Origin of the sequence: Calothrix sp. NIES-2098, from assembly GCF_963875125.1 — a bacterium.
Classification (GTDB): domain Bacteria; phylum Cyanobacteriota; class Cyanobacteriia; order Cyanobacteriales; family Nostocaceae; genus Aulosira.
The window spans coordinates 7057887-7288572 of sequence record NZ_CAWNKJ010000001.1 but is presented as its reverse complement, the minus strand read 5'-3'; the positions used below and the strand labels follow the sequence as shown (position 1 = coordinate 7288572).

Annotated in this window: 208 protein-coding genes, 2 tRNA genes and 7 pseudogenes (1 of these 217 running past the window's edge); 108 read left to right on the top strand and 109 right to left on the bottom strand. The window is 40.7% G+C overall.

The features are described from left to right. Nucleotides 1-58: 58 nt before the first annotated feature. Nucleotides 59-571 (bottom strand): inorganic diphosphatase, encoded by a 513-nt coding sequence (locus AACU33_RS30660; RefSeq protein WP_096594070.1) that lies wholly within the window; start codon nucleotides 569-571, stop codon nucleotides 59-61. Nucleotides 572-845: 274 nt separating this feature from the next. On the opposite strand from AACU33_RS30660, the gene AACU33_RS30655 reads away from it, so the two are divergent. Beyond that, the gene (locus AACU33_RS30655; protein ID WP_339376383.1) at nucleotides 846-1007 is read left to right on the top strand and encodes a hypothetical protein; all 162 of its coding nucleotides are present in this window, start codon (nucleotides 846-848) and stop codon (nucleotides 1005-1007) included. Nucleotides 1008-1016: 9 nt separating this feature from the next. On the opposite strand, the gene AACU33_RS30650 is transcribed toward AACU33_RS30655, so the two are convergent. The 3 genes from AACU33_RS30650 to AACU33_RS30640 all read right to left on the bottom strand — a co-directional run bounded on the left by AACU33_RS30650 (nucleotide 1017) and on the right by AACU33_RS30640 (nucleotide 4558). Continuing rightward, on the bottom strand, nucleotides 1017-1202 hold the full coding sequence (locus tag AACU33_RS30650) for a hypothetical protein (RefSeq protein ID WP_096594069.1): 186 nt from the start codon (nucleotides 1200-1202) through the stop codon (nucleotides 1017-1019). Between the two features lie 875 nt (nucleotides 1203-2077). Next, complete coding sequence (locus AACU33_RS30645) at nucleotides 2078-3049, bottom strand: DUF362 domain-containing protein (protein WP_096594068.1); 972 nt, start codon at nucleotides 3047-3049, stop codon at nucleotides 2078-2080. Nucleotides 3050-3121: 72 nt separating this feature from the next. Then, complete coding sequence (locus AACU33_RS30640) at nucleotides 3122-4558, bottom strand: aspartate ammonia-lyase (protein ID WP_096594067.1); 1437 nt, start codon at nucleotides 4556-4558, stop codon at nucleotides 3122-3124. A gap of 205 nt (nucleotides 4559-4763) precedes the next feature. On the opposite strand from AACU33_RS30640, the gene AACU33_RS30635 reads away from it, so the two are divergent. The 3 genes from AACU33_RS30635 to pgsA all read left to right on the top strand — a co-directional run bounded on the left by AACU33_RS30635 (nucleotide 4764) and on the right by pgsA (nucleotide 7025). Continuing rightward, nucleotides 4764-5519 (top strand): ATP-grasp domain-containing protein, encoded by a 756-nt coding sequence (locus AACU33_RS30635; protein WP_096594066.1) that lies wholly within the window; start codon nucleotides 4764-4766, stop codon nucleotides 5517-5519. 157 nt (nucleotides 5520-5676) lie between these two features. Then, a complete protein-coding gene (locus AACU33_RS30630) occupies nucleotides 5677-6390 on the top strand; it encodes a Uma2 family endonuclease (protein ID WP_096594065.1) in 714 nt (237 codons plus the stop codon). 128 nt (nucleotides 6391-6518) lie between these two features. Then, nucleotides 6519-7025, top strand: coding sequence for a CDP-diacylglycerol--glycerol-3-phosphate 3-phosphatidyltransferase (pgsA, locus tag AACU33_RS30625; RefSeq protein ID WP_096594064.1), 507 nt, complete (start codon nucleotides 6519-6521; stop codon nucleotides 7023-7025). Nucleotides 7026-7152: 127 nt separating this feature from the next. Here pgsA and galE read toward each other — a convergent pair whose 3' ends face one another. Next, nucleotides 7153-8253: a UDP-glucose 4-epimerase GalE gene (galE, locus tag AACU33_RS30620; RefSeq protein WP_096594063.1), complete on the bottom strand. Its 1101-nt coding sequence runs from the start codon at nucleotides 8251-8253 to the stop codon at nucleotides 7153-7155. Beyond that, entirely contained in the window at nucleotides 8250-9665 is a 1416-nt protein-coding gene (locus AACU33_RS30615; RefSeq protein ID WP_096594062.1) for a sugar transferase, read from the bottom strand. Before AACU33_RS30615 ends, galE begins: the two co-directional genes overlap by 4 nt. A 715-nt stretch (nucleotides 9666-10380) precedes the next feature. On the opposite strand from AACU33_RS30615, the gene AACU33_RS30610 reads away from it, so the two are divergent. The 9 genes from AACU33_RS30610 (at nucleotide 10381) to AACU33_RS30570 (ending at nucleotide 22654) form a co-directional block, all read left to right on the top strand. Beyond that, complete coding sequence (locus AACU33_RS30610; RefSeq protein WP_096594061.1) at nucleotides 10381-12573, top strand: GumC family protein; 2193 nt, start codon at nucleotides 10381-10383, stop codon at nucleotides 12571-12573. A gap of 118 nt (nucleotides 12574-12691) precedes the next feature. Beyond that, nucleotides 12692-14005, top strand: a complete 1314-nt coding sequence (locus tag AACU33_RS30605; RefSeq protein ID WP_096594059.1) for an oligosaccharide flippase family protein — start codon at nucleotides 12692-12694, stop codon at nucleotides 14003-14005. Next, nucleotides 13989-14735, top strand: a complete 747-nt coding sequence (locus tag AACU33_RS30600; RefSeq protein ID WP_096594057.1) for an FkbM family methyltransferase — start codon at nucleotides 13989-13991, stop codon at nucleotides 14733-14735. The genes AACU33_RS30605 and AACU33_RS30600 overlap by 17 nt, the downstream gene beginning before the upstream one ends. Nucleotides 14736-14769: 34 nt before the next feature. Then, nucleotides 14770-16140, top strand: coding sequence for a glycosyltransferase family 2 protein (locus AACU33_RS30595; protein WP_339376382.1), 1371 nt, complete (start codon nucleotides 14770-14772; stop codon nucleotides 16138-16140). Between the two features lie 61 nt (nucleotides 16141-16201). Continuing rightward, complete coding sequence (locus AACU33_RS30590; protein ID WP_096594055.1) at nucleotides 16202-17338, top strand: O-antigen polymerase; 1137 nt, start codon at nucleotides 16202-16204, stop codon at nucleotides 17336-17338. Nucleotides 17339-17343: 5 nt separating this feature from the next. Beyond that, complete coding sequence (locus AACU33_RS30585) at nucleotides 17344-18093, top strand: glycosyltransferase family 2 protein (protein ID WP_096594053.1); 750 nt, start codon at nucleotides 17344-17346, stop codon at nucleotides 18091-18093. Between the two features lie 30 nt (nucleotides 18094-18123). Beyond that, nucleotides 18124-19182, top strand: coding sequence for an NAD-dependent epimerase/dehydratase family protein (locus AACU33_RS30580; RefSeq protein ID WP_096594051.1), 1059 nt, complete (start codon nucleotides 18124-18126; stop codon nucleotides 19180-19182). Nucleotides 19183-19194: 12 nt separating this feature from the next. Further along, entirely contained in the window at nucleotides 19195-20430 is a 1236-nt protein-coding gene (locus AACU33_RS30575; RefSeq protein WP_096594049.1) for a glycosyltransferase family 4 protein, read from the top strand. Between the two features lie 115 nt (nucleotides 20431-20545). Beyond that, the gene (locus AACU33_RS30570; protein ID WP_096594047.1) at nucleotides 20546-22654 is read left to right on the top strand and encodes a right-handed parallel beta-helix repeat-containing protein; all 2109 of its coding nucleotides are present in this window, start codon (nucleotides 20546-20548) and stop codon (nucleotides 22652-22654) included. 20 nt (nucleotides 22655-22674) lie between these two features. Here AACU33_RS30570 and AACU33_RS30565 read toward each other — a convergent pair whose 3' ends face one another. The 6 genes from AACU33_RS30565 to AACU33_RS30540 form a co-directional block, all read right to left on the bottom strand. Further along, nucleotides 22675-23241 carry a YdcF family protein gene (locus tag AACU33_RS30565; RefSeq protein ID WP_096594045.1) on the bottom strand — a complete coding sequence of 189 codons (567 nt, stop codon included), beginning with the start codon at nucleotides 23239-23241 and terminating at the stop codon, nucleotides 22675-22677. Between the two features lie 24 nt (nucleotides 23242-23265). Beyond that, nucleotides 23266-24162, bottom strand: coding sequence for a dTDP-4-dehydrorhamnose reductase (rfbD, locus tag AACU33_RS30560; protein ID WP_096594043.1), 897 nt, complete (start codon nucleotides 24160-24162; stop codon nucleotides 23266-23268). Further along, on the bottom strand, nucleotides 24159-24704 hold the full coding sequence (gene rfbC / locus AACU33_RS30555; protein ID WP_096594041.1) for a dTDP-4-dehydrorhamnose 3,5-epimerase: 546 nt from the start codon (nucleotides 24702-24704) through the stop codon (nucleotides 24159-24161). Before rfbC ends, rfbD begins: the two co-directional genes overlap by 4 nt. Before the next feature lie 78 nt (nucleotides 24705-24782). Continuing rightward, nucleotides 24783-25772, bottom strand: a complete 990-nt coding sequence (gene rfbA / locus AACU33_RS30550) for a glucose-1-phosphate thymidylyltransferase RfbA (RefSeq protein WP_096594039.1) — start codon at nucleotides 25770-25772, stop codon at nucleotides 24783-24785. Nucleotides 25773-25826: 54 nt separating this feature from the next. After that, nucleotides 25827-26897 carry a dTDP-glucose 4,6-dehydratase gene (rfbB, locus tag AACU33_RS30545; protein WP_096594037.1) on the bottom strand — a complete coding sequence of 357 codons (1071 nt, stop codon included), beginning with the start codon at nucleotides 26895-26897 and terminating at the stop codon, nucleotides 25827-25829. A gap of 151 nt (nucleotides 26898-27048) precedes the next feature. Further along, entirely contained in the window at nucleotides 27049-27987 is a 939-nt protein-coding gene (locus tag AACU33_RS30540) for an NAD-dependent epimerase/dehydratase family protein (protein WP_096594035.1), read from the bottom strand. Between the two features lie 265 nt (nucleotides 27988-28252). Between AACU33_RS30540 and AACU33_RS30535 the strand changes: the two genes are divergently transcribed. The 4 genes from AACU33_RS30535 to AACU33_RS30520 all read left to right on the top strand — a co-directional run bounded on the left by AACU33_RS30535 (nucleotide 28253) and on the right by AACU33_RS30520 (nucleotide 32923). Next, nucleotides 28253-29395: a glycosyltransferase gene (locus AACU33_RS30535; RefSeq protein ID WP_096594033.1), complete on the top strand. Its 1143-nt coding sequence runs from the start codon at nucleotides 28253-28255 to the stop codon at nucleotides 29393-29395. A gap of 111 nt (nucleotides 29396-29506) precedes the next feature. Further along, a complete protein-coding gene (locus AACU33_RS30530; RefSeq protein ID WP_096594031.1) occupies nucleotides 29507-30265 on the top strand; it encodes a sugar transferase in 759 nt (252 codons plus the stop codon). Nucleotides 30266-30871: 606 nt separating this feature from the next. Further along, the gene (gmd, locus tag AACU33_RS30525) at nucleotides 30872-31951 is read left to right on the top strand and encodes a GDP-mannose 4,6-dehydratase (protein ID WP_096594029.1); all 1080 of its coding nucleotides are present in this window, start codon (nucleotides 30872-30874) and stop codon (nucleotides 31949-31951) included. A gap of 27 nt (nucleotides 31952-31978) precedes the next feature. Further along, nucleotides 31979-32923, top strand: coding sequence for a GDP-L-fucose synthase family protein (locus tag AACU33_RS30520; RefSeq protein WP_096594027.1), 945 nt, complete (start codon nucleotides 31979-31981; stop codon nucleotides 32921-32923). A 114-nt stretch (nucleotides 32924-33037) separates the two neighbouring features. On the opposite strand, the gene bioU is transcribed toward AACU33_RS30520, so the two are convergent. After that, on the bottom strand, nucleotides 33038-34060 hold the full coding sequence (bioU, locus tag AACU33_RS30515; RefSeq protein ID WP_096594025.1) for a (S)-8-amino-7-oxononanoate synthase BioU: 1023 nt from the start codon (nucleotides 34058-34060) through the stop codon (nucleotides 33038-33040). A 281-nt stretch (nucleotides 34061-34341) separates the two neighbouring features. Between bioU and AACU33_RS30510 the strand changes: the two genes are divergently transcribed. After that, a complete protein-coding gene (locus AACU33_RS30510; RefSeq protein WP_096594023.1) occupies nucleotides 34342-34602 on the top strand; it encodes an AbrB/MazE/SpoVT family DNA-binding domain-containing protein in 261 nt (86 codons plus the stop codon). Beyond that, a complete protein-coding gene (locus AACU33_RS30505) occupies nucleotides 34590-34919 on the top strand; it encodes a type II toxin-antitoxin system PemK/MazF family toxin (protein ID WP_096594021.1) in 330 nt (109 codons plus the stop codon). The genes AACU33_RS30510 and AACU33_RS30505 overlap by 13 nt, the downstream gene beginning before the upstream one ends. Nucleotides 34920-35090: 171 nt before the next feature. Here AACU33_RS30505 and AACU33_RS30500 read toward each other — a convergent pair whose 3' ends face one another. Next, nucleotides 35091-35519 (bottom strand): type II toxin-antitoxin system VapC family toxin, encoded by a 429-nt coding sequence (locus tag AACU33_RS30500; protein ID WP_096594019.1) that lies wholly within the window; start codon nucleotides 35517-35519, stop codon nucleotides 35091-35093. Nucleotides 35520-35521: 2 nt separating this feature from the next. Then, complete coding sequence (locus AACU33_RS30495; RefSeq protein ID WP_339376381.1) at nucleotides 35522-35764, bottom strand: transferase hexapeptide repeat containing protein; 243 nt, start codon at nucleotides 35762-35764, stop codon at nucleotides 35522-35524. Nucleotides 35765-35841: 77 nt separating this feature from the next. Here AACU33_RS30495 and AACU33_RS30490 point away from each other — a divergent pair, with 77 nt between their 5' ends. After that, nucleotides 35842-36021 (top strand): hypothetical protein, encoded by a 180-nt coding sequence (locus AACU33_RS30490; RefSeq protein ID WP_339376380.1) that lies wholly within the window; start codon nucleotides 35842-35844, stop codon nucleotides 36019-36021. 252 nt (nucleotides 36022-36273) lie between these two features. After that, nucleotides 36274-38556 carry an FUSC family protein gene (locus AACU33_RS30485; protein ID WP_096594017.1) on the top strand — a complete coding sequence of 761 codons (2283 nt, stop codon included), beginning with the start codon at nucleotides 36274-36276 and terminating at the stop codon, nucleotides 38554-38556. Nucleotides 38557-38579: 23 nt separating this feature from the next. On the opposite strand, the gene AACU33_RS30480 is transcribed toward AACU33_RS30485, so the two are convergent. The 3 genes from AACU33_RS30480 to yidD form a co-directional block, all read right to left on the bottom strand. Further along, nucleotides 38580-39026: a DUF2127 domain-containing protein gene (locus tag AACU33_RS30480; protein ID WP_096594015.1), complete on the bottom strand. Its 447-nt coding sequence runs from the start codon at nucleotides 39024-39026 to the stop codon at nucleotides 38580-38582. A gap of 69 nt (nucleotides 39027-39095) precedes the next feature. Continuing rightward, complete coding sequence (locus AACU33_RS30475; RefSeq protein ID WP_096594013.1) at nucleotides 39096-39812, bottom strand: M15 family metallopeptidase; 717 nt, start codon at nucleotides 39810-39812, stop codon at nucleotides 39096-39098. A 244-nt stretch (nucleotides 39813-40056) separates the two neighbouring features. Then, complete coding sequence (gene yidD / locus AACU33_RS30470) at nucleotides 40057-40296, bottom strand: membrane protein insertion efficiency factor YidD (protein ID WP_096594011.1); 240 nt, start codon at nucleotides 40294-40296, stop codon at nucleotides 40057-40059. Nucleotides 40297-40357: 61 nt separating this feature from the next. Between yidD and AACU33_RS30465 the strand changes: the two genes are divergently transcribed. Both AACU33_RS30465 and AACU33_RS30460 read left to right on the top strand, forming a co-directional pair. Then, nucleotides 40358-41065: a diacylglycerol/polyprenol kinase family protein gene (locus tag AACU33_RS30465; RefSeq protein ID WP_096594009.1), complete on the top strand. Its 708-nt coding sequence runs from the start codon at nucleotides 40358-40360 to the stop codon at nucleotides 41063-41065. Between the two features lie 324 nt (nucleotides 41066-41389). After that, complete coding sequence (locus AACU33_RS30460) at nucleotides 41390-42001, top strand: hypothetical protein (protein ID WP_096594007.1); 612 nt, start codon at nucleotides 41390-41392, stop codon at nucleotides 41999-42001. Between the two features lie 233 nt (nucleotides 42002-42234). On the opposite strand, the gene AACU33_RS30455 is transcribed toward AACU33_RS30460, so the two are convergent. Then, a complete protein-coding gene (locus tag AACU33_RS30455) occupies nucleotides 42235-42804 on the bottom strand; it encodes a Rieske 2Fe-2S domain-containing protein (protein WP_096594005.1) in 570 nt (189 codons plus the stop codon). A gap of 269 nt (nucleotides 42805-43073) precedes the next feature. Between AACU33_RS30455 and AACU33_RS30450 the strand changes: the two genes are divergently transcribed. Continuing rightward, a complete protein-coding gene (locus AACU33_RS30450) occupies nucleotides 43074-43958 on the top strand; it encodes an N-acetylmuramoyl-L-alanine amidase (protein WP_096594002.1) in 885 nt (294 codons plus the stop codon). A gap of 70 nt (nucleotides 43959-44028) precedes the next feature. Here the strand turns inward: AACU33_RS30450 and ribBA are convergent, their stop codons facing one another. Further along, nucleotides 44029-45741 (bottom strand): bifunctional 3,4-dihydroxy-2-butanone-4-phosphate synthase/GTP cyclohydrolase II, encoded by a 1713-nt coding sequence (gene ribBA / locus AACU33_RS30445; protein WP_445291801.1) that lies wholly within the window; start codon nucleotides 45739-45741, stop codon nucleotides 44029-44031. A 560-nt stretch (nucleotides 45742-46301) separates the two neighbouring features. Between ribBA and argC the strand changes: the two genes are divergently transcribed. Continuing rightward, nucleotides 46302-47360: an N-acetyl-gamma-glutamyl-phosphate reductase gene (argC, locus tag AACU33_RS30440; RefSeq protein ID WP_096593998.1), complete on the top strand. Its 1059-nt coding sequence runs from the start codon at nucleotides 46302-46304 to the stop codon at nucleotides 47358-47360. A gap of 109 nt (nucleotides 47361-47469) precedes the next feature. Here argC and eno read toward each other — a convergent pair whose 3' ends face one another. Continuing rightward, nucleotides 47470-48759 (bottom strand): phosphopyruvate hydratase, encoded by a 1290-nt coding sequence (gene eno / locus AACU33_RS30435; RefSeq protein WP_096593996.1) that lies wholly within the window; start codon nucleotides 48757-48759, stop codon nucleotides 47470-47472. Nucleotides 48760-49087: 328 nt separating this feature from the next. Between eno and gloA the strand changes: the two genes are divergently transcribed. The 3 genes from gloA (at nucleotide 49088) to AACU33_RS30420 (ending at nucleotide 54285) form a co-directional block, all read left to right on the top strand. Further along, a complete protein-coding gene (gene gloA, locus AACU33_RS30430) occupies nucleotides 49088-49519 on the top strand; it encodes a lactoylglutathione lyase (RefSeq protein WP_096595439.1) in 432 nt (143 codons plus the stop codon). A gap of 667 nt (nucleotides 49520-50186) precedes the next feature. After that, nucleotides 50187-52856 (top strand): ATP-dependent chaperone ClpB, encoded by a 2670-nt coding sequence (clpB, locus tag AACU33_RS30425; RefSeq protein WP_096593994.1) that lies wholly within the window; start codon nucleotides 50187-50189, stop codon nucleotides 52854-52856. 487 nt (nucleotides 52857-53343) lie between these two features. Then, nucleotides 53344-54285 carry a glycosyltransferase gene (locus tag AACU33_RS30420; RefSeq protein ID WP_096593992.1) on the top strand — a complete coding sequence of 314 codons (942 nt, stop codon included), beginning with the start codon at nucleotides 53344-53346 and terminating at the stop codon, nucleotides 54283-54285. Here AACU33_RS30420 and AACU33_RS30415 read toward each other — a convergent pair. Continuing rightward, entirely contained in the window at nucleotides 54274-55083 is an 810-nt protein-coding gene (locus tag AACU33_RS30415) for an HAD family hydrolase (RefSeq protein ID WP_096593990.1), read from the bottom strand. The two genes, AACU33_RS30420 and AACU33_RS30415, sit on opposite strands and share 12 nt — an antisense overlap. A gap of 105 nt (nucleotides 55084-55188) precedes the next feature. Between AACU33_RS30415 and AACU33_RS30410 the strand changes: the two genes are divergently transcribed. Then, entirely contained in the window at nucleotides 55189-55986 is a 798-nt protein-coding gene (locus AACU33_RS30410) for a hypothetical protein (RefSeq protein WP_096593988.1), read from the top strand. A 47-nt stretch (nucleotides 55987-56033) separates the two neighbouring features. On the opposite strand, the gene AACU33_RS30405 is transcribed toward AACU33_RS30410, so the two are convergent. From AACU33_RS30405 to AACU33_RS30390, 4 genes are all read right to left on the bottom strand, one after another. Continuing rightward, nucleotides 56034-56747, bottom strand: a complete 714-nt coding sequence (locus AACU33_RS30405; RefSeq protein WP_096593986.1) for an ATP-binding cassette domain-containing protein — start codon at nucleotides 56745-56747, stop codon at nucleotides 56034-56036. A gap of 167 nt (nucleotides 56748-56914) precedes the next feature. Next, nucleotides 56915-58111 (bottom strand): ABC transporter permease DevC, encoded by a 1197-nt coding sequence (gene devC, locus AACU33_RS30400; RefSeq protein ID WP_096593984.1) that lies wholly within the window; start codon nucleotides 58109-58111, stop codon nucleotides 56915-56917. A gap of 263 nt (nucleotides 58112-58374) precedes the next feature. Beyond that, nucleotides 58375-59793, bottom strand: coding sequence for an HlyD family efflux transporter periplasmic adaptor subunit (locus AACU33_RS30395; RefSeq protein WP_096593982.1), 1419 nt, complete (start codon nucleotides 59791-59793; stop codon nucleotides 58375-58377). 1149 nt (nucleotides 59794-60942) lie between these two features. Next, nucleotides 60943-61518, bottom strand: coding sequence for a YIP1 family protein (locus AACU33_RS30390; RefSeq protein ID WP_096593980.1), 576 nt, complete (start codon nucleotides 61516-61518; stop codon nucleotides 60943-60945). Between the two features lie 125 nt (nucleotides 61519-61643). Here AACU33_RS30390 and AACU33_RS30385 point away from each other — a divergent pair, with 125 nt between their 5' ends. Together AACU33_RS30385 and AACU33_RS30380 are read left to right on the top strand one after the other, a co-directional pair. Further along, entirely contained in the window at nucleotides 61644-62663 is a 1020-nt protein-coding gene (locus AACU33_RS30385; protein ID WP_096593978.1) for a hypothetical protein, read from the top strand. A 209-nt stretch (nucleotides 62664-62872) separates the two neighbouring features. Then, nucleotides 62873-63127 carry a hypothetical protein gene (locus tag AACU33_RS30380; RefSeq protein WP_096593976.1) on the top strand — a complete coding sequence of 85 codons (255 nt, stop codon included), beginning with the start codon at nucleotides 62873-62875 and terminating at the stop codon, nucleotides 63125-63127. A 21-nt stretch (nucleotides 63128-63148) separates the two neighbouring features. Here AACU33_RS30380 and AACU33_RS30375 read toward each other — a convergent pair whose 3' ends face one another. Both AACU33_RS30375 and psbP read right to left on the bottom strand, forming a co-directional pair. Then, nucleotides 63149-63742 carry a Maf family protein gene (locus AACU33_RS30375; RefSeq protein WP_096593974.1) on the bottom strand — a complete coding sequence of 198 codons (594 nt, stop codon included), beginning with the start codon at nucleotides 63740-63742 and terminating at the stop codon, nucleotides 63149-63151. 73 nt (nucleotides 63743-63815) lie between these two features. Continuing rightward, a complete protein-coding gene (psbP, locus tag AACU33_RS30370; protein ID WP_096593972.1) occupies nucleotides 63816-64361 on the bottom strand; it encodes a photosystem II reaction center PsbP in 546 nt (181 codons plus the stop codon). 104 nt (nucleotides 64362-64465) lie between these two features. On the opposite strand from psbP, the gene AACU33_RS30365 reads away from it, so the two are divergent. Both AACU33_RS30365 and AACU33_RS30360 read left to right on the top strand, forming a co-directional pair. Further along, nucleotides 64466-65089 (top strand): hypothetical protein, encoded by a 624-nt coding sequence (locus AACU33_RS30365; RefSeq protein WP_096593970.1) that lies wholly within the window; start codon nucleotides 64466-64468, stop codon nucleotides 65087-65089. 172 nt (nucleotides 65090-65261) lie between these two features. After that, the gene (locus AACU33_RS30360; protein WP_096593968.1) at nucleotides 65262-66260 is read left to right on the top strand and encodes a DUF2278 family protein; all 999 of its coding nucleotides are present in this window, start codon (nucleotides 65262-65264) and stop codon (nucleotides 66258-66260) included. Between the two features lie 159 nt (nucleotides 66261-66419). Here the strand turns inward: AACU33_RS30360 and AACU33_RS30355 are convergent, their stop codons facing one another. From AACU33_RS30355 to AACU33_RS30255, 21 genes and pseudogenes are all read right to left on the bottom strand, one after another. Continuing rightward, nucleotides 66420-67805, bottom strand: coding sequence for a PP2C family protein-serine/threonine phosphatase (locus AACU33_RS30355; RefSeq protein ID WP_339376379.1), 1386 nt, complete (start codon nucleotides 67803-67805; stop codon nucleotides 66420-66422). A 1058-nt stretch (nucleotides 67806-68863) separates the two neighbouring features. Then, a complete protein-coding gene (ftsY, locus tag AACU33_RS30350) occupies nucleotides 68864-70540 on the bottom strand; it encodes a signal recognition particle-docking protein FtsY (RefSeq protein ID WP_096593964.1) in 1677 nt (558 codons plus the stop codon). A gap of 170 nt (nucleotides 70541-70710) precedes the next feature. Next, on the bottom strand, nucleotides 70711-71343 hold the full coding sequence (gene nusB / locus AACU33_RS30345) for a transcription antitermination factor NusB (protein WP_096593962.1): 633 nt from the start codon (nucleotides 71341-71343) through the stop codon (nucleotides 70711-70713). Nucleotides 71344-71439: 96 nt separating this feature from the next. Then, entirely contained in the window at nucleotides 71440-72204 is a 765-nt protein-coding gene (locus AACU33_RS30340; RefSeq protein WP_096593960.1) for a DUF502 domain-containing protein, read from the bottom strand. A gap of 583 nt (nucleotides 72205-72787) precedes the next feature. Then, nucleotides 72788-73663 (bottom strand): glycosyltransferase family 2 protein, encoded by an 876-nt coding sequence (locus tag AACU33_RS30335; protein WP_096593958.1) that lies wholly within the window; start codon nucleotides 73661-73663, stop codon nucleotides 72788-72790. Between the two features lie 241 nt (nucleotides 73664-73904). Further along, a complete protein-coding gene (hpsJ-B, locus tag AACU33_RS30330) occupies nucleotides 73905-74750 on the bottom strand; it encodes a hormogonium polysaccharide biosynthesis protein HpsJ (RefSeq protein WP_096593956.1) in 846 nt (281 codons plus the stop codon). A gap of 329 nt (nucleotides 74751-75079) precedes the next feature. Beyond that, nucleotides 75080-75739 carry a TIGR04282 family arsenosugar biosynthesis glycosyltransferase gene (locus tag AACU33_RS30325; protein ID WP_096593954.1) on the bottom strand — a complete coding sequence of 220 codons (660 nt, stop codon included), beginning with the start codon at nucleotides 75737-75739 and terminating at the stop codon, nucleotides 75080-75082. Between the two features lie 31 nt (nucleotides 75740-75770). Beyond that, entirely contained in the window at nucleotides 75771-76289 is a 519-nt protein-coding gene (locus tag AACU33_RS30320) for a pilus assembly FimT family protein (protein ID WP_339376529.1), read from the bottom strand. An 87-nt stretch (nucleotides 76290-76376) separates the two neighbouring features. Next, nucleotides 76377-77249 (bottom strand): annotated as a pseudogene (locus tag AACU33_RS30315) (glycosyltransferase); the annotation flags it as partial. Between the two features lie 131 nt (nucleotides 77250-77380). Continuing rightward, complete coding sequence (locus tag AACU33_RS30310) at nucleotides 77381-78367, bottom strand: glycosyltransferase (RefSeq protein ID WP_096593952.1); 987 nt, start codon at nucleotides 78365-78367, stop codon at nucleotides 77381-77383. Between the two features lie 59 nt (nucleotides 78368-78426). Beyond that, nucleotides 78427-79344: a hormogonium polysaccharide biosynthesis glycosyltransferase HpsE gene (gene hpsE / locus AACU33_RS30305; RefSeq protein ID WP_096593950.1), complete on the bottom strand. Its 918-nt coding sequence runs from the start codon at nucleotides 79342-79344 to the stop codon at nucleotides 78427-78429. A gap of 187 nt (nucleotides 79345-79531) precedes the next feature. Continuing rightward, nucleotides 79532-80503 carry a hormogonium polysaccharide biosynthesis glycosyltransferase HpsE gene (gene hpsE, locus AACU33_RS30300; protein WP_096593948.1) on the bottom strand — a complete coding sequence of 324 codons (972 nt, stop codon included), beginning with the start codon at nucleotides 80501-80503 and terminating at the stop codon, nucleotides 79532-79534. Between the two features lie 208 nt (nucleotides 80504-80711). After that, the gene (locus AACU33_RS30295; protein WP_096593946.1) at nucleotides 80712-81341 is read right to left on the bottom strand and encodes a prepilin-type N-terminal cleavage/methylation domain-containing protein; all 630 of its coding nucleotides are present in this window, start codon (nucleotides 81339-81341) and stop codon (nucleotides 80712-80714) included. A gap of 41 nt (nucleotides 81342-81382) precedes the next feature. After that, on the bottom strand, nucleotides 81383-82381 hold the full coding sequence (gene hpsC, locus AACU33_RS30290; RefSeq protein WP_096593944.1) for a hormogonium polysaccharide secretion pseudopilin HpsC: 999 nt from the start codon (nucleotides 82379-82381) through the stop codon (nucleotides 81383-81385). Nucleotides 82382-82412: 31 nt separating this feature from the next. Beyond that, nucleotides 82413-83087: a hormogonium polysaccharide secretion pseudopilin HpsB gene (hpsB, locus tag AACU33_RS30285; protein ID WP_096593942.1), complete on the bottom strand. Its 675-nt coding sequence runs from the start codon at nucleotides 83085-83087 to the stop codon at nucleotides 82413-82415. A gap of 97 nt (nucleotides 83088-83184) precedes the next feature. Further along, nucleotides 83185-87663 carry a hormogonium polysaccharide biosynthesis protein HpsA gene (gene hpsA, locus AACU33_RS30280; protein WP_096593940.1) on the bottom strand — a complete coding sequence of 1493 codons (4479 nt, stop codon included), beginning with the start codon at nucleotides 87661-87663 and terminating at the stop codon, nucleotides 83185-83187. Nucleotides 87664-88417: 754 nt separating this feature from the next. After that, on the bottom strand, nucleotides 88418-88654 hold the full coding sequence (rpmB, locus tag AACU33_RS30275) for a 50S ribosomal protein L28 (protein WP_096593938.1): 237 nt from the start codon (nucleotides 88652-88654) through the stop codon (nucleotides 88418-88420). Between the two features lie 104 nt (nucleotides 88655-88758). Beyond that, entirely contained in the window at nucleotides 88759-90750 is a 1992-nt protein-coding gene (gene htpG / locus AACU33_RS30270; RefSeq protein ID WP_096593936.1) for a molecular chaperone HtpG, read from the bottom strand. A gap of 324 nt (nucleotides 90751-91074) precedes the next feature. Next, nucleotides 91075-91695: a hypothetical protein gene (locus tag AACU33_RS30265; protein ID WP_096593934.1), complete on the bottom strand. Its 621-nt coding sequence runs from the start codon at nucleotides 91693-91695 to the stop codon at nucleotides 91075-91077. A 111-nt stretch (nucleotides 91696-91806) separates the two neighbouring features. Continuing rightward, complete coding sequence (locus tag AACU33_RS30260; protein ID WP_096593932.1) at nucleotides 91807-92679, bottom strand: CPBP family intramembrane glutamic endopeptidase; 873 nt, start codon at nucleotides 92677-92679, stop codon at nucleotides 91807-91809. Between the two features lie 169 nt (nucleotides 92680-92848). Beyond that, complete coding sequence (locus AACU33_RS30255; RefSeq protein ID WP_096593930.1) at nucleotides 92849-93289, bottom strand: AbrB family transcriptional regulator; 441 nt, start codon at nucleotides 93287-93289, stop codon at nucleotides 92849-92851. A 1578-nt stretch (nucleotides 93290-94867) separates the two neighbouring features. Between AACU33_RS30255 and AACU33_RS30250 the strand changes: the two genes are divergently transcribed. Continuing rightward, on the top strand, nucleotides 94868-95875 hold the full coding sequence (locus tag AACU33_RS30250) for a succinate dehydrogenase/fumarate reductase iron-sulfur subunit (RefSeq protein ID WP_096593928.1): 1008 nt from the start codon (nucleotides 94868-94870) through the stop codon (nucleotides 95873-95875). A 111-nt stretch (nucleotides 95876-95986) separates the two neighbouring features. Here AACU33_RS30250 and AACU33_RS30245 read toward each other — a convergent pair whose 3' ends face one another. The 4 genes from AACU33_RS30245 to psbX form a co-directional block, all read right to left on the bottom strand. Beyond that, on the bottom strand, nucleotides 95987-96511 hold the full coding sequence (locus tag AACU33_RS30245; RefSeq protein WP_096593926.1) for a TolB family protein: 525 nt from the start codon (nucleotides 96509-96511) through the stop codon (nucleotides 95987-95989). A gap of 80 nt (nucleotides 96512-96591) precedes the next feature. Beyond that, a complete protein-coding gene (locus tag AACU33_RS30240; protein ID WP_096593924.1) occupies nucleotides 96592-97161 on the bottom strand; it encodes a TolB family protein in 570 nt (189 codons plus the stop codon). Nucleotides 97162-97191: 30 nt separating this feature from the next. Continuing rightward, entirely contained in the window at nucleotides 97192-98097 is a 906-nt protein-coding gene (locus AACU33_RS30235; RefSeq protein WP_096593922.1) for a Ycf66 family protein, read from the bottom strand. Between the two features lie 247 nt (nucleotides 98098-98344). Continuing rightward, on the bottom strand, nucleotides 98345-98464 hold the full coding sequence (gene psbX, locus AACU33_RS30230; protein WP_086681980.1) for a photosystem II reaction center X protein: 120 nt from the start codon (nucleotides 98462-98464) through the stop codon (nucleotides 98345-98347). 257 nt (nucleotides 98465-98721) lie between these two features. Here psbX and AACU33_RS30225 point away from each other — a divergent pair, with 257 nt between their 5' ends. Next, on the top strand, nucleotides 98722-99015 hold the full coding sequence (locus AACU33_RS30225) for a YggT family protein (RefSeq protein WP_096593920.1): 294 nt from the start codon (nucleotides 98722-98724) through the stop codon (nucleotides 99013-99015). Nucleotides 99016-99112: 97 nt separating this feature from the next. Here AACU33_RS30225 and accC read toward each other — a convergent pair whose 3' ends face one another. Then, on the bottom strand, nucleotides 99113-100456 hold the full coding sequence (gene accC, locus AACU33_RS30220) for an acetyl-CoA carboxylase biotin carboxylase subunit (protein ID WP_096593918.1): 1344 nt from the start codon (nucleotides 100454-100456) through the stop codon (nucleotides 99113-99115). A 371-nt stretch (nucleotides 100457-100827) separates the two neighbouring features. On the opposite strand from accC, the gene AACU33_RS30215 reads away from it, so the two are divergent. From AACU33_RS30215 to AACU33_RS30190, 6 genes are all read left to right on the top strand, one after another. Continuing rightward, nucleotides 100828-100908: transfer RNA gene (locus AACU33_RS30215), tRNA-Leu, on the top strand. 138 nt (nucleotides 100909-101046) lie between these two features. After that, nucleotides 101047-101670: a chorismate lyase gene (locus AACU33_RS30210; RefSeq protein ID WP_096593916.1), complete on the top strand. Its 624-nt coding sequence runs from the start codon at nucleotides 101047-101049 to the stop codon at nucleotides 101668-101670. Between the two features lie 729 nt (nucleotides 101671-102399). Continuing rightward, a complete protein-coding gene (locus AACU33_RS30205; protein ID WP_096593915.1) occupies nucleotides 102400-104100 on the top strand; it encodes a DUF3352 domain-containing protein in 1701 nt (566 codons plus the stop codon). A gap of 176 nt (nucleotides 104101-104276) precedes the next feature. Then, on the top strand, nucleotides 104277-105332 hold the full coding sequence (gene ccsB / locus AACU33_RS30200; protein ID WP_096593913.1) for a c-type cytochrome biogenesis protein CcsB: 1056 nt from the start codon (nucleotides 104277-104279) through the stop codon (nucleotides 105330-105332). 129 nt (nucleotides 105333-105461) lie between these two features. Continuing rightward, on the top strand, nucleotides 105462-105743 hold the full coding sequence (locus AACU33_RS30195) for a Uma2 family endonuclease (RefSeq protein WP_339376378.1): 282 nt from the start codon (nucleotides 105462-105464) through the stop codon (nucleotides 105741-105743). Nucleotides 105744-105914: 171 nt separating this feature from the next. Further along, on the top strand, nucleotides 105915-106109 hold the full coding sequence (locus tag AACU33_RS30190) for a hypothetical protein (protein WP_339376377.1): 195 nt from the start codon (nucleotides 105915-105917) through the stop codon (nucleotides 106107-106109). A gap of 26 nt (nucleotides 106110-106135) precedes the next feature. Here the strand turns inward: AACU33_RS30190 and AACU33_RS30185 are convergent, their stop codons facing one another. Next, a complete protein-coding gene (locus tag AACU33_RS30185) occupies nucleotides 106136-106387 on the bottom strand; it encodes a hypothetical protein (RefSeq protein WP_096593911.1) in 252 nt (83 codons plus the stop codon). A 38-nt stretch (nucleotides 106388-106425) separates the two neighbouring features. Continuing rightward, the gene (sufR, locus tag AACU33_RS30180) at nucleotides 106426-107106 is read right to left on the bottom strand and encodes an iron-sulfur cluster biosynthesis transcriptional regulator SufR (RefSeq protein WP_096593909.1); all 681 of its coding nucleotides are present in this window, start codon (nucleotides 107104-107106) and stop codon (nucleotides 106426-106428) included. A gap of 243 nt (nucleotides 107107-107349) precedes the next feature. On the opposite strand from sufR, the gene sufB reads away from it, so the two are divergent. From sufB to AACU33_RS30160, 4 genes are all read left to right on the top strand, one after another. Continuing rightward, nucleotides 107350-108789 (top strand): Fe-S cluster assembly protein SufB, encoded by a 1440-nt coding sequence (sufB, locus tag AACU33_RS30175; protein ID WP_096593907.1) that lies wholly within the window; start codon nucleotides 107350-107352, stop codon nucleotides 108787-108789. Nucleotides 108790-108907: 118 nt separating this feature from the next. Further along, complete coding sequence (sufC, locus tag AACU33_RS30170; RefSeq protein ID WP_096593905.1) at nucleotides 108908-109696, top strand: Fe-S cluster assembly ATPase SufC; 789 nt, start codon at nucleotides 108908-108910, stop codon at nucleotides 109694-109696. Then, the gene (sufD, locus tag AACU33_RS30165; protein WP_096593902.1) at nucleotides 109696-111042 is read left to right on the top strand and encodes a Fe-S cluster assembly protein SufD; all 1347 of its coding nucleotides are present in this window, start codon (nucleotides 109696-109698) and stop codon (nucleotides 111040-111042) included. The genes sufC and sufD overlap by 1 nt, the downstream gene beginning before the upstream one ends. A 32-nt stretch (nucleotides 111043-111074) precedes the next feature. Further along, on the top strand, nucleotides 111075-112337 hold the full coding sequence (locus AACU33_RS30160) for a cysteine desulfurase (protein ID WP_096593900.1): 1263 nt from the start codon (nucleotides 111075-111077) through the stop codon (nucleotides 112335-112337). Between the two features lie 40 nt (nucleotides 112338-112377). On the opposite strand, the gene AACU33_RS30155 is transcribed toward AACU33_RS30160, so the two are convergent. The 7 genes from AACU33_RS30155 to AACU33_RS30125 form a co-directional block, all read right to left on the bottom strand. Then, entirely contained in the window at nucleotides 112378-112674 is a 297-nt protein-coding gene (locus AACU33_RS30155; protein ID WP_096593898.1) for a hypothetical protein, read from the bottom strand. Nucleotides 112675-112730: 56 nt separating this feature from the next. Next, nucleotides 112731-113054 carry a hypothetical protein gene (locus AACU33_RS30150; protein ID WP_096593896.1) on the bottom strand — a complete coding sequence of 108 codons (324 nt, stop codon included), beginning with the start codon at nucleotides 113052-113054 and terminating at the stop codon, nucleotides 112731-112733. A gap of 106 nt (nucleotides 113055-113160) precedes the next feature. After that, nucleotides 113161-113283 (bottom strand): hypothetical protein, encoded by a 123-nt coding sequence (locus AACU33_RS30145; RefSeq protein WP_339376376.1) that lies wholly within the window; start codon nucleotides 113281-113283, stop codon nucleotides 113161-113163. Then, the gene (locus AACU33_RS30140; RefSeq protein WP_339376375.1) at nucleotides 113261-113776 is read right to left on the bottom strand and encodes a hypothetical protein; all 516 of its coding nucleotides are present in this window, start codon (nucleotides 113774-113776) and stop codon (nucleotides 113261-113263) included. Before AACU33_RS30140 ends, AACU33_RS30145 begins: the two co-directional genes overlap by 23 nt. Nucleotides 113777-113834: 58 nt before the next feature. Further along, on the bottom strand, nucleotides 113835-114458 hold the full coding sequence (locus AACU33_RS30135) for a TenA family protein (protein WP_096595437.1): 624 nt from the start codon (nucleotides 114456-114458) through the stop codon (nucleotides 113835-113837). A 62-nt stretch (nucleotides 114459-114520) separates the two neighbouring features. Then, nucleotides 114521-115291, bottom strand: a complete 771-nt coding sequence (locus tag AACU33_RS30130) for a pentapeptide repeat-containing protein (protein ID WP_096593894.1) — start codon at nucleotides 115289-115291, stop codon at nucleotides 114521-114523. Between the two features lie 112 nt (nucleotides 115292-115403). Then, a complete protein-coding gene (locus AACU33_RS30125; protein ID WP_339376374.1) occupies nucleotides 115404-115550 on the bottom strand; it encodes a hypothetical protein in 147 nt (48 codons plus the stop codon). A gap of 102 nt (nucleotides 115551-115652) precedes the next feature. Here AACU33_RS30125 and AACU33_RS30120 point away from each other — a divergent pair, with 102 nt between their 5' ends. Then, a complete protein-coding gene (locus AACU33_RS30120) occupies nucleotides 115653-115781 on the top strand; it encodes a hypothetical protein (protein ID WP_339376373.1) in 129 nt (42 codons plus the stop codon). Nucleotides 115782-115826: 45 nt separating this feature from the next. On the opposite strand, the gene AACU33_RS30115 is transcribed toward AACU33_RS30120, so the two are convergent. The 4 genes from AACU33_RS30115 to AACU33_RS30100 form a co-directional block, all read right to left on the bottom strand. Next, nucleotides 115827-117608, bottom strand: a complete 1782-nt coding sequence (locus AACU33_RS30115) for a KAP family NTPase (protein WP_096593892.1) — start codon at nucleotides 117606-117608, stop codon at nucleotides 115827-115829. A 234-nt stretch (nucleotides 117609-117842) separates the two neighbouring features. Beyond that, nucleotides 117843-118085, bottom strand: coding sequence for a hypothetical protein (locus AACU33_RS30110; RefSeq protein WP_096593890.1), 243 nt, complete (start codon nucleotides 118083-118085; stop codon nucleotides 117843-117845). After that, the gene (locus AACU33_RS30105) at nucleotides 118075-118557 is read right to left on the bottom strand and encodes a polymorphic toxin-type HINT domain-containing protein (protein ID WP_096593888.1); all 483 of its coding nucleotides are present in this window, start codon (nucleotides 118555-118557) and stop codon (nucleotides 118075-118077) included. The genes AACU33_RS30110 and AACU33_RS30105 overlap by 11 nt, the downstream gene beginning before the upstream one ends. A 314-nt stretch (nucleotides 118558-118871) precedes the next feature. Beyond that, complete coding sequence (locus AACU33_RS30100; RefSeq protein WP_096593886.1) at nucleotides 118872-122024, bottom strand: hypothetical protein; 3153 nt, start codon at nucleotides 122022-122024, stop codon at nucleotides 118872-118874. Between the two features lie 553 nt (nucleotides 122025-122577). Between AACU33_RS30100 and AACU33_RS30095 the strand changes: the two genes are divergently transcribed. From AACU33_RS30095 to AACU33_RS37665, 6 genes and pseudogenes are all read left to right on the top strand, one after another. Continuing rightward, the gene (locus AACU33_RS30095; RefSeq protein ID WP_096593884.1) at nucleotides 122578-124512 is read left to right on the top strand and encodes a hypothetical protein; all 1935 of its coding nucleotides are present in this window, start codon (nucleotides 122578-122580) and stop codon (nucleotides 124510-124512) included. Nucleotides 124513-124620: 108 nt separating this feature from the next. Continuing rightward, nucleotides 124621-125091, top strand: coding sequence for a BON domain-containing protein (locus AACU33_RS30090; protein ID WP_096593882.1), 471 nt, complete (start codon nucleotides 124621-124623; stop codon nucleotides 125089-125091). A 198-nt stretch (nucleotides 125092-125289) separates the two neighbouring features. Beyond that, nucleotides 125290-125739 carry a CAAD domain-containing protein gene (locus tag AACU33_RS30085; protein ID WP_096593880.1) on the top strand — a complete coding sequence of 150 codons (450 nt, stop codon included), beginning with the start codon at nucleotides 125290-125292 and terminating at the stop codon, nucleotides 125737-125739. Nucleotides 125740-126095: 356 nt separating this feature from the next. Then, nucleotides 126096-126503: a hypothetical protein gene (locus AACU33_RS30080; RefSeq protein ID WP_096595436.1), complete on the top strand. Its 408-nt coding sequence runs from the start codon at nucleotides 126096-126098 to the stop codon at nucleotides 126501-126503. A gap of 203 nt (nucleotides 126504-126706) precedes the next feature. After that, a complete protein-coding gene (locus AACU33_RS30075) occupies nucleotides 126707-128953 on the top strand; it encodes a cation:proton antiporter domain-containing protein (protein ID WP_096593878.1) in 2247 nt (748 codons plus the stop codon). Nucleotides 128954-129182: 229 nt separating this feature from the next. Continuing rightward, nucleotides 129183-129266: pseudogene (locus tag AACU33_RS37665) on the top strand (hypothetical protein); the annotation flags it as partial. Nucleotides 129267-129396: 130 nt separating this feature from the next. On the opposite strand, the gene AACU33_RS30070 reads toward AACU33_RS37665, so the two are convergent. Next, nucleotides 129397-129621 (bottom strand): hypothetical protein, encoded by a 225-nt coding sequence (locus AACU33_RS30070; protein WP_096593876.1) that lies wholly within the window; start codon nucleotides 129619-129621, stop codon nucleotides 129397-129399. Nucleotides 129622-129966: 345 nt separating this feature from the next. On the opposite strand from AACU33_RS30070, the gene AACU33_RS30065 reads away from it, so the two are divergent. Next, a complete protein-coding gene (locus AACU33_RS30065) occupies nucleotides 129967-130776 on the top strand; it encodes a metallophosphoesterase family protein (protein WP_096593874.1) in 810 nt (269 codons plus the stop codon). A gap of 14 nt (nucleotides 130777-130790) precedes the next feature. Here the strand turns inward: AACU33_RS30065 and AACU33_RS30060 are convergent, their stop codons facing one another. From AACU33_RS30060 to AACU33_RS30050, 3 genes are all read right to left on the bottom strand, one after another. Beyond that, nucleotides 130791-132353 (bottom strand): metallophosphoesterase, encoded by a 1563-nt coding sequence (locus tag AACU33_RS30060; protein WP_096593872.1) that lies wholly within the window; start codon nucleotides 132351-132353, stop codon nucleotides 130791-130793. A 101-nt stretch (nucleotides 132354-132454) separates the two neighbouring features. Beyond that, entirely contained in the window at nucleotides 132455-133486 is a 1032-nt protein-coding gene (locus AACU33_RS30055; protein WP_096593870.1) for a YegS/Rv2252/BmrU family lipid kinase, read from the bottom strand. Nucleotides 133487-133602: 116 nt separating this feature from the next. After that, complete coding sequence (locus AACU33_RS30050; protein WP_339376372.1) at nucleotides 133603-133854, bottom strand: hypothetical protein; 252 nt, start codon at nucleotides 133852-133854, stop codon at nucleotides 133603-133605. Between the two features lie 194 nt (nucleotides 133855-134048). Between AACU33_RS30050 and AACU33_RS30045 the strand changes: the two genes are divergently transcribed. The 3 genes from AACU33_RS30045 to glgA all read left to right on the top strand — a co-directional run bounded on the left by AACU33_RS30045 (nucleotide 134049) and on the right by glgA (nucleotide 137229). Beyond that, on the top strand, nucleotides 134049-134477 hold the full coding sequence (locus AACU33_RS30045; protein ID WP_096593866.1) for a lysozyme inhibitor LprI family protein: 429 nt from the start codon (nucleotides 134049-134051) through the stop codon (nucleotides 134475-134477). 157 nt (nucleotides 134478-134634) lie between these two features. Continuing rightward, nucleotides 134635-135606 carry a hydroxymethylbilane synthase gene (gene hemC / locus AACU33_RS30040; RefSeq protein ID WP_096593864.1) on the top strand — a complete coding sequence of 324 codons (972 nt, stop codon included), beginning with the start codon at nucleotides 134635-134637 and terminating at the stop codon, nucleotides 135604-135606. Nucleotides 135607-135795: 189 nt separating this feature from the next. After that, nucleotides 135796-137229 (top strand): glycogen synthase GlgA, encoded by a 1434-nt coding sequence (gene glgA, locus AACU33_RS30035; RefSeq protein ID WP_096593862.1) that lies wholly within the window; start codon nucleotides 135796-135798, stop codon nucleotides 137227-137229. Nucleotides 137230-137288: 59 nt separating this feature from the next. Here glgA and lysS read toward each other — a convergent pair whose 3' ends face one another. Beyond that, nucleotides 137289-138815 (bottom strand): lysine--tRNA ligase, encoded by a 1527-nt coding sequence (gene lysS, locus AACU33_RS30030; protein ID WP_096593860.1) that lies wholly within the window; start codon nucleotides 138813-138815, stop codon nucleotides 137289-137291. A gap of 413 nt (nucleotides 138816-139228) precedes the next feature. Between lysS and AACU33_RS30025 the strand changes: the two genes are divergently transcribed. Then, nucleotides 139229-140860, top strand: a complete 1632-nt coding sequence (locus AACU33_RS30025) for a GUN4 domain-containing protein (RefSeq protein WP_096593858.1) — start codon at nucleotides 139229-139231, stop codon at nucleotides 140858-140860. Nucleotides 140861-140940: 80 nt separating this feature from the next. On the opposite strand, the gene AACU33_RS30020 is transcribed toward AACU33_RS30025, so the two are convergent. Both AACU33_RS30020 and AACU33_RS30015 read right to left on the bottom strand, forming a co-directional pair. Further along, complete coding sequence (locus AACU33_RS30020; RefSeq protein ID WP_096593856.1) at nucleotides 140941-141330, bottom strand: hypothetical protein; 390 nt, start codon at nucleotides 141328-141330, stop codon at nucleotides 140941-140943. A gap of 138 nt (nucleotides 141331-141468) precedes the next feature. Then, nucleotides 141469-142431 (bottom strand): M48 family metallopeptidase, encoded by a 963-nt coding sequence (locus AACU33_RS30015; protein WP_096593854.1) that lies wholly within the window; start codon nucleotides 142429-142431, stop codon nucleotides 141469-141471. Between the two features lie 132 nt (nucleotides 142432-142563). On the opposite strand from AACU33_RS30015, the gene AACU33_RS30010 reads away from it, so the two are divergent. The 3 genes from AACU33_RS30010 to AACU33_RS30000 all read left to right on the top strand — a co-directional run bounded on the left by AACU33_RS30010 (nucleotide 142564) and on the right by AACU33_RS30000 (nucleotide 145903). Further along, nucleotides 142564-144123 (top strand): helicase C-terminal domain-containing protein, encoded by a 1560-nt coding sequence (locus AACU33_RS30010; protein WP_096593852.1) that lies wholly within the window; start codon nucleotides 142564-142566, stop codon nucleotides 144121-144123. A gap of 193 nt (nucleotides 144124-144316) precedes the next feature. Next, nucleotides 144317-144532: a DUF2839 domain-containing protein gene (locus AACU33_RS30005; protein WP_096593850.1), complete on the top strand. Its 216-nt coding sequence runs from the start codon at nucleotides 144317-144319 to the stop codon at nucleotides 144530-144532. A gap of 1023 nt (nucleotides 144533-145555) precedes the next feature. Beyond that, nucleotides 145556-145903: a DUF1815 family protein gene (locus tag AACU33_RS30000; protein WP_096593848.1), complete on the top strand. Its 348-nt coding sequence runs from the start codon at nucleotides 145556-145558 to the stop codon at nucleotides 145901-145903. A 242-nt stretch (nucleotides 145904-146145) separates the two neighbouring features. On the opposite strand, the gene AACU33_RS29995 is transcribed toward AACU33_RS30000, so the two are convergent. Then, nucleotides 146146-148218 carry a CHAT domain-containing protein gene (locus tag AACU33_RS29995; RefSeq protein ID WP_096593846.1) on the bottom strand — a complete coding sequence of 691 codons (2073 nt, stop codon included), beginning with the start codon at nucleotides 148216-148218 and terminating at the stop codon, nucleotides 146146-146148. Nucleotides 148219-148419: 201 nt separating this feature from the next. Between AACU33_RS29995 and AACU33_RS29990 the strand changes: the two genes are divergently transcribed. Beyond that, nucleotides 148420-148920, top strand: a complete 501-nt coding sequence (locus AACU33_RS29990; protein ID WP_096593844.1) for an acyl-CoA thioesterase — start codon at nucleotides 148420-148422, stop codon at nucleotides 148918-148920. A 45-nt stretch (nucleotides 148921-148965) separates the two neighbouring features. On the opposite strand, the gene AACU33_RS29985 is transcribed toward AACU33_RS29990, so the two are convergent. Together AACU33_RS29985 and AACU33_RS29980 are read right to left on the bottom strand one after the other, a co-directional pair. Next, on the bottom strand, nucleotides 148966-149163 hold the full coding sequence (locus tag AACU33_RS29985) for a hypothetical protein (RefSeq protein ID WP_096593842.1): 198 nt from the start codon (nucleotides 149161-149163) through the stop codon (nucleotides 148966-148968). Between the two features lie 316 nt (nucleotides 149164-149479). Further along, nucleotides 149480-149884, bottom strand: coding sequence for a hypothetical protein (locus AACU33_RS29980; RefSeq protein ID WP_096593840.1), 405 nt, complete (start codon nucleotides 149882-149884; stop codon nucleotides 149480-149482). Nucleotides 149885-150587: 703 nt separating this feature from the next. Here AACU33_RS29980 and AACU33_RS29975 point away from each other — a divergent pair. Beyond that, nucleotides 150588-151016 carry a hypothetical protein gene (locus AACU33_RS29975; RefSeq protein WP_096593838.1) on the top strand — a complete coding sequence of 143 codons (429 nt, stop codon included), beginning with the start codon at nucleotides 150588-150590 and terminating at the stop codon, nucleotides 151014-151016. A 62-nt stretch (nucleotides 151017-151078) separates the two neighbouring features. Here AACU33_RS29975 and AACU33_RS29970 read toward each other — a convergent pair. Continuing rightward, a pseudogene (locus AACU33_RS29970) lies at nucleotides 151079-151345 on the bottom strand (CAP domain-containing protein); the annotation flags it as partial. 163 nt (nucleotides 151346-151508) lie between these two features. Between AACU33_RS29970 and AACU33_RS29965 the strand changes: the two are divergent. Further along, nucleotides 151509-152594: an IS4 family transposase gene (locus AACU33_RS29965; RefSeq protein ID WP_339376371.1), complete on the top strand. Its 1086-nt coding sequence runs from the start codon at nucleotides 151509-151511 to the stop codon at nucleotides 152592-152594. Nucleotides 152595-152614: 20 nt separating this feature from the next. Here AACU33_RS29965 and AACU33_RS29960 read toward each other — a convergent pair. The 3 genes and pseudogenes from AACU33_RS29960 to AACU33_RS29950 all read right to left on the bottom strand — a co-directional run. Beyond that, nucleotides 152615-152953, bottom strand: a pseudogene (locus AACU33_RS29960) (CAP domain-containing protein); the annotation flags it as partial. Nucleotides 152954-153205: 252 nt separating this feature from the next. Then, the gene (locus tag AACU33_RS29955; RefSeq protein ID WP_096593832.1) at nucleotides 153206-153835 is read right to left on the bottom strand and encodes a hypothetical protein; all 630 of its coding nucleotides are present in this window, start codon (nucleotides 153833-153835) and stop codon (nucleotides 153206-153208) included. A gap of 157 nt (nucleotides 153836-153992) precedes the next feature. After that, entirely contained in the window at nucleotides 153993-157016 is a 3024-nt protein-coding gene (locus AACU33_RS29950) for a UPF0182 family protein (RefSeq protein ID WP_096593830.1), read from the bottom strand. 223 nt (nucleotides 157017-157239) lie between these two features. On the opposite strand from AACU33_RS29950, the gene AACU33_RS29945 reads away from it, so the two are divergent. After that, the gene (locus AACU33_RS29945; protein WP_096593828.1) at nucleotides 157240-157683 is read left to right on the top strand and encodes a cyclic nucleotide-binding domain-containing protein; all 444 of its coding nucleotides are present in this window, start codon (nucleotides 157240-157242) and stop codon (nucleotides 157681-157683) included. 146 nt (nucleotides 157684-157829) lie between these two features. On the opposite strand, the gene AACU33_RS29940 is transcribed toward AACU33_RS29945, so the two are convergent. Beyond that, complete coding sequence (locus AACU33_RS29940) at nucleotides 157830-159266, bottom strand: cobyrinate a,c-diamide synthase (protein WP_096593826.1); 1437 nt, start codon at nucleotides 159264-159266, stop codon at nucleotides 157830-157832. A gap of 46 nt (nucleotides 159267-159312) precedes the next feature. Here AACU33_RS29940 and AACU33_RS29935 point away from each other — a divergent pair, with 46 nt between their 5' ends. Beyond that, complete coding sequence (locus AACU33_RS29935) at nucleotides 159313-160107, top strand: Rpn family recombination-promoting nuclease/putative transposase (protein WP_096593824.1); 795 nt, start codon at nucleotides 159313-159315, stop codon at nucleotides 160105-160107. Nucleotides 160108-160254: 147 nt separating this feature from the next. Here AACU33_RS29935 and opcA read toward each other — a convergent pair whose 3' ends face one another. The 5 genes from opcA to AACU33_RS29910 form a co-directional block, all read right to left on the bottom strand. Next, nucleotides 160255-161625 carry a glucose-6-phosphate dehydrogenase assembly protein OpcA gene (gene opcA, locus AACU33_RS29930; protein ID WP_096593822.1) on the bottom strand — a complete coding sequence of 457 codons (1371 nt, stop codon included), beginning with the start codon at nucleotides 161623-161625 and terminating at the stop codon, nucleotides 160255-160257. Between the two features lie 68 nt (nucleotides 161626-161693). Continuing rightward, on the bottom strand, nucleotides 161694-163223 hold the full coding sequence (gene zwf / locus AACU33_RS29925; RefSeq protein WP_096593820.1) for a glucose-6-phosphate dehydrogenase: 1530 nt from the start codon (nucleotides 163221-163223) through the stop codon (nucleotides 161694-161696). 141 nt (nucleotides 163224-163364) lie between these two features. Then, nucleotides 163365-164510, bottom strand: coding sequence for a transaldolase (gene tal, locus AACU33_RS29920; RefSeq protein ID WP_096593818.1), 1146 nt, complete (start codon nucleotides 164508-164510; stop codon nucleotides 163365-163367). Between the two features lie 334 nt (nucleotides 164511-164844). Further along, entirely contained in the window at nucleotides 164845-165894 is a 1050-nt protein-coding gene (fbp, locus tag AACU33_RS29915; protein WP_096593816.1) for a class 1 fructose-bisphosphatase, read from the bottom strand. A gap of 601 nt (nucleotides 165895-166495) precedes the next feature. Next, nucleotides 166496-166780, bottom strand: coding sequence for an RNA recognition motif domain-containing protein (locus tag AACU33_RS29910; protein ID WP_096593814.1), 285 nt, complete (start codon nucleotides 166778-166780; stop codon nucleotides 166496-166498). 618 nt (nucleotides 166781-167398) lie between these two features. On the opposite strand from AACU33_RS29910, the gene AACU33_RS29905 reads away from it, so the two are divergent. Next, the gene (locus tag AACU33_RS29905; protein ID WP_096593812.1) at nucleotides 167399-167890 is read left to right on the top strand and encodes a hypothetical protein; all 492 of its coding nucleotides are present in this window, start codon (nucleotides 167399-167401) and stop codon (nucleotides 167888-167890) included. Nucleotides 167891-168185: 295 nt separating this feature from the next. Next, on the top strand, nucleotides 168186-168950 hold the full coding sequence (gene cysE, locus AACU33_RS29900) for a serine O-acetyltransferase (protein WP_096593810.1): 765 nt from the start codon (nucleotides 168186-168188) through the stop codon (nucleotides 168948-168950). Between the two features lie 97 nt (nucleotides 168951-169047). On the opposite strand, the gene AACU33_RS29895 is transcribed toward cysE, so the two are convergent. After that, nucleotides 169048-169632, bottom strand: a complete 585-nt coding sequence (locus tag AACU33_RS29895) for an Npun_F5749 family FMN-dependent PPOX-type flavoprotein (RefSeq protein ID WP_096593808.1) — start codon at nucleotides 169630-169632, stop codon at nucleotides 169048-169050. Nucleotides 169633-169788: 156 nt separating this feature from the next. On the opposite strand from AACU33_RS29895, the gene AACU33_RS29890 reads away from it, so the two are divergent. From AACU33_RS29890 to AACU33_RS29875, 4 genes are all read left to right on the top strand, one after another. After that, complete coding sequence (locus tag AACU33_RS29890) at nucleotides 169789-170301, top strand: hypothetical protein (protein ID WP_096593806.1); 513 nt, start codon at nucleotides 169789-169791, stop codon at nucleotides 170299-170301. A 284-nt stretch (nucleotides 170302-170585) separates the two neighbouring features. Further along, the gene (nrdJ, locus tag AACU33_RS29885) at nucleotides 170586-173993 is read left to right on the top strand and encodes a ribonucleoside-triphosphate reductase, adenosylcobalamin-dependent (protein WP_096593804.1); all 3408 of its coding nucleotides are present in this window, start codon (nucleotides 170586-170588) and stop codon (nucleotides 173991-173993) included. 187 nt (nucleotides 173994-174180) lie between these two features. After that, the gene (locus AACU33_RS29880; RefSeq protein ID WP_096593802.1) at nucleotides 174181-174915 is read left to right on the top strand and encodes a glutathione S-transferase family protein; all 735 of its coding nucleotides are present in this window, start codon (nucleotides 174181-174183) and stop codon (nucleotides 174913-174915) included. 124 nt (nucleotides 174916-175039) lie between these two features. Beyond that, entirely contained in the window at nucleotides 175040-175258 is a 219-nt protein-coding gene (locus AACU33_RS29875; protein ID WP_096593800.1) for a hypothetical protein, read from the top strand. A 225-nt stretch (nucleotides 175259-175483) separates the two neighbouring features. On the opposite strand, the gene AACU33_RS29870 is transcribed toward AACU33_RS29875, so the two are convergent. Continuing rightward, complete coding sequence (locus tag AACU33_RS29870; protein ID WP_096593798.1) at nucleotides 175484-177148, bottom strand: DUF3352 domain-containing protein; 1665 nt, start codon at nucleotides 177146-177148, stop codon at nucleotides 175484-175486. Between the two features lie 185 nt (nucleotides 177149-177333). Between AACU33_RS29870 and AACU33_RS29865 the strand changes: the two genes are divergently transcribed. From AACU33_RS29865 to AACU33_RS29850, 4 genes are all read left to right on the top strand, one after another. Further along, the gene (locus AACU33_RS29865; RefSeq protein WP_096593796.1) at nucleotides 177334-177681 is read left to right on the top strand and encodes a rhodanese-like domain-containing protein; all 348 of its coding nucleotides are present in this window, start codon (nucleotides 177334-177336) and stop codon (nucleotides 177679-177681) included. Nucleotides 177682-178119: 438 nt separating this feature from the next. After that, entirely contained in the window at nucleotides 178120-179196 is a 1077-nt protein-coding gene (gene hrcA / locus AACU33_RS29860; RefSeq protein WP_096593792.1) for a heat-inducible transcriptional repressor HrcA, read from the top strand. A gap of 207 nt (nucleotides 179197-179403) precedes the next feature. Further along, nucleotides 179404-180132 carry a tetratricopeptide repeat protein gene (locus AACU33_RS29855; RefSeq protein WP_096593790.1) on the top strand — a complete coding sequence of 243 codons (729 nt, stop codon included), beginning with the start codon at nucleotides 179404-179406 and terminating at the stop codon, nucleotides 180130-180132. Between the two features lie 31 nt (nucleotides 180133-180163). Continuing rightward, on the top strand, nucleotides 180164-180847 hold the full coding sequence (locus tag AACU33_RS29850; RefSeq protein WP_096593788.1) for a DUF2834 domain-containing protein: 684 nt from the start codon (nucleotides 180164-180166) through the stop codon (nucleotides 180845-180847). Nucleotides 180848-180870: 23 nt separating this feature from the next. Here the strand turns inward: AACU33_RS29850 and crtW are convergent, their stop codons facing one another. From crtW to AACU33_RS29830, 3 genes and pseudogenes are all read right to left on the bottom strand, one after another. Then, complete coding sequence (gene crtW / locus AACU33_RS29845; RefSeq protein ID WP_096593786.1) at nucleotides 180871-181641, bottom strand: beta-carotene ketolase CrtW; 771 nt, start codon at nucleotides 181639-181641, stop codon at nucleotides 180871-180873. Nucleotides 181642-182217: 576 nt separating this feature from the next. After that, nucleotides 182218-182833, bottom strand: a pseudogene (locus tag AACU33_RS29835) (glycoside hydrolase family 24 protein); the annotation flags it as partial. Nucleotides 182834-183054: 221 nt separating this feature from the next. Beyond that, nucleotides 183055-183714: an SDR family oxidoreductase gene (locus AACU33_RS29830; RefSeq protein ID WP_096593782.1), complete on the bottom strand. Its 660-nt coding sequence runs from the start codon at nucleotides 183712-183714 to the stop codon at nucleotides 183055-183057. Between the two features lie 178 nt (nucleotides 183715-183892). Here AACU33_RS29830 and AACU33_RS29825 point away from each other — a divergent pair, with 178 nt between their 5' ends. Further along, the gene (locus AACU33_RS29825) at nucleotides 183893-184573 is read left to right on the top strand and encodes a DUF1997 domain-containing protein (RefSeq protein WP_096593780.1); all 681 of its coding nucleotides are present in this window, start codon (nucleotides 183893-183895) and stop codon (nucleotides 184571-184573) included. Nucleotides 184574-184654: 81 nt separating this feature from the next. Here the strand turns inward: AACU33_RS29825 and AACU33_RS29820 are convergent, their stop codons facing one another. Next, on the bottom strand, nucleotides 184655-185125 hold the full coding sequence (locus AACU33_RS29820) for a DUF4079 domain-containing protein (protein ID WP_096593778.1): 471 nt from the start codon (nucleotides 185123-185125) through the stop codon (nucleotides 184655-184657). Between the two features lie 201 nt (nucleotides 185126-185326). Between AACU33_RS29820 and AACU33_RS29815 the strand changes: the two genes are divergently transcribed. The 9 genes from AACU33_RS29815 to AACU33_RS29775 all read left to right on the top strand — a co-directional run bounded on the left by AACU33_RS29815 (nucleotide 185327) and on the right by AACU33_RS29775 (nucleotide 190899). Beyond that, nucleotides 185327-186610 (top strand): ankyrin repeat domain-containing protein, encoded by a 1284-nt coding sequence (locus tag AACU33_RS29815; RefSeq protein ID WP_096593776.1) that lies wholly within the window; start codon nucleotides 185327-185329, stop codon nucleotides 186608-186610. Between the two features lie 197 nt (nucleotides 186611-186807). Beyond that, nucleotides 186808-187281 (top strand): TspO/MBR family protein, encoded by a 474-nt coding sequence (locus AACU33_RS29810; protein ID WP_096595435.1) that lies wholly within the window; start codon nucleotides 186808-186810, stop codon nucleotides 187279-187281. Nucleotides 187282-187527: 246 nt separating this feature from the next. Next, nucleotides 187528-187806 carry a GIY-YIG nuclease family protein gene (locus tag AACU33_RS29805; protein WP_096593774.1) on the top strand — a complete coding sequence of 93 codons (279 nt, stop codon included), beginning with the start codon at nucleotides 187528-187530 and terminating at the stop codon, nucleotides 187804-187806. 69 nt (nucleotides 187807-187875) lie between these two features. Beyond that, the gene (locus AACU33_RS29800; protein ID WP_096593772.1) at nucleotides 187876-188343 is read left to right on the top strand and encodes a GNAT family N-acetyltransferase; all 468 of its coding nucleotides are present in this window, start codon (nucleotides 187876-187878) and stop codon (nucleotides 188341-188343) included. Between the two features lie 73 nt (nucleotides 188344-188416). Then, nucleotides 188417-188965: a GGDEF domain-containing protein gene (locus AACU33_RS29795; RefSeq protein WP_096593770.1), complete on the top strand. Its 549-nt coding sequence runs from the start codon at nucleotides 188417-188419 to the stop codon at nucleotides 188963-188965. Between the two features lie 268 nt (nucleotides 188966-189233). Next, a complete protein-coding gene (locus AACU33_RS29790) occupies nucleotides 189234-189419 on the top strand; it encodes a hypothetical protein (protein WP_096593768.1) in 186 nt (61 codons plus the stop codon). Nucleotides 189420-189802: 383 nt separating this feature from the next. Then, nucleotides 189803-190012, top strand: a complete 210-nt coding sequence (locus AACU33_RS29785; protein WP_096593766.1) for a DUF2997 domain-containing protein — start codon at nucleotides 189803-189805, stop codon at nucleotides 190010-190012. Nucleotides 190013-190051: 39 nt separating this feature from the next. Continuing rightward, on the top strand, nucleotides 190052-190438 hold the full coding sequence (locus AACU33_RS29780) for a DUF1257 domain-containing protein (protein ID WP_096593764.1): 387 nt from the start codon (nucleotides 190052-190054) through the stop codon (nucleotides 190436-190438). After that, nucleotides 190438-190899, top strand: a complete 462-nt coding sequence (locus AACU33_RS29775) for a ferredoxin (RefSeq protein ID WP_096593762.1) — start codon at nucleotides 190438-190440, stop codon at nucleotides 190897-190899. Before AACU33_RS29780 ends, AACU33_RS29775 begins: the two co-directional genes overlap by 1 nt. A 326-nt stretch (nucleotides 190900-191225) precedes the next feature. Here the strand turns inward: AACU33_RS29775 and AACU33_RS29770 are convergent, their stop codons facing one another. Continuing rightward, the gene (locus AACU33_RS29770) at nucleotides 191226-192860 is read right to left on the bottom strand and encodes a DUF4335 domain-containing protein (protein WP_096593760.1); all 1635 of its coding nucleotides are present in this window, start codon (nucleotides 192858-192860) and stop codon (nucleotides 191226-191228) included. A gap of 143 nt (nucleotides 192861-193003) precedes the next feature. Then, on the bottom strand, nucleotides 193004-193609 hold the full coding sequence (locus AACU33_RS29765; protein WP_096593758.1) for a DUF3038 domain-containing protein: 606 nt from the start codon (nucleotides 193607-193609) through the stop codon (nucleotides 193004-193006). A gap of 683 nt (nucleotides 193610-194292) precedes the next feature. Between AACU33_RS29765 and AACU33_RS29760 the strand changes: the two genes are divergently transcribed. Both AACU33_RS29760 and AACU33_RS29755 read left to right on the top strand, forming a co-directional pair. After that, nucleotides 194293-194898: a site-2 protease family protein gene (locus tag AACU33_RS29760; RefSeq protein ID WP_096593756.1), complete on the top strand. Its 606-nt coding sequence runs from the start codon at nucleotides 194293-194295 to the stop codon at nucleotides 194896-194898. 34 nt (nucleotides 194899-194932) lie between these two features. After that, nucleotides 194933-195463 (top strand): hypothetical protein, encoded by a 531-nt coding sequence (locus AACU33_RS29755; RefSeq protein ID WP_096593754.1) that lies wholly within the window; start codon nucleotides 194933-194935, stop codon nucleotides 195461-195463. 30 nt (nucleotides 195464-195493) lie between these two features. Here AACU33_RS29755 and AACU33_RS29750 read toward each other — a convergent pair whose 3' ends face one another. Further along, nucleotides 195494-197899: an endonuclease MutS2 gene (locus tag AACU33_RS29750; protein WP_096593752.1), complete on the bottom strand. Its 2406-nt coding sequence runs from the start codon at nucleotides 197897-197899 to the stop codon at nucleotides 195494-195496. A 302-nt stretch (nucleotides 197900-198201) separates the two neighbouring features. On the opposite strand from AACU33_RS29750, the gene AACU33_RS29745 reads away from it, so the two are divergent. The 6 genes and pseudogenes from AACU33_RS29745 to AACU33_RS29720 all read left to right on the top strand — a co-directional run bounded on the left by AACU33_RS29745 (nucleotide 198202) and on the right by AACU33_RS29720 (nucleotide 204351). Next, entirely contained in the window at nucleotides 198202-198333 is a 132-nt protein-coding gene (locus tag AACU33_RS29745) for a hypothetical protein (RefSeq protein ID WP_339376370.1), read from the top strand. Nucleotides 198334-198529: 196 nt separating this feature from the next. After that, the gene (locus tag AACU33_RS29740) at nucleotides 198530-199693 is read left to right on the top strand and encodes a GuaB3 family IMP dehydrogenase-related protein (protein WP_096593750.1); all 1164 of its coding nucleotides are present in this window, start codon (nucleotides 198530-198532) and stop codon (nucleotides 199691-199693) included. 362 nt (nucleotides 199694-200055) lie between these two features. After that, nucleotides 200056-200403 (top strand): annotated as a pseudogene (gene trxA, locus AACU33_RS29735) (thioredoxin); the annotation flags it as partial. Between the two features lie 453 nt (nucleotides 200404-200856). Next, nucleotides 200857-201927, top strand: coding sequence for an LOG family protein (locus tag AACU33_RS29730; protein WP_096593746.1), 1071 nt, complete (start codon nucleotides 200857-200859; stop codon nucleotides 201925-201927). Between the two features lie 636 nt (nucleotides 201928-202563). Next, nucleotides 202564-203535: pseudogene (locus tag AACU33_RS29725) on the top strand (hypothetical protein); the annotation flags it as partial. Between the two features lie 627 nt (nucleotides 203536-204162). Beyond that, nucleotides 204163-204351 carry a hypothetical protein gene (locus AACU33_RS29720; protein WP_096593744.1) on the top strand — a complete coding sequence of 63 codons (189 nt, stop codon included), beginning with the start codon at nucleotides 204163-204165 and terminating at the stop codon, nucleotides 204349-204351. Between the two features lie 72 nt (nucleotides 204352-204423). Here the strand turns inward: AACU33_RS29720 and AACU33_RS29715 are convergent, their stop codons facing one another. Together AACU33_RS29715 and nadA are read right to left on the bottom strand one after the other, a co-directional pair. Next, nucleotides 204424-205332 (bottom strand): GUN4 domain-containing protein, encoded by a 909-nt coding sequence (locus tag AACU33_RS29715; protein ID WP_096593741.1) that lies wholly within the window; start codon nucleotides 205330-205332, stop codon nucleotides 204424-204426. Between the two features lie 212 nt (nucleotides 205333-205544). Continuing rightward, nucleotides 205545-206519: a quinolinate synthase NadA gene (nadA, locus tag AACU33_RS29710; protein WP_096593738.1), complete on the bottom strand. Its 975-nt coding sequence runs from the start codon at nucleotides 206517-206519 to the stop codon at nucleotides 205545-205547. Between the two features lie 170 nt (nucleotides 206520-206689). On the opposite strand from nadA, the gene AACU33_RS29705 reads away from it, so the two are divergent. From AACU33_RS29705 to AACU33_RS29690, 4 genes are all read left to right on the top strand, one after another. Further along, nucleotides 206690-207619: a TIGR04168 family protein gene (locus AACU33_RS29705; RefSeq protein WP_096595434.1), complete on the top strand. Its 930-nt coding sequence runs from the start codon at nucleotides 206690-206692 to the stop codon at nucleotides 207617-207619. 89 nt (nucleotides 207620-207708) lie between these two features. Then, nucleotides 207709-207793, top strand: a tRNA-Ser gene (locus AACU33_RS29700). A 133-nt stretch (nucleotides 207794-207926) separates the two neighbouring features. After that, nucleotides 207927-208115 (top strand): hypothetical protein, encoded by a 189-nt coding sequence (locus tag AACU33_RS29695; RefSeq protein WP_096593735.1) that lies wholly within the window; start codon nucleotides 207927-207929, stop codon nucleotides 208113-208115. After that, nucleotides 208112-208408 carry a type II toxin-antitoxin system RelE/ParE family toxin gene (locus AACU33_RS29690; RefSeq protein WP_096593732.1) on the top strand — a complete coding sequence of 99 codons (297 nt, stop codon included), beginning with the start codon at nucleotides 208112-208114 and terminating at the stop codon, nucleotides 208406-208408. Before AACU33_RS29695 ends, AACU33_RS29690 begins: the two co-directional genes overlap by 4 nt. Nucleotides 208409-208467: 59 nt before the next feature. Here AACU33_RS29690 and AACU33_RS29685 read toward each other — a convergent pair whose 3' ends face one another. After that, nucleotides 208468-209193, bottom strand: a complete 726-nt coding sequence (locus tag AACU33_RS29685) for a flagellar motor protein (protein WP_096593730.1) — start codon at nucleotides 209191-209193, stop codon at nucleotides 208468-208470. A 21-nt stretch (nucleotides 209194-209214) separates the two neighbouring features. Continuing rightward, a complete protein-coding gene (locus tag AACU33_RS29680; RefSeq protein ID WP_096593727.1) occupies nucleotides 209215-210627 on the bottom strand; it encodes a methyl-accepting chemotaxis protein in 1413 nt (470 codons plus the stop codon). Between the two features lie 194 nt (nucleotides 210628-210821). Here AACU33_RS29680 and AACU33_RS29675 point away from each other — a divergent pair, with 194 nt between their 5' ends. The 3 genes from AACU33_RS29675 to AACU33_RS29665 all read left to right on the top strand — a co-directional run bounded on the left by AACU33_RS29675 (nucleotide 210822) and on the right by AACU33_RS29665 (nucleotide 212674). Continuing rightward, nucleotides 210822-211847 carry a serine/threonine-protein kinase gene (locus tag AACU33_RS29675; protein ID WP_096593725.1) on the top strand — a complete coding sequence of 342 codons (1026 nt, stop codon included), beginning with the start codon at nucleotides 210822-210824 and terminating at the stop codon, nucleotides 211845-211847. 114 nt (nucleotides 211848-211961) lie between these two features. Continuing rightward, nucleotides 211962-212228 (top strand): hypothetical protein, encoded by a 267-nt coding sequence (locus tag AACU33_RS29670; protein ID WP_096593723.1) that lies wholly within the window; start codon nucleotides 211962-211964, stop codon nucleotides 212226-212228. An 83-nt stretch (nucleotides 212229-212311) separates the two neighbouring features. After that, nucleotides 212312-212674, top strand: coding sequence for a type II toxin-antitoxin system VapC family toxin (locus tag AACU33_RS29665; protein WP_339376368.1), 363 nt, complete (start codon nucleotides 212312-212314; stop codon nucleotides 212672-212674). Nucleotides 212675-212750: 76 nt separating this feature from the next. On the opposite strand, the gene AACU33_RS29660 is transcribed toward AACU33_RS29665, so the two are convergent. Beyond that, a complete protein-coding gene (locus tag AACU33_RS29660) occupies nucleotides 212751-212963 on the bottom strand; it encodes a helix-turn-helix domain-containing protein (RefSeq protein WP_045872408.1) in 213 nt (70 codons plus the stop codon). A 201-nt stretch (nucleotides 212964-213164) separates the two neighbouring features. On the opposite strand from AACU33_RS29660, the gene AACU33_RS29655 reads away from it, so the two are divergent. The 3 genes from AACU33_RS29655 to AACU33_RS29645 all read left to right on the top strand — a co-directional run bounded on the left by AACU33_RS29655 (nucleotide 213165) and on the right by AACU33_RS29645 (nucleotide 214986). Then, complete coding sequence (locus tag AACU33_RS29655) at nucleotides 213165-213644, top strand: hypothetical protein (protein ID WP_096593719.1); 480 nt, start codon at nucleotides 213165-213167, stop codon at nucleotides 213642-213644. A 101-nt stretch (nucleotides 213645-213745) separates the two neighbouring features. Continuing rightward, nucleotides 213746-214327 (top strand): hypothetical protein, encoded by a 582-nt coding sequence (locus AACU33_RS29650; RefSeq protein ID WP_339376367.1) that lies wholly within the window; start codon nucleotides 213746-213748, stop codon nucleotides 214325-214327. A gap of 95 nt (nucleotides 214328-214422) precedes the next feature. Next, entirely contained in the window at nucleotides 214423-214986 is a 564-nt protein-coding gene (locus AACU33_RS29645) for a Uma2 family endonuclease (protein WP_096593717.1), read from the top strand. A gap of 125 nt (nucleotides 214987-215111) precedes the next feature. Here AACU33_RS29645 and AACU33_RS29640 read toward each other — a convergent pair whose 3' ends face one another. Further along, nucleotides 215112-216014: a S1 RNA-binding domain-containing protein gene (locus AACU33_RS29640; protein ID WP_096593714.1), complete on the bottom strand. Its 903-nt coding sequence runs from the start codon at nucleotides 216012-216014 to the stop codon at nucleotides 215112-215114. Nucleotides 216015-216090: 76 nt separating this feature from the next. Then, nucleotides 216091-216831: a dienelactone hydrolase family protein gene (locus AACU33_RS29635; protein ID WP_096593711.1), complete on the bottom strand. Its 741-nt coding sequence runs from the start codon at nucleotides 216829-216831 to the stop codon at nucleotides 216091-216093. Nucleotides 216832-217030: 199 nt separating this feature from the next. On the opposite strand from AACU33_RS29635, the gene AACU33_RS29630 reads away from it, so the two are divergent. Then, nucleotides 217031-218014 carry a GntR family transcriptional regulator gene (locus AACU33_RS29630; RefSeq protein ID WP_096593709.1) on the top strand — a complete coding sequence of 328 codons (984 nt, stop codon included), beginning with the start codon at nucleotides 217031-217033 and terminating at the stop codon, nucleotides 218012-218014. A 77-nt stretch (nucleotides 218015-218091) separates the two neighbouring features. On the opposite strand, the gene AACU33_RS29625 is transcribed toward AACU33_RS29630, so the two are convergent. The 4 genes from AACU33_RS29625 to tig all read right to left on the bottom strand — a co-directional run bounded on the left by AACU33_RS29625 (nucleotide 218092) and on the right by tig (nucleotide 223081). Continuing rightward, on the bottom strand, nucleotides 218092-219009 hold the full coding sequence (locus AACU33_RS29625) for an alpha/beta fold hydrolase (RefSeq protein WP_096593706.1): 918 nt from the start codon (nucleotides 219007-219009) through the stop codon (nucleotides 218092-218094). 139 nt (nucleotides 219010-219148) lie between these two features. After that, nucleotides 219149-220492, bottom strand: a complete 1344-nt coding sequence (clpX, locus tag AACU33_RS29620) for an ATP-dependent protease ATP-binding subunit ClpX (protein WP_096593704.1) — start codon at nucleotides 220490-220492, stop codon at nucleotides 219149-219151. Between the two features lie 9 nt (nucleotides 220493-220501). Further along, entirely contained in the window at nucleotides 220502-221200 is a 699-nt protein-coding gene (clpP, locus tag AACU33_RS29615) for an ATP-dependent Clp endopeptidase proteolytic subunit ClpP (RefSeq protein WP_096593701.1), read from the bottom strand. A 456-nt stretch (nucleotides 221201-221656) separates the two neighbouring features. Then, entirely contained in the window at nucleotides 221657-223081 is a 1425-nt protein-coding gene (gene tig / locus AACU33_RS29610) for a trigger factor (protein WP_096593698.1), read from the bottom strand. A gap of 827 nt (nucleotides 223082-223908) precedes the next feature. Between tig and AACU33_RS29605 the strand changes: the two genes are divergently transcribed. From AACU33_RS29605 to AACU33_RS29590, 4 genes are all read left to right on the top strand, one after another. Continuing rightward, entirely contained in the window at nucleotides 223909-224952 is a 1044-nt protein-coding gene (locus AACU33_RS29605) for an aspartate-semialdehyde dehydrogenase (RefSeq protein ID WP_096593696.1), read from the top strand. Nucleotides 224953-225125: 173 nt separating this feature from the next. Continuing rightward, nucleotides 225126-226010, top strand: coding sequence for a 4-hydroxy-tetrahydrodipicolinate synthase (gene dapA, locus AACU33_RS29600; protein ID WP_096593693.1), 885 nt, complete (start codon nucleotides 225126-225128; stop codon nucleotides 226008-226010). 286 nt (nucleotides 226011-226296) lie between these two features. Then, nucleotides 226297-228069, top strand: a complete 1773-nt coding sequence (locus tag AACU33_RS29595) for a ribonuclease J (RefSeq protein WP_096593690.1) — start codon at nucleotides 226297-226299, stop codon at nucleotides 228067-228069. A 130-nt stretch (nucleotides 228070-228199) separates the two neighbouring features. Then, the gene (locus AACU33_RS29590; protein WP_096593688.1) at nucleotides 228200-228814 is read left to right on the top strand and encodes a Uma2 family endonuclease; all 615 of its coding nucleotides are present in this window, start codon (nucleotides 228200-228202) and stop codon (nucleotides 228812-228814) included. A 203-nt stretch (nucleotides 228815-229017) separates the two neighbouring features. Here the strand turns inward: AACU33_RS29590 and AACU33_RS29585 are convergent, their stop codons facing one another. Continuing rightward, nucleotides 229018-229914 carry an AAA family ATPase gene (locus tag AACU33_RS29585; RefSeq protein WP_096593685.1) on the bottom strand — a complete coding sequence of 299 codons (897 nt, stop codon included), beginning with the start codon at nucleotides 229912-229914 and terminating at the stop codon, nucleotides 229018-229020. A gap of 281 nt (nucleotides 229915-230195) precedes the next feature. Continuing rightward, on the bottom strand, nucleotides 230196-230686 hold the 3' end of the coding sequence (locus AACU33_RS29580; protein WP_096593682.1) for an anion transporter. 706 nt of this gene lie beyond the right edge of the window; 491 of the gene's 1197 nt are visible here — the last part of the coding sequence; its start codon lies beyond the right edge, outside the window — the gene reads right to left on this strand; its stop codon occupies nucleotides 230196-230198.

Below are 230686 nucleotides of genomic sequence, written 5' to 3'. Positions count from 1 at the left end.
TACAAAAATAAATTTCTGCATTACTGACAACTGAGAGCTTACCCATTACCATCAGCGATTAGCCTTGAGCAGCTTTGATGGACTTTTCTACCAATGCTTTTACCCGATCGACATCTTGCCAACCGAGAATTTCAGTTACTTTTTTTTCCAGATTTTTATAAGTGCGGAAAAATTCAGCAATTTCATCCAAGCGGTGTGATGGTAAATCTTTTAAGGATTGTATTTGAGCATAACGCGGGTCTTTGTCAGGAACGCAAAGAATTTTTTCATCGCGATCGCCGCCATCAATCATCTCTAATAAGCCAATCGGTCTTGCTGCAATGATACAGCCAGGAAAGGTTGGTTCATCAACAATGACCATACCATCTAAAGGATCGCCATCATCAGCTAATGTATTGGGTACAAAGCCATAGTCATAAGGATATTGTACCGAAGAATACAGTACTCGATCTAGGGCAAAGGCCTGTAGATCTTTGTCAAATTCGTATTTATTTTTACTCCCGCCTGGAATTTCAATCAGAACGTTGATTAGACCCGGTTTTGGCTGGGGTGGTATACGGGATAAGTCCACAAAAAAGCTCCTCTATTAACACAGTAAATTTTGGGCGTCAGCAATATAGGCTCCCCGTGTAGAATTTTAGGGCCAAGATGGACTTCTTCCCAAGGTATTCTTTTAACTTACGGGAACAGCGAACAGAACTGCCTAATTTTTGTTTTGCATAAGTGAAAGCAACAATCTTCTATTCTGCGAAAAAAAGCGGCGATTACTTAGAGATCGCCGCGCTTGCTTTCAGTATTGACATTTCCCATTGCTAGCAGCATCTGGGATTGCTGGTTGAATTAGAGTGGAGTTCGATCGCCACGATGTAGATAACCTAACTCCTCAACAACCATCCAAGTTACGCCCTACCAGAGTTACAAGAGTTTTTATCCTCTTTGTTTTGCTGGATATTCGTGCTGGTTTAGAGTTTATTACTCATTGGATACTTACTTCTCAAGTTTTTTGATGAGACTGCCTAATCTGGACTTTTAGGCAAATTATAAGTTAGAGGTTGTTGGTTATGGGTAACATTCGCTGAAGAATAATGAGCAATGACAAATACAGGGAGTGTCAGAGTTAACAGAGCGATCGCAGTTCCCACAATGTCTGCCAACCTATGGGAATATGTATCGTTATTGGCAGACTGGCTATTTGAATTCATACAAAAAATTTGAACTTCACCAAATCACTTTGAGTTTTACTCTCTTCAAGAGAGCCTTGATGCTATTTTAACGATTTTTTAGCTGTAAAATCTGAATTGATACAGAATCTTAACCAGTTTCCTAACTGTCATAATATATATTTGCTACCTCAGAAAGTTGACATAAAGTTCATTACAAACATTTTTTGCTTTAACGTCGTGTTGGCTATTAAATATCACTATCTCTACAGTGTATTTGTTGGCATATTTATAGCTGGCATCTCAGCATTAGAAATCACATTTTGAATTATGAGATGAGATCGAATTTACTCAGGTATTTAGCATTTACTGCATTAGTATAACATCTTCAAATTCCTTGTCTAAGGTAGTTTTAGGGATAATTGCCTAATTTGTGCTACTTCAAATCAATACCGCAAAACCACCGATTATCTATCATATTACCTAACACATCAACAGTAGTTACACTTAAAAATTTGCAAGCGTTCTGGCTAACTATTAAGGTAGATTTTTTTAACCATAAATCTCTATCGGGAAAATCCAGATATCTATCTAGTTTGGTAGTATTAATTAATTTCCTACACTCAGAATCTGCCAGAATTTAAATTGCCAGATACTAGTAATATCTCCTATTGTGTCAATCTATATATAGGTAGATTTCTTAAACATTTAAGCTACTAGAACTCTAAATAAATTTACTAAATGTTGCAGAAATGATATTGATTAATAATGCAGAGTTTGATGAAAAATTTTATAACAAATTAATCTATGAGAAAACCGCCGCTAAACTAGGGCGGTCTGGTTAAGCAATCGGAGGGTAGTTATAGCTTACTCTGCGAAAAGTGGCAATTGTTGTAGCCAAGTTTGCACTTAATCAATTAACGTCTACCATAAGCAGTCATTGGTTCTTGAATAAACCGAATGTAAAGATGTTTAAACGTTGATTTAATCACGCGTGGCATTGCAAAATCGATGGGGATTAACTTGTCTGGTAATCGCCAATCTTCTAATTTTAGTAATTCAGGTTCTAAGTGAGGAAAATCAATATTAGCTAATTCTGGACACACTCCTAATCGTTGGGAAGCTGCGACGGTGGGTACTTGTTGGGGTGGGACGTTGAGAATTTCTACCATTGCCCGATCTAAGGCAAATACATTTGATGCTGCTGCTAAAATACCCAAGGCACGAGGTTCTCCATTACTAGGGCCATTGCCATCATGACCGATGATGCCATCTAAAATGGTTAAGTTGGGGTTAATAGCTTTGGCTGTTTCTACTAACATTTCCCCAAAGCGGTTGGCGTCTTTGCCAGCTTCCATGTGCCACCAAGCTTTCATCTTGCCTGGAACGCAACCAAAAAGATTTTTAACTCCTAGAGTTAATGTCAGTTGGGCGTGGGATTTGACCTTCGGTAGGTTAATCACGACATCCGCCGCCATTGCTTCTTTCGATAACAACAGGTGATTAAAATTCTCGCTGACTGTTTCGTAACGCTGACCGTGAAAATCTACAATGGGCAGCTTGAGTTCTTCTAAAATCGGTGCATAGCCATTGGCTACAGCTACACCCTTCGCACTGCCAAAAGCCGGACTATCGCCTAAAAAGGGTTTACCGCCAACTTCTATGACCATCTGGGCAACTGCGTAAACCAGTTCGGGGCGGGTAGTACACTCTTTACCAGGACGCGCCCCTGTGAGGAGATTAGGTTTGAGTAAAACGCGATCGCCACTTTTCACAAAAGCTGCCATTCCCCCAAAAGGTTCCAGCAGCGTCACTAAAGACTCTCGTAAAGTCTCGGTTTCGTAAGAAGTAGCACGGATTAAACTGACCGATGGTTTTTGGGTCTGCATGGATAATAAAGAAGATTAGTAAAGATAACAGAAAGAAGAAGTTCTTCTTTCTTATATCTTTCTATTATCTTTCTAATCTACTTTGCCTGATTCTGCGGTGAGGGGTAAGATACCACTCATTTGTTCGAGATTTAAGACTGTGGCTAATTCTGCCTCACTCATCAGTCCTTTTTCTAAGACAATCTGCCTCAAGGATTTGCCAGTTTCTAGGGATTCCTTAGCTACAGCCGCCGCATTCAGATAACCGATGTGAGGGTTGAGGGCGGTAACTAAAGCTAAACTACCTTCAGCATATGCCAAACACCGTTCTTCGTTAGCGGTAATGCCTTTGATGCAGCGTTCTGTGAGGGCGGCGATGGTATTTCCCAAAATTTCGATACTGTGAATCAAATCATAGGCAATTAGCGGCATCATCACATTTAATTCCAATTGTCCGGCTTGAGCTGCTAAGGCGATCGCATTATCGTAACCCATGACTTGAAAACATACCATTGATGTCATCTCTGCCATCACCGGATTATACTTACCTGGCATAATCGAAGAACCTGGTTGCACTGGCGGTAGTTGAATTTCCTTGAATCCAGTTTTTGGCCCGGAATCCATTAGCCGCAAGTCGTGGGAGATTTTCACTAAATCCTGGGCTAAATTACGCACAGCACCGGAAACATTTACAAATGGTGCCATACTCTGCATTGCAGCCATGAGGTGCGGTGCGGGTTGCAAAGGCAAATTTAGCAATTCGGCCAGCACTTCTACAACCCGCGCCCGATAAAGAGGATGAGTATTCATACCCGTACCAGCCGCACTACCTCCCAAACCCAACACCATCAAATCTCCAGAGGCGGTGTAAATGCGGTTTTGATGTTCTGCAAGGATGTATGCCCAAGCCCGGAAATTCTCACCCAAACGCACAGGTACAGCATCTTGCAAATGTGTTCTACCAGACTTGACGATATCTTGAAATTCTGTAGCTTTGGCTTCCAAGGTTGCGATCGCATTATCTAAGGCTGGGTGTAATGTATGCGCAAGTGCCAATAATCCACCAATGCGAATTGCTGTGGGAATTACATCATTGGTAGACTGTCCGTAATTCACATGGTCATTCGGACTCACGCGCTTATAGTTACCTTTTTCATCGCCCAGAATTTCTAAAGCGCGATTCGCCAAAACTTCGTTAACATTCATGTGGTGGGAAGTACCCGCACCAGCTTGATAAACATCGACAACAAATTGATCGCGCAACTTTCCTGCAAGTATTTCTTCCGATGCTTGCACAATTGCCTGACTAATGTTTTGGGGAATGCAACTCAGTTCGCCGTTGACAATTGCAGTAGCTTTTTTAATTAATAAACAAGCATCTACGTAAGTAGATAAGGGCTTTAGTCCACTGATAGGGAAGTTTTCGATTGCCCGCAGCGTTTGGATACCGTAATAAACATTACTAGCAATTTGGCGATCGCCCATCGAATCTCGTTCGATGCGAAATTCAGAATCTATTTGTTGAGTCATGGTTCGTATAATTTAGAGAATCTCAGAACACAGATCATCCCACGCCTAGGCAGAGATGTGGAGATCCAACATCTGTGATATAAATCATTTTTTAGGCAATAATTTTAAGTATTGACAGCAACTCTGCCTCTTGTATGATTTTGGTGGGGTGATAGTTTCAGGCTATCAAACTAAAGCAATTTATGATTGACTTTGTGAATTAGTATTGATTTCTCAAGCTTTTATTCAAGAACAAGGTAATGGCAAACTTCGACACGAGGAGCAACTTGTTACTGAAGAACTAAGAAAACGTGGCATTCCCATCACCTTTTATACCCAAAAGCGAATTCAGCGGCGACAACTTTCACTCAACGATTGTTCTTTAGTTGTGGGTGATATGCCTTGTGTTTTAGGTGCATTAAAACAGCTTGGTATCCCTGAACCTTTACCAAACGATTATCCCCCTTCTTTGAGCAACTTCATGCACCGTCGGATATGGACATCTACGCTTTTAGAGTTAGAACAAAAACTTCGCAACGCCAAATATTCTTCAATATTTGCTAAACCTGCTGTACGCCGCAAACGCTTTACAGGTTGTGTCTTTGAATCAGAATATGATTTATACCGAGTTTATGGAGTATCGCGTCAGGAAAAGTTGCTGTGTTCAGAAGTAGTGTCTTGGCTGAGTGAGTATCGCATCTATGTTGTTCGCTCAGAAATTAGAAGTATCGATTGTTATGATGGGAACGCCAATGCTGTACTAGATATTGATAAAGTCCATCGCGCTATCAAAACTCTGGATAATGCAGGAGAATCCTATGCAGGATATGCAATTGATTTTGGAGTTTTGGATTCTGGAGAAACTGCTCTAGTAGAGATGAACGATGGTTTCGCTATAGGAGCTTATAACATTAATTGCAAAGATTACACAGACATGATTTTAGCAAGATGGGAAGAGCTTTTATCTCACCTTGTAGCATAGCTTCCGCTACTTTACAGTCAGAGACAAACAAGATTTTGAGGATTTATTTCCCAGCATCAACACGCTCAAAGACATATCTACTAAGAAACCGCAGACTTTTTAACTACTGACGAGAGTTAAAATAAACCCATAAACTACTAATACTCTCACCAAAATTATGTCCCTAGCTCAAGAATTAGAGAATAATCAAGAGACTATCAAAGACATCACAGAAAATGTTATCTTGCCTCCAGGTGATTTATACTCTGATGAGCCTCCCTTGGAAACAGAACTACATTTAGAGCAAATCATGCTCTTACTCAAATGTTTAAAATGGTTGTGGCGAGATAGGAATGATTTTTACGCTGCCGGAAATCTCACAATTTACTATAGTCACAAGAAGCGCAAAGATGAACAATTCCGAGGCCCCGATTTTTTTGTTGTACTAGATACAGAACGCAAAACTCGTAAAAGTTGGGTGGTGTGGGAAGAAGATGGTAAATATCCCAATCTAATTTTAGAAATTCTTTCGGAATCAACAGTTAATACTGACAGAGGGTTGAAGAAAAATCTTTACCAAAATACTTTCCGTACTCCCGATTATTTTTGGTTCGATCCATACACCTTAGAATTCGCAGGGTTTCATTTAGTTGATGGTAAATATCAACCTCTAGAACCCAATAATCAAGGGCATTTGTGGAGTCAACAGTTAGAGTTGTATTTGGGAATTTATCAAGGGTTAGTAAGATTTTTTACGCCACAAGGTGAGTTAGTTCCTACACCTGAAGAAATCGCAGAGTCAGAACGTCAGCAAAAAGAAATTGCTCAACAAAAAGCAGAAAGATTAGCTGCTAAGTTGCGAGAGTTAAATATCGACCCAGATACAATTTAATATATTGCGTAATGCTCCCATCATTTCCCTGTCTTTAGGTACGAAAGTCGATGTGGTAATAACTAGGAAATTACAAGTATTTCAAGATTTAATTTACACTAAAGGTAATTTTGAATTTTGAATTGCTTATGACCATACCCAACTGGATTACGTTTTCGCGTTTATTAGGGATACCATTTCTGCTTTACGGCTTATACAACCCTACAAACCAAGCCAAGTGGATATGTCTGGCAATTTTTTTAGTCGCTGCATTAACTGATTGGTTAGATGGCTATTTAGCGCGAAAACTCAACCAAATTAGCGATTTAGGAAAGTTTCTCGATCCTTTAGTAGATAAATTTTTAGTACTTGCGCCGTTGATGGTGTTGATTGAATTAGGCAAAGTGCCTGCTTGGGGAGTGTTTCTTATCTTAGCGCGAGAACTAGCGATCGCTGGTTGGCGGGTAAATCAAACTCAAATCACTGGGGCGAATATTTGGGGTAAACTCAAAACCGTGAGTCAAATAATTGCGATCGCACTTTTAATTGCACCCCTCTCACCAGAGTGGCAAACCCCAGCCTTGATTGCTTTTTGGGTTTCTGTCATTCTGACATTAATCTCTGGGGGAATTTATCTTTTACCTGCATCTGAATGATGAAATTACCCCTTTCTCGCAATTCAAAATTAAGAAAGCCTGATGACCAAGAGTTTCTGAGTAATCAATTTTGAGAATTTGTATTACCTTATATAAGTAGTTTTTCTCAGTGTTTATTGGCGATAAATTATTCATTGTTGATTGCCAGAGGTTTATTTAGGTAACTTAAAGGCAATTTCAGCTTAGATCTGGCAATTCTTTCCTTACTGATGGACACAAGTTTTTGCCTCGCGCCTGTTGCTTGTTGAAGGCTTTCCTGATGCATTTCCCAAGCAAAGGTAGTGTACACGATCGCATCCAAATCGTTATATTTAGGTTCCCAGCCCAGTACCATCCGGATTTTATCTGCACAAGCTGTCACACAAGCGGGGTCTCCTGGGCGGCGGTCTGCTTCAATCACAGGGAAATCTACCCCAGAAATTGCCTTGACCCGTTCAATTACTTGTCGGACGCTATAACCTTGTCCATAACCACAATTGAGAGTTTGGCTTTCTCCACCTTGTTCTAGGTAGCGTAAAGCATCGACATGAGCAGCTGCTAAATCTTCAACATGAATATAGTCCCGAATTCCAGTACCATCTGGAGTAGGAAAATCTGTGCCAAAAATTCGCAATTCTGACTGGCGTTTGAGTGCAGCATTACAAGCCGCTGCAATTAAGTGTGTTACATTGCGCAAACTTTGCCCCAACCTTCCACAAGGGTCAGCACCGCCAACATTGAAGTAACGCAGAGTAACATACCTGAGACGAGACGCTAAACTGTAATCTTGAATTAGCCATTCGCTCATCAATTTTGAGCGTCCATAGGGATTAATCGGTAAAGTAGGGGTAGACTCTGTAACTGGATTTTCTTCAGGTTCGCCATACACTGCGGCAGTGCTGGAAAATATGAATTGGTTAACATCCAACACATTACAACAGCGAAGCAAATTCAGGGTATTGCGGGTGTTGTTAGCGTAGTAGTCAAGGGGATTGGCAACGGATTCTGGTACAACTAAACTAGCGGCAAAGTGCAGCACTGCACTAAATCGATGTTTGGCAAAGACTTGGTAAAGACGGTCTGTATCTGCTAAATCACCAATAATTAACTCACCATACAGTACAGCTTTCGGAGAACCTGTAGAGCAATTATCGTAAACCACCACGTCATAACCAGCTTCACCTAGTTGGCGCACCACATGGGAACCAATGTAACCCGCGCCGCCTGTTACCAATACTTTTGTTTTCATCTACCTTTTCCTAACAAAACAACCCTAACAGTTTTAAAGGCGATCGCTATATCCAACCATAAGGAATAATTTTTGATGTAGTAGAGGTCGTAAGCCAGCTTTTCATAAGCATCCTCAACTGAAGCACCATAGGGATAAAGCACCTGGGCCCAGCCTGTAATTCCCGGTTTTACTAAATAACGCAACTCGTAGTAAGGAATTGCTTCTTTGAGCTTGACATCAAACTCTGGTCTTTCTGGACGGGGGCCAATCAGACTCATATCTCCGCGTAGCACGTTAAAAATTTGTGGTAGTTCGTCAATTCGCAAAACTCGCAGCCAATACCCTACTCTCGTAATTCGCGGATCTCGTTGACTTGCCCATTGTGCCCCTCGTTTTTCAGCATCCTGATACATGGAGCGAAATTTGTAAACCCTAAATGGCTTACCGTACAATCCTGTACGGACTTGACTGTAAAACACTGAACCTGGACTGTCCAGCTTGATTGCCACTATTGCTAATAGCATCAATGGAAATAAAAAGATTAGTAACAAACCTGCCAGTATCAGGTCTACCAACCGCTTCACCTTCAAGCTAATACCACCAGGTACTAAGTTAAAACCAGCGCTAAAAGCTAACCAGCTATCCTCTAGTAGGGAAGATGGGAGTTTGTACCATAGGGTTTCGCAAATATCTGGTAGCCTGTAAGTTGGAATACCTTGCAGTCGTAGTTGCATTAACTGCTGCACCTGGGTATCCGAAAAATCCATTGGGCTGGCTACTACTACCCCTGACCAAGATTGCTGACTCCAAGCAGACAAGTCATTGAAAGCACCTCCGTAACTTAACTGAGATGAGCTTTTGGCTAATTCGCTCAGTTCTGGCTCTGGTTCTGCAAGCACTACCAATCGTCCCAATGGGTTGTGTTCGAGGAACAATTGGGCAAATTTTATACCGCTTTTGCCTGCACCTAGCATTAACCACAGACTTTGCTCGGCGTGCGATCGCAACCACTTAACTGCCCATAATCTGAAGATTACTGCCCAGATGGTAAATATTCCTAGGCTAACAAGTAAAATTCCTTGCTCTATCAGTGCGTGCTGACCCCAACCCAGTAGGTAAATTAAGGCATAAGCGATCGCACCAACGATCGCACTGCTAATCACAATCCGAGCCGGAGCACGCAAACCTGCTATCTGAGTATCTGGGTGATACGTATCTGCCAGATAAAGACCTGCCAGAACTAGCAGTATAAATACGCAAACAACCGGAGCAAAAGCCTCAAATATTTGACCTTGGCGTAACCAAAAGGCCACCCCCAAACAGACAAATAAGCTGAAAATATCTCCTACCAAAAGCAATACAGGCATGAAGCGTGGGATTTTGAGTAATTGAATGCTTCCCCTGTAACCGTGAAATGGTATATTGAACATAAGTATTTTATACTACTCTTAAAGTCTGAGATAAACGATCTATAGGTAGTAGAATTTTTGTGCTTTAAGATGCTTAACCCTAAAATTTCATTACCTTGAGTATGTATTTCCATTTGCCAATTTATGGCTGGATAATAAAGTAAATTTAAGTAAATTTGATTAGCTCAGTTTAGTTTAAGAGTATTTTAAGTGTTTCTGCGATAATAATTAGTCCCTTTTATCACAAAAAAAATTAACATAGCGACAGCTATTTTGGAAATAAGTACTTTACATGACTTGTTATTTCCCAAAAAATAATTCTTGGATATTGGAATCAAGCGTAAAATCTATACCCTAGGCAGGAATACACTGATTCACAGGTACTTTAGCACCTCAGTGGACTTTACAGAAATAAGAGAATTAAACAAATTACTTAGTATTAGTTTTCAATCAAACCTCAGAATCAAGCATAAAAAATATTTATGTCTGATTTTGAAATTAATAACTATAGTCTATATAGACCAATAACTTTATCAAAGGTAGTATTTTTGGTGAATTAAAGAACAAAAATTAGTATAAAATAGTCGGGACATTTTGGGAATCAGAACATTTTAAGGAAAATTTCTGATCAATTGCAGAACTAGCCATCCCCGGTTAATTTTGTTGGGGCGATAATTGTGTTTGCACCTAGAGCAGTGCCAGCCCAAATTATTTGTGGTTTTTCGGTACATTATTTATGCCTACTAAGCGAGACGACCGTGACCTGATTGATTTTCAAGAATACTGGCCGATACTCAAAAGGCGTTGGCCAGTGACAGCTGTTGTGATAGGCTCCGTGTTTGGTCTAACAGCATTAGTCACTTTTGTGCAAAAACCAGTGTACGAATCACAAGCCAAACTGTTGTTCAACAAACAAAGCGGAGTTTCATCTCTGACTGGTCTATCTTCACAAGTAGGAGAACTGAGTGGTTTGACTAACCTCAGCAACCCCGTGGATACAGAAGCTGAGGTGATTCGCTCAAACCCCATAGTCCAAAAAACCATTGCTAGCCTTAACCTGAAGGATAAATCGGGTAAACCACTCTCAATTGAAAAGTTTCTCAAAAAGCTGAAACTGAAGACGATTCGAGGAACAGATGTCATGCAGCTGTCCTACAACAGTACAAATCCCGAGGAAGCTGCAACGGTACTTAATTCCTTGATGAATTATTACTTAGAAAGCAATGTTCGCACCAATAGAGCTGAAGCTAGGTCTGCAAGGGAATTTTTGAATCGGCAATTACCTGAAGTAGAAAAAAGAGTTTTAAAGGCAGAAATGGCCTTGCGCCGATTTAAAGAACAAAACAAAGTAGTAGCTCTAGAAGTAGAAGCAAAAACTGGTGTTGAAGGTCTAAAGGATTTATTAGGCGAAATTACGAAAGCCCAAGCCGGATTAGCCGATGCTACAAGTCGCACCAAAGCCTTACAAAGTCAAATCGCATTAAATACACAACAGGCTGTGGAATTTAGTACTCTCAGCCAATCTCCAGGGATACAGCAGGTACTGACAGAATATCAAAAAGCAGAAGACGAGTTAGCAGTAGCGCGGACTCGTTTTAGTGAAGAACACCCCATCGTAATTAATCTGGCTCAAAAAGCAGCGGCTTTAAGAAGCCAATTAGAAGGGAGAGTTTCGCAAACCATAGGTAGTTCAGAATTTGTACCAGAGCAAAATTTGCAGATAGGCGTACTGAAGCAGAATTTGACTGAAGCATTAGTCAAATCAGAAGTAGATCGGTTGGCATTTACCAATCGAGTAGCTACATTGCGGCAAGTATACTTAACCAATCAAAGACGCTTGGATATTTTACCTCGGCTCGAACAGCAGCAGCTACAGCTACAGCGACAATTGCAAGTAGCGAAAATTACTTACGAACAGTTGATGAAGCAATTGCAGGAAGTTGAGGTAATAGAGAACCAAAACATTGGTAATTCGCGAGTAATTTCTGATGCTTTAGTTCCTGAAAAGCCAGTTTCTCCGATCGTTCCCTTAAACTTGGGGCTAGGTGGAGTTTTAGCAATTGCCCTAGGTGTAGGTGCAGCACTGATGCTAGAAGCTGCGGATAATTCTCTCAAGACTATTGAGGAAGTCAAACGCTTGTTAGACTATCCTTTATTGGGTACAATTCCGTTAGCTGAAAAACCTAAAGGTGTTGATGGTGAAGGAAGCGCAGAATTGCCTGTACTTCACAATCCTTATTCCCCTGAATCCGCAGCTTTTGAAATGCTACAAACTAACTTAGGTTTTAGCATTTCTGATAAAACGCTGAAAGTAATTGTCCTAAGTAGCTCGATTCCTGGTGAGGGTAAATCTTTTGTGGCCGCAAACTTGGCCGTAGCAGCAGCACAAACAGGACGTCGAGTACTTTTGGTTGATGCAGATATGCGTCGCCCTCGTCAGCATAAAGTTTGGGAACAATCAAATCTGATAGGGCTGAGTAATATTTTAGTTAATCAAGCTGAGTTAGCAACCACCACCAAAGAAGCGCTGATGACTTTAGACTTGGTGACTGCGGGGACAATTCCACCAAATGCAGCCGCACTCCTAGAGTCAAAACGCATGGTGAGTTTGATTCAAGAAGCTACCAGTAATTATGACTTTGTGATTATTGACGCTCCACCTTTAACAGCAGTTGCTGATGCTCAAATATTGGGCAAGTTAGTAGATGGAATTTTGCTAGTTGTGCGTCCTGGTGTGGTTGACTCTGCGGCTGCTAGTGCTACAAAAACTCTGCTAGTGCAGTCTGGACAACGGGTTTTGGGAATGGTTGTCAATGGTATTACTGCTGGTAGCAGCTATGGTGGCTACTATTCCAAGGGTTACTACCATCAAAATGGACACTCCAAGAATGGAAAGGTTGATGTTCAGACACTGAAAATTCGGACTTAGTAATAGCACGATGTTTATCGGGGTCTTCTACAAATTTCACCAATTTGCACAAGGAAGGAAATTTATCTATCAATGTGAGATAGAATGCAGCGATTAACTAGAAATCATCATTGTCTGAGTGAACGATAAATTATTAAAAAATGGGCTATATAATGCTGCGGCAGGAGCCATTAGGATTGGATTAGCTGTACTCACAATACCTGTATTAATTCGCTTGATTGGCGTTGAAGAGTATGGGCTATGGACACTAGCTTCTGCTGTGGTGACAATGGTTACTTTGGCTGAGGCTGGTCTTTCCACAACCACAACTGTATTTGTATCGCAAGATTTAAGCAGGGAAGATAGTGAAAGCCTATCGCAAACTTTAACAATAACTGTTGGAGCAATGCTGATATTGGCTACTCTAGCAGCGATCGCTCTTTGGTTGGGTGCAGAAAATCTTGTAAATTATTTTCCTAAGTTAGAAAATAGTCAGCGTTTGGCGGCTGTACAAGCACTGCAAATCGCGGGAATAGTAGTTTGGGCAAGATTGCTTCAGCAAGTCATCATCGGTGTAGAGCAAGCCTATCAGCAATATGCTGCTATGAACATTGTGATAACTATACAGTCAGTAGCCAGTAATGTGGGACTGTTAATTGTTGCTGGGTTAGGAGGAAAAACGCTTGCTTTAATGCAGTATCAAGCCATCATCAATCTGGGAATATTGATTGCTCATATCTGGTTAGGGTGGTTAATCCTGCGGCATCTTCAGCTGTATCCTGTATGGAACCGTAAAAAGATATTAGTTATTACTCGCTACAGTTTGATGACATGGCTTGCTTCTTTAGGAGGAGTTTTATTTACGCAGTGCGATCGCATAATTGTTGGCGGATTAATGGGTACAGAAATTCTGGGTGTTTATGCAGCTATCACAAATATTACTTCGCAAATCAATGTTTTGTCAGCATTAATTGTGCAACCACTGCTTCCTGCATTAAGTAATTTGATAGCCAATCCTCAAGAATATTTACTAATATTAAAATCTCAGATAAAACGAGCATTTCAAGTTAATATCTTGACTGCTTTAGGAATAGGTATTCTCTTATTTATCAGTGCATATCTGGTTATGTACTTAATCATGCCATCAAAAGTAACAGATGAAATTATATTAGCTTTTCGCATTGCTACTATCATCTATACTACTTATTCCATGAATGCAGTAGGATACTATATTCTGTTTGCAGTTGATGCTGTGCAAATAAATTTAGTTATTAATCTACTCAGTGGTATATTGTCTTTGAGCTTAATATATTTCCTCGGTTCCCGCTTAGGATTGACTGGTGCTATTTTAGGTAATGCTGGTTACTTATTAAGTCTATTATTTATTCCTTATGCTTTAAAACAAATACATTTATTAGAAATGAGAAATATAAAAAATGGCATTACTCACTGAATTTACTCGTCGCCTTAATTCAATAGCAGGCTATCTTGAAAATCCTCAACTCTTAATGCTTCGTTACCAAGGTGGTATTCCCAATACTTTTTTACTACTTAATCAACCTTGGTTCCACTCGCTCAATATCGAAACAATTCTAGACATCGGTGCCAATGTTGGCCAGTTTGCGCTCACTATCAATACATTGCTACCCAAAGCACGTATTTACTCATTTGAGCCACTGACTGACTGTTACGAAAAGCTTAAAGCTCGTATGGCAGACTGTAAGACATTTAGTGCATTTAATTTGGCTTTAGGAGATGAATCGGGGAGTTTGATATTTGAAAGAAACGCTTATTCACCATCTTCTTCTTTTTTAAAGATAGCAGATGTACACAAAAAAGCATTTCCTAAAACTCAAGCAACTGAAACTCTTGAAGTAAAGATAGACAGATTAGATAATATTGCACAACAACTGGCGATCGCTAATCCATATATGGTCAAAATAGATGTACAAGGTTATGAGTATCAAGTATTACGGGGTGGAGAGCAAACCATAAAAAATGCCAGGTTAGTAATTACAGAAACATCATTTGTCACACTCTATGACAACCAGCCCTTATTTAATGATGTCTATAATAATCTTATAAACTGGGGCTTTACATATGTGGGAGCGCTCGATCAACTTTACAACCCTCAAGACGGAAGAGTTCTACAAGCAGATAGCATTTTCATAAAATCAGAATAAATTTATTTTGCTCTCAAATTGTAGGGTAAACTTAATGCTTCATCAATTAGAAAATTTATTTACTAAACCTAAATCTAGGTTAACCGAACCATTACCTGAATTTAGTACTTATCTGTCTTTTCTTAATAGTTTAAAATTGTGCGTTTCCTTGGTTGCTGTAGTCAAAGTAATTTCGCATAAAAGCGAAAATATGGCTGGGTGGCAGGGTTTAGAATCATTAACTTGTCTAAGTGAAGATTCTCAAATTTATGAGATAGATGTCCGCTATGCTTGGGGTTCAGAAATTTTTAAGCAAAATCTTGTCGATCATGGTTGGAGTGAGTCACATCTTTTAGATAAACACCTTAAAAATGAACATCCTCGACACAAAGTAATTATCTATTTATGTAAAAGTTCAACTGGATTAGCACAAAATATATTTGCAGACCTGCCAAATAATTTTCTCATTGGTCAGTATTGGCAGAGTATTAAACATTGTTATTTACTTTTACCATTGAATCATCCTTTCACATTGCCTATCACTATAGAAACAGAAGTTTTACAAAGAAGCTATGCTACAACTTATTTCAATATCGAACCATCCTTAATTATCAATAGTTATAGCAAGAATATCAAGAGTAATTGGTTTATTCAACCTCACCCACAACGAAAAGGAGAAGGTGGTTTAAGAACTAAAGGTTTATTTAAAAAATCAACTAATAATAAACCTTTAATCTCTGTGATTACAGCAGTTTTTAATGGAGAAAAATACTTAGAACAAACCATTCAATCTGTAATTAATCAATCTTATGAAAACGTAGAATACATTATTATTGATGGAGGTTCTTCAGATAAAACGATAGAAATTATTAAACAATATGAAAATGAACTGGATTATTGGGTGAGCGAGCCAGATCTAGGGATAAGTGATGCTTTTAACAAAGGACTCAACTTGGCCAAAGGAGATTTTATTAATTTTATTAACTCAGACGATTTATTTTTTTCTGCGTTGTACTTTTCATGTTTGCACAAACTGAAATATCGAGACTTTTATTATTCAAAAATATTTTTTGATAAAGAAGGTTTAACTATTAGTAGAGCATTGCCAAAAAGCTTTCTTTTGAGATTTAAGTTCAATGTTGCTCATGAGACAGTTATATGCTCAAAAGAACTGCTAAAAAATAATCATTTTCCAAACTCACTTAAATATGCTATGGACTTTCCTGTTTTATATAAAGCTATTAAAAATTCTAAAAATATAGAATTTGTAAATATGGTATCTGTTTACATGAGAAGAACAGGCATCAGCGTGCAAAATAGTATGAATGCTCAGAACGAAGTAATTAATGTTTTGCGAGAAGAGAAAGACTATATTGCATATATATATCAAGTCATCAAAGCCATACTAGTAAAAGCTTTGAAATAGAAAATAATTTTAATTAATAAAAATAAATCGTCTTCCAAACATAAATACAAAACTATTTAAAATGTTAATCAATAATCCGTATTTTTTATATATTATATCTTTTGCAATTTCAATAACTATTTATTCATTTGGATGGTCTGAAATTTATCCACCCTTTTCATTAAGCTTATTAAGTTTCCTCGGATTGACTTTTGTTGTTTCATTTATATTAGGTTTTAGATTGTTGAAACATAAGGAAGAGAAATTAACTAATCTCCCTTATGATTATAAAATTTTATATATAATTGCATTAATTTATTTTTTGTCAGCTATCGAAGTAATATTGTACCCCGATATACCTATTTTACAGGTCTTCCAAGGTATAGAGGCAGGCAACAATGAATATGGAATTCCATTGTTGCACCCTTTGATAATGTCTTTAAGTACTTTTTATGCGATTTACGTATTTCATGTTTATTTATCACATAGAAAAAGAAAATTTTTATTATATCATTTAAGTCTTTATTTACCAATTTTTATTTTTTTTAGTAGAGGCACAATTGTAGTTATATTAATAGCCATTGCTTTTGTATTTCTTTTTACTAACACCCTAAAAATAAAAAATATTGTTTATATATTGATAGCTATTACTATATTACTCTACCTTTTCGGTTGGATGGGAAATATCAGAGTTCCTGGTAACGAAGAATTTATTTTAATATTCGGTGGGGCTAGCCAAAGTTTTAAAGAATCTTTAATTCCTAAAGAATATTTTTGGTCATATTTGTATATATCATCGCCCATAGCCAATCTCCAAAATAATATAGACGCTAACATTGATGGGCCTATCAATTATGAATATTTTTTATTTTTTGTGCGGGAAATTATGCCTCGGTTTCTATCTAAATATATAACTCAAGATTATGCAGATCAAGATCTAATTAATCCTGCTCTCACAACTGGGACAATGTATGCACAAGCTTATTCTTTTCTAGGTTGGGCTGGTATGATAATTATATATATATATATGATTTTTTTAATAAAAGTCACTTTGAATTTATTAAGACGAGTATCAGGAGTTTTTTATGTAACAGGTTTTTCTATACTAAATACTATGATTTTACTTAATGTTTTTGATAATATGCTTGTTTTTTCTGGAACTTTTTTACCATTATGTTACGTATTTATATTTGGCTATATTTATAAGTTAATTCAGTAAGTACTATGAAAATTACAGTATGTATGGCGGCTTATAATGGAGATAAATATATACAACTTCAAATTTTATCTATTTTAGAACAGTTAAGAGACGAAGACGAATTGATCGTGATTGATGATTGTTCTAGTGACAATACTACAAAAATAATTGAAAGTATTAAAGATTCCAGAGTAAAGTTAATCAAAAATGAAATAAATATAGGGGTGATTAAATCCTTTGAAAAAGCTCTTAACAATGTTACTGGAAATTTAGTGTTTTTAAGCGATCAAGATGATATCTGGCTTGCAGGTAAAGTACAAAACTTTTTAGAAGTATTTCAAACATACCCAGATATTACATTAGTACTGAGTGATGCACAAATTATTGATGATAACGGTCAGATAATAGGAGATTCTTACTTTCAACAAAGGGGAAAGTTTGTTGAAGACCCACTGTCAAATTTTATCAAAAGTAAACATCATGGTTGTACTTTAGCTTTTAGACAAGAAATGCTTAATTTTTTTCTCCCTTTTCCTACTGACATTCCAATGCATGATATATGGATTGGGATAGTTAATGGGATATATGGAAAGGCTTTTTACATAGATGAACCTCTGATACAGCATAGAAGGCATAGTAATAACACAGGTCGTGGAGCCTTTGCTCATGCAGGAATTTTACAAATGATAACATGGCGTTTTGCTCTAGCTAAAAACATTGTAAATTTGCTTTTAAAACAAAAAACAATCAAAAACTTAAATAAAGCACAAAAATAACATAAATTCTAGATAGATAAAAAATTAGTTATGGCAATAATGCTAGTCACTGGTTCTTCTGGCTTAATTGGTTCTGAAGTCGTTGCGTATTTTGCAGATATGGGATGGCAAGTACATGGTATCGATAATAATATGCGTGCTAATTTTTTTGGTCCTACAGGTGATACTCGTTGGAACCAAAAGCGACTACAAGAAAAATTTGTCAACTTTCAGCATCATGAATTAGACATTCGTAATAGACAGGGATGCCAAGAATTACTATCTATAATTCAGCCTGATGTATTAGTTCATACAGCAGCCCAACCTAGCCATGATTTAGCAGCTTCTCGTCCTTTTGATGATTTTGATGTTAATACTGTTGGGACAGTTAATTTGCTAGAAGCTTACTATCAAGTTCAGCGGGAAGCAGGCATATTTATACATATGAGTACTAATAAAGTATATGGCGATGCTCCCAATTACATTCCGCTTAAAGAACTAGATAGTCGTTGGGATTATGCAGATATAGCATATTTAAATGGTATTCCTGAAACATTTACAATCGATCAGAGCAAGCATTCATTATTTGGTGCTTCTAAAGTAGCAGCTGATATTTATGTGCAAGAGTACGGTAGATATTTTGGGATGAAGACAGCTTGCCTAAGAGGCGGATGTTTAACTGGACCAAATCATTCTGGTGTTGAGCTACATGGTTTCTTGAGTTACCTTGTAAAGTCCAATTTAGAAGGTAAAACATATAAAATTTTTGGTTACAAAGGTAAACAGGTACGCGATAATATTCATTCTTTAGATGTAGCTAGAGCGATTGATGCTTTCATTGAACAACCAATATCTGGAGCAGTTTATAATATAGGTGGAGGAAGGCAGAATAGTTGCTCTATTTTGGAAGCATTTTCTCTAGTTGAAGAGATTACAGGTAAACCCCAAATTTACGAGTACGTTGAGCAAAATCGGATTGGCGATCATATTTGTTATATTTCAGATCTTTCAAAAATGCGACAAGAATTGAAAGGCTGGGATATTTCTGTCAATCTAGATCGGATATTTATAGAAATTGTACAAAGCTGGAAAAAGCGTTTAGGAATTTAGGAGTATGCAATAGTGACCAAAATCTGGGTTTTGACGGAACTCTATTTTCCTGAGCAAACTTCTACAGGATATCTACTTACAAACACTGCTGAAGGGTTAGCTGAAGATTATGAGGTCAAAGTAATCACAGGCCCAGCAAGTAATTTTTTGCAATCTGTAGATTATCCTTGTCATGAATTTAGAAATAATGTTGAGTTGTTTAGATGTAGGGGGACTAACTTCGAGAAAGATTGGTTACTTGGAAGATTAATCAATATACTAACGCGCTCTCTAGCAATTTTCTGGAAAGCTCTAAGTCTATGTAAAGATGAAGATGTTATTTTAGTTGTTACTAATCCACCTTTATTACCTTTTATCGCGATATTTCTAAAATTATTAAAAGGCTCTCGTTGTGTCTTACTTGTTCATGATGTTTATCCTGAGGTTTTGAGTGCTACAGGCTTTGTATCTTCCTCATCATTGTTAGTGAAAATTGGTCAAGTTGCTAATTCTTTTCTTTATCGCCAGGCAGATCGAATTATTTCTCTCGGCAGAGATATGACAAAGCTAATTCATGCTAAGTTACCCGAGCAAGAGAAAGAAAAGGTCGTTTGTATCCCAAACTGGGCAGAAAACGAAATTATCTACCCTACTGTTAGAGACAAAAATAAACTAATTCAGGAATTAGGAGTTAAGGAGCGCTTTGTAATTCTGTATGCAGGTAACATGGGAAAAACTCATGGGATTGAGTATTTAGCTGAAGCAGCAAAAGAGCTAACAATAATTAGTAAAGATGTTTGCTGGATTTTTTTGGGTTTTGGCGCTAAGAAAGCTTGGTTAGAAGAATATACAAAGTCTCAAAAATTAGAAAATATTACTATTCTTTCTCCTCGACCGCGCAACGAGCAGGTAATATTTTTGAATGCCTGTGATTTGGCTGTAATTGCTTTTATGCCTGGGATGGCTGGAGTTTCGGTACCTAGCCGGATGTACAATCAAATGGCCGCTGGCAAACCTATCGTTGCTGTTGCAGATGATTGGTCGGAACTAGCTGAAGTTGTGCGAGAAGAAAATATCGGTTGGGTAATTAAACCAGGTGACATTGAAGAATTGGTTCGGACAATTCAATTTGCAGCAAATAATCGGGATTTATGTGCGGAAATGGGAATGAGAGCCGCAGAAGTAGCTAGAAATAAGTATAGTTTTGCTCAAACCAACCAGGCTTATAAAATCTTATTTAAAGAAGTATTGTCAGTATCCTCTTCTTAAATTGAAAAGATTTTTGCTTAATTTCCTAAGATATAATGACTTCAGGCGATCGCTAGAAATTTTTAACAATTACTACTAGGCTAATTCAAGCATTATTGTATCAAAGGAAACAAATATGGATCGCCGCTCTTTTCTTGGTTGGATGGGATTGGGCTGGTTAACCGCTTCTCCTTTATTTCTTAGCTCTATAATCGCTAAATTTCAGCAGCAACTAGCAGTATTGGCAAACAATGCTAATGGTATTAAATCTACTACCTTTTATGTTGCTCCTGATGGTAATGATGCTTGGACAGGCAAACAGGCAAATCGGAATAAAACTCAAACAGATGGGCCATTTGCAACTCTAGAAAGAGCGCGCAACGCTATTCGCGAACTCAAGCGTCAACAAGGAGGTATCTTAAAACAACCCGTTACCGTTTTCATTAGAGGTGGTACATACTTTTTAGCTCAACCATTGACATTTAACTCAGAAGATTCTGGTACACAAAAATGTCCCATTATTTACACAGCCTATCAAAATGAGAAACCGATAATTAGTGGCGGTCAGCGTATTTCGGGATGGCAAGCGGTAGTCATCAATGGTAATAGGTTATGGATGTTGGAAATTCCGCAAGTTCGTCAAGATAAATGGTTCTTTCGACAGCTTTGGGTAGGGAACCAACGGCGAACTCGTGCTCGTTACCCGAACAAGGGTTACTTACCCGTTGCAGAAGTACCAGACGCTACTCTTAACATTCCTTGGCATCAAGGACAATCACGATTTAGATATCGTCAAGGAGATCTAAAAAATTGGAGTACTATTACTAATGCTGAAATAGTCGTTATGTCCTTATGGGTTGAGTCCCGTTTAAATATTGTTGGCTTAGACGAAAAACAAAGACTCGTCTCTTTAGGTCTACCTAGCCTTCATCGTCTGGAACCTGGTAAATCCGAGTCTTCATCTGCTGCAATATATTATCTGGAAAACGCTCTGGAAGTTTTAGACAATCCTGGTGAATGGTATTTAGATAAAAACTCAGGCAAACTTTACTATATGCCTTTACCTAGTGAGAATATTAGCAGAATAGAGGCTATTGTTCCTCGTCTTTCTCGCTTGGTTGACCTCCAAGGTAGTCCGGAAAATAACAAATTTATAGAATATCTTTCATTTCAAAATCTGAAGTTTGCCCATTCAGAATGGTACTATGCCAGCAATTCTCCAATGGCTGGCTTTGGTCAAGCAGCAGAAGGCGTTCCTGGGGCAATTTATGCACAAGGAGTAAGATACTGTACTTGGCAAAACTGTCAGATTATGAATGTTAGTAATTACGGGATTGAGTTTGCTAATGGCTGTGCAAATAATTCAGTGATTAGTTGTCAAATTTCTGATTTAGGGGCTGGAGGAGTCAAAGTTACTCAGGGCGCGAGTAGCATTCAAGTTATTAACTCTCATATTCACAATGGAGGCACGATTTTCCATAGTGCTGTGGGAATTTTAGTGATGAATTCACCGAATAATTTAATTAGCCGTAATCATATTCATGATTTTTACTACACAGGAATTTCCGTTGGCTGGACTTGGGGTTATCAAGCTAGCCTGACTAAAAATAATATTATTGAATTTAACCATATTCATCATATCGGTCGATTATCGAATGGTGATGGACCCTTGTTAAATGATAAAGGTGGAATTTATACCTTAGGCGTGCAACCAGGAACAATAATTCGCGGCAATATTATTCATGATATTGATGCTTATAGTTATGGAGGTTGGGGTATTTATTTAGATGAGGGAAGTTCACAAATTGTAGTAAAAAATAACTTAATTTATCGTACTAGAGATGGAGGATTTCATCTACATTACGGTAAAGATAACTCGATCCGCAATAATATTTTCGCTTTTGGTCGGTTGGCACAAATTCGGATATCGAGAGCAGAATCTCATATCAGCTTTAGCTTTGAGCGCAATATTATTTACTGGAAACAGGGACAACTGCTCGATCGCGATGGGAAATGGGATGATTCTAAGTATTTATTAGATCGTAATCTTTATTGGTATGAAGGTAAGGGCAATTTTCGCTTTGGTAAGCTGTCATTGCAAGAATGGCAGCAAAAAGGTAGAGATAAAAATTCTTTGATTGCTAATCCACTATTTGTTGCTCCCGAACGCGATGATTTTCGCTTGCAGCCAAATTCCCCTGCTTTTAAATTAGGGTTTAAACAGATTGATTACCATCAGGATTGAGATATTATTCTTCGGCTATCTCAGCTGAGACGAGGGTTTAAACTCGCGCCACTTCGTCCACTTAAAACCCACAAAATCGATCGCCCAAAATCTCGTAACACTCTTAGCAAAGTTTCGGATTTAGCGCCTTTTGAAGGTACTGCAATAGGTGTAACTGTAATTCCTTGGCTACCCAAAACAATGGTTGCGATCGCTCTTGCTCTTCTCATGTGATAATCCGATGTAATCAGATAAATATGCTGTAACTTCCGATCGACAAAATCTGCTGCCATTGTCGTGAAATTAGTTACTGTATCTGTGGCGCGACCATCTAAGCGTAACCTTCGATCTACAACACCAAATTTGTGAAAAATTAAGCGAATAGATTCCAAATTTGAGGTGAGATCGGAAACCCAAATATCTAAATTACTGTGAGACTGGGCAAACTTGGCGGCGAACTCGATCCTGGCAAAATCACCTCCCAGAACGAAAATTGCCTGTGGTATGGGGGCTTGGTAAGAAGCGATCGCTATCTTAGCAGGTATGATAGTAATCCAGACCGCTAAAACTAGTCCTACTAATTTTAGAAGCTTGCGCCGAGAAACCATGAGTTTAAGATTCAACTAAATTAGTTATTTCTGCATCACTAACTCTAAACTTCTTTCCCAATCTGGTAAAAGCAATCCGAATGTATTAGATAATTTCTGACTGTCTAATAACGAATAAGCTGGTCTGCTGGCTGGTGTGGGATATTCCTGAGAAGTAATCGCAATCAATCTTTGCAACTTGCGATCGCTCTTTTTCTCATCAAGCTCAAAAATTGCTTTGGCAAATCCATACCAGCTAGTCTGTCCGCTAGCAGTTAAGTGATACAGTCCACCTCTACTTGCTAAAAAATCAGATATATTCTCTGGAGCCTGAGATAGAATTTGGGCTGTGGCTTCAGCGATTGTGCGACTCCAAGTAGGTGCGCCGATTTGGTCATCAACAACTCTGATTTCTTCGCGTTCCTGAGCCAGCCTTAACATTGTGAGTAAAAAATTCTTACTTCGCAAGCTATAAACCCAACTAGTACGTAAAATTAAATGCGGTACGCCAACAGATGCGATCGCCTGTTCTCCTGCGAGCTTTGTTTTACCGTAGATGTTTTGCGGATTGGTTTGGTCTTGCTCAGTATATGCAGTATTTTTTTTACCATCAAAGACATAATCTGTGGAATAGTGAATAACAGCTGCACCTAATTGCTTGGCTTCTTGGGCGATCGCGCCTGGCGCAATACCGTTAATCGCCATTGCTAATTCTGGTTCTGATTCTGCTTTATCTACTGCTGTATAAGCCGCCGGGTTGATAATTAAGTCTGGTTTGACTTCCCTAATAGTGCGGCGAATACTATCTAGTTGAGCTAGATCCATTTGCAAACTTGGGTCACTGACACTACGCCCCACAGGTATGACTTCACCTATAGTCAGCAGGGTGCGCTGCAATTCCCAACCTAGTTGTCCAGTTACACCTGTCAAGAGAATTTTCATGCATATACCTCTGCGTCTCGAAACAAAATTCCAGCTTTATCTTTAGCAGATAAGACTGGTTCTGTTTCAATTGGCCAGGCGATCGCTAAATCGGGGTCATTCCACATCAGCGTGCGTTCATATTGTGGTGCGTAGTAATTTGTAGTTTTATATAAGAATTCCGCATATTCAGAAAGCACCACAAAACCATGCGCAAAACCTGGTGGTATCCAAAGTTGCCGTTTATTTTCGGCTGTCAAGTCTATACCAACCCATTGACCAAAACTTTTAGAGCTTTTGCGTAAATCTACAGCTACATCAAAAACTGCTCCTACTACCACTCTTACAAGTTTTCCTTGAGGCTGCTGAATTTGATAGTGTAAACCACGCAAGATATTTTTGGCAGAACGAGAATGATTGTCTTGGACAAAATGTTCAGCAATTCCTGCCTTTTCTAACAAAGCTTTTTCGTTATAACTTTCATAAAAAAAACCGCGTTCATCTCCAAATATCTGCGGCTCGATCGCTATTACATCAGGAATTTCTGTCTGTTTTACTTGCATTCTTCTATCCTTTGTAATACTAAAATTTCTGCTTTATTACAGTAGACTACAAACTGTAAGGATATATTATGCAGAGATTTATTTATAATCTGGTTTTGTTATTTTTATTGTTTTTTCATTCAATATATTCCAGCCAGATGGCTGTATGTCTAGAGAAGATTTTACCATTCCGTTATTGTCTTCTATGGTTTGAGATATTCGATCGTTCTCTAAAATAGACATCAAATAACGACCATAACTACTCTTAGCCATAGATGCAGCTAAATGAAGGAGCTGGGTTGAGTCAATATAGCTTTGGGTGTAGGCAATTTCTTCAAGACAAGCTATTTTTAAACCTTGCCGTTCTTCTAGCGTTTGGATAAAGTTACCCGCCTGATGTAAGGATTCATGAGTACCAGTATCTAACCATGCATATCCACGACCCAAAATTTCTACTTGTAATTGACCTTTATTCAAGTAAGCTATATTTAAATCAGTAATTTCTAGTTCATTCCGAGCAGAAGGTTTAAGGCTAGCAGCGATTTCTGCTACTTGAGAATCATAGAAGTAGATACCAGGTACAGCATACTTAGATTTAGGCTTTAGAGGTTTTTCTTCAATACTAATAGCTCGTCCATTGCTATCAAATTCAATTACTCCATATTGGCTCGCATCTTTTACTTGATAGCCAAAAACTAATGCACCTTCTTGAAGACTTGCAGCCCTAGCTAATACTTCTGTTAAACCATGACCATAAAAAATGTTATCGCCTAAAATTAAACATACTGGCTCATTAGCAATAAAATCTTTGCCCAGAATAAAAGCTTGTGCTAATCCTTCTGGGTTTGGCTGCTCAATATAGCTAAATCGCAAACCCCACTGGCTACCATCTTTTAAAATTTTTTCAAATAAAGGTAAGTCCTTAGGAGTAGAAATAATTAAAATGTCCCGAATACCTGCCAGCATCAATATAGATAAGGGATAGTAAATCATGGGCTTATCATACACTGGCATTAGCTGTTTGCTAACAGCATAAGTTAGCGGATAAAGACGTGTACCAGAGCCACCAGCTAAAATAATACCTTTCATAATATTTGCCATTTGTCATTTATCATCGGTCATTTGTGTTCAACTACAAATGATTTAAAATTTCCGATTCTCATAGTTTTGTTTTAGCCAATTTTGGTAAGCACCTGAGCGCACTTGATTGATCCAATCAGAGTTATTAAGATACCATTGAACTGTTTTTAATAATCCACTGTCAAAATTTTCTTGAGGTTGCCAACCTAGAGCGCGGTTGATTTTAGTACAATCAATTGCATATCTTCTGTCGTGACCGGGACGGTCTTTCACAAAAGTAATTAAAGAAGAGTAATGAAAATCCGATTTGGGAGCTAAGTCATCTAAAATAGCACAAATTTTTTCCACAACTGTTAAATTAGCTTGTTCGTTCAGACCGCCAATATTATAGGTTTCACCAACTTTCCCCTGTTGCAAAACAAGATATATAGCCTCGCAGTGGTCGATAACATAAAGCCAATCGCGAATATTTTGACCATCCCCATATATGGGTAGTGGTTTACCATCTAGAGCATTGAGAATAGTCAAAGGAATTAGTTTTTCTGGAAACTGACGCGGCCCGTAGTTGTTTGAGCAATTGGTTGTTAAAGTAGGTAATCCGTAAGTGTGATAGTAAGCTCTGACAAAATGATCGGATGCTGCTTTCGACGCTGCGTAAGGACTATTGGGTGCGTAGGGCGTATCTTCGCGGAAGGCTGGGTCTTGTAGTTGGAGCGAGCCGTATACTTCATCTGTAGACACATGCAAAAAGCGAAATTTTTCTTGTCTTAGCGATGATAGTGTTTGCCAGTAGAGTCTACTTGCTTCTAGTAGTTGAAATGTTCCGACAACATTAGTTTGGATGAAGTCATGAGGACTCAGGATAGAACGGTCAACATGACTTTCCGCAGCGAAATTAATAATTGCATCTGGCTGATACTGTTCTAAGAGGTAGCTGACTAATTCTGCGTTGCCAATGTCACCTTGAATAAAACGATAGTTTGGGTCGTTTTGGAGTTCTGCTAAGGTTTGGAGGTTACTAGCATAAGTTAACTTATCTAAATTAACTATATTAGCCCATTGCGTCTTTCTCGCTTGGAGAATAAAATTCGCTCCAATAAATCCGGCTCCTCCAGTGACTAATAGTGTTTGCATATTTTCTCAAATTATTCGTCTTATACATCTTAGGTGAATTTTTACGCAAAGAGGTGCTAGTTTTAGCTTGCACCTTTACCTATTCAGTGCTGAGTAATGAGTGACATTCCCCCCTCAGCACTCTTCATCTGAGTTCAAATTTTTCTATCGCTCACAAAGCTTGTAGAATCTCTTCATCTACAGAAAAATCAATCTCAGCTTTGTTTCGCCCAGATGCTAGATAATCATTTTCAAAGGCATCAGTCAGCCCAGATATCAAATCATACTCAGGCTGCCAGCTTAATTCGGTTTGAGCCTTATTCACCGATGCAAAGAAATGCTGTCCCCGCATGGGAAAGGCTTTGCGTTTACCGAAATCAAATTTTTTCGGGTCATAATGAACAATTTTCACAGCTTCGGGTGATTTGCCAGTGGCTTTCGCACAAGCACGGGCTAAACCATCAAAAGTGACATAGCGATCGCCTGATACATTATAAATTTGCCCTATTGCTTGCTGATTCCCTAACACTTTAGTCATTGCTCTTGCCAAATCTTTTACATGACCAAGCTGCGTGATATATAAGCCGTTACCAGGGATGGGAATCGGGCGATCGCGGACAATTCTATCAAAAAACCAACTTTCTAAATCGTTATAATTACGCGGCCCATAAATATAGGTGGGACGAATCGAGGTAAAGGGTATGCCGATTTGAGCTAGATAGGCTTCTGTTTCATGCTTACCCCGATGACGGCTTTTAGGATCTACAGGATCGCCTTCTATATGTGGCATTTGGTCAGATTTAAGATACACACCAGCCGAACTCATGTATACAAAATGTTGTACGCGGTCTTGGAAAATTTCTGCCAGTGGTTGAGTATCAGTAAGTTCCCTCCCATTATTGTCAAAAATGGCATCAAAATTTTCTTGTGATAACTTTGTTTTTAACTGAGTAGGGTCAGTGCGATCGCCTATAATTTGTCCTACTCCCTGTAATGAAGGTGCAGGTCGATTACCACGATTAAACAGCACTACCTCATGTCCTTGTTCTACTAACAGTTGAGTTAAGTAAATACCGATGAACCGAGTGCCACCTATAACTAAAATTCTCATAAATTACTACTTCCTATGTCATTTTTTGTCAAGGGATTGCGAAGTAAGAACTAGAAAATATTTCTACTCCATACCGGATACTTAATACCCGGTATTTAATCCCATGTTTGAGGTTATCAGGTTGTAGTATCCCTCTGGAACCTGTTTTAAAAGAAATACGTCTTCGGTGAAATCTGGGTTGCTTTCCATTCCTCGATCGCAAAGGGAAACTTTTCAGTTAACCTGACAATTTGTTTGCTGTATTTTCCACTTATTTAAGTTAGCTGTGCCCTTAAAATATGCTTTGATTCATGAATGGCTGACACCTAAAGCCACTGGCGGTTCAGAACTAGTTGTGCAAGAGATTCTGAATCATATCAATGCGGATTTGTATGCCCTGATTGACTTTGAATCCAGCAATCCTAAAAGCTATTTATATCAGCGTCAGATTGGCACGACTTTCCTGCAAAACTTTCCCCATGCTCGCAATGGTATCCAAAAATACTTACCTTTTTTGCCATTAGCGATTGAACAATTGGATTTACGCCAATACGATGTAATTCTATCTTCTTCGCACGCGGTAGCAAAAGGAGTGATTACCACTCCCGAACAATTACATATTTGTTATTGTCACAGTCCCATGCGTTATGCTTGGGACTTGACTTTTGATTACCTGCAACAAAGCAGATTGGGAAAGGGTATAACTGGATGGATAACGCGATATTTATTGCATCGTTTACGTCAGTGGGATGTATTATCAGCAAATCGTGTTGATTATTTTATTGCCAATTCCAAGCATACAGCTCGTCGAATTTGGCGCTGCTATCGGCGAACAGCAGAAGTAATTTATCCGCCAGTTAATGTTGATGTCATGCCTTTTGTAGCTGAAAAAGAAGACTTTTATCTAATAGTTTCCCGGTTAGTAAGTTACAAGCAAGTATCTTTAATTGTCCGAGCTTTTAATCAACTGCAAAAACCATTGGTAATAATTGGTACAGGCCCACAGATGAAATATCTTCGCAAAATAGCAAATTTTAATATCCAAATACTGGGATGGCAACCTGATGATGTAGTGAAAAAATATATGGCTAGAGCAAAGGCGTTTGTGTACGCAGCTTGTGAAGATTTTGGTATTGCTTTAGTTGAGGCACAAGCTTGTGGTACACCTGTAATTGCCTATGGTGCAGGGGGCGCGTTAGAAACTGTACGAGATATTCGCTCTTGTGGCGATACAAGTACAGGTATTTTCTTTAACGTACAAACAGAAGCTGCTTTAGTAGAAGCAGTCGAAAAGTTTGAAATGTATCAAAACGCGTTTAATCCTGTATATTTGCGATCGCACGCTAGCCAGTTTTCCCGACAGGTTTTTGGCGATCGCTATCTCAATTTTGTAGAACGGTGCAGCAAAAAAACACCTTTTTTGGAGTAAGGGTGAAGATTTTTGTAATTGTTTTGTAGCTTTTGGAAATTTAGACCCAGAAGCACCTCGTTTTAGATTTAAGATTGGGACTATGTGTGGTGTGGATTGTTAAGGAGTATGATGACTGCCCAGAGCTCACTCCTCTCCGGCAAGCGAGGCCTACGGCAAGACGCTAGTACGTCTGCGCGTACTTTGTTAAAAAGGGGCCAACAAAAAAAGACTCCTAGGATAAAACCCAAAGGTTTGTCTTTTCAAGGTTTAAACGGAGAGTTTGCCAAGCGCCTGTTTGATATTGTGTTTTCTCTGTTTGTTTTGATCGTATTTTTCCCTGTGTACTTAATCCTGGCCTTACTGATTGCTTGCAGCTCAGAAGGTCCGATTTTTTATGTACAAGAAAGGGTAGGTAAAAACTACAAGCCCTTTAATTGTATTAAATTTCGCACAATGGTGAGCAATGCTGATGAAATTCTCGTACAAATGATGGAAACATCCCCGCAGATGCGGCAAGAATTTGAAAGCAGCTTTAAGCTTAAACATGACCCCAGAATTACTAAAATTGGGCGGTTTTTGCGAATTACTAGCTTAGATGAATTTCCCCAGTTCTGGAATGTTTTAAAAGGGGATATGAGTGTTGTTGGCCCGCGACCTTTAGTAGCTGAAGAACTTCCCAAATATGGCTACCACATCGATCGGATTTTAACGATCCGTCCGGGAATTACAGGATTGTGGCAAGTTTCTGGGCGCAATGACATTCCCTATCCTAGAAGAGTTCAAATAGACCTACATTATGTCAAATTTAGAACTTTTTGGCTCGATTTATGGATCATCTTGAAAACAATTGATGTAGTTATTATGCCTAAAAATAATGGAGCCTACTGAAAAAATACTTAAACAGTAGATTCTGTGGGGCAGTTAATGCCCCTAAATCAGAATTACTGAGCCACTTTCAATAATTAAAACAACTAAGCTTATGTGCGTCTAAATTTAATAATTTTGCTTTAGGGCTGTTCCAGTGGAGAACAGACAGAACCGTGGTATTAGCAGCATCGGCAGTTCAGCCTTGAGGATCTGCGGCGTTGTGTAGTTCCCCAACTTGAGAACATAGATCGCTATAAACGCTAGCTTCTCTTGAAAACTCAAGTGCTAAGTATAAAATTTAAACGCATAGTATCTTAACGCTGAATATTTTTATCTTAATAAAAAATAATCTTTCCGAAAAATTATTCAGGCTTAATAAAATACTGCTTAATATAAAGTTTTGGTAAAGATATATCAAAATTTTAGATAAAAATGCCAGAATTTTGCCCTTTATACAGCCAAAATGCTTATTAAATAAATTTATATAAGTATATTTATTTACTTTAAATTTACAGTGATGGGGAAGATTCGTAGGTTTCCCATTAGGCAATTTAGTGATTAACTGCTAGCTTGTATCAGTTAGGCTGTAACTTTTTTTTACTGAAGATAACAAAGGAATCCCTAGGCATGACGCAACAGAAACGAGCATTAATTACCGGTATTACTGGTCAAGATGGTTCATATCTGAGTGAGTTTTTGCTAGAGCAAGGTTACGAGGTTCATGGTATTATTCGCCGGACTTCTACCTTTAACACAGACCGCATCGATCATATGTATGAAGATCCTCACAAAGAGGGCGTGCGGTTATTTCTACACTATGGCGATTTGACAGATGGTACGACACTACGCCGGATTTTAGAAGAAGTACAGCCACAAGAAATCTACAATCTAGGTGCGCAATCCCATGTAAGAGTGAGCTTTGATTCACCAGAATATACAGTAGATGCTGTCGGGATGGGAACACTACGTTTGTTGGAAGCAATTCGGGATTACCAGCGGCGTACTGGAATTCAAGTGCGCTTTTATCAAGCTGGTTCTTCCGAAATGTATGGTTTAGTGCAAGCAGTGCCTCAAAGTGAAACCACGCCTTTCTATCCCCGTAGTCCTTATGCCTGTGCAAAAGTTTATGCTCATTGGCAGACGGTAAATTACCGTGAATCTTATTCGTTGTTTGCTTGTAATGGTATACTTTTTAATCACGAATCACCACGACGCGGTGAAACTTTTGTTACCCGTAAAATTACTAGGGCTGTGGCGCAAATTGTTGCTGGTAAACAGAAAAAGCTTTATATGGGCAATCTGGATGCCAAGCGAGATTGGGGCTATGCCAAGGATTACGTCAGAGCTATGTGGCTAATGTTGCAGCAAGAGCAACCAGATGATTACGTAATTGCGACTGGTGAAACCCATTCTGTACGGGAATTTTTGGAGTTAGCATTTAGTCATGTAAATCTCCGTTGGCAAGATTATGTAGAGTTTGATGAGCGCTATCTTCGCCCTGCTGAAGTAGAGTTATTAATTGGTGATGCTACTAAGGCACGCCAAAAGTTAGGTTGGACACCATCGGTAACTTTTGAAGGACTGGTAGCGCTGATGGTGGAAGCAGACCTACAGGCACTTGGCGTTACTGCGGCGAATGGAAGTGGTTCATCTGTATTAAATGATATTGCGACTGTTCGGCAACAACTGGGCGCTCTCCACTTTTGATTCACACACACTGCTGAGGATAAAAATATGACTGCCTTAGAACTAAAAAATAAACGGATTCTCGTTACTGGTGGATCGGGTTTCCTAGGTCGTCAAGTAATCGATCAGCTGTGTCAGGCAGGGGCTGATATCAATAAAATTACAGTACCGCGATCGCGTGAGTGCGATCTGCGTGTCTGGGAAAATAACCAACGTGTAGTTGACCAACAAGATATTGTCATTCATTTAGCAGCTCACGTTGGCGGTATCGGCCTCAACCGCGAAAAACCAGCAGAGTTATTCTACGACAACTTGATTATGGGGACTCAGCTAATTCATGCTGCCTATCAAGCTGGAGTAGAAAAATTCGTCTGTGTTGGCACTATCTGCGCTTATCCCAAATTTACCCCGGTGCCTTTCAAAGAAGATGACCTGTGGAATGGTTATCCAGAAGAAACCAATGCTCCCTACGGCGTTGCCAAAAAAGCACTGTTAGTCCAGCTGCAAGCTTATCGCCAGCAGTATAACTTTAACGGCATTTACCTTCTACCCGTGAATTTATACGGGCCGGAAGATAACTTTGACCCCAGAAGTTCCCATGTGATTCCGGCGTTAATTCGCAAAGTTCACGAAGCTCAAGTTAAAGGCGAAAAGCAACTTCCTGTTTGGGGTGATGGTAGTCCGACCCGTGAGTTCCTCTATTCTCAAGATGCGGCTAGAGGGATTGTTATGGGTACGCAATTCTATAACGATGCTGAACCAGTGAACCTAGGAACAGGGTATGAAATCTCTATTAAGGATTTAATTACTCTGATTTGCGAACTCATGGAGTTTGACGGGGAAATTGTTTGGGAAACAGATAAACCTAACGGTCAACCTCGCCGTTGTTTAGATACCGAAAGGGCAAAGCAAGCTTTTAATTTCACTGCCCAAGTCAGCTTCCGAGAGGGGCTAAAGAATACCATTGAGTGGTATCGGCAAAACGCTGCATAAAATACATAAATAGTTTAAGTAGGGCAAATGCCCTACTTAAAATTTCGCTAATGGTTCCACAGAATCGATTAGCCGCAATAATACGTAAGTTTTTGTATTTTTGCGGACAAGAAATTACTTCACAAATTGCGGCATAATTTCCGCAGCCGTAAAAATTCCATAGATGTTGCGTTGGTGCAATTGCTGACCAGCTTTGAGATAACCAAAAGCTGGGCCGCAGACATTGGCTGCCATACTGGTTTCATCGCCTAATGTAAAGGTATGGGTGGAAATTTTCCCTTCAAAAGTACGCCCTGTAACCTTAACGTTGGTACTGAGAGGCTTTTTAGGATTGCGCGTATCCACTACACCACCAACAGTAACGCGATCGCGATCGCATATTCCGGCAAATTCTAGCATCACATCATCGGCGTGTTCCATTTTCTCTAAAGTCAGCACACCGTTAGTCTTATCTAGTAGTGCTTCTACTTCCGCATCACTCATCGCCCTAGCAGCTTCCACTGAGTAACCAGGCATATGGCCGATGTCTTCGCGAACAGTGGCGCGGTAAGCTTCCCAGTTAGCAATTCCTACCCCAAAGGTAATTTCAACTTTGTGAATTTCGGCGTAGCTTTGGGCGGCTAAAGCGGCTGCGGCTGTTAATAATCCAGGTGTCGCGCCACATCCTGTCATGTAAGTGATACCGGCGGCTTGCAGTTCTTCTTTCATTGCTAGTAGTTGTTCTACAGCACTGGTGCGCTTAATTGCATCTACTAGCACCCCATGCCAACCTGCGGCGATAAACTGCTTGGCCACAAAAGGAATAAAGTCATTGGGTAAATTGGGTAAAGCCAGAAAATACCCATCCACAGGTTGTTGAGTATCGATTAAATCTTGAATGCTGTTATTTGTTAAAGTTCCAACTGGTTCTAAATAACCCACCGAACCTTGAGATTGGTAGGTTGCAATACATTCTTTAACATTTAAACCTTCAGCAGCATAAGCGAAGCCCTTTTGATCTGCCACTGCTACTAAAATCATTTCCCGTTTGCCAGCAAGTACCTTGGCGGCTGCTTGTCCGAGTCCGCCGAAACCCAGTACTCCTACTCGTATCGCTGGCGAAATATTGTGAGAACTTTTGACTGGTTCTGGATTCATAGTCAATTTGTGGAGTTGAATCGAAAGCTTTGATTAATCAGCATTTTAGCTGCTTGCTTGTGGCTGGTAATTCAAAGCTATAAATGTTAATTATGCTTCATTATCCTGGTTTCTTCTCCAAGGAGATCAGTTTTCTCAGCAGAAATTATTCCTGAGAGATTTGGGGTAAAGAATGTTAGAGAAAAAATTGATGCCGCGATCGCCTATTTGTTTGCTGCTCTTGAGAATTTATTCACTTGTGCCTACAATGTAATTACCATTATTTCCAAAGTGACCTCAACATGGGCGCAGCTATTAGAACCAGAATAGTGAAAATCGGTAATTCTCAAGGTATTCGTATTCCCAAACCTCTGTTAGAGCAAAGTGGTATTAGTACAGAGGTGGAAATTGAGGTGCATGGCGATCGCTTAATTCTTCGTCCAGCATCAAAATTACGGGTTGGGTGGGACGAAGCTTTTGCCACAATGGCAGAACGGCACGATGATGTTCTCTTAGATGACGTTAATACAACAGACTGGGATCGGGCTGAATGGCAATGGTAATCAAGCGTTTTGATGTGTTCCTTGTTAATCTCGATCCCACTATTGGCACTGAAATTAAAAAAACACGTCCCTGTGTAGTGATTTCACCAGACGAGATGAACCGTCATATTGCTACGGTCATTGTTGCACCTATGACTACAAAAGGTCAGCCATATCCCACAAGGGTAGCTTGTCGCTTTCAAGACAAAGATAGGCAGATTGTTCTAGATCAAATTCGCACAGTAGATAAAACTCGATTAATTAATCGTCTCGGTACGATTAGTTCTGATGAGCAAAGAGCAGTTATCGATATCTTAGCTGAGATGTTTGCCGATTGAAGAGGGTTAAAAGTCAAGCGATCGCGCTTTTTACTCGACAATTTGTGTTCAGAGGTCGAAGTATCGCCTTTTGAACTCGACAATTGGTGTTACAAGGTGCAAGTTTCGAGTTCAAAAGCTGAACAGTGAGGGTCAAGGGTATGTTTTTGACTGTTTAGTTCACTGTGGAGTTTACACTGTCCAATCCTGTGTTATCAAGTTTGGAACTTTGCTAAAGTCGCTAGTGTTGCGAGTCAATAATACTAAGCCCCGTGAAAGTGCGATCGCAGCTATTCTTAAATCCATCGTGGCGATGCGAACTCTTTGCGCTCTTAATCCTTCAAATATGGCGACTGCTCCAGCATCAAATGGTAAAATTGGTGCTGCGGAAAACCCCCAAATGATTTCCATTAGCAGAGTATATCCCCGAACTACATCACCTGGTGTTTGGGAACGAGTAATAAAGGTATGAGCGCCAATTACTTGCTCATGGAAACTAACGATAGAAAAAGCAAAATCTGTAGGTTGATACTGGGCAATACGAGCAGCTAATATTAAAAATTCCGATCCTGAACGTCGTTGAAGAAAACTGATATGGTCGGTGTCGAATAGATATCTCACAGTTACTCGCCAGCTTCATCAGTAAATATGTCAGCGTGGCGTAATGACCGACCATACTCTAAAGCTTCCAAAAATGCTGGTTCATCCGAGATTGAGCCAATAACTTTCTCCAGCCAATTACTAGAGGTAGGTGCATCTATAACTCGACGTTTGAGATCCGCGACTGTTTGTTCAAGAGTCGCTAAACGCTGTTCAAGATTCGTTTCATCTAACATAATTTTCTTAGAGACTTTAGTTTTAATCATAGTGTGTCTCAATGCTTGGGCAATTAGGAAAGCACGAAGAGAGATTTTTTTGTTGCTAAATTTCCTGTAAATATACAATGCAACGAGATTACCAGCGATCGCATCGTAAACAACAAGCGATCGCCCTTTTTGCTCGACAATTCCTGTTTCAAGTGAAAACGATCGCGCTTTTAACTCGACAATTTGTGTTCGGAAGCCGAACGATCGCCCTTTTTACTCGACAATTCGTGTTCGGAAGTCAAACTGTGAAGCTCTGAAGCCGAACGATCGCCTTTTTTGCTCGACAATTCGTGTTCCGAACTCGAATGATCGCCTTTTTTACTCGACAATTTGTGTTCTGAACTTCAACAATCGCCTTTTTGACTCGACAATTCGTGTTCGGAAGTCCAATGATGAAGCTTTGAAGTCGAGAGATTGACAATAACTATTCGCCGCACAGTCATATCTAGTTACAATTCTTGAAGAAGCGATCGCTCTCTAGTTTTTTTTAACAATCTCCAGCCTAAATAATGCCATCTACAGATCGAGGTTCTCTTAGTTGGCTGTTACAGCAGTTTCAACTCAAGCCAGGAAAGCCAGCATTTGCCTACGGATTGCGGACTCTGTTCGCGCTAGGTGTTCCGGTTGCAGTCGGAATTATAACAGGTCATGGTGCTGCAAGTGCGATCGCGGTTATGGCGGCGATGTTCGTGAGTATGGTGGATGTGGGCGGAGCTTATCGTCAGAAGGCCACTGCGATGGTAGCAGCAACTATCGGGGTAACTGTAGCGTTACTGTTAGCAAACTTAGTTAGCAGCACCTTTTGGTTAGCTCTTCCCACAACATTCATTGTCATATTTATCGCAGGTTTAGCAGGGCTTTTTGGAAGTTTAGCGGCTTCTGTCAGCTTGGTAATTTCGATTATGTTTGTTGTTGCGCTGGCTAGATTTGCTTCATTTCCCGATTTATCTACTGTACTGTTGCAATGCTTATTATGTCTGGCTGGTGGAATATGGGCAATGGTGCTGTCATTAGGGTTGTGGGTTATACGTCCTTACATACCCGTCATCCAAGCAGCTGCTAACTGTTATCTCTCATTGAGTAAATTTGCCGAATTAGCCAGCCAGAGGGTATTAAATCCGGAGGATCTTCAAGATTGGGCACAGCAATTTTTGCAAGCTCAGGATACTGTGACACAGGATTTAACTTCTGCCCGTAATACCTGGGCTGCTGTCTGGACTGGACAAAGAACGGTGAGTTTACGGGGAAATCAGTTACTAATTTTAATTGAAGATGCCAACCAAATAATTAATTCTATTGTGGCAGCAGTGGAACTGTTGGCGATCGCATCGCCACGCCCGTTATTTTCTGGTTTGCAGAGAGAAATTTCGCAAGTAATGGCAGAGTTGGCGATTGCACTGCAAACTTTATCAGAAGCGATCGCCAAAGGTAAAAGCTCAGTTCACCTGGGGGATTTGAATCGAACGATTGAAGCATTAGAACATCAATGGCAAATATTGCGTAGTCAAGTTGTCGATCGCACAAGCGATATTCAAACTGATGAATATTCTGATTTAGTTAACTTGCGGAAGATTGTCACCAGTCTGACAAAGCTGACACAACAAATTCATACCGATGCTGAAATTGTGTCAGATTTAAGTACGGGAAAACGGCGCAGTCATATTTGTCGAGAAATTTCTCCCCCAGCACAACCAGAACCTTTTTCCATCATCGACACGTTGCGGGATAACCTGACTTTTGATTCAGTTTTGTTTCGTCATGCGTTACGTTTAGCTTTAATTACAACCATTGCCGAACTAGTCGCCTCAGTATTGCAACTTCCCAGAGGCTATTGGGTAACGCTAACTGCTGTAGTTGCACTTAAGCCCAATTTTGGCGGAACATCGCAGACAACAGTGCAAAGAGTTCTCGGTACTTTCTTAGGTGGAATTATCGGTATTACGCTAGTCGTACTGATTAAAAATCCATTAGCGATCGCAGTTTGTATTTTGCTGTTGATGTTTACTGCGATGTCAGTGCGACCTTTAAGCTACAGCATATTTACCATTCTGCTGACTCCAGTCGTCATTCTGTTACTTAACGTTATTAGTACAGGTGGCTGGAAAATTGGAGTATTGCGGATTGTTGATAGCCTAGCTGGGGGATTGTTAGCATTACTGGGTAGTTATCTGCTTTTTCCTAGTTGGGAACGTCAGCAACTCCCCACACAACTAGAAAAAACAATGCGAGCAAATCTTGTCTACTTTCAACAAGTTATTGCTAATTATCTGAATTCCCAACAAAATACTGCTGATTCTATTAGCACGCTACGTCATCAAGCGGCACTAGAAAACGCCAACGCTGAGGCGGCTGCACAACGATTGTTTAGCGAACCCCGTCACGTTCAGGGCGAGGTCGAACCTGTCATGACGCTAACGATCTACATTCGCGCCTTTTTCAGTTCAGTAACAACTTTAGCCGAACATTTACGGGAATTTAGCGGCAATTATCAATTTAGTGAATTCAAGCAACTTGCTGATACCATTATCCAAGTTTTAGAAAATTTAGCTGATGCACTGCAACAGCAACAGTCACCGCAACCATTACCAGAACTAGATAGTTATGTTGAAGCAATTCACAATGAAATTGAACAGCTACATACAGCGCGAATATCAGAAATATCCACACATCCCAACACTGTCACTCCTACATTACAAGCTGTGCGCGAACAAACTACCCTTTCTACAGAATTAGAACGGATTGTGAATGAAGTTAAAATTATGCATTGTGCGATCGCGCTTTTACAAAAGTGAGAAAGGCAGAAGGTAAAAATTTACTAATGTTTATGCTTGGGGAAATTTCGCAATAAATACCAGAACACTGCGACATTAATCAGAAATACGATTAATTTTATCGGAGATATTCCTTTAATTAACTCATAAATTTCTGGAGGAATACTGATACCTACTAGTACTAATACTAAAATATGTGCCCAACGCTTTTCGTACCATAAACCAATCGCTTCAATGGCAGTTACAATAGAATAAAGTCCGGCACCAATTCCACTAAAGGCTAATGTTTTAGGATTAAAATTAAGTATTTTTTCGACAATCCAATCAATAATTCTGGCTTTACCTTCTAAAACATAATCATCTGAAAAATCTTCAAGATATTGATAATTTTTTAGTGCAAATAATAAAGCTATAGAAGTAACCATCAATAGTGCGGCAGTAAAAGCTTTATAAAAAACAATAGCTTTTAGTCCAAATGAACGCTTGGTCAAATAACCTCCTCAGTAATATCTCGAAATATTTTTCCACCTATACTTTATTTACCTGAAATCTGCTGTAAATCAGGTATCTATTTTAAAACGCCCATAGCGAGCTGTGAAAGAATTCTCCGGATTAGTTTGATTACTTACCCAAGCCCACATTTGATCGCCAAAAGAAAAATGCCACCATTCTCTAGGGTTCCGTTGAAATCCAGCTTTTAACATGACATCCCGCAATAACTGGCGGTGAGTATGATATTGTTGTGCTTCTGGATGTTCGCTATTGGCATAGTAATCGGGAAGCGATCGCTCTGACAATTCATCAATCGCTGAACCCATATCTAAAATTTGCCCGCGATCGTTTACTAGCGTCACATCTACCGCTGCACCTGTACTATGGGGTGGGGGCGTTTTTTCATCTAAGCTAGGTGCAGCCCAAATTTGATAAACCAATTCCCAAAGTTCCTGACGCTGGCTTGACGATAACTCCGCCTCAATCAGTCCTCTCTGATTTAGGGCTTGGGTAAAGCTGTAATCTACCATAAACTGCTGCACAGCTACAGGACGATAAGCATCAAAAATTTGGATGTACCAATTAGGATGCAGCAATTGCAAATAATTTTGAGCTTGAATTAAATTTTCAACTACAGTCTGCCGCAGATGATAAGGAGAGTGTATTCCGTAAGGTGCGCCCAATTTTTCATAAGGATGGGGAGATTCTACCGCAAATAGTTTTAAAGGAATCTCTACTAATGGTTCGCTACACTCGCAGATTGGGATCTGATGATAAGGTCTCATTCTTAACTAAGTAAGGGTCAAGGTTAATGGTCAAGAGTTCATTGTTTGAACTTTTGAACGCCAGTTGCTTTAAGTCGGCAGAGCCGACGCCACTTGCTACCCTGCGGGAACGCTTTCAGCGAACAAGCCGGGAGACCCGTCCAACGCAGTGGCTCCCCAACGCACTGGCTCCTCTGGACAACTTCTAAGAAAAAATACGATACGCGGCTTTAGCCTAAGATAATTGAATAGATAATGTCTAAAATCAGCAGCAATCTTTTGTTTTCTCAACCACCTCTGGTACGGGATCGTAACCACCTGGATGAAATGGATGACAGCGCAAGATGCGACGAATTCCTAGCCACGTACCGCGCCAAGCACCAAATCTCTCAATTGCTTGCATAGTATACATCGAGCAAGTCGGCTGAAAGCGGCAAGTTGGCGGAAATAGCGGCGAAATAAACATTCGGTAGCCCCGAATCAGCCAAATCAATAATAGTTTCATAGCGGCAACTAAATCTAATAAAGTGATAATAAAGGCCTAAATTTTCTTTCTAGTAGTATTTTTGGTGAGTACATTTCCTGATTTAGATTCCATTTCTCCTTTATGGCTACAAATTGCGATCGTTGCGGTTTGGGTGTTATTTATTTTAGCGATCGCCTGGGGAGTTAATCGCTTTGCCCATAAAGATCCAGAAATTGTCCGCAAGATAGTTCATATTGGTACTGGCAATGTGATTTTGTTAGCTTGGTGGTTAAATATTCCTGCAAGTATAGGCATTACAGCTTCAATTCTAGCTAGCGCTGTCACTTTGTTGTCTTACCGCTTTCCGATTCTCCCAGGTATTAATAGTGTTGGTCGTCAAAGTTTGGGGACATTTTTTTACTCTGTCAGTTTCGGTATTTTAGTTGGCTGCTTCTGGTACTTGCAACAACCGCAGTATGCAGCTTTAGGAATTTTGGTGATGACCTGGGGAGATGGACTAGCAGCGCTAATTGGTCAACGCTTTGGCAAACATAAGTATAAAGTGTTTGGCTTACAAAAAAGCTGGGAAGGTTCTTTGACGATGACCCTGGTTAGTTGGCTTGTGAGTAGTTTAGTTTTGCTCGGTGTTCAAGGCAATATTTGGCAAACTTGGGTAGTAGCTTTAATAGTGGCAGTTGTCGCTACTGGTTTAGAAGCATTTTCGTTTCTAGGTATTGATAATTTGACCGTTCCTCTAGGTAGTGCGGCTTTAGCATTTTTCTTAATTCAGCGACTTCCACTTCAGTAAAAGGAAATGAAGCATAACGCAGTTAATAATTATTAATAAATATGCAATAAAATTATGGATTTATTCGTTAAATTATCTCAATCTAGCCTGGTAATTTTGTAGAAATATTAAGTCAAATTTTTTATAAAAGTTTAACACTAAACCTTCTGAAGAAAACTTCTTCCAGAGGGTTTATTTGTTTTTGGCAATTTTCTGTAAAACAAATTACAGATTTGCAACCTGATAGAGAATATAACATAGCTAAATTTCTCACCCAAGAGAGATTAAGTGAGAAATTATTTTAGCTAGAAAAAATATAACTCTTTGCTATTAAAAAATTTTAAAATGTCATTTTTTAATTATTCACAACCACCTTTATGCCGCAAACAGCCAACTAGAGCAATTGACGAACTAGAAGGACTTTGGTATGTTAACTGGCAAATCGGTAAAATTCGGCTTTATTCTACTTTTTACACTCGTGTCGATCGAGCCTGCATTCTTTGGAGTTTGTTACTACTCCCAATATTTGTAACTGCCCAATTTCTTCCTATTAGTTGGAGTTTACAAGCTACTTTATGGTCAATCCTCAGTTTTATTGGCACTATCGCAATGGTAGCTTGGACTAGTTACTGGGTACAAGTCAGGCAAGTTAAATGGGTACTATTCTGCTGGGTAATCTTGATGTTATTGGGAGTGATATTAACGGATTTAAGTATTTATTTAGGGTGGGCTGATATCTTATTAAATCTTTGCCCCTTATGGTTAGGATTAAGCACGCTGGGATATATTTGCACTGGATTAGGGGTGCGATCGCGTGCCTTGATTTTTACAGGTATACTGCACTTATTATTAATTTTTATTTTGCCTTATATTGCGCCTTGGCAGTTTCTCAGTACGGGTGCTTTTATGGCTTTATGCTTGTTATTGTTAGCTGAATTTCAGTGGGATGGTTTATAGTTTTGACAACTACAAAACTGAAATATTGCGCATAAAAAATATCCGATCTATAGAAAAGTCGAGGGGAGCATCCCACTTTTTTAATCAATACTCTAGAAGGGTATTGCTAAACGGACAAAGCCTGCCTACGCAGGCTTTATATTTATAGCTCCAGGCTTATTGCCTGTGGGCGTCGATCGAAACTGAGATGCACCCAAAGTTAAAGAGCTAAATTCATCAATACTCTTAGCAAATTAACGAGGATCGATTGCAGGCTTAGTTCCAACCAGACGAACTTGATTTTGCTTGACTACTACTGTAATCAGTGGCAAAGAACGCCTAGCCGGGCCGTGAACAACTCGCCCTAAAGAATCATATTGAGATCCATGACAAGGGCAGATAAAGCGGTTTTTTTCAGTATTCCACTTAACTGTGCATCCTAAATGAGTGCAAATCGGACTGATAGCATACTCAGCAATTTGTGGCCCGTCTTTAATAATGAGATAATCGACGCTATCATTTGGCAATCCATGAACAGGAATGGGAATTCCGGGAGTTGCGGTGGCTAATAGTGCATCAACCTTAATCGCTTTACTATTAGTATCTTGCGCTTCAACGCCTGGAAGATAATTTTGACAACGCGAATTGTGCGGGTAAAACGAGCAAAGAGTTTCTAAATCTACCTCACGACTCTGGCTAGGTTTTGGAAAGATATATCCGATCGCGATCGAGGTGAGACTACTACCGACGAGGTAGACTAAGAAATTCCGTCGCGTTTTTTCCCTCACTGGAATTTTGCTATTACCAGAGAGAGATTCTTCCATAAGGAGAACAAATTACTTAAATAAGGTTAAATATATTGTGTGAAAAAGCAAATAGATAAAACTATTTTTTTAAATAAATTTACATAAATCTATTTTTTACCCGTCGATACTCACGTTAATTTATGTACCACACCAACATACCCATCACTCTAAAGATAGAGGAATGGTTTAACAAAATTACTGAAGTTTGACAAGTATACCAGTAGCCTATTTTTCAGTAATATCAAGATATTAAGATTACTATTAGCTGTTTTATTAAGTATAAAAAAATGAGATTTAGAGAATGGGCGACTAAAGTCATGCTGATTTTTCTATTGTTCGCCACTCTAATTTTGGCGTTGTTTGCCGGGAAAGTTACAAAACCACAGAACAATACAGCAACATCAATCCCAGAGGCTATAGCCTGGAGTGAGTATCCCAAGGCGCAATTACAATCTGCAAAAAACCCCAGTAGCGAATCTCAGAACGTGCTGAAATCGCGAGTCAAAAAGAGTCAGAGTCAGCCGAGTCGTTCTGTAGCAAGGTATAGCACTACTGAAGCTTTTGCCAGATACAAACCTCGATATGAAATAGCGCCTGTAGATCCAAGCAACTACGGCGATCGCTATGCTACAGATATTAATGGCGTACCTGTACGGAATCAACCGATAATAGTACTGCATGAAACTAGTAACTCTGCATCCAGCGCTATTAATTTTTTTCAAACGCCTCATGATAATGAAAATATCCAAGCTAGTTATCACACATTAATTAAGCGCGATGGGACGCTGGTTTATCTCATTCCCCCAGAAAAGCGCGCCTTTGGTGCAGGTAACTCAGTGTTTAACGGGCCTAATGGTGCTGAAACTGTCAAAACTAACCCTAATTTGCCATCATCGGTAAATAACTTTGCCTATCATGTTTCTTTAGAAACACCGCCAGAGGCTTGGGGAGATAACAAAATACAAACTCACAGCGGCTATACAGAGGCTCAATATCATTCTCTAGCTTGGTTAATCGCTCAAAGTCAAGTTCCAGAGGATCGCATTACTACTCATCGCGCTGTAGATAGATCGGGTCAAAGAGTTGACCCCATAAGTTTTGATTTTAACGAGTTCTTCAATTTACTTAATACCTATCGTCAGTTAAGACCAGTCAATAGGGTAAATAGATAAAAATCTCACATCAAGATGCCAATTTATGAGAAAACTTGAGCATCTTCATGTGAGATTTCAAAGGAAATTATTATTTGCTAAAACTATAGATTTGCTGAGTTTCTAGGCGATCGCAAATTGCAGAAGGTAGGGTATTAGTCTCAAAAGTCTGCCGATCGAGTTGGACTTGCAGATTGCTTAAGGGATCGCTACCAGCAGAAATTAGAAATTCTAGCTTTTGGATATAAGGTAAAGTTGCTAGTTGGTCAAGAATTTGACAGATTGCTTGCAGGTAAGGATGACCTTGCTGCCGATACCAATCACAATCAGCCACTTTCGGTTGATCGAAACCTAAGTGTACTGTTAAGGAAGGCTTGTCAAATAGAGCGATCGCTAATGGTCGTGCTTCTTCTTGCAGCAAAAGGTCATGAGTTTTCGCTAAATGCCGAATTTTTTCTAAGCGTTCATAGCGTTGCGTTACCGATTGGGGATCGTCCTGCCAATGAATTGCTACTGTTACCAAATAGGTTTGCAACAGCATATGACCCAGCTTTTTCGCCTTAGTCGCTAGGTAATAGGAATTGTAGTCATTAGCCTCAATCAATAAGGGCACGCGATCGACTACTTCCAAACTATAGCCCTTGACCCCAGCAATTTTGCGGGGATTATTGGTAATTAGGCGAATCTGTTTCACGCCCAAATCCATGAGCATTTGTGCGCCCATCCCGTAGTCTCGCAGATCGGCGGCGAATCCCAAACGCTCGTTCGCCTCCACTGTATCCAAACCCATATCTTGTAAGGAATAGGCTTTCAGCTTGTTAATCAAGCCAATTCCCCGTCCTTCTTGACGCAGGTAGACTACTACACCTTGACCCGCACTTTCAATCATTTTTAACGCTGCTTGCAACTGCATCCGACAATCGCAGCGCAAAGAACCCAAAGCATCGCCAGTTAAACATTCTGAATGCATCCGCACCATCACTGGCTCGTTTTTGAAGTTTTCGGGATCGCCTTTGACAATGGCAACGTGTTCAGAATTATCTAAGGTATGACGGTAAGCGTAGATTTTGAAGTGACCGAACTGGGTGGGTAAATCGGCAATGCTTTCGCGGGTAACTAGGCGATCGTGCTGGAGACGATAACTGATTAAATCAGCAATACTGATAATTTTGAGATTGTGACTTTGAGCATACTCGATTAGCTGCGGCAAGCGCGCCATCGAACCATCAGGGTTTTGAATTTCACAAATTACCCCAGCCGGATATAACCCTGCTAATCGAGATAAGTCTACCGCCGCTTCTGTATGTCCTGCGCGTTTGAGTACGCCTCCGGCTTTGGCACGAATTGGAAAAATATGACCGGGACGACGTAAATCTAAAGGTTTGGTTGCTGGGTTAAGAGTAACTTGAATAGTACGCGCGCGGTCTTCGGCTGAGATGCCGGTAGACACTCCCAAATGAGGGCCAGCGTCAATGCTGACAGTAAAAGCTGTTTGGTTAGTGTCTGTAATATTGCTCACCATTAATGGTAAGTCCAGTTCATCTAGGCGATCGCCTGTCATTGCCAGACAAATCAGCCCTCTTGCTTCCACCGCCATGAAATTGATCGTGTCGGGTGTGGCAAACTGGGCAGCACAAATCAAGTCGCCTTCGTTTTCGCGATTTTCGTCATCTACCACGACGATGACACGACCAGCTTTTAAATCTGCTAAAGCCGCGTCAATGGAATCAAACTTAAAAGATGAGCTAGCGCCGTTATGAGTTGACGCTGTAGCAAGAGTTTCCGACTCAGGCGATTGGTTCAAGGCTTTCTCTACTTGAGGAGCCACCCCAGCGCTCTGGTCGCTAGAGTTTAGGGGAGTGGCTTGCGACTGCCGTTTAGTCTTAGGCTTTGACACAGAGGATTTCCAGCTACCAAAAGTAAATTTTTTTAACAATTTCTTCTTTTAGATTGTAGCTCCTTTATTAGGCAGAGAAGCACACTAGCAATGATTTGATAACATGGCAAAAATTTCTGTCCTAAAATTGAGGTTTAATACTCAAGTGTGGCAGCAAAGTGCTGAAAGCGAGAGTAGACTTTTAAACTCATTCCTTCCCCTACAACGTGTAGGATTGCGTGAATATGATATTTTCACAATGTTTGATAACTATTTACCAAAGTCTGTGAGCAGATGCCACTCCCACTCTGGGGAAGAAAAAACTAAAAAACTGACTTTTGGTGAGAGCATAGAATCTCATCGCTATTAAGTGCGGAGCCACCAACACCTCGGCTCTAGTCCGTGGCTAATTGTGCGTTACGTATCTGGTCGCTGATATGTTGATAGCTAAGAACTAATTAAACAAAGCGGATAAGGATTTTATCATCATGGGCAAAAATGGACGCGTACCCGTTGGGATTGTTGGCGCGTCAGGCTATGGCGGAGTGCAGTTAGTACGACTACTGATGGATCATCCAGAAGTCGAACTAGTTTATCTAGGCGGTGAGAGCAGTGCAGGAAAACCCTTTGCGGATCTCTATCCCCATCTAGCTCATGCAGTTAGCCTGCCAATAGAGGCGGTCGATGCAGAAATCATCGCCCAGCGCTGTGAAGCAGTATTTCTGTCGCTACCAAATGGTCTGGCTTGCCAAATTACGCCAAAACTAATAGAAAAAGGCTGCAAAGTACTAGATCTGAGCGCTGATTATCGATTTACAGATTTGGCAACCTATACCACTTGGTATGGCAAAGACAGAAGCGATCAAACAACTGCGGCTACAGCAGTATACGGATTACCGGAACTTTACCGCGATCGCATTAGCGAAGCCCAGCTGGTCGGCTGTCCTGGTTGCTATCCTACAGCTAGTCTTCTAGCTCTTTCCCCACTTTTGAAACAGGGCTTAATTGTACCCGAAACCGCGATTATCGATGCGAAATCTGGTACCTCTGGCGGGGGACGGCAAGCCAAAATCAATATGCTTTTAGCTGAGGCTGACAACTCCCTTGCTGCATACGGAGTTGCGCGTCACCGTCACACTCCAGAAATTGAGCAGATTTGTAGCGATCTCGCAGGGCACGAAATCACAATTCAATTTACGCCCCATCTCATCCCAATGGTGCGGGGAATTTTGGCAACTGTATATGCTACATTGCGCGATCCCGGACTTGTTCGAGATGATATGGTGACAATTTATAATGCTTTTTACCGTAATTCACCTTGGGTAAAAGTCTGCGAAAGCGGCATTTATCCGCAAACAAAATGGGCTAGCGGCAGCAATCTTTGTTACATAGGTATAGAAGTTGACCCGCGCACCGGACGCGTGATTGTCATGTCAGCAATCGATAACCTAATTAAAGGGCAGGCGGGTCAAGCAATTCAGTGTTTAAATATCATGATGGGTTGGGATGAAACCTTAGGGTTGCCCAGATTGGGGTTTTATCCCTAGATGGGCATTGGGCATGGGGCATTGGGTAAAGAAGAGAATAGGGAATAGTTATTTCTTCCTCACCCTGCTTCCTGCCCTCTGCCTCCTGCCTCTTCCCTACCCCCAGCCTCTACTTCGGCCCTAAACCAACTGCGCCAGCATATAGGGCGCGATCGCCTAGTTCATGTTCAATGCGTAGCAAGCGATTGTATTTTGCCACCCGTTCGCTACGACATAAAGAACCAGTTTTGATTTGACCGGCACGGGTAGCTACAGCTAAATCCGCGATCGTTGTATCTTCCGTTTCACCAGAACGATGGCTAATGACCGATCGGAAACTGCTGCGAGTCGCTAAGTCAATTGTTTCCAAAGTTTCGGTCAAGGAACCAATTTGATTGAGTTTAATCAAAATGGCGTTGCCAGCTTTTTGCTCAATTCCCTTTTGCAAGCGGTTGGCGTTAGTGACAAACAAGTCATCGCCTACCAACTGCACTCGCGAACCAAGTTTCTGGGTGAGCAATTGCCAATTTTCCCAATCTTCCTCATGCAAGCCATCCTCAATCGAGACAATCGGGTATTGGTCAACTAACTTGGCTAAATAATCAATAAATTCTGTGGGTGCGTGGGGTTTACCATCGTAAACATACTGTCCATCCTTGTAAAACTCACTAGCGGCCACATCCAACGCTAAAGCTACTTGTTCCCCTGGCTGATAACCAGCTTTCTCAATGGCAGCAACGAGTAATTCTAAAGCTACCTGATTGGACTCTAAGTTAGGGGCAAAGCCGCCTTCATCGCCTACACCAGTCAACAAGCCTTTATCAGCCAGTACTTCGCTCAGGGTAGCAAACACCTCAGCACCCCAGCGCAATGCTTCCTGGAAGGAAGATGCCCCAACTGGGACAATCATAAACTCTTGAAAATCGACGTTGTTAGCAGCATGGGCACCACCGTTAATCACGTTCATCAAAGGCACTGGCAACAAATTTGCTAAAGGCCCGCCCAAATAGCGATATAAGGGCAGCCCCAGAGACTCAGCACCGGCTTTGGCTGCTGCTAAAGAAACCGCCAAAATTGCATTTGCACCCAAATGAGATTTGTTTGCCGAACCATCCAAGGCAATCATCGTGCGATCTAGCAATTCTTGGTTGAGAGCATCAAAGTTTAATAAATTGGGAGCGATGACCTCTTGGACGTTTTGTACTGCTTTAAGTACTCCCTTACCCCCGTAACGGCCTTTATCTTTATCTCGCAGTTCATGTGCTTCAAAAGTGCCGGTCGAAGCACCACTGGGAACCTGTGCCAGTCCTACAGCACCGTTGAGCAAATGTACTTCTGCTTCAACTGTAGGTCTACCCCGCGAGTCGAGAATTTCGCGAGCAACAATCGCCTCAATGGCAGAATCTAGAATTGTACTCATGTGTGGTCGATCCTTTGTTTCCTTGTGAGAATTGCGTTCTTAGAGCGATCGCATACAGTCAAGTCGCTTAACCCAATCGCTAGCATAGGCTTTTAAGGGACGCTGTAGGTTGAGATTAAAGAATATTTCCAGCGATTACGTCAACTGATTTACAATTGGGAATTTGTCAAGAGTCAATGGTTATTGGTTAATAGGCATTGGTTATTTCTCCCTTGTCTCCCTTGTCCCATTTCTCCCCCTGCTCCCTGCCTCTTTTCCTTTCCCAGTGGCCAGTCCTTATCACCACTCCCAATTTAAAATCGGTAAAGAAACTATCAGGAGTTAAATGATGCGCTTACTTCATACAATGCTACGGGTCGGCAATCTTGAAGAGTCCTTGAAATTCTACAGTGATGTCCTGGGAATGAAATTGCTGCGTCGAAAAGATTATCCAGATGGAAAATTTACTCTAGCTTTTGTTGGCTATGGTGACGAAAGCGACCATACAGTTCTAGAACTAACTTACAACTGGGGGGTAGAAAAGTACGAATTAGGTAATGCCTATGGTCATATTGCCATTGGTGTTGATGATATTTATGCCACCTGTGAAGCAATCAGAAATCGTGGCGGTAAGGTAGTGCGGGAACCAGGGCCAATGAAACACGGTACTACCGTAATTGCATTTGTGGAAGATCCGGACGGGTATAAAATTGAACTGATTCAATTGGGTACTCAAGGAATAGAGACAAAACAGGAATCACAACAACTGGTAACTCAGTAATCATCTAGAAAAAACAGGTACTACAGTTGAGCGTTAAGCAATGTCTGGGGCTAAAACTTAATTTTCCTCCTTCATCTGATTTTCAGTCAATAGACTATGTGACTCAGGCATTGCGATCGCTCACAATAATTGAGAAGTATTTGCTCTTACTTAGTCATCTCAAAAAAGCCAATTTACGGAGTAGCAATCAAATTCAACCATCAATACTTTTATGTAGAACTGAAAGATTTATCTATTAGCAAGTTCATTTAAAAATTGATTAGCTAATCTGCTTTTCATAGCTTCTTATAGCCATTTAAGGATTAAAAGCATGGTGAGTGGCCTACACAGTATGCGATAGCATGACTTGTAGAAGGATGTCACAAAATAGGTAATCCATTGGACTAAAATCAATTACCAAGTTTAAATTGCAACTTCAGATACACGCGAATATATGTCAATGATGTTTGGATGTTTAATTGGGGAGTGAAAGCTATTTATGAAGTATGGAGTAGCACAATTTTTCTTATAGGCTAGGGCAATAAGTACATCGCTATTGATATTGCACCTTTTATGTCTAAAATCCTCCCTAATGGCCGATTTATACACTAAAACACCCACTTGTTACAAGCTAGGAAACCCTTCCCGTCGCTCCTAAATCTGAAATACCAACTCGAAAATTCTAAATATGCAACCTACAGATCCCAATAAATTTACTGATAAAGCCTGGGAAGCGATTGTCAAATCTCAGGATATAGTTCGTGCTTATCAACAGCAGCAACTAGATGTTGAACATTTAATTATTGCTCTTTTAGAAGAACCTACTAGCCTAGCAATCCGTATTCTCGCTAGATCTGAGGTCGATCCACAACGCTTGCAACAGCAACTCGAAGCCTTTACCCAACGTCAGCCGAAAGTTGGGAAAAGCGATCAACTCTACTTAGGTCGCAGTTTGGACGTTCTACTCGATCGCGCCGAGGAAAATCGAGTGCGGATGAAAGATGCTTATATCTCTGTAGAACATATACTCCTCGCTTTTGCTGACGATGACCGCATCGGGCGGCGGCTGTTTAAAGGTTTGAATGTTGATAATAGTAAGCTAGAGGCTGCAACCAAAACTGTGCGCGGTAGCCAAAAAGTTACCGATCAAAATCCTGAGTCTCGCTATGAAGCTTTGCAGAAATTTGGCAGAGACTTGACAGAACAGGCTAAGGCTGGAAAACTCGATCCCGTAATTGGGCGAGATGACGAAATTCGTCGGGTAATCCAGGTATTATCTCGTCGTAGTAAAAATAACCCCGTATTGATTGGCGAGCCTGGGGTCGGTAAAACTGCGATCGCAGAAGCTTTGGCGCAACGTATGGTAAATGGTGATGTTCCCGAATCGCTGAAAAACCGTCAGCTAATCTCGTTAGATATTGGGAGTTTAATTGCTGGGGCTAAATACCGAGGTGAATTTGAAGACCGCTTAAAAGCTGTTCTCCGAGAAGTTACGGAATCAAACGGTCAAATAGTTTTATTTATTGACGAACTGCACACCGTTGTGGGTACAGGTTCCAATCAGCAAGGGGCAATGGATGCAGGGAATTTGCTCAAACCCATGTTGGCACGGGGTGAGTTGCGCTGCATTGGGGCGACTACCTTAGATGAGTTCCGCAAACACATTGAGAAAGACGCTGCTTTAGAACGGCGTTTTCAGCAAGTATTTGTCGATCAACCCACTGTAGAAAATACGATTTCGATTCTGCGGGGATTAAAAGAACGTTACGAGGTGCATCACAACGTCAAAATTTCTGATTCCGCATTAGTAGCCGCAGCAACACTATCAGCACGCTATATTTCTGACCGCTTTTTGCCAGATAAAGCGATTGACTTAGTAGATGAAGCCGCAGCCCAGCTGAAAATGGAGATTACCTCCAAACCTGCGGAACTCGAAACTATTGACCGCCGCCTGATGCAATTAGAAATGGAAAAGCTGTCATTGGCGGGAGAAGATAAAGGTACGCCCCAAACTAAGGAACGTTTGCAACGTATAGAGGAAGAAATTACCTCTTTGACAGCCAAACAACAAAAATTTAACGATCAATGGCAAGGTGAAAAGCAGCTATTAGAAGCTATCAGTGCCTTAAAGAAAGAAGAAGATGCTTTGAGAGTACAAATTGAGCAAGCAGAACGGGACTATGACCTCAACAAAGCTGCTCAATTGAAGTATGGCAAATTGGAGGGAGTTCAACGCGATCGCGAAGCCAAAGAAGCACAACTTTTAAAAATTCAAAGTACAGGTGCGACTCTGCTGAGAGAACAAGTCACAGAAGCCGATATCGCGGAAATTGTCGCCAAGTGGACAGGAATCCCTGTGAATCGCCTGATGGAATCGGAACGGCAAAAATTACTGCAACTAGAGCATCATTTGCATCAACGAGTCATCGGGCAACAAGAAGCGGTAACAGCAGTAGCAGCAGCAATTCGTCGTGCAAGGGCAGGGATGAAAGATCCTAACCGTCCTATCGGGTCATTTTTATTCATGGGGCCGACAGGCGTAGGTAAAACTGAACTCGCTCGTGCTTTAGCGCAGTTTCTCTTTGATTCTGACGATGCCTTGGTACGCTTGGATATGTCCGAGTATATGGAAAAACACTCGGTTTCCCGATTGGTAGGTGCGCCTCCAGGGTATATTGGCTATGAAGAAGGCGGTCAACTTTCCGAAGCAATTCGCCGTCATCCCTACTCTGTAGTGTTATTGGATGAAGTCGAAAAAGCTCACCCCGATGTCTTCAATATTTTACTGCAAGTATTAGATGATGGAAGAATTACTGATTCTCAAGGCAGAACAGTAGATTTTCGCAATACTGTGATTGTCATGACCAGCAATATCGGTAGCGAGCACATCCTTGATATATCTGGTGATGACTCCAAGTATGAAATGATGCAAAATCGGGTGACAGACGCCTTGCGATCGCATTTTCGCCCAGAATTCCTAAACCGCGTGGATGAAACTGTGATCTTCCATACCCTCAGTCGTTCGGAGATGCGTCATATTATCCGCATTCAACTCAAGCGTGTCGAAAATCTCCTCAAAGAACAAAAAATCTTCTTTGATATTTCCGCATCTGCTTGTGATTACCTAGTAGAAACAGGCTATGACCCAGTTTATGGCGCACGCCCCCTGAAACGAGCAATTCAGCGCGAAGTAGAAAACCCCATCGCCACTAAGTTACTAGAGAACACCTTTATTTCTGGAGACACAATTCTCATTGACAAAGGCGAAACTGGATTGACTTTTAGTAAAAAAGTAACCATGAAAGTATCAGCAGCACAGACTACCGTTCAGTTATTAGAGCCTTCACCCGATCTGTAATTGCAATTCCCAAAAATCCACATACAGATAGATTGTTCGTAAGGGTTTAGTCCTGCTAAACCCTTTTGAATAGCCGGGTTTTCTTTGTTATTTATTCTTTTTTATGAGAAAAATCTTATAAAGCAACAAGCTAAATTTATAAACTTTTATCTGAATATTCACTTAAGTATTATTGTCCAAGCCCTACAGTATTTTAGCGATCGCTAAGATTTCACCTAAATTGTAAGTGTGAAATGTAATATTTACATGAACCTCACTAAAATATCTAGTCACTACATTACTTTTCCAATAAAATGGAACATATTTAAGTGAGGTAAACACGGTTTGACGTACATTGTCACTAGCATATACTTCATTTATCTGAAAAATATGTTATTTGCGATCGCTGTAAAAAATTGAGACTAATTCTAATTTTTTAGAACACATTGATTTTCCAGAATTCAAGCACAATTTTATAAAAAAATAAACAATCTAAAGTCAAGATAATATGTCAATAGTATCTGTAATTATTCCTGTCTACAATGGTGAGAAAACCATCAAAAAGACTATTGAATCTGTTTTAAATCAAAGTCTTAGCGATTTAGAAATTATAGTAATTAATGATGGTTCAACAGATTCTACAGAAGAGATTGTTAAAAGTATTTCTGACTCTAGATTAAAAATATTTTCCTATCCAAACGCTGGTTTATCTGCTAGCCGTAATCGAGGTTTATCACTCGCAGCTTGTGATTTTGTCTCTTTTATTGATGCCGACGATCTTTGGACATCTGATAAATTAGAAAGCCAGATGCAGGCATTATTAGCTCATGAAAATGCTGCTTTAGCTTATAGTTGGACTGATTTTATTGATGCTGATGATAACTTTGTGAGAACTGGAGCGCGAGCTAAAGTCACAGGAGATGCTTACACTAAGCTGCTACTATCTAACTTTTTAGAAAATGGCTCTAATCCTTTGATTCGCAAAGAAGCTTTTACGAAAGTTGGGAATTTTGACGAGTCACTTAGAGCCGCAGAAGATTGGGATATGTGGTTACGCTTGGCAGACAGCTATGAGTTTGTAGTAGTTCCACAAGTACAAATACTATATCGAATATCTGCAAGCTCAATGTCTAGCAACTTTAAAAAACAAGAAGTTGAATCTTTAAAAGTAATTGAACGTGCGTTTGCTCATCCAAAAGCAGCCTCTTTACAGCACTGGAAAAAGTATACCCTAGCGCGATTCTATCAATACCTAACTTTTAAAGCTCTAGAAACACCCCCAGCTAAAAATAAAAGCTGGATTGCAGCGCAATTTTTCTGGAATTTTGTGAAATACGATCCATCTATTTTGCGGGAAAGACGGTTAATAATAGTAGCAGTTTTGAAAATAATTCTTACTGAATTGCACTATCAAGTTCGTAGTTTCAGCGATCTTCAATTAAGCAGGTAGAACAAGACAGTTTGATAACTCACAAAAACCCTCAGCTTCTCTAGCAGAAGTAACATAAGCTGGTTGATGCTGTAGCTGATTGGCATATTCCAAAACATTTGCTACACCTACAGATATGGGAAAATAACGGCGATTAAATAAACTTTCATCATTGGGGCTATCGCCTACTGTCACCACCTGTTCTAATGAGTATTGCGGCCAATATTGCTGCAATACCTGCAATAACCCAATAGCTTTATCTTGAGCTTGGGGTTTAATGTGGCATTGCACATTACTATAAGTAAATCCCCATCCCAGATCTTGACAGAGACGGCTGAGAGTTTGTAATTCAGTGGGAGTTAATGAAGCTACATCAAAAGTCCAGTCGGTAATCCGAAAATGATTATCAGCAGATTCCTGGATTTGCGGAAATTTACTTTGTAATTCTTTAAAAGTTGCGGCTAAATGTTGACGATGGTTAGCTAAGTTGGGAATGGGTGTTAAGGCTATTGGGCGATCGCTTCCAGCCATATAGAATAGACCTCCGTTTTCTGCCACAGCACCCGCTACAGGCATTAAACTATTTAATCCACTTACCCAGCCAGCAGAACGTCCTGTAACAATGATTACTTTAATTTCTGCTGCTGCTAAATTTTCTAAAGCTTGCAGCAATTTAGTTGTAAATTTTCCGTTTCTGGTTAAAGTGCCATCCATATCTGTAGCAACCAGTCGAATATTGTTCCAGCAATTTGAGTCGGCTTGAGATAGAGGTAGGAGGTTTGTAAATCCTTCACCCGAATGGCTAAGGTGTCTGTACATATACGATTTCGCGAAAGCTGTAAAAAACAGTAATAATACCGCAAAATAGCCAGCAAAATTTGGGCATCCTAAAAATCAGGAATGAAGTTATTCTGTTTGCCAAGTATGTCAAATTCGATATTTATTGCTGAATTGCCCAAGACTAAAAAGGCATCTCAAGAAGTACAAGCAAGTACACCAGAAACACCTCCTGTATTAGTTTTAGGGGCTGGAGGACTGGCTTTAGCGCTGATTGCTGTAATCGTTTATGGCAGGGTTTTGATGACTCAGCTGGAGAAAAAACTCAAGTTTGAACAATTCCGGGCGCGGGAACTAGAGAAAAAGTTTAAGTTAGCGCTGGAAACAATTCGCAAAATGGAAACCAATCCCGATTTGGTTAACTCACGGGACTTTAACTTGGATTATCTGCGGATGCGGATGTCAGAGGAAGTATTTCATTTTGCGATCGTTAACCAAATGAAAGTTAAGGTTAAAGACAAAATTTCTCAAGCTTTGCGTCCAAGTCAATCCCAACAGGGACAAGTAGGGATTGCTAGCAATACTGGACGGCAGGTGGATGAAATTTTTGATGTCGAGTATGAAACTGGTACTCCGCCAAACATTGCCAAGCGAGTACTATTTCGCATTCAAATTCGCTTGATGAAGTTACCTACACAAGCGACTTCTGCCACTATTAGCCAAATTATTGACTGTATCGAAACTTACCTAAGTCCCACAGAAGATGAAGATACTTGGCAACCAACAATTCAAGGGCGTGTGGCTCATATGCATTGGGATCAAAAAGCCAAGCCTACTCCGCTTTTGGTACTGGAACAATCAAATGAAGGTGTAAATGTGACATTCCGTACTAGTCGCCAACCTAATTCCCCAAAAAATTTACAGCAATCTTTATTTAAAAAATAAGGCTTTGCTAAATAATTATTAGGGTTTTAGGGTGCTTTCTATCATTTTTATAAGTTATGGTTTTTCACCATACCTTGGGAATCACGGGTCAAAAGACCATCTTCCATTTCTACAATGCGATCGGCTATATCTAAAATCCGGTTGTCATGAGTTACTAACAAGATAGAAGTTCCTTGCTCTTTGGCAAGAGTTTGCATTATTTCTACCACATCGCGTCCAGATTGTTTGTCTAAAGCTGCTGTAGGTTCATCTGCAAGTACTAGCGGGGGATGATTCACCAAAGCCCTCGCGATCGCAATTCTTTGTTTTTGTCCTCCAGAAAGATTGTCTGGATAGTAGTTAATTCTTTGTTCTAAGCCAACTGCTCCAAGCATGGCTTCTGATTTGGCGATCGCTTCACTTTGGGCAATCTCATCATTCAACTCTACCGCCATTTGCACATTTTGTCTGGCGGTTAAAAAACCTAACAAATTATGAGCTTGAAAAATATAGCCAATTTTACGCCGGACTTGCACTAATTGGTTTTGGCTAGCACCAAATAATTCTCTACCTAAAAATTTTAAACTACCTTCTTGTACAGAGCGTAAACCACCAATTAAGCTCAGTAATGTTGTTTTACCTGAACCCGATGGGCCAGTCATAATGACAATTTCACCGGGATAAATTTCTAGGTTAATGTCAAATAAAATCTGTCTTTTGAGTACGCCTCTGCCATAGTAGTGATTGAGATGTTTAATAGCAATTACAGGTTCTTGTCTCATCATAAAGTTAATAGCTAGAGGTTAACAGTTCTAAATTAGAACTGAAGTTAGCAACAATAAGTTATTAATTATTAATTATAGGTGGAAACTTTTCAGCAGTAATGAGCATTTATAATTATTTTATTATTAGTAGTTTTAAATAATTAAAATTTCATTACTTAATTCATCTAGAATATGTCTGCTGGGTCTGCCGAACGTAATTTTCGCACAGCAATTGTGCCCGAAACCATACACATTAATATAGTTAATAATAGCACTAATACTGCTCTTTCAAAGCTCATAAACACTGGTAGCAATGTTGCATCCCTAGCAGTTTTATACATAAATAATGCAAAGGTGAATCCAGGCAAATAGCCAATTAATGCTAATATTAAAGCTTCTTGGAGTATGACATTTAATAAATATTTTTGTGTATAACCGATTGCTTTTAAGGTTGCATATTCTGCCAAATGATCGGCAACTTCTGTATAAAGGATTTGATAAACAATTACGGTTCCTACAATAAACCCCATAATTGTCCCTAAAGTAAAAATAAATCCAATAGCAGTACTATTAGCCCAGTAATTGCGCTCAAAATCAATGAATTCCTGCTTAGTTAAAACATTAATATCGTTAGGTAGATAACTTCTTAAATCTTGGGTTACAGATGTAACATTTGCTCCTGGCTTTAATCTAATTACCCCAATATCAATTAAACCGCGTTGACGGTTGTTGAAGATACGCAAAAAGTTAAGATCGCTAGTAATGAGATTACCATCAGCCCCAAATGATGCACCTAAAGTAAATAACCCTCCTACTTTTATTCGCCGCCTGCGTACTTCTGCTGTTACAGTTTTACCCTGCTCAAAATTAGCAGCGATTGGCCCGTATTCTACCCTGGAAGAACGGTCATATAATACTACATCAGGTAGCTTTAATTGTGCTAAATTTTCCTGAACTCCAGGTAAGTTCAATAAGTTAACTTCAGGATTAAATCCAAATATTAGAATGCTGCGAGGGCGACCTGTTTCAGGATTTCTCCAGCTTGTATAGTCCAGGTATATACCATGTACCGATTGCACTGTTGGTAAATCCAATGCTTTATATAAACGCCGTTGAGAAAAACTTTTCATCGACAGAATAGCATTAGATTGACTATTGATTAAAATAATGTCACCCTGCAAACTATTATGGAAGCGAACGTTACTATAATACAAAGCATCTCGAAAACCTAATTGCATAAACATCAGAATATCGGCAAAGCCAATTCCTGCCAGAGCCACGGCTAAACGAGTTCTTTCTCTTGTGAGTTGTAGCCATGATAAGGGTATTTTTTTGTTGACTTTATGAATTTGAAAAATACTAGTAATTAGTTCGTTAAGCATTACCAATACCAATTTTAGCCTTGAGGTTTTGGATTATAGAGTACAAGTTTTTATCGCAAGAATATGCCAGCAATCTAAACCAAGACCACCACATTAAAATTAGTATTAAAACCCGATATTAAAAGCTGTTTAGCTAAGTTTGTGTATGCATAGTAAGTTATTACTTTACTTAAACAAAGCTAGTACATCACAGCGTACATAAACCACTGATTGAAAATATATATTCCTGGTGAAAAGGTAATTACGAATTATTGTTAGCGGTATTAATTATTAATTTCAACAATCACCTTTGCGTAAGTTAAACCAGCAACTTTGGCGCTATCTTCTGGAGTCAGGGCAATTTTCACTTGTACAACTCTGGCATCTACATCTGCAGCTGGATCTGTATTCAATACATCTTTTTTCCCAATTTTTCTGCCAATCTCTGTGACTGTTCCCCTTAATTCGCTCATAAAAGCTCCATTGTCACTAGTAACGGTAGCATTTTGACCGAGACGCACTCTACCAATACTGTCTTCAGCTACTTCAGCAATGACGATCATTTGATCGGTTTGCCCAATCTCCGCGATTCCCATTTGATTAATAGCTTCTCCCGACTTGGTGTGAATGGTTAAAATCTCGCCATTAATAGGTGCTTTAACATAGCTCAATTTGAGTTCTGCTTCTGCTTTTCTCACCATTGCGATCGCATTACTGACTTGCGCTTGTGCCATTTGCACATCAGTGGGGCGAACTTCCATCAGGCGGTTGAGTTTGGCTTTTTCTTCATCAATTTGTCTTTGCAAAGTTGCTACAGTTTTATCGCGGTTAACTTTGGCTTCAATTAGCTGCTGTTGTAATGTTGATAAAGTTTTGACTTGATTAGCTCTAGCTTCAGCAATTTGCTGTTTAATAGTTGCAATAGTCTGCTTGAGAGTAGCTTGGCTTTCCACAACCTGCTGATTGCTGGTGATTGCGCTTAAGCGTCTTCGATCTCGTTCTTGCTGAGAAATTGCACCTTCTTTATACAACATCTCATAACGTTGAGCATCAACTTGGGCATTCCGCTGTTCAGCTTGGATTCGTGTCAGCGTGGCTCTTAAAGTATCTTTTTGCCCGCCCAGTTCGGCTTCTAGGCGATTAACCATTGCTTGTTGGGCGATTTTTTCGCCACTTAACTGAGCTGCGATTCGAGCGATTGTTGCTTGCTGTGCGTCTTTTTCTCCGCGTAACTGTGCTTCTAAGCGAGCAATTACAGATGTTTGGGCTTGAATATCTCTTGGTGAGCCAGCTCTGACTTGTGCTAAATTGGCGCGAGATTCTTGCAATTTCGCTTTTGCTTCTTCCAGTGCGGCTACTTGGGTATCATGGTTATCCAAAATCGCCACTACTTGACCTTGCTTAATCTTATCACCCTCTTTAATTAACAGTTGTTGCACTCGCGACGCTGCTTGCATCCCCGCCATTGGTGCAGATAACTTAATTACTTCTCCGCGTGGTTCCAAATGCCCTACAGCAGTGATACTGTTGGTCATTGGCCTAATCGGTACAGACGAAGCTATTTTTTTCAACTGTTCGACTTTAGCTGTACCTAATACACCAGCAGCAATTACTATTGGTAGGGCTACAGCAATGCTCCACCAAACTTTAGGTTGCTCAAGTGTCTGCTCCCTTAACTGTGGCTTCTCAGTCACCCTTGACATGATATGTTGCCCGTTTATCTGAATTGTGCTAATTGACAGAAAAAAGCGACTTATACGCAGTTGAATTAGCGATCTATTTCATGAACTTTGATAGCTGTTAGATCTTCGACTGCTTCAAGAATTCAAGGATTCGATCGACCATAACCCTAATAACCAATGAAATAGATCAGTATGGCTATGCGGAATTCAAAATGATATAGGGTAAGCTTTTAATTGAATTTGATGGTAAGTTTATTTCCGCCTTACTGTACTAAGGTTTATCAGTTTAATTTTGATAGTTTTGTAGTAAGCACTTCAGCGCTTCAAAAATCATAATTAAAGTACCAACTACAGCGATCGCAAAATTGCATTATGCAATAATTTCTAGCTTTTGTAAGTGCTTACTAATGAGATAGATGCTGTGATTAATTGAAGTGATACTCTAAAGTTTAGCAAAAGCAAAATTCTCTGCTTCCATCAGATTGAAGCCAATTCTGCGAAATATTTAGAATTTGCTCTTGATAGTTTTTTGATAGTGATGATGTTGGTAACAGAACAAATTCTACAGCTTGATTGTCTGAGAATGTATTTAGTTAAAAAAGTAACTCTGAATATGAAAATCAGCTGTTTGGCTTGGTTAACTCAATTTAGTTACGCAAGCGAGTTTACCTTCAGTTAGCCATCAAGCCATTAAACAATATCTATCACATAGAGCATTCCTAACATCTCTTTTTCCTTAAGTTTATGGTTAACTCATAAGTAGAGTTTGTTGCTTCTAGGTACAAAGCATATCAGCAGTCTTTAGATATCTACTCTCAAGACTTAATTTCTCTGCTGCTTTGAAATCGCTCCATCAAACTTTGGTTAAATGAATTCTACATTTATCAGTTGCTGGAAAACGTAACAGAACCTACAGATGGATATATGAGAAGAAACAGAGACTTATGAAATGTTCAACAAACTGCGATCGCATAATTTTCATCTCTATCCAATAGGCAACGGTTTTTGTCGTTTTGCTGCTGTTGGGTACAATGGTTGCGTTGTCTAACTATAAGCAAAACTAGAGGCGATCGCTTGCTAACAATTAACTGTTAAAATGCTTCTAATCGCGCGATCAAAAGCTATAGTGTGATACTGAGTAATCCATACATCAATACATACTTACGCCTTTTAGCTTGTCCATCTGATTAATTGTTGCTGTAAAACTTGTACAAAACCGATCGCAATTTGAATTAAAGGCCAGCCTACTAAACAGATAAATGCTGCTCGTCGAGTCGTAATATCTAACCCTTGGCGCACTGCGACGATTACCGCCAATAAACTCCACACCGCCAAAATCAACTCAATTGGTCGTCCGAGTAAGGGAATAAGAGTTAAAAAATTCAATACTTGCGGTGCATAGGCGAAGCCTATAGGAATCAATAAGTCACCGTAAGTAGGATCGATGGGTTTGAGCCATTGCCCAATTTTCCAAATTGTGAATGTCCAAAAATAGTATCCTGCAATTACGGCGATCGCATCAATCACAAGACCAGCTAAAAATACAAAAACTGTAGCTCGATTGATGATTAAAATTACGCCGCTACCTATGGCATGAGAAACAGCAGCCAAAATTACAATACTTAGAGCTAACCTCCGGTTTCGCTGTGTATTACGAGCATTTTCATAGAAGTCGCCATTCAAAGCTAGAGCATACCGAAGTGTACTACACAAACCTGACCTTGATTTGTTATTATTACTGCTCATTTTTTCTAACTAATGAAGGATGACAAAGTACAAAAATCATAATTTTATAAAATTAAGCCAAAAAAAATTAAATTCTTAAGCTCAAAATTACCTTATTTGCTAACTATATAAAAAAATAATCTCAAATGCGTAAGATTGGCGAAAAAATACTGCTATCGTTGCAAAGTGGAACATTAAAACTGTTAGTTTTAGCAGGAATAATACTTCTTGTATGGGGAACTGTTGCTCCTGTTGGAACTTTGGTATGGTGGTTAAAACAAAGCGCTGAAAGCTTAGGGATTAAGAAAAATTCAACAAAAAACTTACCTGGAGATAACAGTTCGCTGAAAGTTGGCAAATCAGAAAATATCGATTGCTATATAGTCTTTTTACCAGGAGTAGGAGATTTTTCAGCAGATCAATTAACTCCTGGCGAACAATTTTTTCTTGATAAATTAGAGCAAATTCATCGTAATTGTGTCACAGTGCGGGATGTTTTTCCTTATTCCGCTGCTAACGAAAGTTTAGGAGGACAACGGTTATTAGCACCTCTTTGGAGTGCAGCCGAAAAAGCAGATGGTTGGCTCTCTAATACTGATGTTTTAATTAAAATACGTAATCTCTGGCGGTTTGCAATTTCTGCCGATGACCGTTATGGAGATATTTATAACTTGGGAATTGCAAATGCGATCGTTAATCGCATGAATGCGGTCTATCCTATCTCCAAAATCCCAAAACAAGACCTGAAACTGATTTTAGTTGGAACTAGTGGCGGAGTCCAAGTCTCTCTAGGTGCTGCTTCTTACCTCGATCGGTGGCTAAATGCTCAATTAATTGTGGTCTCCATCGGTGGTGATTTTGATGGCGAAGTAGGCTTTGATGCGGTCGATCGCGTGTACCAACTCGTAGGTCGCCGAGATTGGATTGAAGATATTAGCCAGATTGTATTTGCTTCACGCTGGCCAATTACAGTCGGTTCACCTTTCAATCAAGCTCGTCATCAGGGACGTTATACCGTTGTCCAGACAGGCCCTCATGCTCATAGCGGCTCTCAAGGCTATTTTGGGACAACAAAAATCGGACAAAGCCAAACAACTTATGTAGAATTAACACTTAAAAAAGTAAATCAACTGCCAATTTGGCAGGATCGAAATCAACAACAATAGCTTTGACGGTACAAGCAGATTCCTTAAACTACGAAAACCTAGGCATTATTGAAATCTAAGACTTTTTCTCCTCTGTGCGTTTCTACTCAACAGACACTTTCCGCCATTGGAGAAACTCCAACGTAAAGTTATAAAAAGGTTGCTTTTCAACAGTATTGTTTATTTTGTATCCTTAGTTACAGAAATAATTTGATATTAGCCCATTAGCTATGAAACTAGATTCTGAAAGACCAGATTTTGCAGTGCAATTCAGAAGACGGAAGCTAAATGTCACCAGCCAGTCTTACGCCCAAGAGTCACCACAGGAGTTTGCCACTGCAAGTTGGGTGAAGCTGTTGCAACTTCCCAATCCTTTTAGTTATGAGGAAGCACTGTTATTGTGTCAGGTTTCTCAAGACGAGTGGCTAGCCTGGATTCCCGATCATGGTGAGGCAATACTGCATACTAAGCAGTTTTGTTACTAGTTACTTTTGATTGACTTTTGGCTAAGACCAGAAATCAACAACGTTGTATCCAAGTTCTGCCAGCATATGGCGCAGCAAAGGTAAACTCAGACCGATAACGTTGCTGTGACAACCTGAAATTTTTTCTACGAATAAACTACCAAAACCTTCCAAGGCAAAAGCACCAGCACATTTGAGAGGTTCACCTGTAGCTACGTAAGCTTGAATGTCGCGATCGCTCATTTGGGCAAAGTAAACTCTAGTCACCTGACACTTGGTTACAGTGAGGTTTTGCGTCAGGTCAATCAAAGTATGACCAGTGTATAGGTCGCCAAAGTTACCTTGCATCACCTGCCAACGGGCGATCGCTTCGGTAGCATCAGCAGGTTTACCATGAATCTCACCATTAACAGCCAAAACCGAATCACAACCCATAATCAACGCTGATTCAAACTGCGAAACTACAGTTTCCGCCTTATGCAGCGATAGAGTTTGCACCAAGCGATCGGGATCGTTTAATTGGACTTGCGATTCGTCAAAATCGCTAGGGCAAACTATTGGTTCAATGCCAACACTTTGCAGCAAGCGGCGTCGCGCTGGTGAAGCAGAAGCAAGTACAAACTGTGGAATAAGCATATCAAAGTCAAAAAAGAGGGGGAAAGAGAAATGAAAAATTACCTCTTAATCTTCACCCATTCCCCACGATCAATTAATAAACTAAGAATGAACTGATAACCTCTTCCATCGCAGGTTTAACTTTCTGCCAACGTCTTTCTGGAATTGAGGCATTAAAAGTAAAAAGTTTGCCGCGGCTAACAGCAACGCTAGCAATATTATGCCGCTGTTGCTGATTGGGTAGTTTAACTGCATATTCTAAAATGTAGTATGTCTTACCATCAGATTCGCGTTCAAAAGCATTAACTAATTCAGCTGAACGACCAGAGTCTGGAGGAGCGAGAGCAGCCTTACCTAACTTATACCCTACTTCTGTCGGTGTCCCCAGTTGTGTCAAAGTTTTACCTTCTGGAACCGGACTAATTACTACTGAGACGTTTTCACTAATTTCGATCAGATCGTGAAACACTATATCAGGGCCGTTGGCAACTTTAACTTGCACCCAGCCGTTAGGATATGAGAACTCATAGCCATTAGAAGTGTTTACGTAGTTTTTGAGTCCAGCCGCCGCTGCGACATCGGGGTTACTTAGGCTAAAACTCAACACCAATAGCAACATGAATGCAATTCGTTTCCACATTTTGATAAATTCCTTTGGACTGGAAGCAAAATAAGGCAGGCACAATTTTTCATTGTCCCATCAACCGGGACGCTGTTAAATAACTAAAGGTAATCAACGAATTTATGTTGATCGGTAACGAATTGCGCTGGTTTTTTCCTGGCAAGCTCCCCGATAATATTCAAGTTTGGTTTCAGCAAAATTGTCTGATTGATCCGTTAAAATCACCAGAAGAAAGGGAAGATGTTTACCTCTACTCACCAGAATGCGATTATCTGGGAATCAAACTGCGACAGGCAAGGCTAGAAGTTAAATGGCGTCAAGCAGAACTTGGTGTCATGCATTTTGGGGAATTAATTACAGGTAAAGCAGAAAAATGGGGTAAATGGTTGTGTGAAGATTCCCAAGGCGAAAGTTTTCAGCCTGCAATGGTTTTAGACAATCCTTTGTGGGTAAGCGTACAGAAAGTTCGTTACTCGCAGCTTTTTCATGTCTTAGCTGATTTTTCAGTACAAGCCGTTACAACTAACGAACAGATCGATAACGGTTGTAGTGTAGAAATCACTAATTTGACAGTTCACGAAAATGCTTGGTGGAGTCTGGCTTTTGAAGCCTTTGGCGAAGATAGCCGTCGGTTGGAAAATTTGCAAGCTACAGCTAGCTGGGTATTCCATACTTACCAAAATTCCCAATTAGCGATCGCAGATTCTTACGCTTATCCCCATTGGCTAGGTCTGATTGATCGCTGATTGCTGAAATATAATTACCCATAAGGGTACTACTGTATCTCACTATACTCAGTCACAATTGAGCATGATGCCTGCTTAAACAATATAATTTAACTTTTACTTAAATTATCTCTAGACAAAGTAAGTAGAATATTAGACCAGCTTTGTCTCAACGAAATTTAGGAGAATACAGATGCCATTGAAAAATTACGGGGTTCTCAAATGCCAAGCTGTAGATCGCAAGTTGGGTGAAGGCCCGACTCCTCATTACCAAGTTCTGGTAACTGACGACAAAAAGAATAAGTATCGCATTGCCATCAATGTCAAATCACAAGAAAGTCCTTCAGAATTACTGTACTTGATTGACGAAAACTTCTCTCATCCCATTACTAAAGAACTGCAAGAATTAGATTTTGGCTTTAATGAATTGCCGAGTAAACCCGGAGGCGTGGCTTTAGACTACATTCGCGGGAATTTATTCGATCCAAAGCAGATGAAGCCATTGCCTTACAACGTTCCCGGCCCAGACAACGACCTCAACGAGTTGCTGGAATTATACATTGCACGGGCGATCGCTTCTCCCGAAGCAATACTCTACCCTTTTGGCGAAAGATGGGGCCCAGAATCAGATGTGAAGGACAAGTATTTTGGTTTTCTTCCTGGTAACGGTATTCATGACATCCACTTTAACCAGGGTAGTATCGGCCAATTTCAAAAAGATAATGGTGTTTGGCAAGATGGCGGACTGCTAATTCACTATCCGGCGCGAAATCAGTGGGTAGGTATCTTTTTAGCGTTCCAGTCCCAATCCTTCCATACGGATGACACTACTGGCAATAGAATAGATGAAATTCCACCAAGTGCAGCAACAGCAGCAGTCCGGATTATTGCGGCTTTGGTAAATCCCGCTGGCGACGATGTTGGTAAAGAAACGGTGACTTTAATCAATACCTCACCAGATAAAGTAGATTTAAGTGGTTGGGCACTTGCCGATCGCCTCAAGCGCAAACAGCGTCTTACTGGTACTATTAATCCAGGCGAATTTATCAAAGTACCTTTAGGTAAAGACGGCATTCAACTAGATAATAATGGCGGCATTATTACTCTACTCGATAACAAAGGAATCAAAGTTGATGGTGTTTCCTATACAAAGGAAGATTCCCGCAAGCAAGGTTGGACAATAGTATTTTGATATTTGTCATTTGTCCTTCGTTATTTGTAATTCGTAATTAGCTTTTCCTAGGGATTTCAGACATTTTAGATGAGTGGTTGATTTACAACTTTCTGCATTAGTGGTCTATGTCATAAGTTTTAGACCAATGACAAATGACCACTGACAAATGACAAATAACTATTCAATTTGTAAAACCACAAGTGTCATATCATCGGTGTTTTGTTTATCATCACCGATGAATTGCTGTACTTGGTCAAATAAGTAATCTACAATCTCTTCTGGCCCATCACAATATCTACAAGCAGCGCTGAAGCTAGCAACAAAGTTTTCTTCATCGAAGCGATCGCCTCCTGCTGCTGCGGCATCAGTTAAGCCATCTGTATAATAAATAACTGTATCCCCAGGTTCTAGTTGTGCCTGGGCATCTTCATATTGACTATTCGCATCTAAACCAATCAACATTCCCAGAGTATCTAACCGAGTTACAGTTTTTGTGGCTGCGTGCCACCACAAAGGTGGGTTATGGGCAGCATTGCTGTAAGATAAAATTCTGGTTTGGGGGTTATATTCTGAATAAAATAACGTCACAAAGCGGTGAGAATTTTCTAAATCCGCATACATGACTCGATTTAAGTTTTGCAGAATTTTTGACGGGGAATTACCATGCAATACTTCTCCTCGCAACATCCCCCGCATCATTGTCATAATCAACCCGGCGGGGACACCTTTACCCATGACATCCCCAATTACTAAACCCAAAGGCCCTGTTTCTAAACCAGTTTTGGGATTTAGCTGAATCTGATTTTGATTGGTGGGAATAAAGTCGTAGTAATCTCCACCGACACGATTAGCAGGTTTACAACGTGCAGCCAAGGCAGCACCCGGAATAATTGGGCATTGGCGTGGTAAGAGTCGGCGCTGAATTTCTGCACCAATTTCTAATTCTTGATCTAGACGTTCTTTTTTCTTAAGTTCTACTGCTAATTCATCGTTTTCAATCGCAACTGCGGTTTGATCTGCCACTAACCGGACTAACTTTTGTCGAGTTTCTGTCCAGCTATATTCTGGATCTCGACTTAAAACATATAGCCATCCCCGTTCTGTATGTTTTACCAAAATAGCCGTGCCAAAAATTTGCACATCTGGCCCCAAATAACGATGCATTTGATCGTCTAAAATTCCCGTGGCGGTTGCTAGCGGGGCAGTATTTGGTACAAGTGTGATTTGGCTAGTAGCAGTTTCTAGAGCTTTACGAATATTCCGACGCTGACCGCTATCTTGCCAGTGTAGTTGTTCTAATCTAACTTGACCGTTTGGTTTATAGAGAAATAGGGCGCTGCCGTCCCCATCTGTGACTCTAGTTGCCATCAGCGGAATCAGCTCCAAAAATTGATTCAAATTATTGAAACTTCTGAGGGCAAATCCTAAAGAACTTAACAAATCCTGAATTTTGTTTTGTTCCCGGTGCAGCCTTGACACGAGTTCTTTTAGCGCTACGACTGGAGTGACATCAGTTGCAGCACCATTATTACTGTCAGTGGGTTGAGAGGGCAGTTGAGACACAATCACAGATACTATTGCATTTTAAAAGAGGCAAACTTGAAATTACTGAATAAATCCTTTAGATTTGGCATTGCTAAACCATATTGGGACAAGATTTGTCATTTTAGCAAGAGTAGAAAGACGTAAGCTGTAAATTATATAAGTATTGCATTGGATTATGATATTTATTACTAAAGTTAGCAATTTTAAGTACTCTCTTCTTCCTTAGAAACTACTGGGTCGAAATCAGCCATTGCTTGCAGATACTAGCAAAATCGTGATTCTTTCATCACTTAATTACTTAGTTATATGTCTGACGACAGAAAAATGCTTTTAACGGAAAATAATATATTACGTTGCCAGGTTGATTATTGGGGGTGAGGGGTCAGAGCTACTAGGGGTTTGAGGGTCTACTGGCAGGTTAATAGTCAAGGAAATGCTATTCAGCCTTAAGGCTAGAAAAAATGTCAAGAAAAGACAGCAGATTTGACAAAAGAAACATTTATCCAAGAGCGATCGCACATCATAAGAGTAAACACCTACCTCAGATTTTGACACTCAGAGATCGTAGAGAATTTTGTAGTTTAATCAACATATTTTACACCTTTAAACTTTATGCAGAGAATATTCATGGATTTCATAAACAGTAGAGACCGATCGTACACTTAAGAGTTTCTACAGATGACTGGCTACTAATGCATACCGTTCCTGGAAGTTGCTTTGTCTGGAAGTCAGTCGCGCTTTAACTAACTAAGTAATAATTACTAACAAACCCTATAGGTAATCAGTTGCTTGGAACTACCTAACCCGAAAAACAACACCATAGCAGAGTCTACAGATTTTTCCGTGCCGCAAATATACTGTAATCCTGAATTTAGGAACTCCTGATTAGAGAGTCAAAATACAGGATTAGAGTAGAATTCTAGCAAAGGTAGTCCACATTTTATAAAAAACTAATGATTTGAGGACTTATGCTTTTTTCAGTACTGTATTAGTAGTGAATTTAAGTGATGACACTAAAGCAGCAAGTCCCCAATTTATTAGTTTCCAAAGAAAAATCTTAACTGCAAAATTTTAAATCAGCCACTCAAGAGAGCTTCGACAAATTCGTAACTAGAAAAGGGACGTAGATCCTCAATTCCTTCACCAGCACCGATAAAGCGAATTGGTAAACCAAGCTGTTGCACCACAGCCAGCGCTACACCTCCTTTAGCAGTACCATCCAGCTTAGTTAATACCACACCACTGAGTTGGGCAGCTTGGGAGAATACTTCAGCTTGGCGCAATCCATTTTGACCTAAAGTAGAGTCTAGAACCAAGAGAGATTCGATTTTGGCATTAGGCGCTTTCTTGTCAATAATCCGACGAATTTTCGTGAGTTCGTCCATTAAGTTTTTCTTGTTTTGCAGTCGTCCTGCGGTATCAACCAGAAGTAATTCCGTATATCTAGCTTGAGCAGCTGCGATCGCATCAAACACCACGGCGGCTGGATCTGTATTTTTACCAGGATTGGAAATGACTTCTACACCACTACGATTACCCCAAACCTTTACCTGTTCTACAGCGGCGGCACGGAAGGTATCTGCTGCACCAATCAAGCAGTTATAACCTGATTTTTGTGCGAGGTGAGCGATTTTACCAATCGTAGTAGTTTTACCTGCGCCATTAACACCAGTAATCAACCAAATATTTAGGGTGTCTTTCTCCGGAGCAAAACTCGGTTTGTAATTTTTTTGTACTGGACTATCCAGCATATCCCGCAGAATTTGTTTGAGGTAAGCGATCGCTTCTTCTGGAGGAGTAACTTCCTCTCGTAATTTTTTCTGTAGGGAACTGATAATTAAATCTGTAGCTTCCACACCCACATCGGCTTGCAGGAGCAAAGCTTCAATTTCCGCTACAGCAGCTTGGTTGAGTGGCCCCTGACCAACAATTGACTTGAGTTGGTTCAGTATACTCCGCCGAGTTTTATCTAACCCTTGGCGTAACTTTTTCAGCCAGGTAATTTCTTCAATAGAAATATCCTCTGCACGCCGACCTTGGGCTGCTAAGATTTCTGCTGACCAGACAAACCCTTCATCAAAAGCCAATCCAGTATTTTCTTCTGTTGTCTGGGGCGTGACAGTGGTTGAGGTAGTAGCCGCTGGCTGTACTATCTCAGGTTCTGGTACTTCAATGGCGCTAGCTATGAGTCTTTCCTGCTTTGCTTGTCGTTCCGCCGCCGCCCTTTCCAAGAACGATAAGTTTGCTGCTATTGTTGGCTGTTCTGCTTCTGGGATACTAACAGATTCGCTGGCTGCTGTTTCTATGACATTCTCTGGTGTTTCAGTAATATCGGAAGCAGAAGTAGCTGTACTTTCTTCTATCGCATGTACTTCCTCAGCCAATGTTTCGCCAACAGTTGCATCTACGTTTAAGCTTGGTGTAGTTTCTGCAACTTCAGCAGGTTCTTCTGTAATAGCTTCGCTAACAGATGCATCTAATTCTGGTGATGCTGCTGATGATGCAGTTTCAATTTCAACTTCTGCTGCTGGCTCTTGCTCAACTGCTTGAGATTGCTGTTTTTGCTGGATATTTTTATAAGCAGCTTTAGCAAAAGCTAACAAATCTGCCGTTGTCTCTGGTGTAGTTTCTGCTGTTGACGTTTCGGCTGTTTCTGGTTGGGGTTCTGGGGTAGGAGGAGTTTCTTCCTGCTGTTGTTGGGCAGGAATTTCAGAGGATTCGTTATGTTGACGGCGGAACCAATTAAAAACCATTGCAGCTAGTGATATTAGTTGTTACGTAAGTATGAGTTATAAGTTATGAGTTTAATTTAACTCCTGACTTGTTTTTGGTGTGAAAACCGCCAGGATGTCCTCACTTCTAATTTCTCATTCTTAACTCACAACTTAGCACTCATAGCAGTCGCTTTCGTTTCAAGAAAAGGCTATGCAGTAGTCTTTTTTCGTTCTGTGACTCGGCGCAGAACGCCATTAATAAAGCGATGACCTTCATCTCCACTGTAGCGTTTGGCTAGTTCTACAGCTTCGTTGATGGCTACACTATCAGGCAAGTCTAAAAACAACATTTCTGCCACAGCTATGCGGAGAATATCCCGATCTATTTGGGCAAGGCGTGCAACTTGCCAATCTACCAAGGCAGCAGTAATTTGTTCGTCGATCGCATTTCGTTCTTCGCTGACTGTCTTGACAATTTGAATCGCATATCTGCTGACTGTCTTGTCCTGATTTGCCAGTTGAATCAACTCCGGAAACTCTACTGCTGCACCGAGTTGATTGATAGCTGTTTGAGTAGCTGCGATCGCCTCTTGTAGCATGGTTCTAGCGGTATTCAGATCAGAAGCACGAGTTTGACTGCTTAAGATGCGATCGTGGCTGCGTTGCAGTTCGCCAGCAGCATTATCCAACGTATCTTGGACTTCGGATCTCAAGGTGCGTACTGCTGCTAGTACTAATTTGGGTAGATGTTCTTCTGTCAATTTCTTGGGGTTAACAGGCAACTGGCTGAGGCTTAACAGCGCTAGTTCGCGAGCAAGTTGCTGGGGTTTACGGTCTTGCATAAAAGTAAAGTAGGAATGAATTAAAGACTGAATAACAGTAGAAAGATATAGAGTTAGAAGTCAGTAGATTTTCGCACGGTCAGACAACCATATTATCTATTTGCTGGTAACTTTGTCTGAGAGATGAGAATTTTCTACTAAGGGAACGATCTCTGACTTTGTTTCAAGGGTTGATAGGGTTGTATTCGGGGCGACAATACCACCAGAGACTACTATTTTAAAAGCATCTTCTATGGACATTGACAGGTTCACCACCTCATCTTCAGGAACGATGGCATACCATCCGGTTGTGGGATTTGGCGTTGTGGGGATAAAAACGCTCAACATCGGACGAGACATTTGAGCTTGAATATCACTGCTGATGATGCCTGTGACAAAAGCGATCGCCCATACTCCTCGCCTGGGATACTCTAGCAAAATTACACGCCGAAATTTACCAGGAGAATCTTTGAGGAGTGTTTCTAAAAGCTGTTTCAGGGTTTTGTATACCTGCCCGGCTAAAGGAATTGCCTGTAATACCTGTTCGCCAAAATCTAATAACCACCGCCCTACAATATTTCTAGCCATCAACCCAATCAACAAAATACTTAGCAGTGGTACAGCTAATCCTACTGCTAAATTCAGTATATTTACTAGTATAGGATGCAGTCCCTCAAAGGGATTCAATTGTTTGGGAACTTGGGTAAGAAAATTGATTACCCAAATAGCAATGGTAATAGTTAGCCAGATCGTAGTTGCTAGTGGAATTATCACCAACAAGCCGGCAATCAGGTCATTTTTTAAGTCCTGTTTTAGTCGATTAATTACCAAGTCCCTATTCTCCTTGTTTAGGCTAGTGGAACTTTTGTTATCAGTATTCATACCAACATCTTCGTTAACCCAAAGAGACCCTACTTAAAGCGCAAGTTACCATCAGCGTCACTAGCAGTTTAACCACAGTTACGAAAATACCCATTCCTTGCCGAAAATACGGAGCTTTTCTGCATTACAGGTAATATCACTTGTTGATAAACTTGCGCTTAATTACCCTGATGACCTAAGCAACCTTGTAAAAAGCTGCTCCGTATCTAGGTTGTATATTGGAAGCTTGAGCCGCTGGATGAACAAAAGGCAAACTCAAATAGATTTGATCTAACCACTTGTGACAATCACGGCTGATTAGTCTCAGATGATGTTACTTTTGTTTATAAAAATTGTAAATAATTATTGCAAATCTCCTCTTTATACTAATTTTACTGCGTGTAATCAAAAGCGACTCATAGTTATGAAAGTACGAGCAGACTGTCTAAAGAGCCGTTTATCTTTTTAATATCTCTCAACCTAGGAAGAGAAATTTTGCTAATAAAATTATATAAAAATATTAATTTAACATAACTACGATGAACATCCTCAGCCATTTGGTTGAGCCAGCAAATATCAAGATCGCAATTATCTCAGGATGTACTCAGGCGACATCAGCCTTTGTATTTTGTTCTATAACAGATGTTTGTGTATCTAAGCTGGGTACGGGTGCGTGCTTCATTTCCCAAACTTTGAGCAAAATTAAATATTCATAGAGTGCCTGTAATGTACACCAAGCGATTCCAGCACGTCCATCTAAAAAGCCACCCAACAAAAAATACATATAAAAGAAGCGTATAATCGGTCTAGCAGGTAAACGCAAAGATAAGTCTTTCAAGGCGCGGCGTCTTTCCACTTCTGACTTACCAAAAAATAAATCTCGCCAGTTAACACTACCTTGTTCAATTTGATGTAATGTTTCTGCGGCTTCATCTGTAGAGTAGCGGTTGTGTTTATCAATCCAACGGCTCAAGCCCTTGCTACAAGTGTAATGGGGGTAGGTTTCTTTTAGAAAGCTAGTTGCACCATTACAAACCTCTCGCTCCGTATGACCATAATCTGTGAACCAAACTTTACCATGACGGAAAAGGCGCATCTGGTAACGTGGATATTGGGTACTATAGCGAATCCAACGATTCATAAACATCACACGTTCGGCAACATAGTAGCCAATGTAGTCTGGATGCTGAGTTGCTTGTTCGCATTCGGCAAACAGTTCTGGTGTCATGCGCTCATCGGCTTCTAGAATATAGACCCATTCGTGCTTTGGCAGAATAGACTCTAGCATCCAAGTACGTTGACGTCCGTGGCTTTCAAAAGGGTGTTGAACGATGCGGATAGGATAGCGATTGGCAATTTCTACAGTGCGATCGCTACTGCATGAATCGACAACAATAATGTCATCCGATAGCATTGCTGACTCTATGCAAGCGGCAATATCTAATTCTTCGTTATATGTCAGTATATAAATTGAGAACATTATAAAACTCTGAGTAAAAATATTTTAATTTTCTCAAGCTATAAATTGGCTAATTCCTAGTAGCTTGATTAATCAATCTCAAATTCAGAATTCTCAAATAGCGGTATTAACTTTAATTCCAGCCCCCATCTTGGTGGTTATTAGGATTATGGGGGCTGGCGTTCGCGCAGCGTATCCGTAGAATTCACACGGAGAGTCAACAATAAATATTTTATTTGTTTTACTGCTGTGAAAAAATTGTCTAGCGTGGAGCAGGGGTTTTGCGGCGTCCACCACCTTGTAAAGTACCCATACCTTTTAATCCTGTCCAACCGATAATTATGTAACCAATTGATAACAGCAAACTGCTAATACCAGTTCGCAGTCCAGATTTCCAAGCGTTGTCTTTGGCTTGTTTTTCAGCATCTTCCCTACGCTGGCGGACTTGGCTCAACTGTTGATTGCGTAGCGCCTGAATATCTGTTTGTTGTTCAATCGCTTTATCCAAAGCTTTAGGATCTGCTTTAGCTTTCTTGAGCACATCTTTTACCGCAGGAGGGATTTGCGGACTTTCAAGTGCTTGCTTATATTTCTGCTCGTCTTTGAGTATTTCTGTCAACTGAGCTTTGGTTTGGTTCCGTAGCTGATCTAATTGCGCTTTTCCTTGCTCAGTATTCAGTTGTGCTTGTAATTGGGAAAAGCGACTGTTTAGTTGATTTTCTGCCTGATCTGCTTCTTGAGTAATTTGATTCAGTGCTTGATTTTTAGCTTGATTCACATTATTGAGATGCAGGGGAAAAATTAGCAAGAATAACAACCCTAAGATACTTGATAATACCAGCACTGGAAATCTAACGTCTAGAGTAGGGGCGCGATCGCTATCACTAGCACTTTCAATTCCATAAGCTGCGAACAGCATCCCTATACCTACCAAAGGCACAATTCCCCGATCTACAAGACTTGTCGCCAGATTAATTTGCCATGCTCGATCGGTTGGTTGAAAGGGTAACAACAGCAGCAAAAAGTCTAGCAAAAAGGACAAAATTAAGATTATGCCCACTACCTTTAATGTCAGGGCAGCATTCGCAGAAGTAAAACGGTTCACCATAGTTGTTCGGATCTTGATAAGTCGGAGTGTTTGTCCTATATAAAGTTACTTGAATATTGTTCCCATAACCCTACTTGTTATATGGCAACAAAAGGCAGATGCAACAAAATTACAGAATAGCGGCGCTCAATTGCCTATTCCGTTTGGAGATGAAATCAAAACTGCTTACTGTTAAGAATTGCCAGCAGCCAGAAGTGTTCTGCCTTTTGGAATAAAACTACACCACGGTAGCATCTGTAATTCTCAGTGTCCTCAGAAGTTACTTAGTACTATAAAATACTAGTTATTCGAGGAAAGTTATCTGGAACCTCTCTAATCCAACCTTAGTATCACTGATTTCTCAACTTGCCAACTTTGCTTTTCACAGTTTGCTCCCAAATGTGCAAATCTTCAGGATAGTCAACATCACTCAAAAAAGGTAAATAAGTATGGGATAAATCAAGCTTTTGAGCGATGTCTACGGTTTGTTGCAATACTTGAGGAGTTCCCCAATCGATGTTAGCGAATAATTCTGGAATTAACTGACGCAAACCAATCAAGTAATAACCACCATCGACTGCTGGGCCTAAGACAAGATCGCACGTGTGTAGCTGCTCAAAAGCACTGCCTAAAAGCTGAGAATTGACTTCTGGACAATCTGTGCCAATTATTATTACTTGTTCCATACCAGATTGAAAGGCATCAAAAAGCGATCGCCTCATTCGTTCGCCTAAATCCCCTTCACCTTGGGAATTGTAAATCAAAGCCAACCCCAGCCAATTCTGCATTAGTTGTAAACTTCCGCCTGCAAACCGCACTTCACAAGATATGCCAGTTATGTTTTGCAATTCTTTAACCTGAAGTAATGTATGTTCGGTCATCTGCTTTTGAAGATTAGCAGCACCAAACTCACCTAAAGCTGGTATCAGTCGGGTTTTTGTCTTCCCAGGTTCTGGATAGCGAGTAAAAATAATGAGGTGCTGTTTAAAACTGTCTAGTGATTTCAGCACACAATACCTTGTTTAACGATCAAAAATAATTTTAATAGCAATACTTACCATCTTCGGCTGTCTTTTGCTCTTTACTAGTTCGTATTGCTCCTAAAATTGTCGAGACAACAACACAGCGTTTAGCTTTACCACCATGTTTACTAGACAAAGTAATCCTTCCTAATGGAGGTTTATCAACATTACCCATGTAATCAAATTGGATTCGCCTCACGCCATTTGATTGCTGTAAGGTTGATTCTTCATCTAAGCGAACGTTAGCATCTAAATTATTCCAGTTAGCATTGGCAGGATTAACACTTGCAGGGTGAATTGCCCATTGAACAATACCATTATTTTCTCTAAAACTGGTTTGCCAGGTCAATTTTTCTTTTTTGGCTTGGCTTTGGGCTTGACGCATAGCGCGGTAAACTTCGTCTTGAGCGATATTCAGACGGCGATTATTTACAAAAGTTAGCCAACTGGGTACTGCGATCGCACTTAATATTCCGATTAACAAAGTTACTAGCAATACTTCCAACAAGGTGAAGCCACTGTTAGAACTACTTTTAATTGAATTTTGTTTATTGGCTGTTTTTTTTCTTGTAATTAATAATAATTTTGCTAGATTCACAGGAAAAATAATAACTATAATTATTTTCAATAATATTGTTAATGTAAAGCGCATACTTTGTAAGCGATGTTTGTCATGTATAAAAAAAATCAATAAAAATTTAGCAGCTAGAAAACTTTTTTGCCGATTCAAAGGTTCTTGCAGAGATTTGCATGTTAAATATCTATAAAGATGAGTTATACTCTGTGACTTTAGCTTTTGAATAGACTCAGGAGCTTGAGAAAAAGCACGTTCCATCACTTGCAAGCAGGCATTCTCCATCCTTAAAAGATTAGTCGACATAGAAGTAGCAGAAACTCTATATAAAATTTGTGGAGATGAAACCCCTACAAAAAGATAACGGATTGCTAATCTCAGCCATAAATCCCAGTCCTCGGCAGATTTTAGCGACGTATCAAAACCACCAACTTCAATTAAAGCTTGTTTATTAATTAAAGGATTAGAACCATTTTCTAAAAAGTTGCCCATCAAAAGTTTTTCATAAACATTTCCATTAAATGTTAAGTGAGCACCTTGAGTTAGAAAGTTACCTTGCTCATCAATATAATTAGTCCAACTATAAGCAACATCTGCCGAAGGGTTATCTTGTAGTCTCTTTAATTGAGACTCTAACTTACTTTTAGTCCAGAGATCGTCAGCATCAATGAAAGAAATGTATTTACCTACTGCATGGGATAAGCCACGATTACGACTTACAGCTAAACCTGCATTTGCATAAGAAAATATCCGTATTCGATGGTCTGTAAAACTTTTAACAATTTCTAAAGTAGAATCTTCAGAGCCATCATTAATTACAATTATCTCAAAGTCTGAAAAAGTTTGATTTAAAACAGATTCTATAGTTTCTTGAATAGTTTTTTCCCCATTGTAAACAGGGATAATTACAGATATTGATACCATAATAATCAGGAATATATTATTTTTATATAAGACTGATGTTGAATTTAAAAAAATTACTCATCCTCTCTAAGCAGTTTTATTATTCTCTATTACACGGCTAGAGTACTAAGTTAATGAATTTAATAGGAGTACTAGATTTGCATATATCCTAAAAGAGTACTTATATTGAAGATTTTGGGAAACTTAACAAATAAATCTGTTGCTTGTTGAGAAGGCAGTATAAATGTTGCAATAAGATGACAAAAAATTTTAAAACATACAGGTGCTCTTAGTAGGCTAACATCACTTTTGATAGCCTTTGCAAAAAATTTAATTGCTAGAACGCCTCTATTCTTTTCTGGTATACCCTCCAAGGTCTTATATAATAAATACTTGTAAAGATTAGCTACAGCGTCTTTTTTTAAACATTGTTTAGATATAGGAGCCTGCTTAAAAGCTCTTTCAATTACTGCCGAGCAAGCTTCTTCCAACCTAATAACATTAGTAGACATTGAATTATTCGATACACGGTATAAAATTTGAGGAGATGGGACAGCTACAAAATCATACTGAGCAGCTAATCTCAAATAAATATCCCAGTCTTGAGCAGCTTTTAAATATTCATCAAAACCACCGACTATATCTATAGCTTCTCTCTTTATTAAAGGATTGGAACCATTCTCTAAAAAATTAATTACTAGTAGCTTGGCATAAACATTTCCTGTCTCTGTAATGTATGTACCTCTTCGTAAAAATTCGTTTTTTTCATCAATACAATTGGTCAAACTATAGGCAACAGCTGCTTGAGGATTAGCTTGCAGTGCTTTAAGTTGAGCATCTAATTTATCTGAAGTCCATAAATCATCAGCATCTAAGAAACTTACAAATTTTCCAACTGCATGTTCTAATCCACGATTGCGACTGATGGGTAAACCTGCATTTAGATATGAAAACACTTTTATGCGGGAGTCTTGAAACTGAGCAATAATATCTAATGTTGAATCTTGTGAACCATCATTGATGATAATTAATTCCCAATCAGCGAAAGTTTGATTTAAAACAGATTCAATTGTTTGTCCAATAGTTTTTTCGCTATTATACGCTGGTATGATTACACTAATTTGAGGTAAAACAGGCATATAAATAATTTAAATAATTAATAATATTCAGTTAATAATTCACTTCACAAGAGTAAAATCTAGCGTTTTAAATAGTAAAACGGGCTTATAATTTGACCTAAGTATAATGACATTTCACAAGCTATACCTAAATTACTATTAACTTTACTCCGATATTTAAGTAAATGAAAAATTATTCTTTTCAAAGCACCTAAGAAAATTTTGATCGTAAGAAAAGGTTTTTGCCAATCAGCTTTTACAGTCATTAAACGTAGTTGGTATGTAGACATACCATAAATCCTGGCAATATTAACTAAATAATTTTTTTGCATCCGCCAGGCTGGAATGAGATGCTGAATTTGCATAGCAGGGTTATACCAAATTTCCCAGTTATGATTGTGCATATATAGGGAGATTTCATAGTCTTCACATCCTCTTTGGGTTTGTGTAACTACACTGGGAACGCTTTGTAACCATGCTTTTTTACGAACAACCAACCCTGCACCAGGAGGCAATCTTAATTTATCTACTTCAAAAATTGTTGCTATGCTAGCGTATTTTCTAATAGCTAAAAACGTTTTAGCTCTGTCAAAATCTTCTGGAGGTTCTACTTCAAATTTCCCTACAATTTCTCCTCCATAAGCGCCTAGTTTGGGATTTTCTATACCAAATAAGTAAGACTGATAAACCCAGTCATGAGCAGCTAAGTTGTCATCATCTAAAAAACCAACAAATTTACCTTTTGCTTCTTTAATGGCCCGCCAGCGTGCATAAGCCATTCCTTGTGTTTGTTCAAAAAAATATTTCAATGGAATAGTAGTATTCCAATCAGCCATAAACTGTTCAATTACTTGAGAAGTATTGTCGTTACTATTATTGTCAATAACTATTACTTCCCAATTAATTTTTTCTGTATTAATTTGCCTCTGTAATCTCTCTAATACTAAAGGCAAAGTTGATGCACCATTATAAGTAGGTATGGCTACTGTGAAATCCATGAACACATTCCAGATTAGTTAATTTTTAATCAAAATTAATTTTGGTTCTTGCGTTACGTTTATGGTAGTGCATTAACATCTAAGGCTGATAGTAAATATCAAAATTATCAAATCCGTTATGATAGAGGTCTGAGGCTAGAAGGAACTTTTACTTATGATTCGATTCTCCAGAAGGAGCGATACACTCTTAGTTTTTAAATTTATGAGTTAAATATCCATTACTCCAAAGGTATAAAGGGCTAATAAAACTACTTAAAAAAAGTTGCATTTCACAAGATAAAACTAAACTATGTTTCACATATAGCCCATACCTCAGAAGATGAAAAGCTATTTTTCTGAGGTCATTTAGTGTGTAAGCAAATAAAGCTAACGGCCTAGACCAAGGTTTTATATTTATCATGCGTGTAACATAACGGCTAAGTCCAATACCGCGAAAAAATGGAATTAAATACTCTCTTTGTAAACGCCAGCTAGGAATTTTATGATAAATCTCCATTTCTGGGTTATACCAAATTTCCCAGCCAGCTTTTTGAATGTAAGACAACATTTCTAAGTCTTCACCTGTCAGCATATTGTGGGAAACTCTACCAGTTAAAATCATCTGATTTGGCATACAGTCTAACCAGGCTTGTCGGCGGATGACAAGTCCGGCAGATGGAGGTAGTAATTTTTTCTGAGGCTCATATATTAAAGGCAAATTTCCTCTTTCTGTGATTGCCAAAAATGGTGCAAGACGCTGAAAATTTTTTGGTGGTTCTACTTCCCATTCAGGATGAATCTGACTACCATAAGCTCCCGCTTTGGGGTGTGTTTGACCGAAATCATAAGCAGTAGCTACCCAGTTATATACTGGATAATTATCGTCATCAAGAAAACCAATCAACTTACCTCTCGCTTCTGCAACGGCACGTTTTCTAGCATAAGCCGCGCCCTGTTCCACTTCAAAGTAATATTTTAAAGGATAAGGGCAGTCCCAAGAAGCTTGATAGTTTTTAATAACATCTGCTGTATTATCTATACTATTATTATCTACAACGATAATTTCCCAAGAAAATGTGTCAGTGTAGAGTTGATTGCGTAGTCGTTCTAATAGTTCAGGCAAACGACTTGCACCATTATAAGTGGGTATAGCTACAGTAAAGTCAACATTATTACTCATCTGAAATTTACCGCTAACAATTTACAACGACTTATGCCTTTTCGGGCAAAATTTACATTTTAGCTAAAGCGATTAATCTATTTATGTTGACAACCATAATCTAAATAAAAAAATAGAAATAGTTTATCTATTTCTATTTTGCGATGAATATTCTATTGTTAGCTCAGTATTTATAACGTTTTTTGCAATCTCATTATTAAAGTTTGAGTTAATTACATTCCGTATCTTTAGCTGTTCGTACTCCTCCTATGAGAGTTTGCAAAACAACGCATCTCTTTACATTACTAGAGTTTGGTGATTTTACAACAACTTTTAAACCTATGTCTGATGTACTACCATCGGTTTTCGCGGCTAAAATACCCATGTAGTCAAAAGTAATACTTTTTGCGGTACTTAAATTATCAAAGGCGACAGTGTTAGGAGAAGATAGAGTATTGGTGGCACTAATATTAGTACCCAATATCAGTTGTCCTGCTTGGATTCCTACATCTGCTCCTAGTTTCTTCCAGATAGTTGGAGTAGTATCAGCACGATGAATAGAAAATTCTGGAAGATTATTGTTTTTAAAACTCACACTATAGTTACGTTTACTGATTTTCGCTTGTCTTTGAGCTTCCTGTAAGGCTGCTACAAGGTTATCACTAGCTTTACTTAATCGCTGTCGGTTAACAAAACCAAGCCAGCTAGGAGCAGCAATTGCAGTTAAAATCCCTACTATTAATACAACTACCAACATTTCCAGTAGCGTAAAACCACCATCTTGTTTTGTAGTCAATAAATCCTTAGAGGCTCGATCGCTCTTACTTCTGGACAATAATTGCCGACTGAAATTGTTCATATTAAACTGCCATGAATAATTAAGTCCTAGTATTTGCAGATTTACTTGGTGAACAAAAATCCGCGTCCTTGTACCCGTATGTTTGCAGCAGGGAAATAAGTTTTTTTACTATCTGCGTAACTTAGGTTTATACTTTGTAAGCGAGCAAGTGCATTGCCCCGTAAAAATACTTGTGCTGTTGTGTTCACTCTATCTACACAGGCATAAAAGCTTGTCATGTTACCTGTGTCTATGGTGTTAAAACTTGCTGGTGCTACTTTTGAACCAGAAGAACATGTTGCAGATGGCGCTCCAGTAATGGTTTGATCTATGTAATCTACTAGTACTATAGGAGAGCCTGGAGTTACAGTTGTAGTTTGTGTAGTTTTGGTGCCATCTGGATTTGTAGTAGTTGTTGTATAGGAGCCTAGTCTTGTCCAACTATTCATCTTTTGCTCTATGGTGCCAACACCTTCGAGGTTAAAAGGAGCAAAACCCGAACTAGGACAGTAAGTACTACTTATATACTTGGTATTAGTATATCCAGCACAATCGACACCACCACTGCTAGCTTTTACACCGTCCCTGATTTGCCATCTAGCAATACGAGCAGTATTAGTAGACCAAGTTGAATCTGTGTTTTTAATTAAGTAGTAGGCAACTAATGAGTAAACAAAAGTGTCATCTTTGTTACTATCAGCAGCTGTAAGAACCTGCCCAATAAACTCTCGCTTCCAAAAAACAAGTACTGGAACTCTATCTGTATCACTAGGTAACTGGTTTTTGATCGCATCAATGCCTGTAGCATCGTAGATATAAACTGCTTGTTGTAAATCACGAGAAATATAATCGAGTGCAGTCTGAATTTCTTGTTCGGAACTTGCCTTTGCTTGCTCTTGGCGATCTGTGTTCAAAATGTTAATCATAAATCCGAGCAAAGGTGTGATTACAAGCACAGCTATAATCATAGCTACTAGCAGCTCAATCAGGGTAAAACCACGCTCTTGAACTGACTTAGTTCGTTTAATTTGGATACCAAGCAGAAATTGAATTGGATTCATGCTGAATATTCTCTATTCCAAACGTTTATGCTTAGTTGCATGAAGTATTTGAACTTGTATTTCCCGTATCTTTGAGGCGGTTGCACAAATCATTAAATGAAGTTGACTGAGGCGCGATCGCAGTTGTCATTTCTACTAATGGCGCTTTGCGATCGCCTATTCCGCCGGTGAAAGTTGCTTGTTTGCTAGGTGCCTTTTTCAAGTTGCCATTTGAGTCAAATCCATCTGCTCTGTAAACTCGTACACCTAATTGGTAGCCAGCACTAGCACTAGTGGAAGCGGTGTTATAGCGAAATGCTTGAACTAGCAAGTCTTTATTACTGTTGAGGCTACATATACTATCGTTGTCACCGTCGATACAGTATAAATTGTTAGCAGGTGTGGCAGGCACAGTACAGTATGCATTAGCACTACAAGTTAAACTTCCTGCGGTGGGAGGATCGGATGCATTTAAAGTGACGCCTGTGCTAGTAGATGCTGGAGAAGCAATAGCTCCTGTTTTGACACCATCAATATATGTTCTTGCTGCTAGAGTTCCCAATTCTATCCGTCTTGCTTGTACGCGAGTTGCAGTTGCCAAAACAATAACAGGTGCTACTGCTGTTAGTAAAACAGCTACAACAAGCATCGCTATTAAGGATTCAATAATCGTAAAACCAGAGTCATTAGAGGAGGGGATTTTTGGCTGTTGTTTGTGCTTCATCATTCTTACTCCTGCCAGGAATTTTCACGGTTTGAGGCAGTTCGTAGTCAGCGCTACTATGTGTAGTGCTAACTACAAACTCCACAATTAGGCTGAATTACTAACTGCAACTAGGACGTTGATCGGTATTAATTGCAAAAGAACTGTCTGAGGCTTTCTTAGCACACAGCAAAGTCTTGACCCAAGTGTCATCTCGACCAACTTCCCGGAAGTATTCATCGGGTGAATCGTCTGGTATTCTTACCAATTTTTGGGCAAACAAGTCTGGTGATTGAGAAAGTAGTGCGACATCATAACCCCACTGGCGTGTCGGAGGCAGGTAGTAAGGTAGTTTGCCAGTACTATTTTCTATCGCATATTTATCGGATGAGCTTTCTAAAACTGCCCACCACGGTGCAGTAGCATAAGCGCTGCGCTTGATCTGGATGAAAGAACCACTAATCTTGGTTGCATAAGCATCCGCTTCTGTTCCTGTTGGGTTCCAGTTCTCCAAAAAGCGCGGGAAGTTATGTAAACCACCATTATCTTCTGTTGAACGAGCAGGGGTATCTCCTGCGGCAATGATTAAGTTAAAAGTGTTTGCCGTCGCTACTTGTAACCAGTTTTCGTGTTTATTGGTACCACTAACAATACCTACAGTATCTTGTTGAGTGCTGTCTGTATCTGTGTCGAAAGGTTTGTCTACTTGTAGAACTGGTTGATATGTACCGTCTGCTTGTGGGTTGAACCAGGGGATGATAACTTTATTGCCACTTGAATCTACGGCTAGGCGTGGTTTCTTGGTGCTCAAAGTTGAGACTGGAAATGTGTCTAGTTTGCCATCATCACCAATTCCATAGTAAATTGGCAAACCATCTTGTAACTTTAATGAACCGTCGGCATTTCGCTGAAAAGAAATTCTCCGAGGAAAACTTTCGTATGTACTAGTTGGATCTGCTCCCAGAGAACCTGTTTTTAATGAATTTATTGGTTGACCAATAATGCCATCAGAATTTCCAGTGTCCTTCCAATTATTATTTCCCGCCCCATTTAAGGAATTAGAAGTTGAAACTTTCCATTGTTTGGGGTCAGTAACACAGTCAGCAACATTCGCGGCAACGCAAGATTCCGTGACGTACTCCCCAACTTGTATGCGTCGTACAATGGGCGTTACAAAGTTAGTGACATAAGAACTACCCTGATACCCAGTTTTAGATGTATCAAAGTCTTTGGGGAAACCATTGGTAGAGTTATACCATTGGGCTTGAGGGACGTAAGCATTGATTCCCATCTTGCTAGCAGTTCGAGCAGCAGTGTACTGACTACCCCCCGAATTATCATTCAAGTCATAGTCTCCCTCATCGCGGAAGCCTTCTCTAAAGTTGCTGGAAAGTAGAGTTACCGCATCTGACAATACAGCGGCAGGCCGCCATTTGTCGCCTGTTGTACAGTTTGGCAGCCTAGGATCGCTTGGACGACAAGCAAAGTTAGGATTCAGGTTAGCTTTGGTACGAGTATAAAAGTTAGTCCAATCAGCTGCTAATGCTGTTGTAAATTCTTCTTGAGTGTGTAGGTTAAAGTCACCCTTCACATACACAGGCAAGTTTGAAGCTAAAATCAGCCCTTTCTCTGCATCTCGATAATTATTTTCACGTACTAGTTCGGAACCATTGACCAACATAATACCGTTCGGTCGGCGAGTCGGATCGAGCTTAAAGTCTACAGGTGAAATAAGTGATGAACTGTCACTACTATCTAGCAGCGCATCATCACGAGTGGCATAGATAATACCGCTATTAGGTAGTAAATACTCTTGTGATGTTCCTTGCCCTGTTGGCCCGACTGTTTTGCCCCGCAGTAAGTTAAGGTCTAAGACTGTGGCGCGAATTTCAAATGGTTGTCGATTCTTTTTAGCAAGGTCATAATTTTTACTTCCTGTAGTGGCGTCAATTGCCTTAACTTGCCTTCCATCTAAAAAGGTGATTTCTTTGATAGCACCGTGAGGAATCTTAGGTGTTGCTTGAACTGAAAGTGTGCCGTCTAAAATTTGCAGAGCGCAAATTGCCGCATGAATGGCAGACTTGTCTGAAAGAGTACGATTTGCAGCTGTTTTTGCTAAAGCATTTTTGAGTGGCTCGTTCACCCAACGTCCATTGGGATATTTTAATAAGGCTTGGTAGTTTAGTGCGGATTGATAAGTAGTGAGAGACGTATCGAAGTTGCTGGGGACATCGTAAACTACGCCGTTGTTAGATAAACCGCTAGCATTCGTGGGCGTAGGTAATGTCTTACTTGCGAACGTGGTGATATTTTGAGCTGTAGTGCTGTTAGTAGGATCGTAATAGCTACTAACACAAGCGATCGGTTTGGGATTTGTGGCGCTATAGTTTGTCGGATCGTCTTTGTAGTGATAAACTGCTGTTGCCCGCATCTTCAAGTATGGTTGATACTCAGTAGGCTTGGGTAATGTATATGTCAGCAGTGGATCGTAGAAGGGATAGGGCGTAAACGTTGTCGTTGCTGCCATATATGCTGCCGAAGGCACTGGCATCATATCAGACCAAGTGTTTGTTATTTCAGTGCTGGCACTAGCGGTAGCAAAGTTAGTGTCACCAGTTTTGCCTGCGGATGTGTAATCTTTGGGTAAGTAAATTCCTGCACCAGTAACAACCCGCAAACCACCAACAGCTTCTTGTGGCGCTGGAACTTTTGCTGCTGCGAGTTCCCATTCTCCATCTCGTTCTATGGAACCTAAATCAGCCAGTTGCTGAATCTGACTGTGGCGAGTACGAATGTTATTGGCGTCAGTGTCAGTAGGGTCATCCCAGTAAGTACTACTGAGATTCTGGGTGTCTTCCTTGTTTGGGCCAACAAACTTGGTTCCATTCCACCACAATTCAGGGAGATTATTACCAACTGAAATGCGATCGCCTAATTTCTGTTCATTACCTTGCAGCTCTTTTTCCAGCTTTGTTGGTTTGGTTGCACTAGGTAGCAGTTTACTACTGCTAATATTGAGTGTTAAATTTGAATAAGTGATACCACTAGCACTCTTACTTGTATTATCACTGGCTGCAAAGGGGTAAATCCAAGGATCGTCTGGACGTAATGTATCGTTGCTTCCTTTCACCACATCGCTAGCTTTACTACCCCCAACTTTGTAATCTCCTAAAGCATCTCCTCCCAAAGCAACTTCTGCATAAGATACCCGACGGGTGCGCCGTTTAAAGTAAATTTCTAAATATTGACGACGTATGGAATCGGACTGAGTATAACTTGTTGCTAAACCAAGAGCTGTTTTCTTTTTGGTAATGCTGTCTACAACTTCTTGCGGATCGGTAGATATTGCATTACCCATTTGAACATCAACTAAGCGATTGATACGCTCTGCATAAGCCAAGCTGTTGTATGCGATATTGTTCGGCGCTTCAGTGACAGATTTTTGACTTTTGGTATTATTGTTGTTGTCTATAACCGGATTGGTTCCTTTGCCGTTAAATAGGTGTGCTACTGTGCCTTGTTCGCGATCGCTGCTACTGTTAAAAGCACCTGCACCTAAATTCCCACCAATAATAATTTTGGCATTGTCGGCTTCATAGAAACAGGAATCTTTACTGCTAATTTGATAGAGTGTAACAGCCTTATCTGTCAGATTTTTGGCACCAGTGAGGAAGTTGCTGTTAGTAATAATTCGTCCATTCAGTTTAAAGTTACCACCAGGCGTAAGTTCTAGATCGTCCTCATAAACAACAGCATTATTAACCAGAGGAAGTTGCACGCGCTCCTGTTGGTATTCTATTGCCGAGAAGCCTTTATTACCTTTGTAACGCTCATATCCTGTAGGGAGAGTACCGCTGTCAGTAATTGGAACATTGGCTGTGTAAACAAAAAAAGCTTTCTTTAACTTACTGCCAATCTTAAACCAGCCAGAGCTACCAACTAAAGTCGCACTAGTGCCATTAGTATCTTTACAAGCATCACCTGCTCCACCACCAGTCATAGGTGGAGTTCTGGCTTCTAGAGAATTTCTAGCGCGAGTATATGCGCCATTACTGACAGGAGGATTTTTGAAGTAAATTCCATACAGGGTGTAGCTATCAAATAGACCGTTATTATCGGTATCTACAGGGTATCTCCATGCTGAGAAGAGATTGTCAGTGCCACTAATTAATTTAAGTTGTGTTTCATCTCCCAATGTATATTCATTGATGTAGGAATTGAAAGCACTTTCTAAGGCTGTATCTGTAGGTGTTGCTCGTGGTAATCGACTGTCGGTTAATAGTTTATTTAATTTCGATTTAGCCCGATCGATAGCTGGAGCTGTGGCATTAAGAACAGCCTCATTTACTCTAACGTTGCTGGCATTTTTGGAGCGTTCAAAAGACCTAAATAAAATCGCAGTAGTTAGCAGCACGACTACCAGTGCTACCATTGCCACTGTTGGCAAGACAAAACCAGCATTTACAGAGTTGCGTCTTTTCCTTGTTTGAAAAAGAGTCCTGAGTAGCCAAATTATTTGCTTTTTAATTGCAGAAATAGACTGCTTGCAAATTTGTTGAACAAATTTTTGAGCCTTGACTAGATGGCGTTTTTTAATCATTTTTTGCTTTCCTGTCAAGTATTTTGTTACTTTGATGAAAATTGATTTCCTATGGGCAAGGCAGCTTTTAAGTATACCCAGAGAGAAGCCGTGACTTTCTTATTTAGCTAGATGGAAAGATTTTGAGTCCTCTAAAGCACACAAAAACAATATGCATTTAATTTGCATATTTATGGCTAACAAAATGCTCAAAATATAAAGAATTTAGGTTTTAGAGAATGTAGATTTGAAGTCTTTCTCGTTAACAATAAAAGAGTATGATTTGTCCGATTTATATCATGGGTCAGCTTTCCGTTTTTATCAGGAAAATACTGAACTTTGCAAAATTATTTAATTCATAGCTGGTTAGGAAAATCCCTTTTTATCTTTACATTAACTTTGTAGAAACTTACCGCATCTGAAGGTAACTTTATGAAGTTGTTACCAGCAGAGTAAGCTTATATTACCCACTTGTTAAAGAAAACATATCAGTAATTTATAAAATAATGTTAAGTAAAGTAAAACCTCCCCATTTTGGAGAGGTTGCAAAGTAAGTATTTTCAAGCTCCGAACAAACCTAATAATTTAGGTTGGGAGTTAATGCCTTGTTTGAGAAGGTTTTAGCATTTGATCTGCGGAGACGGATTTTGTTCCTATAGCCCCAGGCTTCTAGCCTTGAGAGCGATAGGACTTGTGTGTACACAGTAGCTCTGTTGTAGGGAGAGGGGTTTCGTTCAATAGATCGAACTCAAGTTAATACGATATACACATCAGTCTAGTAATGATTTAGGTTAATTCCCGCTTCTTTGGCCATTGCTTCTATACCTTTGGTTTCTAAGGTTTTGATTGCTTTGGTAGATAGCTTGAGTTTCACCCAGCGATTTCCACCAGCCCACCAAACACGTTTAGTTTGCAAATTGGCTTGCTGAAGGCGTTTGGTACGGCGATGAGAGTGGGAAATTGCGAAAGCATTATTTGCCTTCTTGCCAGTTAATTCACAGCGACGAGACATAGCAAGTATCTCCAGAGTACTATTTCAATACAACCTTTCTATTGTAAGAGCTTTGGCGTGAAGATTTAGATCGGCAGGTTTGAGGTGTTCTCCATCCTGATGATTTAGCTAACTTTTTCGGTGAGCTTGGTTAAAACTTCATTGGAGCGTTCAACAAAGGATTTCATTCCTTCACCATCAAAGCCTTTTTGGGACATGAGCGCTAAATCGTAGACGTGTTGGCAAATCATGTTTACCAGTTGCGCTGAAGGAGAGACACCATCACCTTGGATAATACTACCTTGGCTGAGATTTGCGAGATTTTGAATTAGAGGGTGAGCAGTATTTACCAGCAAAATATGATCTTCAGGAAACTCTGTGGTTTGCTGTTGCATCATGGCGTTCATTTCCCGCAGGCGACGCAGTATTTCTGGTAGTAATACCATTGCTGGTGGTGTCCCGTGGGGATTATCCGATTTCAAAGCTTCAGTACGGATATTAACTTTGGGTTTGTTAAGGGCTTTCTCAAATAGTTCTTTGATTACCTCACTCTTAGTTTTGTTGGTTGTTGGGTCTACAATTTCCCCAGCTTTATCTTTATCCAACAGGGTATTATCCAAATCGGAGTCTACCCGTGTAAATTTAACATCCTTATATTCCCGTTCGAGGAAGTTGATGAAGTGGGTATCGATAAAGGAGTCCATAAATAGGACTTCCAAGCCTTGATTTTTATGTAACTCTACATATGTAGCTTGTGATGTTTCATCTGTACAGTAGAAAACCTTGTTTTCGTGACGTTCTTTGTTGCGTTCTAAGTATTCTTTCAAGGTAGTGTAAGGAATACTGGTTGCTGAATTTTCTACACTGGGTGAAGTTGGAGTGACATCTTGCCAAACATCTCCTTCTGAAGACTGTACTTCAACAGCTGGAGTTGCAGCAGCTTTTTCGGCAACTTTAGCGGTAGCGGTAGTGCGGAAAACGATGATATCTTCGACTTGTTTTTTAAATTTCTCATCATTGAGAACACCAAATTTCACAAAAGTGCCGAGGTCTTTCCAAGCACTAATGTATTGTTCGCGGTTGTCACGGTAAAGTTCTTTGAGGCGATCGCCCACCTTCTTAGCAATATAATCGCCAATTTTGCGGACAGTGCGATCGCCTTGCAATGCACTCCGCGAAACGTTCAACGGAATATCGGTGCTATCAATCACACCCCGCATTGGCATGAGAAATTGTGGGATAATTTCTTCGCAGTTATCGCTAACAAAAACTTGGTTGCAAAATAGCTTAATCTGCCCCTTAGTCACATCAACATCGGGTCTCATTTTGGGAAAATATAAAATCCCATTAATAATGAAGGGATAGTCTGTATTTAAATGTACCCAAAGTAGAGGCTCTTCCTGAAACGGATAGAGATAGCGATAGAACTCTAAATAATCTTCTTTGCTGAGATTACTAGGAGATTCTCGCCAAGGTGCTTTTTGCTTGTTTAAGACTTCACCTTCCAGCTTGATGGGTACTGGCATGAAGTCGCAATATGTCTTAACAAGAGACTTAATCCGTGCTGATTCTAAATATTCTTCTTCTTCAGGTTGCAGAGTCAGGGTAATTGTAGTACCGCGAGTTGTACGAGATGATTCATCTAAGGTAAATTCTGGAGAACCATCGCAACTCCAGTGAACTGCTTGCGCACCTTCTTGGTAGGAGAGAGTATCAATTTCGACTTTTTGCGCCACCATGAAGGAGGAATAGAAACCAAGACCGAAGTGACCAATAATGGGTTGATCTGATTTCCCTTGATATTTGTGAATAAATTCTTCGGCGCTAGAAAAAGCAACTTGATTAATGTATTTTTTCACTTCTTCTGCGGTCATCCCGATACCATTATCAGAGATGGAGAGGGTTTTGTTGTTTTTATCTATGACAATTTCAATTTCTGGTTCGCCAATATCGCCAGCATAATCCCCAGCCCTAGATACCATTTTTAGCTTTTGAATGGCGTCTACAGCGTTGGATACCAATTCCCGCAAAAAGATTTGGTGGTCGGAGTAGAGAGACTTCTTGATTATGGGGAAAATATTCTCAGTATGAATACTGATAGTGCCTTGTTCTAGCATAATGGGTAATTTTCAATGCAATTAACAGAACGATCCCTGTGGTTATTACACCTTAGCCTCCTGTCTTGCAGAAAAAACTCAAAGACAGTAGGAGGGTATAATACCATTTAGGATTTTAAAGGCATTCTTGAGGCGATCGCTTGCACTGTAAAGGATTGTTTGCCGCCTAACCCTGATTCGGATTTCCCTACTCTATCAAAACAAATTGTTTTGAGCTTTGGATTCTTGACCTTGGACAATCCTAAAGTAGTAATATTTGACCTAAGCACACATCAACTTAAAAGCAAAGGCTCGTAAGTTACATAGTGTGTAGCTCTATTGACATTATGCCTGAAGCTGTTCCTGGAGCTTAATGTACAATGCATCCACAGTCATATCCCGATCCACATGGATGTATTTGATTGGTAGTGTAGGCAAAAGCATGACTAACAATTGGTCGTTTACACACATAGCTTGTTCCCACCGTCGATGATACTCTTCAGATTCGCTGGATCGGGAAACAAAGCCACGATTTTTCAGTCTCATCTTTCGCTCATCTTCAGGCAAAGTGAACCTGAGTAAAACATCGGGCAATTCAAAACAGTCTATTTCCTTAAGAAGGATTTCTTTAGATAGGGGCTTTTCAAAGGCTGAAAGAATGTTCCCTAGATGACCCTCATCGACAATTGCGATCGGATATGTTCTAGCTTTTTCAACTACAGCATTGCGATAAAGAAATATTTTAATGAATTTATAGTATAAGAGTTCTTTGCTTCCACCTTCATAGAATGCACGTACTGTCCGCTTAAGAAACTTTAGTGGATGTCTTAGAAACGAAAGTATGTTAAACCAGATAAAATCTCTACGTCTCTCAATACGTATAATTCTTCCTTTAAGGAGGGATGCTAGTTTAGCTGCATTAGTCGATTTCCCAGTTCCAGGTAATCCGTATAACTCAATAATCATCGTTTTCGTTTAGGAAACACATCCGCATCAGACCAAACTTGCGGTTTCTATGAAATTAGTGTTCCCTGAAAATGAGTTTGAACTACTGCTTTCGCTCCAATGTATTATCTATTACTTAGGAATTTGAGGAAATAACCAGAGAATTGCCCCAGCTAGAAGGACACACATAATTCCAGCTAAACCAGCTAGGGGTTTTTTGTTTTTGCCCGTAAACCACTCAGATACTTTACCGGGATAAGTAATTAGTTGTGCTGTATCTAAAGTGGCGATCGCCCATACCCAACCAGCGTGTAATCCCCAAGCTAGACCCAAATTACCGCGATCGGCAAACCTCGCCAACACGAGTACCATTCCCATCAGCCAAAGTCCAGGGAGTTGAGGTATGGTTTCTCGTTGTTCCCAAACTAAGTGTAGAAGGGCAAAAATTAAGCTAGAAATTACCGCAGCTAACCAAACTGGATATTCGCGATTTAATTCAGTAAATAAAAAACCTCGAAAAATTAGTTCTTCTATGGCACCGACTAATAAAGCTATTAATGGAATTGGTAGTAAGTTAGATAGTACTAGCTTGTTGTTCGACTCTTGCCATTTGCACCAACCCAACCAGAATTGACAGGCAAACACTATAGCCAAGCTAATTACTCCTAAGCCAAAACCTAAGAGCAAAGAACTAAAAATTGAAAGATTACCAACTAAGCCGTAATCAGAGAAAGATCTTAGCCCTAGTGAACTAATTCCCCATAAAATCAATGGGGCTAATAGATAAAGAGGTATTAATAAAGGTAACTTTTGCTCTGGTGGCAAACTTTTACCTGGTTTCCATTTGAGTGCGATCGCAATGACTGCTGCTAATGGCAACCAGCATAATACCCAGGCAATAAAAAAAGCCATCACAACAATTAATACTGGTGCATTTTTGAGAAATCCCAGTAATGTGTTCGCTGATGGCTCCAAGAACGTGATTAAAATAGGTACAAAAAACACGATTAACTTCTCGCAACAATATATTTCTTGATTCTTAGTCAAGACTCTACTAAAAGTAGTGACTTATGCAAGAGGTCTCATCGTATTTTTCGGATATCACAGTTTGTTTTATTGATAGAGATAAGTTATCAAGTATCAGCTTTTAACCTATCCCTATCATTAAAACAACTTACTCTTCGTCTTCTAAATCTTCGTCGTCCACTTCGTCAGCATCCAAATCTGACGCAGTTAATTTTTTGTCGCTTTCACCAAGTTGAATCAAGTGAATATGCTTGTATCCCAGCCTAATTTCAAATTCATCACCTGGCTTTAAGCCCATTGCTTTGGTGTATGTAGCACCAATCACAATTTGACCATTTTGATGGACGCTAACTCGATATGTCGGTTCGCGACCCCGACCATCTTTGGGTGCTTCTGGGCTGAGAGGAATTCCTCTAGCCGATAGCAAAGCGTCATAAAAATCAGTGAGATTAACACGAACTTGATTATTCTTAGTGACCGTGTAATAGCCGCACTGCTTTGCTCGTTCTCGACGTGGTAAATTGGAAAGCTCTTTTACTTTAGCAAGCAATGCTTTTCCGGTTAATGGTGCGGTTGCAGTTTCAGTCATTATGCTCAAAATTTCCTTACTTTCTCCGAACTAATAAACGATATCGTCTTGTGCCAGCATTTAGCTTTTTAGCATCTGCACATAGCTACTCTGGTCACTAAGCTTTGGGTAAATTCCTGCTGCTATGGGTAAACCCCAGCGCCTCTATTATGGTTGCCCACAAAAAACTAGAGGTCATGGTTATCACAGGTATTAAATTGGGTGATTTTGCGTCACTTTTAACCATGATTCGCCAACGGAAATAAAATGAATTTTTCTTTTGGCGCTACTGTAGCGGTGTAACTTTAAGCCACCTTTACAAATTATGTGGGTTCTACTGCAAATAAGTCCTAGACCAAAAAATTGCAGGTTTTCCACTTTCAGTGCTTGTCTTTGTTGCTGTCGAGTTATAGGGTTTATCCTACTATTACTCTTCAGCTGAAGACAGCATGAGATTTGAAAATGGACATACAGGCATACACCCTTTTGCCTTACTAGTAGAGACGTGAATTTTCGTGTCTCTACATTACGAAATAAACAAAGCAGTAGTAGCCGAGCTTGTACGGCTATGGATACTGGTTTTGTTACTTCGTAATTTTATATTAAATACTAGCATGGACTAATAATAGCAAAATAGTTGTTTTATTTAGAATTAAATTTGCTGGTAAATTTTTATTTAAATTTTCTAGCTCTGGCAAGTAAAAAGCATTAAGGATTTTTCTTGGGCTTGATTACGGTAACGAGTATTCTAGCAGTACTTTTCTAAAAATTACTCTAATTTAGACCGCCAGTTTTGACAAGAGAGTTCAATCGAAGATTAGCCTGATTCAGAGAAGACAAAAGTCATGGAAATTTAGCTCCCTCTTGATAGCCAACAGATAAACACCAGACAGACTATTCTTTACGTCTGTCTTTGGGAAGAATTAGTTTTTCTACATCTGTCTATTGCATTATTGCCAGTACAAGATGTTAACTATCGGGTTAACACTTCTATATAAACAAAAATTTCCCAATGTATAACCGTTTGCGGTATCTTCCAGGCAGGTCTTGACTGTTGTTGAGAGCAATATGTACTGCTATCCTAGGGTGGATTTAATAGGTTGATTATGGTTATGGAGGTAATTTTAACCAATCCATCTCTGGCTATCTATTTCTCACATATGCTGCCAAACAGGTCAATTAAATGTAAAGCAGCAATAATTTTTTTTGACGAGCGCTCAACAGAATCAGACTAATATTGCCTGTATTATCCCTAAAACTAAAATTTTAATGGTTATGCTGAAACTAGTACCGCTGTGCGGAAGTCAAAATATTCTCAGGGAAGCCACCGGAAGGGTGTCTACAAAATTTAAAATACTTTGAGAGAAGCCAGCTTTCGAGCAACTACAAAAATCTTATATTTTAGGATTTTGAGGTGTTTTTGGGTAGTACTCTAGTTCTGCGACACTGTACTAGAATCTGTAGGTCTTTAATCATCAGCCTATTAACAGCTAGCTGGAATAAAGGGCAACAAGAGTATAGCTCATTTTTCGGAGTAGCCTGTCTGTAGTTCATATTGTTCAGGCAGGTAGAAAAATTTCAAAATTTTGGTTAGTGATTATGGAAATTATTTTTAAGGTCATTCGACAGCAACAAAATTCCTCTCCGGTTTTGCAAACTTACCTTTTAGAGGTAGAACCTGGCAACACAATCTTAGATTGTCTCAATCGCATTAAATGGGAGCAAGATGGAACTTTAGCCTATCGTAAAAATTGTCGCAATACAATTTGTGGCAGCTGCGCTATGCGAATTAATGGACGATCGGCTTTAGCTTGTAAAGAAAATGTAGGCAGTGAAATTGCCAGATTACAAAAGACACTAACGCCAGGCCTTGAGGTAAATGCTATTCCAGAAATCACGATCGCACCTCTGGGTAATATGCCCGTAATTAAGGATTTGGTCGTGGATATGAGCAGTTTCTGGAATAATTTAGAAGCGGTAACTCCCTATGTGAGTACAGCAGCACGAAAAGTTCCAGAAAGAGAGTTTTTGCAAACACCACAAGAGCGATCGCGTCTCGATCAAACTGGTAATTGTATTATGTGTGGAGCTTGCTACTCTGAGTGCAATGCTCGTGAAGTAAATGCTGATTTTGTTGGGCCTCATGCCCTGGCTAAAGCCTATAGGATGGTAGCAGATTCCCGCGACCAGGAAACTGAAAACCGCTTAGAAAATTACAACGAAGGTACTAAAGGTGTTTGGGGTTGTACCCGTTGTTTGTACTGTGATTCAGTTTGCCCGATGGAAGTAGCACCCCTAGAGCAAATTACCAAAATTAAACAGGAAATTCTCTCACGCAAACAAGCCAGCGATGGTCGCTCAATTCGTCACCGTAAAGCATTGGTCGAGTTGGTGAAAGAAGGAGGCTGGATTGATGAACGTAAATTTGGTTTACACGTCGTCGGTAATTATTTTCGAGATCTTCGAGGATTGCTCAGTTTAGCACCCCTCGGTTTGCGGATGATAGCCAAAGGTAAATTCCCACTTTCCTTTGAATCTTCTGAAGGTACTCAACAAGTGCGATCGCTTATTGAAGCTGTGCAGGAAGTTGTAGAGGCTAGGGACTGAGAAGATGAGAGAGTGTGGGGAGTGTGGGGAGTGTGGGGAGAAAGAATAAATAATAACTATTGCCTATTGCCCAATGCCCTTCACTCCTCATACCTCATGCCCTTGACTTCCTCACCGTGGATCTTGAGGTATATTTAACGGTCGTCCAAAACGGTCATATACCAAGATATCCCACTGCCCATTATTAGTAGATTCAAAAGCAATTCTAGTACCATCAGCGCTAATCGTGGGATTGCGGACTTCTGCTTGCAGATTAGCTGTTAAATTCCGCGATTGGCGTGTTTCTCTGTCGTAGAGGAATATCGCCGATCGCCCTTGACGACTGGCGGCAAAAACGACATAACGGCCATCCTCAGAAATACTAGGATGAGAAGCGATCGTATCTAAGGAATTTAAACCTGGCAAATCAACCAAATTGCCAGTTAGGCGATCGAACAAGTAAACATCTTGGCTACCCCGTCTGTCAGTAGTAAAAATAATATATCTGCCAGCAATTTGGGGATTCGATTCTGAAGCTAAACTGTTAAGGCTGCGACCTCCCGGATCGAAAGGATAACTTACAAGGCGAGGATAGCCAAAACAGCCACTCAACAAAGTTGAGCAGGCAAAAATAGATATAACTATAGAGCGTTTCATAATATTTAGGAGTTAGTTATTAGCCATTAGTTAATCGTAAATAGTCTAGTAACTAATAACTCAAATTTTTCTATTTTTACTTATGGTGCTGTGGGTGGTGGAGCGACGGTTGCACCATTAGGAATATCTAACTCAATATTTGGCCCCCGGTCTAGGACTTCAATGTCCCACTGACCGCGGCTGGCGGTTTCAAATACAACATAACGTCCGTCTGGACTGATACCTGGTTTTCTCACCCAGCCACGATAAATTGGGGTAAGAATTTGTGATTGTTGGATAGCGCGATCGTAAAGTGCTACCACTGGTCTACCTTGGTCGCTAGTCAAATAAGCAATATAACGTCCTGTGTAGCTCAGACTAGGACTTTCAGCAATTGTTTCCGGTCGGTTTAAGCCAGGCGTGCGAGTAAAACTTTGCTCCTGTAAGTCGTATACCAAAATTTGGTGACTACCATTACGATTAGAGACAAACGCTAAAAAGCGCCCATTTCCACTCAAAGTCGGTTGCTCTTCTGTGTAACGACTGTTGAGAGATGTAGGCCCAATAGGAATATCATTAGAGCTACAAGATACAAGCACACTTGCCAAGCTAAAAACTAGGCTCCAATAAATCGGTCTTTGGAGCCAAAATGCGGGTGTAAATTTTTTCACCTCAAATATTTTCCATCGCCCCTGACTGTTTTAAATATCATCAAAATTGGTTGAAGTATCAGAATTTTCATCTGGTCGTTCAATCGGTTTGTACTCTACGTAATCAGTTGGTATTGCCTCATCATCCTCACGCTCTCTGCGAGGAACTGAGTCGCTCGGTGGACGACGCCTTCTGGGTCTAGGGGTGACATCCTCATCACGAGTTTCTGAACGCTGCGATCCGTTATTACCACGACGAGAAGATTTTCTGACTTCACCGCTGGAACTGTCCCAATCATCAACCTCTCTAGAAGCGGAACCCCAATCCTCTTGTTCCAATCTATCTGAGGGACGGCTCGCAGAACGCCCAGAACTACGGCGACGGCTTTTTTCCCCTGATTCTTGCCTATCGTTACTAGTACGACGTTCAGAACGCCGGGGTGATTGATCCTCATAGTAATCATCACGAGAGGAGCGATCGTCCCTGCTAGCGCGAATTCGAGGACGCACAGGGCGTTCCTCTTCTTCATAAGGCAGAGGATCGTAATCGTCATCTACCTCGGCCTCATATTTGCGCCGCTTATTATAAGAATATTTGTTGCTCACCTCGCGCTCTTCATCCACAATTGGAGTGTTGCGCTTGGCTTGCTGGGTAGCGATACTACGCAAGCGAATACTTTCAACGGCAAAAAACACAGTTGTGCCGACTAAAAGCAGCTGACCAAATTGCAAAATTGGGTCTAATCGCCAACCTTGGAAGATCAAAATGAAGCCACAAAGTAAGCCTACTGCTGCAAAAAATATATCTTGATCTCGTGACAGTTCTGGACGCACAGTCCGCAAAAAATACAGTGCTGCCCCAGCCACAGCCAGGAAAATTCCTAGAATACTGGCTGAGTTCGTTCCAAAATTTACCTGAGCCAGAATACTGGCTGAGTTCAGCCCAAAATTTATCATTGCTGTTTTCCCAATATCAAATCTATGTTAGCGAGTCACAATTAAAATCACTACTCTAAATAGGCACAATATAATTGAAGCTTCAAAGCAACTGGTTAAGAAGCTTTGAAGCTATCCACCGAAAGCTAAAAATTTTTTGTCTGTCAGCTAAGTATACCTTGTCCTCTGTAAGAGTAATTGCTGCTATTGATGCAATAGATAGCTGACAGACAATCGTTTATGAGAGTCAAACTGACTCCCGCAAGTATTATGAACGCTGGATTTTATCTTTTTGGCTAATGAAAATCAACCCAACTGTCGCTGGGATAACGACAATCACAGCACCCCAAAACAGACTCCAAAGAAAATTTGCTAAAGCAGGTGTCATAGTTCTCAACCATTTTTTACACACTTCATCATAATTCTAATGGTGTATCACTTCCTTGAGAAGCCTCTAATTATGAAGGACAAAATGACCTCTGGCTTCCCAAATGATGAAGTTAACGGCTTTAGCAGATTTGCTTTTCCATGCTTCAGAGGAAGTGACAGCATTTGGTTAAAATTATAGAGAGTGCTTTACAAAGCTTAAAATCTTTTGAGCGCCATCTAGATTTTTTCTGTGTTCACAGACATTACTTCAAGCCAATGAATGGTGTTAACCTGAGTACTTGGATTCTCAATCCTATGTTGGGATTGATGATATTTTTATTTATTTTTCGCATCATTCTCACTTGGTATCCGCAAGTGGATCTGAATCGCTTTCCCATTAATCTGATAGCTTGGCCCACCGAACCTTTTCTCGTATTGTTGCGAAAGCTAGTACCACCCATAGGTGGAGTAGATATTACTCCAATTATTTGGGTTGGGATTTTTAGTTTGCTAAGAGAAATACTGCTGGGTCAGCAAGGATTATTGACTATGTTGTCTCGGGTAAGTTAGGGAATGGGGAATTGGGAATAGGGCATTGGGCATTGGTAATTTCCCCCTGTCCTCCCTGTCTCCCATGTTTTCCTTGTCCCTAACTACTAACCTACCCTTAGCCGTTCAACTCTTGGACAAAATTAGTGTAGACATTACCTTGTAAAAACTGCGGCGTTTCCATAATTCTTTGGTGAAACCCAATAGTTGTAGGTAGTCCGGTAATGGCACATTCCCGTAAAGCGCGTTTCATCCGGTTAATAGCAGTAGGACGATCTGCTCCCCAAACAATTAACTTACCAATTAGTGAGTCGTAGTAGGGAGGAATTTGATAATCGGTGTAGACGTGGGAATCAATACGGACACCAGGGCCACCAGGGGGGAGATAACCACTGATTCGTCCAGGAGAAGGGCGAAAATCATGATCGGGGTCTTCGGCATTAATCCGGCATTCAATGGCATGGCCCTGTAAAACTACTTGTTCTTGAGTCAACGTGAGTCTTTCTCCTTGGGCAACCCGAATCTGTTCGGCAACCAAGTCTACTCCAGTAATCATCTCTGTCACTGGATGCTCAACTTGAATCCGAGTATTCATTTCCATAAAGTAAAATTTACCGGATCTATCCAAAAGAAATTCGATAGTGCCTGCCCCACTGTAATTAATAAACTGGGCAGCTTTCACCGCAGCCTGCCCCATTTTATCGCGCAGGTCTGAGTCAAGGGCTGGGCTAGGAGCTTCTTCTAAAAGCTTTTGATTGCGTCGCTGAATCGAGCAATCACGTTCGCCTAAATGGATGACGTTACCGTAATTATCCGCCAAAATTTGAAATTCAATATGGCGTGGACGCTCAATAAATTTTTCTATATAAACGCCAGAATTACCAAAGGCAGCACCTGCTTCTCCTTGAGCCGCTAGGAAGAGTTTGACGAATTCGCTTTCAGAAGATACAAGACGCATACCCCGGCCACCGCCACCAGCTGTGGCTTTAATCATTACTGGATAGCCAATATCTTTGGCAAGCGCTAATCCTTCTTGCTCAGATTCTACTAAACCATCACTACCTGGTACTGTAGGTACACCAGCTTTTTGCATGGTTTCTTTGGCAGTCGATTTATCTCCCATCAAGCGTATAGCTTCGGGAGTTGGGCCAATAAAAGCAATATGATGGTCGGCACAAATTTCTGCAAACCGGGCATTTTCTGCCAAAAAACCATATCCAGGATGAATAGCGCTGGCATTACGTGTCAAGGCGGCAGCAATAATATTGGGAATATTCAAATAACTTTTACTGCTGGCAGGTTCGCCAATGCAAACCGCTTCATCAGCAAGTTGCACGTGTAGAGCATTACGGTCAACAGTAGAGTGAACCGCAACTGTGGCAATTCCCATTTCTTCACAGGCGCGGAGGATACGAAGGGCGATTTCTCCCCGATTAGCAATTAATATTTTGTCAAACTTCATTTTTTAGCTTCGATATCTGTACCAGTAGATTGACATTCTCTCCCATTCAACTTGCAACAATGCTTTCCGCCTTATTTCAAATTATGACAGGAGATTCCCCAACCTCTTCCCAAGAAGGGTATATGAACCCTCAGGGCAGCTTCCCAAAGGGTAGGATTTGGCTGAGAGTGCCTACGGGGTTTAACTAGATTAACAATATTGCTACTGTTAGTCTGCTGCATTTAACCGAACTAGGTTTTGCAAGCGTGCCGTACATCCCACGTTGGCTATACCCCTTTTAATATCACTTGTGAAGTGACTATATTTCTGTCCGTCTGATATCCACTGGGAGAAAATTTATGCTATATTCTAAATTCAGTGAGAAAACCCGTGCGGATGTGGCGGAATTGGTATACGCGCACGCTTGAGGTGCGTGTGGCTTTGCCTTGCGAGTTCGAGTCTCGCCATCCGCATTTTTTAGTGAATAGTCACTTAAAAGCCAATGGTTAATGGTTGCACAACCTGGAATCATTGGCTTTTGAGTTAGGAATCTAGAGTTAATACCAGTTTTTTATGCTTTTATAGAAATAGGTGAACTTTTGTAAAGAACATTGACTGCAATTTTTAGGCCGACAAACAACTTAACATTGCCAGCAGCATGGCATCGTCTGACTCCGATTTGGCAAGGTGGGGAGGACGTAATTAAGCAAAGTTTGCCCCACTCTCAGCTGGCACCTACTTGGCAAATGCTACTTTTGGGCGATGGCTCACCAACGCGTCATCTAGAATTGCTGACAGGCGAGCCAACGGAAGTGGACGTAATTGATATGTCATTAATTGGCATGGACTCAGATGCTGCTCCCGATTTAATTCAAGCTGTCCCAGGCCCGCGGCTGCGGCGACAGGTTTGGCTGCGTACTGCTTCCGGTCAGCGCTTGGCTTATGCTACTTCTTGGTGGGAAGCAAGCCATGTAGATGAGTATTTACAAAACCGTTCATTACCGATTTGGGCTAGTTTAGCGCGTTTGCGTACTGAGTTGTATCGGGACGTCCAAGGGATTTACTATGGCTGCTCGCCTGCTTTAGAGTCTGGTTTTGGGGTAAGCGGGCCTTTTTGGGGTCGCCATTATTTGTTTTGGCATCACGGACAGCCGTTGACATTAATATATGAAGTTTTCTCACCTTATTTAACTAAATATTTGGGCCCAATGCAGCTATCTTCTAGCAATCCCTAAACAGCTAAAACTCAAGTTTTTTTTCTGAGCTTTTGGCTGAAAGGCAGAAAGTAACGTAAGAACGTAAACTTTTATGTAATTGATAACTGCATAAGTATTTTTATTAATGTTTAATAATAACAAAAATTAACAATAACTCTACAGAGGGTGAGTGCATCTCTACCTTAGATAACTACAGAATCTGTAAAATTAAGATTATTACGCATAAAAATTGTGAATGATAACGATAATATTAATATTTTTGCTTTATTGAAAATAAATTAACCATTTATCATCGAGAATGGCAAATAATGTTTGAAAATTAGTTCATTTAATATGAGTAACTGTGTGCGTAGCTAGTATCTAATTTTTCAGATTTTTACTTCAGATCGCAGTAGCGATCGCGTTATGACACAGTAAATGCAACATATTGCTTAGGTAAAATAATATAGCTGTACTGATGACTTGCAGCTTTGGCAAGTTAGTTATATTCTCAGATAGCTTGGGATAACAGATTGATGGTGGAAAAATTTCCACCTTGTCCAGCAGAATCAACTAAAGTGTGTTAACAAAGGTGATTAACCACAAAAACAAAGCTTTTGAAATGGTTGGGAAAGTTGATAACTAAAGGGCATCTAACGATCTAAGCTAGATAAATTTAATGTAATTTGCTGCCCTAGATCGTGGGAACCTTTTTAGTTTACTTGACCAATTAAGTAGTGAGTTCGTAAGTATGAGGTGTAGGTTTCGATGACGCTGCCTATTGTGTCTGTTCCAATGAAGAAAACTAAGAAACCATCTCTGGTGCTGACACTATCTGCTGCTGGATTATTGATAGGTCTGGGAAGCGCAGCATACTGGTTATTAACTCAAGGGCAACCATTTTCTAGAGATTTGCCAGTAGGTGCAAATATTATTCCTCAAGATGCCCTGTTTGCGATTTCTCTAACCACAGACCCTAAACAATGGCAGCAATTGCGGCAGTACGGGACAAAAGAAAGCCAAGCAGAACTAGATAAAAATTTAGTAAAATTACGCGATCGCTTTCTAACTAGTAATGGTTATGACTTTCAAAAAGATATTCAACCTTGGGTAGGTAATGAAGTAACGCTGGCTGTTCTCGCACCCCAAGCTAGTCAACCAGCACCCAAACCAGTTTCTACTAATGCAGATGCTGCTAGCAGCCAGCAATCGATGGTAATGGTTCTGCCAGTCAAAAACCCAGAACAAGCCAAAAACCTTTTAGCTCAACCCAAAACTTTCAAACAAAGTAAATGGATTGACCGCACATATCAAGGTTTTGCTATCAAACAAACCGATGGCCAAGCAGGAGAAAACATCTCAGCAACATTATTAGATGGGCAGTTTTTAGTAATTAGCGATAATCCCAAAGCTACAGAACGAGCAATAGACGCCTACAAAAATAAAACTTCCCTCGCAACGACAGGAGGTTTTGCCGAAAATTTTCCTAAAATCGCCAATTTCCAACCTTTTGCTCAGTTTTATGTGAATGTGCCCATAGCTGCTAGGATAGCTGCGGCTGCGCCCAATCGCCAATTACCAGCCCAAGTTTTGGCTCAACTTCAGAATAACCAAGGCTTGGCGGGGACAATTAATTTAGAGCCAGAAGGAATACGTTTTAAAGGTGTTTCCTGGCTTAACCCGAATAGTCAGCGGGTGCTGGCGGTGGAAAATCAAGCTGGGAGAATGCAAAGCCTAGTGCCAGCAGAAACCTTAATGATGCTTTCTGGTGGGAATTTACAGCGCTTGTGGGGAGACTATGTTTTAACATCACAAGGAAACCCCCTGTCACCAATCACTCCAGAACAAATGCGGGCTGGTGTGAAATCTTTGACAAATTTGGACTTAGAACGGGATTTCCTGCGGTGGATGAAAGGTGAGTTTTCATTATCAGTAATTCCTAATACGCCAAAAGATGCTTCAACAGCAGATTTTCGGGCTGGGTTGCTGTTTATGGTACAGGCAAGCGATCGCACTTTGGCTGAAGCATCCTTAAAACAGCTCGATGAAGCAATGAAAACTCAATACCAGTTCCAAATTCAACCTGGAACGGTAGCTGGTAAACCTGTTATCAACTGGGTTGCGCCTTTTGGCACCTTAACCGCTACCCACGGCTGGTTAGATGGAGATGTTGCTTTCTTAGTAGTGGGTGCGCCAATCGTCGATAAAATTGTTCCGAAACCCAGTAATACCCTAGCCAGCACTATTCCTTTTCAAACAACAGTACCCTCAGAACCCAATCCCACAAATGGTCAATTTTTCTTGGATGTGGAACAGACAGCGAAAAATTTTCCACTACCGACTTTATTTCCCAATCAACAAACTTGGTTAGCAGCAACCCGTTCGATTGGCGTGACAACTGCTGTGAGCGATAGTCGCAGTACCCGCTATGATATTTTTTTCGCGCTGAAGAAAAGCGATCGTTCTTAGGAAAGGGACAAGGAGGGCAAGGGAGACAAGGAGGATAAAAAGAGTTATTAACTATACTCAATGCCCAATGCCCAATGCCCACTTTCAAAAAACCTATGACCCAATAACCTCTAAGCAGATAGGATCAGAACAGTCAGCATCAAAATTTTTAAAGAATCCACTGGGGAGAACACTTTATGAATCTGGTTGTACTCCAGAACTGGCTGGACAATGCTTCCTTTGCCGTCTTATTCCTCACCATGCTGGTGTATTGGGTAGGGGCAGCTTTTCCGAATCTGCCAGCCATTGCAGCTTTGGGGACAGCTGGAATGGCGATCGCAAATTTGTGCATAGCTACTTTATTAGGGGCACGATGGATAGAGGCTGGTTATTTTCCACTGAGCAATTTATACGAATCGCTGTTTTTCTTGACTTGGGGAATTACCACTATTCATCTGATTGCCGAAAATTCTAGCCGCAGCCGCTTAGTGGGAGTGGTGACTGCGCCTGTGGCGATGGGGATTACAGCTTTTGCTACATTGACGCTGCCATCGCAAATGCAAACGGCAGAACCTTTAGTACCAGCACTCAAGTCAAATTGGCTAATGATGCACGTTAGCGTGATGATGTTAAGTTATGCTGCTTTGATGGTGGGTTCTTTGTTAGCGATCGCATTTTTGATTGTCACTCGCGGTCAAAATATCCAACTCCAAGGCAGTTCTGTTGGTACTGGTGGCTATCGCAGCAATGGCTATAAGTTACACAAAGCAGGTGAATTAGTTACTGAACCGCAAGTACCTGCGGCTGACAATAATGGTTTTGTTCGCTACGAAAGCAATAGCAATGGTAACGGTAAAACCGCAGTTTTAGATTTAGTAACTGCGCCGCAGTCGGAAACCGTCACAGATGCTGAATCCCTTTCACCCCAACGGCTGAGTTTAGCTGAAACTCTAGATAACATTAGCTATCGCATTATTGGTTTGGGATTTCCTTTATTAACAATTGGAATTATTGCCGGTGCGGTTTGGGCTAATGAAGCATGGGGTTCTTATTGGAGTTGGGACCCTAAAGAAACTTGGGCATTAATCACTTGGTTAGTTTTCGCCGCCTACCTCCACGCCAGAATTACTCGCGGTTGGCAAGGGCGTCGTCCGGCAATTTTAGCTGCTAGTGGTTTGATTGTTGTTTGGGTTTGCTATTTGGGTGTGAATCTTTTAGGTAAAGGTTTGCATTCTTACGGTTGGTTTTTATAAGGAATTTATCCCTTTCTCTGTTAGTAGAGAGAGGGATAATTAAGTTTTAAACGCAGAGTCACCCGGAGTCAGCGCCAAGGTACGCAGAGTTTTGATGAGATTAAATTCTGTATTTAGTTATTAATCAATATGGTTCAGATTCCAGTTCAGAAATTAACTTTTGCGGATTTTTTAGAACTGTATCCTGATGGTTCTGGTATTTATGAATTGGTAAATGGAGAGATTATCAAAGTCGAACCTACTAGGGCGCATAAGAATGTAGCCAGATTTCTGATGTTGGGCTTCAATGATGAAATTAGGCGGTTAGAACTTGACTATATTGCGGATAAAGATGTTGTAGTTAGGACATTTTCTATTACGGGAGAAGAACAAGGTAGAAATCCTGATGTAGGTGTAGTTAAAGCATCATAATGGAATAGTAATGTACTAACTTATGGGGCGTTAATTGAGCCGATTCAACTGGCTGTAGAAGTGACTTCAACTAATTGGGATGATGATTATATTGATAAACTATATTAGTATCAACGCTTGGGTATTATTTAATATTGGATTGTGGATTATTTAGCGTAGACGCGAAGCGGCTTGTCGATAGACATCGCTTCTCGTGCTTATCTCGGTAATCCCAAACTTCCCACAGTGTTTGTTTATCAATTAATTGATGGACAATATCAAGTGCAAAAGTTTACAGGTAATGACCGCATTATCCCTGTCACTTTCCCAGAATTACAAATTACTGTTAAACAAATTGTCGCTGCAAGTCAGATCCAAAAACTTTAATTATTTTTGTGTATAAAAAGACAGCTTTACCACTTCAAAAATGAAGCTTCAATTCCTTGTTCGCGCTTAATTTTGCTATCTTTTTCAAACCAAGCAATTAGTTGTGGTGTGGTCAAATCTTCGATAGCAACACCATATTCTTGAGCAATATGCTTTAAAAGCTTCAGGGATGAAATTGTCAATCTTGTTAAAAATTTTTCCGAGGAAGATAACAAAGCCCCGTCTACTTTTGCTGACTCTTCCAAACTTAAAAACTGTTCTGATGGTGAATTAGTCATTTGTCATTTGTCATTTGTCATTTGTCTTCCTTGTCCCCCTATTCCCTAGCTTGGACTAAATACCCACAACGATGCTCGCCATTGATAATCCAGTGGGTGCGCTCGACTGTACAATCGGGGAGGACTGCGGCGAACATTTCTAGTTCATGGCCGCAAACGCTGGGGAAGGATTCGGCAACATTAGAAATAGCACATTTATGCTCGATGAAGAGAAAGCGATCGCTCTTTGTGGAATCATCAGGCTCTACAGCATGATACTCTGCCATGAAGCCTTCTGCTTTTCTAAATTCTACTAAGTTGGCGACTCGTTCTTTGAGGGAACCGTTACCAAGGCGATCGCGGTATTCTTGGGCTTTGCGTTCCCATTGTTTTTGTAAAATGGTTTTAACTTGGTCTTTACCTACCGTTTCTGCTAAAGTATCCAGCAGGGAAACAGCAAAATTTCCGTAACTATCACCCAAGCGATCGCTATCTTGACGATACAGGCGATCGCGTCCTCTAGAACTCAGTTGATATACATGCTGCGGTCTCCCCATCCCCGCTTGTACCATTGTTGAATTTAAAATTAACTCTTCCGCCTCCAAATCCTTGAGATGGCGGCGAATCGCTTGCGGACTAATATCCAACTCTTCGGCTAGCTCAAAAGCGGTGGCTTGTGAGTGTTTCAGGAGATACTCTAGAATATCTTGCTTCGTTGAGGACTGGTGGGTAGTCGTCATCTTCTCTGCTAGACGCTGCGCGAACGTCCCAAAAAATTTATTTGAAAATTTGACTTTAACAACATTGTTGTTGTTAATCTAGCGTAAAATGAAGATAAGTTAAACAACATTGTTGTTGTTTTAGTATCTATCCCTATTTTAACAGCCGTGTAACCACTCTGTAACCCCAGATGGGAATCGGCTCAAACACAGTCCGTCTCCCATCCTTAAAGAGATTTTCACGAACACGAGAGATTACTACCGATGAGCGCCACTGTCAAAACCTTAGTCAACCAACCTTACAAGTACGGCTTTGTCACTGATATTGAAGCCGACACTATTCCGCGTGGACTAAACGAGGACATTATCCGCTTGATCTCCGCCAAGAAGAACGAGCCGGAATTCATGCTGGAGTTTCGCCTCAGAGCGTATCGCCAGTGGCTGAAAATGACAGAACCAACTTGGCCTAATGTCAAGTATCCCCCCATAGATTATCAGGATATCATCTACTATTCCGCGCCGAAACAGAAAAAACAAAAGCTGGAAAGTTTGGATGAGGTAGATCCGACTCTACTAGAAACCTTTGAGAAGCTAGGTATTCCCCTATCTGAACAAAAGCGTCTAGCAAACGTTGCTGTTGATGCAATTTTTGATAGCGTTTCTGTCGCTACGACATTTAAAGAAAAGCTAGCTAAAGATGGCGTGATTTTCTGTTCCATTTCTGAAGCACTGCGGGAACATCCAGAACTGATAAAAAAATATCTGGGTAGCGTGGTTCCGGTAGCTGATAATTATTTTGCGGCTTTGAATGCTGCTGTGTTTAGCGATGGTTCTTTTGTCTATATTCCTAAAGGCGTAAAATGCCCAATGGAACTGTCTACCTACTTCCGCATCAACTCTGGCGATACGGGACAATTTGAGCGCACGTTGATTGTGGCTGAAGAAGGTAGCTATGTTTCCTACCTGGAAGGTTGTACCGCGCCAATGTATGACAGCAACCAACTCCATGCGGCGGTTGTGGAATTGGTGGCTTTAGATAACGCGGAAATTAAATATTCCACAGTGCAAAACTGGTACGCTGGTGATGCTAACGGCAAAGGTGGAATTTATAACTTTGTTACCAAGCGCGGTTTGTGTCAAGGTGTGAATTCTAAGATTTCCTGGACGCAAGTAGAAACAGGTTCAGCAATTACTTGGAAGTATCCCAGCTGCGTGTTGGTGGGTGATAATTCTGTGGGTGAATTTTACTCGGTGGCGCTGACAAATAATATGCAGCAAGCTGACACCGGGACTAAGATGATTCATGTTGGTAAAAATACTCGCAGTACAATTATTTCTAAGGGTATCTCTGCTGGTAATTCTAGTAACAGCTATCGCGGTTTGGTAAAAGTTAATCCGAAAGCTGAAGGCGCGAGAAACTATTCCCAGTGTGACTCGATGCTAATTGGCGATAATGCCCATGCCAATACTTTCCCTTATATTCAGGTACAAAATAATACGGCGAAGGTAGAGCATGAGGCTTCGACTTCTAAGATTGGCGAAGATCAGTTATTCTACTTTGCGCAACGAGGTATTTCTGCGGAAGATGCTGTTTCAATGATGATTAGCGGCTTCTGTAAGGATGTGTTTAATCAGTTACCGATGGAATTTGCAGTAGAAGCTGATAAGTTATTGAGCCTGAAGTTAGAAGGTTCTGTTGGGTAAGATTTAAATCGCAGATTCACACTGATAAATTTGTGTTTGTGTGGGGTTGAATTAACGAACCGCGAAGACACGAAGAACGCGAAGAGAAGAGAGAGAAGAGAGAGAAGAGAGAGAGAACATGATTATTGAAAATAGTGAAGTTGTGCTGTCAGTTAAGGATCTGACAGCAACGGTTGATGGAACGCCGATTCTTAAGGGTGTGAATCTGGAAGTTCGGGCGGGCGAAATTCATGCGATTATGGGGCCGAATGGTTCTGGTAAAAGTACTTTTTCTAAGGTATTGGCGGGACATCCAGCATATCAGGTGACTGGTGGTGAGGTAATTTTTCAAGGACAAAATCTGCTGGAATTGGAACCGGAGGAACGCGCGAGAACGGGTGTGTTTTTGGCGTTTCAATATCCTTTAGAAATTCCTGGCGTTAGCAATTTAGATTTCTTGCGGGTGGCTTATAATTCTCGCCGCAAAGCACAGGGTTTGGAAGAACTGGATGCTTTTGATTTTGATGATTTGGTAGAGGAAAAGTTGGAAGTGGTGAAGATGAATCCCGCTTTCCTCAACCGCAGTGTGAATGAAGGTTTTTCTGGTGGTGAGAAGAAGCGCAATGAAATTTTGCAAATGGCGCTGTTGGAACCAAAGTTAGCAATTTTGGATGAAACTGATTCTGGTTTGGATATTGATGCGCTGAAAATTGTGGCGAATGGGGTGAATCAATTAGCCAGTCCGGAAAATGCGACGATTATGATTACCCATTATCAGCGTTTGCTTGACTATATTGTGCCTGACTTTGTGCATGTAATGGCGCACGGAAGAATTCTTACTAGTGGTGGTAAGGAGTTGGCGCTAGAGTTAGAGTCTCGCGGTTATGACTGGATTTTGGAAGAAGCTGCGGTTGAGGTGGGTGTGTAATGACTATTCAAGTTTCTCCCAGTTCGATTGCTAATTTGTTGGATAAGGATGATTATCTGACTGGGTTATTAAGTCGGGTAAGTCAACAAACAGCAGCAGGTTGGTTAGAAGGTTTACGTCAAGGTGCTGCTAATTGGGTAAGTCACTCGCATATCCCTACAACCCGTGAGGAAGAATGGCGCTTTACTGATTTGTCAGGTTTGCGCAAGGTGGAATTTCAGTTAGGGAAGCAAGTTCCTACTGATATTTCGGCGTTGGCTTTACCGGAAGCGGCGAATAGTCGTTTGGTGTTTGTTAATGGTGTATATGCGCCAGAGTTGTCGGCTATCGATTTACCTCAGGGTGTAGTTGTCGGAAATTTGACAGCTTTAGCGGATGATGTACAGGCAGGTATTAGCAAGTATTTGGCTAAAACTGAGGGTACGCAAGAGGTTCTCACGGCGCTGAATACTGCTGGCTTGGCTGATGTGGCAGTGGTATTGGTGAGAAAGAATGTAGTAGTTGACACGCCAATTCATTTATTGTTTGTTTCTGTTGCTGGAGAAGAAGCGACGATTTCTCAGCCGCGTTGTTTGGTGGTAGCGGAAAGTAATTCGCAGGTGACTTTGGTGGAGGAATATAGGAACCACAGAGACGCAGAGAACACAGAGGGGGGAGTTTATTTTACGAATGCGGTGACGGAGATTTGGGTGGCGGAGAATGCCCAGGTAAGTCACACTAGGGTTGAGCGAGAAGGTGGAGAGGCGTTTCATGTTGGGAAGACGGCGATCGCTCAGGCGCGTGATAGTCGTTATACTTGTAACGCGATTAGTTTTGGTGGGAAGCTGTCACGCCATAATTTAGAGGTTTTGCAAACTGGCGAGCAAACGGAAACCACTCTCAACGGGTTGACGATGATTTTTGGGAATCAGTTAGCGGATACTCACAGTGCGATCGCGCTGAATCATCCCTATGGTAAAAGTGAACAATTGCATAAGTGTATTGTAGGCGATCGCGCTCATGCAGTATTTAACGGTAAGGTTTTTGTGCCTAAGCCAGCACAGCTAACAAACGCAGCCCAATTAAACCGGAATTTGCTACTATCATCGAAAGCGAGAGTTGATACCAAACCTCAACTGGAAATTACCGCAGATAATGTGAAGTGCGCTCATGGTGCTACTGTTAGCCAGTTAGAGGATGATGAAATATTCTATCTGCAAAGCCGGGGAATTGACCAAAATGCCGCCCGGAACTTATTAATTAACGCTTTTGCTGCCGAAATCATCAATAAAATCCCCGTTGCTTCCCTGCGACAAAGCCTATTAACCACAGTCAATAATCTCAAGTCAATTTCTCTTGACTCTTGACTATTGACTCTTGACTATTGACTAAATCACCAATGACATTTACTTCTACCAAAACCCTAGCCGATTTAGTTCGTGCTGACTTCCCGATTTTGCATCAGGAAGTCAACGGTAAACCCCTCGTTTACTTGGATAATGCTGCTACTTCTCAAAAGCCTCTCTCGGTGCTAAATACCCTGCGAGATTATTATCAGCAGTATAATGCCAACGTGCATCGAGGCGCGCATATTCTCAGCGCTCAAGCTACTGATGCTTATGAAGGTGCTAGAGATAAAGTTGCCAAATTCATCAATGCTGCATCACGCCAAGAAATTGTTTACACCCGCAACGCAAGTGAAGCAATTAATTTGGTAGCTTACAGCTGGGGAATGAATAATTTACAGCCGGGAGATGAGATTATTCTGTCGGTGATGGAACACCACAGTAATATAGTTCCTTGGCAATTTGTAGCGCAAAAAACGGGTGCGGTACTCAAATTTGTCGAACTCACTCCCGAACAAACTTTTGATTTTGAGCAGTTCAAAACACTAATTTCTGCTAAAACTAAATTAGTGTCAGTCGTTCATGTTTCTAACACCTTGGGTTGCATCAATCCAGTGAAAGAAATAGCTGCGATCGCTCACAGATACGGTGCGAAATTCTTAATGGATGCTTGCCAAAGTGTCCCTCATATGCCTATAAACGTGCAAGATATTGACTGTGATTGGTTAGTGGCCTCCGGTCATAAAATGTGCGCCCCAACTGGGATAGGCTTTTTGTATGGCAAATTAGAACTATTAGAATCTATGCCACCATTTTTTGGTGGTGGTGAGATGATTGCTGAAGTATATTTAGATCATTCCACCTATGCGGAATTACCCCATAAATTTGAAGCGGGTACACCTGCAATTGGGGAAGCGATCGCTCTTGGTGCAGCAGTCGATTATCTTACTAATATAGGTATGGATAAAATCCATGCTTATGAAGCGGAATTAACAGCTTATTTGTTTCAACAATTAGCGCAATTTCCCCAAATTCAAATTTACGGGCCGAAACCAGATGCTAAAGGTGAAGGTAGAGCCGCTTTAGCCTCGTTTACTGTAACAGATATTCATGCCAATGACCTATCTACATTATTAGATCAAGAAGGCGTTGCCATCCGTTCTGGACATCACTGCACTCAACCATTACACCGTTACTTAAATGTGGCGGGAACCGCACGGGCAAGTTTATATTTCTACAATACCCGTGAGGAAATTGATATTTTTATCAAGGCTTTGAAGGAGACTATTGACTTTTTTGCGGGAATATTTGCTTAATTTTAGCTGGGCAATGCCCAGCTTTTTTAATCTGTAAATATTAAACTTTTTCTAATTGTTCAGTCTCTGCACTAGCAATTAAATTCTTGAGATAGTCGCGGGTTTCTGAGAAAGTTAAATACAAAAAATTGTTGTGTTGAATCAGTATTTCGTATTGATCGAGAATAACTTGATGAGCATCTTCACACCAACTCAAACCATCAATTAGCCCTAAATTACAAGCCTTGCTTCCCAACTCACCGATTTCTAAGAGTATCTCTTTATATTCCGGCTTTAGTTTCCCTGTCCTAATCATATCATCAAGTAGGGCTTGATATTCAGTATTGGCTTCGCTCATAAGTCATATAAAATTTAGCAACAAGCACCTGTAATTATAACTGCTAAAAATTAAAATTACTGAAATTGGGAAACTGCCCATTCGCGCACGCGATTATGAGCTACTCCTGAACTTGTGCGAAGATAAGCTTCGAGAGCAGATTTGCTTTGGCGAACCATTTCATCTTCAGTAAGCGGTTGAAAATTTAATGCTGTGTCTATTTCACCATACTCAAATGATTCTTCTGTGTTTTGAGTCGGTGGATTTGCTAATAATCGCTGAAAATCTTCTAAATCTCCTTCTGAACCATTCAACCATGTTACTAGGAGACTTTTTACTTGTTGTGAGGGTAATGCTTCAATGTGCCCTAAAATTTGCTGCCTGATATTGCTTGCTGTCATGAGCTTTTAATTTTTTGTAGTAGCTTTGCTATATATACAAACTTTTTGACCATCGTCTTTAATTTTAACTAAAACGCCTTATTTTCTCTGCAACTCACTTGCAGATCTATGCGATCGTATTGCAACGCGATGCTTTACTAATTGTTAATACATCGTGCTTATCTACTCGCAACATTTCAATAAGACGACGTGCTTGTGTATCCTCGTCAACCAGCAGCTTGAGACTCAACTCTCACTCCTTCCTGTTCCAGACGATAACGTTCTTCCTCAGCTTCCATCTTGATGAGTTCGTGGTTAGCTTCACAGTAGCTAATGATTTCATAAACAGCAGCGATAGGTAGAGAACAGTTTTCGGCTGCTTCTTCAGGAGACAGATTATTCAACTGCATATCTTGCCAAACAGTGGAAGCTAACAACCGTCGCCCTTTTACGTATAATTGTTTTCGCCAAGGATGGGGACGCGATACCAGATATTGCCACATAGACTGTGGTGTTGGCTCTAATTCTGGAATTACCAGATGAATTTGTTCGCCTGATGTCACAAGTCGGATTTGATAGCTTTGTTGCAGATAATTGTGGAGAACAGTCATCACGGAAATTGAGCGCAGAATCGTCTCTTTAGTAGTTGCTGCACCCATTGCGACTCGCAACCACTCAATTTGTGCTTCTTGTTCAGGTAGAACGTTGAAGTTTTGCCGTTTTGTTTCACCCGCTTGACCCATAATAGTTGGTTAACTTGATAAGTATATTATGAGTATAGTTAACTTATGAATGGCAAAACTATTGCGATGTCAATGCACCTTGGAAAAAGTCACGTTCACAGAACATGGCATAACGATAGGTAGATTGTACTAACGGTGTAGCGATCGCGTAATTATCAACTAAAGTTTCTAATTGTTGTGCTAAAGGTTGAAATTCTGCGCTGCTGTAAGTTTGAATCCAGTTTGTATATGCATGATTAGGAATACCATTAATAGCTAACTGTTCTCCCAAAAAAGCATACAGGCGCATACATGGAGACATCGCCGCAGATGTTAAACCTACATCCCCACTCCAAGCAGTCGCTAATAAAAAGTCAGTGTAGCGGCGGGTAGCTGCACCTGGTTCTACAGCCTGTAAGTTAACTCCCCATTGCGTAGCATAGCTTTCATGTAGTTTTAGTTCTTGCAACACTCCATCAGCTAGGGCGTGAAATGTATTGAATCCCTGCCAATCTGGTGCTTTTGCCGCAGCGACACTGTAAGCGCGGGCAAAAGCTTCTAAGAAAAAAGCATCTTGTCCTACATAATAAGCAAATTTTTCTAGCTCAAGACTACCATCAGCAATGCCTTGAACAAAAGGATGCTCTAGACAAGCTTGGGCTAAATCTTGATTTGCTGTCCACAATTCAAGGGATAAGGGCATTGTGTATGGGGCATGGGGCATGGGGCATTGGGCATCCCTTCGTTTTTTTCCTCCTTGTCGCCCTAGAAGGGAAAGAACTGAAACAAGACAGAACCAAGGCTACCCAAGAAGTCGAAAAAGCTGGGTTTACCAACATTCACTTTACCATCTGGGGGTGTTTGTAATTCTTTAATAAATGCTTGCGCTGTTTGGATACCAGGAGCATTTTTCTGGTCTGTAAACATTTTCGCTGCTACTTGGGCATCTTTGAATGCGCCTTGTCTATCTAATACTTGGTAACGAGCGACACCACGTGCTAAATAAGCTTCTGCGTATTCGGTTTTGGTTGCGATCGCTTGATTAAAATACTCTATTGCTTGGGGTGTATTGCCTCTTTGGGCTTCTGCTACACCCCAAGCATAAAATTCTTCTGCGGTGGCAATTTGTGAGGGTATACCAACTGCGCCTTGAAGATAAGTACTATTGAGGTTGACTCCATTTAACTCTGCATTGGCTAGATAGGAGTTTCTTAAGTCTGCATTTGCTAAATTTGCTCCAGTGAGTTTAGCAGCATTCAGATTGACTCCGAATAAACTAGCACCCGTCAAGTTTGCACCTCGCAAATCAGCACCCGTCAAGTTTGCACGGCTAAGGTTAGCACCTGCAAGATTGGCTCCGCTTAAATTGGCTCCAGATAGGTCAGCCAATACTAAACCTGCACCTATCAGGTCACAGTTTTGGCATTGTTTAGTTGCCAATAACTGTCTAACATGTTCTGAGTTTGCTGCTTGAACGCTCGTTGTCAAGCTAATTGTGGTTAAAAATACGGTTGTGGCTAGAATTTGGCTTTTCATATTCTCTATAGCAATAATCTGTTACTCAGTACTCAGCTTCCGCTGAGATATATTTATACTTCAGCCTATGATATGAATAATCTCAGCCATTCGCCACATTTAGTATTAATAACTACCAAACAAGTTGAGTAACATTGAATGCTTGATAATGATTTAGGTTGATGCTACCAGTTGATTGGCTGGGAGCAGACCAGTTCATTCCTGTAAATAAACTCAGACTAAAGGTTAGACCAACAGCTAATAAGAATTTTTCGAGCATAATACTTACTCCCCACAATCGCCAAGTAACAATCCAGGCGGATTCGCATTTAAGTATTATTTGTTTTGCCGTAAACCTAAGTGATAACCGCTAAGTTTTCCTGTGATTTCAATCTTACGGTTTTGCGATCGCGATCGCGCTAAAAGCCTTTGTGAGAATTTGTCTCTTCTGGATAATGCTACTTCTACGTTAAAGATGGATGAAGAGTTGAGCCTCAATTCATCAATTTAGGAGGCTGCATTGTTAATAAATATTACTTATAATGTAGATTTTGCATTATTTATGGGTATGAGCGCTTTCTATCTGCACTCTAGCAATTAAGTCCTCTAGTTCTTTAAAGTGTTGTGCATTCAAAAGCCACCCTTCTTCATAGTTATATTTATCTATACTATATTGACTTTGCTGCTCTTTTAATATTGCAATTCTATGATTAATTATTGGTAACGCTTTACCTTGAGTAATTACTTTTTTTATTATCTCAAATCTTGATATTTCATCAATTTGACGCAAGAGGTTTGAGATACAACGGCTAACGATAACTTCATTACTAAAATCAAGAATGCCATTAGATTCATTATCTTGATACAATAAAAATTGCTCGCTCACATCAAATAATACTTCTACAACTGAGGGTATATAATTTACAGAAATATCCTGGTTAGTAGAATTTTCTAGCTGCTCTAAAAATAGCCTAGCTTGTGTTGTGCCGCCAGGAAGTTTTTGTTTAGCTAGTTCTGTAAGATGGTTTCTAAATGTTTCTGGTTCTCCCAGCAAACCAAAAATAAATTTGATTTGGGTATTAGATATTTCGACTGGTGATAAAGATAGACGAAAGTAAATGGGAAAATTTTCTCCACTACAAACACGTAGTTGTTCACGCCATTTCAAATCTTGTTGTTCATTTAGATAGCTATTATCAAGAATTGATTTTATTTTAGGAAAAAGATGCATTAATAAATACTTAATAGGCTGCCTATATTCATCTTGTAGTTGTGCAATCCAGGTATTAACTAGATTTTTAAGTTCATCTATTGAAGGGTATAAATTTCCTACAAAAAGGTCGGGATTTTGATGGATAATACTATATATATTTGGGCAAAAAACTCGCACAGCCTCAATAGCAATGAAATCTATAGGGTTTACTTCATTTTTTACTGCTGGATATGTGACTGTTAAAGTATTCACAAAACGGACAATATCTCGGATGCTAGTAATAAAGCAATCTATTCCTTGAAAGTAAATGTCGCTCCAGCGAGCTTGGTTAATTAGTTGTTTTGGTGTATCAGAAAATATACGATCGAGCTTGGCAAAAAGCAGCCTACGCAGTGAGGTTTTACTAGAAACAGGTAACTCAAAACTGACGTGAATAATTTTTTCTAAGTATGCTTCTGCTGATATTTCTTTGGTTTCTGCAATTGTTCTCATTACAATTTCTTTATCAAAAACCAGAAGATAGACAACGTTAGTAAAATGCCGCATTGCTTTGAAAATGCGAAAAAGCTGCTTGATATCGTCAGCTGGTAATCGATCGATATCGTCAATTGTTACGACTATTCGCCGCTGCTGCTGTAACAACTTGTCTTCCACTTCTTCTTTTAATTCCGCAGCTTCTTTGTCTTTTTCATCCAATAATGCTGCTAATGCCTTGCCAGTTTGAGCATAAGGTAGAGGAATATCTGAAATAACGGAGGCAAACTCAGCTAGTTTCTCTTTAAAATTTTTTGGTACAGATGACTCTTTGCTTAAAACGTTTTGTATTTGCTCAAAAAAGCGTCTTGTGACATTTTGATGTCCAGATAATAACCAGGGATTAAAAGGAACAATGATTGGTTGTTCTTCCTCTGGCTTTTGCTGGAGATAGTGAACTACAAAGTTTAATAGTGTAGATTTACCAGAGTTCCAAGAACCGTAAACTGCAATCGCAAAGCCTTCGGGAAAAGTCATTTTGCAAATGCTATCTGCGAGATACTTGGCAAAGTTGGCGTGTCCCAGTAGATCTTTTTCCGGATCGATTAAGGAACTGTCTGCTGATATATCGTTAATTTCCGTATGTGGCATAAAAACTTTTCTTACTCATACTGCGATCGTGCCACAATGACTAGGGTGAGCAATGATAACCTGACGATAGAAATTATTAGTAAAATTATTGCCTCAAGGCTTATGTAAATAGTGACATTGTAGCTAGCGAAGATACTAGAATTACTGGATGTAATTTTTACGTATCTTTTTATACTATTAGTAGTAAAAATTATAGCGATCGCAAAACCTTGTGCTTTCTAGCTATTAAATTTCTTAGAGAATTTGGCTAATGTCTTTCAAATACCAATTTTTGGCAGAGTTTACACTTACATCCCAATACTCGCTAAAGAATAATGGTGTAGATTCACCACTCAGCACGTATCCTTTAGGAGACAACACAAAGTTAATTGTCTTAGCATTCACCTGTAATCTAAAAATATGGTAATTCTCCACCTGCTTAAAACTAATCGGTGCAATTTCAATTAATTCAGATTTATAAGTAATATCAAACTGCATAAAAGTTGTGGTTTGGATTAACAGATATAAGATTATAGACAGTAAGAGGTTTTTGGATATACTCAATACTAGAAATAATAGGAAAATTGCCTCCTTCTGCAATCAGGCGATCGCCTATTTTAAGTTGTTGGACTTTTCGTAACTTTACCCCTGTAAGAGTTTTGATATAGAAGGGATGAGTAGCTGTTACTTTAATTTTGTGATTTATTAAATAGTAATCGGGAGAAGAAAGCGCTTCAACATCACCAATATGTCCAATTTCAGGACGTTGGGTTGTGAAGTTATAACTAATAATGCTGTCACCAGTATGTAAGCTTTCAATAGCTTGAACGCCTTCAGAGGTCAAAATCGCAGTTCCACTTGCAAAACAACCTCCACGTGCATAAGCAACATCAGTTATACAAAACGCAAAAAATAATAAAATAATTAGACCAATGCTGAAGATTTTGGTCAAAATATACCGATTTCTCATGTTAGTTTTTTACTATATTGGCATCAAATTAATTCTGATAACAATTCTATGTGAGGTTTTAGATTAACGCCATCAGGCTAATAATATGCATTTTTATATCGAAATGATATCAAGGGAAATTATACTAAAGGGCTGGCTACAAACTTATCAAAATTTTGGCGAGCCAACACAGGTTATAACTTCATTGTCCATGCTTTATCTTTCGCAAAATTTTGGGAAATAGTATAAGCCTAAATCAAAAAAATTCAGCCTGCTCAAAAAGCAAGCTGAGTTTGTGTTGGATGAACTAATTATTGATGTCCAGACAAGAATGTTTAACTGATGAAGTTTAAACCACCTGTGGCGGCGATGACTCCAGCGATCGCACTTGCAACTAAAGAAGTCAATGCTGTACCAAATAGCCACCAAGCAGCAGTTGCAACGCTTTTCTTGGTTTCTTCAACTTGCTTTTTGGCTTGGTGTTGGATGGCTTTGATACGTTTTTGCGCTTCTTGTTGGATGCGTTCGGCGCGTTGGAGTACGTTATCTCGTGCTGCTTCTACTCGATCGATGATGCGGTTAGCATCTTCTTCGGAAATATCGCGGCGCGAACTGAGAATCGCAACTAGGGTATCGCGATCGAATTGGCTGAGGCGATCGCGTAAAGCTTCAAATCCGGATTGCGGATCGTCAAACAATTTAGCGAAATCTTGCTGAATGCTTTCGTAGTTGAGTTCGGGACGATCTAAGGAGTTGAGATAGTCGCGAATTCTACCAAAGGAGTTACCAATTACCGATTGGACCCTTTGCTGAATCTGCTGATATTGCTGGCTCAAGGAATCGCGCACAGACTCGATTTGATCGACAATGCGGTTGGCTTCTTCTTCGGAGATATCTTCTCGTTGCGATAGTAAGCTGACAATTGTCGAACGGTCAAATCTAGAGAGGCGATCGCTTAAGTTACCAATTCCCAATCGCGGATCTTGCAGTAGTAATTGCAAATCGCGCTTGATACTTTCGGGGTTGAGTTCTTCTTTATTAGTGTGACGCAGGTAATTTTCTAGAGTCTTGCCAAAATCTACAACTCTTTGCGTAGTCCGGTTTGCCAAGCGTCGTGGCACATTGACAATACTACCAATCGCTTCTTGGAATCGATCGATTGTTTGATTAATTTGCTCCTCGCTTAAGTTTCCTTGTTGTCTGAGGAGTTGTACCAAAGTATCGCGATCGAATTGCGATAGGCGATCGCGTAAAGCCGCAGCACCTTGTTGCGGATCGGAAAGTAAGGTTTCTAAATCTTGGCGAATACCTTCTGGGTTGAGTTCGTCTAGATTGGTGTTACGCAGATATTCTGCAATCTTGGCGCTAGTTTGTTCGTATTGTTCTTTAGCTTTACCTGCTAATACTTGCGGTGCTTGTAAGACGCTATCCCTTACACTTTCTAGTTGATCGATAACTTGGTTAACCTGTTCTTCGCTCAAATCTTGACGCTGAGAGAGCAATTGTACCAAAGTATCGCGGTCAAATTGCGATAGGCGATCGCGTAACGCAGAAATCCCTGCTTGTGGGTCTTCGAGTAAAGTTCTAAAATCGCGTTTGATACCTTCAGGATTCAGTTCTTCCTGGTTGGTATTGCGCAGGTAGTCTTCTACTCTTTGGCGCAGTTCAGCGGTTTTTGCTTGCGCTTGCTCTTGTAATTCTCTCGCATTATTCAATACAGAGTCGCGAGTGCTTTCGAGTTGACCAACAATGTTATTAACTTGCTCGTCGCTGAGGTCTTGACGTTGCTGAAGAACTTGGACAAATATCTCACGGTCAAATTGTGAGAAGCGTTCTTGTAAAACTTCTAAACCAGCTTCTGGATCTTCTAACAACTCGGAAAAATTACGCTGAATATTTTCCGGGGTGAGTTCCTCTTTCCCCGTCGAACGCAGATAATTTTCGATCTGGGTACGCACATCTTGCCATTGTTTTTTAGCTGTACCTTGTTGCACAGTTTCTAAAACTTCTTGGCGAATGCTTTCTAGCTGCTGAACAATTTCTTTCACTCTCGCTTCGCTGAGATCGCTTCGCCGGATTAGCAATTCGGTTAGATACTCTTGATTGATTTCTTCTAACTCTCTGCTTGTAGTAGCTGGATCTGCTTGTGGATCGTAGATGATATCTTGGAATTCATCTTTAATTGTCAGGCGGTTAAAATGCCAAGGAAAAGAATTTGAGATGTAGTCCTCGACATCTGCTTTAATATTGTTGCGGTTGGATGTTGGTAATTGCTGCGATAGTTGCTCAGTAGTTTTATCTGTGAACTGTTGCAGTTCGTGGGTGATTTTCTCAACATCTATATCTTGAACTTTGTCTTTCAGCTTTTGCAACTGATTCGTAATTTTCCCCAAATCAATATTAGATAGGTTAGTTTTATCTAATACTAATGGGACAGCTGCACCTACACCATATTGAACAGCTTGCTTGAGTACGCCATTGCTACCGTTGCCATTTCCTCTTCCGCCAACTCCAACTAATTGCTGAAGTCGCTCGCCTAAATTTTCGGAATTTAATTCTTCAGGAGTGGCAGATTTAAGCAAATTAATTACTTGCTCTGTGGGATTTCGGCGCGATGAAGCTTGTTGCCAAGCAGTTTCTAATTGATCGGCAATTCTATTGATGTCGCTTTGAGACAAATTTGAACTTTCGCTAATTAGATCGACAAATGTCTGGCGATTTATATTGTGAAGTGCATCACTATTAGCGATTCCTTGGAAGTCAACATCGCTGAGTATGTTATCAAATTGAGAGCGAATTTGTTTTAAGTCTAGGTTTGGTACTTTGAGAGAATTTAAGGAACTTTGTAGCGTATTCCTAATACTATCGGTGTCAAAACCTGAAGTTAATTCTCGCCGCACGGCCGCTGTGATTTCCTCAGCAGTAGAAACCATTTGTCTTTGCGCCAAATTTGCACCGATACCAGCAGTAGCCGTACCCGTGAGGCTTTGCAAACCAGAAGTCAAGGTATGAGCCAGAGAACCAATTAAGGAGCCTACTGTCGATGAACCTAACCAAAATACCAAAAAGAAAAAAGTAGACCAGATGACTACACCGATAATCGCTCCAAATAGGGCACTTTGAATTAAACTCAGTTTCACCGCTAAAAAACTAGCAGCGAATAAAGAAATGGTGGCGGTAATTAATGCCCAAATGCCAACTTTACCTTCTACTTCGCGAATTTTATGTCCCCAAGTTTCTGAGCGATCGCCATCATCATCTGTATCAATCTCCCATGATGAAATGCCTGCTGCTACAGAAAAATTTGTTAACAGTAATTGAAAGGCTAATGCCATTAAAGTACCAGCCAAGAATGCCACAAAAAATTTCGGACTAGAAAACACAACTGATACTCTTTCTGGACTGATAACTTCTGGTATTCCGCTTGTGGATGTTATTCCCAACGGTAGCCAGTCCCATCTCAACATAGTTTCAAAAGTTTGAAACATAGAATTATCTCTCTTACGTGCGATGGTTGAAATTCCATTTCTCTAGGAAATGGCTTATTTATCAGTCTAGAAACCAGTTATAGGTACATACACTTTCCTAAGTAATAAATCTATCAATCAAAAGTTATACATCCTCATGATTAAGTAGATATACTACTTGAGTTTATTAATTTTAGTAATGAAGGTGGCGAACAAAATTTTTAACCGGAAAAAAATATAAATTTAATACAAAACTTTACCTTCAGCTTTGACGCTCCGATTAATGAAATTTGTTGTTTTTATTTAAGGTATTAAAAAACTATATTTATTGACGAAAACACTAAAATCTGCCAAGTAACATCCAATAGATGAAAAAATAAAAAGCATAAAAATACATTTCTATCACAACATATTGGAACATTTTTTAAGATATTGATTAACGTATCTATATCTAATGATAGATAACAATTTTCTTCCGTATGATTGATGAAAACTAATAGAAAAAAAGCATAAATAGGCTTAGTGAGCTTAATAAATTAGCTGTTTAAGTGATTTTCTTATTTGGGAGAAAAAAATGGCTGTAGTAACTAGACGTGCTATAGGCGTATTTCATAATCGTAGTGATGCCGAACAAGCACTGCGCGAATTGGGCAATGCTGGCATCGTAATGGATAGAGTATCTGTAATTGCCAGAGATAGAGACCATAACGGTGAAATTGCTGGTACTCCGGTCACAGAGAAGGTTGGTGATAAAGCTGATGACGGTGCAAAAACCGGCGCACTTACAGGCGGTGCATTGGGTGGTTTGACAGGGTTATTAGTAGGTCTGGGTACCTTAGCAATCCCTGGAATTGGCCCAATTATGCTGGCTGGTGCAGCAGCTACAGCGTTGGCGACAACTGTAGCTGGTGGTGCTATAGGTGCAGCAGCTGGTGGTTTACTTGGGGGATTAATTGGTTTAGGAATTCCTGAAGAACGAGCCAGAGTTTATAACGAACGAGTAGAGCGAGGCGGCTATCTAGTAATAGTAGATGGTACAGACGAAGAAATTGCTAGAGCCGAACCAATTCTTAGACGCTGGAATATCGAAGAATTCAATGTTTATGACCGACCACGCAGCGAACACGATGTTCCTGGTGCTGCGGTTGTTACTCCCGGTGTAGTTAGCGATGTTCCTCATACTCCCGTTGGTACTCGTGGGGATGTTGTCAGACACAAACGCGCAATAGGTGTCTTTGCTCACCGTCGAGATGCAGAAGCAGCACTAACTGAACTACGAGATGCTGGTTTCCCGATGAGCCAAGTTTCGCTGATTGCCAAAAACACAGATGGCGATCGCATTGCTGGTGTTACCACTGGTGGCGTTAACACTGGTATCGATCAAAACGTCGGCAGAAGTAATAAAGCTGATGAAGGTGCAAAAGCTGGTGCAGCTACAGGTGCAGCTGTTGGCGGTTTAGGCGGTCTGTTGGTAGGTCTGGGTGCTTTAGCAATACCTGGCGTTGGCCCTGTAATCGCAGGTGGTGCAGCAGCTACAGCGATCGCTACAGCCGTAACTGGTGGTGCAATTGGTGCAGCCGCAGGTGGGATTACAGGCGGATTGGTTGGTTTAGGAATTCCCGAAAACCGGGCGCGAGTTTATAGCGATCGCTTCGGTAGAGGCGACTATATAGTTATCGTCGATGGTACAGAAGCAGAAATCCATCAAGCTGAAGCTATCCTCAAACGTCGCGGAATTGAAGAATTCGCAATCTATGATGGCACCGATCTCGATCGAGTGCATCATCACGACAGAGTAGTTACCCACGATAGACCAGTTGGCGATGTGCGCTTAAATAGAAGGGCGATTGGCGTCTTTGCTCACCGCCGCGATGCAGAAGCAGCATTAACGGAATTGCGAGATGCTGGTTTCCCGATGAGTCGAGTCTCGATCATTGCAAAAAATAATGAAGGCGATCGCATTGCTGGCGTAAATACTGGTAGCACGACTACTGGTGTAGATAGAAACGTCGCCACAACAACTAAAGCTGATGAAGGTGCAAAAGCTGGCGCAGCTACAGGTGCAGCCCTTGGCGGTTTAGGCGGTTTGTTAGTAGGTCTGGGTGCTTTAGCAATACCTGGCGTTGGCCCTGTAATTGCAGGTGGTGCAGTAGCTACTGCCTTAGCCACAACAGTCGCAGGTGGTGCTATAGGTGCAGCCGCAGGCGGGATTACAGGCGGACTGGTTGGCTTAGGAATACCCGAGAACCGGGCGCGCGTTTATAGCGATCGCTTCGGTAGAGGCGACTATGTAGTGATTGTTGATGGCACAGAATCAGAAATTCATCAAGCTGAAACCATCCTCAAACGTCGCGGAATTGAAGAATTCGCAGTTTATGACGCTCATGACATAGATAGACTGCATCACCACGACAGAGCAGTTGTGGATACAACTCACACTCATCCAGGAGAGGTTCATAGAGACGAGCCTGCGGTGGTGATTGTTGACCGCCGAGATGAAACCCTCTAACACGCAGAGATTTTAGCAATAAGAAGGAGCAAGATTACATCAAATTTGCTCCTTCTACCTCCCACACACATCAGCACAATTTACTTTTTTTATACCAAGAGCAAAGAAATGAAAAAGCTAACACCTTTCTTAATTAGCAGTCTTCTAATTTTTGGTGCTGTTGCTTGTAATAACACTGAGAAAACAAGTGAATCGGCACCTAATAATCCTAACGAAGCTGTGCAAAGACCAAGTCCTGAAGCAACGGAAGCTGCTCAAAAAGATGCTCAGAGTGAGACTCGCCGCAGACAATTAAATTCTGACATTCGCGCTCGCGAGCAACGTAACAATGCTGGTGGCGGTGATACAAAGAGAGCTGAAGACGACCTTGCTAGCGAAGTTCGTTCTAAATTAGAGGCTAATATTCCTAATGGCGCTCTCACAGTTGAAGCTGCAAAAGATGGTACAGTTACTGTCGGTGGAACTGTAAATAATAAAGACCAGTTAGCGAAGATTGAACCTTTATCAAAGCAAATTAAAGGTGTCACAAAAGTAGTTAATAAAGCAGCAGTTGCTCCACCAACTCAACAAAATAGATAGCCATAAGTCTAATTTAAGTTTATTGGGCGGCATCGCTAAAATTTAATATATTCATAAGTCTATAATCAAAAACAATTGTATGATTGGTTATAGACTTTTGATACGAGATAAATTGTTTCCGGCTGCAATCGGGACTATTATATTGATTGACACCCAATCAATTATCAAAACTGTTGTCATTACCCAAATACAAATTATATGGAAACCGAACAACAGCCAATTGAATTAGCAAACTCTACTTTACCAGAAGCGACGGTAGCTCTTCCTAGCGCCGACAATCAAAACTTACCAAAGCTACCCCCAGCAACTCAATCTAACGAGCAATGGCGACAAATTGGTCGTCAAGTAGCTGAAATTTTAGAACAGCTTCCCGATTATTTAGGCAGATTCTACAATCAATACAAACAGCCATTGCTCACCGTAATTTTGATTTTGTCTGCGATTGTTACATTGAAAGTAGTATTAGCGATCCTCGGTGCAATCAATAGCATTCCCTTACTATCAGCAACTTTTGAGCTAATTGGAATTGGTTACACAACCTGGTTTGTTTTTCGTTATCTACTTAAAGCCTCGACCCGGCAAGAATTAGTCTATGAAATTCGAGATTGGCAAAAGCAAATTGTAGGAGAAGAATATAGCGAAACTTAAAACTAATGTCAGAAACAGCAGATTAGGCAAATGCTAACTTGTTAAACTGTACGAGTAATATATGTGAATAAGTTGTAGGAGAAGTACTGCCCATCCTACAACTTATTATTTTATTGATTAAATATTTTTATAAAAAAGATATATTAATTACTTTGCTGTTAATTGAAGTGTTAATGTGCAATAACCTTAAATGCAAGCATTTTGCCCTCGATCGGAAATTAAGATATATCTTCGGATAGAGTAAATAGTTGATTATCTTAATTAATTCACTTCTAAAGATAGTATCTCGATATAGGAGTAAAAGCCTAATCTAGTTCAAGAAGTTATTCAACAAAATGTTTAACGAGGACTTGATTATGACTAATAAAGAAGTTAACAAAGCAGTAGACTCATCCGATCGCGCTCAATCTGATGTATATGACAGAGGTATTATCCCTGCGGAAACTGCTGCGCGTAAAGAAAGAGAAGGCGACTTGTATAAAACAGTCCCCACAGAAGAAAGAGAAGCCAGCGCGCCAACTGACGACCAAACCGACTCTGGAAGCATCCGCACTACAGACGGCTACACAGTTGATAAAGAAGGTTTATTGAACAACTATGCAGTTGAGCCAGAAATGTACTATGAAGTACCTGGCGATGCACAAAAATCAGCAGCACAAGACACAGCTAACCGCGTTGAAGAACTCATCGAAGCCAATGAAGATAAAGAAGGCGAGTTAACAGACAAGGATGACACTCGCGGTAGAGGGCCAGGACTGGTTTAGTTTGTTGCGATCGCAATGGTCGAAGGTTCATAGAGGTACTGTAAATGTGATGATGGGGAACAATCCTCATCATTATTTTTATGTAAAGTAAATGCTTGTATTCATACAAATCACTTCCTCTGCTTGCCCATCTGTATCGATATATCAAGTGAAACGGTATTAAAACTCGAATCTAGCTGAATTTATCAAACACTAGTAAACACATGAATTTACTGCTTAACTCTTTACTCGCGTCTGGCGCATTACCAGAAAAAGGTCTAATTAAGCCTCTGGGACACCATGAGTTACTGCTGGTGTTGCTGGAATTAGCTTTGCTGCTCTTGGTTGCTAGAGGCTTGGGCGAGTTCATGCGTCGAATTCAGCTACCACCAGTAGTCGGCGAACTACTCGCGGGGGTGCTGTTGGGCCCGTCGGTGTTCGGCTGGATTTTGCCCAATTTACAGCATCATATTTTTCCTAAAAGTCAGGCGCAGTCTGATTTACTCTCGGTAGTCTCTTGGTTAGGCGTACTGTTTTTACTAGTTGTAACTGGATTAGAGACAGACCTGAACTTGATTGTCCGTAAAGGTAAAACAGCATTACTAATATCCTTGGGTGGTATTATTATTCCCTTTGCAACAGGATTGGGATTGGGTTGGTTTCTTCCAGATAGCTTTTTAGCAAACCCCGAACAAAGGTTAATCTTCAGTCTGTTTATTGCCACTGCCATGAGTATCTCAGCAGTGCCAGTGATTGCTAAGGTGTTAATGGACTTAAAGCTGATTCGGCGAGACATTGGTCAGGTAACTTTGGCAGCTGGAATGACCGATGATACTCTAGGCTGGATTCTGCTTTCGGTGGTGTCGGGATTGGCAACCAGTGGTAAATTTGATTTCCCGACAGTATTTAGGTCAATTGGAGGCGCAGTCCTGTTTTTAGGAATTGCCTTTACCATCGGGCGATCGCTCATGGCGAGAGTGTTACGCTGGGTAGACGATTACATTGGCGGGCCGACAGCTAGTTTGTCAGCTTTATTGGTGTTGGCGCTGAGTGCTGCTGCTTTTACCCACACCTTAGGCATCGAAGCCGCACTCGGAGCATTTGTCACCGGAATTTTGGCAGGACAATCACCCCGTTTTAGCCGCGAGGCTGGTATAACTCTCGAACTGATCACTGCTGGATTTCTCGCGCCGATTTTCTTCGCCACAGCCGGATTGAAGGTAGACTTGCTGCAACTGCTCGCTCCTCAAACATTTGTGGTTGGCTTAATCGTGCTGGCAATCGCCTGTGTTGGCAAATTCACAGGTGCTTATATTGGTTCGCGTGCGGGTGGCTTAAGCCACTGGGAAGGAATCGCAATGGGGTCAGGGATGAACGCTAGGGGCGCGATGGAGATTATCGTCGCTACCATTGGGGTTTCCTTGGGCGTACTGAATCCGCAGATGTATTCAATTATTGTGATGGTGGCGATCGTTACCTCCTTGATGGCTCCACCTTTATTACGCTGGTCGCTTTCCAAAGTTTCCATCGGTGAAGAAGAAGCCCAACGCTTAGAGCAAGAAGAACTAGCCAGCCGCAGCTTTATCAAGCGCATTCGCCGCGTACTCGTACCCACTCAAGGCGGGCCAAATGTGCGGTTAGCTGCTCAGTTAGTCAACCATCTAGCACAGCAAAATCCTCTGGAAGTGACTGCTTTATATGCCAAAAGCGATCAACAACCTATAACTAAATCAGTAAAAGCTTTAGCAACTGCTGTTAAGGATAATACAGCCGAAACCGCGATCGCTGCCGTAGCCAATGAAATGAATCTCCCCACGGGTTCGCTGCTGCAAACCAAAGTTGAATCAGGACAAAACAAAACTGAGGTAATTTTAAAAGAAGCTAATAAAGGCTATGACCTGATTGTTTTGGGTGCAACAGGAAATCAACGTTCTCGCGGTTCCCTATTTAATTTGTTAGTCGATCGCGTGGTTCAAGAAGCTCCTTGCGCCACAATGGTGGTGAAATCAAACTTATCGGCAACTGAGTCAACTGGCTATCACAAACTGGGTCATATTTTAGTACCCACCAGTGGCAACGAGTACAGCTTACATGCAGTTGAAATTGCGAGTACAATTGCTGCTCAAACAGGAGCAACTGTCACTTTAGTTAATGTTGTCAACCGAACTCAGCGCGAATATGTTTTGTTTGAGGAGCAGACAATTCATTCTGTAACAGACATAGCCAAACAGATTGTGCAGCAGCAAGCTGAAGTGGGGCGAGGATTTGGAGCAGAGGTGAAAACTGCAATTCTCGCTGGAATTCCAGAGTTTGAAATTCTCAAATATGCCCAGACTATGCAAGTAGATTTGATTGTTTTAGGCACTAGTATTCAGACAATCACAGGTCGAGTATTCTTTGGCCATCGTGTTGACGCTATTCTCAATAAAGCACGTTGTCCCGTAGCGGTGATTACTGTGCGTAGCACTTGATAAGTAGCCATCATCAATTGCATATACCAGCAACCCATAAAAACCTTATTAGGGGCAACTAGTTTTAGCGTAGCAATAGCGGTTAGGAACGCGAGCTCCTAATACTATTGTTGCGAAACTTGAATACCACAACAGTAGTGCAATCGCGTTACTTTTACTATCAGCAATTTTAGGATTATCTCTATGTTTTATATGGATTGTTAATATAAATTCTTAGAAGCACCTTAATTATCTTAAATTTAAGGTAATTAATGAAATGGAAAAATATTTACCTTACCCTTTTTATACAAAAGAATGGCAAATTTTAAAATAAGAAAAGAAAAACGTTTAATATAAACGCCTTAGCCAAGTCGAAAAATATGTGCCTTTGCTCCTAGCATTTCTTTACTTTTGTTTGATGATGTACTCCATTATCAACCTAGTGAATAAATAATTGACAAACTTTATAATTGATTGTTTAAAATTTCCAATACTTTATTAGCCCACTTGCGATCGCTTTCCTTTTCTACTTCTGACAATTCACTATAAGGGGTATTAATCTGCCGCCGCCAACGATCAATATTTTCTGGTGTGAGATTATCAAGCATATAGGCAGTCCAATGTGACCATTGAATATGTTCTAGCTCTGCCAACTTTTCTCTAATAGTTAAAGGTTCTTGATTAATCATATATAGTTAGAAAATTTTTATCTACTTTGATAGTTATTATACATTAAAAATTATAAATATATTTTATTAACATCAACTTCACTTAGCAAACTTATAGTAATGCAAGAGATTCACATTTTTTACCCAAATTAGTATAAAACATATGATTAAAGTGCATATATGGCAACCTGTTTTTGGATTGGATAGTCTTACCTCAGCTATACTCGCTTTTTTTACCTATGTTAAAATTTCCGCTTAAGCTAAACGGCTTAATTTTGCGATCGCACTACTTGCATTGATACTATTCAGCAACTGCGGTCAAGAAAAATATGCGATCGCACTTTCATTGTTCTAGATTTCCCTCTGATGCAAATCATCTCAATTTCTAACTTACCGATTCATCAGATACAGTATCTCACAGCAGCAACTGGTGGTGTTGGTGCGATCGCCAGAAGTATACCTATTTTATTAGCAGAAGCTGATTATCTTCCTAATAATTTAGAGGCAATTATTGTTACTAGCGATTTACAAGGAATTGACCCCAAAAATCAACAACTTCTCTCTTATCTTGCGATCGAAGAATTAGAGAAATTGGCAGAAATCGGCAAAATTCCCTCATTAAAAAATACAGGCATGATATTAGCAGGGGATTTATATGCAGAGGTCAATAGGCGTGGTGGCGTAGTTGGTGATGTCAGAGAGATTTGGTTAGCTTTTAATCGCAGATTTCGTTGGGTAGCTGGCGTTGCCGGAAATCACGATAGTTTCGGTAATACACCATTAGAATTTCAAAGTTTTCAGCAGCATCGAAATATTTACTATCTCGACGGTGAGATTAAAAGAAATGGCGATCTGAGTCTAGCGGGAATTTCTGGGATTATTGGCAAAAAAGGCAAACCATTCAGGCGTCCTGAAAAAGAATTTCTGAAAATAATTCGGTTGCTGGTGAAGCAATCGCCAGATATTTTGATATTACATGAAGGGCCGAACGATCCACAGGGCAATTTGGTTGGGCAAGAATCGATTAGACGCGAGTTAGAAAAAATAAATATCACAAATAATTTATTAGTAATTTGCGGGCATTCTTATTGGAAAGTGCCAATGATTGTTTTAGAAAATGGCATTCAAGTTCTCAAGGCAGATGGGCGCGTAATTGTAATTCAGGCGAAGAAATAATATTAACGTTTTACTTAGATCTCAAATGGTTCAATTTCGCGATCGCACCATTCCCGTTGATACCATTCAGCCACTAAAGGACGGACAATAAATTTCGGTCGCTCGTCACCTTTAACATCAATCCGCAGACTGGAGTAAGGTCTGTGTTTGTGGAAACCCTTGCCAGTGCGACCGATAAAAAGATGCGATCGCGCGACTAATTTCTCTTCATCTCGCATCATTTCCCTCAAATCCGGCCCTTCTTCTCGTTGGCGGCGCAAACTAAAACCACTACCACCACAAACAATCCAAGGGATATGAGAATCAGCGTGTCCGGTGTCTGCTGTTTGCAGATATTCTAAACAGTGGGCGTGACCGTTAATCACTAAATCAACTAAAGGACGCCCTTGATTTAAGGAACCTAATTTTTCAGCCACCGCATCTAAAACCCCACGTAGGCGACTACGAATTGCTAAAGTTTGGGCTTGTTGCCATTTTGTCGCCTCAGTCACATAGGGAGGATGGTGAAAGAAAATTATTCTTCCGCGCACTTCTTTAGTATTCCAAGATTCAATTAGTCTTTGCCTTAGCCAGTCTAACTGTTCAATATCAGTAAATGTTGTTTTATTAGGATCTAGTTGTTTTTCGATATCTACAATAATTTCTTCAATTTGGGTGAGTTTGACTTGCAGATCGTCTAATTGTTCAGCATCCTGGGGATTTTTGGGATTGAGAATTGCTGAATCTGCCATAATTTGCTGCTTTTCTTGCTCTAAAAGCGTGCGGCGTCTTTCTAAGATACGGCGATCGGCGTCACCTGCTTGAGTTTTTGGTAGTGGTGGCGGCTCGTTAAATGTATTAGAATCCAGTGCGAAGAAATCAATCCCGCCGTAACGAAAACTATAGTAGCGATTTGGCAGACGGGTAAAGCTTCCTGGTTGATAAGAAAGACAGCGTCCAGTATCTGTTTTGGCTGTATAGTGCTGGTCTAAGTGACGGGCTAAGTCTCCGGGAAACTGAAAAGCGCAGAGATAGTCAAGAAACGCCCGTGCATAAGCATCACCGATTCCTGAACCATATAAACCAACATCCAAATCTAGGCGCGATTGCAATAAGCGACGGATGGGTAATGTTGTTACCGAAACTAAGCGAAATAATAGAGGTAAATCATAGTAATCGTGATTTCCCGGTACGGGTAAAATCGGCAGCTTGAAAACCATTTTGTCATAGGCAATCTTTTTCGGCTGTTCTCCACCTACGAGAAACTCTTGGTAAGGTTGGATAAAGTTTTGTTGATAGTACTCTCTCGACCCCACAAGATAAATCACATCGCCTGTATGCAACATAAAACGACATTGCTGGTGATGAGGTAGCATCAATTCCGCAACCCGTCTTTGGGGATCGTGTCCCTTGTGCGTCCCAGAACCGCTATCGCCAACAACCAAAAATGAAAACTCAGGATCGTCTGCGCGACCATCTTCTATTACTAACTTAGTTTGGTCAATGCGGCGTTCCAGAATTAGCGGGTCTTGCCATTTTACCCGCTGTTGCATTTTGCTGATTTTTTTAGCGATCGCCGGATCTGAAACAAGTTTCAATTTACTTTACTCCTGAATTGGTCATGGGGCATAGGGCATGGGGGAGGCAGTGCGTTGCGGAGGTCTCCTCCGTTGTAGCAACTGCCGTCATGGGGCATTGCTCAAGAGTCATTAGTTATTTCTCCCTTGTCCCCCTTGTCCCCCTCGTCCCCCTCATCCCCTCCCTGCTGGGCTGTATCTTTCAACTCAATTGTTAAATTTGGCAGTCCTTCTAACTTTTCTGTAGGTACTTCTTCTTCTAATGTTGGGACAAAAATCTTCAAGCCAGCTGGAACACACTTAACTTCAATTGGCGTATAACCAATGATTTCACCATCTAAAGCTACTTTCTGTGGTGGATTTGTCGTAATTTTAAATTGTTTAGCTCGCAGGTAGCCAATGTCATCTCGTTCTACGGGATTACCAGCAGAAGCAGTTTGGAATAGATGATATGTAGCGGCGATCGCTCCGGCTTTGTTCACTGGTGCGACAATTGTTAAATCCAGCAGCCCATCATCATAAATAATTCCGGCTGGCCCTTGCGCCAACACAGAAGTTGGCGGTGCTGCATTTGCCACTGTCACCGCCGCTGCACTGGTTTTAATAATCTTGTCTTCGGTTTCAATTTCTACATCAAAACTCTCTAACTCCCGCAATTGCTGGAGTCCTGCCAAAACATAGGCTAAGATTCCAAAGCGCTTCTTAGCTTCCCGATCTGCTCGTTCTACAGTTTCAGCTTCAAAGCCGATACCTACTAGCAGTACCATTGGCAGATCGTTGCAATAGGCTACATCTACATTCTTGGTTGCTCCTTGCAAAATCATCTGACAGGCGGCTTCAATGGTATCGGGAATAGCTAAAGCTGTGGCAAAAGCGTTTGCCGTTCCGCGAGAAATAATACCTAAGGGAATATTAGTATTAACTACAGCCGCCGCCGCAGCTGAGAGAGTTCCATCTCCACCAGAGGCGATAATTTCATCTACGCCACGTTCAACTGCTGCATACGCTAGTTGGTCAGCACCGATTTCTTCAGTAGTTATGTAAATATCTAAGTCAATTTCTGGCTCTAGTATTGCTCGAATCTGCTCTAATTCTTGTTCTGAATCACCCTGACCCGCAACCGGATTAAAGATAAGGCAGGCGGAACGCTTCATAAGGATAAAAAGTTAATAAGATCTCAGATCGTAAAAATATCAAATTATTCATAGCATATCGATAAGATTACCACTTCCTCCTGATGGTTGGTTCCCTGTCTCGCCACCAACCTAAGCTATACCGATTTAATCAGCGATCGCGTGTTATGGGCTGACAATTCAATTGCATCGAGTGACAACTCAATTGCATCGAGTGACAACTCAATTGCATCGAGTGACAACTCAATTGCATCGGCTGACAATTCAATTGCATCGGCTGACAATTCAATTGCATCGGCTGACAATTCAATTGCATCGGCTGACAATTCAATTGCATCGAGTGACAATTCAATTGCATCGACTGACAATGCCATTGTATCGGCTGACAATGCGATCGCATTGAGTTAGATTGCGATCGCACCGAGTAACATTGCGACGGTATCGAGTGAGATTGCGATGGTATCGAGTTACGTTACGACGGTATTGAGTAACGTTGCGACTGTATCGACCTAGATAGCGATCGCATCGACTAACAATGCCATTTTCTGCTATTTTGATGGATATACTTAACTTTTAAATTATTATGAATCGTTTTTTACTAAATTTTTCCAGTATTCTTGTCCTCAGCAGTTTGTCTATTTCTGCTGTAACAATGGCAAGCACAACACCGGAAACCCCAAAGCTACATTTAGCTCAAAAGCTCAACTGTAATAACGCTCAAAATCAAGCCGAAATTAATCAGTGCGCTCAGTTATCCTATCAGAATGCTGATAAAAAATTGAATCAAGTTTATCAACAACTCCTGCCAGCTTTACCTGCTTATAGAAAACCGAAATTAATTACTGCACAGCAAGCATGGATTAAGTTTCGCGATACCAATTGTGAGTTTGAAAGAAGTGAAAATGAAGGGGGAAGTATAGCTCCTCTGACTTATTTTGGTTGTTTAGCAAGGACTACACAACAGCGTACCCAGCAATTACAGCAATACCTCAATTACACTCATGAATTATGATTGCTACTCGTTACTGTTGTATTTAAAATAGTGTAAATAAATGTAAAGGAAAACGACAACAAACTTAACCGAAATTCAGCAATTAGCATCCGGTAAGTCACTCACTGCGGTAGTCTAGATGAGAGTGAATTTATCGCCTTGTTTGACATATTGTTTTATGACTTCAGCTGTTTCCAGTCCTGCACGCACAATTCGTATTGGTTCTCGTAAAAGCCAACTTGCTCTAGTTCAAACCTACTGGGTACAAGAGCAACTGCAAAAAAGCTATCCTGAGATTGCTTTTGAAGTCCATACCATGTCTACCCAAGGCGACAAAATCCTGGATGTAGCATTAGCCAAGATTGGTGATAAAGGATTATTTACCAAAGAGTTAGAACTTGGGATGCTGAATCAGGAGATTGATTTTGCGGTTCATTCCCTAAAGGATCTGCCAACTAACTTACCAGAAGGGTTAACACTGGCTGCAATTACAGAAAGGGAAAACCCAGCAGATGCTTTGGTACTACACGAAAAGTATAAAGGTCAGCAGATTGATACTTTACCAGAGGGTGCCGTAATTGGTACATCTTCCCTGCGGCGTTTGGCACAGTTACGCCATCGTTTCCCCCATTTTACTTTTAAAGATGTGCGGGGAAATTTGAATACACGTATGGCTAAATTAGATGCAGGTGAGTATGATGCCTTGATTTTGGCTGTAGCAGGGTTAGAGCGATTGGGAATGAGCGATCGCGTTCACCAAATTCTCCCAAAAGAAATTTCTCTCCATGCCGTTGGTCAAGGTGCATTGGGTATAGAATGCCGTGCTGACGATACCGAATTGATATCCCTGCTCAAAGCTATCGAACATCCGGAAACACGCGATCGCTGTTTAGCAGAACGCGCTTTCTTACGCGATCTTGAAGGTGGCTGTCAAGTACCCATCGGTGTTAACACTGAAATTAATGGTGATACTTTAACATTAACGGGAATAGTTGCCACCGTAGATGGTAAAAACCTAGTGAAAGATACCGTCTCCGGAGAAGCCAAGAACGCCGAACAGCTAGGCACAGAACTAGCAAATCTCTTGCGTCAAAAGGGAGCGCAGGAAATTTTAGATGTCATCTTTACCGAAATCCAACGGGGTTCTTAGATTGCGCAGCGGAGCAGAGAGCAGGGGGGACAAGGGGGACAGGGAGGACAAGGGAGATGAGGTAGCATCACAAATTACCCTTGACCCTTGACCCTTGACCCTTGACTCATCACTGTTTTAGTCACCTTATGTGATTAGATCAGAAATGAAGCTTAGAAAATCAGCAGAACCGGGGAAATAAAAATTACCATGCGGATTCTATTTGTAGCAGCAGAGGCAGCTCCCGTTGCAAAAGTCGGAGGAATGGGTGATGTTGTGGGAGCATTGCCAAAAATCTTGAGAAAAATGGGGCATGATGTACGAATATTCTTGCCCTACTATGGCTTTCTACCAGACAAAATGCAGATTCCGACTGAACCAATCTGGCGGGGATATGCCATGTTTCAGGATTTTGCTGTTTACGAAAGCGTGCTACCCGGTACTGATGTTCCCTTGTACTTATTTGGACATCCTGCCTTTATGCCTCGCCGGATTTATTCAGGAGAGGATGAAGATTGGCGGTTCACTTTGTTTGCCAATGGTGCAGCTGAGTTTTGCTGGAATTACTGGAAGCCAGAAATTGTCCACTGTCATGACTGGCATACAGGGATGATTCCTGTGTGGATGCACCAAGATCCAGATATTACCAGCGTATTCACCATTCATAACTTGGCTTATCAAGGGCCTTGGCGTTGGTATTTAGAGAAAATTACCTGGTGTCCTTGGTATATGCAAGGACACAATACTATGGCGGCGGCGGTGCAATTTGCCGACAGGGTAAATACAGTTTCTCCCACCTATGCCGAGCAAATTAAAACACCTACTTACGGTGAAACGATAGAAGGGTTACTGTCTTTTATTAGCGGAAAGTTATCTGGGATTATTAACGGTATAGATACTGAGGTTTATAATCCAGAAAATGACAGATTTATTGCCCAAACTTTTACTAGCGATACTCTGGACAAACGCAAACCTAACAAAGTAGCCCTACAAGAAGAAGTAGGATTAGAAGTTAATTCCAAAGCCTTTTTAATTGGCATGGTGACGCGGTTAGTCGAGCAAAAAGGCTTGGATTTAGTTATACAAATCCTCGATCGCTTCCTGGCATATACTGATGCTCAATTTATACTATTGGGCACAGGCGATCGCTATTACGAAACTCAAATGTGGCAATTGGCATCCCGCTATCCCGGACGCATGGCAACTTACCTACTGTATAACGATGCTTTGTCTCGTCGCATCTACGCTGGTACTGATGCCTTCTTAATGCCTAGCCGTTTTGAACCCTGCGGTATCAGCCAAATGATGGCTTTGCGTTACGGTTCCGTGCCCATTGTCCGGCGTACAGGTGGATTAGTTGATACAGTATCCCATTTCGACCCGATGAACAATGCAGGTACTGGTTATTGTTTTGACCGCTATGAACCCCTGGATCTGTTCACCTGCATGATCCGTGCTTGGGAAGGTTTCCGTTTCCAACCGCAATGGCAGGAATTACAAAAACGCGGCATGAGTCAGGATTTTAGTTGGTATCAATCTGCCAAGCAGTATGTGAAGCTGTACAGATCAATTTTCGGGTTGCCAGAAGAAGAGGAACAAACACCGCAACCAGAGTTAGTGTTAAACGAGGCTGTAGCTAAGTAAATAGAAAACTCTTGAAACAGGGTGCGTTGGGTAAAGCCATAACGCACCCTATTGTTTTATTAACTTGCTGCTTCTGGCGATGGATCGGATTTTTCTGGCTTGAGTAAAGGAAATGCGATCGCATCCCGAATACTCGCAGAATCTGTCAATACCATCACCAATCTATCGATGCCAATGCCTAGCCCACCTGTAGGCGGCATTCCGTATTCCAGCGCTGTGAGAAAGTCTTCGTCAACACCTTGGGCTTCCAAGTCGCCTGCGGCTTTGCGGGCAGCTTGTGCTTCTAAACGTTCTCTTTGATCTATCGGATCGGTAAGTTCTGAGAAACTATTGGCAGTCTCTCGCCCCACGATAAATAACTCAAATCGCTCCACCAAACCAGGCTTAGAACGGTGAGGTTTTGCTAAGGGTGAAATTTCTACAGGATAGTCAATCACAAAGGTAGGCTGAATTAATTTGGTTTCTACCTTTTCTTCAAAAGCTAAATTGAGTAATTTACCAATCGATTCGGCTTCATCTACATCAGGAATCCCAGCATTCTTACTGGCTGCTTTCGCTTCTTCTAACGTTTGGAACGAGTTGAAATCTAAGCCTGTAGCTTCTTTAACTACATCATGCATCGTTACCCGCCGCCAAGGTGGTGTCAAATCAACATCTTCCCCTTGGTAGGTAATGCACAGCGTACCGAGTACTTCTTGGGCGACAGTGGTAATAATTCCCTCCGTCAACGCCATCATATCGTTGTAATCGGCGTAGGCTTGATAAATTTCTATCGTCGTAAATTCAGGGTTATGTCGAGTCGAAACGCCTTCATTGCGGAAAATCCGCCCTAATTCAAATACCTTTTCAAAACCCCCCACAATCAACCGCTTGAGATGAAGTTCTGTTGCAATTCGCAGATACAACTCCATATCTAAGGTGTTGTGATAAGTGATAAATGGACGCGCATCTGCACCCCCAGCTTCACTTTGTAAAACAGGAGTTTCAATTTCGAGAAAATCTCGCTGTTCTAAATAGCGACGAATCCCTGCCGTAATTTGGGCGCGACGCCGGAAAGTTTGTCGCACTTCCGGGTTAACAATCAAATCAACGTAACGCTGACGGTAGCGCTTTGCTACATCCGTCAACCCATGCCATTTGTCGGGTAGAGGTAACAGGGATTTGGTGAGGATGCTGTATTGCTTGACGTAGACCGATAACTCGCCCTTTTCAGTCCGTTTTATAGTGCCTTTAACTCCCAGAATGTCACCTGCATCTGAGAGTTGCTTTAAATGATTGAAAGCATCAGCATCAATATCTGCCATGCCTTCTTGAATGCGATTTTTTTCTAGATAAAGCTGAATCGTGCCTGTTTCATCTTGCAAAGTGAAGAAAGCTAGCTTACCAAAGACACGACGGGCTAGAATGCGTCCGGCAATGGTGACTTCTAAATCAACTTCTTCACCGCTGGGTAAATCAGCAAATTTTTCTTGCAATTGTGCTGCGTGGTGTGTAGATTCCCAACGATAGGCATAGGGATTCATTCCTAGCTGTTTTAGCTGGTCTACTTTTTCCAGCCTCGCGGCACGGATATCTTCTTCCGACATGGTAACGAACGCTCATAGGGCAAGATTAATTATAGATGCTCCAAAAGTAGCCGCGACTCTCAAGGATTGAATATTTAGCGATCGCCTGTCAGCTTAGGGGGCATGGGGCATTGATTATTACTTATTTTTCCCCACCCTTCCCACACTCGCCACACTTCCTCATCTCCCTTTTCTACTTCTTCAAGTGCTTAGGATGGCAAAACATTTAATTATGCATCTTTTATGACTCTATATCTATTTAAAATACATATCTTTATAAATCTTTTTTAGCTTTAATAAATAAAAGATTGTATTTTCAAAAATTAAGGTTTTCCAATATTTAGTGAGATATCCAAAAAAGAAATCAGTGACATATTTACGGATAGCAGGCTACAACAGAGTGGATTCTAAAATTAAATATAATCTGCTCTGTTATGGCGAACTCTGCAAAAGTTATACCTTTACCTGCCCTAATTGATAATATTCTCTCTAACTTGCTGAAAACTACGGCTGCTAGCATTGCAAAGAATCTAGGAGAAATAGCTAGTAGCTACAGTACTTCCGCTTTTTTGCCATCTACTGTTAAGGATGACACTCGCTATATAGAAGCATTTATAAAATATCAAGAAAAGGCTGAAAATACTCTTCAAGAGCTACCTATGCAGTTGCGATCGCAATTTAGCAAACAACTTGTAGAGCTATTGCTCGAATGGCAAGCTAATCACATTCAACACAAATTAAAAGATATCCGTAAACTGCTGGAACAGAATAATCTCACAAGTATTGTAAATCGAGAAGAAACTTATAATATTGTAACAAAAGGGCAACAGAGATACCGTTTATTAGTATTAGTTTCCCCTCCCAGCGTTAGCCCAAATTGTCCGTCTTCTTTGCAGCACGATCTAGCAATAGAATTACCAGAGAAGTTAAAAGCTTTTCTACATAAGGACTATCCTCTTAATAGTAACTTATGCCCAGTTGAATTTTATGCTGAATATTTTCTGCGTTCGATTAGTAATGCAGATATTCTCCAGATTCAGCAAATTTTATCTCCTATTCCCACAGTAGTATTGCATAGTAAAATTACTGATTACGAAGTTTATTTTCATGTAAATTTTTGGCATCCACAAAATAGTAATATTGTGAGAATTTCTCTACCAGCTTGGAACTGGGAGGAAGTGAAAGAATCTTTACAAGCAGTTGATAATGATGAAATTCGAGCTATTCGTACTATTCGGCAAATCATTGTGGCAATTCACCAATTGCTAGCAGCTTTTATTTCAGATTGGTATTATCTACATCTCAATCATACCTATGAACCACAACTATTTCATTTAGAATCAGAGTTTGCATTAGGTAGATGGTCATCAGATTTACTTAGACCTTATATTGATACTATTCAGGATATTTACTTCCAGCAAAAACAAGTATATCAGGAAAATATTTCCCCTTTAAATGAGCATTACTATACAGAAACAAATGAGCAATGTAACGGAAATGAATCAATAATTATCCCAGCAGAAAATTTGATAATAGAGGAAGAAGAGGCTCCTAACATCAGCACTAACTCAGGTATTTATTACTCTAAGCTGCGTTATCTTCTATCAGAAAAAAACTGGAAAGAAGCCGATGAAGAAACTAGTAAAATTTTGTTAAATCTGGCAAGACAATATAGTAAAGACTTATCTGTTGAACAAACAATAACAAATCAGCCATTTTTTCCTAGCAAATATATTAATAATTTTCCTTGTGAAGATCTTCGCATCATTGATAAGCTCTGGTTAAATTACAGTAATGCACATTTTGGTTTTAGTATTCAAACTTGTATTTGGCAAACAATTAGCCAAAACAAAGAAGATGTGAATTTGAACTGCAAAAATTTTGTTGAGAGTGTTGGCTGGCTGGTAAATGGTAATTGGAAAAACCCAGAGGAAATAATTTATGGAATTGATGCACCTATAGGTCATCTTCCATTTGCTTTTACCAAGCTCTTTGAGAAAACGGAGCTAAACAATTGGGGTTGTTGGTACAATTTTTACTATCGTCTACAAAGTTGTGAGCTATAAAATAAATGCTTTTATTTAAGCTCAATAGGCTTTTAGCCTTTTATTCCTTACAAACAAACCTAGCAATATAATATTGTGCCTTATTTCTGACCTAAGGTGAGTGAATGCCGCGATAAAATTGCTTTGATTTTTAAATTAGTCAATTGCATTATTGCCTTAACTAAATCTTCTTGTTCTGAGCGCAAATTTAGTTTTTCTAAAGCCTGGTTTAAGGTACTACCATGTCGCAAATTTTGTGCAAGTTTGGCGCGTTGAGATGAATTTAAAACAGCCAGAATTTCCTTATTCCTGCGTTGACGCACAGCCTGTAATTGTTGGCGTTCTTGGGGAGTTAGGTCAAGTTCTAAGGATGAAGTGGTAGCTTGGGCAATAATCTGAGTCGGTGTTGCTAAAGCGATCGCAGGTGTAAACAAGACTAGGGTAACAATTGTAACTAATACAAATATTTGTTTTGTAAATTGATTTCTCATCTTCAAAAATTTGTCTACGCACCGATTCAACTTCTGAACTTACTCCTAGATGTAGGCCATAGGCAATAGGTTTAAACATGAGAGTGGATGACGCGATCGCATCATCCACTCCAAACAAGGCTTCCTTGGTACTGAAAATTACTCAGATTTTTTCATTCGATTAATTTCTCGTTGTAATTCTTCGATTTGTCGGCGTAAAGCTTCAGCATCATTTTCTGGTGTTTGGGATGGAACATTAACTGCTCCAGATGCAGGCGATCGCTGATAATTGCCTCGGCGTATTTGCTGATATTCTTCTGATACTGCCCACTCCCGTAAATAACGCAAGCGTTCTACAGCAAAAGGATGGGTCAGCATCATTCCTTGCGCGCCATTGTACATCAGGAATTTGTACACTTGATTTAATGCATCTTCGTCTAGTGCCTGATAATTTTCTGACTGACGGATAAATTCTTGTAAACTACATTCATTGGCATACTTGACACTACCGCCAGAGACTTTCATCATCGAAGACATAACTGGATTCAAGTCATCCATGACTAACAGCGCCGCGCGATCGGATGACAACTCCGCTTTGCGCCGCCATTCAAAAAAGGCGTAAATTAAGGCCTGAGTTACAAAATTGCCAATACCAAAGGTCAACTCACCCAAGGCAGAAGCGGCACTCATCGCCCACATCGCCATTTGAATTAAAATAGTATGACCACATTTAATATGCCCCAGTTCATGGGCTAGCACCGCCCGAATTTCGACTTCGTCTAGTAAGTCTAGTATCCCTGTATTGATGACTATGTAAGGATTCTCTTGCCCCAATGCATAGCTATTGGCTTGGGGATTCTGCAAGACAAACAGTGCCGGTTCAGGATAAATATCCAAATCCCGCACGCATTCGCGAAACATCTGGTAAATAGTGGAGTATTGACGCGGCCCAACTTGGATGGTGTTACCCATTAAATAAACTAACTGCGGGCGTTCGTAGAGAAATTCCACAAATTTACGGGCGATTAAATCAAACCCCGGTAAATTGCGTAAAGCTTGCTCGGCTTGACGATCCAGTGGATGCCTGAAGGCTTCGCTGGAAATTCCTGTGTAAGTTGGCATAATTCAGGGAGATTGGTGATTTGTCATTTGTCATTGGTAACTCAAAAAGACAAATAACTAATGATTAATGACAAGATAATAGAAATGGGGCTATTCGGAAGTAAAACTCACTTTGTATGGGATTGAAAGCGTGTGATTGAGGCAGAAGTTCATTTGTCACTACATAACTTTTTGCGATCGCAGGCGGGTTTCCCTTCCTGGCCCCATCACTTAACGATGGCAAGGTTGGTAGCACGCGCCTTGCGCTTGGGACGTAGCGCTTTAATTCAAGTCGGGGCAGTTTGTGGCTATCAAGGACGATATCGCACGAGTTTTGTCGCCTCGGCATTGATGTGGCACGGCCCTGTAATTATTGTTGCGCCGGAAGCAGTGCAACAACGGTTATTAAAAGTCGAAATTCCTAGGCTACAGCAATGGCTGCAAGCCAAAAAACCGATTAGAACTGGTGACGATTGGCCTGGTTCTGAGTTCCAAGGACTACTGCTCACTACCCCAGCCGCTTGGTTAAGCAGACAATTAGCAGATAGAGAGCATTTTCCGGTGGGGATTCCCACAATTATTGATGGGGTAGACGATTTGGAAGATTGGGTACGTCATCAACTCACCCAAACGATTCAGCCCCAGGATTGGGAGCAACTTATGCTAGCTTGTCCGGAACAAGCTGATTTAATACGCTCTACACGAGCGCAACTGACGAAAGAGTTTTTTCAACACCCAGCTAATCCTTATGAGTGCTATCTCATCTCTCAAGCAGAAATCGAGGTTTTACAGCACCTCTATTCGGAGTTAGATTTAGTGGAACTTCCAGAGGCTTGGAAAAATTTCTGGCAGCAATTTCAACATACAAATGAAAATCTTGCTGACCCCGCATCACCCCCGCCTCTACTTTGGGCTACTATTGCTCGTCGTCAAGGTTTATTTTCGTTACACTGCGCCCCGAGTGAATTAGGAAAAACAATTTCACCAATTTGGCAGCGACAACCTGTAGTGTTCATTGGTAGCGCCTTGGAACCAGAAACTGAGGCTCCCTTATTCCGTCAGCGGTTAGGGTTGGAAGATGTAACTTGTCTGAAGTTCTCTGCCGATCATCAAACAGAGGCTATTCAACTGTATGTACCTTATAAGTTGCCCTTACCGAACACCCCAGAATTTCAAGCGGCGTTTATTCACAAAGTGCGCACGCTACTTTGTCTGAGCGCTACCGCACCAGGTTTGACAGTTGTGTTAATTGGGGATGTGCCCCTAAAAGCTCAAGTAGGAGCAATTCTGGCTGCTGAATTTGGTTCGCGCGTGCAGGTGGAAAAAACTTGCCTGGATGACAACGGTATTTTGATTAGCGGTTGGGAGTTTTGGCGAGAACATCAAGGTGTTTTACCCGCACCCCATCTGTTAATTATTGCGACTTTGCCTTTGCCATCTCTAGAAAACCCCCTAGTGGCGGGTAGGGTAGCTCACTATAAGCGATCGCATCAAGATTGGTTTCGTTTATACTTATTGCCCACAGCTTTGAATGAATTACAACGAGCAGTGGCTCCAGTGCGAGAAAGTCAAGGTATTGTGGCTTTACTTGATGGACGTGTAGTAAATCGCAGCTACGGCGCGCAGATTCTCGCATCTCTCAGCCCTCTAGCACGCATTAACTACCTCGATCCCAGTCTTTTCTCCAATACCAATGAAGAAAATTCTGCCTAGCAATGTCTATTGAAGCTGGACTCTTGACTATTTACGTTTTGTCAACCGCAGTGCGATCGCGTCACAGCAAACGCTAGGATCGGTTTGTTCAGGCATTTTATGCTTCATAAGCGGCATTGGCTCTGCTGTATTTGCGATCGATGCCAATCTAAACTAAGAACTTAAATGAAATTAGAATTTTAAATTGCAGATTATGGGTGAAGCAAAGCGTCGTAAAAGTAAACTTGGAGAACAATACGGTCAAGAGACTCGCATCTTACCTTGGGTTCCCATTACTAAATCTCAAGCTGACTTATTTGTCCGTTGGACTACTCGTGGTGCCTGGATTGGTATTGGAGCTATGGTTGTAGCCTGGGTAACTATTCGTTTTATTGGCCCGGCTTTTGGTTGGTGGCAAGTAGTCTCTTGACACTAGCGACCCTAATGATGATTGCCAAGATGGGTTTTACCCTGAGTAAATCTTGAATTGCAGATGAGGGGCACAATCACATTGTGCTCCTCATTTATATTTATCCAACTCAAAACCATTACTGCTATTTCTTATACCATTTCTCTAAATTTTGACTACAGATAATTCTCCCCCTGCTGCCTATGTGTAGCTTTATTTTGGAGAATTGGTATTATTCCCGTTCTCTTGAAACCGCATAATTACACCTCATTATTAACTTTTCTGTATTTTTTGTAACTTTTAGCGATTATTCATTATAAATGTTCAGTATCTTATGCAACATTTTCGCTAATATGGCAATAAGAGTTGAAAATGTTGCCTAAATGGCAACATAGGTTTACTAAGTCAAGTTATTCTCAGTATTAAATCTATTGATTTTAGGTTTTACATTTGGCATCGGACTAACGATATACCGAATGTATAATCAAAAATGGCTAACTCATCCAGCCGTGGGAAATACTAGATCTCAAAGTTGTACGGTCATCTGCCAAATGCCATAGATTGGGTAGAATGTGGCTCGGCGTATCAAGTACTTGGGCAATACCAAGCAGATGTTTAGAGAATAAACCGACTCATTAAGCCAGCCTATGTTACTCAGGCTACAAAAACAGGTCTGAAAGCCTTTATTAGTAAGAGATTTGACTGCACTAGTCAATAAAAATTCAATATGTATCTTTTATATGGTTGACTAGTGACAAATTTAAGTTACTCTTAAAGCGGATTGCTTTTCGTAAGCATCTAAACTGACAGAAGTGCATAAAGACAATCTTAAATTTAGCAATTCTGTCCGATCTTCTGAGTTTACAAATTGAATACTTTGATACGGTACTTAAAACCGTTATCTACTACCCTAAGCAAGGTAGTCAAGAAAAGTCTACGTAAACGTCTGGTTATTGTAATGAATAGTTTACAATACCAGTGGATGAGAAAATCTAAAGAAAATATAAAAGAAACTCAAATGACTGTGGTGTCTGGAGGACTAACGTGTTTCTGAGACTAGCGCATCAACATCGGCAATTCGTTCAAGACTTGGTAATGAACCTGCAAGCCTTAGCAATTGTACTGGAGCGACGCGGATATCCTGCGTCCTGTTATACCTGTGGCGACCAAATGAATAGTGCTTCATTTATGGTGAGCTTGGGAGATAATCACTTAATTCGGTTTTTAGTATCCGACTATGGTATTACTTGGACAGAAATGCGGGATGACCGCGAATTAATGAAGTTAGAAGGTGCGGAGGCAATTAATCAACTACAAGAGCTTGCTAATATAGTCAAGCAATCAGCACCACCCTGTACTACAGCTCCTAAAGCCCTCGCCAAGAAGTTTTAAGGATTCTTGCATCTAATGGGTTATTGCAAAACAAGTAGAAAAGGCTATCTGGTAATTGGGAATCGGTAATTATGAGTTAGTTGTGACTCATTTATTACCTATTCACCATTACCGTTAATTGATTTCTCTTTGACAGGTTGACCAAGCATAATAATTCCATCAGGATGGCTAATTTTTCTCTGATAACAAAATTTTAGCTCGCGAACAACATGAATTTACGTGAGGCCAAAATTTAGAAATTATCACAACCCGTTACCAATTAAAATAAACGGTGCCCAATAGTAGGGATGACTGAGACCGCTGCTTGTTGCGATAGGAACATTACTATTTTTTCCCTTAGAGTCTCCAGTAATTAATGCAATTTGTGCTTGTCGCAAAGCTTCAGCTTTTGTTAGCTTACCTGAGGATAACAGGGTGTAAAAAGCGCTCATCAATGCTTGTGTACCACCATCATCCACAGACCATAGGGAAGCAATAGTGGCTCTAGCGCCTGTTTTTTGCATTTGGTAGGCAAAGCCTAAAATTTCCTCGCCATTACCTAACTTACCTCCCAAGCCTGTTTCACAGGCACTTAAGACTACCAAATCGACATGGGGTAAAGACCAAGTAGCTACATCTTTAAGATTAACGCGATCGCCATTGCCAAATAAAATAAATGAGTCTTCTGGTTGACCCACCACAAAAGCCGCATGAGTCGCTAAATGCACAATTGTGTAATCATCCATTTGCGGTACGGTAGCTTGGGGGCTAAAGGCTTCATCAAGTAGTTTTTGAGTTCCGGGAATAGTAGCGGCTAAATTTTCTACTTCTTGCCCAGCAAATGGTAAACCAGAAAAAGCTAGCCGTTGATTACCTACCGCTACTTGATAGTTACCCTTGGTAAAAGCACCAGCTAAAACCCGGTATTTCGATTGGGGTGGGGTGTTAAAGTTACTCAGGCTAGCAGCAGTAATGTAGTTAACGCTAAAGCGCTCAATTAACCATTGCTTGCCATCATATAAAGCGGTGAGAGGAATATAGCGTAACTGGTCATCTGGTGCGTAAATTAGTTGCTTGGCACCTGCAAGTTTGATGTCATTTTCTATTGGTTTTATCAGCCAGTCATACAATTGGCTGCCAACTTTTTTGGCATTATTACTGCGGGGATCTTGTAGATCTTTGCGAAAAGCTGCAATTGCTTGGTTTAACTGTTCTTTTGTGACAGCAACTGTGCGATGAATTGGCACAGACTCCGGACTTACGACTACCAATTCCAAGCTATCTTGCAGCACTAAAGGATAGATTAATATAGATTTTTCTGGTAATTTGGCTAAATTATCCCGGAGTTCGTTGATACTTTCCAAATCCAAACTTTGCCGCTTGGCTGTGCGGCTAATTTGATCCAACTGTGCCTTAACAGTCGGACTAGAAATAAAATCGTTAAATTGCTTTAAGAGTTGTTGCTGACTTAATACTAGCTGCTCGATACGTTGTTTGTCTTGAGGCGATCGCTGTTCGGGTGAAATTTTACGTAGTTTTGTTAATTCTTTACCGAGTGCGACAGCATTATCCAATGTTTGTTCTAATTTTTGTTTAGTTGCCTTTTCGCCGGGGATGATATCAATGCCTTTAGCAGTTTGTTCGTTACCACGCACCCCTTGGAGAAACCCTTCTACTTCTTCAACTTTCAGCAAATCCATACTTCGTTGTGCTTCTGCTACCCGCCCCTGTTTCAGCAGTTTGTCACCTAAAATCCGATAGGTTTGGGCAACAGTAATGCTGTAGGCATCTGGTTGCGGTTCGGCAAGTACTGATGGATTTAGGCGTGCAATCTCACGATTAATCAAACAATGCTTGTAGAAGAAAACTGCTAACTCTGGTTGATTCTGAACATCAAACAAGTAACCGATATTACTGTAGGTTTTACCCAGTTGGACGCGATCGCCTAGTTCCCTGTTTATGAGTAAAGCTTGCTGATAAAATAGGAGTGCTTGGGAGTAATTAGCTTGTTTTTGGTAGATTCTGCCAATGTTGTTCAAAGTTACAGCTTCCCAATAACGGTCTCCTAAATCTCTGCTTGTGGCTAAGGCTTGTTCTAATCTCTGCAAAGCTTCTTTTAACTGACCTTGCTCAGAGATTTTCATCGCCTCTTCGTTGATGAATCTGATTTGTGAACCTTTCTGGTCGATAGGAGAAGGCTGAGTTGTTTCTGTGGATTCTGGCTGTGGGCTAACGTTTGAAATTATCTGTTGATTTTCTAAGCGGCCACACCCAGCAGCTAAAAAGACAAGGCTAGTAACAAAAACAACACTAAACCGCTGAAAATATAACAGCATAATAAAACACCTCCTATTTTTGGCAGCGTCAATGCAAAATTTGTCAATTACACAATTTGACACTCCCCACAACTATGAAATCATAGCTGTGCTTGCTTTTATGAGAAGTTATAGTATTTTTGGGTGAAGGCTCCCAATTCTCGGTGACAGATTTTTATGTTATTTCAAAAGAAGAAATCTATAGTTACTAAAAATTAGAAGATGTCACCAGGAAAACCAAGTCAACCCGAACTACCACCAACTAGTGCCATTGACAGGTCAATAAATCATGCATTTGACAATTGGTTTGCCTATCCTGTGAGAGTCCAGCCTCACCATACCGATTATGCAGGTGTTGTCTGGCACGGTTCCTATATAGCTTGGATGGAAGAAGCGCGGTTAGAATGCTTGCGATCTATTGGCATTGAATATACTGATTTAATTGCTTTAGGCTGTGACTTACCAGTTGTCGAACTTTCTGTACGCTACCATCGTTCTATCCAATTAGGTATGGCTGTATTAGTAAAAACTCGCATGGCTGATGTGACTGGTGTGCGGATAAATTGGGATTACGCTATTGTCTCAACCGATGGGGAAGAATTGTATTTAACTGCCAAAGTGACTTTAGTAGCATTAGATCGTGAGCGAGGTAAGATCATGCGTCAGCTACCTACAAGTGTCAAGGATGCCCTAGCAAAGTTTTCGGAATTACACAATAATTAATTTGAGAAAGAATGAAGGATCGAAGTTTTTTTTACTTCATCCTTCTTATTTGCCAGTACGTATTTGGGACAAGGTTTGAGCAAAATGAATTACCTGAGACCAAATATCTTGAGGAGTAATGCCAAAACCTATTTGTAATAAAACAAGGATCGCAGCTATAGTTAGTGCAGTTCTTACGGTCGTCTTCAGGATTTTCCACAATACTGCAAATACGATCCAAGCTAAAATTAAGGTAGGAATCATAAAGTATAAATTGCTTGAGAGTTGCCCTTATCTAAAAGGGACTTAATTAAAAAATAAATTTTTCTTGTGCTAACAATTACAACTACAAAAGCTAGATTCTAGCTTTTGATGCGAATGTTGCTGCTAAATATAGCAGAAACTCTCGCCAAATTTTAATGGCAATATAATAATTTTTGCAAAATCACAATAAAGATTTTATATTCAGGATGTTACAGGTAGCTAAAAAGCCAATTGAAGAATAAATAAAGCAGTTAATCGTTCTGGAGATAGCTTAAGCGCTTCCACAACTGCAATTACTAACTAAATTAGTAATTTACTAAGAGTTATCATCTCTGTCAAATAGACTTGTAGGAGAAAATTTGCTCTTACAAGGTAAGTACTCAGGACAATCTTTAGCTTCTTCTGTCATGACAAGAGAAGGTTGTACTGCACACTTAAGATAATGGTTATTTGCATAATACTTACAGTTTTTACAAGGAACTTTATGTAAACTATTGATGATGAAAATTCTTTTATTATCTACACCCATTTGGCTCTTGCGTAACATGAGAAAAAAAACTAACCAACTAATCAACAAAGCCAAAGGCGTTAAAGATATAGCAACATCAGGTATGGTAAAGTTATTGGATTTCGCTGATTCATATTTGACATCATTTCGCGTTACTTGATGAATATTGTTATCTGCAACCAGATTCTTTTGCAGTATTAACTCAACAGACATATTATTTACCTTTCATGATTATGGCTTGACTACTGTGATTTTTAATACCTAGTAATTAGGTTTACAGATGCATAGTCCTGAGATAAAAACAGGCATTTTTATTTGTCCAATATGCCAAATATATGCTTATTGCGACTAGTTAAAATTATTTAACCAGAGACAATGGTTTTTATAAATCTTGTACTGGCTGGGATGAAATGCAAAAATGTCAATCTCCAATTATAGGTTTAGCAAAATAAAAGCTATCGTATATCTGCCGAGAGTTTTGCTTGTTAATTACAGTTATATATCTAAAGTAGTAAATTAATTTATATAACTTGCTATGAGAAAGCTTTATGTTAAAATATACCCGCATACAATAGGCAGGTAGCTAATACTTAAAATCAAATATAGGATTAATATTTGATTTTTGAAATCCACGTAGCATGGCATTCCCCATCAGATGAGGGTGTTGGTGGGAAATGCCCACCCTACAAGTACTAAGATTTTTTCAAAAATCAAGCCGGATTCCTCTATTAACAATATAGAAGCTAATGCAAAGCAGATTTTAAATTTTTATTAATTACTAAAAAGCTAATTTTTTATAAAAAATAAGTTTTTCTAAAATTCAAATATCCTGATATAAAAAACTATTTTTGCTTACAAAATAAAATTTTAGTAATTCTTTAAAAGAAAAACTTTAGTTTGATTGATTTCTAGAATTATGAATATAAATTTTCAAAGTAGAATTCCTTGGATGCCTTTAGCACTACTCTGGCTAGCGTATAGCTTTTTAGGATGGTATCTTGCTGCTCACCATATTATTTGGTTGGTAGGAGGTTTTATAACTGCTGTGGCTTTAGCTATAGCTAGAAAAAGTATTTCTTGGTTAGAGCAATTGTTTCGTTTTGGCTCTCAAACCTTAGTAATTATCTTATTTTTAAGTTTATCAATTGCGCTAGTGGCGACATGGTCGCTACTATTTAGTCTTTTCTTAATACCAGTTGCGACAACATTTTTAGCTGATTTGGAAATGCGGTTTGCAGGCTTTAGAAAACTAGATTCTTTTTTAATTTTAACTGTATTAGCAGTATTGGGTTTAGGATTAGGCGAAATTATAGATATTCTAATTTTACCCAGTAGCAGATACTAATAAAAATGCAAAATTACCAAAACCATATATCAAAAAGTATAGAAACAATTGCAAGCTTTTAGTTAACCCCGTAAAAACAACTGAGTAATGATGTAAGTATTGCCTTGACGCCACACTCCCACACCTGTTTCCTTGAAAATTGGACGTAAAATATTCTCTCGGTGTCCGGGGCTTGCTAACCAACCCTCAACGGCTGCTGGTACAGGCTGGGGAACATTTTTGCTTCTAAATAAGTTTTCTCCCACCATCCAATATATAATTCCGCCAGCACGAACTCGATCGCTGAGAGTACTGCCATCAATTCCCGTATGGCTAAAGAAGTTTTTCTGACGGGGTGACAAAGCGGCTGAAGCCGAAGAAATAGGAGATTATGACCGTTATGGGGTAAAAAAAGATAGGTCAGGTATTCTCAACAAGACCTATCAAATGATAATGTTACCTAAATTCTACCAAAACTGCTTTCAAAATGTACTGACACCCGCGCAGTACAAGATGCTAGAAATCTTGCTGATGCTATTGCAATTTCATAAAACTGTGACAATTGAGAAACTAGCAACAGTATTTCCACAACCGATAAGATTTGAAAGTCGCAGACGCAGTATCCAAAGGTTTTTACTGCTACCCCAGTTGTCAATTCCATATCTGTGGTTTCCCCTAATCAAACGGTGGGTAAAAAATAGCTTCAAAACAGGAAAAAAGCGACTGATATTTGCCATTGATAGAACACAATGGCGTTCACAAAATGTATTTGTAATTAGTTTAATTCAACAAAAAAGAGCAATCCCTGTGTACTGGCTATTGTTACCCAAAAAAGGATGTAGCAATTTGGGAGAACAGAAAAAATTAATTCGGCCACTGTTGCAGTTATTTAAGGGATATCGAATGCTGGTGTTGGGAGATAGAGAATTCCACAGTATAAAACTGGCGAATTGGTTACACAGTAAGGGAATTGACTTTGTATTGCGTCAAAAACAAGGTACTTATATTCAACAAGAAAACCAATCACATCAACGCTTACAATCTTTGGGATTAACTCCTGGCATATCCTTCTTCTTGACGGAGATTCAAGCGACTAAACAAAAAGGCTTTGGTAAATTTAATCTTGCTGGATATTACAAGCGTAAATATCGTAGAGTTGTTGAGCCTGCTGGCTGGTTTTTATTAACTAACCTTGATAGTTTTGCAGATGCCATTAAAGCATTTAAGTTACGGAGTGGCATTGAGGCGATGTTTAAAGATTGCAAAACTGGGGGCTATAATCTCGAATCTACTCATGCTGATGGTCAACGGTTAATGGCACTGATTTTAATGATTGCTATTGCCTATACTTGTGCTATTTTATTAGGTCGTAATTCCCGACAAATGGGACTGCAAAAATATGTTGGTCGTTTAAAAGAATTACGACGATTACACCGCCGACATAGTGCTTTTTGGGTTGGTTTGTATGGTCAGTTATGGATAGGAGCAATGGAATTTTGGGCTGATTTAGCTTATGAATTGATGCGCCTCAAGCCCAATAAACTACCCTATTTTCAGCAAGGTTTACGGGCTATGACTCTTATCCAGTCTGCTTTATAACTTCTGTGTCACCCCTTCAGGAAGTTTTTTTCGATCATTTGCCGACTGTACTTTCTAGCTACCTGCGCCAATTTTTCATTATTTTTTAAAGGTTGAAGTCCATTTTTTTGTCGCACTTGGTTGATTTGTTGGCGAACTTGTGACTCAATTTGCGCAGTTTGGGGGGTTTGGGGAAGTTGTGGCGATTTTGGCGGCTGGTTTGATGGGATTTCAATTCTTGGTAAGGGTGGCAAATACTCCAACGCTTGCTCGCATCCTGTTAAGCAAAGTGCGATCGCTACCCATCCCGATCCAATTATCCTCGATAAGTGGCGTTTGCCTCTCAAATTTATCCAATAGAATAGCTTCGGCTTTGCCATCAGTCTCTAAATACTTGTTGCTGCTTAATATCTCACCTCAAGCTCAAATGTAACAAACTTAAACTCATGCGATCGCACTTCTGAAAAAATTCTCTCTAAATAAGTATTTTTTCACAGTATATTAAAAATTTATTAATTGGAAAATCTATTTAAACTAGCACGAATTATAGCTAAATAACTGCTGGCAATTTTGATACAAAATTTTTCTAGGGCAACAATAAATTCATGCCAGCAGTCATTTTTTAATGCGTTTTATTTGGTACTATCAAGAGCAGATTTAAGTTTCAGATTAATTTTTGTACCTTTCTTAAGAACTACTTCACCACCTGGACTAGATAAAACATAAGCAGTCGCCGCCGCCGCCCCGGCTAAACCACCATGTTTCACATTAGTTTTTTTGCCAACAAAATTACCTGCAACTGCTCCACCTAAAATAATTCCAGCATTCTGAATAAATTTGCCTTTCGTTTTTGTTTCTATTTGAGTATTTACTAAAGCAGCATCAATCGGGTAAGTTTCGCCATTTCTGAACGTAATTTCATCAAAAACTAAGCGTAAACTGGCTTTTTTCCCTTTAGCTGCTTTGACGACATTTTCTAAATGTCCTTGAATTTCAGCATCTTTTAAATCGGGTTTTACACCTTTTACAGAGTTTCTGACTCGGAGATTAAAGCTTTCATTATTAGTATTTTTGCCAGTAGATATTTCTTTTTGAAGAACTGTATCTAAGTTTGTGCCTGCTGGTATAGATACTGGCGAATTTTGAGTATTGCTAGTTTGAGTAGAATTAACATTATTGGAAATTTGCTTGTCTGACTTAGTACAAGCAACAGTGTTACTAACTAAAGCCGCACTGAGTAACAATGGTATTAACTTTTTCATGTTTGCTAGTTTTGAAATTTTGTAAAGTATAAAATCTGAAACTTAGGTTCAGAAAAACGGTTAAAAGCCGAATTTTTAAAGATTATATGTCAAATTTTAGAATTACCGAGCAATATTGTTAACTACCTTCTTTCTTGATAGATATGCTGTTGGATTTCTAACTGGGTGGAGAAGCTTCTTCTACCGGACGGATAATGGCAGGTGCGGGTGTTACTTGTGGTTGGAAGATTGCTTGTAATGCCTGTTCTAGGCTTTGCGCCATCACAATTCGGTTTTCATAAGCGACGACTACCCGCACTAAAGTAGGTAAGCTATTTTGTGTAGCTTCTAAATAAATTGGCTCGACGTAAAGCAGGGATTGTTCTATTGGTATCACTAAGAGATTACCCTGAATAGCTCTCGAACCTTGGCGATTCCATAGAGAAATTTGTTGAGAAATGACTGGATCTTGGTTAATTCTGGCTTCAATTTGCTCTGGGCCGTAAACTAAGCGTTCTTTAGGAAAGACATATAAGAACAACTTACCGTAGTTCCTGCCATCCGATCGCGCTGCTAACCAAGCGATTAAATTAGTCCGTTGTTTAGGAGTATACGGTAGCAGCAGGATAAATTCTTCAAAAGAGACTGTAGGTAGGCTGGTAATCAAATAGTACGGCTCTACGGGACGGGCTTCACTACCATAGATTTCATTAGGGATCTGCCATTGGTCTTCCCGGTTATAAAATACCTGAGTATCGGTCATGTGGTATGTCATCAACCGTTCAGATTGAATCTTGAAAAAATCTACCGGATAGCGGATATGGCTGCTAAGAGTTGCAGGCATCGCACTCAACGGTTTCAATAGTTTAGGGAAGATTTTTTGCCAAGTAGCAATTATCGGGTCATTAGCATCGGCAACGTAAAAGTTAACAGTGCCGTTATAAGCATCTATTACAACTTTGACGGAATTACGAATATAGTTAATGCCATCCTTGTCGGTGTCTGAGTAGGGATAGTGATGACTCGTCGTGTAGGCATCAACAATCCAGTAAAGATAATTTTGAGTTGTTGAGAAGTCTTGATTGTTATTGTCAAGATTGGCATTAGCGACAACTAAATAGGGGTCGCTGTCATATTGTAAAAAAGGTGCGATCGCTCGAATCCGTTGCTTTACATTTCGTCGCAACAAAACTTTTGTATCTGGTAAAAAATCCCTTGTCAGCGCCATCTGCCAATCTTTCAAATATATGGTAAATAGCCATTTGCGCCAGGTTGCACCAATGGTAATTCCACCTCGTCCATCATAGGTGTTGTAAACGTTGTCGCTACCACTGGGATAGTCGAGTTCTCTAACTCTTGTACCAGTCATTACATAGTTATTAGCAATTTCACCGTAATAAATCCGAGGCTGACCAATAGGAATACTGTCGCGAATGGTTTGACTGGAGGTGGTGAGGGCGCTGCTATCGCCGCTAATATCTTTGACAAAATACTCAGGTAATCCACCTGATGCCACTGTATTTACAGGACTAAGGGTGAAACCAAAACCGTGAGTATAAATTAGATGGCGGTTCACCCAAGTCTGCGCCTGCTGCGGTACAGCACTGTAATCTAACTCCCGTGCAGCAATCAATACTTGCCTTTGTTCTGTAGTAACTACGGGTTTTGGCTGAGGATTTGGTAACTGTTGAGGCGCAGCTGGTCGGGTGGCTTTGATGTCTGTTTGTAGGGTGTAGCGGTCAATATCAGCATCAGGAAACCGATAATAAGGTCGAATTTGCTGCAACTGACGGTTCGTTTGTAACAATGGCCGCTGATCCCAAAGGCGAATATTACGAATTGTGAGGTCATTGGCTTTGAGATCGGCTTCAGTTAATTGACCTTGAGGGTTGAAGGTTCTAGCATCAATTGCCTCAAGAGCGAATGCTTGGCGAGTCGAAGCAATAGTACGCTGAATATAAGGTTGCTCTCGTTGCAATTCGTTAGGTTCAACCACTAAATATTGCACGGCAGTGGGTAGAAGAAAATCGCCTACGATTGCTAATAGTAGATAAATGCTTAATCCATAAATAACAAATCTTTGATGTGGAGATTTCGGTTTCCAGAAAATGCTTCGCCACAATAGATAGAAAGCGATCGCTACTGCCAGCGCACACAAAATGTTGTAAGCTGGCAACTGTGCCATTACGTCGGTATAACTAGCACCATAGCTGACTCCACGGGACGAATACACTAATTCATAACGACTCAACAAATAACTTAAAGCAACCACTAACATGAACGCGCCACCCAAACCATATAAATGGCGCTGTTGTGGTGGTGAAAACCCAGGAAAAATTCCCTGACTGAGACTGTCTGCTGAGAGGATATAGGTGAGGGTGACAGCCAGGAGACTATACAAAAATAATCCCATCAGCCAAAGTTCTAAAAGTTCCCAGACTGGTAGGGAAAATATATAAAAGCTAATATCGCGACTAAATAGGGGATCGTTGCTGTTGAAGACAGTCGGATGAAAATATTGCAGTACTTTTGCCCAATTTTGGTAAGCTATCAGCCCAAATATGAAACTCAACAACATAGCGATCGCTGTCAGCAAAAATCGCGGATAAATTAAAATAGCGATCGCTATTCCCACAACTAAGCCGAGGTACCAGGCTTGTGAAATTATTAATTTTCCTAACTGCCAAAATGTTTCTATTTGAAACACAGCGTTAACAGGTAGACTCGCCTTGTTAACGTCAGCGGACCAATACGACCCAATAATAAGAGCGTAGTGAGCTAGCATCAACCCTACCAAAAGGCTCAATCCCAAAGCTAGAGGTAGCAACCAGCGCAATCTTAATTGTATGAAGTGTCGCGTATTCGGTGTCTGAGTTCGATCGCTGATTGGATATCGAGGACTGAGAAAGTTTCTTAACTCACTACTAAATACTGCTTCCTCACGTCTAACTTGCTCAATTTTGAGAAATCGGGGATACTTCAGCTTTTGTGCCAACCGCAGGTTTCCCAGAAGATAGGCAGCACTTATACTTACCACAGCTACCCATAAACCACCCCTAGTTACCAGCCTTAACAAAAATACTTGCAAATAGCCGACTTCCTGAAACCAGAAAATCTCTACTGCTATACGGGAAGCTACATATAAGAGTAGCCATAGCCCCAGGAATACTATTAATAGTCTCAAGCACCATTTCCAGAACATTCCTTGGTAGCCAACCTTTTTGCTAAATTACAGCTACAAATTATTTGCCTTCAATCCTAGCTAACCATTTTTAGAGGCAGTGCGATCGCATCTCTGCTGGTTCATGCCATCATACATACCTGATGTTCACAACGCTTCCTGGCATCTTACTGGATTTTACAAGTGTTATCCTACTAACTGTTCAACATGACCTAAAATAATGTTTGATTTTTAACTCGCAATCATGCTAACCAGCGTTGACCGTTTATTATTTGTACGGCGAGTCCCGATTTTTAAAGAATTACGGGATGATTTTATCGTGCGGCTTGCTTCCGTGATGAACGAGCTGTCCTTTCCTTCTAATCATGCCATCTTTAGGCAAGGAGAAGAAGGGCGATCGCTTTATATTGTTGTCTCTGGTCGTGTCAAAGTTCACATTGGCGACAAAAAATTGGCAGAAGTAGATAAGGGAAAGTACTTTGGCGAAATGGCAGTTTTTGACACGCAACCCCGTTCTGCTTCCGCAACGACTCTGGAACCTTGTGATTGTTTAGAACTAACACAAGAGCAACTTTATGATGCCATTGAAGAAACTCCGGAAATTGCAGTAAATATTATTCGTGAGTTGTCGCGTCTAATTCGCAGACTCAATGAAAACATTAATGTGGGTAGTTCTCAGAGTCATTAGTTATTAGTCATTTGTCTTGGGTAAGGATTTTAGGGGTTGTTACTTTTTGGATATATCATATAAGTTTGCTATAGGCGTTTCAATAGCTAGATATAATTCAGGAACTATATATAGTAAGTCTTATGCCATCTGCTTTTTATTTTTCATCATGAATATAGTTGAAATTCCAAACATTTCTTAATAAACTGCTGCGGGATTTCAAAACTTGCTCCCCAGTGCAAATGAATATAAGAGGCGTGAATATTTGCAGGTAAAGACCAGCCTTCATATCCCATGTTGTCTTCACAATCGTAACGGAAAGTTTGAAACAATGGCTGATTAGCTGTTGATATTAAACGCGAACGATGAAACTCATGACCGTAAACAGTTGTACCTGCTGGAACTAGCAAACTATCTTGTAAAGCGACTGCACGACGATAACCCAAAGTTAAGCGTCCTCCCATTTCACTAGCTGTAGGTAATACTCCTACCATCGGCCAAGATTTACTCTCAAAATCGATAATTTGCTCGCACAAATACATCAATCCGCCACACTCAGCAATTGTTGGCATTCCCTGCGATATTGCCGTTTTCACTGCATTACGAATGCTGATATTGTCTGCAAGTTGTTGAGCAAAAACCTCCGGAAAACCACCACCAAAATAAATTCCTTGAATATTATTTGGTAATTCGCTATCAGTTAGAGGACTCCAAAAAACTATTTCTGCACCTAAATTTTGGAGTAAATCTAAATTGTCTTGATAGTAGAAATTAAAAGCGCGATCGCGGGCTACTGCAATCCTTACTATAGAATTACTAGATAAACTAAAACATTCTTTTTTCGCTCCCTTGTCCCCGTTATCCTCACTCTTCAATAGAGGTAACAAGCGTTCCCAATCAAAGCAAGTATCACCTAAATCCGCTAGGCGATTAATCACAGCATCCAGTTCGGGAAGTTCGGCTGTAGGTACTAAACCTAAATGGCGATCGGGTATTGTGATATTATCTTGACGCCGCAGCACGCCGAGAATCGGTAATTGTAATGATTCTAGGGAATTTTTGAGTAAGGTAAGATGGCGATCGCTTCCTACACGGTTGAGTACTAAACCAGCTATTTTAATTCTGGGATCAAAAGTGCAATAACCGTGAGCGATCGCTGCAACAGAACCAGACAAGCGACTGCAATCAATTACCAACACCACAGGTAAATTCAGCAACCTTGCGATGTGTGCTGTACTGGCAAAGTCACTTATTGGTATTTTGTCATTTGTCATTTGTCCTTTGTCCTTTGCAAATGACTGATTACCAATGACCAATGACGATATCCCATCAAATAGCCCCATTACCCCTTCTACCAGAGCATATTCACTTTGTTGGCTATGATGAGCGAAACACTTCTGAACATAAGCTTCCGAAGTCAGAACCGGGTCTAAATTCCTACAAGCACGACCAGTCACGTGCTGATGGAACATCGGATCGATATAGTCCGGGCCGACTTTAAAAGATTGCACCGCGATACCGCGACGACATAAAGATGCTAAAAGGGTGAGCGTGACTGTTGTTTTACCCACCCCGCTACGTTCTCCAGCAATTACTAAAACCATAAACAAAGATAGTGGTTTGGAAACTTCGGATTGGTAAAATTATTGAATGTTTGACAATATCTGCAAATTTCTAGTTGAAAATTTTTCCACCAACTTTGCTAGTTGGCTACTAGGAGAGGCTGTGACATTTAGCGAGTTAAGTCCTTCGGAGCTTTCTCTAGAACCAATACGTGCGGACGCTTTGATACTGTTGCAATCTGAAGAAATAGTACTACATTTAGAATTTCAAACTCAACCTAAATCTGACATACCATTTCGGATGATTGACTATAGGCTACGAGTCTATCGTCGCTTTCCTCAAAAACAGATGCGTCAGTTTGTGATTTATTTACAACCAACTAGCTCAAACTTAGTACAGCAAAATGTCTTTACTCTAGAAAAAACTCGTCATGAATTTGAGGTGATTCCACTGTGGCAACAACCAACCAGTATATTTCTGCAATCAACAGGATTACTGCCTTTTGCCGTCTTGAGCCAAACTGATAACAGTACCCAAGTACTTAGGCAAGTTGCTCAAGAAATTGATAAAATTTCCGATCCTAGAGTACAAAGCAATGTAGCAGCATCAACTGCTGTTCTTGCTGGGCTAGTATTGAAGCAAGAAGTAATTCAACGTATTCTGCGGAGAGAGCTTATGCAAGAATCCGTAATTTATCAAGAAATCATAGCTGAAGGTGAAGCAAAAGGTAGAGCAGAAGGTAGCCAGGAAAAGGCTAAACAAATAGCTAAGAATCTTCTCAACGAGGGAATGGAAATCGAATTAATTGCAAGAGTCACAGGTTTATCTGTGGAGCAGGTAGAACAATTACAGACGGAACAGGACAATAATCAAGCTAAATAATAGATTTATAGATTGAGCGATCGCAGTAAGTTATTTTCATAAAAAATAACAGTGAGATAAATGCCTCCAGACAGGAAATAAAAATATCCTCAAATCTGGAGGCAATAGAAGTATTTTTTAGAGAAATTTTCTGGTTTCTCCGATGTGTTAACTCTTCTGTCCTAACTTTAATGATTGCGCTGTTATTGCGAGGCTGTCTTCAAAAAGTGCCTCATGACCCCAACGCTGTACTTGCTGACTCAGCAATGCTTCTGCCTTTTGTTCCGAAAGCGAACTGACTTGTTGAAACAAACCTGCGGACTGGGCACCACCATGTGTTTCCATCCGCATACAACCACCAGTTTCAGTACAAATCACTGTACCGCAGTCGGCTTTGGGATTGGTAGAACTCAGACGTAGGGCAATTAAATCGCCAGCTACTTCACCTGCATCAGCAACTGGAACTCCGGCCAATTCAGCTTCCACTTGCAGTTGGTCTTGGGCAACAAAGCGAATTTTAGCTATATCATAGTCTCCGCTTTCTTTTTCATAGGCAATTGGCTGCCATTGCAATCGACTGGCTAGCCAACCTAAAAATAGCAATGCTTGTGTGGGGTTGCCTTTTTCGTAATCAATGTTAACTCGATCGATGTCTTTAAGAGCAGCGCAACGATGAGGCGAATCGTAAGCCTGAGCTGTCAATTCCTGCCAAGCTGCCAAGCGTCGCCAGTTCAAATCAGCTAAAGGTATACCACTTTCTACCAAAGCTTGGAGGCTGAGGAGATCGTGTTCTGGCTCGTTAAAGTTGCAAGAATCTACAATGACATTATTGCAAACCGCAGCCAGTCGCTTGAATAAAGAGTTGTTGGGATCTGGTGTTGCTTTCCACCACAGAAACTTCGGCAAACCACCAATCAACAAAGCTGGAATCATTCCTCCTACCCGTTCCAAGGCGCTGGGAGTTCCAGACAGCGTTATGTATTCACAGCAAATCAGCGTACTGGAAGATTGCTTTTGGATGGGGCAATAGGCAGAAACTTGAGCTTTCACACCTTCATCTTCACCCGCGATCGGACACAGAGCAATAATACGGCACGGGTTGCGGATGGCAATCTCATCAGCAATTCTGGGACTAGCAGTATCTACACCATAAGAAATAGCACCACTTTCCCCAATAGATCCAATTCGCTGACCTTTGGCAAATTGTTCTCGCAAGATAGCTAAGGTTTCGGGATTTGCGGTTCCAGTTTCCGGCAGTTCAAATTTTTTCTGCACTTCTCGTAGTGCCGCTTTCGTTTGCGGCCCTAAAATTCCGTCAATCGGCCCGTGATAAAATCCTAAAGCCGCTAACAGATACTGAGTTTCTTCTGGTTCGTAAACCACTAAGGTAAAAGTTGTGGCGCGAGTGGCCGCAGGAAGCGCACCATCTTCACCAGCGATGCCATAACTTTGCCAAATTTGATTAAGTTCCGCTTCTATTTCTGTGAGCGAAATATCCTTTGGTGCTTGCAGTGAGAAAATCGTAGGAGCTTGAGTCATAGGAGAAGTATGAATTATGAAGTATGAAGTATGAAGTAAAACATTTCAGCCTTTAATCTTCATCCTTTCTACAGTCTGCGCCAGCGACGACCATCTTGATTAATCAAGAGTTCGGCTTCTGCTGGTTCCCAAGTACCGGCTTCGTACTGGGGAATGGTAGTTGGATCTGTGGGTGCATCCCAAACAGAAAGGGCGGGTGTTACTACCTGCCAAGCGGCTTCTACTTCATCTGCCCGTGTGAACAATGTTTGGTCGCCCATCATACAATCAAGGAATAGGCGATCGTAGGCATCAGAAGTCGCTTGGATGCCAAAGGAACCATAGCTAAAGTCCATATCAACAGAACGGGTGCGGAATTCTGCCCCAGGCATTTTCACATCAAAACGCAGGGAGATGCCTTCATTCGGTTGAATCCGCATCGCTAAAATGTTGGCATTACGCTGTTGCGCAGCAGATTGGAACATCCGAGACGGAACTTCACGGAAGTGGATGGAAATCTCACTCACTTTTTTGGGCATCCGCTTCCCAGTTCGCAAGTAGAATGGCACACCTTGCCAGCGCCAGTTATCTACCAAGAACTTCATCGCTACATAGGTGGGTGTTGTCGAGTTGGGATCGACTCCTGGTTCTTGTCGATACCCTGGAACTGGTTGTCCTTTCATCCAACCAGCGCTGTATTGACCGCGTATACAGGAACGTGACAAATTATTCACATCTGCCAGTCTAGTAGCCTGAAGCACTTTTACCTTTTCCGTGCGGATACTATCAGCATCCATTGAATTCGGTGCTTCCATCGCAGTCAAGCAGTAAAGTTGCATGAGGTGATTTTGCAACATATCCCGCAGTGCCCCGGCTTTTTCGTAGTACCCAGCTCGGTCTTCAACTCCTACGGTCTCTGCCACGGTAATTTGCACGTGGTCAACAAACTGGCGATTCCACAAAGGTTCAAAAATCGCATTGGCAAAGCGAAAAACTAATAAGTTCTGAACGGTTTCTTTACCTAAGTAGTGGTCAATGCGATAAACTTGGTTTTCTTTGCAGTATTTCTGCACGACTTTATTCAGGCTCTTGGCAGAAGCTAAGTCTCTACCGAAGGGCTTTTCAATGACCAAACGATGTTTATAGGGGTCATCTAGCATTCCGGCTCCCCCTAGCTGCCTAATGGCTTCGGGGAAGAAATTAGGAGCTACAGAAAGATAAAACATTCTGTTTCCCCTTGTGCCCCGTTTTTGATCTAGTTCGCTCAATAAGTCTTTGAGTTTCTGGTAGCTTTCAGGGTTGTCTATGTCCCCAGGGCAATAGAACAGTCCTTGAGAAAAGTCCTGCCAGAGTTCCCCTAGCTCGACATCACTGTGAGCCTCTTCCATGCCTTTCTGCATTTGCTCGCGGAAGTATTCGTGGCTCCACTCTCGGCGCGCCACGCCGACAATAGTGGTTTCTGGGGGAATGCGCCGTTCCCGTCGCAATTTGTAAAGTGCTGGTACGAGTTTGCGCCAGGTAAGATCGCCTGAAGCGCCAAAGATAACTATAATTTGGGGTTCGGGCATCCCTTGCTGTTGCAAACCGACGCGCAGGGGATTTTCTAGCAGACTGACCATAACAATTTGGGATGTGAGATAAAAAGGTTAAAGATTGGGCATGGGGGAGGCAGTGCGTTGCGGGGGTTCCCCCCGTTGTAGCAACTGCCGTCATAGGGCATGGGGCATTTTCCGTAGCCCCATGTCCCTATTCCCTAATACCTACACTGGTGACAATAGCTTGACTTTGCCTTCTAAAGAGTTCATTAGGGACTGGAAGGGCTGGACAAATTTGTCAATCCCTTCCACTAGCAGTTCATCCATCACTTTATCGATATCGATATTGATGTCAGGATCTTTGAGGTTTTCTATCAGGGTGTAAGCTTCTTCTACACCTGTTTCTACACGATTAGCGACATCGCAGTGATCTGCACAAGCGGTAATCGTTGCTGGGGGTAAGGTATTGACGGTATCTGGGCCGACCAACTCATCGATATACATCACGTCGCTGTAGTGGGGATCTTTGGTGCTAGTGCTGGCCCATAGTAAGCGCTGTACTTTAGCTCCTTTTGCGGCTAAGGCTTGCCAGCGATCGCTCTCAATAATTTTCTTGTATTCTTGATAAGCAATCTTGGCATTGGCGATCGCTACTTTTCCTTTCACAGCTTTTAATTTCGCCTCAATGGCAATATCGTCAACGCCTTTTTTCAACTTAGCATCAATCTTACCGTCAATGTTGCTGTCAATTCGGCTGAGGAAGAAGCTAGCAACTGAAGCTATCTTACTGATGTCTTCACCTGCTGCAACCCGCTTTTCTAAGCCGCGAATATAAGCCCAAGCTGTATTAATGTAGCTTTCTACTGAGAACAGCAGTGTGATGTTAACATTCATACCCTCAGCTATTACCTGTTCCACTGCTGGTAAACCCGCTTCGGTACCAGGAATTTTAATCATCAAATTTTCCCGTCCAATTTCTTGGAAATAGCGACGGGCTTCGTTGATTGTGGCTTCAGTATCGTGGGCGATGGTTGGTGGTACTTCGATACTCACATAGCCATCTAGTCTATTTGAGGCTTCATATACAGGGCGTAAAATATCACAAGCACTGCGGATATCTGCAAAAGCTAGGGATTCATAAATTTTGTATGTGGGTAAGCCAGCGCGAACTCCGGCTTCTATATCGGCATCATAAATCACATTACCAGCGATCGCTTTCTCAAAAATGGCTGGGTTGGAGGTAATCCCACAGATTCCTTGGTTCTCAACCAAATTTTTGAGTTCGCCTGATTGAATAATGTCACGGCTCAAATTATCCATCCAGATACTTTGACCGTATTGTTTAATCTCTAATAAATGATTGGTTGCCATAGCTATGTTTATTTCACTCCTGTTAATGATGTTTTTAAGTGAAGTTGGCAAAACCCATCAAATGTTGATGGTGACTTTTGAATTGTGGCGTTGCCAATCACTTATCGCATCGGCCAGCTGAGATAATGTTTACTTCAATTTCTAAAAACGCTATTCTGCATTCCCAATCGCTGTAATTAACTTTTAATTACTTAGTAGCAGATGCTCCCAGTATCTTTGCTACCTTTGTAACTTCTACTAGTACAGCAAGGTGGAAATAACGATCCAGTTGTAAAAAAAGCTGAAAAAGCTTAAGTTACAGTCTTGATTTCCTTTTGCCATCTGCCTTCTTGCACTAGTGACCGTTTTGAATAAAAGACTCTACCTTCGCTACATCCTCTCTGCTACCAATAATTAAAGGCGTGCGTTGATGCAATTTTTTCGGTACTACATCTAAAATATCTACCAATCCTGTAGTGGCACGACCTCCTGCTTGCTCAATCAAAAAAGCTAGGGGAGCAGTTTCATAAAGCAGGCGCAATTTGCCTTCTGGTTTCTGAATTGTGCCTGGATAGAGAAACACTCCGCCTTGAACTAAAATTCTATGGATATCGCTCACCATTGCCCCACTATAGCGAGCTGTATAGCCTTCTGTGCGATGGACATAGCGGATATATTCCCGAATAGATTCTTCCCACTGCCAAAAATTCCCTTCGTTGACGCTGTATACCGAACCGTGATTGGGAATTTTGATATTTTCTTCCGTGAGGATAAACTCACCCAAGCTGGGATCGAGGGTAAATGAGTGAACGCCCTTGCCTATAGTATAGACCAGCATTGTGCTGGGGCCATAGAGTATGTATCCTGCGGCAAGTTGCTTGCGTCCATTGGCGAGCAGGTCAACAGCCTTACCATCGATATCGTCGCCTTCCTGTTGCCGAATGGAAAAAATCGAACCTAAGCTGAGATTTGTATCGGTGTTTGATGAGCCATCAATTGGATCGTAGAGCAAAGTATAGCGGCCAATAGGACAGTTTTCTGGGATGTAATAGGGTTTGTCCATTTCCTCGGAAGCTAAACGACAAACTAGGCCGCTTTGCTTAAAAACAGCTATGAATACCTCATTGGCATAAACATCCATCTTTTTGACGGACTCTCCCTGCACGTTAACTTCCCCTGTAAATCCCAGCACACCTTCCATTAATCCGGCACGGCTGAGGTGACGGGCAATAAGTTTACCTGCCAAACCAATTCGATTCATCAGGGCACTCAAGTCCTGTGCCTCAGCAGAAAAACTTTGACATTGCTGTAGGACGTGACGTGATAACGTTGTACAATCTCTATCTAAGGTCTTATCTCCAGCGTAGTTGTTAGACAAATCTAAAGATTCAGGCGCTTGAGTCATTGTCTTGTTCTCCCTAGGACTATGTGTGGGTTCGGCTACTACCGTTGATGGCAATTTATCGAGATCTCTGCCTCTATCTTAGAAAGGTAATTTGATAACCTAGATTTGTTTTTAGATAAACTAAAGAAATGAATATCTTGTACCTGTCTTGCTGAGGATAACTGCGAATATACAGCGCTCTATTTGAGCAAATCTACTTAGTATTGTTGGTAACTTAAATTTTGTTGCTACAACGACCATTCTTGATTTATTCAGTTCTGATGCACTGAGGTTGCCTCTACCCTCTGGGTATGCAATAGGTGAATGCTCGTTAGTAAATTTTACATTTTACAAGCCATGATTTTAGTTGGGATGCAAAAAACCGACTAGTAGTAAGATTTACTTAACCGATCCTAACTAGTCGGGTAAATTATAGTACAGCGTAGCGGAGCTCAAGCAAATATACAAAACCGCTGAAAAGATTACGCCGTATTTATTTTGAATTGGGAATTCCGCAAACGGTACTAGTGAGTTATTTGATTGCGTATTGTTTCTAGTAAATATTACTGACTAAGGTATTGCGTAACTAGAAAACAATTTGTTATGATTGTATTTCTCTGTTTTATATCTCTTGTTTTTTCGCCCAGCTACCTCGTCGGTTATCTTCTCTTGGTTTAGCTTTATTGACTCTGAGCTGACGCCCCATCCATTCTGCACCATCTAATTCTGCGATCGCAGCGTCTTCTTGGGCATCTTCATTCATATCTACAAATGCAAAGCCCCGCAGTCTGCCTGTTTCGCGGTCAGTAGGTAAAACTACCCTTTTAACTTCGCCATAATCTGTAAATACTGCTCTTAGATCCGCTTCGGTAGCGCGGTAGGAGAGATTTCCAACGTAAATAGTCATGTGGATCACGTAAGTTTCAACAAGGAGCGATAAGTTCAGCTAAAGAACAGATCTAAGTAACTTGCAAACTTTGCATAGTTTCCTCTGATTCACCATTGGCGAATGTTGTAAGGCGGCAACCTTAACTGTGGTATCGTCTACAACTATATGTGCCATGTGGCTGAACTTACTCATACGCTCATATAATAACTGATCGTGCTGTTTTTCAAAGTATGAGATTTTACAAACCCTCATAGCATAAAATCAGCAACTCTTATAATTTTTATATTTTTGAGGATTTTGTTTTATATTTGACAGACAAAATTCTCCATTAACAGGCTCAATTGCCCAGTCCCATTTTTGATGCACGCTGAGTGTGGATATTAAGTTTTGAAATTGGCGCGATTTACTTGTGGCTGTTAAGAATTGAATTGAGTAAATCCAACTTTCTATGTGGTGTTCTTGACTAGCTAGTGACACTGTAAAAATTGAATTTATAAAATCACTTCATATTTTCTACTTTTATCAGTTCTTTGCTGTGGCACATTTCAATGTGGCACAAATTGGTCAATCTTACTGTTTTTTAGATTACAATATGTATATATAGTTACTTATAAATTAAATTGTTGGAGGTCTACTATGAAGTATTGTCGCCTCCGGCTTAAGTCTCAATGTGGCTGGCTTTTAGCTATAGTTAGCGCCATCATGGCTCAACCTGTAATAGCACAGACAGCAAACTTTGGCACACTCAAGCTGTCAACGGGGTTTACTCCAGCACAAGGAGTAGTTGAAGGTTACACAGGCGGTTCTTACTCGCTGTCAGCTATTAGCAACCGCGATCGCGATAAAAAAGCTTGCATTGGCTTTGCCGATCCTAAACCCGATCACATCTTGGTTTTGGAAAAAGACTTTGCTCGGCTCAAAGTATTAGTTAACAGCGGCGGTTACGACACCACATTACTCATCAAAGGCCCAGACGACACAACAATTCGCTGTGGCGATGATACTGGTAAGAGCAAAGATGCCAGTATTGATGACCAAAATTTCAAAAGTGGAACCTATCAAGTTTGGGTAGGTACATTTAATCCTGGTGTGAAGCACAATTACACTTTGACAGTAGAGCAACCGTGACGGGGGCAGGGAAGACAAGGGAGACAAGGAGGACAAAGTGAGACCAGCACTGCGGGAGGGTTTCCAACGCCAGTCGCTCATGGGGGAGACCCCCAAGACCCCGCTAGCTCCTCCGCAGGCGACTGGCATTAGCGCAGCGTAAAGCCTTCGGCATAGCTTCGCTTAGAGCGACGAAGGAGCGTCACCCGAAGGGGAGAAATTAATGACCTTGCCCAATGTCCAACTTTGTTACGAGGAACACATGGAACGATAATATGGGAAGGTAGCTCGTTTTGCTTTCCGAGGGTACTATCTCGTGCTATCTACACTGCGTACCGACTTTCGTATCATCTTTGAACGTGACCCAGCTGCCCGCAACTGGTTGGAAGTGTTATTCTGCTACCCCGGTTTGCAAGCCTTGCTATTTCATCGGCTGGCTCACTGGCTGTATGTTATTGGCATTCCTTTTATCCCTCGTCTGATATCTCATATTGCTCGATTTTTCACGGGAATTGAAATCCATCCAGGCGCAGCAATTGGACATGGCGTGTTTATCGATCACGGTATGGGTGTAGTGATTGGTGAAACCGCGATCGTCGGAGACTATGCCCTAATTTATCAAGGTGTCACCCTTGGTGGTACTGGTAAAGAAAGTGGTAAACGCCATCCAACCTTGGGCGAAAATGTTGTGGTTGGTGCTGGTGCAAAAGTACTTGGCAATATTCAAATTGGAAACAATGTCCGCATTGGTGCTGGCTCAGTTGTGCTTAGGGATGTTCCTTCTAATTGCACAGTTGTTGGTGTACCTGGTCGCATCATTTATCGTTCTGGCGTCAGGGTTGCGCCTCTAGAACACAACAACTTACCAGATTCAGAAGCTGAAGTAATTCGTGCTTTAGTAGACCGGATTGAAGCACTTGAAGAACAAATAAAACATCTTCAGCCCGCCCATTTGTCCGATAAATCTCCTGTTTTGGCTGGTAATTTCTCATCTAATCAAGATGAATTAACAGAAGAATTGCCCTTGTGTAACCTCAGAGATAAGGCAATCCAGCAGTTTCTTGATGGTGCAGGTATATAACCAGGGTCAAGAGTTTAGAGTCTAGAGCCTCAAGTCAAAGGTCAAGCATTTCATCTCTACTGCCCCCTCATTCCCCTTCTCGCATCTTTATTTCCCATTAAGGATTAATTTCTTTGGTAGACCACTCGTGCTGGTCATTGCGGTAGTATAACCAACGATTTTGTGGTTCTCCACGTAACTCTAAATGATCTACTTGTAAAGGGTCGAGTAGCAATAAGCAAAAATTTGAGAGTGGCTGGCTGGGATTTGGTGGGGGTGGGTTAAATGCAGCTTTTTCATCCTTATTTCTCCGTTCACCAGGATGAGGCCAAGCAAATTGAAGCCGCGCTGCATCACTCAACTCTTGCCAGGTAGTAGCGCGTGCGGTTGCTAGGTCGGCTTGAGAATCGCTTCCTACCAAGATTAAGCTACCAGTAATTCGGAATTGTTCTCGTGTATTGGGGAAGTACCAGCAAGCTTCTGCCCAAGCTTTTTGTTGTATCTGTTCAGCTTTTTCACTGCGGGAATCGGTAATAAATTTTAGCTGGTTGGTAGCTTCTAAAAAGCCACGAAAAACTACAGTCCGATTAGCGGGTAGACCATTTACCCGGACTGTTGCTAGTTGTAAGTAACGGGCATAAGGTAGACTGCGATTTTGATGGAGGGCGCGGGCGATCGCACTTCGCCAGGGAGCAAGAGACATTGGGCTGCAAAAGAGAAACAATATTATACATTATGGATTGATGTTGCACTTTGTACTGTTGTAAAGCAAGCGCGAGTTGTCTCTTTTGGCAATCTTTAATCCTGAATCTACTTGGTCTATAGTCTTAATCTGTCAGCAAGCAACAAGACTAGATTTATGGTTCGAGAGCTTGAAACAAAATACCAAAGTGCAAACTTTGCAGATATTGCATCCGCAGCTAATCCTGTATTGTTTAGAACCTATAGCCGCCGCAGTCCGGCTGGTTTGAGGTCAATACGGGATCAGGTATGCGCTGGCACTCTCCAAAGCAAAAAAAATACCCTTGCTTTGACGAAGCAGGGTAATGAAATAAAATACATCAACCCCATTATGCAAGAAAACAGAGTCAATAAGGCTGAAAGTTTCCAACCTCTACTTGCCGTTGCCAATATACAGCCACATAACTTACTTTCTCTAAATGTGATAGGCCAAGCACACGAAAACCAAAATATTCCGATTATTGCTCATCCAACCCAAGGAACTACACTACCTGGAGCCTTAGATTTATTGCCAATACTTAGCTATGGAGGAGTTTCAGTAGCTGTGATTCTTGCAATGAATTGGTTCGTCCAAACCCATCTCAAGTCGATTACTGAACTGGTGAAAGTAATTAACAAAACTAAAAAGTAACTTATGGAAGGATTTGAGCAATCGCCCATACTTCTATCTAATTCTCAAGGAATAGTAAAGCGAGCTTTTTAGGCGAGAACAACAGTTACACCTGTAAAGGTGAGTAAGTTGCTTGAAAAAGCAGTAAATACCTCAAATATGGAGATATGTGGTCAATCAGCCCCATATCTCTATGAGATAGAGATTATTGAGATAAAGCTTAAGTTGTCTCTTTTGGCAAGCTTTAATCCTGAATCTACTTGGTCTATAGTCTTAATCTGTTAGCAAGCAACAAGACTGGATTTATGGTTCGAGAGCTTGAAAGAAAACGCCAGAGTGCAAAGTTTCCGGAAACTGCCCCCGCAGCTAATCCTGTATTTTTCAGGACTTATAGCCGCCGCAGTCCGGCAGGTTTAAGGGAAACTTGGGATGAAGTATGCGATCGCACTCTTGTTGGCTTAGTCGAACTGGGGAAACTCAGCCGTGAAGAAGCAGTCATCTTAGACAAGATGCAGCGTAATATGAAAGCCTTGCCCAGTGGGCGCTGGTTATGGGTTGGTGGCACAGATTGGATAGCCAAGCCGAAAAACTTTTCTGGGGCTTACAATTGCACCTCTACCAACCTCCAAGACTGGAAAGCCTTTGGGTTGATGATGGATTTAGCAATGATGGGCTGTGGTACTGGAGCCATCATTGAACCGAGATATATTAATCAACTACCCCCAATCCGCAATCGCCTGAATATAACTGTACAGGGTGAAATTGGTGCTACTCCTAAAGAACAGCGTCGGGAGTATACAGAAATCTCTATACAGGGTAATCAAGTCACTATCCACGTTGGCGATAGCCGTGAAGGTTGGGTGAAATCTTATCAAACCTTATTAGAACTGTCTACAGATGAGAGATTTAGCAGGGAAGTTCAAGTATTCGTTGATATTAGTGATGTTCGTCAAGCCGGAGAAACTCTCAAGGGTTTTGGAGGAGTAGCAAATCCGGTTAAATTGCCTACACTTTACGAAAATTGTGCATCTATTCTGAATAAAGCTTTAGGTAGGCAATTAAATTCTGTTGAATGCTGCCTATTAATCGATCAAGCAGCTGTAACAATTGTTGCTGGCAATATCCGAAGAAGCGCGGGTATGCGTCAGTTCATGGCTGACGATCAATTAGGAGCTACAGCCAAAGATAATTTATGGCAGCAAGATGCAGAAGGTAACTGGAGAATTGATCCAGAACGTGATGCTCTGCGGATGGCAAATCATACTAGAGTGTTTCATCGCAAGCCGACATTAGAAGAATCTATTGAAGCTGTTCGCAAACAGTATTACAGTGGTGAAGGAGCGATTCAATGGGCTGGGGAAGGAGTAGCTAGAGCTAACGTTGATTTGCTATCAACATCAGCATTAAAAATTGATTTCCTCAAAGCTTACGAACAAGGAACAGCAAAACAGTGGTTACAAGAAAACTATCCAAATCTGGATGTTGAGGAGATAGAACACCGTTTAGCTAGGTTCGGATTAAATCCTTGTGTTACTGCTGAAACTTGGGTTCACACTGAACAAGGTGCACGACAAGTTAAAGATTTAATAGGCAAACAGTTGAGTGTATACGTCAATGGAGAACTATTTAGCACTACAACTGATGGCTTTTGGTTAACTGGAATTAAACCCATATTGAAAGTTATTACTCAAGAGGGCTATGAATTGCGTTTGACTGGCAATCATAAGCTTCTTAAGGTAACTGCTCAAACGCAAAAAAGGCAATACTCCGAATGGGTAGAGGCTCAAGATTTATCCCCAGGGGACTATATTTTGCTTCATAACCATCGTGGGGTAAAACCTTGGGATAGTTTTGGTACTTTTGATGAGGGTTGGTTGCTTGGGAGTCTGATTGGTGATGGAAGCATTGCAAAAACACAATGGGGAAAAACAGCATATCTACGATATTGGCAAGATACCCAAGAAGAAATGGGAAGATATGCAGTCGCATTACTTCAAAATGCTGTAGATTTTTCAACTACTACAGACTCTGGATGCTATCATCAACAACTCAAACATCGAGTGATTAACTCATCGGGGTTGGCTCGACTAGCAGCTGATTATGGTGTTACTGTAGAACACAAAATGCCAACAGATAAAATAGAGCAAGCCAGCTATGAGTTTTATCGTGGGTTCTTGCGTGGTTTGTTTGATGCTGATGGTAGTGTGCAAGGTAATCAGCAAAAAGGTGTTAGTGTCAGATTAGCACAAAGTAATCTTGGCTCTTTGAAGGTTATTCAAAGAATGCTGGCAAGATTGGGCATTATTTCCACGATTTATCAAGAACGCCGTCCTGAAAGTGAGCGTTATCTTCCTGATAGTAATCGTGAACTAGCATTGTATTGTTGTAAGGCACAACATGAGCTTGTTATTTCTAATGATAATATCTACTATTTTCAGGAAATTGTAGGATTTCAGGAGCCTCAAAAAGCTAGACGCTTACAAGAATTATTGGATGGATACAAACGAAAACTAAACCGTGAGAGATTTGCTGTTAAAGTCAAGCAAATTTTATCTGATGGCTTTGAAGCTGTTTATGACTGTACTGTACCAGGTGTTTCTCAGTTTGATGCTAATGGGATTGTTGCTCACAATTGTGGTGAAATTATTGGTAGTAACTTCCACTGTAATTTGTCAGAAGTTCACCTTAATCAACTTGACCCACATAACTATAAAGAACAAGAGGAAGCTTTCACTGCTGGGGCGCTTTCTGTAGCCGCGCTGTTAAATCATAAATTCCTTGAACCTCGCTATCAAAAAAGCCGCGAATTAGATCCAATTGTCGGGGTTTCTTTCACAGGGTTATTTGATTTCTTTGTCAATGCTTTTGGTGTTGATTGGTTGCGTTGGTGGGAAGCAGGAAGACCCGCTACTCCCCAAGGATTGGTATTTAAGCGCCAAGAAGCGAAATACCTAAGTTACTGGAAAGATATTGTACATCGGGTAGTTTGGGATTACTGCGATCGCCACAATCTCAAACGTCCAAATCGCTGTACAACTGTCCAGCCTAGCGGTACTAAAGCACTATTAACAGGTGCTAGTTCTGGATGGCATCCCCCTAAAGCCCAAAGATTTATTCGCCGGATCACTTTCCGCAAAAACGACCCTGTAGCCTTAGCTTGTATTGACTATGGTTACAACGTTATTCCTTCTCAATCTGACAAAGATGAACAGGGTAATTTACTTAACGATCCCTTCGATCCTCGTGTGAGTGAATGGTTAGTTGAAATTCCTGTTGCTGTACCTTGGGCTGATTTACCAGGAGCCGATCAAATTGATGTTTCTAAGTTCTCTGTCTTAGCTCAATTAGATTTTGTTCTGCAAGTTCAGCAGTATTATGTCACTCATAACACCTCTGCAACTTTAGAGCTACGTTCTGAAGAAGTGGAGCCTTTAGGACAGCGCATTTATGAAGCCATCCAGAATGATGAGGGATATATTTCGGCAGCACTTTTAGCTCGTTTTGATGATTTGCAATCATTTCCACGTTTGCCATTTGAACCCATAGATAAACTCACCTACGAGCGTTTATCTCAAGAAGTAAAAGCACGACGTAAAACAGATGATTTCTGTGCAGTGCTAAGTCGTTACGATCTAGGTGAATTGGCTGAGGCTGGACCATCTGGATGTGACTCTGATAAATGTATGTTTCCCGTGCAGGAACCAAACTCATAAAGCACGATGACAAGTAAATAAGAATTAAGTGAAAACTTTAGATCCCCGACTTCTAATAGAAGCCGGGGATCTTGGTATCAGGAAATTGAAATAGAGTAGCAAACTAAGACTAAATCTCACATAAAACAGAGTATTTAACCTGAAAACTAATATAAATCTGCACTGTTGGCACAGCCGATTAATCGTCATGATTACTTTGTATAAAACACCTCCTGCGTGGAATTTACCAAGTCTTAGCCCTCCCTGCATGAAGCTGGAAACTTGGTTACGCATGGCCAAGATACCTTACAAAGCTGATACAAACGTTAATTTAGCAGCAGCCCCAAAAGGCAAGATACCATTCATTGAATATCAAGGTAACTTGATTGGTGATTCCACTTTAATTATTGAGGTGCTGAGACAAAAAGAAGGTATAGACCTTGATGAAGGGTTAACAGCTACTGAACGGGCTATATCTCTCGCTTTTCGTAGAATGCTCAAAGAGAATATTTACTGGGGTCTAGGTGAGATTCGCTTTAATGTTGAAGAGAATTGGCAAATTTATAAAGAACTGTTATCTAAGTACTTTCCTCAAATGCCAACAGCAGAATTAGAGCCAATTTTGGAAAGTATACGTCAAAGTTTTCGCTCTCAGATGTATGGTCATGGTATGGGGCGTCATAGCAGTGAGGAAATATTTCTGCTAATAAGTGCTGATTTTCAAGCACTTTCAGATTTCCTGGCTGATAAACCATTTTTTATGGGAGATAGACCTACAACAATAGATGCAACTTTGTACGCTTATGTCGGTAATGCCATTAAGCCACCCTTCAAACACCCGATTATTGATTATGTTCTTCAACTGTCAAATCTCTGCCAGCATTATGAGCGTATGAATCAGCTATTTTTCAGCGATACTGAGTTAGATCGTGGCAATGCTTGATTGACAATTTCTTACCACTTAAATAAATCTGGGTATAATCTGTCACCGAAAATCATAGAAAGATTTTCACGTTACGATCGATAAAGAAGTAATAATTTTCTAAGGCAGCACCAGGAGATTCTTAATGTTCATTGATGAATTGTCACCAATCTTTAAAGAATTTACGCAACATCCAGTCTCATTTTTGGGTGGATTCTTTTCGGGCATGTTTCGGCTCAATCTTGCAGACGAACCCGTAAAAAGCTGGCTAGATAAACAAACAGGCTCTACTAGTTATAGCTCAACTACAACTGAGGTTAATAATGGTAGATCTGCTGGCCCTCAACAAATAGCTATTGAATAATGGTCAGATAATTTAGATTCTAGTAAAGATTCTAGTAACTTAAAGGTCTGCTGATTCGCGGCAGACCTTTATTTTTAACTCTTCTTGGGTATGGTCATTAACAGAAGTTTCCACTCAGCCATTCAATAGACGATATCTTCTCATATCAAAGATGCTCTTGTTAGCTGGCTCAAGTTTAGCAATACAACGCTCCCTTATTTCAAGCTATTATTCGCTACTTGCAAATTAAGGCTGGAGTTTAAAGAAGATCCTAGCTTTGAGTAATCCTGCCTCATTACTGTAACTACTAACTGTAAGCGATCGCAAATTCTCAAAAAATGGCTTTCCTACTAGTTCTACTAGTTTGAGAATTGGTAACTGACGCTCTACAAGACTTTTACTTGTCGTCCAGTCAAGATATACATAACCTTGGTTGGGTTGGGGAATAGTAGCAATACTATCTTGAAAATTACGATTTTTAACTAAGGAATTGTCTTTAGCAGAGAGTATTTCAGCCATTGTTTCCAAATCGGAAGTGAAAATTTCGTAATTTCCGAGAGTTGTATGTACTCCCTGGACTTTTGTCTCAACGGTGTAAGCCAGACGGTCTTTATCGTCAAGTTTTTTGCTAGTAGCTATTAAATCTGTCCACGCAGAAATTTTTTGATTATTCAGATTGAGGGAATTAATATTCAGCCCTTTGGTAGATGCGCTCGCATCTAAACGTGAAATTCCTTCTGTCACCTCTGGGGTGTTTTCTACAGCAAAAACCCAGCTATCTGTTTTTTGCTCGTTTCCGGGTAATAATGCGATCGCATATTCTCCTTTTACCCAACTGAAGATATCCTCAGCCAAGTTTATCCCCCAACGGTTTTGCAGTTCGCTCAAAGGCTTGGCTATTTGGGAATTAACAGCTTTACCCGAACCAGATATCGTCGCTGTTGCTTGTTTCCAGAGTTTAGCGAGATCGGTGTCACCTAAATTGCTCAAATTAGCGCCAGAGATTGCCAAACCTGCTGATTGGGGGATATATTGCAATGCAGCTACAGGTTGGGACAGCAAAGGGGTTGGGGAGGGAGATGCTGTTTCTGATGCACTCAGAAAGCTCGTTTCTGCCACTAATCCTTTAGAGTTTAAAATTAGAGAAATAATTTCGCTGTCATAGGTTGCTTCTCGCAGCTCTAAGCCTTGGGATTTTGCTAAGGTGGGGAGATTCAAGAAAGCTAAACCCAATGCACCTTTGGGTAATTGCTGAGTCGCTTTCTGATATTGCACGGAGCTGTTTAAATTCAGATCGGGAGCCTGGACGTTATTAATCGCATCTTTGAGAACTTTGAGATCGTTGGCAAACAAGACAAAGCGATCGCCAACAGCTGCACCAGCCAAAAAGTCTTGCTTTGCTGGCGGATTATCGTAAAGTAGTTTCACACCTTGATATTCTTCTGTGCCCAAGTTTGCCCCAGCTAGTACCCGCTTGGAAAATAAAATTTCCAGAAACTCGCGGCTTTTTTGCGGTTGTGTAGTTGCTAGCGCCATCAAATACCCAGGCTGCTGTCCGTTTTCTGGGTCGCGATCGATATCTAAAGTAGTTAAAGCTAGGGTAATTTCATTTCCTAACCAAGGTTGAATATCTTCTTGGTAATTGATGTTACTTTTAGCGAGTAAATTAGTTTTCAGCTGAGATAATTCCCCTTGACGCTCTAAGACCTGCAATCGGTCTGGATTTACTAGCAAAGATACTGTCACTGGGGAAAACTTCGACACAAAAATAGTAGCACCAGGCTGAGAAGTAGCAGCAGCGATATTAACTGGATTTTTAGCCGACAACCAGTAAAAGCCAGTAATTATAATTACCAGCAGAGCGATCGCGCCAGCTATGAGGAAACCAAAAAATGAGCTTTGCCTATTCACTTAACCTCCTCGCCCCGAAAGCTTCTAATTTCTAAGCATAGTAAGGAAGGGACAAGCGATTTGAATTGCCTGCCAAATATCGCATAATGCATATATATCTATGAATTAATTTAGGAATGGATGCTCATGCTAGGGTTAACATATTCTGTCAACATAAATGATATAGGATTGTTTACAAAAACCTCATGACAGCCAACTCAATTCCCCAAATTAGCGTTGAAGAACTGGCACAACGTCTATCTACTCAGGATTCTAGTATTCAACTAGTAGATGTGCGCGAACCTCAAGAATTAGCGATCGCCAGCATTGAGGGCTTTGTCAACTTCCCTTTGAGTGAATTTGCGGAATGGGGCGATGAAATACCCACCCTTTTGAATCCTCATGCTGAAACCCTGGTACTCTGCCATCACGGGATGCGTTCTGCTCAGATGTGTCAGTGGTTAGTTGCTCAAGGTTTTACAAACGTTAAAAACATAGCAGGTGGAATTGATGCTTACTCTGTCTTAGTCGATCGGTCAATTCCTCAGTATTAATTCTTCAAGATTTGAACTATAGATTGCTCATTTAATACTGAGCTTCCTATTTAGGAAATACATGAGAGTCTCGCCTTGTAGCAATACTGGCGAAATTCTTCATGATGAGTTATGTATAGATGATCCTTTTAGCTTATATATCTCAAAAGCCAAAAAATCAGTACAGAGAAATACATTTTTTAATAAAAGCTTATGGAAAAATACGGTTAATCAGTTAAAAATTCCAATTGAGAGTAGCAGTTTTGATAACGTTAGTCAAGCTGTAGTATAGACCAATCTGGAACTTTACACTAATTAACTGTTTTATAATTAAATAGTCAGTTATCTTAATCCACAATTAGATATATTAGTTAACTATTAATATTTTTTTCCGTTTGCTGTAAAAAGCACAAACTTTTACAAACTTTGATTAACATTTGCCTTCAGTAAAGAATACTTATGCAAGTCCAGTTGACAAATCGACAACAGCATATACTTTGGGCAACAGTACGTCACTACATTGCTACGGCAGAGCCTGTGGGATCGAAAGCTTTAATTGAAGAGTACGATCTAGGTGTTAGTTCCGCCACAATTCGCAATGTGATGGGTGTCCTAGAAAAATCTGGCTTACTGTACCAACCACACACATCTGCTGGACGAGTCCCTTCTGATTCAGGCTATCGCATTTATGTCGATCGCTTAATCACGCCTTCTGAAACTTTAGCCAAAGAAGTAGAGTTAGCACTGCAAAAACGCTTGCAATGGGAAGATTGGAGTTTAGAAGCCCTATTGCAAGGAGCAGCCCAAATCTTAGCAACCTTGAGTGGGTGTATCAGCTTGATTACCATGCCGCAAAATAATACAGCATTGTTGCGACATTTGCAATTGGTGCAAATTGAAACTGGGCGAATCGTGCTGATTGTCGTTACCGATGGTTATGAAACTCATTCCAGACTGATGGATTTGTCACCGACGCGAGAAGAGACTAAACTCGATGGGGAAGCTATAGATCGCGAATTACAAATTGTTTCTAACTTTTTGAATAGCCACCTACGGGGACGCAGTCTGCTGGAATTAGCCAATCTTGACTGGAGTCAATTAGATCGGGAATTTCAACTTTATGGTGAATTCTTGAAAAATTCTGTTGCAGAATTGACTCGTCGAATGACACCAACAACAACGCAAATAATGGTTCGAGGTGTAGCAGAGGTTTTGCGTCAGCCAGAATTTTCGCAATTACAGCAAGTACAGACAATTATCCATCTACTGGAAGAAGAACAAGACCAACTATCAAAATTAATCTTTGAAGAGCCAGAAGGTGAAGATCGGAGTAAATCACGGGTAAATGTGCGCATTGGCTCGGAAAACCCACTAGAACCAATACGTACCTGCACCTTGATTACTTCTACCTATCGCCGTGGTTCCGTACCAGTAGGGAGCGTAGGAGTTTTAGGGCCAACACGCTTAGATTATGAAGGTGCGATCGCAGTTGTAGCTGCGGCGGCCGATTATCTCTCGGAAGCTTTTAGTCAATAATTGTGCTGAATCCATAACTCGAATCCGAGTGTTCATACCCTTGATGAACTAGCCTCAGCTGAGTTTTAATGGAGATTCTTACTTTTGGAGTCTAATTATACAAGAATATCTGTGTTTCCTCGTAAACGCGATAACTTGTAAAAGAACTCTCCATATTTCTCTAGGGTAGTTAATACACTCTTCATCCCTAAGCAAAGGATTCAGTCAATGATAGAAGCTATAGGTTTGGTGATGACCGGATTCTGGTTATTTACGATCTATGACTGTATTCGTAACGAGCCAGAGAGACAAATATGGCTGTGGATTTTACTTTTTGTTAATTTTCCTGGGGCCGTTATCTATTTTTTAACGCGTTGGATACCGAGAAGTAGTGTCCCACTCCCCAATTATTTCAATCGCTGGACGCATAAGCGCGAACTTTGGATGGCGGAAGCACAAGCGAAGAATATTGGAAAAGCTCATCAATACGTTACTTTAGGAAATCTGCTTTGCGATATGGGAAGCTACGATAAAGCAGAAGTAGCCTATAACCAAGCTCTAGAAAAAGAACCAGATAATCTGCAAGCACTTTGGGGTGCAGCATTTATTGCAGCCAAAAATCATAAATTTACATCCGCTAAAGAGTATTTGCATACCATATTAAAAATCGCCCCAGATTATAAGTATGGCGATGCTTCTTTAATTTATGGCGAAACACTTTTTGCTTTACAAGAACTCGATAAAGCTAAAATACATTTAGAACAACATATAAAAAATTGGAGTCATCCAGAAGCATATCTGACTTTGGCTAAAATTCTCTCTCAGCAAAACGATACTCAAGCAGCACGTAGTTATCTAGAAACTACGATCGCTAAAATCAGAGGTTCATCCTACTATCACTTCAAACGTAATCGTCATTTTATTAGTAAGGCAGAGAAGTTATTAAAAACTTTATAGAACGTTAAAATAAATTCATTTCCAAATTAATATGTTGCAAAAAATCATCTATTTCTCACTCTGGATTGGATTTATTACTTACGCCTTTCTCCTAGCACCTCCAAATCAACCCGATACATTTGAGTTAATTAAAAACCTATCCACAGGGCAATGGCAAGGAATTAATCCGTTAGTAATTGCACTATTCAACATCATGGGCGTGTGGCCGTTAATTTATAGTGCAGTATTATTTGTTGATGGTAGAGGGCAAAAAATACCTGCTTGGCCATTTGCTACAGCTTCTTTTGCCGTTGGGGCTTTTGCACTTTTACCCTACTTGGCCTTACGCAAACCTAATCAACAGTTTGAAGGTAGAAAAAACGCTGCAATTAAACTTTTAGATTCTCGTGTAACTGGTATTTTTCTCACCGTTGCTGCTGCAATTTTAATTGCCTATGGTGTACGAGGTGGAGATTGGGGAGATTTTGTACAACAGTGGCAAACTAGCCGCTTTATCCATGTGATGAGCCTAGATTTCGGTTTTTTAGCCTTATTATTTCCAGTAGCATTATTAGGAGATGATATGGCGCGTCGTGGTTGGACAAATTCTCAGTTATTTTGGTTAATAGCTTTAATTCCCTTGTTCGGTCCGCTGATTTATCTATGTGTGCGTCCACCTTTACCAGAAGCAGGAGTAGAAAACATATCAAGTCAACAAAAAACAGTAGCGAACTAAGAGAATTTCGCTAGAAATTTAGATTAAGAAAAATTCTTACCCATTTTATAAACTTCTGGTAGCTGCCACCAAGGAACATGAGGAAATTCGTGATGTTCTTCGTGGTAGCCAAAATGATAGCACGCAATCAATGACCACCAAATCGGGCGCTTAATAGTTTGGGCTTTATGAGGCTGAATATAACCACCTATTGGCTCTTTATGTGGGATAAAAGTACCAAAATAGAACAATTGTAATGAACTTAAAATTGAGGGAATTACCCAAAAGTAATTTAGGTTCGCTTTCGGGATATGCAACAGCAAATGTAAACTTTGATAGACAATCGTTACAGCTATAATCTGTCCCCAACTCCAGTAATTTTTCATAAAATAAAAATACCAAGCAAAGAAATTTTTATGTTTGCCATCATGAAAATCTGGATCTAGATTGCTAGCTGGGTTATGGTGGTGTAACCAATGCTTTTTTAATAATGTTTGATAGGGTAAAAGACCATAAAGAGAGATACACAATTTACCGATAAAATGATTAATCTGGGGATGATAGGGGCATACAGACCCATGCATAGCATCATGGCAGGTAATAAATAATCCTGTATATAAAAATGTTTGCCAAAGTAGGAGCAACATTAATAACAAGCAGTTGAGATGCGAAATATCGAGGGAAATCAAAAATCCTAAGCTAATAGCCCATATACTAATAATAAGAATTGCAATTATCAGCCCTGGAGATAAGAAGTTACTACTAAATGTCGGATTAAGTTGGTTTTGATGAGGTGGTTGCTCTAATTCGATCATTTGTTACTCCATACAACATTTAAGTGATTTTTACCACTACGTACTCATGGTAAAATCACCAACCACTAATAAAAAAACCTGGGTAGCAATTGGTGTTTTCTAGAGAAAGCAGGAAAATGTCAATACATTTAGAAATGTTAAGACCAATCTAAATAGTATTACACATACAACTGCGTCCTTGCTCTAAGTTATGCGATCGCACTGCTGAGTTTGGTATTTGCACCAGTTAATTATCGAGAGGTGTTATAAATCAGGTTGAGTACGTCTCGCAGTACGTTGTAGCCGTTAAGATCCCAAAGTAGGCTAGAAAGCCAATCATCGCCAAGCGACTGTTCTACACATTCGACTGCAAAAAAATTACAGTCTTTGCCATTGGATGTAGTTTCAGTAACGCAGTGGCTTCCAAATCTAAAATTGTCTAATACTAAAGGTTATTTAATCTCAGTTCTAAGGCTCCACTACTACCTCGATGAGGAGGAATAGTTGTATTTTTATTGTTAGGAGAGATTTGTATCGGTCTAGGAGTTAAGCTTGGGGTTGGAGTTGGTCGGAAATTTGCTGAAGGTGATTGATTAACTGCTTTTAATTCCTCTTTCAACATTTTCTGATAAATTTTGGGTAAAGAGCTACTAATAGAATTCGTTTCTATGCCGTAGCCTAGACTTGTCCAAGTAGGTGATAACCGCCGCAAAACATCGTTTAACTTCCCTTGTTGCAACTGTTGAGCAATATCAATTCCCCAAAATTTGGAGTCGCTCAACCAACGGTAAACTACCACATCTTGATACTCAGCTTCAAAACTATAAGCAGTCCAAAACATAATTTGCATTGGTTTTGGATGGTAGCGCGGAGCGATTTGATACCAAGTGGTATTAATAATTTGATATCTACCAGCAGCAGTAGAACAATTACCTGTATTGGGGCCAGTGACAATGGCGACACATATCTCCGGATGACGGCTGAGGTCACGCACCTGCTGACCACCATAAAGCAGAGAATAGGGGCGTTTGCTGTTGGCTTCGCTGGCGGAGATAGTTCGCATTAAAGCACGTAGATAAGGATCGCCACCTTTCATAACTAAAGGTGGCTGTTGTACTTCAAAGACGGGATCGCCGGGCGATCGCAAATCTCCATTGATATACCATTGCAATAGGCAGACAAAGCCGAGAAGCGCAGCTATCGGGCCAATCAGTTTTTCTACGCCTTTAAATTTAAAGCCTTTCAGAGTTTAACTCCTTAATATTCGCTCTTTTAGCTAACAACAATAGTCGATGCCATCATTTCGGCAATATTTACCGCAATAGTACTGAGTCTTGTGTTAACTTGACAACCCACAAATTTCTCGAAATGCTCGAATTTTGTCCAGACAGGTTAAACCCATCCATGTTAACTCAAGACTCAGCACTATATTAATCAAGCAACGTTAGCAAATAACTCACCAAAGCTTTTAGAGGTAGCCTCTGGTTTAGCGACAATCTCGGTAACTTTATTGCGTGCGGCTGGTTCAAATAGAGCCTCTACACACACTTGGGCAACTTTTTGCCGAGGAATGCTACCATCAAACAACGTATCAGCGCCCTGCATCACTATCGAGTCGGAGTTATCTTCATTTTTCAACCCACCTGGTCGCACAATTGTATAGGTCAGACCGCTTTTTTGGAGATACTCCTCAGCTTGTTTCTTCCAAACCAAAATCAGCCAGAACAAGTTTAGTGGATGGAATAACTGGGAAGTACATAAAGAAGAAACAAAGACAAAATGCTCTATTCCCTTCGCTTTAGCAGCATCTACTAAGTTTTTAGTACCTTCAAAATCCACCTTATAGGGCCCAGTAGGGTCAAAGCTGGGCTTTGCTCCAGTGGCACACAGTAGGACTGTACTATCTCCTAAAGCAGCCGTCAGGGTTTGGGGATTCAACACATCGCCCACTACTAACTCAGCCTCAGGAGGCAATATCCCCCTAGCTTTCTCAGTATCCCTGACTAAAGCACGGACGGGAATGTTGCGTGCTATTAGTTCTTGTACAATCCGGCGACCTGTTTCACCTGTTGCCCCTGCTACAAATGCTTTCATGAGAAACGCTATCCTGGGAAACTAATATGCGATCGTTCAGTTCTTTATTGTAGTGATTCTACGAAGTGCATGACAGATTCATGAGGATTCGGTCAAAATGATATCTGAGTGCGAAATGGCCCGCGTAAGCTGGGAACGATTAATATAGACCAACGCCAAAGGATGCAGGAACGCATTTATGCTTTCAAGAAACGGCGAATATCAATCTTTAGAAATAAAAGAAACAGTTTTACCTGTGGCGTCTAGCCTCACAGAAGCTGAGGACGCACTTGCAGGAGTACCTATAGCAACGCCTACCAAATTTTATGGTCGCTACAGCGATTATATGGAAATGTATGCACCAGCAGCAGCGGTTGCTGAGTATCTTAATACTCACAACTCATGGTTTTCGCGCTGCGCTGAACCAATGAAGGTGCAACCACTGGGAGAAAATGGCTACGCTTTAATAATTGGTCGTTTTGGCTCTTTTGGTTATGAAGTTGAGCCGAAAATTGGTTTGGAATTGTTACCAGCAGAGGAAGGTATCTACCGTATTCGTACTATCCCAATTCCTGATTACTGTTCGCCTGGTTATGATGTGGATTACCGGGCATCACTACAGCTGGTAGAAAATCAAGCCGATGCTACAAGTAATGTGGCGGAGGTGACACGAGTAGAATGGGAATTGGATTTAGTAGTTGAACTTCACTTTCCGCGGTTTATTCAGCGTTTGCCTAAGTCTTTAATTCAATCTACAGGCGATCGCTTACTTAATCAAATCGTCCGTCAAGTCTCTCGCCGCTTAACTCGCAAAGTGCAAGAAGATTTTCATCAATCTTTAGGAATACCGTTTTCTCCCGTTTCTAAGAAAAAGCGCTAAAGTCAAGAGTCAAAAGTCCAAAGTCAAGAGTTAAAAGTCACAATGACTAATAACCCTTGACCAATGACAAATGACTAATGACTACGCATTTGTAAGAATTCTTTGAACAATTTGTACGCCTGTGACTGCTTGCCAAGCAAAAAGCCCTAAAAGCGTGAAATTTAATAAAATATGAGTCATCCGTGCCCAGTTTGCTCCCTTTTGCATATAAGGAGACAAGGCTGCGGAAAAAGCAATCAGAGCAGTCATTCCCAGACCTGCTAGCAAGTGAGGGCCAACAAACAATTTCCCATTATTGATATAGGTGACAGCCATCCCGCCGATCGCACCTGCTACCATCAGAGCTAAGAGTATCGAGCCAATTTGGTAATGTCTAATGTTATATCTACCTTTAATCAATTCTTTTTTCTCTTCACCTTGAGCATTTCTAGTACGCTGTACTTGTAGCCCTAAGTAAGCAGCATAAATCGAGACTACAAATAATAGCCACATGATTAGTGGGTGAAAGAAGTTCAGCCAATACTTCACTGATGGAGAAAGTTCTAAATTCATCGTCTAGTCGCCCGATTATTAAATCTTCATAAAAATTAGCATAACTCTATTTCTCTGTATTGGTAGCAAAGGATGGAAAGAGAATGTTACTTTCCCCTAACCTGCTATTTCTTGGCTCACACCTCTTGCAAAAGTGGATAAACAATTTCAGACTAAATTCTGAGGCTAGATCAACAAAAACCGCCTGTGCGGGATTTCTCCATGACTGAAAACAAGGATATGTTGCTGCTTGCAGCGGCTAAAAGCGGCGATATCAAGCGGCTAGGGACACTACTGGCTGCTGGTGCTAAGGTGGACGTATGCGATCGCGATGGTACAACACCATTAATGTTTGCAGCTAATTTAGGCTACACCGAAATTGTGCGATCGCTCCTAGATGCTGGGGCAGATATTAACCTACCCAGAAAACGTTACCATTTGACGGCTTTGATGCTGGCAGCTAGCGCCAATCAACTAGATATCGTCAAGCTTTTAGTATCTAGAGGCGCAGATGTTAATGCTATTAATGAAGATGGCAGTACAGCATTAATGGCAGCCGCGCTCAAAGGTTATGTAGATGTAGTCAAAGTCTTACTGGCTGCTGGTGCCCAGGTTAACGTTACAGATAAAGATGATGACACAGCTTTAAAGCTAGCAGTGAAGCACGGACACGCAGCAGTTGTAGAAGCATTCATCCAAAGTGGTGCAGATGTCAATATCCAAGATGAAGAAGGAGAGACGCTGTTAATAATAGCGGTAGACTTGGGACATCTAACAGTTGTGAACACACTATTAGCCGCTGGGGTTGATGTAAATGTAGAAGATCGGGATGGTGGAATTGCACTATCAGCAGCAGTAGCCGCAGGAAATAGTGAAATTGTCGCAGCTTTACTGGATAGAGACATTGATATTAATCATCAAGATAGTGATGGTGAAACTGCCCTACACCTTGCTGCTGTGGAAGGCTACTTAGATATAGTGCAAGCCTTACTTAACCGAGGCGCAAATGTGCAAATTAGAAATCACCTGGGCGATACACCCATGCTTTTAGCAGCTTTGCAAGGACATAGCCAAATTGTCGAGGTATTAGTACAGCACGGCGGAGATATTCAAGACAAAAATCTCGGAGAGATACCTTTAACTCTAGCTGCATCCCAAGGGCACAGCCAGACAGTGAAAGTATTGCTAAATTATGGTGCCGATCCCAACATTCCAGCAGAAGATGGAAAAACAGCCTTGCTTAAAGCAGCACAACGCAATCGCCCAGCGGTTTTGCGGCTACTACTAGCTAAAGGGGCTGATGTGAATTTTCAAGACTCAGCCGGAGCAACAGCCTTGATGTGGGCTGCCTCAGGCGGTTTCCATGATTCAGTACAAGCATTACTCGAAGCTGGTGCTGATGTAAATTTGAAAAATCGCGGCGGTTATACTGCTTTGATGATTGCCGAATTTAATGGATTTAGAAATATAGTGCGGAGTCTGCAAAAAGCTGGGGCACAAGAGTGAGACCAATTTTATATTTTGGATTAATAGCCGCGATCGCCATACTATTCCAAAATTCGTAACAATTAAATCACGTTACCAACCATCCCTAAATATAGAGGTGAAGATTCTCACCCACGACTGATTTAACCTCTGCCTGCAATTGCCAAACTTGCAGTGTATGTATGGCTTGTCAAAATTTACAAGTAGAGGTGAACAGCATGGTTGAATCTTGGATAGTAATTGGGGCTGTCACATTCTTCATTGCACTTGGTAGTTTCTTGATCACACCCCATGATGTCAAATGGTTTGCACTGTTAAGTCGTCCCCAATGGCTAATTTTTGAGCCACTAATACCGCTAATTTGGACTGTAATTTTTGTTTGCGGTGCAGCTTCAGCTAATATCATCTGGCAAAAAAATCCCGGAAGTGGAATTACTTGGCTGCTAATGGGTTTGTACCTGTTATTAGAAATTATCACCGTAGCTTACATTCCGCTAATGTTGAGGTTACGGAGTCTGGAAGTAGGGGAAAGGATTGGGTTAGGCGGTCTAATTTTAAGTGTGGTTTTGGCAATTTGCGTTTTACCAATTTCTTGGGTAGCAGCGCTATTACTTGTTCCTTATTTAGTTTGGAGTCCTATCGGGACATACACTACTGACGAGTTAAGACATCTAAATCCTGAAGATGCTTAGTAGCGTGCTACTACCTTGAAAACGGTGTATTAAGCTCAACCGCTGAAAAAAGATCAAACCACAGATAAACATAAATGAATATCTGTGGTCTTTAAGTATGTCGGTACACTGAGACTACCGATAAGGTAATTGCGCTAGCCATCGCATCACAAAACAATAGGAGTAATTACCTCCCGATAATTACAGTTGAGATAAATTTTTTACAGCACTTATAATGATGATATTTAATATTTATAGGATTTAGCGATGACAAGTGGCGTATACATAATGACTAATAAAGTCAATGGACGTAGGTATATAGGCTATAGTGAAGATCTTGAGTACCGTTTTGAAGCAAACAAGCGAGAACTTCAAAGAGGTTCTTTTGGTCGCAGCAGACACCAACAGTTTATTGATGACTATCAACAGTTTGGAGAAGAAGCTTTCATTTCTGGAATTCTGGAAGTAACTCCTAATGAGTCATCACTGATGCAGCAGCGAGTCGAGAAATGGAAGGATATCATTAAACCTGAATACAATAAATAAATCAGTAGCGCGATCGCTATCGAGTTAAACTGTGAAAGGAATAATCCTCAAAAGCCTGAAAGTTAATCGATGAGAGTCAGACCAGCTATCCCTGATGATGTATCGCTGATTTTCTCGTTCATCAAGAAGAAGGCAGAATTCGATCGCAATATAGGCGCTTTCTCTGGTGAGTTACAAGTATCGGAAGCCAAAATACGCAAAACACTGTTTGGCAAAATTCCTTTTTCTTACGTTTTGTTTGCAGAGATTGCAGAATGCGAAATTGGATTTGCTTTGTATGGATTTAGGTATTCATCATTTGCAGGTCAACCGAGTATTTGGCTCGATGATTTATATGTAGATGAAGAAATGAGAAGCCAAGGAGCCGGAGCCGCATTGATGAGCCATGTTGCTAAAATCGCCAATCAAAATGACTGTACTCATATTGCATGGAACACTGATGTTCGTAATATTCGCGGTTTGAATTTTTATTATCGCTTAGGTGCAGACATCACAGAGCAGAAAGGTAATCGATGTTTCTTGATGTGGACTCCGTGAGCGATGGTAAAAGCATAAAAAATTTCAAACTGCGATCGCCAAGCTTAATTTAAGTTGTTAGAGTTAATCGGTGATGGAAACTCCTCAGAATGACCTCTTAACAGGATTACCCTCTTCTCGCTTGCTACCAAAGTATTTTGAACAGTTAGCAAGCGAACAAGAGCAGTTTGGCTTTCTTTTGCTAGATGTTGATGGATTGGGCTACTTTAACTATCATTACGGCTTTCAAGAAGCTGATGAAAAACTTAAACAGCTTGCTAATCTCATTGCGCGGGTAATTCCAGAAGATGCAGAGGTTTTCCGATCTGGCGGAGATGAGTTTGTCGTTTTTCTCAGTAAACGACAAATGGCTGAAGTTGTTTCCATCGCCAGAGAGGTTTGGAACCAAATCAAACAGGAGTTTTCTTCTGTTCCCCCATTAGAAAGATTTTATTTATTGCCTGATAAAAGTTTTTTGACGATTCAGGCTTCTTTTACAGTTTCATGCGGAATTGCGTTTTATCCAGCACATGGTACGGATTTGGGTGCTTTATATATAGCAGCGGAGAAAGCGATGTGGCGAGGTGGTAAGCATTTGCATGGAGGTGTGCTGACTTTAGCAGAGTTTGAAAACAATTATTAGAAATGCAGCTTTTTTGGGTTGAGCATCAGTGCGATCGCATACCCTACACTGACAAACAAACACCTTACTAATTGATATAGTGCGCGATCGCTATCGTCCAAAGTCTAGTTAAACTATTAGCAATTCGAGTTAACGCAACAGTGTTATGCCTGTTCCTTATGACTCTGATTTCGCTGCTTTTGAGTCGCAAGCAAAATCAAAACTTGATTAAGAATCAACTTCCACACATCAATTTGCTTGGTTTCAGGAATTCAGATTTTCGATCTCCGTGGTTATCGGTTTTGCTTTGATGATTGGTTACAAATCTATCTTCCCAATACAAATTACAGTGATTGATATTGGTGTTTTAGGCTTAGTCAGCTTAACTGTGCTACTTATAGCTGGCTTTCCAATACATCAAGCTATTATCAGCGTTATCAAAGTTTTGTTTGAATCTGGTGGTATAAGTCAGTAGTTGCATGGCTGAATAACCCCAGAAAGAATTAGCATAAACAAAATGGTAATGATAAAGACTTTCAATAAATTTTATAGTTTTGTGAATACACTAGCTGGCTATACTACCGCTAATGCCTGTGTTTAGAGCTTTTCTCACTTCCCTTGCCAACCCCATTTTGAGCTTGACTAATCTATTAGGTTACGAGAGACTTACTAATGACCGATGTGTAGACTTACAAATTTAATAATTTTTGTAAAAATTCTGAGATATATATTTTGAGAGATGGAACATTAGTTAACAAATGGCAAGTTTGTATCTAAGTGAAATGTTCCGACGGCTATATATTTAGCCATCAGCTGAGGCAATAAAATTTAAGCGTACTATCGTGGTTGGCCAAGAGCATGGAGACATTAGAGTTCATAATTTATCCAGATGGTCGGGTACAAGAGAAAGTCACTGGCATTGTGGGTGCTTCTTGTGCTGAAGTCACAGCAGCCATAGAAGCGCAGCTGGGACTAGTACTTACTCATGAGCCAACCTCGGAATTCTTTGCCACTTTGGTGCAGCAATCCGGTGTGGCGAATACGCAAACCTCTTTGAGTGATTGGTAATTGTTCAAAATAGTTTAGTGTCGTTAATTCACAACCACCATGTCACATTTTAGCCAAATCAAAACTCAAATCCGTAACCTCGACTCTTTAAAAGATGCTTTAACAGAATTGGGTATAGACTGGAAACCTGGCCCGCGTGAGGTACGTGGCTATCGCGGTAAAACCCATCCCGCCGAAATCTCAATTGAGCAAGAAAACGGCTATGATATCGGCTTTAGATGGAATGGCCAAGAATATGAATTGGTGGCTGACTTGCAATACTGGCAACAAAATCTTTCTGTAGATGGATTTTTGCGCCAAGTAACTCAGCGCTATGCTTATCAAACAGTTTTGAAAGAAACTTCTCGTGTTGGCTTTCAAGTTGCTGAACAACAACAACAACAAGATGGTTCGATTCGCCTGGTAGTACAACGCTGGAGTGCGTAATGGCTGATTTTCTGCCGTCACCGGAAGAACAAGAAGAAAATCGTTCCGGTTTAGAACCAGAATTAGGCGGTTTTTTACGGGATGCGCCAGAACGCTCTGGTTTAGAGCCGGAATTGGGTGGAATGCTACGGCAAAAGGGTGTTTATGTTGACGAAATCACCTGTATTGGTTGTAAGCACTGCGCTCATGTTGCTCGTAATACGTTTTACATTGAACCAGATTATGGGCGATCGCGTGTAGTTCGTCAGGATGGAGACGCAGAAGAAGTCATTCAAGAAGCAATAGATACTTGTCCCGTAGATTGCATTCACTGGGTTGATTACACAGAACTGAAAAAGTTAGAAGAGGAACGCAAATATCAGGTAATCCCTGTTGTAGGTTATCCAGTTGAACATGCTGTTGCTTCTACAGAACGGCGGCGTAAAAAGCAAAAGTTAAAAACCAAAAAATCCCGTTATTAAAATATCAAGTGCAATTAAAAAATTAAAGGCTGGTTTTACCAGCCTCTTTTGTTTTTTTGCGATTTATATTTTGATATTGAAGATTCTTGATGATGAAATCCTTGCTAAAAGCTGTTGGAGAAATTAATTGTCCTAACTATCTTGGTTAATGCATAATCCCATTCTCCCAATTCACAATTCAAAACTTAGAAAGCTAGATGCCACAAGGGTTTCTCAGTAGAGGCTGGGTATAATTCTTTTTCGCACATTGGGTTCTATTCTCCATCACCCATATCCCATTCTAGGGACGCAGAGTTTGATAAATGGCATCAGCATCTTCCCTAAAATTATTCTCTTTCTGGGAAGGTTTGCACTTTGCCATCTGGGCTAAGTACAGCTCGCATTCTGACCATTTGGCCGTATTTGTTTGGCGAAACAAAGGGTGCTCCTAAATTAGGCATTCCAGCACTGTCAACGAAGTCTCTGGCTGCTTTATTTAAAGGAAAAATGCGTTCAATAGTACCATCAACACCTACCATCAAACTATACTCTAGTGTTTGTCGCAACCCAGCCGGTGGTTGCCAACGTTTTTGGATATATTGTCTCGCTTCTGCTACCTGAGGTGTATCAAATAATGTGTTGTCCGTAGCTACTTGGGTGGAAGTAGAAGTTTTTTGTCCATTTCTCAATCTCTCGACTAACGGATTACTACTACCTCTAACTGGAGAGGTGATAGAAGTAGGATTGTATTCTCCGTCCAGCTTTGGTGAACTTGCTGTGCGATTGGGTATGGTAGGAAGTGGTGGAGCAGTTGTTGAGATATTTGGGCTAATAATATCTCTGCTAGGAGAGAGACTTGGTGGTAGTTCTCGCTTTTTAGGCAAAGCAATATCGGCTGGGCTAACTGCTCCGGGACGATTCAGTGTAGGATTTGGTTGAATGGCAATTTGCTGTCCGCCAATGCTGCTAGGTACTCCAAACTGAGAATTAGTAGGAAGAGTTGGGCTTGTCTTCTGAGGTAGATTCAATGCACTTCCAGAAGATGGCACAGTAGTACCCTTAGGTAAAGAACCAACAGTTGTTGGAGATGTAGGGAAGCTAGGATTAGATAAAGTAGGTAAGTTGCTGGAAAGGTTAGGATTAGCCGCTGTGGGCAATTTAGTAGTCGGGATTGGCTGGGTAGAGCCTACAGGTGGCAGTGGGGGTAAACTGTCTGGTGGTAAAAGTTCAGCTTGCGGGTTAGGTGAAGGCACAGATTGAGCAATTGGTGCAGATTCAGTAGTGGGTTGTTTGGCAATCTTTTGCTGTTTTGGCTGAGTGTTATTAACATATTGCAAAGTAACTGGTAATAAACCCACACCTAATACTAGTACAGCTGCTACAGGTGCCCAAGTTGGGAAGCTAACAGTCGAACTGCGACTACTTTCTAGAGTAGGTAACGCCATGATATCGGCCGAGTATTCATCTAAAGCAGTTGCCAAGTCGAATAGTTGCAGCAGACTGAGTTGAATGACTGGCCCAGATGCCTGGTTAGCTAAGGAACCAAGAAACAGCTTGTGATTCAAATAGCTGCTTGGTTCTAGATATATTTTTGTTTGTGGTATTTGAGGAGGAAAAGATTGTAATGTCTTAGTAGCTGGTAGAGAAGCAGGCTGAAAATTTGTTAATTGTGAGTCATCAGCTACTTTGCTGGAGTCTTGCGGCCCGGCAAAACTGAACCAAAAGCTTTCTGGAGATTGGTGAAGAAATTCCTGAACATAGCTTGTGACTGCATCACACAAAGCTTCAAGTTGGTCGCGATCGCCCCGAATTGGGAATCTGCTCTCTTCTGGTAGTCGCGGATCGTCAAAACGCAACTCAAAGCTTAGTTGCTTGAGAACAGTTTTTCCCATCCACCGGGACAAAGGTGAGTCTTGTGCCAAGACTTCTAATGTGCAAGTGGGGGGTGTGTAGCGACGAATGACAGAATTTGATAGAGGCATGGCAGAAACTGCGAAGGAGATGATTGGTGATTTTGGATTTGGGATTTTGGAGGAGCAATCTAAAATCCGTCTTGGAAAGTTTGACGCCAGGTGCTTCAAGCTGAGGAACCCATCCACTGCAATGGCTCAAATTTCCGCAAAATCTAAAATTTTGTGGAACGGTCTAGGAGTGCTAACCACAAACGACGGTGCCCGCCAGGGGCGCTGTAAAATAGTAAATCTACCAGCAGTTTGAGTGCCAGATGGGTAAGTAAATCTGTAGAGATTTCCTCGTCCTCTTCCATTCGTTCTTGGTAAGTGTTGCAGAAAGCATCAATATAGTCTCCAAGTAACGCGGTCTGATGAGGTTCCTGATTATTTTCCGCCATTTGTTCTAATAGACCGACAGCACGGCGAATTAATTCTTGGTGCTGTTTGGCAAGGTAGCAGATGATGAGAACTAGCGATCGCGCTTCTTCTACATCAAGTTTTTTTCGCCCTCCTTGACCTTTGCGTAACGGATTCGACTGGCGCAATCGCCATAAAGCTACGCGGTCTGGCACTCTTGACTCCAAATTCAGATCGATTGCTGCCGAGAGCATAGCCTCCGAACCAATGCCAGTTAGAGTTTCCAGCGCCAACAGCACTAAGTCCAACTGGGTTTTGATATTGTCCCACTGAACTGAGTTTGGGGCTGGGAGCTTGATTAGATCCTCCCACTGCGAATTTGGAGTGGCTGAATTTGTGGCCGAGTGCATAACTTTTAGCATAGGTGATCGGGCTAATAGGGACGGTTGCTGTTACCCATTTTGAAACAGACTCTCAAGCATTCAGGTTAGTTTCCTATAGCTATATTAGTCAGAAGCTTCAGTTAGCTTTTCTCACTTCGGTAATCAGCATGTATCTCTGTCTTACTCTAAAGGAAAATTTATTTTCTACAAAGTGGAAATATAATTACTTCACCATATAGACGTCTATAGTTCTAACTGCTTATTGATCGCAAAAGTATAAATAAACCTTATCAAATAGCTAAATCAGAGATCGCTAATAATCAATAGGCAATTAATCATTAGCAATCGATCGTTTATTTTATAGCGATCGCTGCCTCGATTGCCCACTGTTATCTTTTACCAGCAAAAGAAACAGAGAACGATCGGTGTATTTATCTACTTAATAATCTAAGTATTATCTTATTTTCACTAGCGAGCTAATAAAGGGTAATTACTTATATATTTAATTTTTCTGCTACTTTTTGTTTCAGTTTTTTTACCCTCAGGGAATTGGTACATTTCGTATAAAATTTTCTCAGTAATAGGCATTCATCAAACATCATAAAAATCATCATCTTGTTAGCAATGCTAAGTATTGGAGTTTTGCTCTAATACCTGTTTTTGTATGCTTTCTCTTCAGCGAAATCAAGCTTTTTGAATGTGTCTTAAAAATTATTTGTAATATGTTCATCAACACACTATTTACCAATCCGATACATTTTTTTAGAGTTGTTGTAATTGTCATTATTTCCATAACTTTACACGAACTGGCTCATGGCTGGGCTGCTATGAGTCAGGGTGATGATACACCAGAAAGAACTGGCCATCTCACACCGAACCCTGTGGTGCATATGGGTTGGGAATCGATAATTTTTCTTTGTCTTGCAGGTATTGCTTGGGGAAAAATGCCTGTTAATCCTTATAAGTTTCGCTGGGGAAAGCTAAGTAACATTTTGGTATCTGCTGCTGGGCCTTTGTGTAATTTGGCTTTGGCAATTTTATGTATCTCGTTATGCAAATTTTTTTTGTATTCTCCATTCAGGCAAATTGCCAGTGTAGAATTCATTTATATGGCAGCACGGATAAATTTAATCTTATTTTTATTTAATCTTATACCACTGCCACCGCTGGATGGCTTTTATGTTTTCAGTGAAATTTTTCCGAAATTAAAAGCATTGGAGAATAGTCAATTTGCTTCATTAGCTCTGTTTCTACTGTTTTTGATTCCCGGTATAGGGGCAACATTAGGTTATATAGCAAATTTTATTATTGCTATAGGCTTGCGCTAAATTAAATATTTTTAATTAAATAAAAATAACTTCTGTGATATTCAAACAAGCAATTATCTTAGCTGCTATAAGCATTGCTATTAGCTTGGCTAATATAGATATATCTGTTGCAAAAGAAGCAAGAATTCATTTGTTACTATCTTCTCAAAGTCGGCATCTCCCAAATGATTTGCATGATTTAAACCCTGCCAAAAACTTGGATTTTTCCTCAGTTAAATTAGATAAAATCAATGTAAAAATACCATATTACCAATCACAAGCTCGGTTTTCTCTAAGTTTAGGTATAAATGAGAGAAAACATTATCAATGTAAAAAAGAAAAAAGTTTTCTTTTGATTGATGTATATAATTTATTAGCTCGGTTACTGATTGTAATAAGTTTCGGTTCTTGGGGATTGGGTGGTTATTTTTCAGTTATTGAGCGTTATCTTAAACGCATACCTAAAGATTTTCTAATATTTATATACATAATTTTTGGACTGCTTTCTGTACTGGTAATCAGCAGTGCTTTTTTATCTAAATTTGCCTTTGCTTATCCAATTTCTAATTCTAGTTGTGCCTTGTAATGCGGGCACAATACCCGCACTACATTTTGCTTATTCTACATAAGCAACAGTGACACCACTACCGCCATCTACTTGTTCTGCGGCTTCGTAGTGACTCACTCTAGGATGCTGCTGCAAATAGGTATGTACGCCTTGCCGCAGTTTGCCAGTACCATGTCCGTGAATGATCCATATCGGGCCTATAGCTTCGGAAATTGCCTTATCTAAAAGCAATTCGGCATCAGCTACACGTTTTCCGCGCAAATCGACTGTATTTTTGGAAGTCCGGATTGCCAGGGCTGGTGGTGTTGGTGGAGTAACTGCTGGTGGTGCTGGTTTTGGTTTGACAATCGGTTCAGCTTTTTGCCCATCTAAAGATTCCACGTCTTCCAGCTTGACTGTCATTTTCATGATGCCAAAGCGAACAGTCAATTCACCATCGTCATCGGGGGCGACTAATACTTCTGCTGTTTGCCCAAACTGAGAAAGCCGGACGCGATCGCCTACTTTGGGCATAAATCCAGCTTTGGGTTTTGCTGGCGTGGCTGGCTGGAATTTCTGCGCAATTTGATTGAGGGCGTTAGTTGCTTGTTGGGCGTCTTGGGCGGTAGGCGTACCTTGCTGCAAGCGACGAATCACTTGGGCAATTTCACCTTTAGCTTGGGCGATCGCTTGTTGCACTGCTGCTTCTTGCGAAGCCTTTAAAGTACGTTCCCTTTCTTCCAAATTTGCGGCTTTGGCGGAAACTTCTTTATATAAACGTTCTGCTTGCTGTAACAATTTTTGTGCTTCCGCTGCTTTGGTTTCTTGGCTGCGGCGTTGCGCTTCTAAGCCAGCAATCACTTGGTTAACTTCGTCTGTTGCTCCTCCCAGATGGGTTTTTGCTTGTTCGACAACTTCTGGTTTTAGCCCCAAGCGACGGGCAATTGTCAAGGCGTTGGAACGTCCAGGTATTCCCCACAGCAACCGATAAGTTGGTGATAGGGTACTTTCATCAAATTCTACAGAAGCGTTCTCAAATCGCGCATCTTCGTATTTCAGCGCTTTGAGTTCGCCAAAGTGAGTTGTCGCTACTGTTAGTCGGGCGTGGCTGGCTAGATGTTGTAAAAGAGCGATCGCTAAAGCACTACCTTCAGCCGGATCGGTTCCTGCACCGACTTCATCAAGTAATACTAGGGATGAGGGAGATATGACTTCTTCATCTTCCCCTCTTTCCCCACCTAGCGCCTCCAAAATCCGACTAATCCGGCGGATATGTCCTGAAAAAGTCGATAAACTTTGCTGTAAGGATTGTTCGTCACCAATATCTGCTAAAACTTGGTTAAACCAAGGTATTTCTACAGGTTCGCGGGCGGGGACAAATAAACCCACTTTAGCCATCAATGCCGCCAAGCCGAGGGTTTTTAAGGTGACAGTTTTACCGCCAGTATTTGGCCCGGTGATAGTTACTACCCGAATTTCTGGATTGATCAATAAATCAACCGGAATTACTGGTTGGCTTTGTTCGTGTTGATGCTGCCATACTAACAACGGATGACGCAACTGCCGCAGAGTAATACTCTCTTGCTCGTTCCAGTTGATAAATCTGGGGGGATTGGCTCCTAGCCAAAAACTGTAACGTGCCCTGGCTGTAGCCAGATCCAAGGTAGTAACAATTGCTAATAACCTTTCTAAGTCAGGTTTAACGGCTGCTACTTGCTCTGTTAAAGCGCGGCGAATTACTTCTTCTTCTGTCTGCTCTCTTCTAATTGCTTGGCGTAATTGATTCCCTACGGGTACAATGCTATTGGGTTCCACATAGAGCGTGGCTCCACTGGTAGAGGTATCGTGGACAATACCGGGGATAACGTCTTTGTGTGTCGCTTTGACAGGAATAACAAAGCGATCGCCTCTTTGGGTAATCAGTTGTTCTTGAACTGCGCTAGATTTTGCTTGTAAAATATTTTGCAGCTTTTGCGTAATTTGGCTGCGTAATCTCCGCAGTTCTGTACGAATTTCCCCTAGCTTTTGGCTGGCGCGATCTGTTACCTGTCCCCGTTCATCGATACAACGGTGAATTTCTTGCTCAAGTTCGGGATAAGTCCGTAACTCGGCAACCAACTCCGTCAGGATGGGTAAATCTTCTTGGTTATCAATTACACGACGTAAATTCCTACTGCCAGCGAGGGTGGTAGCGATCGCTAATAATTCGTCCCCTGCCAAGATTCCTTGCAGTTCTGCCCGTTCCAGAGAATCACCAATATCTTGGATTCCCTCGAAGGATAGGCTGGGAGATAAACGGCTTTCCAGTTGGTAGACTTCTTTTGTTTGCTCCAACAACTGCGTACTTTCCGCTTGAGAGTCGGGAATTTTTAGCTGACGCGATGCGATCGCCCCTAACTTAGTTGCCGCAAAGGTCGAAAGATGCTGGCAGAGGCGATTCCATTCTAGTAGTTCTAAGGTTTCAGATTGGATCAAGGCTTCAATATCTAATCTGAATTTATCGTAACAATTCTAGCCACTAAACAGCTAATACTGTTTTCTTATTCAGATTCTGACAGACAACAACAGGGGATTCTAGGTAGCAGGGATGCCAGAGAAATGATGAAACAGCTAGCGATGCCAAGAAATGTTGTCATATGCTGAATTTGCCCTAATTTTGATTTTAAAACTGCAACTTTTTACCCTTTGTTCAGCCCTAAACCTTTCATTTGGCTGCCATTACCCTTTAGCCTGAAGCAATTCGTATTTTAGTAGCCGCTAATCAAAATCGTGTATTAGTGGCAACAGCAGGCATACCAGCAAAAATTCCCAGAGAAAAACCTATCTCTAACGCTAACCTTGCTACCAGAATTGTTAGCACCGTTGAGACAAAATTACCAGCAAAACTACCACAAATCATTAACGCGTAATAACTGACACATCAAGTTATATTTCCTGACAAATTAATCCTACATTAACCTTTAGGGAAAACAATACAAAAGCAGATTCTTGATTTTTCTCTGTCTCTCAATTGTCTGCATCTTGACAGTTACTTATAAAAAAATCGCACCAACTTCACCCACAATTTGATACCCTAGCTTAAACAGATTTGAGAAAAGTTTAAGCGTGGACATTCAACTTGGGCGGGGAAAAACGGCTCGGAGAGCTTACGGAATTGATGAGATTGCTTTAGTACCTGGTAACAGAACACTCGATCCGAGTTTGGCAGATACCAGGTGGCGCATCGGCAATATTGAGCGAGAAATTCCAATCATTGCTAGTGCTATGGATGGCGTAGTCGACGTGCGCATGGCTGTACGTTTATCGCAGCTAGGAGCATTAGGAGTTCTCAACTTAGAAGGTATCCAAACACGCTATGCCGATCCAGAACCGATTTTGGATAAGATTGCTGCTGTGGGCAAAGATGAATTTGTCCACCTGATGCAAGAACTCTATGCTGAACCAATCAAGCCAGAATTAATTGAAAAACGTATTCAGGAAATTAAGCAACAAGGTGGGATAGCCGCAGTCAGTGCTACGCCAGCCGGAGCAAGTAAATATGGCGAAGTAGTAGCCAAAGCTGGGGCGGATTTATTTTTTGTACAAGCTACGGTAGTTTCTACTGCACACCTCTCGCCTGAGTCTGTTGTGCCATTAGATTTGGCAGAATTCTGCCGTTCTATGCCCATTCCCGTAATTTTGGGAAACTGCGTAACTTACGAAGTGACTTTGAATCTGTTAAAAGCTGGGGCTGCTGGCGTACTGGTAGGGATTGGCCCTGGTGCAGCTTGTACCTCCCGTGGTGTGTTGGGTGTCGGCGTACCCCAAGCGACTGCGATCGCAGATTGTGCCGCCGCACGCGATGATTACTATCGAGAAACTGGTAATTACATTCCTGTAATTGCTGATGGTGGTTTAATCACTGGCGGCGATATTTGCAAGTGCATTGCTTGCGGTGCTGATGGTGTGATGATTGGTTCTCCCTTTGCTAGAGCTGCAGAAGCTCCCGGAAGAGGCTATCATTGGGGCATGGCAACTCCCAGCCCTGTGCTACCCCGTGGAACCCGCATTCGCGTTGCTACCACTGGAACCCTAGAGCAAATCCTCATTGGCCCAGCAGGACTAGATGATGGTACCCATAATCTTTTAGGAGCCTTAAAGACTAGTATGGGCACCTTAGGAGCCAAAAATATTAAGGAAATGCAGCAAGTTGAAGTTGTGATTGCGCCTTCTCTACTAACAGAAGGCAAAGTCTACCAAAAAGCCCAGCAATTGGGTATGGGCAAGTAAAGGGACAAGGAAGAAGACGCAGGGGAGCAGGGAGCCGGGAGAAGGGGGGATAAAGAAATAAGTAATGACCTTTGACCCTTGACTTTGGACAAATACCTAATCCTTAGTAGATAACAACTTCTATCCTTCAGGAAATTTTTCCAGTGTCTCAAACAATTACTGGAAAAATTACATATGTCGCCTACAATAGAGATAGCGGAGACGCATGTTTCCGTTCACTCCTCACACCACACTCCGCCCGGACTATGTTCGGGCGGTTCCTTATGTGTTTATAAATAAATTCTAGAGTTCTTTGCAAATGTACATCCTTCACTCCTAAGCAGCTGTTTTTGCTATGGTAGAATTTTCACGAAACTCAGAAATATAATTGGCAAAGGTTTTTAGGCATGTCAGCAGCCGCACAAGTTACGGATTCTACGTTTAAGCAAGAAGTACTCGACAGCGAAGTACCTGTTTTGGTTGACTTTTGGGCACCTTGGTGTGGTCCATGCAGGATGGTAGCTCCTGTTGTGGATGAAATTGCCTCTCAGTACGAAGGTCAGCTAAAAGTCGTTAAAGTAAACACTGATGAGAATCCTAATGTTGCCAGTCAGTACGGCATCCGCAGTATTCCCACATTAATGATTTTTAAAGGTGGGCAAAAGGTTGATATGGTCGTCGGTGCCGTGCCTAAAACTACATTAGCTAACACATTGGAAAAATATCTTTGAATCTCAATTGCTCGTCAGATCCTTCTGATTTTTCCATTTTCTCTAGTTTTTAGGTCAATATTTGTAAACAAGTTTGAGAGGCGCGAATCTCGCGTCTCAATAAAACTTTTTATCGTGGTAAATCTTTAGAGATTACGACAGCTAAATTAATTTTGTTATTCCTGTTGAGGACATCCTTAAGATAGGGCAATGGAAATCAAGCTACCATAGCCTGCATGAAACTGCTACGCGTTTACAAAATACACAAAAAGCTTTATTTATCAACTTTTTGAATTTTGAATTCCGCAAAGCTATAGCAGCACCTTGGTTGATAATTAACCAAAGGTGCTTTTTACTGCGATCGCGTAGTCGGTCGAGATAGAAAAACTGTTGGCGATCGACTAACGATGCAACAGTTGATACATAGCACTCGAAAATTAGATAAAATATAATGCCATTGTGCCAGCAGTTATCATGACTTCATCTGCGTCGTTTGATACATTAGAGTCTCTACAGGCGGACATCGCTGAATTAATCGATCGTTTACCGACTTTAAAAAATCAGCAATTCATCAAACAGGCACTTGCTACGATAGTGCATCTAGCTGATAGTGACATTGAGCGTCTTGATTGGAAAATCTTGTCGGCTGCTTTAGCAGACATGGAAAGGGGTTTTAAACTCTTTTATGCCTACCGACACGTCCGCAAAGTAACTATTTTTGGTTCGGCTCGCCTAGCGCCAGAAACCCCAGAGTATCACATGGCAGTGCAGTTTGCTCGGGCTGTGGCTCAGTTGGGATTTATGGTGATGACAGGCGGTGGTGGTGGGATCATGCAAGCTGGTCATGAAGGTGCAGGGCGAGAAAATTCTTTTGGTTTAAATATTCAATTACCCTTTGAACAACAGGCGAACCCTTTTATTGAGGGTGATTCAAAGCTGATTAATTTTAAGTATTTTTTCACGCGCAAACTATTTCTCTTAAAAGAGAGCGATGCTGTAGCTTTATTTCCTGGTGGTTTTGGCACTCAAGATGAAGCTTTTGAATGCATGACATTGAGCCAGACTGGTAAATTTGGCCCAGTCCCTGTAGTTTTAATCGATCGCCCTGGTGGAGATTACTGGCGGTCTTGGAGTACATACATCAATGAACAACTGGTGAAAACAGGTCTTGTTAGTCCCGATGACCCCAGTCTTTACACGGTTACAGACAACCTGGAGGTAGCTTGTAATGCTATTACCAGGTTTTACCAGGTTTATCACTCTAGCCGTTACGTAGGCGACCAGTTGGTCATTCGGCTAACGACAGATTTATCAAATGCTGAGGTAGAAAAACTCAATGCTGACTTTAGCGACATTCTTGTTAAAGGAAAAATTGAAAGAAGTCAGGCACTATCTCAAGAAGGTCAAGATGAAACAGTTGGATTACCCCGGCTTGTTTTGTACTTCAATCAACGCGATTTAGGACGCTTATATCAGATGATTGCAGTTATTAACCAAATGGGTGTTCATACAGTAGAAGAAACAGGGCATCCAGAACGGAAGTAGGTCTTAGGGGTGGGTTTGCCACCCTCGGATTTTCGCTTGTTGAGTCAGGTTAGCTGCATTAAAATCTACAGTTTTCCAATATTAAATTAGGAAGTTAGAGAAAAATTTTTAAAGTAATCTAGACAGCGAATTAATGAGTTTTTAGAGATTAGTGCGATCGCTGTCAGTATACAAGCCTTATGGCAAGGCAGAGGGTTTTAGTTAAATTTACTTTTCGTAATATAGTTATGTTTATTTACACCTTTCTACTTAAGCCGATCGATAGCCAGAAACTCTTGTGGCGATCGCTAAGATAGAAGAGTATGCCAGCTTCCCTCAGTATTAACCCAGAGTAATTTATGTTTATTTACATAAAAATTTAGTATAATTACGCAAACAGCGATCGCTCCAAAAAACCATTTTTCGCTGTATGATAACCAGCAAATATCATGTATTCAAACAGGTAATAATCCACACAAAACGAGTGGACAATTACCTGAAATGAAGACTAAACTAACTGATGCAGATTAAGCCTTCTGCCTAAAGATAGAATTTCGTCCTTATTTTTAAGATTTCATGTGTCAACCTTGTAACTTTACACATAAAATCAAAAACGAGGCGAAGTTTGGCATAAACATACTAGCCCAAATACATAAAATGAGTACGTTAACAAATCAGGGTGGCAAATTTATCACTAAATCACAAATGGCAGATCGAATAAACGATATCGCTTGGCAAGCACACCAAGGTAGCGTTGCCGCGATCATTCAAATATTGAACGAAAAACTAGTGGAATCTGGCGTGAGAACCAGAGCGATTTTTTCGGATGGTGTCTTACAACTTCTCTGTGAGGCACATACAGTAGATCAACTAGAGCAATCTACTATAGTCCAAAAAATCAGGCAAATCCTAGAGTCTATTGCACCACGCAATATTCGGCGGGTGAATATTAACAGTCGCATTGTTCGCGAACAGCAATTACTTTGGTTGACGGAAATTTACCGCGATCGCGATAATCAATTGCTTTGGTCAGAGGAAATTACTTTACCTCAACCAAGTATGATTCAGCAATTAATTAACGATTTGCAAAACTTCAAAGAGTCAAAGACAGAGCTAGCTCAGGTAAGTTTACCTAAGCCTAATTCTTTGCGAGCTGTAGTTTTTAGAAGAAGAAATCGGAACAAGAGTCAAAATAGACTGCTGAGTAAAAATATACCAAATCGTTCCTTTCTCATCGGGCTACTCAAAGTCTCTGGTTTATCCTTACCCTTTCTTTTGCTGGTTTGGTGCGCTTACACATGGTTGGACGGTAAACAGGAAAACTCAATTTTCGCAGAAACGTCTAAATCTTCAGATGTAAAACTGCAAGCATCGATTCCTACTAATAACAATATTTCTCAGACAGCTAATGACCCATTCGCGGCCGCCGTGCGGATTGCTAACGAGGCTTCTGCATTGGGTAAAACAGCCACAACTTCACAGCAGAAGTTAGAGCTAGCTAGTAAGTGGGAGCAAGCTTCAGATTTAATGAGCCAGGTGTCGCCAAACCACAGCCGCTATCCTGAAGCTAAAACGCGCATTCAACTATATAAAAAATATGCAGCTGCTTCTAAATCGTCAGCGAACAAGCCAGAAGCATCTCCTCCACCGCCTGTAACCAAAACTGCTTCTACTCCAACGGATGACCCATTTGCAGCCGCAGTGCGAATTGCTAATCAAACTTCTGCATCTGGGAAAACAGCCACAACTTCAGATCAATGGTCAGCTTTAGCTGCGAAGTGGCAAGAGGCTTCAGATTTAATGAGTCAGGTGCCAACCAATCATAGTCGCTATGCAGAAGCGAAAAGCCGCGTTCAACTATATAAGCAGTTTAGTGAGGCGGCAAAATCAAAAGCTCAGAAGGGTCAGTAATGGAATTAAATAAAGATGGGGATTAAAGCTCCCCATCTATCATAATCAAACCACAGAGGCGCAGAGAGCGCAGAGAAAGTTGCTGTAGCTAGACAAAGTATTAGAAAAAATAGCGATCGCTTTCTTCTGAATCAAGCAACAAATTTCAGAGGTAAGATAGCTTTTAGGAATATCTTTGACTTGCAGGATACTATGCAGCCTACTCAGGATTTGACCGAGAATCACAATCAAGCTGTTTCCGGATTAGAAACATAAATTTCACGTATCCAATTTCTCAAGAATTTCCTTGGTAACAATACTGCTGTACTCATAGATTTAAAGGAACATGGCGAACCGTGGACAGCGGTGGAAGAAGAGATAGAAATACCGTTGACGGTTCAATTTTTAATCGATGAACAGGGTAACAAAACCGCAGTTTTACTAGATTTGGAAGAACACGGTGAAATTTGGGAAGATATTTATGATAGTTTAATTGCCAAAGAGCGAGTCTTTGAGCCGACTGTATCATTTGCGGAAGTTAAGCAGTTACTTTAAGAGATGCGATTGCACTTTGCATAAATAACAAGCATACGGATTAAAGCACCTTTAATTATTGACAACATTAAGCTAAATAATTGTCAAAAATCCTATTACTTCAGATCCAATTTTTTTACCATGAGGTAGATGTCCTTTAACTGCGTTTCTACTAAAAGTGAGTTGCTCGTATGATAGCGGAACTTCATTTCTGCGCCAACCTACCTTTTCACTAAACTTCTCCCAAATTTCGTGTTGGTAATTTTGGTTTCCTCCTAAATTTTGATAAATTTCTTTTTGTGCAGTGAAGCCGAATAAATTACTGCTGTATTCCTGCCATAATTTATCAATAATTAATAGATGTTCGCGGGAGAAGTTAGAAATATCAGTTGGTCGAAAATATCTATCATTCTCTCTGCTGGAGATTTTGAGCATTGCATATAATGTGAGTTCATCAGCTTCTTGCCAATAACCTTCTTGAAGCAAATTTTGTAGTATTCGATAATCAAATTTATCTGTAATTAGAGCTTGTTCTTGCGAGCTTTTAAGTTGTGCCTTTTCTTGTTGTTTTAATTGAGAATTTAATTTCTCAATAATTTCGTTATTCTTGCTAAGTAATTTTTGAAAATTTTGCCGTTCTGCATCTTGTATCCTCCAATTGAAAAAATCTAACAAGCCAAGTATTGGTTTCATTTGTTTAGGCTCCTCAAACCCGGTTTTACACCAGCTTGCAAAGTGTTCACAGTTATTAGAAAATAGCTTATACTCGCATTCTCCTAATCTGCTTTCTGCACGTAATATGACAATGTCTGGAGAATCACAATCATCGTAGTGTTCTTTATAAATCTTTTTACCTTGGCTAAACTCTTGTATTGAATCTCTCCTAATACAACGGTCTGAGTAATGAATTACAGTTCCATCACCACAATCAATACCGTGGTGAGTATATGGCACAACGCCGATGAAATCGCACTCAATGTAAATATGGTCTGCTATGGCCATAGATGGGTGTGTTATTTACCACATTATCTTTTTACTATGATTCCCATGTTGTTTAGAGTTTTAACAATGAGTTTCATAAAATAGAGTAGCTTAAACGAAGCTAAACACAAGACTAGTGCTTATAATCCAATCTCTTTCGCAGCAAAAAAATATGTAGAGACACAATAGAATCATGTCTCTACATAATATAAAAATCTAATTGATTAATTTAACTAAACACTCATTTCTAACATCCGTTGCATTGGACGCAAAGCGGCTAATCGAATCTCTTCAGACATGGTGATTTCAGGAGTCCGATTTTTCATTGCCCAATAAACTTTTTCTAAGGTATTTAACCGCATAAACGGACATTCATTGCAATTACAGTTATTGATTGGTGGCGCAGGAATAAACCGCTTTTGAGGAGCTAGTTTTTGCATTTGGTGAATAATACCTGGCTCTGTAGCTACAATAAATTCTTGTGCAGAACTTTTTTGACAATAATTGAGTAACGCTGCTGTAGAGCCGATATAGTTAGCATGGCGCAAGATGCTAGTTTCGCATTCTGGATGGGCGATCGCCTCTGCTTCGGGATGGGTAATTTTTAACTGGACAATTTTCTTTTCTGAAAAGGTTTCATGGACGATGCAGCTACCATCCCATAGCACCAAATCTCGTCCGGTTTGTTCTATGACGTAGCGCCCCAAATTGCGATCGGGGGCAAAAATAATTGGCTGATCTTTCGGTATTTGCTGCACAATTTTCACAGCATTGGAACTGGTGCAGATAATATCGCTCATGGCTTTAATATCGGCAGAGCAGTTGATATAAGAAACTACTAAATGATCGGGATGGGCGGCTTTAAAGGCTGCAAACGCTTCCGCAGGACAACTGTCTGCTAAGGAACAGCCTGCGTTCAAATCTGGTAACAATACCAATTTGTCAGGATTGAGTATCTTTGCTGTCTCTGCCATGAAGTGAACACCAGCAAAGACGATCGCATCTGCATTGGTATTAGCTGCGGCTTTTGCTAGTTGTAATGAATCCCCAATAAAGTCTGCAATATCCTGGATATCTGGCTCTTGATAGTAATGCGCTAAAATCACCGCGTTGAGTTCTTTTTTCAGACTCTCAATCGCCGCAAATAAATCCAGTGGTAGTACACCCGGATGGGTGGTTTCTCTTTGAGCAAGTGCAGTGTTGAACACAGTAGGGGTTGCTTAGGGTTGCAAGTATTTGACCTGTGGATTCAATTATAGTAGTTTTTACCAAAAAATATAGTGGTTTTTACCAAAAATCGTTAAAGCTTCATGTTGCAAATTTGTGTCCAAATCCTGCTGAGTTGCCTATCCTGGAAGTAGACGGCAAGGACAGTGGCATGACCAGTGAGATAACACAATCAACAAACCTCAAAATAGCAGTAGTTGGCGATGTTCACGACCAATGGGAAGTAGAAGATGGTATTGCACTCAAGCATTTGGGTGTGGACTTAGTGCTGTTTGTGGGGGATTTTGGCAATGAGTCGGTGGAAGTGGTAAGAGCGATCGCTTCTGTTGACATTCCCAAAGCAGCCGTGATGGGCAACCATGATGCCTGGTACACTGCCACAGAATGGGGACGGAAAAAGTGTCCCTACGACCGCACCAAGGAAGACTGGGTACAGGAACAACTCGATTTATTGGGGCCTGCCCATGTCGGTTACAGCAAGCTAGATTTTCCGGCTTGGAATCTAACTGTAGTTGGAGGTCGTCCTTTTACTTGGGGTGGGCCAGAGTGGAGATTTGCTGACATCTGCAAAGAACGTTACGGTGTCACGGATTTGGAAGAATCAGCAGATAAAATTATGGCTGCGGTCAAAAGTGCTGCATACGACACGATTATTTTTCTCGGACACAATGGGCCTAGTGGATTAGGCGATCGCCCAGAAGACCCCTGCGGCAAAGACTGGCTCCCCATTGGCGGCGATTTTGGCGATCCAGATTTTGGCGAAGCGATTTCCCAGGCTCTCAACGCTGGTAAAACCATTCCCCTGGTGACATTTGGACACATGCACCATAGCCTACGGCATACTAAGAAGACGCTGCGAAAGCCCGTTCTGAAAAGCCCAGAAGGGACAATTTACTTGAATGCGGCTAGTGTACCCAGGATAGTAGAAACCCACAGCCACAAGCAGCGTAATTTTTCCCTAGTCTCCCTAGAGGCGGGTGTAGTGTCGCAAGTCTCCCTAGTTTGGGTGGGCAATGATTACCAGATAGTATCAGAGGAAATTTTTTACGAGCGATCGCGTCCAGTAGTGCAATCTGCGTAGATGATGAGATATAGTATTATCTGTCTGCTTTTGTGCTAACTTAGGAAAGCGTTTGCCTAGTAGGTACACATAAAGCTAGACAGTTTACTGGAGAGGTGGCAGAGTGGTCGATTGCGTCCGACTTGAAATCGGATGAGGCTAAAACCTCCGGGAGTTCGAATCTCCCCCTCTCCGTTGAATCATATTTTTGTCAGTCATAGAAGTGCAGAAGGCTCTTTCCTAAAAGATATACACAGTCCATATAGCACACTTATTTTGCATCTACAATATATCCAAAGCTGCACAAATAGTATTTGGTTAAATACTGATGAAAGATATCAACATTAAACAAGAAGCTCATAAATTAATTGATAGATTACCAGAAAATTCCACATGGGATGATTTGATGTACCAAATTTATGTACGACAAACTGTGGAAGCTGGACTAGCAGATAGCAAAGCTGGTAATCTAATTTCTGTACAAGAAGTGCGGAAAAGATTTGGACTGCCAGAGTGAATGTTTACTGGACAGAAACAGCAGTAGAAAATCTCTCAGCAATTTATACTTATATTGCCCAAACTTCTCCACAGTATGCGGCTAGGGTTGTTGACCTTATAACTAGACGTTCCCAACAGATTGCTAATTTTCCTTTGTCGGGTCGAACTGTATCAGAATTTGAAATCGAGCAAATTCGAGAAGTGATTGAAGGTTCATATAGAATTATTTATTATATTAAACCCGAACAAATTGAAGTACTTGCTGTTATACATGGTTCACAGCAAATTACATCGAGTTCTCTAGATGAATAATATTGGGTTAATTGAATGCTTTCTTCTCAGATGTATTCTCCAAGTAAAGTGAAACTGTATTAGCGATTATTACCTGGAGTTTTATACTGTCCCAATTGGGCGAAGCGAATTTCAATCCGCCGACGTTTGGGATTGTCGTTTCTATCTGGTAGTGCAAATCCCTGATCGTCTGGTAGAAGTAGTTGTGCCGCAGAATAGGCTCTAAACTTTAGCCGTTTGAAAAGTCCTGATTTTTTTTGACGTTGCACATTTTGCAGTTCTTTGACTACTGCTAAGGCTCGCATTAAACCTAAATCAGCATTAGAACCTGGACAAAGAATAGAAACATCTTTATTACGAGTAGCTACTTCTTCTAGTTTCGTATCCAAATTACTACCGACGCGATCGCTACACTTCAAAAAACCAACTTCTTCACCATCGGTATGACCAATGACTTCTATAACATCAACTTTTTTATTACTATTTTCAATTTTATTTATATTATTTTCAATCTCTTTTAAAATTATGCCATTCTGTCCATTCTGACTAATATCGCTTTTTAAATTACGCGGTAAAACTGCACTACCCGAATCGAAATTATATTTTTCTGATGGCAGTTCAATGATTGTTGGTTTATCATCTGCACCAGTTGATATACGAGAATCATTAATACTTTTTGAATTTCTAGCTATTACTAATAATAAAAGCAATGTAATAATCATAAAGGCATTAGACATTAAATCCGTGAAAGAAGTCCAGATGCTAAAAGTATCATTCATCGGTAAACTTCTTGTTCTTCTACGCATATTGCAATCTCTCCATTGAGACTATCCTCCAGTTTTTTGCAATTGAACTAATGCATTTAATAAATCAGAAAAATTAGTCTGGATTTGCTTCATTGTTTGAGCATTTCGATCAATGTTCTCTGCTATATTCTGTAATTGATTAATTTGGTTGCTTACTAGCGATGCATTTTGATTTAACACAGATACTACTTGCGATATATTTGTATTAGAAGACTGTGTAGTATTTTCAATTACTCCAGCTAAACTCTGCAATCTATTATTGTGATTGCCGACTTGTCCTGTGTGCTGAGTTAAAGATGTTGTTAGCTGGGATACATTAGTATTGAAAGATTGGCTACTTGCTGACAGTGTATTAGCATTTTGCACCAGGCGATCGCTTACATGAGTTAGGTTTTGTTGATTGTTTTGAATTAAGCTCTGGATTTGTGAAGAATTTTTAACCAAAGCATCACCAATATCTTGCAGATTATCTGCATAGTCTTCTAATTTATCTATCGCCTTGTCGAAAGATTTTGTCGAGTCACGCAGAGAAGATGTGATATCAGAGAATGTTGTTGTTAATCTTGCCAAGTTGTTAGTAGCATTGCTTAAGACATTAGCACCTGTTTGCATCGACTGCGAAGACTGATTTGCTACAGCTTGAAAATTATTAGCAGATGTATTTAATGTATTAGAAGCTGCTGTCACAGCATTTTGAAAATCTTGAGTATTTTTCGGTAGAGTTGTAACAAAACTGTTTAAGCTTTTGGAATAGTTATCTATAGACTGAATTAGAACATCTATCTTTTCTGCCACAGTTGGCTGGTTTTGCGATAGAAAAAAATCATTATCAAGGTAATCTTCTAAGGAAATCAGCAGTTTATCCTTCTCTAAATCTAAATCATAAGTAGGATGAAACTTCGTCAGAAAAACACTTCCCGCTAATGCAGCCAAGCTACTAACGAATGCGATCGCCATTGAACCGATAATATCTGGTAAGGCTTTTTGTAATTGCAGTTCACCACCAGTATTCCTACTTATTAAGAATAAATTCATTGTAATACCCAAGAACGTCCCCAGTAAGCCAAGAGCTAAAAGCGAGTTGGGAAGCAATTGATAAGAGCGCTTATGTCTCTCCCAAATTTTTAATTCTTGATTTTCACTACATCTTTTTTCTATTAAAGCTATTTTATTAATTTTCTCATATTGATTTTTACTAATACCTTTAACTTTCTGAAGTAGTTCAGTCTGAATTTTTTGCTCTATTATATCTATTTGTTGAAGTAAAGCATTCTTTAGCCTAATACCGTCAATAGTAGATTTTACAGTTAATCCCACAAAGGCTAGAACTATTAAAAAAGGAAACCAAGGTATAAATGATGGTGTAATTAAATAAAGCAAGAATAATACGAAACAAATGATAAATACACCATAGCGAAGTGAAAGTTGATTCATAATTCAGCAACTTCAAGAAATTATTAATAGATCAGAAATATGTAATAAAACTTCTAAGTGTGTATAATTGATCGTATCATGATTGTTGTAGTATAAAATACGTTAAATACATTTAGTCAAATATCTTCTAAGTTCAGCCTAGGTTACTAATTGACAAAGATTGCTTGGGACAATCTCTGCCACGGTGGCGTTACATGAATACAAAGCTCTCAAAAATTATCGGCGGACGTTACGAGATTGTTGCATTGCTTGGGGAAGGTGGTTTTAGCAGAACTTACCTAGCCAATGACTTATTTCATCTGGGAGTTCAGTATGCAGTTAAGCATTTTACTTTCTCTAGCACCAAGCAAAGTGAGGTTACTAAAGCTCAAGAACTATTTCAACGCGAAGCAACAATTCTCAACAAATTAAATGGACATCCATGTATTCCTCAGTTTTTCGAATACCTGGAAGAAAATCAAGAGTTTTACTTTATCCAACAATATATTCAAGGAAATACTTTAAGTAAAGAAATAAAATCTCGGCAAAAGCTAGAAGAGCCTCAAGTTATAAAAATATTAGATAAGTTAGTAAGTATTCTTGCGTTTTTACATATAAATAACGTGATTCATCGTGATATCAAACCAGAGAATATAATTCTAGGTAAGGATGATAATTTGTTCTTAATTGACTTCGGTGCAGTTAAAGAGTTTATTGCTAAAAATACTAGACTACAACAACCAGGAACTCAAATTTATACGCAGGGTTATGCTCCAGTAGAGCAAATGCGAGGACACTCTCTACCCAACAGTGATATTTATGCATTAGGAATGACATTAATTGAAGCACTCACAGGTCTAGAACCTCAATCCTTGCCAATAGATACTTTAGGCGAAGTTATCTGGAGAGATAAAGCAGATGTTAGCGATTGGCTAGTAACTATTTTGACTAAAATGGTGCGCTACGAATCTCAGGTGAGATATCAATCAGTTGAAGAAATACTAAAAGATTTAGATACAGAGTTAACTACATCAAATTCACAAATCACTCAAGCGATCGCACCACCTGTAAACCCATATCCAATAACTGGTGAATCTACAAGTAATATAATTTTATATGTGCTAATGGTAGTGTTATCTATAATTGCAATTCTGTATGCTGCTGGTTTACTACCAGGGAAAAAAGATACACAGCCACAAAGACAACAATCTTCATTAAGATCGTTGAGTTTGGATGTTTAGTAGCAAGCTTAGAAGCGGTGTATCTTATCGCTAAATATTGCCTCTTATTCTCCTTTCTTCCCCTTGCTTAGATCGTGCTACCATTACCAATAAATTCTTTTGGGATGTCAAGATATGGCTACCCTTCATCCGCTAAATATACCTGATGAGTTATACGAACAACTGCAAGAGTTAGCTAAAGCTGAAAATAGCTCAGTTGATGCTCAAGTTATTACAATATTGCAGAACGCCCTGGAAATAAAGACACAGGAAACAGAAGACGAAAGGCGAAAGAATGTACTCAAGCTTTTAGAGGAAAGTCGTCTGCGTCGTGAAAAGCTTCCTAAGGATATCGAATGGCCTGATAGTACTGCTATGCTTCGAGAAGACAGGGATAGATGACTACTCTTAAGTGTGTCTTAGATGTCAGTGTGTGCATCAAGCACTTTGTCCCAGATGTACTATCTCCTAAAGTTGATTAACTGTTGGCTCACGTTGCCAATTCTCAAAATCAATTCTTTGTTCCTGATTTGTTTTACATTGAAAGTGCTAACGTTTTGTGGAAATACATCCGTGCTGGTCTTTATCCTACTGCGAAAGTCACAGCAGATCTAGCTACTCTCAAGAGTTTACGGTTACAGGTTGTCTCGACAGCTGACTTGATGGTGGATGCAGTTACTATCGCCTTATCTTATGGGATTTCTGCCTACGATGCTTCTTATGTTGCGCTTTCGCAACAGGTTGGCGCTACTTTGCTAACTCTTGACGGTAAGCTGGTAAGGGCTTTAAGCGCTTCTTCTTTCGATGTTTGCTCGTTTAATGACTTTGAAGTACCACCGTTGCCTTAATATAAAAGCGTAGACGCTTCGGGGCCTGTCGTTAGACATCGCTCTCACGCAAGCATAGCCCTTATGCAAGCATAGATTATTCCTGCACAACCTCAACTAATTCCTCAATCATCACATCAAAAGTCCGTGCTAACTTCTGAATTGCGGTAAAATCTACAGTTGCTAGCCCAGGCGATCGCGCATAGGTTCTGAGAGTACTATAAACCACACCAGAACGGTCAGATACTTCTTTCAGCGTCCAGCCCTTCTCGGCAGCAAATTCTCGAATCTTTAGCCTAACCATTCCCATAATTTGCTTGACAAATGACTTATATGAGTCGTTTAATTATTATATTCTAATAATAACAATCGCCCTCTGTCCTGGAAAACTAAAGGGCGACTGCATTTGTTTTTTTTCACACATATCCCGTTAAACGAGATGTCAGTCTCTTTCAACGGTAAGCATTCCATTTAAACGGAAGGCATTCCTTTTAAACAGAAATTTAACTTTATGTTATCATCACTCAAGCCAAAAGCGCTTGTCATCCGTGAATCGAAAATAGTTCATAAATCAGCAATTGTTCACCCACTAGCAAGATTTGTCACAGAAGAGGCAATCTGTTTAATATTCCAAATCAGTTTTGAAGATATATATACTGTGGAATGCTGGCGTTATATGGTTTATGTCCACGGTAAAGGCGTGAGCAAGTTTGTCAGCTATGCTGATTTTCCGCCAATTCTCGGTGTACAACCGCCTAATAAATCAGACTTTGTAAAATGGCGTAGACGCTGGCGCAAGCAAAATGAACCTCATCAAAATAAGCAAGCACCACAGTGGTGGGTAGAATTTTTCGCTCATGAATTCTTGCAAGCTCACTCAGAGGCTATGTTACATAGTTGGGAAGAACTAGTTGAGTTAATTCAATTTGCTTTTAATCCAGAAAAGTTAGAAGAACTCCGAAATAGCTATCATCAGAAAGATTACTTTTGACAAACTAAAACGCTGAGAGCGTTTGGTTATTGTCTTCGTTTCTGTTGTGGTGGTTTTTCCAAACTGAGTATAAGGCGGTGACGAGGAGAAGTTTGGTCAATATGAGTACAACAAGCAGCCTTTATGCTGAAATTTGGAAGCATAATCAATGGGAGCCAATTCCAAAACCAAAATGGTCAAAAGGTAAGCAAGTACCAGTTTGCTATATGCGTCCTGGTGGAATGTATGAACTGTTCTCTGCTCTTGTTGGTTATCATCACCACTCTCTTTGCTACTTGCACTGGCATACAGAAAAAATAGTTCCGTTGTCAGAACCGCGTGGCTTACCTAAAGATATGAATACTGTTTATAGGGAACATTTTGAAAACAATTCATTAGGAATAGAGCATCACTTTACTTGGTTCTTGGTTCAAGAAGTTATTGAATATGATTGGGACAGAAAATTTCCACCATGCACAGGTTATGTAAACAGTCGATATGCTTCTCTGTTTCAGAATTCGGCTCCATTTCCACAGGATTTGCCAGACGATGAGCCTGTTTATAAGAATAAAAAAGAGAATACGACTGAGGTTTTATGGGTGGACACTTATCGCTATTATGTGGGTTGTGTTGATTGGTTCATTGAAGAGTTGTTGAAGTTAGGAAATCCAGAAGAAGTCCGTATTCTCTTTTGGCTTCACTAGACAATCTATCAGTCTGTGATCGCTCTTCAATTAAGTGGCAAGCCCCCGCTTTGTTAGACTAACAATACATCTCGTCACGCAGGATTTTTGGAGCTATGAGCGCCACAACTGCCCAACCCCTCACCCTGGAAGAATTTCTTCAGCTCCCAGAAACCAAGCCTGCTAGCGAATATATCAATGGTGAGATCGTTCAAAAGCCAATGCCAAAAGGGAGACACAGCCGCTTGCAAGGTAAACTCTGTGCTGCGGTCAATCAAGTTGCAGAGGATCGCAGAATTGCCTATGCGTTTCCTGAATTACGGTGTAGCTTTGGCTCACGCTCGATCGTACCCGATGTGGCTGTATTTCAGTGGACGCGCATACCATTCATCGTTGATGATGAAGTTCCTGATAACTTTGAACTCCCCCCAGACTGGACAATTGAAATTCTATCGCCAGAACAAAAACCCAATAAAGTAATTGGCAACATTCTGCACTGTCTGAAGTATGGTAGCCGTTTGGGATGGTTTCTTGACCCTGATGACTTCAGTATCTTAGTATTTTTACCAGAGCAACAGCCATTACTGCTCCAGGGAAAAGATTCTTTACCCGTCTTACCAGAAATTGAGCTGGCACTAACTGTCGAACAAGTTTTTGGTTGGTTAAAAATGGGTAGCTAGTATCGTGCTATGTGTCTGCTATTGCTATGATGGTGCGTTAATACAAAGACGCTTTCTTCTCGCCTAAGGGGTTGTAAGAAAAGCGTCTGATGAGTGGAAATAAATAGTGTGCTTAATGAAAGCTGCTATTCAGCAGATTTTTGACTAGCGCGATTAGCACGAGCCTCCGCAGAAGCCATCACCTCATCCATATTCTCTAAAACTTCTCCGGGGAAATTTTCTAAAACTCTGGTGGAAAGTGCCACGCGGCCTTTACCTTCATCTAAGTCAATAATCACAGCTTTAATCGGCTGACCAATTTGAAAGACTTTATCCAGAGACTCAATAAATTTTTGGCTGACTTGCTTGATGTGAAGTAAAGCACTCATACCATCTACATCTACAAATACACCAAAAGGTTTAATGCCAGTAACTTTACCTTCCACTAATTGACCTAGTTCTAACAAGCTGAAGTTGCTAGAACGAGTTGCCAACCGCTGGGAAAGGATCAGCTTTTTGTTATTGCGGTCTACTTCTAAAAAGCCGACAGTGAGAGTTTGACCCTTGAGTGCCTCTAAATTATCACGCTCAATCAAGTGCGATCGCGGAATAAATCCTCGTAAAGATTGCAGTTCTACGGTGACACCACCTTTATTTACTCCCGTAACCTTCACTGGTACAGTCTGGGAATTTTCTTGCATTTGCGCTAATCGTTCCCAGATATGTTGAATTTCTAACTGTTTGCGAGAAAGAGTTACTTGACCTTCTGCATCCTGCTCTCGGATAATCAAAAACTCTAGTTCTTCTTGCAGTGGTAGCACCTCAGACAAATCGGTAACTGCTCTCAAAGAAGCCTCATCACGGGGAATAAAAGCCGACGATTTGCCACCAATATCAACATAAGCCCCATCATGGTCAAGTTGAAACACTTTACCATGCACTACCTGTCCTTTTTGAAACTGGTAGTCGTGTTTTTCCAGCGCTTTGGCAAAATCGTCCATTGTAAATGGCGAATTGGCTGTTTGAGAACGTTTCGATTCGGAATTCATGACGTTTGAAGATAAATTATTAGTGGTCAGTTGTAGGGGTTTAAGCAATTCTCAACCCCTACTGACGGCTTAGGTTTTAGGCCAGTTGACCAAAGAGTTGTTTCACCTGCTCCCAAGCATCGGCGGCAACTTTAGGATTATAGCTGGCGCGACGATCGCAGAAAAATCCGTGGTCAGCTCCATCGTAGCGAAAGACACGGTGCGGAATTTTGTATTTTTCTAACGCTGCTTCAATTTCATCTACCTGTTCAAGGGGAATGCTGGCGTCTTCCATGCCAAATAAGGCGTAAAGCGTACCTTTAATTTCGCTGGTACGTGTAACAGTCGGGTCTCCGCCTCCTGGTGTACGGGTAGTAATTCCCGCACCATAGAAGGAAGCAGTAGCTTTGATATCTGGTAGGGTGGCAGCAAGATATGCTACATGGCCACCAAAGCAGAAGCCGATACAGCCGAAGCTATCTTGTTTGACATTGGGGAGAGTTTTCAGGTAATCGATCGCGGCTTGAATATCACCCAATAATTCTGAGGCTTTAGTTTGCATCGCATAGCCTCTACCAACTTCGATATCTTCTGGAGTGTAGCCAGTTTCAAAGCCCGGTGCTTGGCGTTGGAAAAGTGCTGGTGCGATCGCTACATACCCCAACCGAGCAATCCGTTCTGTGACATCTCGAATATGATCGTTGACACCAAAAATCTCTTGCAATACTACAATTGCTGGGTAAGAACCTGATTCTTGTGGTTGTGCCAAGTAAGCTAATATTGAAAAATTATCTTGCGAAATTTGAACCGTTTTGGTATCGATTGCTCGCTCTGTCATAATAATTTTTACCAGGGTTGCACGATTGTTTGATATAACTATGCCAGTATCTCAAAGCTTTTTGCCATCAGATTATCAATTAACGAAAGTCAGTACACTAGAGATTTCCTCTAGAGAGAGTCAATGTATAAATAAAATATTTAACAAGTAGTATATACAGCTGGTCATATGCCGCTAGTAGCACCGAGGAGGTTTGGTGATGATTCAATTCCGCATTCAGCCAGACAGTGAAATTCCCGCATCAACCCAGCTGTTTAATCAAATCCGGTTTGCGATCGCTTCCCGGCAATATCCACCTGGGTACAAATTGCCAAGCACACGGGCGTTGGCAATGCAAACCGGTTTACACCGCAATACGATCAGCAAAGTTTACCGTCAGTTAGAAGAAGATGGATTTGTCGAAAGCCTTGCTGGTTCAGGGATTTATGTCCGTGCCCAAGGGCATGAGGGTGGTAGCAGGCTGCAATCACCAACTCTTAAGCAACATCCCGAAGCTGATAAAGTTGTGCAGCAAGCACTGGATGAGCTACTTTCTCAAGGCTGTTCGCTCTCGGAAGCACGGGAGCTATTTTTAGCGGAAATTGATTGGCGCTTGCGTTGCAGTGCCCAAGTGCTAGTTGCAGTACCCGCTTACGATATTGGCGCAGGCGAATTGATGGTCTATGAATTAGAAAAAGCACTACAAATACCAATACAGCTAATACCAATGGAAGAATTAACAGCTGTACTAGATAAAACTTCCTCTGCCACAGTCGTAACTAGCCGATATTTTATTGGCGATGTTGAAGAAATTGCCGCCCCCAAAGCTGTACGGGTGATTCCTTTAGATATCTATGACTATTCCAAAGAACTAAATCTACTGAAAACCTTGCCCAAAGAGAACTGTGTTGGCATAGTTAGCTTAAGTTCTGGAATCGCCCGCGCCGCTGAAGTCATTCTCCACGGGCTGCGAGGAGATGAATTACTGGTAATGACAACCCAACCAAAAGACGCTTATAAACTTCAGGCTATCGTCAAGCGAGCTGAAGTCATTATCAGCGATCAACCAAGTTTTCCAGCAGTGCAAGCAGCAGTGCAAGCAGCAGTTGAAGATATTATTCGCCCACCCAAATTGATTAAGGTTGATAATTATATTGGTACTAAGTCAATTAATTTATTAAAACGAGAATTAGGTTTGGGTTAATTCCTTTCTCTGTGCCTTTGTGACTTTGTGGTTTTTCTCACCCAGAGTCGCGGAGTCGCAGACGGGAGAGCGATTGTCTAATCAGCCCTATCTGCTGAGGGAATTTGCAAAAACTCCCGCACCCGTTGTAAGTAATTCGGAGCATCTTCTAACATTGGGAAATGCGCAGTCTTAGGAAGCATCACAAACTCAACTTTGTCATTCATCGCTGCTGCTTGTCGACCCATCTCAGCCGGAATAATCTTGTCATACTCCCCTGCAACTAACAGTACTGGTACTGTCAATTTAGCAAACTCCTGTGGCATCACTTCCGATTGTGCTTTACTTACCGAAGTGAAAATTGTTCCAAGAGCAGCATCATAATCAGCTTCTAAAAAATCTTGCAAAAACGCCTGACGCTCAAATTTTGGTATGGTGCGATGCAAAAATCTTGCCATAAACATTCGGTCAACCAATGGTATTTTTCCTAACCACTTGGGACGGAATTTGACTACATAACCACCAAATTTATGAAAAGCCGCAAAAGCTTTTTCATCGTACTCAAAAATTCCACTACAAGTCAAAATTCCCCGTTCGACTCTTTGGGGATAGCGATTAAAAAATAAAGCTGCAATCGATGCGCCCATTGAGTGAGCATTTATATAGACACGCTGAAGCTGCAACTCATCTAGCAATGCTGCTAAGTCATCAGCGTATTCTTCTAATTCATAAGTTAATTCTTGAATCGCTGCTACTTCTTCTTGGGGAGATTTAGATTCAGCAACAGATTCGCTGGCTTGAACTATTGTAGGTTTGCCACGGGAACGCCCAAAGCCCCGCAAATCGTAGAGTAAACAATCAAATTGGTCTAATAAAGCATCAGCTGTGCTTCGCCAATACCTCGCCGAACCAGCCCAACCGTGGATGAAAACCATCACTGGCTTTACCAGAGACTCTGATGGTTTTTTCACCCACTCGTAGTAATGCTCAACACCACGAACATTAATGTAAGGCATTGGTCATTTGTCCCTTGTCATTTGTGAGGCAGTGCGTTGGGCGGGTTCCCCGACTTGTAGCAACTGCCGAACCCGTCAGGGTCACTTGTTCTTTATTATTTATGATTTCTTTGTACTAATGACTCATGACTAATGACTATTAAGCTGATTCTGGCTTGGGTAGGGAAGAAGGATGTACTAAAAGTTCAGCGGTGGAACGCTTTTCAACCATTTCTCGCGTGACTGTACAGCGAGTTACGTCTTTGCGAGAGGGTAACTCGTACATTACATCCAACATGAGTTCTTCGACAATGCCTCGTAATGCTCTAGCACCAGTTTTGCGGCGGTAGGCTTCTTGAGCGATCGCTCGCAAGGCTTCTGGTTTAAAGTCTAATTGGACATTGTCCATCTTCAGCAGTTTTTGATACTGCTTGACTAAAGCACTGCGTGGTTGGGTGAGAATCGCCATTAAAGCTTCTTCATCTAGCGGATCTACCACGGCTACCATCGGTATGCGCCCGATAAATTCGGGAATCATGCCAAATTTTACCAAGTCATCCGGTTCTAGATAGCGCAGCGTATCTGCTGCCCGTTTTTCTTTTGTTTGCCCTTCTCCAGGTTGCACAAAGCCTATTGACTTTTTACCCACTCTCTGATCTACAACTTTCTCTAAGCCAACGAAGGCTCCACCACAAATAAATAAGATGTTGCTGGTATCAATTTGGATACAGTCTTGATAGGGATGCTTACGTCCTCCTTGGGGTGGTACGTTAGCGATCGTTCCCTCCAACATTTTCAGCAAAGCTTGCTGTACGCCTTCGCCAGAAACATCGCGTGTAATTGAGGGGTTCTCACTCTTGCGAGCAATTTTGTCAATTTCATCGATATAGATAATTCCCCGTTGCGCTTCTTCTACATCCAAGTCTGCCACTTGCAACAGTCGCAGCAAGATATTTTCCACATCTTCGCCCACATAACCCGCTTCCGTTAGAGTTGTGGCATCAGCAACCGCAAAGGGTACATCTAAAATTTTCGCTAGCGTTTGCGCCAAGAGGGTTTTACCGCAACCAGTGGGGCCAATTAACAAAATATTAGACTTTTGCAGTTCTACAGCATCTTCCGCCCCGGCTTTACCACTGGCTTTAGATTGAACTATTGCCAGACGCTTATAGTGATTGTAAACCGCAACTGACAATACTTTCTTCGCTTCGTCTTGACCAATGACATGTTCGTCCAGATACTTTTTAATCTCTCTGGGCTTGGGAATTTGATTAAAGGAGAGACTGGAAGAGCGGGCACGGCGTTTTTGAGGAGGCTCGGACTTTGGTGCTGGTTGCGACGCTGCTGCACCATTAGTGTCGAGTAACTCTTCATCTAGTATTTCATTACACAAGTCAACGCATTCATCGCAGATGTAGACTCCCGGCCCTGCGATCAATTTACGCACCTGCTCTTGAGACTTGCCACAAAACGAACATTTTAAATGGGAGTCGTATTTAGACATACCAGCCTCTTATTTCAGAATGGTGACGTTTTCCCCTGGTGTGGGAATATTTTGTCTGGAAATGACTTGGTCGATTAAACCATAGGTCTTCGCTTCTTCTGCCGACATGAAAAAGTCGCGTTCTGTATCTGCTTCAATTCTTTCTAGGGGCTGACCAGTATGCTCAGACAGCAACTGATTTAACTTAGCCTTAATGTAAAGAATTTCTCTCGCTTGAATTTCAATGTCAATTGCCTGACCTTGAGCGCCACCAAGTGGTTGGTGAATCATAATCCGGGAGTCAGGTAGAGACATCCGCTTACCCCTAGTCCCTGCTGTTAACAAAAATGCCCCCATGCTTGCGGCTAATCCAAAACAGATGGTAACAACATCAGGACGGATTTGCTGTATTGTATCATAGATTGCCATGCCTGCGTAGACCGAGCCGCCAGGAGAGTTAATGTATAGCTGAATGTCCTTTTCTGAGTCTTCGGCATCCAGGAACAACAATTGGGCAACAATCGAATTAGCAACGGCATCGTCTATGGGAGTTCCCAAAAAGATAATCCGTTCTCTTAGCAGGCGGGAGTAAATGTCGAATGCCCTTTCTCCCATACCAGACTGCTCTACAACCATCGGTACGATGTTGTTGGGGCCGCTCAAGTGAGAATTAATATTTATTCGACTTAAGCTGCTAATTGGGTAATTTCCCGACTGCGATAGAAGCATAAAAAAACATTTGACAACTAAGTGGGACAAAGATCGAAGCAGTAAACACTGCCTCTTTCACTAATTTAGATTTTTATTTGCGCTATGTGTTAACCATTATGCCTCATCTAAATTTCTCCTGTAACACCGTATCTAGCCGCAGCAGCAATAGAGTTAGTATTTTCTTTAAAATTTCTTAACCATTGTATTAAGTTTAAGCGATCGCTAACCAGCCACGTACTTGGCTTGAAAAACTGCTGAGTCTAGCCTTTAGCCCCCAATCAAAAGGCTCCCGATGAGTGACTGCAAAAAGTCAGAAGCTTAAGAAAGCTAATTTTACAGACTTTTTCACTTTTTGCAAGTAGGTCGTTATTTCTGCCATGTTGCACAAGTACAGCACGGCAGAAGTCTTAATTCACAGAGTCAGATCAGGACTTGAGTGTTTCAAAATCCAGGATTAAAGTCCTGACTACGAACTTATTCAGGATTGGTGGACTCGTCGCTAGTAGCGGCTTCGCCAATTTCTCCCTCTACTTCAGTATCTACAGTTTCGGTTGCTTCTGGGGTACTCAAAGAACCTTCGGGGACAAGTTCAACTGCGGAGTTCTCTAACAGCCAATCGACGATTTTTTCGGTTGACAGTTCGTTTTCCACTACTGAACGCAGTCTATCTTCGTCTACATCTTCTTGCGAGTACTGCTCTAGAAGTTCTGTGACTCTAGCTTTAATTTCTTGATCTGTCACCTGGATAGATTCGCGTTTGCTGACTTCGCGCAAAGCAAGGGAGCGTTTTAGGCGTTCAATAGCTTCATCGCGCGATCGCGCTCGTAACTGCGGAATGATATCTTGGGTAAACAATTTCCGCACATCTAATCCCTGCTGCGACAGCCGAATTGCTGTTTGCGTCAGCATCGCATCAACTTCCTGCTCAATTAAAGTGGCTGGTAAGTCAACTTGGACGTGCTTGAGCAGTTCCGCTAATAAGGCTTCTTGCTTATTGGCTTTGGTTTTCTGTTCCGCTTCTTTTTGATAGCGCTCTTCTAAAGAAGCGCGCAACTCGGCTAATGTGTCAAAGTCGCTGACTTCTTTAGCAAAGTCATCATCTAATTCAGGTAACTCTTTTTCTTTGAGTTCATTCAGAGTCACGGTAAATATGGCGGGTTTGCCTGCTAACTCTTCGTTAGCATAAGGATCTGGGAATTGCGCCGAAATTTCTTTGGTTTCCCCTGGATTCATTCCCACTATGCCAGATACAAATCCGGGAATAAATCGATCTTCGTATAATTCGACTTGAAAATCAGTCGCTTCTCCCCCAGGAATGGGCGTTGGTTCTACCGATTCGTCTTCTCCTTCAGCTTTTGCCAATACCCCTTTAAAATCTAAGACTGCGACATCGCCAATTTGAGCCGCACGCCCTTCCACCGGAATCAAAGTTGCCAGTTCTTGACGTTCCTTATCCAGAACCTCATCAACGCGAGCTGGGTCATATTTGACTTCCTCCGCTTTGGCTTGCAAACCTGTATACTGGTCTATCTGGATTTCTGGTTCCACATCGACAGCAGCCGAAAAAGTTAGCGGTTGCCCTGGTTGATAATTATTAATCAATTCTTCAAAGTCAGAGCGTAACTGCGGTTGCCCAATTGCTGGAATTTCTTCTTGTTTGACAGCTTTTTCAATGCCATCTTGAATTAGTTCTTCTAGGGCTGCGGCCTTGATGCGAGTTGTGCCTAGGCGTTGTAGCAATATCTGCCGAGGCACTTTGCCTTTGCGAAACCCAGGAATATTGGCAGTACTAGCTAGGTTTTTAATTACCTGTTCGTAGGTTTGTTTGGTAATTTCCGGCGTAATTTCTATTTCCAATCCTATTTGACTGGCGGGAAGTTTTTCCTGGGTGACTTTCATGCTTCGTCTCTGTTTTCTGGTATTTTTGACTCCGAGTACAGACAATATGCGATCGATCGCTGCTGTTCGTTAATGTCTCTTAGCTGGGATGGCAAATGCCCACAAGGCATAATCAGAATCCAAATCTGGATAACTGCCCCTCAGCAGTTATCCAGTGTACTGCTAATGGCAAAAGACTGAACACTTTAGCGCAATAAGTTTACCGATCGCATCTACAAAATGTCGATTACAATACAGCGATCCATACCGAGTCCCAATCGTTGCTTCTAGAATCACCCACCACAGCTTATGTGCTGATATTTGGGGGTTGCGCACTCCATATCCAGACACAAAAGTGGATTTATGATTCATAGGGCTAACAGCGTGATATCCTGGTCTTCAAATAGGAATTTTGGATTCCCATTTCAGACTTATTGGGACTGGTTGCATTGCTGCATTGCTCAGATTGTTGTTTGACTGGTTTGTTTCACTTGGATCATAGTACATCCATCATCTTTGCAGCACAATTGCACGGGCAAAATTGTTGACTTAGCTGGCAAACTATGAAACTTCAACAATGCCTAATCAAAGAATTTTAATTCTTTCGCTGCTGATAAATTCGTTGTATAATAAAATAATTTAAATAAAAGTAACAAAATATGAATGTCAGAAAAGCAAAGGAAATTAGCGAAAAGTGAAACGTTACTTAATTTACTAAATTGAGAAAAGTTAATAGTATAAATAAAAATTTATTTAATTTAATGTATAAAACTGCCAATTAATATAGTGAAATAAGTTTTGCTTTCGTTCAATAAATCATAAATAACCTCTTAAAGGAGGGAGTAAGGTTGTCTAAATCCTATAGTGTAGCTATTTTGGGCGCAACTGGTGCTGTTGGTACTGAGTTGCTGGAATTATTGGAGAGTCGGAATTTTCCGATATCCAATTTAAAATTGTTAGCCTCAGAAAAAAGCGTCGGGCGGACGCTGCCTTTTAAAGGAGAAAATTTACCCATAGAGGCAGTCAGCGATCGCGCCTTTGAGGGTATAGATATAGTACTGGCAAGTGCAGGTGGTTCGACATCCAAAACTTGGGCAGCAAAAGCAGTAGATAAAGGCGCAGTAGTAATTGATAACTCCAGTGCCTTCCGGATGAGAGAGGAAGTTCCTTTGATAGTACCAGAGGTAAATCCTCAAGCTGCTGCCGATCATCAAGGGATTATTGCTAATCCCAACTGCACAACAATTTTGATGGCAGTGGTATTATGGCCTTTACACAAAATTAGACCCATCAAAAGGCTTGTAGTTGCCACCTACCAATCTGCTAGTGGTGCTGGTGCAAAAGCAATGGCAGAAGTGAAAACTCAAACAAGAGACATCTTAGAGGGAAAAACACCAGTTGCCGAAGTATTGCCTTACCCGTTGGCATTTAATTTATTTCCTCATAATTCCCCACTCAACGATTGGGGATACTGCGAGGAAGAAATGAAAATGGTCAACGAAACTCGCAAAATTTTTGGCACCCAGCAAATCCGAATTACCGCTACTTGTGTGCGGGTTCCCGTACTTCGTGCCCACTCAGAAGCAGTTAATATAGAATTTGACGCACCATTTAGTCCAGATGAAGCTAGAGAAATTTTAAGCCACTCTCCTGGAGTTAAATTGGTAGAAGATTGGCGGGCAAATCATTTTCCTATGCCAATAGAAGCCACTGGTCGAGATGAAGTTTTAGTGGGAAGAATTCGTCAAGACATTTCTCATCCTTGTGGCTTAGAACTGTGGCTATGTGGCGATCAAATCCGTAAAGGCGCAGCATTGAATGCAGTACAAATTGCTGAGTTATTGGTAGAAAAAAATCTGCTGAAACCTGCTACAGCAAAAGTTACAAGCTAGAAAAAATTAAATAGAAAATTTAGATTTTGGGCATTGATGCTTGAAAATCTCTATCATTATCGATCTTAGCAAATTTGCGGAACACGCTTGCCAGCAATTTGCAGATAGGGTACTAAAATAGAAAAACCACCAAGAAATAAAAAATTAAAAGGGAAATCAGGAGTGAGAAAAGGGTGGGAGATTTTGGCAAAGTTTTAACCGCTATGATTACGCCGTTTAAAGAAGACGGCAGTGTCAACTATGATGTAGCGGCAGAACTAGCAGCACATCTAGCTAACAACGGTACAGATACATTAGTAGTGTGTGGTACAACTGGGGAATCTCCTACTCTGACTTGGGATGAGGAATACCAGTTGTTTGTTCAAGTGTTGCAGGCTGTAGCTGGAAAAGCCAAGGTAATAGCAGGGTGTGGTTCCAACTCCACCAAAGAAGCGATCTCTGCCACCCAAAAGGCAGCTAAAATAGGAGTACATGGGACTTTACAAGTTGTTCCTTATTACAATAAACCGCCGCAAGCAGGACTTTATCAGCACTTTCAGGCGGTAGCGCAAGCCTGTCCCGACCTGCCCGTACTGTTGTACAACATTCCCGGTCGTACCGGTCAAAACCTTAGTGCCGAAACAGTTGCCCGGTTAGCGGAGATAAATAATATTGTTGGGATAAAAGAAGCTAGTGGAAGTTTGGATCAAGCGAGTGAAATTCGCCGCTTGACACCACCAGAATTTCAGATTTACGCTGGAGATGATTCTTTAACCCTGCCTTTGTTAGCGATCGGCGCAAAGGGTGTGGTGAGCGTAGCTTCTCATCTGGTAGGAAACCAACTACAGCAGATGATTCAAGCTTTCAGTGCGGGTAAAACCCAAGTTGCGACTCAAATTCATCTTCAACTTTTTCCACTGTTTAAAGCTTTATTTTTAACTACAAATCCCATTCCAGTTAAAAAAGCACTAAAACTTCAAGGTTGGGAGGTAGGTTCAACACGTCCACCGCTATGCGAAGCCGATCCAGAAGTCAGCCACAAGTTAGAGGTGGTGCTAAAAGAACTAAGTTTAATGTAAGTACTAACTTGTTGGGTAATAGCAAGTTATGAGTTTCCAAAGATACATAATAAATAAGGAAAATACATAAAATTACCAGGTTGCACTTGAAACTCCTGTGCTACGACTGAATAGTTATACTATGAATCCTTCAGCGTAAAATCCATTTTTATTGAACAAACAATAGAAAATCTGATTTAAACTAGGCTGCTTTGGGAATGACTTTATAAGACAGCTAATGTTGTCTTTGATACAAAAGGCTAACTTTTTAACTTAAATTAACCACAAACAACAATTCAAGGAGCAAATGGCTAAAAACGAAGCTAACTCCGCCCTGAAAATTATTCCTTTGGGCGGTTTACATGAAATTGGTAAAAATACTTGTGTTTTCGAGTATGAGGATGAAATTGTTTTATTAGATGCAGGTTTAGCCTTTCCTACAGAGGCAATGCATGGTGTAAATATTGTCCTGCCAGATATGACCTATCTGCGGGAAAACCGCCATAAAATTAAAGGAATGATTGTCACCCACGGTCATGAAGACCATATCGGCGGCATTGCATTTCACCTCAAGCAATTTGAAATACCCGTAATTTACGGCCCGAGACTAGCGATGGCGATGCTAGAGGGTAAATTAGAAGAAGCAGGAGTACGCGATCGCACAGAATTAAGATCGGTTCTCCCCCGCGATGTAGTCAGAATTGGCAAATCATTCTTTGTTGAATACATTCGCAACACCCACTCCATCGCCGATAGCTTTACCGTTGCAATTCATACACCCATAGGTATAGTTATTCATACAGGAGATTTTAAAATTGACCACACCCCAGTCGATGGCGAAAGATTTGACTTACAACGGCTAGCAGAACATGGTGAAAAAGGCGTGCTTTGTTTGTTGAGTGATTCAACCAACTCAGAAGTACCAGGATTCACCCCTTCGGAACGTTCCGTTTACCCTAATCTTGACAGAATTTTCTCTCAAGCCACCGGGAGATTATTTGTCACTACTTTTGCTTCCAGCGTTCATCGCATCAACATGATTTTGGATCTGGCGCAGAAGCACAACCGCACAGTGACAGTTGTCGGGCGTTCGATGCTAAATTTGATTGCTCATGCACGCAATCTAGGTTATATCAAGTGTCCCGATCATCTCCTGCAACCGTTGCATACTATTCGCAGTTTGCCAGATGAGAATGTGCTGATTCTCACTACAGGTTCTCAAGGCGAACCAATGTCAGCCATGACTCGGATTGCCAATAAAGAACACCCCCACATTAAAATTCGTCAAGGTGATACGGTAGTCTTCTCTGCTAACCCGATTCCTGGTAATACGATCGCAGTCGTTAATACTATAGATAAATTGATGCTCCAAGGAGCAAATGTAATCTATGGTCGAGACAAAGGAATTCACGTTTCTGGTCACGGTTGTCAAGAAGACCAAAAACTGATGATTGCCTTAACTCGACCAAAGTTTTTTGTACCCTTCCACGGCGAACATCGAATGCTGGTGAAGCACGCCCAAACAGCGCAGAGTATGGGTATTCAACCAGAAAATATGATTGTGATCCAGAATGGCGATATTGTGGAATTAACAGAAGATGCCATCTGCGTTGCTGGAAAAGTACCATCTGGGATTGAACTGGTGGATACTACTAGTTCTGGGATGGTCAGTGCCAAAGTATTGCAAGAACGGCAAAGAATGGCTTCTGAAGGCATTGTCACCATCGCCGCAGCCATCGATTGGAGTGGGAAATTATTAGCCAAGCCAGAAATTCACCTGCGGGGTGTAGTGACCAGTATAGAGCGATCGCTCCTACAAAAATGGGTACAACAGCGAATTGAAGAAATATTGAGCGTTCGTTGGTCAGAATTTGCTCAACCCAGCGAAGGCGAGCAATCAGAAGTAGATTGGGGTGGATTGCAAGGGACCTTAGAGCGAGAATTGCAACGTTCCATCCGTCGGGAACTGCAATGTCAACCTACTGTGACATTGTTGATGCAGATTCCTGATGAACCACCTGTAAAAGTCAGCGATGGTAGAAGACGGCGGACGAGAACTGCTGCTCAGGTAGCATCGTAAAGTATTTAGAATTAAAATCTCACGCAAAGGCGCAAAGTTGTTTTGAGCGTCTTTGCATTTTTGTGTGAGGTAAATTCATAATAGATGAGGAAAAAGGAAACAGTATGAAATAACTAGAAAATGTAGTGATATGGCACAAGCTCTATCTAAGCTGGTAAATTTTGATGAATTTATAAAGTGGTATCCAAATAACGGAATACCCTACGAACTACATGATGGAACAATCGTTGAGATGGCACCACCAACTGGCGATCGTGAAAAAGTTGTGGCATTTATAGCATGTAAAATAACTGTGGAGTTCGATCGAATGGAACTACCCTATGCCATTCCTAAGACTGCATTTGTTAAACCACCTGAAGCTGAGTCAGCTTATTCTCCTGATGTTTTGTTATTAAATCTTGATAATCTTAATAATGCACCTTTGTGGCAAAAAACATCGACAGTTAGCCAAGGTACATCAGTTTCTTTAGTAGTTGAAGTAGTAAGTACAAATTGGCGTGATGATTACTACAAAAAATATGCCGATTATGAACAAATGGGTATAGCTGAATATTGGATTGCTGATTATGCTGCGCTAGGTGGACGTAATTTTATTGGCAATCCTAAACAGCCAACTATATTTGTATGCCAGCTGATTGACGGTGAATACCAAATGAATGATTTTAGAGGTAATAACTCCATTGTTTCCCCTACTTTTCCTCAGCTAAATTTAACTGCTCAACAAATTTTTGATGCAGCTTTGTAGCTGAAAACTAAATTTTAATCAATCACGGTTGGTCTGTTAGATAAAAGCACTTATAAGCAAGCTGTATTTACTAGTAACCAAAGAATTATTTCTCAGACCTTCCCCGAATTAGTTCTAACAGTTCAGCAGGTGCTTTCAGCTTAGAAAATATTTAAAAAATTTAGAGTCAGTCCTAAAAAAATCTTTGTGGTAAAGCCTAATCATCAAGGTATATCTTCGGGTATAATTTCCATCATCATTTCTTTGCTGACTCCAGGAATTTTTACCAGCCTGTTTGCTTGTTTCTCAATAGTTTTGTCAAATATATTTCTCACAAGCCTACCATTACCAAATTTATTATTTCGACTTACATATAAATCATTGAATTTAGTTAGTAGCGTTTTTCGTGAATGCTCAGTCAGACAGAAATGACTCTGCTCACAAATTTTTTCATAAATATTTAGTAATTCGTGGGGCTGATAATCTTCAAAATAAAAATATTTGTTAAATCGTGACTGCAATCCAGGATTAGCATCTATAAATCTAGACATTTCTTCACTATACCCAGCCACTATCACTACTAACCTATCTCTGTAATCCTCCATTCTTTTCAAAAGAGTATCTATAGCTTCCTGTCCAAAATCATTACGTGAATTTTCTGGCTTTAATGCATAGGCTTCATCAATAAAAAGTACACCATCTAATGCTGATTCAATGATTGCATCAACTTTAATAGCAGTTTGCCCAATATAACCAGCTACCAATCCAGATCGATCAGTTTCGACAAGATGGCCTTTAGAAAGTATGCCCAATTCTTTGTAGATTTCGCCCATTAGACGCGCTACTGTTGTCTTTCCAGTTCCAGGAGACCCACAGAAAACCGAGTGAAGTGTAACTGAAACAGTAGCAAGTTTTTGTTCTTGACGTAGTTTCTGAATTTTCAAAAAATTTATTAGAGTATTGATTTCATCTTTAACATTCTGCATACCTACTAGATTGTTTAATTGTTCAATAACACTTTCCATCCCTTCAGAAGAACAATCATTATCAAGGTAGCGTTTTTTTAACTCTTTTTTTAATTGTTCAAGTTCAGCATCAATTTCCAAATCCCAAAAACTCATATTTTATAGCCTCAATAAATGAGTAACTTGTCTCTCTACTATGTAGAGGTACAATCCGAGTAATATCTATTGAATTTCGGCTGAACCTATTACAGATAGCTAAAAGACTCTAAAGCAGAGTGATTTACATACACTGGCATTATGTGATACACAGTTCACTCTTACCTAGATTAACTTACATATCTCATAGACGTAAAGTAGCTGTCTGGTATCTGTCTATAAAAAGAGGCATCTTAAGCCTGTAGTCTTACGCTTCTCATGGTTGAACAATCTTCTATTACTTAGTGAATCCACAAATAGGTTAAAACTAAAGTACACAATGTAAGCGGTACTCCAAAGCGTAAATGCTCTAAAAATGTCAACTTATAGCCTAAATTCGTAGCGGCTTCTACGACTATTAAGTTAGCAACTGAACCAAACAAAGTTAGATTACCTGCCAATGTAGATCCAGCTGCTAATAATAGCCAATATTGTGTATCATCCTTGGGGATCAAAGGATGTAATAGAAGTACAGCCGGAACATTAGAAATTAGGTTAGATAAGATAACAGTTACACTCAAAAAACTTGCAGAAGTGTTTACTGCTTGAGTAAATAACTGCAATAAATTTAATTTTTCTGTCACTCTCGTCAGAATAAATAATCCCGAAAACATCACTAGCAGATTCCAATCTATTCTTTGGAGAATGCGCTGAGGTTTAAGTCGCCGCGTAATCAACAACAAACTAGCAGCAACTAAAGCAGACTCCGCTAGAGGTAAGCCAACAGCAAAGG

Bases quoted from the DNA above. Each gene is read 5' to 3' on its own strand.
- clpB (WP_096593994.1), top strand. From the start codon at position 50,187: ATGCAACCTACAGATCCCAATAAATTTACTGATAAAGCCTGGGAAGCG.
- AACU33_RS29880 (WP_096593802.1), top strand. From the start codon at position 174,181: ATGATTACTTTGTATAAAACACCTCCTGCGTGGAATTTACCAAGTCTT.
- AACU33_RS30630 (WP_096594065.1), top strand. From the start codon at position 5,677: ATGTCCCTAGCTCAAGAATTAGAGAATAATCAAGAGACTATCAAAGAC.
- psbP (WP_096593972.1), bottom strand. From the start codon at position 64,361: ATGTGGAAACGAATTGCATTCATGTTGCTATTGGTGTTGAGTTTTAGC.
- AACU33_RS29805 (WP_096593774.1), top strand. From the start codon at position 187,528: ATGACAAGTGGCGTATACATAATGACTAATAAAGTCAATGGACGTAGG.
- AACU33_RS30065 (WP_096593874.1), top strand. From the start codon at position 129,967: ATGCAAATCATCTCAATTTCTAACTTACCGATTCATCAGATACAGTAT.
- opcA (WP_096593822.1), bottom strand. From the start codon at position 161,625: ATGACTCAAGCTCCTACGATTTTCTCACTGCAAGCACCAAAGGATATT.
- AACU33_RS29875 (WP_096593800.1), top strand. From the start codon at position 175,040: ATGTTCATTGATGAATTGTCACCAATCTTTAAAGAATTTACGCAACAT.
- AACU33_RS30640 (WP_096594067.1), bottom strand. From the start codon at position 4,558: ATGACTCAACAAATAGATTCTGAATTTCGCATCGAACGAGATTCGATG.
- AACU33_RS29705 (WP_096595434.1), top strand. From the start codon at position 206,690: ATGACCAGTGAGATAACACAATCAACAAACCTCAAAATAGCAGTAGTT.
- AACU33_RS29975 (WP_096593838.1), top strand. From the start codon at position 150,588: ATGAATATAAATTTTCAAAGTAGAATTCCTTGGATGCCTTTAGCACTA.
- AACU33_RS29815 (WP_096593776.1), top strand. From the start codon at position 185,327: ATGACTGAAAACAAGGATATGTTGCTGCTTGCAGCGGCTAAAAGCGGC.
- bioU (WP_096594025.1), bottom strand. From the start codon at position 34,060: ATGAATCCAGAACCAGTCAAAAGTTCTCACAATATTTCGCCAGCGATA.
- AACU33_RS29680 (WP_096593727.1), bottom strand. From the start codon at position 210,627: ATGAATCAACTTTCACTTCGCTATGGTGTATTTATCATTTGTTTCGTA.
- AACU33_RS30255 (WP_096593930.1), bottom strand. From the start codon at position 93,289: ATGACTGAAACTGCAACCGCACCATTAACCGGAAAAGCATTGCTTGCT.
- AACU33_RS30100 (WP_096593886.1), bottom strand. From the start codon at position 122,024: ATGTTTCAAACTTTTGAAACTATGTTGAGATGGGACTGGCTACCGTTG.
- AACU33_RS30375 (WP_096593974.1), bottom strand. From the start codon at position 63,742: ATGCTTATTCCACAGTTTGTACTTGCTTCTGCTTCACCAGCGCGACGC.
- AACU33_RS30520 (WP_096594027.1), top strand. From the start codon at position 31,979: ATGACTGCCTTAGAACTAAAAAATAAACGGATTCTCGTTACTGGTGGA.
- glgA (WP_096593862.1), top strand. From the start codon at position 135,796: ATGCGGATTCTATTTGTAGCAGCAGAGGCAGCTCCCGTTGCAAAAGTC.
- zwf (WP_096593820.1), bottom strand. From the start codon at position 163,223: ATGGTCAGTCTGCTAGAAAATCCCCTGCGCGTCGGTTTGCAACAGCAA.
- AACU33_RS30115 (WP_096593892.1), bottom strand. From the start codon at position 117,608: ATGCCACATACGGAAATTAACGATATATCAGCAGACAGTTCCTTAATC.
- AACU33_RS29660 (WP_045872408.1), bottom strand. From the start codon at position 212,963: ATGGGAATGGTTAGGCTAAAGATTCGAGAATTTGCTGCCGAGAAGGGC.
- AACU33_RS29780 (WP_096593764.1), top strand. From the start codon at position 190,052: ATGTCACATTTTAGCCAAATCAAAACTCAAATCCGTAACCTCGACTCT.
- AACU33_RS29980 (WP_096593840.1), bottom strand. From the start codon at position 149,884: ATGTCTGTTGAGTTAATACTGCAAAAGAATCTGGTTGCAGATAACAAT.
- AACU33_RS29810 (WP_096595435.1), top strand. From the start codon at position 186,808: ATGGTTGAATCTTGGATAGTAATTGGGGCTGTCACATTCTTCATTGCA.
- hpsE (WP_096593950.1), bottom strand. From the start codon at position 79,344: ATGGATTTCACAGTAGCCATACCTACTTATAATGGTGCATCAACTTTG.
- AACU33_RS30160 (WP_096593900.1), top strand. From the start codon at position 111,075: ATGACATTTACTTCTACCAAAACCCTAGCCGATTTAGTTCGTGCTGAC.
- AACU33_RS30485 (WP_096594017.1), top strand. From the start codon at position 36,274: ATGCCATCTACAGATCGAGGTTCTCTTAGTTGGCTGTTACAGCAGTTT.
- AACU33_RS29865 (WP_096593796.1), top strand. From the start codon at position 177,334: ATGACAGCCAACTCAATTCCCCAAATTAGCGTTGAAGAACTGGCACAA.
- AACU33_RS30335 (WP_096593958.1), bottom strand. From the start codon at position 73,663: ATGTTCTCAATTTATATACTGACATATAACGAAGAATTAGATATTGCC.
- AACU33_RS30080 (WP_096595436.1), top strand. From the start codon at position 126,096: ATGACTAATAAAGAAGTTAACAAAGCAGTAGACTCATCCGATCGCGCT.
- AACU33_RS30130 (WP_096593894.1), bottom strand. From the start codon at position 115,291: ATGAAAAGCCAAATTCTAGCCACAACCGTATTTTTAACCACAATTAGC.
- AACU33_RS29895 (WP_096593808.1), bottom strand. From the start codon at position 169,632: ATGTCTCTTGCTCCCTGGCGAAGTGCGATCGCCCGCGCCCTCCATCAA.
- devC (WP_096593984.1), bottom strand. From the start codon at position 58,111: ATGCTTAACGAACTAATTACTAGTATTTTTCAAATTCATAAAGTCAAC.
- AACU33_RS30075 (WP_096593878.1), top strand. From the start codon at position 126,707: ATGAATTTACTGCTTAACTCTTTACTCGCGTCTGGCGCATTACCAGAA.
- hpsJ-B (WP_096593956.1), bottom strand. From the start codon at position 74,750: ATGGTGAACCGTTTTACTTCTGCGAATGCTGCCCTGACATTAAAGGTA.
- AACU33_RS29950 (WP_096593830.1), bottom strand. From the start codon at position 157,016: ATGTTCTGGAAATGGTGCTTGAGACTATTAATAGTATTCCTGGGGCTA.
- tig (WP_096593698.1), bottom strand. From the start codon at position 223,081: ATGAAAGTCACCCAGGAAAAACTTCCCGCCAGTCAAATAGGATTGGAA.
- AACU33_RS30150 (WP_096593896.1), bottom strand. From the start codon at position 113,054: ATGACAGCAAGCAATATCAGGCAGCAAATTTTAGGGCACATTGAAGCA.
- AACU33_RS29670 (WP_096593723.1), top strand. From the start codon at position 211,962: ATGGCTACCCTTCATCCGCTAAATATACCTGATGAGTTATACGAACAA.
- fbp (WP_096593816.1), bottom strand. From the start codon at position 165,894: ATGACTCAAGCGCCTGAATCTTTAGATTTGTCTAACAACTACGCTGGA.
- AACU33_RS30475 (WP_096594013.1), bottom strand. From the start codon at position 39,812: ATGAGACCTTATCATCAGATCCCAATCTGCGAGTGTAGCGAACCATTA.
- AACU33_RS30540 (WP_096594035.1), bottom strand. From the start codon at position 27,987: ATGAGAATTTTAGTTATAGGTGGCACTCGGTTCATCGGTATTTACTTA.
- AACU33_RS29770 (WP_096593760.1), bottom strand. From the start codon at position 192,860: ATGCCTCTATCAAATTCTGTCATTCGTCGCTACACACCCCCCACTTGC.
- AACU33_RS30595 (WP_339376382.1), top strand. From the start codon at position 14,770: ATGCTTCATCAATTAGAAAATTTATTTACTAAACCTAAATCTAGGTTA.
- AACU33_RS30590 (WP_096594055.1), top strand. From the start codon at position 16,202: ATGTTAATCAATAATCCGTATTTTTTATATATTATATCTTTTGCAATT.
- hpsA (WP_096593940.1), bottom strand. From the start codon at position 87,663: ATGATTAAAAAACGCCATCTAGTCAAGGCTCAAAAATTTGTTCAACAA.
- AACU33_RS30245 (WP_096593926.1), bottom strand. From the start codon at position 96,511: ATGAAACGCTCTATAGTTATATCTATTTTTGCCTGCTCAACTTTGTTG.
- AACU33_RS29760 (WP_096593756.1), top strand. From the start codon at position 194,293: ATGTTCATCAACACACTATTTACCAATCCGATACATTTTTTTAGAGTT.
- AACU33_RS29645 (WP_096593717.1), top strand. From the start codon at position 214,423: ATGAGCGCCACAACTGCCCAACCCCTCACCCTGGAAGAATTTCTTCAG.
- pgsA (WP_096594064.1), top strand. From the start codon at position 6,519: ATGACCATACCCAACTGGATTACGTTTTCGCGTTTATTAGGGATACCA.
- sufR (WP_096593909.1), bottom strand. From the start codon at position 107,106: ATGACGACTACCCACCAGTCCTCAACGAAGCAAGATATTCTAGAGTAT.
- AACU33_RS30125 (WP_339376374.1), bottom strand. From the start codon at position 115,550: ATGCTCGAAAAATTCTTATTAGCTGTTGGTCTAACCTTTAGTCTGAGT.
- AACU33_RS29590 (WP_096593688.1), top strand. From the start codon at position 228,200: ATGGCACAAGCTCTATCTAAGCTGGTAAATTTTGATGAATTTATAAAG.
- AACU33_RS29945 (WP_096593828.1), top strand. From the start codon at position 157,240: ATGCTAACCAGCGTTGACCGTTTATTATTTGTACGGCGAGTCCCGATT.
- rfbD (WP_096594043.1), bottom strand. From the start codon at position 24,162: ATGAAAATTCTCTTGACAGGTGTAACTGGACAACTAGGTTGGGAATTG.
- AACU33_RS30600 (WP_096594057.1), top strand. From the start codon at position 13,989: ATGGCATTACTCACTGAATTTACTCGTCGCCTTAATTCAATAGCAGGC.
- AACU33_RS30025 (WP_096593858.1), top strand. From the start codon at position 139,229: ATGGCGAACTCTGCAAAAGTTATACCTTTACCTGCCCTAATTGATAAT.
- rpmB (WP_096593938.1), bottom strand. From the start codon at position 88,654: ATGTCTCGTCGCTGTGAATTAACTGGCAAGAAGGCAAATAATGCTTTC.
- AACU33_RS30385 (WP_096593978.1), top strand. From the start codon at position 61,644: ATGCGTAAGATTGGCGAAAAAATACTGCTATCGTTGCAAAGTGGAACA.
- AACU33_RS29825 (WP_096593780.1), top strand. From the start codon at position 183,893: ATGCTTTCAAGAAACGGCGAATATCAATCTTTAGAAATAAAAGAAACA.
- nrdJ (WP_096593804.1), top strand. From the start codon at position 170,586: ATGGTTCGAGAGCTTGAAAGAAAACGCCAGAGTGCAAAGTTTCCGGAA.
- AACU33_RS30610 (WP_096594061.1), top strand. From the start codon at position 10,381: ATGCCTACTAAGCGAGACGACCGTGACCTGATTGATTTTCAAGAATAC.
- AACU33_RS30420 (WP_096593992.1), top strand. From the start codon at position 53,344: ATGTCAATAGTATCTGTAATTATTCCTGTCTACAATGGTGAGAAAACC.
- AACU33_RS30140 (WP_339376375.1), bottom strand. From the start codon at position 113,776: ATGGGTCAAGCGGGTGAAACAAAACGGCAAAACTTCAACGTTCTACCT.
- tal (WP_096593818.1), bottom strand. From the start codon at position 164,510: ATGGCAACCAATCATTTATTAGAGATTAAACAATACGGTCAAAGTATC.
- AACU33_RS30650 (WP_096594069.1), bottom strand. From the start codon at position 1,202: ATGAATTCAAATAGCCAGTCTGCCAATAACGATACATATTCCCATAGG.
- AACU33_RS29935 (WP_096593824.1), top strand. From the start codon at position 159,313: ATGTTTGACAATATCTGCAAATTTCTAGTTGAAAATTTTTCCACCAAC.
- crtW (WP_096593786.1), bottom strand. From the start codon at position 181,641: ATGATCGAATTAGAGCAACCACCTCATCAAAACCAACTTAATCCGACA.
- AACU33_RS29685 (WP_096593730.1), bottom strand. From the start codon at position 209,193: ATGCGTAGAAGAACAAGAAGTTTACCGATGAATGATACTTTTAGCATC.
- AACU33_RS29820 (WP_096593778.1), bottom strand. From the start codon at position 185,125: ATGAATTTAGAACTTTCTCCATCAGTGAAGTATTGGCTGAACTTCTTT.
- AACU33_RS30410 (WP_096593988.1), top strand. From the start codon at position 55,189: ATGTCAAATTCGATATTTATTGCTGAATTGCCCAAGACTAAAAAGGCA.
- AACU33_RS30530 (WP_096594031.1), top strand. From the start codon at position 29,507: ATGACTGCCCAGAGCTCACTCCTCTCCGGCAAGCGAGGCCTACGGCAA.
- sufB (WP_096593907.1), top strand. From the start codon at position 107,350: ATGAGCGCCACTGTCAAAACCTTAGTCAACCAACCTTACAAGTACGGC.
- nusB (WP_096593962.1), bottom strand. From the start codon at position 71,343: ATGCAAGACCGTAAACCCCAGCAACTTGCTCGCGAACTAGCGCTGTTA.
- AACU33_RS30205 (WP_096593915.1), top strand. From the start codon at position 102,400: ATGACGCTGCCTATTGTGTCTGTTCCAATGAAGAAAACTAAGAAACCA.
- AACU33_RS30310 (WP_096593952.1), bottom strand. From the start codon at position 78,367: ATGCCTGTTTTACCTCAAATTAGTGTAATCATACCAGCGTATAATAGC.
- AACU33_RS29715 (WP_096593741.1), bottom strand. From the start codon at position 205,332: ATGGCCATAGCAGACCATATTTACATTGAGTGCGATTTCATCGGCGTT.
- AACU33_RS29625 (WP_096593706.1), bottom strand. From the start codon at position 219,009: ATGCCTTACATTAATGTTCGTGGTGTTGAGCATTACTACGAGTGGGTG.
- AACU33_RS30455 (WP_096594005.1), bottom strand. From the start codon at position 42,804: ATGGAAGAATCTCTCTCTGGTAATAGCAAAATTCCAGTGAGGGAAAAA.
- AACU33_RS29965 (WP_339376371.1), top strand. From the start codon at position 151,509: ATGCTAGAAATCTTGCTGATGCTATTGCAATTTCATAAAACTGTGACA.
- AACU33_RS30070 (WP_096593876.1), bottom strand. From the start codon at position 129,621: ATGATTAATCAAGAACCTTTAACTATTAGAGAAAAGTTGGCAGAGCTA.
- AACU33_RS30510 (WP_096594023.1), top strand. From the start codon at position 34,342: ATGGGCGCAGCTATTAGAACCAGAATAGTGAAAATCGGTAATTCTCAA.
- htpG (WP_096593936.1), bottom strand. From the start codon at position 90,750: ATGCTAGAACAAGGCACTATCAGTATTCATACTGAGAATATTTTCCCC.
- AACU33_RS30265 (WP_096593934.1), bottom strand. From the start codon at position 91,695: ATGATTATTGAGTTATACGGATTACCTGGAACTGGGAAATCGACTAAT.
- AACU33_RS29730 (WP_096593746.1), top strand. From the start codon at position 200,857: ATGACTTCATCTGCGTCGTTTGATACATTAGAGTCTCTACAGGCGGAC.
- galE (WP_096594063.1), bottom strand. From the start codon at position 8,253: ATGAAAACAAAAGTATTGGTAACAGGCGGCGCGGGTTACATTGGTTCC.
- AACU33_RS30415 (WP_096593990.1), bottom strand. From the start codon at position 55,083: ATGTACAGACACCTTAGCCATTCGGGTGAAGGATTTACAAACCTCCTA.
- AACU33_RS29785 (WP_096593766.1), top strand. From the start codon at position 189,803: ATGGAGACATTAGAGTTCATAATTTATCCAGATGGTCGGGTACAAGAG.
- AACU33_RS30495 (WP_339376381.1), bottom strand. From the start codon at position 35,764: ATGATTAAAACTAAAGTCTCTAAGAAAATTATGTTAGATGAAACGAAT.
- hrcA (WP_096593792.1), top strand. From the start codon at position 178,120: ATGCAAGTCCAGTTGACAAATCGACAACAGCATATACTTTGGGCAACA.
- gmd (WP_096594029.1), top strand. From the start codon at position 30,872: ATGACGCAACAGAAACGAGCATTAATTACCGGTATTACTGGTCAAGAT.
- AACU33_RS30110 (WP_096593890.1), bottom strand. From the start codon at position 118,085: ATGCAGTTTGATATTACTTATAAATCTGAATTAATTGAAATTGCACCG.
- rfbB (WP_096594037.1), bottom strand. From the start codon at position 26,897: ATGCAAACACTATTAGTCACTGGAGGAGCCGGATTTATTGGAGCGAAT.
- AACU33_RS30095 (WP_096593884.1), top strand. From the start codon at position 122,578: ATGGCTGTAGTAACTAGACGTGCTATAGGCGTATTTCATAATCGTAGT.
- AACU33_RS29675 (WP_096593725.1), top strand. From the start codon at position 210,822: ATGAATACAAAGCTCTCAAAAATTATCGGCGGACGTTACGAGATTGTT.
- AACU33_RS30295 (WP_096593946.1), bottom strand. From the start codon at position 81,341: ATGAACAATTTCAGTCGGCAATTATTGTCCAGAAGTAAGAGCGATCGA.
- AACU33_RS29765 (WP_096593758.1), bottom strand. From the start codon at position 193,609: ATGCTAAAAGTTATGCACTCGGCCACAAATTCAGCCACTCCAAATTCG.
- clpX (WP_096593704.1), bottom strand. From the start codon at position 220,492: ATGTCTAAATACGACTCCCATTTAAAATGTTCGTTTTGTGGCAAGTCT.
- AACU33_RS30360 (WP_096593968.1), top strand. From the start codon at position 65,262: ATGCCATTGAAAAATTACGGGGTTCTCAAATGCCAAGCTGTAGATCGC.
- AACU33_RS29800 (WP_096593772.1), top strand. From the start codon at position 187,876: ATGAGAGTCAGACCAGCTATCCCTGATGATGTATCGCTGATTTTCTCG.
- AACU33_RS29830 (WP_096593782.1), bottom strand. From the start codon at position 183,714: ATGAAAGCATTTGTAGCAGGGGCAACAGGTGAAACAGGTCGCCGGATT.
- AACU33_RS30015 (WP_096593854.1), bottom strand. From the start codon at position 142,431: ATGCCAACTTACACAGGAATTTCCAGCGAAGCCTTCAGGCATCCACTG.
- AACU33_RS30490 (WP_339376380.1), top strand. From the start codon at position 35,842: ATGCAACGAGATTACCAGCGATCGCATCGTAAACAACAAGCGATCGCC.
- AACU33_RS30235 (WP_096593922.1), bottom strand. From the start codon at position 98,097: ATGATAAATTTTGGGCTGAACTCAGCCAGTATTCTGGCTCAGGTAAAT.
- accC (WP_096593918.1), bottom strand. From the start codon at position 100,456: ATGAAGTTTGACAAAATATTAATTGCTAATCGGGGAGAAATCGCCCTT.
- AACU33_RS29595 (WP_096593690.1), top strand. From the start codon at position 226,297: ATGGCTAAAAACGAAGCTAACTCCGCCCTGAAAATTATTCCTTTGGGC.
- AACU33_RS29910 (WP_096593814.1), bottom strand. From the start codon at position 166,780: ATGACTATTTACGTTGGAAATCTCTCCTACCGCGCTACCGAAGCGGAT.
- AACU33_RS30105 (WP_096593888.1), bottom strand. From the start codon at position 118,557: ATGAGAAATCGGTATATTTTGACCAAAATCTTCAGCATTGGTCTAATT.
- AACU33_RS30505 (WP_096594021.1), top strand. From the start codon at position 34,590: ATGGCAATGGTAATCAAGCGTTTTGATGTGTTCCTTGTTAATCTCGAT.
- ftsY (WP_096593964.1), bottom strand. From the start codon at position 70,540: ATGGTTTTTAATTGGTTCCGCCGTCAACATAACGAATCCTCTGAAATT.
- argC (WP_096593998.1), top strand. From the start codon at position 46,302: ATGGGCAAAAATGGACGCGTACCCGTTGGGATTGTTGGCGCGTCAGGC.
- AACU33_RS30135 (WP_096595437.1), bottom strand. From the start codon at position 114,458: ATGCCCTTATCCCTTGAATTGTGGACAGCAAATCAAGATTTAGCCCAA.
- AACU33_RS30195 (WP_339376378.1), top strand. From the start codon at position 105,462: ATGGTTCAGATTCCAGTTCAGAAATTAACTTTTGCGGATTTTTTAGAA.
- ccsB (WP_096593913.1), top strand. From the start codon at position 104,277: ATGAATCTGGTTGTACTCCAGAACTGGCTGGACAATGCTTCCTTTGCC.
- lysS (WP_096593860.1), bottom strand. From the start codon at position 138,815: ATGTCGGAAGAAGATATCCGTGCCGCGAGGCTGGAAAAAGTAGACCAG.
- gloA (WP_096595439.1), top strand. From the start codon at position 49,088: ATGCGCTTACTTCATACAATGCTACGGGTCGGCAATCTTGAAGAGTCC.
- AACU33_RS30340 (WP_096593960.1), bottom strand. From the start codon at position 72,204: ATGAATACTGATAACAAAAGTTCCACTAGCCTAAACAAGGAGAATAGG.
- AACU33_RS29985 (WP_096593842.1), bottom strand. From the start codon at position 149,163: ATGATTCCTACCTTAATTTTAGCTTGGATCGTATTTGCAGTATTGTGG.
- AACU33_RS30225 (WP_096593920.1), top strand. From the start codon at position 98,722: ATGAATGGTGTTAACCTGAGTACTTGGATTCTCAATCCTATGTTGGGA.
- AACU33_RS29850 (WP_096593788.1), top strand. From the start codon at position 180,164: ATGTTGCAAAAAATCATCTATTTCTCACTCTGGATTGGATTTATTACT.
- AACU33_RS29855 (WP_096593790.1), top strand. From the start codon at position 179,404: ATGATAGAAGCTATAGGTTTGGTGATGACCGGATTCTGGTTATTTACG.
- hpsB (WP_096593942.1), bottom strand. From the start codon at position 83,087: ATGATGAAGCACAAACAACAGCCAAAAATCCCCTCCTCTAATGACTCT.
- AACU33_RS30380 (WP_096593976.1), top strand. From the start codon at position 62,873: ATGAAACTAGATTCTGAAAGACCAGATTTTGCAGTGCAATTCAGAAGA.
- rfbA (WP_096594039.1), bottom strand. From the start codon at position 25,772: ATGAAAGGTATTATTTTAGCTGGTGGCTCTGGTACACGTCTTTATCCG.
- AACU33_RS30365 (WP_096593970.1), top strand. From the start codon at position 64,466: ATGTTGATCGGTAACGAATTGCGCTGGTTTTTTCCTGGCAAGCTCCCC.
- AACU33_RS29940 (WP_096593826.1), bottom strand. From the start codon at position 159,266: ATGGTTTTAGTAATTGCTGGAGAACGTAGCGGGGTGGGTAAAACAACA.
- AACU33_RS30250 (WP_096593928.1), top strand. From the start codon at position 94,868: ATGGAAATTATTTTTAAGGTCATTCGACAGCAACAAAATTCCTCTCCG.
- AACU33_RS30390 (WP_096593980.1), bottom strand. From the start codon at position 61,518: ATGAGCAGTAATAATAACAAATCAAGGTCAGGTTTGTGTAGTACACTT.
- AACU33_RS30020 (WP_096593856.1), bottom strand. From the start codon at position 141,330: ATGAGAAATCAATTTACAAAACAAATATTTGTATTAGTTACAATTGTT.
- AACU33_RS30005 (WP_096593850.1), top strand. From the start codon at position 144,317: ATGGGTGAAGCAAAGCGTCGTAAAAGTAAACTTGGAGAACAATACGGT.
- AACU33_RS29695 (WP_096593735.1), top strand. From the start codon at position 207,927: ATGAAAGATATCAACATTAAACAAGAAGCTCATAAATTAATTGATAGA.
- AACU33_RS29585 (WP_096593685.1), bottom strand. From the start codon at position 229,914: ATGAGTTTTTGGGATTTGGAAATTGATGCTGAACTTGAACAATTAAAA.
- AACU33_RS30645 (WP_096594068.1), bottom strand. From the start codon at position 3,049: ATGCAGACCCAAAAACCATCGGTCAGTTTAATCCGTGCTACTTCTTAC.
- AACU33_RS29775 (WP_096593762.1), top strand. From the start codon at position 190,438: ATGGCTGATTTTCTGCCGTCACCGGAAGAACAAGAAGAAAATCGTTCC.
- AACU33_RS29640 (WP_096593714.1), bottom strand. From the start codon at position 216,014: ATGAATTCCGAATCGAAACGTTCTCAAACAGCCAATTCGCCATTTACA.
- AACU33_RS29630 (WP_096593709.1), top strand. From the start codon at position 217,031: ATGATTCAATTCCGCATTCAGCCAGACAGTGAAATTCCCGCATCAACC.
- clpP (WP_096593701.1), bottom strand. From the start codon at position 221,200: ATGCTTCTATCGCAGTCGGGAAATTACCCAATTAGCAGCTTAAGTCGA.
- sufD (WP_096593902.1), top strand. From the start codon at position 109,696: ATGACTATTCAAGTTTCTCCCAGTTCGATTGCTAATTTGTTGGATAAG.
- AACU33_RS30045 (WP_096593866.1), top strand. From the start codon at position 134,049: ATGAATCGTTTTTTACTAAATTTTTCCAGTATTCTTGTCCTCAGCAGT.
- AACU33_RS30580 (WP_096594051.1), top strand. From the start codon at position 18,124: ATGGCAATAATGCTAGTCACTGGTTCTTCTGGCTTAATTGGTTCTGAA.
- hemC (WP_096593864.1), top strand. From the start codon at position 134,635: ATGACTTCAGCTGTTTCCAGTCCTGCACGCACAATTCGTATTGGTTCT.
- hpsC (WP_096593944.1), bottom strand. From the start codon at position 82,381: ATGAATCCAATTCAATTTCTGCTTGGTATCCAAATTAAACGAACTAAG.
- AACU33_RS30405 (WP_096593986.1), bottom strand. From the start codon at position 56,747: ATGAGACAAGAACCTGTAATTGCTATTAAACATCTCAATCACTACTAT.
- eno (WP_096593996.1), bottom strand. From the start codon at position 48,759: ATGAGTACAATTCTAGATTCTGCCATTGAGGCGATTGTTGCTCGCGAA.
- AACU33_RS29795 (WP_096593770.1), top strand. From the start codon at position 188,417: ATGGAAACTCCTCAGAATGACCTCTTAACAGGATTACCCTCTTCTCGC.
- AACU33_RS29955 (WP_096593832.1), bottom strand. From the start codon at position 153,835: ATGAAAAAGTTAATACCATTGTTACTCAGTGCGGCTTTAGTTAGTAAC.
- AACU33_RS30570 (WP_096594047.1), top strand. From the start codon at position 20,546: ATGGATCGCCGCTCTTTTCTTGGTTGGATGGGATTGGGCTGGTTAACC.
- rfbC (WP_096594041.1), bottom strand. From the start codon at position 24,704: ATGCAAGTAAAACAGACAGAAATTCCTGATGTAATAGCGATCGAGCCG.
- AACU33_RS29655 (WP_096593719.1), top strand. From the start codon at position 213,165: ATGTTATCATCACTCAAGCCAAAAGCGCTTGTCATCCGTGAATCGAAA.
- hpsE (WP_096593948.1), bottom strand. From the start codon at position 80,503: ATGAGTAATAATGTTGACTTTACTGTAGCTATACCCACTTATAATGGT.
- AACU33_RS30185 (WP_096593911.1), bottom strand. From the start codon at position 106,387: ATGACTAATTCACCATCAGAACAGTTTTTAAGTTTGGAAGAGTCAGCA.
- AACU33_RS30055 (WP_096593870.1), bottom strand. From the start codon at position 133,486: ATGAAGCGTTCCGCCTGCCTTATCTTTAATCCGGTTGCGGGTCAGGGT.
- AACU33_RS30565 (WP_096594045.1), bottom strand. From the start codon at position 23,241: ATGGTTTCTCGGCGCAAGCTTCTAAAATTAGTAGGACTAGTTTTAGCG.
- AACU33_RS29890 (WP_096593806.1), top strand. From the start codon at position 169,789: ATGGTTCGAGAGCTTGAAACAAAATACCAAAGTGCAAACTTTGCAGAT.
- AACU33_RS29635 (WP_096593711.1), bottom strand. From the start codon at position 216,831: ATGACAGAGCGAGCAATCGATACCAAAACGGTTCAAATTTCGCAAGAT.
- psbX (WP_086681980.1), bottom strand. From the start codon at position 98,464: ATGACACCTGCTTTAGCAAATTTTCTTTGGAGTCTGTTTTGGGGTGCT.
- AACU33_RS30615 (WP_096594062.1), bottom strand. From the start codon at position 9,665: ATGTTCAATATACCATTTCACGGTTACAGGGGAAGCATTCAATTACTC.
- AACU33_RS30460 (WP_096594007.1), top strand. From the start codon at position 41,390: ATGTCATTTTTTAATTATTCACAACCACCTTTATGCCGCAAACAGCCA.
- AACU33_RS29905 (WP_096593812.1), top strand. From the start codon at position 167,399: ATGAAGTATTGTCGCCTCCGGCTTAAGTCTCAATGTGGCTGGCTTTTA.
- AACU33_RS30085 (WP_096593880.1), top strand. From the start codon at position 125,290: ATGGAAACCGAACAACAGCCAATTGAATTAGCAAACTCTACTTTACCA.
- AACU33_RS29650 (WP_339376367.1), top strand. From the start codon at position 213,746: ATGAGTACAACAAGCAGCCTTTATGCTGAAATTTGGAAGCATAATCAA.
- AACU33_RS29995 (WP_096593846.1), bottom strand. From the start codon at position 148,218: ATGCTGTTATATTTTCAGCGGTTTAGTGTTGTTTTTGTTACTAGCCTT.
- yidD (WP_096594011.1), bottom strand. From the start codon at position 40,296: ATGAAACTATTATTGATTTGGCTGATTCGGGGCTACCGAATGTTTATT.
- AACU33_RS30395 (WP_096593982.1), bottom strand. From the start codon at position 59,793: ATGTCAAGGGTGACTGAGAAGCCACAGTTAAGGGAGCAGACACTTGAG.
- AACU33_RS30450 (WP_096594002.1), top strand. From the start codon at position 43,074: ATGAGATTTAGAGAATGGGCGACTAAAGTCATGCTGATTTTTCTATTG.
- sufC (WP_096593905.1), top strand. From the start codon at position 108,908: ATGATTATTGAAAATAGTGAAGTTGTGCTGTCAGTTAAGGATCTGACA.
- AACU33_RS30155 (WP_096593898.1), bottom strand. From the start codon at position 112,674: ATGAGCGAAGCCAATACTGAATATCAAGCCCTACTTGATGATATGATT.
- AACU33_RS30090 (WP_096593882.1), top strand. From the start codon at position 124,621: ATGAAAAAGCTAACACCTTTCTTAATTAGCAGTCTTCTAATTTTTGGT.
- AACU33_RS29990 (WP_096593844.1), top strand. From the start codon at position 148,420: ATGTCACCAGGAAAACCAAGTCAACCCGAACTACCACCAACTAGTGCC.
- AACU33_RS30585 (WP_096594053.1), top strand. From the start codon at position 17,344: ATGAAAATTACAGTATGTATGGCGGCTTATAATGGAGATAAATATATA.